At 72.7% G+C, this 229,186-nt stretch carries 181 protein-coding genes, 4 pseudogenes and 2 riboswitches (2 of these 187 cut by a window edge); of the genes and pseudogenes, 74 read left to right on the top strand and 111 right to left on the bottom strand.

The window, feature by feature from the left end:
* The 4 genes in view from ACWDYF_RS03425 to ACWDYF_RS03410 are tightly spaced (at most 48 nt apart) and all read right to left on the bottom strand, a layout consistent with a single transcriptional unit that may run on beyond the window.
* Window positions 1-1,341 carry the 5' portion of a maltotransferase domain-containing protein gene (locus ACWDYF_RS03425; protein ID WP_389463881.1) on the bottom strand. 678 nt of this gene lie to the left of the window's left edge, so the window shows 1,341 of its 2,019 coding nt (coding positions 1-1,341); the start codon lies at window positions 1,339-1,341; its stop codon lies beyond the left edge, outside the window.
* Window positions 1,338-1,970, bottom strand: a complete 633-nt coding sequence (locus tag ACWDYF_RS03420; RefSeq protein WP_018568063.1) for a DJ-1/PfpI family protein — start codon at window positions 1,968-1,970, stop codon at window positions 1,338-1,340. The genes ACWDYF_RS03425 and ACWDYF_RS03420 overlap by 4 nt, the downstream gene beginning before the upstream one ends.
* 3 nt (window positions 1,971-1,973) lie before the next feature.
* A complete protein-coding gene (locus ACWDYF_RS03415; RefSeq protein WP_389463879.1) occupies window positions 1,974-3,656 on the bottom strand; it encodes a thiamine pyrophosphate-binding protein in 1,683 nt (560 codons plus the stop codon).
* A 48-nt stretch (window positions 3,657-3,704) separates the two neighbouring features.
* The gene (locus tag ACWDYF_RS03410) at window positions 3,705-4,544 is read right to left on the bottom strand and encodes a type 1 glutamine amidotransferase domain-containing protein (RefSeq protein WP_037890165.1); all 840 of its coding nucleotides are present in this window, start codon (window positions 4,542-4,544) and stop codon (window positions 3,705-3,707) included.
* Window positions 4,545-4,833: 289 nt separating this feature from the next.
* On the opposite strand from ACWDYF_RS03410, the gene ACWDYF_RS03405 reads away from it, so the two are divergent.
* The 6 genes from ACWDYF_RS03405 (at window position 4,834) to ACWDYF_RS03380 (ending at window position 9,476) form a co-directional block, all read left to right on the top strand.
* Window positions 4,834-5,256 carry a hypothetical protein gene (locus tag ACWDYF_RS03405; RefSeq protein WP_389463876.1) on the top strand — a complete coding sequence of 141 codons (423 nt, stop codon included), beginning with the start codon at window positions 4,834-4,836 and terminating at the stop codon, window positions 5,254-5,256.
* Between the two features lie 21 nt (window positions 5,257-5,277).
* On the top strand, window positions 5,278-6,864 hold the full coding sequence (locus ACWDYF_RS03400) for a GMC family oxidoreductase (protein ID WP_381744142.1): 1,587 nt from the start codon (window positions 5,278-5,280) through the stop codon (window positions 6,862-6,864).
* Complete coding sequence (locus tag ACWDYF_RS03395; RefSeq protein WP_389463873.1) at window positions 6,851-7,684, top strand: ester cyclase; 834 nt, start codon at window positions 6,851-6,853, stop codon at window positions 7,682-7,684. Before ACWDYF_RS03400 ends, ACWDYF_RS03395 begins: the two co-directional genes overlap by 14 nt.
* Window positions 7,685-7,724: 40 nt before the next feature.
* Complete coding sequence (locus ACWDYF_RS03390; protein WP_381744140.1) at window positions 7,725-8,099, top strand: nuclear transport factor 2 family protein; 375 nt, start codon at window positions 7,725-7,727, stop codon at window positions 8,097-8,099.
* Window positions 8,100-8,104: 5 nt separating this feature from the next.
* A complete protein-coding gene (locus ACWDYF_RS03385; RefSeq protein WP_018568070.1) occupies window positions 8,105-8,548 on the top strand; it encodes a VOC family protein in 444 nt (147 codons plus the stop codon).
* A gap of 97 nt (window positions 8,549-8,645) precedes the next feature.
* On the top strand, window positions 8,646-9,476 hold the full coding sequence (locus tag ACWDYF_RS03380; protein WP_389463870.1) for an SDR family NAD(P)-dependent oxidoreductase: 831 nt from the start codon (window positions 8,646-8,648) through the stop codon (window positions 9,474-9,476).
* 56 nt (window positions 9,477-9,532) lie between these two features.
* Here ACWDYF_RS03380 and ACWDYF_RS03375 read toward each other — a convergent pair whose 3' ends face one another.
* The 4 genes from ACWDYF_RS03375 to ACWDYF_RS03360 form a co-directional block, all read right to left on the bottom strand.
* Complete coding sequence (locus ACWDYF_RS03375) at window positions 9,533-11,152, bottom strand: FAD-binding oxidoreductase (protein ID WP_389463868.1); 1,620 nt, start codon at window positions 11,150-11,152, stop codon at window positions 9,533-9,535.
* A 107-nt stretch (window positions 11,153-11,259) separates the two neighbouring features.
* On the bottom strand, window positions 11,260-12,669 hold the full coding sequence (locus tag ACWDYF_RS03370) for an MFS transporter (RefSeq protein WP_381744138.1): 1,410 nt from the start codon (window positions 12,667-12,669) through the stop codon (window positions 11,260-11,262).
* Between the two features lie 7 nt (window positions 12,670-12,676).
* Window positions 12,677-14,140 (bottom strand): aldehyde dehydrogenase family protein, encoded by a 1,464-nt coding sequence (locus ACWDYF_RS03365; protein WP_389463866.1) that lies wholly within the window; start codon window positions 14,138-14,140, stop codon window positions 12,677-12,679.
* A 190-nt stretch (window positions 14,141-14,330) separates the two neighbouring features.
* Window positions 14,331-15,476 (bottom strand): low temperature requirement protein A, encoded by a 1,146-nt coding sequence (locus ACWDYF_RS03360; protein WP_389463864.1) that lies wholly within the window; start codon window positions 15,474-15,476, stop codon window positions 14,331-14,333.
* Window positions 15,477-15,699: 223 nt separating this feature from the next.
* Here ACWDYF_RS03360 and ACWDYF_RS03355 point away from each other — a divergent pair, with 223 nt between their 5' ends.
* On the top strand, window positions 15,700-16,047 hold the full coding sequence (locus ACWDYF_RS03355; RefSeq protein WP_018568076.1) for a tetratricopeptide repeat protein: 348 nt from the start codon (window positions 15,700-15,702) through the stop codon (window positions 16,045-16,047).
* Between the two features lie 33 nt (window positions 16,048-16,080).
* Here the strand turns inward: ACWDYF_RS03355 and ACWDYF_RS03350 are convergent, their stop codons facing one another.
* Together ACWDYF_RS03350 and ACWDYF_RS03345 are read right to left on the bottom strand one after the other, a co-directional pair.
* A complete protein-coding gene (locus ACWDYF_RS03350; RefSeq protein WP_389463863.1) occupies window positions 16,081-17,022 on the bottom strand; it encodes a M56 family metallopeptidase in 942 nt (313 codons plus the stop codon).
* Window positions 17,023-17,028: 6 nt separating this feature from the next.
* Window positions 17,029-17,451 (bottom strand): BlaI/MecI/CopY family transcriptional regulator, encoded by a 423-nt coding sequence (locus tag ACWDYF_RS03345; protein WP_018568078.1) that lies wholly within the window; start codon window positions 17,449-17,451, stop codon window positions 17,029-17,031.
* Between the two features lie 64 nt (window positions 17,452-17,515).
* On the opposite strand from ACWDYF_RS03345, the gene ACWDYF_RS03340 reads away from it, so the two are divergent.
* A complete protein-coding gene (locus ACWDYF_RS03340; protein ID WP_389463861.1) occupies window positions 17,516-18,160 on the top strand; it encodes a peptide deformylase in 645 nt (214 codons plus the stop codon).
* 333 nt (window positions 18,161-18,493) lie between these two features.
* Here the strand turns inward: ACWDYF_RS03340 and ACWDYF_RS03335 are convergent, their stop codons facing one another.
* On the bottom strand, window positions 18,494-19,924 hold the full coding sequence (locus ACWDYF_RS03335) for a dihydrolipoyl dehydrogenase family protein (protein WP_389463859.1): 1,431 nt from the start codon (window positions 19,922-19,924) through the stop codon (window positions 18,494-18,496).
* 184 nt (window positions 19,925-20,108) lie between these two features.
* Here ACWDYF_RS03335 and trxA point away from each other — a divergent pair, with 184 nt between their 5' ends.
* Window positions 20,109-20,495 (top strand): thioredoxin, encoded by a 387-nt coding sequence (gene trxA, locus ACWDYF_RS03330; protein WP_381744131.1) that lies wholly within the window; start codon window positions 20,109-20,111, stop codon window positions 20,493-20,495.
* Window positions 20,496-20,591: 96 nt separating this feature from the next.
* Here trxA and ACWDYF_RS03325 read toward each other — a convergent pair whose 3' ends face one another.
* Complete coding sequence (locus ACWDYF_RS03325; protein ID WP_037890142.1) at window positions 20,592-21,635, bottom strand: LacI family DNA-binding transcriptional regulator; 1,044 nt, start codon at window positions 21,633-21,635, stop codon at window positions 20,592-20,594.
* A 297-nt stretch (window positions 21,636-21,932) separates the two neighbouring features.
* Between ACWDYF_RS03325 and ACWDYF_RS03320 the strand changes: the two genes are divergently transcribed.
* Together ACWDYF_RS03320 and ACWDYF_RS03315 are read left to right on the top strand one after the other, a co-directional pair.
* A complete protein-coding gene (locus ACWDYF_RS03320; RefSeq protein ID WP_389463856.1) occupies window positions 21,933-22,664 on the top strand; it encodes a TetR/AcrR family transcriptional regulator in 732 nt (243 codons plus the stop codon).
* Window positions 22,665-22,750: 86 nt separating this feature from the next.
* Window positions 22,751-23,896, top strand: a complete 1,146-nt coding sequence (locus tag ACWDYF_RS03315; protein ID WP_389463854.1) for an FAD-dependent oxidoreductase — start codon at window positions 22,751-22,753, stop codon at window positions 23,894-23,896.
* Window positions 23,897-23,927: 31 nt separating this feature from the next.
* On the opposite strand, the gene ACWDYF_RS03310 is transcribed toward ACWDYF_RS03315, so the two are convergent.
* A complete protein-coding gene (locus ACWDYF_RS03310) occupies window positions 23,928-24,593 on the bottom strand; it encodes a TetR/AcrR family transcriptional regulator (RefSeq protein ID WP_037873706.1) in 666 nt (221 codons plus the stop codon).
* A 118-nt stretch (window positions 24,594-24,711) separates the two neighbouring features.
* On the opposite strand from ACWDYF_RS03310, the gene ACWDYF_RS03305 reads away from it, so the two are divergent.
* Both ACWDYF_RS03305 and ACWDYF_RS03300 read left to right on the top strand, forming a co-directional pair.
* A complete protein-coding gene (locus ACWDYF_RS03305; RefSeq protein WP_018568086.1) occupies window positions 24,712-25,275 on the top strand; it encodes an NAD(P)H-dependent oxidoreductase in 564 nt (187 codons plus the stop codon).
* Window positions 25,276-25,504: 229 nt separating this feature from the next.
* Window positions 25,505-26,524, top strand: coding sequence for an alpha/beta hydrolase (locus ACWDYF_RS03300; RefSeq protein ID WP_389463851.1), 1,020 nt, complete (start codon window positions 25,505-25,507; stop codon window positions 26,522-26,524).
* Window positions 26,525-26,563: 39 nt separating this feature from the next.
* On the opposite strand, the gene ACWDYF_RS03295 is transcribed toward ACWDYF_RS03300, so the two are convergent.
* Both ACWDYF_RS03295 and ACWDYF_RS03290 read right to left on the bottom strand, forming a co-directional pair.
* Entirely contained in the window at window positions 26,564-27,001 is a 438-nt protein-coding gene (locus ACWDYF_RS03295) for a hypothetical protein (protein WP_389463849.1), read from the bottom strand.
* Between the two features lie 179 nt (window positions 27,002-27,180).
* Window positions 27,181-27,957, bottom strand: a complete 777-nt coding sequence (locus ACWDYF_RS03290) for a helix-turn-helix transcriptional regulator (RefSeq protein ID WP_389463847.1) — start codon at window positions 27,955-27,957, stop codon at window positions 27,181-27,183.
* A gap of 87 nt (window positions 27,958-28,044) precedes the next feature.
* Here ACWDYF_RS03290 and ACWDYF_RS03285 point away from each other — a divergent pair, with 87 nt between their 5' ends.
* Window positions 28,045-28,461: a cupin domain-containing protein gene (locus tag ACWDYF_RS03285; RefSeq protein ID WP_381744125.1), complete on the top strand. Its 417-nt coding sequence runs from the start codon at window positions 28,045-28,047 to the stop codon at window positions 28,459-28,461.
* Window positions 28,462-28,618: 157 nt separating this feature from the next.
* Window positions 28,619-29,092, top strand: a complete 474-nt coding sequence (locus ACWDYF_RS03280) for a type II toxin-antitoxin system PemK/MazF family toxin (RefSeq protein ID WP_381744124.1) — start codon at window positions 28,619-28,621, stop codon at window positions 29,090-29,092.
* 50 nt (window positions 29,093-29,142) lie between these two features.
* Here ACWDYF_RS03280 and ACWDYF_RS03275 read toward each other — a convergent pair whose 3' ends face one another.
* Entirely contained in the window at window positions 29,143-29,949 is an 807-nt protein-coding gene (locus ACWDYF_RS03275; protein WP_389463844.1) for a TIGR02452 family protein, read from the bottom strand.
* 368 nt (window positions 29,950-30,317) lie between these two features.
* Between ACWDYF_RS03275 and egtA the strand changes: the two genes are divergently transcribed.
* Genes egtA through egtD form a run of 4 tightly spaced genes read left to right on the top strand, consistent with a single transcriptional unit; the run spans window position 30,318 to window position 34,748 of the window.
* Window positions 30,318-31,622, top strand: a complete 1,305-nt coding sequence (gene egtA / locus ACWDYF_RS03270) for an ergothioneine biosynthesis glutamate--cysteine ligase EgtA (RefSeq protein WP_381744122.1) — start codon at window positions 30,318-30,320, stop codon at window positions 31,620-31,622.
* Window positions 31,619-32,980 (top strand): ergothioneine biosynthesis protein EgtB, encoded by a 1,362-nt coding sequence (gene egtB / locus ACWDYF_RS03265; RefSeq protein ID WP_389463841.1) that lies wholly within the window; start codon window positions 31,619-31,621, stop codon window positions 32,978-32,980. The genes egtA and egtB overlap by 4 nt, the downstream gene beginning before the upstream one ends.
* Window positions 32,980-33,789 carry an ergothioneine biosynthesis protein EgtC gene (gene egtC / locus ACWDYF_RS03260; RefSeq protein ID WP_389463839.1) on the top strand — a complete coding sequence of 270 codons (810 nt, stop codon included), beginning with the start codon at window positions 32,980-32,982 and terminating at the stop codon, window positions 33,787-33,789. The genes egtB and egtC overlap by 1 nt, the downstream gene beginning before the upstream one ends.
* Window positions 33,786-34,748, top strand: coding sequence for an L-histidine N(alpha)-methyltransferase (gene egtD, locus ACWDYF_RS03255; protein WP_389463837.1), 963 nt, complete (start codon window positions 33,786-33,788; stop codon window positions 34,746-34,748). The genes egtC and egtD overlap by 4 nt, the downstream gene beginning before the upstream one ends.
* Before the next feature lie 281 nt (window positions 34,749-35,029).
* Here egtD and ACWDYF_RS03250 read toward each other — a convergent pair whose 3' ends face one another.
* Complete coding sequence (locus ACWDYF_RS03250) at window positions 35,030-36,289, bottom strand: extracellular solute-binding protein (protein ID WP_037890113.1); 1,260 nt, start codon at window positions 36,287-36,289, stop codon at window positions 35,030-35,032.
* 266 nt (window positions 36,290-36,555) lie between these two features.
* Between ACWDYF_RS03250 and ACWDYF_RS03245 the strand changes: the two genes are divergently transcribed.
* Complete coding sequence (locus ACWDYF_RS03245) at window positions 36,556-36,771, top strand: dodecin (protein ID WP_026252576.1); 216 nt, start codon at window positions 36,556-36,558, stop codon at window positions 36,769-36,771.
* Window positions 36,772-36,811: 40 nt separating this feature from the next.
* Here ACWDYF_RS03245 and ACWDYF_RS03240 read toward each other — a convergent pair whose 3' ends face one another.
* Window positions 36,812-37,303, bottom strand: a complete 492-nt coding sequence (locus tag ACWDYF_RS03240; protein WP_389463834.1) for a phosphatase domain-containing protein — start codon at window positions 37,301-37,303, stop codon at window positions 36,812-36,814.
* Between the two features lie 71 nt (window positions 37,304-37,374).
* Between ACWDYF_RS03240 and ACWDYF_RS03235 the strand changes: the two genes are divergently transcribed.
* The gene (locus ACWDYF_RS03235) at window positions 37,375-37,608 is read left to right on the top strand and encodes a hypothetical protein (protein WP_018568100.1); all 234 of its coding nucleotides are present in this window, start codon (window positions 37,375-37,377) and stop codon (window positions 37,606-37,608) included.
* 63 nt (window positions 37,609-37,671) lie between these two features.
* On the top strand, window positions 37,672-38,715 hold the full coding sequence (locus tag ACWDYF_RS03230; RefSeq protein ID WP_389463831.1) for an MsnO8 family LLM class oxidoreductase: 1,044 nt from the start codon (window positions 37,672-37,674) through the stop codon (window positions 38,713-38,715).
* A gap of 91 nt (window positions 38,716-38,806) precedes the next feature.
* Here ACWDYF_RS03230 and ACWDYF_RS03225 read toward each other — a convergent pair whose 3' ends face one another.
* Window positions 38,807-40,351 carry an FMN-binding glutamate synthase family protein gene (locus ACWDYF_RS03225; RefSeq protein WP_381744116.1) on the bottom strand — a complete coding sequence of 515 codons (1,545 nt, stop codon included), beginning with the start codon at window positions 40,349-40,351 and terminating at the stop codon, window positions 38,807-38,809.
* Window positions 40,352-40,639: 288 nt separating this feature from the next.
* Between ACWDYF_RS03225 and ACWDYF_RS03220 the strand changes: the two genes are divergently transcribed.
* Together ACWDYF_RS03220 and ACWDYF_RS03215 are read left to right on the top strand one after the other, a co-directional pair.
* Window positions 40,640-43,012, top strand: a complete 2,373-nt coding sequence (locus ACWDYF_RS03220; protein ID WP_389463829.1) for an ATP-binding cassette domain-containing protein — start codon at window positions 40,640-40,642, stop codon at window positions 43,010-43,012.
* A 94-nt stretch (window positions 43,013-43,106) separates the two neighbouring features.
* Complete coding sequence (locus ACWDYF_RS03215) at window positions 43,107-44,903, top strand: NlpC/P60 family protein (RefSeq protein WP_389463827.1); 1,797 nt, start codon at window positions 43,107-43,109, stop codon at window positions 44,901-44,903.
* Between the two features lie 51 nt (window positions 44,904-44,954).
* Here ACWDYF_RS03215 and ACWDYF_RS03210 read toward each other — a convergent pair whose 3' ends face one another.
* The 5 genes from ACWDYF_RS03210 to ACWDYF_RS03190 form a co-directional block, all read right to left on the bottom strand.
* Window positions 44,955-45,776 carry a lysophospholipid acyltransferase family protein gene (locus ACWDYF_RS03210; protein ID WP_389463825.1) on the bottom strand — a complete coding sequence of 274 codons (822 nt, stop codon included), beginning with the start codon at window positions 45,774-45,776 and terminating at the stop codon, window positions 44,955-44,957.
* Window positions 45,773-46,552, bottom strand: a complete 780-nt coding sequence (locus tag ACWDYF_RS03205; RefSeq protein ID WP_389463823.1) for a GNAT family N-acetyltransferase — start codon at window positions 46,550-46,552, stop codon at window positions 45,773-45,775. Before ACWDYF_RS03205 ends, ACWDYF_RS03210 begins: the two co-directional genes overlap by 4 nt.
* Window positions 46,553-46,793: 241 nt before the next feature.
* The gene (locus ACWDYF_RS03200; RefSeq protein ID WP_064536565.1) at window positions 46,794-47,543 is read right to left on the bottom strand and encodes a succinate dehydrogenase/fumarate reductase iron-sulfur subunit; all 750 of its coding nucleotides are present in this window, start codon (window positions 47,541-47,543) and stop codon (window positions 46,794-46,796) included.
* The gene (locus ACWDYF_RS03195; protein WP_389463820.1) at window positions 47,540-49,489 is read right to left on the bottom strand and encodes a fumarate reductase/succinate dehydrogenase flavoprotein subunit; all 1,950 of its coding nucleotides are present in this window, start codon (window positions 49,487-49,489) and stop codon (window positions 47,540-47,542) included. Before ACWDYF_RS03195 ends, ACWDYF_RS03200 begins: the two co-directional genes overlap by 4 nt.
* A gap of 1 nt (window position 49,490) precedes the next feature.
* Window positions 49,491-50,162 carry a succinate dehydrogenase gene (locus tag ACWDYF_RS03190; protein WP_381744599.1) on the bottom strand — a complete coding sequence of 224 codons (672 nt, stop codon included), beginning with the start codon at window positions 50,160-50,162 and terminating at the stop codon, window positions 49,491-49,493.
* Between the two features lie 119 nt (window positions 50,163-50,281).
* Between ACWDYF_RS03190 and ACWDYF_RS03185 the strand changes: the two genes are divergently transcribed.
* Window positions 50,282-51,169 carry a LysR family transcriptional regulator gene (locus ACWDYF_RS03185; RefSeq protein WP_389463818.1) on the top strand — a complete coding sequence of 296 codons (888 nt, stop codon included), beginning with the start codon at window positions 50,282-50,284 and terminating at the stop codon, window positions 51,167-51,169.
* A 64-nt stretch (window positions 51,170-51,233) separates the two neighbouring features.
* Here the strand turns inward: ACWDYF_RS03185 and ACWDYF_RS03180 are convergent, their stop codons facing one another.
* Window positions 51,234-52,124 (bottom strand): NAD(P)H-binding protein, encoded by an 891-nt coding sequence (locus tag ACWDYF_RS03180; RefSeq protein ID WP_381744108.1) that lies wholly within the window; start codon window positions 52,122-52,124, stop codon window positions 51,234-51,236.
* A gap of 224 nt (window positions 52,125-52,348) precedes the next feature.
* Between ACWDYF_RS03180 and ACWDYF_RS03175 the strand changes: the two genes are divergently transcribed.
* Complete coding sequence (locus tag ACWDYF_RS03175; RefSeq protein ID WP_389463815.1) at window positions 52,349-53,263, top strand: LysR family transcriptional regulator; 915 nt, start codon at window positions 52,349-52,351, stop codon at window positions 53,261-53,263.
* A 108-nt stretch (window positions 53,264-53,371) separates the two neighbouring features.
* Here the strand turns inward: ACWDYF_RS03175 and ACWDYF_RS03170 are convergent, their stop codons facing one another.
* Both ACWDYF_RS03170 and ACWDYF_RS03165 read right to left on the bottom strand, forming a co-directional pair.
* Window positions 53,372-55,513 carry a putative bifunctional diguanylate cyclase/phosphodiesterase gene (locus ACWDYF_RS03170; protein WP_381744106.1) on the bottom strand — a complete coding sequence of 714 codons (2,142 nt, stop codon included), beginning with the start codon at window positions 55,511-55,513 and terminating at the stop codon, window positions 53,372-53,374.
* Window positions 55,510-56,322, bottom strand: coding sequence for an SAM-dependent methyltransferase (locus ACWDYF_RS03165; protein ID WP_381744105.1), 813 nt, complete (start codon window positions 56,320-56,322; stop codon window positions 55,510-55,512). The genes ACWDYF_RS03170 and ACWDYF_RS03165 overlap by 4 nt, the downstream gene beginning before the upstream one ends.
* A 1,280-nt stretch (window positions 56,323-57,602) precedes the next feature.
* Between ACWDYF_RS03165 and ACWDYF_RS03160 the strand changes: the two genes are divergently transcribed.
* Window positions 57,603-58,367 (top strand): bestrophin-like domain, encoded by a 765-nt coding sequence (locus tag ACWDYF_RS03160; protein WP_078509763.1) that lies wholly within the window; start codon window positions 57,603-57,605, stop codon window positions 58,365-58,367.
* 223 nt (window positions 58,368-58,590) lie between these two features.
* Window positions 58,591-58,995 (top strand): hypothetical protein, encoded by a 405-nt coding sequence (locus ACWDYF_RS03155; protein WP_389463812.1) that lies wholly within the window; start codon window positions 58,591-58,593, stop codon window positions 58,993-58,995.
* Between the two features lie 215 nt (window positions 58,996-59,210).
* Here the strand turns inward: ACWDYF_RS03155 and ACWDYF_RS03150 are convergent, their stop codons facing one another.
* Window positions 59,211-59,717, bottom strand: a complete 507-nt coding sequence (locus tag ACWDYF_RS03150) for a hypothetical protein (protein WP_389463928.1) — start codon at window positions 59,715-59,717, stop codon at window positions 59,211-59,213.
* A gap of 835 nt (window positions 59,718-60,552) precedes the next feature.
* On the opposite strand from ACWDYF_RS03150, the gene ACWDYF_RS03145 reads away from it, so the two are divergent.
* Entirely contained in the window at window positions 60,553-61,245 is a 693-nt protein-coding gene (locus ACWDYF_RS03145; RefSeq protein ID WP_381744102.1) for a class F sortase, read from the top strand.
* A gap of 49 nt (window positions 61,246-61,294) precedes the next feature.
* On the opposite strand, the gene ACWDYF_RS03140 is transcribed toward ACWDYF_RS03145, so the two are convergent.
* A complete protein-coding gene (locus ACWDYF_RS03140; RefSeq protein ID WP_381744101.1) occupies window positions 61,295-62,137 on the bottom strand; it encodes a polysaccharide deacetylase family protein in 843 nt (280 codons plus the stop codon).
* Window positions 62,138-62,244: 107 nt separating this feature from the next.
* Between ACWDYF_RS03140 and ACWDYF_RS03135 the strand changes: the two genes are divergently transcribed.
* Window positions 62,245-62,724: a universal stress protein gene (locus ACWDYF_RS03135; RefSeq protein ID WP_018568119.1), complete on the top strand. Its 480-nt coding sequence runs from the start codon at window positions 62,245-62,247 to the stop codon at window positions 62,722-62,724.
* Between the two features lie 118 nt (window positions 62,725-62,842).
* On the top strand, window positions 62,843-64,270 hold the full coding sequence (locus ACWDYF_RS03130; RefSeq protein WP_381744100.1) for an amino acid permease: 1,428 nt from the start codon (window positions 62,843-62,845) through the stop codon (window positions 64,268-64,270).
* Window positions 64,271-64,338: 68 nt separating this feature from the next.
* Here ACWDYF_RS03130 and ACWDYF_RS03125 read toward each other — a convergent pair whose 3' ends face one another.
* On the bottom strand, window positions 64,339-65,505 hold the full coding sequence (locus ACWDYF_RS03125; protein ID WP_389463808.1) for a CapA family protein: 1,167 nt from the start codon (window positions 65,503-65,505) through the stop codon (window positions 64,339-64,341).
* 292 nt (window positions 65,506-65,797) lie between these two features.
* Here ACWDYF_RS03125 and ACWDYF_RS03120 point away from each other — a divergent pair, with 292 nt between their 5' ends.
* Window positions 65,798-66,403, top strand: coding sequence for a sigma-70 family RNA polymerase sigma factor (locus tag ACWDYF_RS03120; protein ID WP_389463806.1), 606 nt, complete (start codon window positions 65,798-65,800; stop codon window positions 66,401-66,403).
* A gap of 147 nt (window positions 66,404-66,550) precedes the next feature.
* Window positions 66,551-67,066 (top strand): hypothetical protein, encoded by a 516-nt coding sequence (locus tag ACWDYF_RS03115; protein ID WP_018568123.1) that lies wholly within the window; start codon window positions 66,551-66,553, stop codon window positions 67,064-67,066.
* 133 nt (window positions 67,067-67,199) lie between these two features.
* Here the strand turns inward: ACWDYF_RS03115 and ACWDYF_RS03110 are convergent, their stop codons facing one another.
* Together ACWDYF_RS03110 and ACWDYF_RS03105 are read right to left on the bottom strand one after the other, a co-directional pair.
* Complete coding sequence (locus tag ACWDYF_RS03110; RefSeq protein WP_381744097.1) at window positions 67,200-68,063, bottom strand: Fpg/Nei family DNA glycosylase; 864 nt, start codon at window positions 68,061-68,063, stop codon at window positions 67,200-67,202.
* A gap of 82 nt (window positions 68,064-68,145) precedes the next feature.
* On the bottom strand, window positions 68,146-70,242 hold the full coding sequence (locus ACWDYF_RS03105) for a SpoIIE family protein phosphatase (protein ID WP_389463803.1): 2,097 nt from the start codon (window positions 70,240-70,242) through the stop codon (window positions 68,146-68,148).
* Between the two features lie 129 nt (window positions 70,243-70,371).
* On the opposite strand from ACWDYF_RS03105, the gene ACWDYF_RS03100 reads away from it, so the two are divergent.
* Window positions 70,372-71,796, top strand: coding sequence for a lipase maturation factor family protein (locus tag ACWDYF_RS03100; protein ID WP_389463801.1), 1,425 nt, complete (start codon window positions 70,372-70,374; stop codon window positions 71,794-71,796).
* Between the two features lie 102 nt (window positions 71,797-71,898).
* Entirely contained in the window at window positions 71,899-72,306 is a 408-nt protein-coding gene (locus tag ACWDYF_RS03095) for a DUF3224 domain-containing protein (RefSeq protein WP_389463799.1), read from the top strand.
* Here ACWDYF_RS03095 and ACWDYF_RS03090 read toward each other — a convergent pair.
* Genes ACWDYF_RS03090 through ACWDYF_RS03055 form a run of 8 tightly spaced genes read right to left on the bottom strand, consistent with a single transcriptional unit; the run spans window position 72,291 to window position 80,229 of the window.
* Window positions 72,291-73,145, bottom strand: a complete 855-nt coding sequence (locus ACWDYF_RS03090; protein WP_389463796.1) for an amidohydrolase family protein — start codon at window positions 73,143-73,145, stop codon at window positions 72,291-72,293. The genes ACWDYF_RS03095 and ACWDYF_RS03090 overlap by 16 nt on opposite strands.
* Window positions 73,142-73,456: an L-rhamnose mutarotase gene (locus ACWDYF_RS03085; RefSeq protein ID WP_381744092.1), complete on the bottom strand. Its 315-nt coding sequence runs from the start codon at window positions 73,454-73,456 to the stop codon at window positions 73,142-73,144. Before ACWDYF_RS03085 ends, ACWDYF_RS03090 begins: the two co-directional genes overlap by 4 nt.
* Window positions 73,453-74,445 carry an aldo/keto reductase gene (locus ACWDYF_RS03080; protein ID WP_389463794.1) on the bottom strand — a complete coding sequence of 331 codons (993 nt, stop codon included), beginning with the start codon at window positions 74,443-74,445 and terminating at the stop codon, window positions 73,453-73,455. The genes ACWDYF_RS03085 and ACWDYF_RS03080 overlap by 4 nt, the downstream gene beginning before the upstream one ends.
* A complete protein-coding gene (locus ACWDYF_RS03075; protein WP_381744090.1) occupies window positions 74,442-75,197 on the bottom strand; it encodes an SDR family NAD(P)-dependent oxidoreductase in 756 nt (251 codons plus the stop codon). The genes ACWDYF_RS03080 and ACWDYF_RS03075 overlap by 4 nt, the downstream gene beginning before the upstream one ends.
* Window positions 75,194-76,570: an L-fuconate dehydratase gene (locus ACWDYF_RS03070; RefSeq protein WP_389463791.1), complete on the bottom strand. Its 1,377-nt coding sequence runs from the start codon at window positions 76,568-76,570 to the stop codon at window positions 75,194-75,196. The genes ACWDYF_RS03075 and ACWDYF_RS03070 overlap by 4 nt, the downstream gene beginning before the upstream one ends.
* 35 nt (window positions 76,571-76,605) lie before the next feature.
* Complete coding sequence (locus tag ACWDYF_RS03065; RefSeq protein WP_389463789.1) at window positions 76,606-77,634, bottom strand: ABC transporter permease; 1,029 nt, start codon at window positions 77,632-77,634, stop codon at window positions 76,606-76,608.
* Entirely contained in the window at window positions 77,627-79,132 is a 1,506-nt protein-coding gene (locus tag ACWDYF_RS03060; protein ID WP_389463786.1) for a sugar ABC transporter ATP-binding protein, read from the bottom strand. The genes ACWDYF_RS03065 and ACWDYF_RS03060 overlap by 8 nt, the downstream gene beginning before the upstream one ends.
* Entirely contained in the window at window positions 79,129-80,229 is a 1,101-nt protein-coding gene (locus ACWDYF_RS03055) for a sugar ABC transporter substrate-binding protein (protein WP_381744087.1), read from the bottom strand. Before ACWDYF_RS03055 ends, ACWDYF_RS03060 begins: the two co-directional genes overlap by 4 nt.
* 303 nt (window positions 80,230-80,532) lie before the next feature.
* Here ACWDYF_RS03055 and ACWDYF_RS03050 point away from each other — a divergent pair, with 303 nt between their 5' ends.
* Window positions 80,533-81,204 (top strand): FadR/GntR family transcriptional regulator, encoded by a 672-nt coding sequence (locus ACWDYF_RS03050; RefSeq protein WP_389463926.1) that lies wholly within the window; start codon window positions 80,533-80,535, stop codon window positions 81,202-81,204.
* A 102-nt stretch (window positions 81,205-81,306) separates the two neighbouring features.
* On the opposite strand, the gene ACWDYF_RS03045 is transcribed toward ACWDYF_RS03050, so the two are convergent.
* The 6 genes from ACWDYF_RS03045 to ACWDYF_RS03020 all read right to left on the bottom strand — a co-directional run bounded on the left by ACWDYF_RS03045 (window position 81,307) and on the right by ACWDYF_RS03020 (window position 90,928).
* Window positions 81,307-84,327 carry an alpha-mannosidase gene (locus ACWDYF_RS03045; protein WP_389463784.1) on the bottom strand — a complete coding sequence of 1,007 codons (3,021 nt, stop codon included), beginning with the start codon at window positions 84,325-84,327 and terminating at the stop codon, window positions 81,307-81,309.
* A 46-nt stretch (window positions 84,328-84,373) separates the two neighbouring features.
* Window positions 84,374-86,410 (bottom strand): endo-beta-N-acetylglucosaminidase, encoded by a 2,037-nt coding sequence (locus ACWDYF_RS03040; protein ID WP_389463782.1) that lies wholly within the window; start codon window positions 86,408-86,410, stop codon window positions 84,374-84,376.
* Window positions 86,407-87,663 (bottom strand): glycoside hydrolase 5 family protein, encoded by a 1,257-nt coding sequence (locus tag ACWDYF_RS03035; protein WP_389463780.1) that lies wholly within the window; start codon window positions 87,661-87,663, stop codon window positions 86,407-86,409. The genes ACWDYF_RS03040 and ACWDYF_RS03035 overlap by 4 nt, the downstream gene beginning before the upstream one ends.
* Before the next feature lie 95 nt (window positions 87,664-87,758).
* A complete protein-coding gene (locus tag ACWDYF_RS03030) occupies window positions 87,759-88,676 on the bottom strand; it encodes a carbohydrate ABC transporter permease (RefSeq protein ID WP_389463778.1) in 918 nt (305 codons plus the stop codon).
* Window positions 88,673-89,629, bottom strand: a complete 957-nt coding sequence (locus ACWDYF_RS03025) for a carbohydrate ABC transporter permease (protein ID WP_381744082.1) — start codon at window positions 89,627-89,629, stop codon at window positions 88,673-88,675. The genes ACWDYF_RS03030 and ACWDYF_RS03025 overlap by 4 nt, the downstream gene beginning before the upstream one ends.
* Before the next feature lie 6 nt (window positions 89,630-89,635).
* A complete protein-coding gene (locus ACWDYF_RS03020) occupies window positions 89,636-90,928 on the bottom strand; it encodes an ABC transporter substrate-binding protein (protein ID WP_389463775.1) in 1,293 nt (430 codons plus the stop codon).
* 220 nt (window positions 90,929-91,148) lie between these two features.
* Here ACWDYF_RS03020 and ACWDYF_RS03015 point away from each other — a divergent pair, with 220 nt between their 5' ends.
* On the top strand, window positions 91,149-92,237 hold the full coding sequence (locus ACWDYF_RS03015; RefSeq protein ID WP_389463773.1) for a LacI family DNA-binding transcriptional regulator: 1,089 nt from the start codon (window positions 91,149-91,151) through the stop codon (window positions 92,235-92,237).
* Between the two features lie 356 nt (window positions 92,238-92,593).
* Here ACWDYF_RS03015 and ACWDYF_RS03010 read toward each other — a convergent pair whose 3' ends face one another.
* The 3 genes from ACWDYF_RS03010 to ACWDYF_RS03000 form a co-directional block, all read right to left on the bottom strand.
* Window positions 92,594-93,826, bottom strand: a complete 1,233-nt coding sequence (locus ACWDYF_RS03010; RefSeq protein WP_389463770.1) for an SPFH domain-containing protein — start codon at window positions 93,824-93,826, stop codon at window positions 92,594-92,596.
* Between the two features lie 12 nt (window positions 93,827-93,838).
* Window positions 93,839-94,090 (bottom strand): hypothetical protein, encoded by a 252-nt coding sequence (locus tag ACWDYF_RS03005; protein WP_018568145.1) that lies wholly within the window; start codon window positions 94,088-94,090, stop codon window positions 93,839-93,841.
* Window positions 94,091-94,326: 236 nt separating this feature from the next.
* Window positions 94,327-94,992: a nitroreductase gene (locus ACWDYF_RS03000; protein ID WP_389463767.1), complete on the bottom strand. Its 666-nt coding sequence runs from the start codon at window positions 94,990-94,992 to the stop codon at window positions 94,327-94,329.
* Window positions 94,993-95,246: 254 nt separating this feature from the next.
* Between ACWDYF_RS03000 and ACWDYF_RS02995 the strand changes: the two genes are divergently transcribed.
* Window positions 95,247-96,590: an amidase gene (locus ACWDYF_RS02995; RefSeq protein ID WP_389463765.1), complete on the top strand. Its 1,344-nt coding sequence runs from the start codon at window positions 95,247-95,249 to the stop codon at window positions 96,588-96,590.
* A gap of 147 nt (window positions 96,591-96,737) precedes the next feature.
* Here the strand turns inward: ACWDYF_RS02995 and ACWDYF_RS02990 are convergent, their stop codons facing one another.
* On the bottom strand, window positions 96,738-97,220 hold the full coding sequence (locus ACWDYF_RS02990; RefSeq protein WP_389463763.1) for a GNAT family N-acetyltransferase: 483 nt from the start codon (window positions 97,218-97,220) through the stop codon (window positions 96,738-96,740).
* 47 nt (window positions 97,221-97,267) lie between these two features.
* Window positions 97,268-97,441 carry a hypothetical protein gene (locus tag ACWDYF_RS02985; protein WP_106967188.1) on the bottom strand — a complete coding sequence of 58 codons (174 nt, stop codon included), beginning with the start codon at window positions 97,439-97,441 and terminating at the stop codon, window positions 97,268-97,270.
* Window positions 97,442-97,877: 436 nt separating this feature from the next.
* Here ACWDYF_RS02985 and ACWDYF_RS02980 point away from each other — a divergent pair, with 436 nt between their 5' ends.
* Window positions 97,878-98,384, top strand: coding sequence for a hypothetical protein (locus ACWDYF_RS02980; protein ID WP_389463760.1), 507 nt, complete (start codon window positions 97,878-97,880; stop codon window positions 98,382-98,384).
* Window positions 98,385-98,417: 33 nt separating this feature from the next.
* Here ACWDYF_RS02980 and ACWDYF_RS02975 read toward each other — a convergent pair whose 3' ends face one another.
* The 6 genes from ACWDYF_RS02975 to ACWDYF_RS02950 all read right to left on the bottom strand — a co-directional run bounded on the left by ACWDYF_RS02975 (window position 98,418) and on the right by ACWDYF_RS02950 (window position 107,331).
* Window positions 98,418-99,917, bottom strand: a complete 1,500-nt coding sequence (locus tag ACWDYF_RS02975; protein ID WP_389463758.1) for an SDR family NAD(P)-dependent oxidoreductase — start codon at window positions 99,915-99,917, stop codon at window positions 98,418-98,420.
* A 144-nt stretch (window positions 99,918-100,061) separates the two neighbouring features.
* A complete protein-coding gene (locus ACWDYF_RS02970; protein ID WP_389463755.1) occupies window positions 100,062-101,447 on the bottom strand; it encodes a wax ester/triacylglycerol synthase family O-acyltransferase in 1,386 nt (461 codons plus the stop codon).
* A 155-nt stretch (window positions 101,448-101,602) separates the two neighbouring features.
* Window positions 101,603-103,924, bottom strand: a complete 2,322-nt coding sequence (locus ACWDYF_RS02965; RefSeq protein WP_389463753.1) for a GH92 family glycosyl hydrolase — start codon at window positions 103,922-103,924, stop codon at window positions 101,603-101,605.
* Between the two features lie 130 nt (window positions 103,925-104,054).
* Window positions 104,055-105,275 (bottom strand): glucose-1-phosphate adenylyltransferase, encoded by a 1,221-nt coding sequence (glgC, locus tag ACWDYF_RS02960; RefSeq protein ID WP_381744072.1) that lies wholly within the window; start codon window positions 105,273-105,275, stop codon window positions 104,055-104,057.
* Window positions 105,276-105,326: 51 nt separating this feature from the next.
* Window positions 105,327-106,511: a glycogen synthase gene (gene glgA / locus ACWDYF_RS02955; RefSeq protein WP_389463924.1), complete on the bottom strand. Its 1,185-nt coding sequence runs from the start codon at window positions 106,509-106,511 to the stop codon at window positions 105,327-105,329.
* Between the two features lie 40 nt (window positions 106,512-106,551).
* On the bottom strand, window positions 106,552-107,331 hold the full coding sequence (locus ACWDYF_RS02950; RefSeq protein ID WP_389463750.1) for a (2Fe-2S)-binding protein: 780 nt from the start codon (window positions 107,329-107,331) through the stop codon (window positions 106,552-106,554).
* 255 nt (window positions 107,332-107,586) lie between these two features.
* On the opposite strand from ACWDYF_RS02950, the gene ACWDYF_RS02945 reads away from it, so the two are divergent.
* Window positions 107,587-108,870 (top strand): DMT family transporter, encoded by a 1,284-nt coding sequence (locus tag ACWDYF_RS02945; RefSeq protein WP_389463748.1) that lies wholly within the window; start codon window positions 107,587-107,589, stop codon window positions 108,868-108,870.
* A gap of 34 nt (window positions 108,871-108,904) precedes the next feature.
* Here ACWDYF_RS02945 and ACWDYF_RS02940 read toward each other — a convergent pair whose 3' ends face one another.
* Window positions 108,905-110,215 carry a transglycosylase family protein gene (locus tag ACWDYF_RS02940; protein ID WP_381744068.1) on the bottom strand — a complete coding sequence of 437 codons (1,311 nt, stop codon included), beginning with the start codon at window positions 110,213-110,215 and terminating at the stop codon, window positions 108,905-108,907.
* Window positions 110,216-110,647: 432 nt separating this feature from the next.
* Between ACWDYF_RS02940 and gndA the strand changes: the two genes are divergently transcribed.
* On the top strand, window positions 110,648-112,087 hold the full coding sequence (gene gndA, locus ACWDYF_RS02935; protein WP_389463745.1) for an NADP-dependent phosphogluconate dehydrogenase: 1,440 nt from the start codon (window positions 110,648-110,650) through the stop codon (window positions 112,085-112,087).
* Window positions 112,088-112,597: 510 nt separating this feature from the next.
* Here the strand turns inward: gndA and ACWDYF_RS02930 are convergent.
* From ACWDYF_RS02930 to ACWDYF_RS02915, 4 genes are all read right to left on the bottom strand, one after another.
* On the bottom strand, window positions 112,598-113,344 hold the full coding sequence (locus ACWDYF_RS02930) for an arylsulfatase (protein ID WP_389463922.1): 747 nt from the start codon (window positions 113,342-113,344) through the stop codon (window positions 112,598-112,600).
* A 38-nt stretch (window positions 113,345-113,382) separates the two neighbouring features.
* A complete protein-coding gene (locus ACWDYF_RS02925) occupies window positions 113,383-113,727 on the bottom strand; it encodes a GNAT family N-acetyltransferase (protein ID WP_389463743.1) in 345 nt (114 codons plus the stop codon).
* A 53-nt stretch (window positions 113,728-113,780) separates the two neighbouring features.
* Window positions 113,781-114,200 (bottom strand): aspartate 1-decarboxylase, encoded by a 420-nt coding sequence (panD, locus tag ACWDYF_RS02920; RefSeq protein ID WP_381744065.1) that lies wholly within the window; start codon window positions 114,198-114,200, stop codon window positions 113,781-113,783.
* 416 nt (window positions 114,201-114,616) lie between these two features.
* Window positions 114,617-115,261, bottom strand: a complete 645-nt coding sequence (locus ACWDYF_RS02915; RefSeq protein WP_381744597.1) for an RDD family protein — start codon at window positions 115,259-115,261, stop codon at window positions 114,617-114,619.
* Between the two features lie 108 nt (window positions 115,262-115,369).
* Here ACWDYF_RS02915 and ACWDYF_RS02910 point away from each other — a divergent pair.
* Window positions 115,370-115,718, top strand: a pseudogene (locus ACWDYF_RS02910) (tyrosine-type recombinase/integrase); the annotation flags it as partial.
* A 148-nt stretch (window positions 115,719-115,866) separates the two neighbouring features.
* Here the strand turns inward: ACWDYF_RS02910 and ACWDYF_RS02905 are convergent.
* The 5 genes from ACWDYF_RS02905 to ACWDYF_RS02885 all read right to left on the bottom strand — a co-directional run bounded on the left by ACWDYF_RS02905 (window position 115,867) and on the right by ACWDYF_RS02885 (window position 128,889).
* On the bottom strand, window positions 115,867-116,289 hold the full coding sequence (locus ACWDYF_RS02905; RefSeq protein ID WP_389463740.1) for a DUF6896 domain-containing protein: 423 nt from the start codon (window positions 116,287-116,289) through the stop codon (window positions 115,867-115,869).
* A complete protein-coding gene (locus ACWDYF_RS02900) occupies window positions 116,289-123,167 on the bottom strand; it encodes a polymorphic toxin-type HINT domain-containing protein (protein WP_389463738.1) in 6,879 nt (2,292 codons plus the stop codon). Before ACWDYF_RS02900 ends, ACWDYF_RS02905 begins: the two co-directional genes overlap by 1 nt.
* 77 nt (window positions 123,168-123,244) lie before the next feature.
* Complete coding sequence (locus tag ACWDYF_RS02895) at window positions 123,245-126,739, bottom strand: LamG-like jellyroll fold domain-containing protein (protein WP_389463735.1); 3,495 nt, start codon at window positions 126,737-126,739, stop codon at window positions 123,245-123,247.
* Window positions 126,740-127,131: 392 nt separating this feature from the next.
* A complete protein-coding gene (locus tag ACWDYF_RS02890; protein ID WP_018566622.1) occupies window positions 127,132-127,374 on the bottom strand; it encodes a DUF5302 domain-containing protein in 243 nt (80 codons plus the stop codon).
* A gap of 84 nt (window positions 127,375-127,458) precedes the next feature.
* Window positions 127,459-128,889 carry a DEAD/DEAH box helicase gene (locus ACWDYF_RS02885; protein WP_389463732.1) on the bottom strand — a complete coding sequence of 477 codons (1,431 nt, stop codon included), beginning with the start codon at window positions 128,887-128,889 and terminating at the stop codon, window positions 127,459-127,461.
* A gap of 263 nt (window positions 128,890-129,152) precedes the next feature.
* On the opposite strand from ACWDYF_RS02885, the gene ACWDYF_RS02880 reads away from it, so the two are divergent.
* Complete coding sequence (locus ACWDYF_RS02880; RefSeq protein WP_389463730.1) at window positions 129,153-129,752, top strand: TetR/AcrR family transcriptional regulator; 600 nt, start codon at window positions 129,153-129,155, stop codon at window positions 129,750-129,752.
* A gap of 43 nt (window positions 129,753-129,795) precedes the next feature.
* On the opposite strand, the gene ACWDYF_RS02875 is transcribed toward ACWDYF_RS02880, so the two are convergent.
* Complete coding sequence (locus ACWDYF_RS02875; RefSeq protein ID WP_389463728.1) at window positions 129,796-130,407, bottom strand: chorismate mutase; 612 nt, start codon at window positions 130,405-130,407, stop codon at window positions 129,796-129,798.
* Window positions 130,408-130,454: 47 nt separating this feature from the next.
* Window positions 130,455-131,015: a hypothetical protein gene (locus ACWDYF_RS02870; RefSeq protein WP_389463726.1), complete on the bottom strand. Its 561-nt coding sequence runs from the start codon at window positions 131,013-131,015 to the stop codon at window positions 130,455-130,457.
* Window positions 131,016-131,275: 260 nt separating this feature from the next.
* Between ACWDYF_RS02870 and ACWDYF_RS02865 the strand changes: the two genes are divergently transcribed.
* On the top strand, window positions 131,276-133,186 hold the full coding sequence (locus ACWDYF_RS02865; protein ID WP_389463723.1) for an FUSC family protein: 1,911 nt from the start codon (window positions 131,276-131,278) through the stop codon (window positions 133,184-133,186).
* Window positions 133,187-133,234: 48 nt separating this feature from the next.
* On the opposite strand, the gene ACWDYF_RS02860 is transcribed toward ACWDYF_RS02865, so the two are convergent.
* On the bottom strand, window positions 133,235-135,577 hold the full coding sequence (locus ACWDYF_RS02860) for an FdhF/YdeP family oxidoreductase (protein ID WP_389463720.1): 2,343 nt from the start codon (window positions 135,575-135,577) through the stop codon (window positions 133,235-133,237).
* Window positions 135,578-135,719: 142 nt separating this feature from the next.
* Between ACWDYF_RS02860 and ACWDYF_RS02855 the strand changes: the two genes are divergently transcribed.
* The 3 genes from ACWDYF_RS02855 to ACWDYF_RS02845 all read left to right on the top strand — a co-directional run bounded on the left by ACWDYF_RS02855 (window position 135,720) and on the right by ACWDYF_RS02845 (window position 138,111).
* Window positions 135,720-136,085 carry a DUF488 domain-containing protein gene (locus ACWDYF_RS02855; protein ID WP_018566629.1) on the top strand — a complete coding sequence of 122 codons (366 nt, stop codon included), beginning with the start codon at window positions 135,720-135,722 and terminating at the stop codon, window positions 136,083-136,085.
* 223 nt (window positions 136,086-136,308) lie between these two features.
* Entirely contained in the window at window positions 136,309-137,292 is a 984-nt protein-coding gene (locus ACWDYF_RS02850; protein ID WP_389463716.1) for a Dyp-type peroxidase, read from the top strand.
* A gap of 3 nt (window positions 137,293-137,295) precedes the next feature.
* Window positions 137,296-138,111: a family 1 encapsulin nanocompartment shell protein gene (locus ACWDYF_RS02845; protein ID WP_018566631.1), complete on the top strand. Its 816-nt coding sequence runs from the start codon at window positions 137,296-137,298 to the stop codon at window positions 138,109-138,111.
* 13 nt (window positions 138,112-138,124) lie between these two features.
* On the opposite strand, the gene ACWDYF_RS02840 is transcribed toward ACWDYF_RS02845, so the two are convergent.
* From ACWDYF_RS02840 to ACWDYF_RS02830, 3 genes and pseudogenes are all read right to left on the bottom strand, one after another.
* Window positions 138,125-139,165 (bottom strand): NAD(P)-dependent alcohol dehydrogenase, encoded by a 1,041-nt coding sequence (locus ACWDYF_RS02840; protein WP_389463711.1) that lies wholly within the window; start codon window positions 139,163-139,165, stop codon window positions 138,125-138,127.
* A gap of 79 nt (window positions 139,166-139,244) precedes the next feature.
* Window positions 139,245-139,391, bottom strand: a pseudogene (locus ACWDYF_RS02835) (SDR family oxidoreductase); the annotation flags it as partial.
* Between the two features lie 7 nt (window positions 139,392-139,398).
* The gene (locus tag ACWDYF_RS02830; RefSeq protein WP_389463708.1) at window positions 139,399-140,091 is read right to left on the bottom strand and encodes a TetR/AcrR family transcriptional regulator; all 693 of its coding nucleotides are present in this window, start codon (window positions 140,089-140,091) and stop codon (window positions 139,399-139,401) included.
* A 193-nt stretch (window positions 140,092-140,284) separates the two neighbouring features.
* On the opposite strand from ACWDYF_RS02830, the gene ACWDYF_RS02825 reads away from it, so the two are divergent.
* Window positions 140,285-140,908 (top strand): acetate uptake transporter, encoded by a 624-nt coding sequence (locus ACWDYF_RS02825; RefSeq protein ID WP_389463705.1) that lies wholly within the window; start codon window positions 140,285-140,287, stop codon window positions 140,906-140,908.
* A 58-nt stretch (window positions 140,909-140,966) separates the two neighbouring features.
* On the opposite strand, the gene ACWDYF_RS02820 is transcribed toward ACWDYF_RS02825, so the two are convergent.
* Window positions 140,967-142,898 (bottom strand): ABC transporter ATP-binding protein, encoded by a 1,932-nt coding sequence (locus ACWDYF_RS02820; RefSeq protein ID WP_389463702.1) that lies wholly within the window; start codon window positions 142,896-142,898, stop codon window positions 140,967-140,969.
* Window positions 142,899-143,203: 305 nt separating this feature from the next.
* On the opposite strand from ACWDYF_RS02820, the gene ACWDYF_RS02815 reads away from it, so the two are divergent.
* Window positions 143,204-144,283, top strand: a complete 1,080-nt coding sequence (locus ACWDYF_RS02815; RefSeq protein ID WP_381744049.1) for a mechanosensitive ion channel family protein — start codon at window positions 143,204-143,206, stop codon at window positions 144,281-144,283.
* 91 nt (window positions 144,284-144,374) lie between these two features.
* Window positions 144,375-146,594, top strand: a complete 2,220-nt coding sequence (locus ACWDYF_RS02810; RefSeq protein ID WP_381744048.1) for an NADP-dependent isocitrate dehydrogenase — start codon at window positions 144,375-144,377, stop codon at window positions 146,592-146,594.
* Between the two features lie 95 nt (window positions 146,595-146,689).
* On the opposite strand, the gene ACWDYF_RS02805 is transcribed toward ACWDYF_RS02810, so the two are convergent.
* Window positions 146,690-147,031 (bottom strand): DUF5713 family protein, encoded by a 342-nt coding sequence (locus tag ACWDYF_RS02805; RefSeq protein WP_381744047.1) that lies wholly within the window; start codon window positions 147,029-147,031, stop codon window positions 146,690-146,692.
* A 265-nt stretch (window positions 147,032-147,296) separates the two neighbouring features.
* Between ACWDYF_RS02805 and ACWDYF_RS02800 the strand changes: the two genes are divergently transcribed.
* Entirely contained in the window at window positions 147,297-148,589 is a 1,293-nt protein-coding gene (locus ACWDYF_RS02800) for a cytochrome P450 (protein WP_389463695.1), read from the top strand.
* 18 nt (window positions 148,590-148,607) lie between these two features.
* Here ACWDYF_RS02800 and ACWDYF_RS02795 read toward each other — a convergent pair whose 3' ends face one another.
* The 3 genes from ACWDYF_RS02795 to ACWDYF_RS02785 are packed head-to-tail and all read right to left on the bottom strand — an operon-like array spanning window position 148,608 to window position 151,179.
* Window positions 148,608-149,114, bottom strand: coding sequence for a hypothetical protein (locus ACWDYF_RS02795; RefSeq protein ID WP_389463692.1), 507 nt, complete (start codon window positions 149,112-149,114; stop codon window positions 148,608-148,610).
* Entirely contained in the window at window positions 149,111-149,749 is a 639-nt protein-coding gene (locus ACWDYF_RS02790; RefSeq protein ID WP_064536479.1) for an RNA polymerase sigma factor, read from the bottom strand. The genes ACWDYF_RS02795 and ACWDYF_RS02790 overlap by 4 nt, the downstream gene beginning before the upstream one ends.
* Window positions 149,746-151,179 (bottom strand): S8/S53 family peptidase, encoded by a 1,434-nt coding sequence (locus ACWDYF_RS02785; protein WP_018566643.1) that lies wholly within the window; start codon window positions 151,177-151,179, stop codon window positions 149,746-149,748. Before ACWDYF_RS02785 ends, ACWDYF_RS02790 begins: the two co-directional genes overlap by 4 nt.
* A 133-nt stretch (window positions 151,180-151,312) precedes the next feature.
* Here ACWDYF_RS02785 and ACWDYF_RS02780 point away from each other — a divergent pair, with 133 nt between their 5' ends.
* Complete coding sequence (locus ACWDYF_RS02780; protein WP_389463687.1) at window positions 151,313-153,916, top strand: CHAT domain-containing protein; 2,604 nt, start codon at window positions 151,313-151,315, stop codon at window positions 153,914-153,916.
* A 52-nt stretch (window positions 153,917-153,968) separates the two neighbouring features.
* On the opposite strand, the gene ACWDYF_RS02775 is transcribed toward ACWDYF_RS02780, so the two are convergent.
* From ACWDYF_RS02775 to ACWDYF_RS02730, 10 genes are all read right to left on the bottom strand, one after another.
* A complete protein-coding gene (locus ACWDYF_RS02775; RefSeq protein ID WP_389463683.1) occupies window positions 153,969-155,105 on the bottom strand; it encodes an LLM class flavin-dependent oxidoreductase in 1,137 nt (378 codons plus the stop codon).
* Between the two features lie 11 nt (window positions 155,106-155,116).
* Complete coding sequence (locus tag ACWDYF_RS02770) at window positions 155,117-156,208, bottom strand: LLM class flavin-dependent oxidoreductase (protein ID WP_381744043.1); 1,092 nt, start codon at window positions 156,206-156,208, stop codon at window positions 155,117-155,119.
* Window positions 156,205-157,578: an NtaA/DmoA family FMN-dependent monooxygenase gene (locus ACWDYF_RS02765; protein WP_389463679.1), complete on the bottom strand. Its 1,374-nt coding sequence runs from the start codon at window positions 157,576-157,578 to the stop codon at window positions 156,205-156,207. The genes ACWDYF_RS02770 and ACWDYF_RS02765 overlap by 4 nt, the downstream gene beginning before the upstream one ends.
* A gap of 19 nt (window positions 157,579-157,597) precedes the next feature.
* Window positions 157,598-158,839, bottom strand: a complete 1,242-nt coding sequence (locus tag ACWDYF_RS02760; protein ID WP_389463677.1) for an LLM class flavin-dependent oxidoreductase — start codon at window positions 158,837-158,839, stop codon at window positions 157,598-157,600.
* 110 nt (window positions 158,840-158,949) lie between these two features.
* On the bottom strand, window positions 158,950-159,972 hold the full coding sequence (locus ACWDYF_RS02755; RefSeq protein WP_389463675.1) for an ABC transporter substrate-binding protein: 1,023 nt from the start codon (window positions 159,970-159,972) through the stop codon (window positions 158,950-158,952).
* Between the two features lie 98 nt (window positions 159,973-160,070).
* A complete protein-coding gene (locus tag ACWDYF_RS02750; protein WP_389463673.1) occupies window positions 160,071-161,051 on the bottom strand; it encodes an amino acid ABC transporter permease in 981 nt (326 codons plus the stop codon).
* 221 nt (window positions 161,052-161,272) lie between these two features.
* Window positions 161,273-161,485, bottom strand: coding sequence for a hypothetical protein (locus tag ACWDYF_RS02745; protein WP_389463671.1), 213 nt, complete (start codon window positions 161,483-161,485; stop codon window positions 161,273-161,275).
* 329 nt (window positions 161,486-161,814) lie between these two features.
* Complete coding sequence (locus tag ACWDYF_RS02740; protein ID WP_389463670.1) at window positions 161,815-162,711, bottom strand: glutathione S-transferase C-terminal domain-containing protein; 897 nt, start codon at window positions 162,709-162,711, stop codon at window positions 161,815-161,817.
* Between the two features lie 294 nt (window positions 162,712-163,005).
* Entirely contained in the window at window positions 163,006-163,158 is a 153-nt protein-coding gene (locus tag ACWDYF_RS02735) for a putative leader peptide (RefSeq protein WP_389463668.1), read from the bottom strand.
* Window positions 163,159-163,350: 192 nt separating this feature from the next.
* A complete protein-coding gene (locus ACWDYF_RS02730; RefSeq protein ID WP_389463666.1) occupies window positions 163,351-164,019 on the bottom strand; it encodes an NADPH-dependent F420 reductase in 669 nt (222 codons plus the stop codon).
* A 65-nt stretch (window positions 164,020-164,084) separates the two neighbouring features.
* Between ACWDYF_RS02730 and ACWDYF_RS02725 the strand changes: the two genes are divergently transcribed.
* Window positions 164,085-164,507: a winged helix-turn-helix transcriptional regulator gene (locus ACWDYF_RS02725; RefSeq protein WP_389463664.1), complete on the top strand. Its 423-nt coding sequence runs from the start codon at window positions 164,085-164,087 to the stop codon at window positions 164,505-164,507.
* Between the two features lie 41 nt (window positions 164,508-164,548).
* On the opposite strand, the gene ACWDYF_RS02720 is transcribed toward ACWDYF_RS02725, so the two are convergent.
* A complete protein-coding gene (locus tag ACWDYF_RS02720; RefSeq protein WP_389463662.1) occupies window positions 164,549-165,481 on the bottom strand; it encodes a LysR family transcriptional regulator in 933 nt (310 codons plus the stop codon).
* 146 nt (window positions 165,482-165,627) lie between these two features.
* On the opposite strand from ACWDYF_RS02720, the gene ACWDYF_RS02715 reads away from it, so the two are divergent.
* Window positions 165,628-166,500: an alpha/beta hydrolase gene (locus tag ACWDYF_RS02715; RefSeq protein ID WP_389463660.1), complete on the top strand. Its 873-nt coding sequence runs from the start codon at window positions 165,628-165,630 to the stop codon at window positions 166,498-166,500.
* Between the two features lie 14 nt (window positions 166,501-166,514).
* Entirely contained in the window at window positions 166,515-168,155 is a 1,641-nt protein-coding gene (locus ACWDYF_RS02710) for an MFS transporter (protein WP_389463657.1), read from the top strand.
* Here the strand turns inward: ACWDYF_RS02710 and ACWDYF_RS02705 are convergent.
* Window positions 168,127-168,984 (bottom strand): hypothetical protein, encoded by an 858-nt coding sequence (locus tag ACWDYF_RS02705; protein ID WP_389463655.1) that lies wholly within the window; start codon window positions 168,982-168,984, stop codon window positions 168,127-168,129. The two genes, ACWDYF_RS02710 and ACWDYF_RS02705, sit on opposite strands and share 29 nt — an antisense overlap.
* Window positions 168,985-168,989: 5 nt before the next feature.
* A complete protein-coding gene (locus ACWDYF_RS02700; RefSeq protein ID WP_389463652.1) occupies window positions 168,990-169,640 on the bottom strand; it encodes a papain-like cysteine protease family protein in 651 nt (216 codons plus the stop codon).
* Between the two features lie 695 nt (window positions 169,641-170,335).
* Between ACWDYF_RS02700 and ACWDYF_RS02695 the strand changes: the two genes are divergently transcribed.
* Complete coding sequence (locus ACWDYF_RS02695) at window positions 170,336-173,095, top strand: helix-turn-helix transcriptional regulator (RefSeq protein ID WP_389463651.1); 2,760 nt, start codon at window positions 170,336-170,338, stop codon at window positions 173,093-173,095.
* Between the two features lie 15 nt (window positions 173,096-173,110).
* Here ACWDYF_RS02695 and ACWDYF_RS02690 read toward each other — a convergent pair whose 3' ends face one another.
* From ACWDYF_RS02690 to ACWDYF_RS02680, 3 genes are all read right to left on the bottom strand, one after another.
* On the bottom strand, window positions 173,111-173,389 hold the full coding sequence (locus ACWDYF_RS02690; protein ID WP_018566665.1) for a hypothetical protein: 279 nt from the start codon (window positions 173,387-173,389) through the stop codon (window positions 173,111-173,113).
* Between the two features lie 572 nt (window positions 173,390-173,961).
* The gene (locus tag ACWDYF_RS02685) at window positions 173,962-174,525 is read right to left on the bottom strand and encodes a hypothetical protein (RefSeq protein ID WP_389463648.1); all 564 of its coding nucleotides are present in this window, start codon (window positions 174,523-174,525) and stop codon (window positions 173,962-173,964) included.
* Window positions 174,526-174,532: 7 nt separating this feature from the next.
* Complete coding sequence (locus ACWDYF_RS02680; protein ID WP_389463919.1) at window positions 174,533-182,254, bottom strand: ricin-type beta-trefoil lectin domain protein; 7,722 nt, start codon at window positions 182,252-182,254, stop codon at window positions 174,533-174,535.
* 540 nt (window positions 182,255-182,794) lie between these two features.
* Between ACWDYF_RS02680 and ACWDYF_RS02675 the strand changes: the two genes are divergently transcribed.
* Window positions 182,795-185,998 carry a DNRLRE domain-containing protein gene (locus ACWDYF_RS02675; protein WP_389463646.1) on the top strand — a complete coding sequence of 1,068 codons (3,204 nt, stop codon included), beginning with the start codon at window positions 182,795-182,797 and terminating at the stop codon, window positions 185,996-185,998.
* Between the two features lie 127 nt (window positions 185,999-186,125).
* Window positions 186,126-187,706 (top strand): endonuclease/exonuclease/phosphatase family protein, encoded by a 1,581-nt coding sequence (locus ACWDYF_RS02670; RefSeq protein ID WP_389463645.1) that lies wholly within the window; start codon window positions 186,126-186,128, stop codon window positions 187,704-187,706.
* Window positions 187,707-187,902: 196 nt separating this feature from the next.
* Here ACWDYF_RS02670 and ACWDYF_RS02665 read toward each other — a convergent pair whose 3' ends face one another.
* Together ACWDYF_RS02665 and ACWDYF_RS02660 are read right to left on the bottom strand one after the other, a co-directional pair.
* A complete protein-coding gene (locus ACWDYF_RS02665; protein WP_389463643.1) occupies window positions 187,903-189,483 on the bottom strand; it encodes a YncE family protein in 1,581 nt (526 codons plus the stop codon).
* Window positions 189,484-189,551: 68 nt separating this feature from the next.
* Window positions 189,552-190,187: a hypothetical protein gene (locus tag ACWDYF_RS02660; RefSeq protein WP_389463641.1), complete on the bottom strand. Its 636-nt coding sequence runs from the start codon at window positions 190,185-190,187 to the stop codon at window positions 189,552-189,554.
* 299 nt (window positions 190,188-190,486) lie between these two features.
* On the opposite strand from ACWDYF_RS02660, the gene ACWDYF_RS02655 reads away from it, so the two are divergent.
* Window positions 190,487-191,716: a type 2 periplasmic-binding domain-containing protein gene (locus ACWDYF_RS02655; protein ID WP_381744023.1), complete on the top strand. Its 1,230-nt coding sequence runs from the start codon at window positions 190,487-190,489 to the stop codon at window positions 191,714-191,716.
* Window positions 191,717-191,902: 186 nt separating this feature from the next.
* On the opposite strand, the gene ACWDYF_RS02650 is transcribed toward ACWDYF_RS02655, so the two are convergent.
* The 3 genes from ACWDYF_RS02650 to ACWDYF_RS02640 form a co-directional block, all read right to left on the bottom strand.
* Window positions 191,903-192,451, bottom strand: a complete 549-nt coding sequence (locus tag ACWDYF_RS02650; RefSeq protein ID WP_234020811.1) for a PadR family transcriptional regulator — start codon at window positions 192,449-192,451, stop codon at window positions 191,903-191,905.
* 199 nt (window positions 192,452-192,650) lie between these two features.
* Window positions 192,651-193,502, bottom strand: coding sequence for a prepilin peptidase (locus ACWDYF_RS02645; protein ID WP_381744022.1), 852 nt, complete (start codon window positions 193,500-193,502; stop codon window positions 192,651-192,653).
* A gap of 121 nt (window positions 193,503-193,623) precedes the next feature.
* Window positions 193,624-194,004: a type IV pilin protein gene (locus ACWDYF_RS02640; protein ID WP_381744021.1), complete on the bottom strand. Its 381-nt coding sequence runs from the start codon at window positions 194,002-194,004 to the stop codon at window positions 193,624-193,626.
* A 259-nt stretch (window positions 194,005-194,263) separates the two neighbouring features.
* Here ACWDYF_RS02640 and ACWDYF_RS02635 point away from each other — a divergent pair, with 259 nt between their 5' ends.
* From ACWDYF_RS02635 to ACWDYF_RS02610, 6 genes are all read left to right on the top strand, one after another.
* Window positions 194,264-196,081, top strand: a complete 1,818-nt coding sequence (locus tag ACWDYF_RS02635; protein WP_389463639.1) for a GspE/PulE family protein — start codon at window positions 194,264-194,266, stop codon at window positions 196,079-196,081.
* Window positions 196,082-196,232: 151 nt separating this feature from the next.
* A complete protein-coding gene (locus ACWDYF_RS02630) occupies window positions 196,233-197,444 on the top strand; it encodes a type II secretion system F family protein (protein WP_389463636.1) in 1,212 nt (403 codons plus the stop codon).
* Window positions 197,441-197,875, top strand: coding sequence for a hypothetical protein (locus ACWDYF_RS02625; RefSeq protein WP_018566678.1), 435 nt, complete (start codon window positions 197,441-197,443; stop codon window positions 197,873-197,875). Before ACWDYF_RS02630 ends, ACWDYF_RS02625 begins: the two co-directional genes overlap by 4 nt.
* On the top strand, window positions 197,872-198,396 hold the full coding sequence (locus ACWDYF_RS02620) for a type II secretion system protein (RefSeq protein ID WP_389463635.1): 525 nt from the start codon (window positions 197,872-197,874) through the stop codon (window positions 198,394-198,396). Before ACWDYF_RS02625 ends, ACWDYF_RS02620 begins: the two co-directional genes overlap by 4 nt.
* Window positions 198,393-202,259: a hypothetical protein gene (locus ACWDYF_RS02615; RefSeq protein WP_389463632.1), complete on the top strand. Its 3,867-nt coding sequence runs from the start codon at window positions 198,393-198,395 to the stop codon at window positions 202,257-202,259. The genes ACWDYF_RS02620 and ACWDYF_RS02615 overlap by 4 nt, the downstream gene beginning before the upstream one ends.
* Window positions 202,256-203,368: a type IV pilus twitching motility protein PilT gene (locus tag ACWDYF_RS02610; protein ID WP_389463629.1), complete on the top strand. Its 1,113-nt coding sequence runs from the start codon at window positions 202,256-202,258 to the stop codon at window positions 203,366-203,368. The genes ACWDYF_RS02615 and ACWDYF_RS02610 overlap by 4 nt, the downstream gene beginning before the upstream one ends.
* Before the next feature lie 215 nt (window positions 203,369-203,583).
* Here ACWDYF_RS02610 and ACWDYF_RS02605 read toward each other — a convergent pair whose 3' ends face one another.
* A complete protein-coding gene (locus ACWDYF_RS02605) occupies window positions 203,584-204,030 on the bottom strand; it encodes a hypothetical protein (protein WP_381744015.1) in 447 nt (148 codons plus the stop codon).
* A gap of 215 nt (window positions 204,031-204,245) precedes the next feature.
* On the opposite strand from ACWDYF_RS02605, the gene ACWDYF_RS02600 reads away from it, so the two are divergent.
* Window positions 204,246-207,320, top strand: coding sequence for an AfsR/SARP family transcriptional regulator (locus tag ACWDYF_RS02600; RefSeq protein WP_389463628.1), 3,075 nt, complete (start codon window positions 204,246-204,248; stop codon window positions 207,318-207,320).
* A gap of 634 nt (window positions 207,321-207,954) precedes the next feature.
* On the opposite strand, the gene ACWDYF_RS02595 is transcribed toward ACWDYF_RS02600, so the two are convergent.
* Window positions 207,955-208,686, bottom strand: a complete 732-nt coding sequence (locus ACWDYF_RS02595) for an MgtC/SapB family protein (protein WP_389463626.1) — start codon at window positions 208,684-208,686, stop codon at window positions 207,955-207,957.
* Between the two features lie 586 nt (window positions 208,687-209,272).
* Between ACWDYF_RS02595 and ACWDYF_RS02590 the strand changes: the two genes are divergently transcribed.
* Both ACWDYF_RS02590 and ACWDYF_RS02585 read left to right on the top strand, forming a co-directional pair.
* Window positions 209,273-211,036, top strand: coding sequence for an ABC transporter permease (locus ACWDYF_RS02590; protein ID WP_389463624.1), 1,764 nt, complete (start codon window positions 209,273-209,275; stop codon window positions 211,034-211,036).
* Window positions 211,037-211,071: 35 nt separating this feature from the next.
* Window positions 211,072-212,448: an ABC transporter ATP-binding protein gene (locus tag ACWDYF_RS02585; protein ID WP_389463621.1), complete on the top strand. Its 1,377-nt coding sequence runs from the start codon at window positions 211,072-211,074 to the stop codon at window positions 212,446-212,448.
* Here ACWDYF_RS02585 and ACWDYF_RS02580 read toward each other — a convergent pair.
* The gene (locus tag ACWDYF_RS02580) at window positions 212,442-212,846 is read right to left on the bottom strand and encodes an ArsR/SmtB family transcription factor (RefSeq protein ID WP_389463619.1); all 405 of its coding nucleotides are present in this window, start codon (window positions 212,844-212,846) and stop codon (window positions 212,442-212,444) included. The two genes, ACWDYF_RS02585 and ACWDYF_RS02580, sit on opposite strands and share 7 nt — an antisense overlap.
* Window positions 212,847-213,237: 391 nt before the next feature.
* Complete coding sequence (locus tag ACWDYF_RS02575; RefSeq protein WP_389463617.1) at window positions 213,238-215,436, bottom strand: hypothetical protein; 2,199 nt, start codon at window positions 215,434-215,436, stop codon at window positions 213,238-213,240.
* A gap of 534 nt (window positions 215,437-215,970) precedes the next feature.
* Window positions 215,971-216,116, top strand: a riboswitch (cobalamin riboswitch).
* Between the two features lie 30 nt (window positions 216,117-216,146).
* On the opposite strand from ACWDYF_RS02575, the gene ACWDYF_RS02570 reads away from it, so the two are divergent.
* Genes ACWDYF_RS02570 through ACWDYF_RS02560 form a run of 3 tightly spaced genes read left to right on the top strand, consistent with a single transcriptional unit; the run spans window position 216,147 to window position 219,114 of the window.
* Entirely contained in the window at window positions 216,147-217,223 is a 1,077-nt protein-coding gene (locus ACWDYF_RS02570; RefSeq protein ID WP_389463615.1) for an ABC transporter substrate-binding protein, read from the top strand.
* Window positions 217,220-218,323 (top strand): FecCD family ABC transporter permease, encoded by a 1,104-nt coding sequence (locus tag ACWDYF_RS02565; RefSeq protein ID WP_389463612.1) that lies wholly within the window; start codon window positions 217,220-217,222, stop codon window positions 218,321-218,323. The genes ACWDYF_RS02570 and ACWDYF_RS02565 overlap by 4 nt, the downstream gene beginning before the upstream one ends.
* Window positions 218,320-219,114 carry an ABC transporter ATP-binding protein gene (locus ACWDYF_RS02560; RefSeq protein WP_389463610.1) on the top strand — a complete coding sequence of 265 codons (795 nt, stop codon included), beginning with the start codon at window positions 218,320-218,322 and terminating at the stop codon, window positions 219,112-219,114. The genes ACWDYF_RS02565 and ACWDYF_RS02560 overlap by 4 nt, the downstream gene beginning before the upstream one ends.
* A gap of 54 nt (window positions 219,115-219,168) precedes the next feature.
* On the opposite strand, the gene ACWDYF_RS02555 is transcribed toward ACWDYF_RS02560, so the two are convergent.
* Together ACWDYF_RS02555 and ACWDYF_RS02550 are read right to left on the bottom strand one after the other, a co-directional pair.
* Window positions 219,169-219,864: a (2Fe-2S)-binding protein gene (locus ACWDYF_RS02555; protein WP_389463917.1), complete on the bottom strand. Its 696-nt coding sequence runs from the start codon at window positions 219,862-219,864 to the stop codon at window positions 219,169-219,171.
* Window positions 219,865-219,994: 130 nt separating this feature from the next.
* Window positions 219,995-220,107, bottom strand: a riboswitch (cobalamin riboswitch).
* A 72-nt stretch (window positions 220,108-220,179) separates the two neighbouring features.
* Window positions 220,180-220,845, bottom strand: coding sequence for a deoxynucleoside kinase (locus ACWDYF_RS02550; RefSeq protein WP_389463607.1), 666 nt, complete (start codon window positions 220,843-220,845; stop codon window positions 220,180-220,182).
* Between the two features lie 423 nt (window positions 220,846-221,268).
* Here ACWDYF_RS02550 and ACWDYF_RS02545 point away from each other — a divergent pair, with 423 nt between their 5' ends.
* Complete coding sequence (locus tag ACWDYF_RS02545; RefSeq protein ID WP_389463605.1) at window positions 221,269-221,400, top strand: hypothetical protein; 132 nt, start codon at window positions 221,269-221,271, stop codon at window positions 221,398-221,400.
* A gap of 74 nt (window positions 221,401-221,474) precedes the next feature.
* On the opposite strand, the gene ACWDYF_RS02540 is transcribed toward ACWDYF_RS02545, so the two are convergent.
* From ACWDYF_RS02540 to ACWDYF_RS02530, 3 genes are all read right to left on the bottom strand, one after another.
* Window positions 221,475-222,041 carry an effector-associated constant component EACC1 gene (locus ACWDYF_RS02540; protein WP_389463601.1) on the bottom strand — a complete coding sequence of 189 codons (567 nt, stop codon included), beginning with the start codon at window positions 222,039-222,041 and terminating at the stop codon, window positions 221,475-221,477.
* 133 nt (window positions 222,042-222,174) lie between these two features.
* Complete coding sequence (locus ACWDYF_RS02535; protein WP_389463598.1) at window positions 222,175-223,815, bottom strand: N-acyl-D-amino-acid deacylase family protein; 1,641 nt, start codon at window positions 223,813-223,815, stop codon at window positions 222,175-222,177.
* Entirely contained in the window at window positions 223,815-225,185 is a 1,371-nt protein-coding gene (locus ACWDYF_RS02530; protein WP_389463595.1) for an MFS transporter, read from the bottom strand. The genes ACWDYF_RS02535 and ACWDYF_RS02530 overlap by 1 nt, the downstream gene beginning before the upstream one ends.
* A gap of 121 nt (window positions 225,186-225,306) precedes the next feature.
* Between ACWDYF_RS02530 and ACWDYF_RS02525 the strand changes: the two genes are divergently transcribed.
* Window positions 225,307-225,951, top strand: coding sequence for a GntR family transcriptional regulator (locus ACWDYF_RS02525; protein ID WP_389463591.1), 645 nt, complete (start codon window positions 225,307-225,309; stop codon window positions 225,949-225,951).
* Between the two features lie 139 nt (window positions 225,952-226,090).
* Here the strand turns inward: ACWDYF_RS02525 and ACWDYF_RS02520 are convergent.
* The 3 genes and pseudogenes from ACWDYF_RS02520 to ACWDYF_RS02510 form a co-directional block, all read right to left on the bottom strand.
* Window positions 226,091-226,918 (bottom strand): annotated as a pseudogene (locus ACWDYF_RS02520) (sugar kinase); the annotation flags it as partial.
* A gap of 228 nt (window positions 226,919-227,146) precedes the next feature.
* Window positions 227,147-227,704: pseudogene (locus tag ACWDYF_RS02515) on the bottom strand (bifunctional 4-hydroxy-2-oxoglutarate aldolase/2-dehydro-3-deoxy-phosphogluconate aldolase); the annotation flags it as partial.
* Window positions 227,634-228,773 carry a mandelate racemase/muconate lactonizing enzyme family protein gene (locus tag ACWDYF_RS02510; RefSeq protein ID WP_389463588.1) on the bottom strand — a complete coding sequence of 380 codons (1,140 nt, stop codon included), beginning with the start codon at window positions 228,771-228,773 and terminating at the stop codon, window positions 227,634-227,636. The pseudogene ACWDYF_RS02515 and the gene ACWDYF_RS02510, both read right to left, overlap by 71 nt.
* A 291-nt stretch (window positions 228,774-229,064) precedes the next feature.
* Between ACWDYF_RS02510 and ACWDYF_RS02505 the strand changes: the two genes are divergently transcribed.
* Window positions 229,065-229,186, top strand: the start of a protein-coding gene (locus ACWDYF_RS02505; protein WP_389463585.1) for a GntR family transcriptional regulator. The gene runs 556 nt beyond the window's last position; the window shows 122 of its 678 coding nt (coding positions 1-122); the start codon lies at window positions 229,065-229,067; its stop codon lies beyond the right edge, outside the window.

The raw sequence follows: 229,186 nt of genomic DNA, 5'->3' as shown, positions 1-229,186 counted from the left end.
GAAGTACGTGTACGACTGCTGGAAGCCGGCCTGGGCGAGGGCGTGCACCATGGCGCGCCGGGTGAACGCCTCGGCGAGGAACACCACATCGGGGTCGCGTCCGTTGATCTCCGCGATCACCCGCTGCCAGAAGCCGACCGGTTTGGTGTGCGGGTTGTCGACGCGGAAGATCCGCACGCCCTGGTCCATCCAGAAGCGCAGCAGCCGTACGCTCTCGGCGACCAGTCCCTCGAAGTCCCGGTCGAAGGCGAGGGGATGGATGTCCTCGTACTTCTTGGGCGGGTTCTCGGCGGTGGCGACGGAGCCGTCGGCGCGCTGGGTGAACCACTCGGGGTGCTCGGTCAGCCAGGGGTGGTCGGGCGAGCACTGGAGGGCGAAGTCCAGGGCGACGTCGAGGCCGAGTTCCCCGGCGCGGGCCACGAAGCGGCGGAAGTCGTCGAGGGTGCCCAGGTCGGGGTGGACGGCGTCGTGGCCGCCCTCGGCCGAGCCGATCGCCCAGGGCGAGCCGACGTCGTGCGCGGCGGCGGTGAGCGCGTTGTCCGGGCCCTTGCGGTGGGTGCGGCCGATGGGGTGGACCGGCGGCAGGTACACCACGTCGAAGCCCATCGCGGCGATCGCGGGCAGCCGCAGCGCCGCCGTCCCGAAGGTGCCGCTGACCGGCGGTGCGCCGTCGGCGGTGCGGGCGCCCTCGGAGCGCGGGAACATCTCGTACCAGGCGCCGACCAGGGCCCGGCGCCCCTCGACGAGCAGGGGCAGCGGCCAGGAGACGGTGACCAGTTCGCGCAGCGGGTGCCGGCGCAGCGCGGCGGCCGCCTCGGGGGCCTCGGCCGCGGCGAGCCGGCAGGCGAGCGGGCTCGCCCCGTCGCGCAGGGCCCGCGCCACCGCGGTCACCGCCTCGCGGCGGGCGGTGTCCGGGATGCCGAAGGCGGCCCGCTCGTACAGCAGCGCGCCCTCGGCGAGCGTCAGTTCGACGTCGACCCCGGCGGGGACCTTCAGGGCGGCGTCGCGGCGCCAGGTGGCGACGGGGTCGGCCCACGCCTCGACGGTGTACGTCCACCGGCCCGGCTCGCCGAGCACGACGGTGGCCTCCCACCGGTCGGCGTCCGCGTCGGCCAGGGTCATCGGCGTCCACGCCCCGGGCCGCCCCTGCGAGTCCCGCAGCACGACGTTGGCGCCGATCTCGCCCGAGCCCTCGCGGAACACGGTGGCGCTGACGGTGAGCGTCTCCCCCGCGACGCCCTTGGCGGCGACGGCGCCGCCGCGCACCTGGGGGCGGACGTCGCGGATCGGGATGCGGTCGGCGACGGGCACCCGGGCGCCCGGGTCCATGACGGCGGTCATCGGGCACCTCCGAGGGCCGCGGTCCGCACACCGCCGCGCGAGCGGGCGGCCCGGTCCCGGTCCCGGTCGGCGATCAGGTCGATGATCGTCCGGGCGAACAGGTGGCAGTGCGCCCCGGTGCGCCCGGTGACCAGGTCGTCGTCGACGACGACGTCCTCGTCCACGTACAGGCCGCCCATGTTGCGCAGGTCGCCCAGCAGGTTGTTGTGGACGACGGCCCGGCGCCCGCGCACCAGGTGGGGCACCGGGGCGGTCAGCCACATGCCGTGGCAGATGATGCCCTTGACGATGGCCGGGTCCTGGAAGGCGCGGCGCAGGAACCGTACGGCGGGCGGGAGTTCGGCCGGGTCCTCGGTGTAGCGCAGCCGGTCGGAGACCATCCCGGAGGGGACGATCACCGCGGAGTACTCCTTGAGCGCGAACTCGTCGACGTCCTCGAAGGACTCGCGCACGACGAACGGCATCCGGTGCTCGTGCCCCTGGAAGGTGATCTCGTCCTGGCCCCACATCCGGGACAGGAAGTGCACCTCGGCGCCTTCCTCGGGGAAGCGGTGCTGGTAGTAGAGGATCTCGGGCTCGTAGAAGTCGCTCTCCAGCAGGATCGCGATCTTGTGTCCGGTCAGTCGCACGGCTCACTCCTGCCTTCCGCGTCCGGTGACCAGGTCGATCAGGAAGGGGCCGGGGGTGGCGAGCGCCTGCTCGACGGCCGCCTTGGCCTGGTCGGGCTTCTCGACCCGGACGCCCGGCACGCCCAGGGAGCGGGCCAGGCCCGTGAAGTCGATGGCCGGCCTGGACAGGTCGAACATCTCCGGCTGCTCGTGCGCGGCGACGCCGACCGTCCGCCAGTACTCCTCGATGTTGAGTTCGAGGAGCTTGTAGCTGCTGTTGTTGCAGATGACGAACTTGGCGCCGATGTTGTGGCGGGCCGCCGTCCACAGTGCCTGCACGGTGTACATGGAGCCGCCGTCGCCGGTGAAGCCGACCACCGTGCGCTCGGGGTGGGCCAGCCGGGCGGCGATGGCGCCGGGGATGGCGACGCCCAGGGAGCCGCCCCGGGTCTGGTGCCAGTGGCCGGGCCGGGTCGGCGGCAGCTGGCGGGTGAGGTCGGGCGAGGCGGTGAGCGCCTCGTCGAACACCACGGCGTCCTCGGGGAGCCGACGGGCCAGTTCCTGGAGGAAGGCCGTGGTGGGCAGGGCGTCCGGGTCGAGTGCGGCGGCCTCGTCGGCCCGGCGGGCGGCGGCGCGGGCGGCGGACTGCTCGGCCGAGCGCCGGGTGAACCACTCCCCCGCGCGGGCGCGGGCGGCCGGGCTCATCCGGCGCTCCAGGGCGCGGGCGAGGCCGTTGAGGGCGCGCCGCGGGTCGGCGGCGATGCCCAGGTCCACCGGGAAGTTCTTGGCGATGGCGCCGGTGTCCAGGTCGATGTGGACGACCGGGGCGCCGTCGGCGAAGACCCCGTCCAGGGCCGGGTACACCTCGGGGAGCGCGTAGGTGCCGGTGATCAGCACCGCGTCGGCGGCCGCGGTGACCTTCCGGCTGCTCTCGCCGAACATGTGGCCCAACTGGCCGCCGTAGGCGGGGTGTTCCACCGACAGGTTGACCTCGGCCCAGTCCGCCCCCCACACCTCGGCGCCCCAGACGCGGGCGAGCCGGCCCAGCTCCTCCTGGGCGCCCGCGAAGTGCACGCCGTCGCCCGCGATCACGAGCGGCCGTTCGGCCCCGGCGAGCAGAGCGGCGGCCCGGTCGAGCACCTCCGCGTCGGGCGTGGCGGCGAAGTCGACGTAGGAGGTGGGCACGGCGGGTTCGCTGGTGTCCCGGTCCATGACGTCGGCGGGCAGCACGACGAGCACCGGCCCGTACGGCGGGGTCGCCGCCACCTTGAAGGCGCGGCGCAGCACCCGCAGCGTCGACTCCGGGTCGACCACCCGGGTCGCCCACTTGGTGACGGGCTCGGCCATGGCGACCAGGTCGACCGCCATCTGGGCCTCCATGGCGTCGTAGCGCAGGCCCGCCTCACCGGCGACGGCGACCAGCGGGGCGTGCCCGCGGGCCGCCTGGTAGAGCATGCCGACCGCGTTGCCGACGCCGACGCCGGTGTGCAGCTGCATCACGGCCGGGGTGCGCGTGGCCCGCGCGTAGCCGTCGGCGAGGCCGACGACACTGGATTCCTGGAGCGCGAGGATGTACTCGATGTCCGGGAAGTTGCGCAATTCGTCGAGGAAACCCTGCTCGACCGTGCCGGGGTTGCCGAACATGTGCCGCACCCCGTCGGCGCGCAGCTGTTCGAGGATCGCGACCCGCGCGGGCCTGCTGACCATGACGTGCACCTTTCTGCGAAGGTTACGCGGCTGCCGTGCGGGCGGGGATCAGGCGGCTTCCTTGAAGCCCCACCGGCGCAGGCCGTCCTCCAGCACCTCGACGAGCTTCTGGCCCGTCAGATAGGAGTCGGGGGTGGAACGGCCCGTGATGAACGGGTAGTCGACGATGACGGAGGTCTCCTTGCCGAAGTTGCCGTGGAAGGCCCCGCCGGGCGCGGTGGCGTCGCGCAGGATGTACTCCAGCGGGTACGGGGGCGGGCCGATGACGAAGTCGGTGCCCATGAAGCCGGTGCCGTCCTTGTAGTCGTACTCGATGCAGTGCCCGGTGACGTGCTTGCCCCGGATGATCGAGACGCGGTCCTCCTGGTCGCGGGCGAAGGCCAGCGGCGCGACGCCGTAGCACTCGGCGGCGATCGGCATGTCCAGGGCGTGGAAGGCGAGGATCAGGTCGTGCACCCGCCAGTTGTTGGCGAGGTCGACGATGGGTCCGGAGCCGCCGACGATGAGCAGGGCGTCGTAGCGGTCGGCGATCTGGTCGCGGATCTGCTCCAGGCGCGTGTTGTACGCCTCCCAGTCGCGCAGGAAGTACGGCTTGGAGCGGTAGGGCCGGTCGGGCAGCCAGGACGACAGGTCCAGCGGGCCGTCCAGGCGCGGGGAGCTGTCGATGGCCCGGACCTTGGCGGCCATCTCGGGGGTGGTGACGGAGCGGCCGAGCGGCGGGTCCACGTAGTCGGGGTCCATGCTCGGCGGCAGCGCGACGGGGCGCTTGCCGGTCGGCGTGGCGAAGGTGACCTGGTAGCCGGCCTTGTCGAAGGTCTCCAGCGGGCCGATCAACTCCTCGCCCCAGTAGCCGTATTCGGACAGGACGACGAGGATGCGCTTGCTCATGGGGTGTCCTCTCGTGCGACGCGGGTCGGATGGGACCGGTCGAACTCATGTCTACGGTCTGCCGCCCGGACCGGCCAGAAGCCGACCCCGCAGGTGGCCCGACATGCCCAAGTGGCTCGCCGTACTAAGGCAATTGGCCCTGCGACGTCGGCAAGAGCACTGCCCGACCTGACGCAATCCGGCCGCCGGGCGCCCCGGCCGGGGCGCGGTCGGCGCGGTCGTGGCGGAATCGACCGGGACAGCCGTCCGGACCGGATCCGGACCCGCCCTTCAGCGAGAGGGACTTGGCATGACGACCGCACAGAGCCCGCTGACCGCGCACGGCCAGGACGTCGCCGTGTTCGTCCAGCACTGGTACGACGTCCTGAGCAGCCACGAACCCGTCGAGGACCTGCTGCCGTACGTGATCGACGACGGTCTGGAGATGGCGTTCCCCGAGCGCACCCTGCGCGGCCACGCCGACTTCCGCGACTGGTACACGGCGGTGGGCGAGAGCTTCGGACCGCAGAGCCACATCGTGGAGAGGCTGCGCACGGACGAGCACGACGGCCTCGTCGACGTCGAGGTGACCGTCGTGTGGACCGCGAAGAACCTCTCCGACGGCGGCGTGTCGGCCCTGCGCATCGACCAGAGCTGGCAGCTGGTGCGCGATCCTGCGGACGGGGCGCTGCGCATCCGCACGTACCGCGTCGGCGACCTGAACCCGGCCTGAGCACCGATGCGGGAGGTTCCCATGTCGTACGACTACGTCGTCGTCGGCGCCGGCAGCGCGGGCTGTGCCGTGGCGAGCCGGCTCAGCGAGGACCCGGACGTGAGCGTGCTGCTCCTGGAGGCCGGCGGGTGGGACGAGCGGCCGGAGATCCACCGCACCGACGCCGCCTCCCTGCTGGCCCTGCTGACCAGCGAGTGGAGCCCCACGATCGACTGGGGGTACGCCACCGAGCCGGAGGCCGCTCTCGACGGCCGCCGCGTTCCGGTGGCCCGCGGCAAGGTGGCCGGCGGATGCAGCTCCGTGAACGCCCTGATGTGGGTGCGCGGCAGCCGCCACGACTACGACGGCTGGGCGGCGGCGGGCAACCCCGGCTGGTCGTACGCGGACGTGCTGCCCGCGTTCCGCCGCGCCGAGGACTACGACCGCGGCGGCGACGCGCTGCGCGGCAAGGGCGGCCCGGTCCGGGTGCGCGACCACACCGATCCCTCGCCGGTCGCCAGGGCCTTCGTGGCGGCCGCGCGGCAGCTCGGCTTCGACGCGCCCGGCGACGACTACAACGGCGAACGGCAGGACGGCTACGGCTTCCTGTACCAGACCACGCGCACCGACGAGGGCACCCGCTCCTCGACGGCCACCGCCTATCTGCGCCCGGTGCTGGACCGCCCCAACCTGACGGTGGCCACCGGGGCGCACGCCACCCGGCTGCTGACCGAGGGCACCCGGGTCACCGGGGTCGCCTATGTGCACGGCGGGCAGCGGCAGCAGGCGTGGGCGGACGAGGAGGTCGTCGTCAGCGCCGGGGCCTTCGAGACGCCGAAGCTGCTCATGCTCTCCGGGATCGGCCCGGCCGCGCATCTGCGGGCGCACGGCGTCACCGTCGTGCAGCATCTGCCCGGTGTCGGCGGCAATCTCCAGGACCATCTGTTCGTCCCGGTGTGCTACCAGTCCCGCGAGGAGCACCCCGAGGGGGCGATGCTCTCCGAGGCGGGCCTGTTCACGCACACCACGGGCGGTGCGGGCGAGCGGGCGCCCGACCTCCAGTTCACGTTCGGGCCGGTGAAGTTCCTCGCCCCGGACGCCCCCGCCGCGCAGCAGGCCGGGCCCGGCTTCACCTTCGCGCCGATCGCGCTGCTGCCCGAGAGCCGCGGCCGGGTCCGGCTGCGCTCCACCGACCCGGCGGCCCCGGCCGTCGTGCAGGCGGGCTACCTCACCGCAGCGGCCGACGTGGACGTCCTGGTCCACGGGGTCGTGCTGGCCCGGGAGCTGGCGCACAGCACGGCCTTCGACCGGCTGCGCGGCCCGGAGCTGGGCCCCGGCGCCGGGGTGCGCGACCCCGCGGAGCTGCGCGCCTACGTCGCCGCCCGCGCCACCACCCTGTGGCACCCGGCCGGCACCTGCCGCATGGGCACAGGACCGGACGCGGTCACCGACCACGAGCTGCGTGTGCACGGCGTCACCGGGCTCCGGATCGCGGACGCCTCCGTGATGCCGACGATCGTCGCGGGCAACACCAACGCGCCCAGCGTGATGATCGGCGAGCGCGCGGCCGAGCTGATCAAGGACTCACACCACCGACGGACCGAGGGGACCCACCATGCCCACGTCTGACAGCACCGCCGTGAACGCGAGCGTCGCCCTGTACCGGCGCTTCCTGGACGCCTTCAACGCGGCGGACTACGACACCGTGGCCGAGGTCATCGGCGCGGACTTCACCGACCACCACCCCGGCTTCGAGATCAAGGGCCTGGACGACTACCTGGCCGCGCTGCGCGCCGCCCACGCCACGTACGGCCTCAAGGGGGAGCTCCAGGAGGCCCTCCCCGTCGACGGCGCGGACGGCCGCGACAAGGTCGTCACCCGGGTGAAGCTGACCGGGACGCACGGTGACACCGTCTTCGGCTTCCCGGCGACCGGGCGCGGCGTGGAGTGGACCACCACGGAGATATGGCGCATCGAGGACGGCCGCTTCGTGGAGCGCTGGGCCCAGGACGACCTGCTCGGACTGCGCGAGCAGGTCTCCACCGACGCGGCGAACCTGGCCACCGTGCAGGCGGTCAGCGACGCGGTCAACGAGCGCCGCTACGACGACCTGGACGAGCTGTTCGGCCCGACCTTCCGGGACAACAACCCGGCCTGGGACGTGGCGAGCCTGGACGAGCTGAAGGTCATCATCAGGGCCGCGCACGACGCCCTCGACTTCACCGTGCACCTGGACGCCCTGTACCCGGCGTCCCCGGACAAGGTGATCATGCACATCACCTTCCGCGGCAAGCACATCGCCCCGTTCTTCGGCCAGGAGCCCGACGGCCGCGAGGTGTCCTGGACCAGCCTGGAGGTCTACCGGCTGGAGGACGCCAAGGTCGTCGAGCGCTGGGTGCAGGCCGACACCGCGGGCCTGATGCGCCAGCTCGACGTCCCGCTGCCGTGACCGCCGCGAACCGCCGACCCCGTGTGCCCTGGAGGCCGTGATGAACACCCGAGAGATCGTCGACACCTACTACCGGCTCGCCAACTCCGGTGACTGGGACCCCTGGTGCGATCTGTTCTCCGTCGACCAGACGATGGACGAGCAGCTCGCCGGCCATGTGGAGGGCCGCGAGACGCTGCGGGACATGATGAAGGGGTTCCCGCAGATGTACGCGTCCTTCTCCAACGTCCCCGTGCACGTCGTCGTCGACGGCGACCAGGCCGCCGTCGTCTCGCACATCTCCGCCCGCACCCCGAAGGGCGAGTCGGTCGAGGCGGACGTGTGCAACTACTTCCGGATCGCCGGCGGGGAGATCGTCTACATGACGAACGTGCACGACACGGTGCCCTTCGCCCCTGTCACCGGTGGGGTGTGAGGCCCATGTCCGCAACCGTGGGCGCCCGCTGGTCGCACGTCGGCCTCAACTGCCGTGACCAGCAGGCCACGGAGGCGTTCTACCGCCGCTGGTTCGGGTTCGAGCGGGCCCGGGTCGTCGAGGCGGACGGGGCCCGGGTCGTCTTCCTCAAGAGCGGCCCGGTCTACCTCGAACTCTTCCCCACCACGTCCGAACCGGCCTTCCCCACCGCCAAGGACGGCCCGGACAACCCCGGCGCCGCCCGCCATCTCGCCTTCCAGGTCGACGACGTGGACGCGTTCATGGCGGCGGCCGACGGGGAGCTGGAGGTGCTCCTCGGGCCGCTGGCCTTCGACGAGTTCATCTCCGGCTGGAAGACGGTCTGGGTGGCCGACCCCGACGGCGTCGTCATCGAGGTGAGCCAGGGCTACACCGACCAGACCCCCGAAGAACTGCGGTCCTACGCGTGAGCGCGTGACGCCGTACGCCCGCACCGGGCACGGCCGGTCGATCCCGACCGGCCGTGCCCACAGCCATGTTCCTACGCACCTGAGGAAACCGAAGACCATGAGCCCTGTCAGCGAACAGACCGTCCTCATCACCGGCGCCACCGACGGACTCGGCCGCGCCCTCGCCCATGAACTCGCCGAGCAGGGCGCCACGCTGATCCTGCACGGCCGCAGTCCCCGCAAGGGCCAGGAGCTGCTGGAGGAGCTGCGGGCGAAGACCGGCGCCGACCGGTTCAGCTTCGAGCTGGCCGACTTCTCCTCGCTGGCCGAGACCCGCGCGCTCGCCGACCGGATCCTGGCCGGGCACGACCGGCTCGACGTCCTCGTCAACAACGCGGGCATCGGGGTCGAGCTGGCCCGCCAGGAGAGCCGGGACGGCCACGAACTCACCTTCCAGGTGGACTATCTGGCGGGCTACATCCTCAGCTGCCGGCTGGCCCCGCTGCTGGTGCGCTCCGCCCCCGCCCGCATCGTCAACGTCACCTCCGCGGGCCAGGCCCCGCTCGATTTCGACGACGTGATGCTGGAGCGCGGCTGGGACGGCGGGCAGGCTTACTGCCAGGCCAAGCTCGCCCAGATCAGCCTCACCAAGGACCTGGCCGAGCAGCTCGCCGGCACCGGGGTCACCGTCAACGCCCTGCACCCGGCCTCGTACATGCCGACGAAGATCGTGGTGAATCTGTTCACCCCGCAGAGCACCCTGGAGGAGGGCACCCGCAACACCGCCCGCCTGGTGACCGACCCGGCGCTCGCCGAGGTCACCGGCGAGTACTTCAACCGGGCCGCCGTGGCACGGGCCGGCGCCCAGGCCTACGACCCGGCGGCCCGCGCCCGGCTGCGGGAGCTGAGCGAGTCGCTGACCGGCGTCGTCTTCCCTGCGCTCGGCTGACCGGCGCACACGCCGCGGCCCCGCGCCTCCCTCCGGAGCCGCGGGGCCGCGGTGCGTCAGTGCGCGGCGGTGACGGACAGCGCGTGGTGGAACACGTCGCGCGGGTCCCACTTCTTCTTCACGGCCCGCAGCCGCGGCAGGTTGCCCTTCCAGTACAGGGTCTGCCAGGGCACCCCGGAGGTGTTCCACGCCGGGTCGGCCAGATCGGGGTCGGGGTAGTTGATGTACGACCCGTCGGCGTCGCCGTCCGGCAGCGGCACGCCCCCGGTGGCGGCGTAGAAGTCGCGGTAGAGGGCGCGCAGCCAGGCGACGTGCCGGTCGTCCTCGGCGGGGTCGGTCCAGTAGGTGAGGAAGTTGGCCTTGAGCATCGAGTCGCGCTGGGCGAGGGCGGTGGCGTCGGGCGCGACCTCGGTGACCTGGGCGCCGTAGGAGAAGAGGATCGCTCCGCCGTGCCCGGTGTAGGACGGGTCGCTCAGGTTGCGGTACAGGACGGCGAGCTGCGCGTCGGACCAGCCCCGGCGCAGATAGGCGCCCTTGAACTTGCCGCGGTTGTAGAGCCCGGTGTCGTAGTGGTCCTTCAGGGACTCCTTGAGCCAGGGCGTGCTGTGCGCGGTGGTGGTGTGCGGCGCGCTCACCCCGGCGGCGACGGTGTCGATGTAACTGTCCAGCAGGTGCCGGGAGTCCGGCAGCGAGCCGTCGATCTGCGCGGTGAGGGAGACGGCGCCCTGGACGTAGTTGTAGAGCAGCAGGGCGCTGTTGAGGGTGTCGTAGTCGGTGCCGGGCTCGTTGTGGGCGGCGTGCCAGGCGTTGTGGTTGTGCACCAGGCGTGTGAAGTCCGCCTCGGTCAGGTCCGTCCACTTCCAGCTGGTGGAGGTCTTCAGCAGGCTGTGCGGCGGCTTGGGCAGCAGGCCCGCCGGGTCGGTGCCGGTGGCGTCCGGGGAGCGGAACCAGAAGGTGGTCACGATCCCGAACTGGCCGCCGCCACCGCCGGTGTGCGCCCACCACAGCTCGCGGTGGGGGTCGTCGGGCTCGCGGGTGGCGACCACGCAGCGGGCGGTACCGGCCGCGTCGACGTAGACCACCTCGACGGCGTAGAGGTGGTCGACGACCGCTCCGTACTTGCGGTTGAGCGGGCCGTAGCCGCCGCCGGTGACATGGCCGCCGACCCCGACGGTGGGGCAGTCGCCGGCCGGTATGGTCACGCCCCACTCCAGGTAGAGGGTGCGGTAGACCTGCCCGAGGGTGGCGCCGCCCTGTACGGAGAAGGCCCGGCGGGAGGCGTCGTAGCCGATGGCGTTCATCTCGGACAGGTCGATCAGGACGCGTACGCCCGGGTCGTCGACGAGGCCGTCGAGGCAGTGGCCGCCGCTGCGCACCGCGATCCGGGCACCGGCCGTGACCGCGTCCTGGACGGCGTCGACGACCTGGCGGGTGGAGTGCGTGAGCCGTATCGCGTCGGGCTGCGCGGCGAACCGGGCGTTGTAGCCGCGCTGGGTGAGGTCCAGGTAGCGCGGGTCCGACGGGGTCACGGTCACCGTGCCGACGGCGGCTGCGCCTGCGGCGGCGGCCTCGGCGGGGGCCTGGGGCGCCGCCTGCGCGGCCGGGGCACCGAGCACGGCGGCGCCGCCGACACCGGTGGCGGTGCCGAGGAAGCCGCGGCGGGTCAGTCGAGCCATTTCCACTCCTTGAGGGACGAACTGGTCGGGTGGTACGGGCCGGTGGGGCAAAAAGTGCTGCCGCCCCTGGAGCGGACTCCGGGAACGGCAGCGGGGTGGGGGGCGGGTCAGCCGGTGGCGCGTGCGGCGTTCTCCGCTGCGACCGCCGGGCGGACGGGGCCCGCCGTAGGGGCCGGTGCCGACGTCTGCCGCTTCACCATCAGGGCCGAGGCCACGGCGGCGACCATGCCGATCAGCGGCACCACGGCGAGCACACCGATCGCGGTGGACAGGCTCATCGCGCCGACCATGCCGCCGACCGCGGCGGAGCCGAGCGAACCGCCGGTGATGAAGACGAGCTGGAACACACCGGCGGCCACGCCGTGCACGGAGCTGTCCACCAGGTGCGGCACCGCGGCCATCAGCGCGACCTGGCCCGCGCTGAACCCGGAGACGCAGGCGGCCACCGCGATGACCAGGGCGACCGGCTGGCGCCCGGCGAGCGCGGCGAGCAGCAGCCCGGCCGCGCTGAGCACGGTGAGAGCGGTGACCAGGCGCAGCGGACCCACCTTGTGGGCGAGTCCGCCGGCCGTCCGCGACAGGATGGCGCTGACCACGCCGGTCGGCAGCAGGATCAGTCCGATCTGGGTGACGCTCAGATCGTGGTCCATGAGGATCAGCCGGGGCGCGGCGAACTGGATGATGAGGTAGCCGGCGAAGAGGGTGAAGCCGGCCACCGCGGCGAGCACGAAGCGGCTGTTGCTCACCACCAGGCGCGGCAGGAAGCCCTCGGGCACCCGGCGCACGTGCCAGACGGTGGCCGCGGCCAGGGCGACGGCGAGCACCGCCAGCACCAGGACGAGGCTCTCCTTCAGATGGGTGGTGCGGGCCTGGAGGAGCACCGCGAGGGCCGCGGCGAGGGCGAGGCAGAGCACCGCGCCACGTGCGTCCAGGCGTTCGGCGCGGGGCTGGGTGGGCGGCGCGATGCGCAGCACCCGGACCGCGGCGAGCGCGGAGAGTCCGGGCAGGGCGAGCGCGGCCTGCCAGCCGATCAGGTCGGTCAGGGCGCCGCCGAGCAGTGCGCCGCCGCCGGAGACGACGCCGACGACGGCGCCCATCGTGCCGATGGTGCGCCCGCGTTCGCGGGGCTCGGTGAACAGGCGGTTGGCGACGCCGAAGGAGAGCACGGCGGCGACACCGCCGCCGATGCCCTGGAGCATGCGGCCCGCGATGACGGCCGGGAACCAGGGGACGGCGACGACGAGGACGGTACCGGCCAGCAGCAGCACCATGCCGGTGACGATGGGCATGCGCAGACCGCGGATGTCGGCGAGGCGGCCGGCGAGGGCGGAGGCGACGGAGAGGGTCAGCGTGTAGCCCGCCAGCACCCAGGCCGTCGCCCCGGAGGCCACCGAGAGGCTGTCGCCGAGCGCGGGCAGTGCGATGGGCGTCGCGGACATTCCGAGCGCGCTGGGCGCCAGGAACGCGCCCAGCACGAGCCCGGCGGAGAGGGCGCCGGGGCGGGTTTGTTCGGACATTTCTACCTCAATCGACATTGACGTACACGGTCTTGTACTGCAAGTACTCCTCGATGCCCTCGGGGCCCAGCTCACGGCCGTAGCCGGAGGACTTGTAGCCGCCGAAGGACGTGGAGTTCTCGAACGCCGCCCAGGTGTTGACCCAGACGATCCCCGCCTGCAACCGGGCGGCCACGGTGTGGGCGCGCCGCACGTCACTGGTGTGCAGTCCCGCGGCGAGGCCGTACGGCGTGCCGTTGGCGATCTCGACGGCCTCCTCGTCGGTGTCGAACGGCAGCACCGTGACGACCGGGCCGAAGATCTCCTCCTGCGCGATACGCATCTGCGGGTTCGCGCCGGTGAACAGCGTGGGCTGGTGGAAGTAGCCGGGGCCGTCGTGGCCGCGCTCGCCGCCGTAGGCGACGGTGGCGCCCTCCGCGCGGCCGATGCCGACGTACTCGACGACCTTGTCCAGCTGCTGCCGGTGCGCCAGCGGGCCGAGCACCGTGTTCTCGTCCAGCGGGTCGCCCACCGGGACGGCGCCCAGGACGCCGGTCAGCGCCTCCACCACCTGGTCGTGCACGGAGCGGTGCACCAGCAGCCGCGAGCCGCTCATGCAGAACTGGCCGGTGTTGAAGAACCCGGCCTGGAACGCGGCCTGCACGGCGGCCTCGATGTCCGCGTCGCCGAAGACGATGTTGGCGCCCTTGCCGCCGAGTTCGACGGTGACCTTCTTCAGCGTCCCGGCCGCCGCCGCGATCAGGCGCTTGCCGGTGGCCGTGGAGCCGGTGAAGGAGATCTTGTCGATGCCGGGGTGCTCGACGAGCGCGGCGCCGACCGTGGCGCCGCCGCCGGTGACCACGTTGTGCACGCCCTCGGGCAGTCCGGCCTCGGCCATGACCCGGGCGAGCACCAGGGCGGTCAGCGGGGTCTGCTCGGCGGGCTTGTGGACGATGGTGTTGCCCGCGGCGAGCGCCGGGGCGATCTTGTTGACCGCGAGGTTCAGCGGGAAGTTGAAGGGCGTGATGGCGCCGACCACGCCGACCGGCTCGCGCCGGGTGTACTGGAGCGAGCGGGCACCGGCCGGTCGGGCGGCGCCCTCCAACTGCTCGACCATACCGGCGTAGTAGCGGAAGATCTCGGCGGCGGCCCGTACGTCGAAGCCGCGGGTGAAGGTGATCGGCTTGCCGACGTCGAGGGTCTCCAGCCGGGCCAGCTCCTCCCCCGCGCCCTCGATGCCGTCGGCTATCCGCAGCAGCAGCCGGCCGCGTTCCTTGGCCGGCATCCCGGGCCAGGGGCCCAGGTCGAAGGCGCGCCGTGCCGCCTGCACGGCGCGGTCGAGGTCACTCGTCCCGGCCCAGGCCACCTCGCATATCGGCTGCTCCGTCGCCGGGTTGATGTCCTGGACGGTCTCTCCGGAGTCTGCGGGCTGGAACTTGCCGTCGATGAACAAGGAACCGTCGTCGACGGTCTGGGGCGTTGGGATCGTCATCGGACCACTCCTTCGGAGACGGATACCGGGGCTGCCGCACGCACCAGGCCCCGCGGCTGGGCACCTCAGAACGCTAGGGGCGGCCTCGCGGTGGCCGCCGGGCCGCGGTGGGGGGTCGGCACATTGCGTCAAGTCGCCGGAAACACCTGGCCATTTGACCGGGTCAGGGCTCTTGCGGCCGCCCCCGCGCTCAGCGCTTGACGAAGATCAGCGGGACGTGCCGGCCGCCGGTGAGGAGGTAGTGCTCCAGGCCGTTGACGGCGACGAGCACGAAGGCGACGGCGCCGAGCGTGACCAGGCCCGGCACCCGGGGCGCGGCGGCGACGACACCGAGCAGGGCGAGGCCGCCGCCGAAGCGGGTCACGGAGGCGGCCCCGAACATCCGGCGGCGGGTGTAGCAGAAGGTGAGCGTGAACAGGGCGGCCCCGGCCGGCAGCAGTCCGGCGGCGAGCCGGTGCGGGGTGGCGTCCGGCTCGGCGACGATCCGCTCGGCGCCCACGGCCACCAGCAACAGGCCGCAGACCAGGGCGAGATGGCCGTAGCTGAGCACGTCCCGTACGACGACGGAGGGCCGGGGGTGGGCGCGCAGGGCGTGGGCCACGGCGGAGGCGGCGAGGTGGAAGTAGAGCCACCACAGGCCGCATCCGGTGAGGAAGGCCAGGGCGACGGCGGTGAGTTCCGTCGCGCCGAGGTGGCCCCCGCCGGCCCAGGCGCCGACGGAGACGACGTTCTCGCCGAGCGCGATGATGATGAACATGCCGAATCGTTCCGGCAGATGGTTGACGCCGAAGGCGAGCTGCCGCAGATGGCCGCTGAGCACGAGCGGCGCGAGGATCTCGGCGACCACGGCGATCGCCCACCCGGCGGTGCGCATCCCGTCCGGCAGCGCCGTCACCCCGAACAGCCCCAGCGCGAAGGCGAGTCCGGCCCGGTAGGGGTGGATGGTGTAGACGGCGCACTCCCGCCGGATGGCCTCCCCGATGAGCAGCCGCAGGGCGAGATAGCTGCCCGCGTACAGCAGCGCCTCCGGCCGGCTCTCCAGCGCGTGCTGCGCCGACATGCTCATCCCGTACGTGGCGAGCCCGGCCAGCAGCAGGAACACCCGCTGCGTGTTCGTCTCGTGCACGGCGTTCATCGCCATCACGACGTCCACCCACGCCCACCACAGCGGCACCAGGACCAGCAGGCAGCCGCCCAGCCGAGGCCAGCCCGGGTGCAGCGCCAGCACGTGCGCCACCTGGCCCACCCCGAAGGCGAGCACCAGGTCGTAGAAGAGTTCCGTCCATGTGGCCCGGTCACGCACGTCCGCACGCGTCCGGGCAGTGACCTCGGCCACCGCTGCACCTGCTTCCTCTCGGCCTACGCACCTACGAACCAGGACCTGCGACAGGAATCACGGATTGCAGCACTGACTGTGTACAGCGGCTCCGGGCGTAGCGCGGACGGGGTCCGGGCGGGCGGGGCATTGCGGGAAGTCGGCGGGCGGGCTTCCGCAACTCCGAGAAGTGGTGGAATTTTCAACCAATGACAGCGGTTGGACCGCCCGAAGGAGGTCACAAGTGGAGACCACGTACTACGACCACGGGACGGCGGCCGAGCGCTGGGAGCGGGCGGGCCGGTTCTTCGACGCGCGCGACTACGCCGGAGCGGCGCGGGTACTGGGCGCGCTGGTGGAGGAGGTGCCGGAGCAGACGGGTCCGCGGCTGCTGCTGGCGCGGGCCTACTACCACTCGGCCCAGCTCGGCCGGGCCGAGGCGCAGCTGCGGATCCTGGTGGAGCGGGACCCGGTGGAGCAGTACGCCCGGCTGCTGCTGGGCCGCACCCTCCAGCGCCAGGGACGGCACGAGGAGGCCGCCGGCCAGCTGCGGATCGCCTCGGCCCTGGCGGGCGAGTTCGCGGACGCGTGAGGCGCGGGCCGCGCCGCTGTGGCGGGCGGCCCGCTACAGCGGCGTGGCCGTCTGGAGGACCAGGAAGAGGGTGACGGCGGAGTTCGCCGAGGACATGGCGGACACCGCCGCACCGGCGGCGGCGCCCCAGGCCGCCGCACCGGCCGCCGTGAAGAGCGAGGGCCAGTCGCGGACCGGGGGCGCGGGCGCCAGCAGGGCGGCCACCCGGCGGGGCACCGGTCCGGTGGCGGCGAGCGCCGCGAGGGTGGGCGCGGGTGCGGCGGCCGACCGGCCCGACAGCAGCGCCGCCCGGCCGATGGCCCGTGCCACCGTGCGCCGGTCGCCGACCGCGCGGGCCGCCTCCTCGTCGGCCCACCGCTCGGCGGTGTAGGCGACGGCGGAGCGCAGCGGGCGCAGGAACGGATTGGCGCGCGCCGCCAGGTGCACGGCGAGCAGATGGCGGTGGTGCCGGGCGGCCAGATGGGCGCGTTCATGGGCGAACAGCGCGCGCCGCTCGGCCGGGGCCAGACCGGCCAGCAGGGCGGTGGTCACGACGATCCGCCCGGGGGTGCCGGGCAGCGCGTACGCGTAGGGCGACGCGTCGTCCGGGAGCACCGCGACCGTGCCGCCGCGCACCCCGGCCAGGGCCCGCCGGGCGCGCCGGGTCACCCGCCGGTGGCGCCACAGGGTGCGGGCGCAGGCCGCCGCCACCGCCGCCAGGGCGGGGATGGCGGCACGGCCCACGATCCCGTCGTGCGGTACGGCGGCTCTGACCTCGGGGTCGGACCAGCCGTCCGGCAGCGGGTTGCCGGGCAGCTGGGCGGTGCCGACGACCATGAGCAGCAGCAGGCACAGCGTGCTGCACACCGCCATGACGACGGCCACCGCCGTCAGCAGCCGGGTGGCGGTGCGCGGGTGCAGATGCAGCTCGGCCAGGCGGGCGACCGGCCAGGCGGTCAGCGGCAGCACCAGCGGCAGGAGGACGAAGACTCCCATGTGCGGTCAGTGCTCCGTGCGGTCCTCGTCCGTGTCCCGGTCCCCGGGCGCGCAGCTCTCGTCCACCGACTCCAGCAGGGCGCGCAGCACCTGCTCGTCGCCGGGCGGCAGCGCGGTGACGAAGCTGGCGAGGACCGCCTCGCGGTCGCGCTCGCCGTCCAGCAGCCGGCGCATCCTCAGGGCGGCGAGCCGGGCCACGTCGGCGGTCGGCGTCCACACGAAGGAGCGGCCCCGGCGCTCGCGGGCGACCACGTCCTTGGCGAGCAGCCGGGTCAGAATGGTGACGACGGTGGTGTAGGCGAGGTCGCCGCCGAGCCGTTCCTGCACCCAGGCGGCGGTCACCGCGCCGTCGGCCTCGCGGAGCGCGGCGAGCACCTGGCCCTCCAGCTCCCCCTGTCTGCGCCGGATCCGCCGGTCCTGCTCGGCCATGTCGGTCTCCCTCCGGCGTCGGCGTGCCGGACCACGCTACTTCACTCCGTGGCATGCTGACGGAATGGCTCCAGACAGCGCGCGTACGCCCCTTGCCGCACAGGTCGAAGAACTCCTCGCCGTGGACGGCCCGTTGCCCATCGTCACAGCCGGTGATCCGGTGCTGCGCGGTGCCGCCGAGCCGTTCGACGGCCAGTTGGAGCCCGCGTTGCTCGACCGGTTCGTCCAGGCGCTGCGCGTCACCATGCACGCGGCGCCGGGGGTGGGGCTGGCCGCGCCGCAGGTGGGCGTGGCCCTGCGGATCGCCGTCGTCGAGGACCCGGCGCCGGTGCCGGAGGAGGTGCGGCTGGCGCGCGGCCGGGTGCCGCTGCCGTTCAGGGTCCTGGTCAACCCCGGCTACGAGCCGGTCGGTCCGGACCGGGCCGCGTTCTTCGAGGGCTGTCTGAGCGTGCCGGGGTGGCAGGCGGTGGTGGCCCGGCACGCCCGGGTGCGGCTGCGCGCCGAGGACGAGCGGGGGCGCCCGGTGGACGAGGTGCTGACCGGCTGGCCGGCCCGCATCGCGCAGCACGAGACCGACCATCTCGACGGCACCCTCTACCTCGACCGCGCCGAGATCCGCTCGCTGTCCTCGAACGAGGTGGTGGCGGCCCGCTGGTCCCAGCCGACACCCGAGCGGGCGGCGGACGCGCTGGGCTTCCCGCTGGGGTGACGGGGGCGCCTCGGGCGCACACGCGGTGACGGCGGCCCGACGGGTTCGCGGGGGTGCGGGGCTGCGGGGCTGCGGGCTCACGGCACCGGACTCCCTGCACCCGCGGGACCGCCGGGCGGCACTGCTCGCACCGCCGGGCGGGACTCCTCGCACCGCCGGGCGGGACTCCTCGCACCGCCGAGCGGCAGCGCCCGGGTCCCCTCCCGCGCCCGACCACGTCGCTCACGCGCAGGACCGGCCGCCGCCCGGCCCCCACCGGGCCCACCGAACGGCCGGTCCTCCGGCCCGCAGGCCATCGGCTCGCCGGACCTTCCCCCCTTCCGGCGCCTGGGCTCAGCCCCGGTACGCCTCCAGCAGCCGCAGCCACACCTCGCTGATCGTCGGGTACGAGGGGACCGCGTGCCAGAGCAGGTCGACGGGGATCCGGCCGGCGACGGCGACCGTCGCGGAGTGCAGCAGTTCGCCGACGCCGGGGCCGACGAAGGTGACACCGCGCAGGATGTGCTCGTCGAGGTCGACCACCATGCGGGCGCGGCCCCGGTAGCCCTCCCCGTAGAGTCCGGCGCCCGCGACCGAGGCGAGGTCGACGTCGACGGCGCGGACCCGGTGTCCGGCCTGTTCGGCCTCCGCCAGGGAGAGTCCGACGGCGGCGGCCTCGGGGTCGGTGAAGACGACCTGCGGGACGGCGTGGTGGTCGGCGGTGGCGGCATAGGGCCCCCACGGCTGGGGTGCGGCGGGGGCGGTGCCCGCGGCGCGGGCGCCGATGACGTCGCCCGCGATCCGGGCCTGGTACTTGCCCTGGTGGGTGAGGAGGGCGCGGTGGTTGACGTCACCGCACGCGTACAGCCAGTCGGTGCCCTCCACCCGCAGGGTGTCGTCGACGGAGAGCCACGAGCCGGGTTCCAGGCCGACCGTCTCCAGGCCGATGTCGCCGGTGCGCGGGGCGCGTCCGGTGGCGAAGAGGATCTCGTCGGCCTCGATCCGCTCGCCGGTGCCGGTGACGGCCACGACGGTGCCGTTCTCGCGGGTCACCGACTCCACCGAGGTACCGGTGCGCAGCTCGGCGCCGGCCTCGGTGAGCGCCTCGGCGACGAGTTCCCCGGCGAAGGGCTCCATGCGCGGCAGCAGTCCCTTGCCGCGCACCAGCAGGGTGACCCGGGAGCCGAGGGCCTGGTAGACGGTGGCCATCTCGGTGGCGACGACACCGCCGCCGACCACGATCAGCCGCCGGGGCACCTCCTCGGCGCTGGTGGCCTCGCGGCTGGTCCACGGCCCGACGCCGTCGAGACCGGGCAGCTCGGGCAGGCTCGCCCGGGTGCCGGTGCAGACAACCACGGCGTGCCGGGCGGTCAGGGTCCGCCGCTCGCCGTCCGGGCCGGTGACCGTGACGGTACGGGGACCGGCGAGGCGGCCGTGGCCGCGGTACAGGTCCGCCCCGATGCCCTCGACCCAGGCGACCTGGCCGTCGTCGTGCCAGTGCGAGGTGTACTCGTCCCGGCGGGCGAGGACCGCCGCGGTGTCCAGCGGTCCCTGCACGGCCTGGCTCAGTCCGGGCAGGCGGCGGGCGTCGGCGCGGGCGATGACCGGGCGCAGCAGGGCCTTGCTCGGCATGCACGCCCAGTAGGAGCACTCGCCGCCGACCAGCTCGCTCTCCACGATCGCGGTGGACAGGCCCGCCGCGCGGGTGCGGTCGGCGACGTTCTCGCCGACCGGTCCGGCTCCGAGCACCACGACGTCGTACGCGAGGGTTTCCGTTTCCGTCATGGGGTCAGTCTGGTGGGTGGCGTGTCCGGTGGCCACAGGGACCCACGGGCCGGGTGGCGGCGGCGCGCGCCGGTGACCAGGTGGGTTGCCCGGTCGGCCGCTTGGGTACGCGCGCGGAATAGCCCGTAGGGTCGGCCGTGTTGTGCGGACGGCTCAACCCGACATCAGGAAGAGGGATAACGCCATGAGCAGCACCGTGGAGCTGACCAAGGAGAATTTCGACCAGACGGTCACGGAGAACGAGTTCGTTCTCATCGACTTCTGGGCGTCCTGGTGCGGGCCGTGCCGTTCGTTCGCCCCGGTCTACGAGAAGGCGGCGGCGGACAACCCGGACCTGGTGTTCGGCAAGGTGGACACCGAGGCGCAGCCGGAGCTGGCGGCGGCCTTCGGCATCCAGTCGATCCCGACGCTGATGATCGTCCGTGACCAGGTGGCCGTGTTCGCGCAGCCCGGCGCGCTCCCGGAGGCGGCTCTGACCGATGTGATCGGCCAGGCCCGCAAGCTGGACATGGACGAGGTGCGCAAGGCGGTCGCCGAGCAGCAGGCGCAGGCGGAGCAGTCCGGCGAGTAGCGGACACCGAAGGCAGCCGCCGGCCGGTCCGGCCGCCGCCCGGCGCCGCGGGGCCCTGTCTGACGGGACGGGCCCCGCCGCCGTGTCCGGGGCCGGTCAGCTGGATTCGCGGTGCACCACGGTGGCGCCCCGCACCGTGCGCCGCTCCGGTGCGCCGCCGGGGTCGCGTACGGCGCGGTCGACCAGCTCGGCGAGGTCGCGGCCCGCGGGCAGCTCGATGTGCACCGTGCTCAGCCGGGGCCGCAGCAGTCTGCCGAGCATCAGGTCGTCGGCGCCCACCACGGCCGTCTCCTCGGGCACGCGCAGGCCCACGTCCTGGAGGGCGCGCATCAGGAGCATGGCGTACTCGTCGTTGTAGGCGAACACCGCGTCCAGGCCGAGCGCGCGCCAGCGGGCGGCGAGCCGGGCCGCCGACTCCTCGTCGTAGCCGAGGGGAAGCTCGGTGACGGTCCCGTCGGTCCCGCTCAGGGCGCGCCGTACGCCTTCCAGGCGGGGCCGGGAGAACACCCCGAGCCCGCGTTCCTCGGGGACGACCACGCCGATCCGGCGCCGGCCGCGGGCGTACAGATGGGCTCCGGCGCGGTGGCCGACGCTGTGGTGGTCCAGGAGCACGGCGTGCGCCCCCTCGACGGCCTCGGGTCCGATGGTGACGACGGCCCGCGCCCCGGAGCGCCGCAGCACCGCGACCCCCTCGGGACCGATGCCGGTGCCGGGCACCAGGACGGCGACCGGGCGCAGTTCGGCCCAGGCGCGGGCGGCCTCCTCGCCGCGCAGACCGACGCTGCCGTGCTGCACGACGGTGTAGTCGAGGCGGCCCAGCGCCCACTGGAGCTCGTCGATGAACCCGTGGTACAGCGGCCCCATCGGGACGGCGGGCGTGGGCATCAGGACGATACGGCTGTGCCCGGCGCGCAGGCTGCGCGCGGCGGCGTGGGGCACATAGCCCAGTTCCTCGGCGGCGGCGCGGACCCGGCGGCGGGTGGGCTCGCTGATCCGCACGGCGCTGGTGTTGTTCAGGACGTAGGAGACGGTCGCGCGCGAGACACCCGCGAGACGGGCCACATCGGCACTCGTGGGGACGGAGTGCGGCAGTGGGGGTGTCGTCGACGAGGGCGCGGCGGCCTTGGGTATCTGCACCATGACGTACCGCATCTTGGCAGAAGCGCAAGGGAGTTGAGCGCGCGGGGGAAGCATCCCAGCCGGGTGCGCGACGGTCCGGTGGCCGACGGGGGACGCGTCGCGGGCGGCGCGATCGACGCCGAAACGATTCGCCGTACGCGGGTGACGCGTCGTACGCAGGTGATGCGTCGTACGCGGGTGATGCGTCGTACGCGGGTGATGCGTCGTACGCCGGTGATGCGCCGCACGAGCACGGTACACCCCGAACGTGTTCGTCACGAACTTGTTCGGAGCGAACACGTTCGTTACGGTGCAGGCATGACCGCACGCCCCGACACCCCCCGCAGCCGCCGCGACCGCCCCGCCAAGCCCGCCCTGACCCGGGAGGGCATCGTCGCCGCGGCGGTCGCCGTGCTGCGTGCCGAGGGCCTGGCGAAGGTGACCATGCGGCGCCTGGCCCAGGAACTCGACACCGGCCCGGCCTCGCTGTACGTGTACGTGCGCAACACCGCCGAGCTGCACGCGGCCGTCCTGGACGAGCTGCTGGGCACGGTCGGCGCGGCGCCCGCGCCCGAGGAGGGCGACTGGCGCGCGCGGCTGGAGGGGGTGCTCACGGCGTACGTCCGGATGCTGCACGCCCATCCGAGCCTCGCCCGCTCCGCGCTCACCGCCCGGCCCAGCGGCCCGCACTACCTGAATCTCATCGAGACGCTGCTCGCCCTGCTCGACGAGGGCGGTGTCCCGCCCGAGCGGGCGGCGTGGGGCGTGGACCTGCTGCTCCAGCACGCCACGGCGACGGCCGCCGAGCACTCCGCGCGCGGCGCGACGGCCGCAGGGCAGCGGGACGCCGACACCGGTGCCGACCCCCGCCCCGACGCCGACTGGGACGCGCTCACCCGCGCCCTGCACGGCGCCCGCGACACCACCCACCCGCACATCGCCGCGCTCGCGGGCCCGCTGCTGTCCGGCGCGCCCGAGGAGCGCCTGGCCTGGGGCCTCCGGGCCGTCATCAGCGGCATCGCGCACACCCCGGTCCCGGGCGCCGGCTGATCCCTCACGCCTGCGCCCCACCCCATCCGCGCCCTCGCCGCATCCGCACCCTCACGCTCACCCTTCCCCTTCATCCGGAGACACCCATGTCCCACACTCCCGTCCCGCACCACCCCATCGCCGTGATCGGCGCCGGGCTCGGCGGCCTCACGCTCGCCCGCGTCCTGCATGTGCACGGGATCGAGGCGGCCGTCTTCGACCTGGACGCCTCCCCCGCCGCACGCACCCAGGGCGGCATGCTCGACATCCACGAGGACTCGGGGCAGGCGGCGCTGCGCGCGGCCGGGCTGCACGAGCGGTTCAGCGAACTGGTCCTGCCGGGCGGCCAGGCCACACGGGTGCTCGACCGGCACGGGACCGTCCGGATGGACGAGCCCGACGACGGCACCGGCGGCCGGCCCGAGATCGACCGGGGCGACCTGCGCGACCTGCTGCTCGGCTCGCTGCCCGAGGCAGCCGTGCGCTGGGGCGCGAAGGTCACCGGGGCGCGCGGGCTGGGCGGCGGTCGGCACGAGGTGGCGCTCGCCGACGGCACCGTGTTCACCACGGATCTGCTGGTCGGCGCCGACGGCGCCTGGTCGCGGATCCGCCCGCTGGTCTCCGCCGCGCGGCCCGCCTACACGGGCGTGTCGTTCGTCGAGGCGGACCTGCGGGAGGCCGACGCGCGCCATCCGGTGGCCGCCGAGGTGGTGGGCGGCGGGTTCTTCTTCGCGCTCGGCGCGGGCCGGGGCTTCCTCGCGCACCGCGAGACGCACGGCGACCTGCATGTCTACGCGGCCGCCGTGGCGCCGGAGGACTGGCTGGACGGGATCGACTTCACCGACACGGACACCGCCAAGGAGCGGGTGCTCGACCGCTTCGCCGACTGGGACAAGAGCCTGCGGTCCCTGGTCGCGGACGCCGACGGCGCGCTGGTCCCGCGCCGGATCCACGCCCTGCCGGTCGGCCACCGCTGGGACCGGGTGCCCGGGGTGACGCTGCTGGGCGACGCCGCGCACCTGATGTCGCCGTTCGCGGGCGAGGGCGCGAATCTGGCCATGCTCGACGGGGCCGAACTGGCCGGATTTCTCGCCGCGCGGCCGGACGACACCGAGGCGGCGCTGCGGGCGTACGAGGAGCGGCTGTTCCCGCGCAGCGAGTCGGCGGCGGCCGAGTCGGCCCGCGGCGCGGCCCTGCTGTTCGGCGAGGACGCCCCGGACGCACTGCTGGAGATGTTCGCGTCCCACGGCTGAACGGGCCGGGAGACCCGGGAGAGGGCGCCGGTCAGGCAGCCGGGGGCGCCGAGGCGGTCAGCCGGGTGACCAGGTCGTACCAGCCGGTCTGGAGGCGTTCCATCGGCATCTGGCGCTGCCGGGTCAGATGGAAGATGAGCGCCGGTTCGAGAGAGCCCATCAGCGTGTGGGCGAGCAGTTCGGCGTCCGCCTCGGGGACCGCGTGGCGCAGCAGCATCACGACATGGCCGTACCGCACCCGGTGGGCCGGGACCAGATGCCTGCGGTCGGGGCACGCCTCGGCGGCCAGTTGGAGTTCCAGGTCGTCGGCGGCGCGGCGCAGCGCGGCGCAGCCGAAGGCCCGCAGCCGCTCCACCGGCGGCGCGCCCGGTCCGAGGGGCGCGGGACCGCTCAGGAAGGCCGCCTGGAACTTCTTCTCGGAGTGGTCCAGGAGCGCCGTCAGCAGTCCGGTGCGGTCGCCGAAGCGACGGAAGACCGTGCCCTTGCCCACCTGGGCGGCGGCGGCCACCGCCTCCATGGTGACCCCGGCGGCGCCGTGCTCGGCGACCAGCCGGGCCGCCGCGTCCAGCAGCCGGGCGCGGTTGCGCGCCGCGTCGGCCCGCAGGCAGGGCTCGTCCGAACCGGTGCCCAGCTCCAGCAACACCGGTTTGCCGTGGGGCTCTTGAGGCGTGGGGAAGGGCGGCAGAGCGCTGGACATGAAGACAGCGTAAAGCATGGGGAAGAAAACTGGACCGCGGTCCGGTTAACCTGGTAGAAAATTAAACGGACCTCGGTCCGGATCGTAACGGCAGTGTTTCACCCCCTTGGAGTCCCCCATGTCTGTTCGCATCCTCGCGCTCGTCGGCAGCCTGCGCGCCGGCTCGCACAACCGCCAGCTCGCCGAGGCTGCGGCGAAGCTCGCGCCCGAGGGCGCCGAGGTCCAGGTCTTCGAGGGCCTGGGCGACGTCCCGTTCTACAACGAGGACATCGACGCCGAGGGCAGCGTCCCGGCCGCCGCCGCCAAGCTGCGCGAGGCGGCCCAGGCCGCCGACGCCTTCCTGCTCTTCTCGCCCGAGTACAACGGCACCATCCCGGCCGTGCTGAAGAACGCCATCGACTGGCTGTCCCGCCCGTACGGCGCCGGCGCCTTCGGCGGCAAGCCCGTCGCCGTCGTCGGCACCGCGCTCGGCCAGTACGGCGGCGTGTGGGCGCACGACGACACCCGCAAGGCCGTGGGCATCGCCGGCGGCAAGGTGATCGAGGACATCAAGCTGTCCATCCCGGGCTCCGTGACCCGCTTCACCGAGATCCACCCGGCCGACGACACCGAGGTCGCCGCACAGCTGACCGAGGTCGTCGCCCGTCTGCGCGGCCACGCCGACGAGACCGTCGCCGTCTGAGGCTGCTGAACCACCGGCGAGGGGCCGGATCCGTGACATGCCCTGTCACGGATCCGGCCCCTTCGCGTCGCGCCCGTCCTCCCGGCGCCCGGCCGCTTCGCTCCGCCGCCTCGCGCTGCCCGGCCGTCGTGCGGGTATGCGGGTACGCGGGTATCCAGCGGCCGGGTCGTACCCCGCCGCGCACCGCACCGAGCACCGGCTCCGCCGTCCGGAGCCCCGAGGAGACGCCATGAGCAGTGCCGCCACCGGGTCCGTACCGCCGCCGTTCGATCCGGAGCTGGCCGCCGCGCTGGAGGAGGCCGGGGACCTGGCGCGGCCCGGGTTCGCCCCGCGGGACATCGAGAGCGCCCGGCGCGCCGCGGCCCTGGCCCTGGATCCGGCGGGCGGCCCGGACCTGACCCTGGACGGCGCCTTCGGGACCGCGGACCGGACCGTCCCGGGGCCACCGGGGGCGCCCGGGGTCTCCCTGCTCGTCTGCCGCCCCACCGCGAAGGCGGCGCCCGCGGCCCGCGCCGCCCGGCCCGTCCTCTACCACGTGCACGGCGGCGGCCTGGTCGCCGGGAACAACCGGGTCGGTCTGCCGACGGTCCTGGAGTGGGCGCGGGAGCTGGGCGCGGTCGTGGTGTCGGTGGAGTACCGGCTGGCGCCGGAACACCCGCACCCCGCACCGGTCGAGGACGTGTACGCCGGGCTGCGGTGGACGGCGGAGCGGACCGGGGAACTGGGCGGCGACCCGGAGCGGATCGTGCTCGTCGGCGCGAGCGCGGGCGGCGGGCTCGCGGCGGCGCTCGCGCTGCTGCTGCGCGACCGCCGGGGGCCGCGTCCCTGCGGGCAGCTGCTGCTGTCCCCGATGCTCGACGACCGCAACGACACGCCGTCCGCGCACCAGATGACGGGGGTCGGCCTCTGGGACCGCACGGCCAACGAGACCGCCTGGACCGCCCTGCTCGGTGACCGGCGGGGCGGTCCCGGGGTACCGCCGTACGCCGCGCCCGCCCGCGCGACGGACCTGTCCGGGCTGCCCCCGGCCTTCCTGGACGTCGGCTCGGCGGAGACCTTCCGCGACGAGGTCGTGGCCTACGCCTCCGGCATCTGGCGGGCCGGCGGTGTCGCGGAACTCCATGTGTGGCCCGGCGGCTGCCACGGCTTCGACGCCCTCGCCCCGCACGCGGCCCTGTCCGGCGCGGCGCAGGCGGCCCGGCTGGACTGGCTGCGCAGGCTGCTGGCGCCGGACCGGCGGGCCGGATGAGGCTCCCGCGCCGCCCGAGGCGTCCGGGCGCCGCGCCCCTCACGCCGTCAGCAGCGTGATCCCCAGGGCGATCAGGACGGCCACCTTGACGATCTCCAGGGCCACATAGACCAGGTGGTCGTGCGAGCGCGGGCCGTCCACCGGCTCGTCACCGGACAGGACGCGGTCGGATCTGCGGTTCAACCGGGGCCGGACGAGGAGCAGTTGCACCAGGAGGAGCACCGCGACGGCCGCGGTCAGGGCGATCACCGGCGCGGGGGCGCCGCCTGCGGCGACCGCGGCGATCACCACGGCCGCCGCGACGGCCTCCACCAGGTTCAGCGCCCGGAAGACCAGGCGGCCGATGCCCAGGCCGACGGGGATCGTCACTCCGGGGGCGCGGAACTTCAGGGGCGCCTCCAGGAAGGAGATGCCCAGCACCATGCCGAGCCAGACGAAGGTGACCGCGCTCGCCGTGGCGGCCGACGTGGAGTCCATGAAGGTGTCGCCTTTCCGCCCGGGGCACGGGCCGTGGTCGGCTCGCCGCCCGAGCAGGAGCGGACAGCCTCTTCTCGCCAGGATCCCGGTCCGGATCCGGGCCTGTTCGCATCATTCGGCGCACGTCACTCGACGCACATCACTCGACGCACGTCGTCGGCACACGTCATCGGCACACGTCACTCGGCGGCCGCCGCTCCGGCCGGGGCGGCGGCCAGGTGGGCCAGGCAGGATTCCGCGGTGGCGAACGGCTCCAGACCGCTCGCGGTGAGCGGCGCGCCCAGCTCCGCCAACGCGCCCTGCATCAGGCCGAGATGGAGCGGGCACACCAATTCCCCGTACTCCTCGGCCAGTTCGAGGAACGGGCAGTGCCGCAGCCGGATCCGTCGCGGCGGTCCGTCCCCGCCGCCGCCCTCGGACACCGGGTCGAACCCGAGGTCACCGAGCAGCGCGACCAGCCGGTCCGCCGACTCGGCGGCGGTGGGCGACGGACCGGACGGCGTCGGCGTCGGCAGGGGCAGGGGCAGTGATTCCGCCCGGGGAACGGCCTGCGGCTGCGACCGCGATGGCGGCTGCGCGAGGGAGCGGCCCCAGGCGCGGCCCGTGCGCACGGCGGCGTCCCGGGCGCCGGGGCCGCGGGAGGCCAGCTCGGCGAGCAGCACCCGGGCCAGCAGGTGGTACCCGCGGACACCGGCGCGGTCCATGCCCGGCCGGGGGGCGTACACCGTGCGGGGGCGGCCGGGTCCGGGGCGGCGGCCCGCGCGCCGGGGCTCCTCCGTGCGCCGCTCGACGCGCCCTTCGGCCACCAGTGCGTCGAGGTGGAACCGGACCGTGTTGGGGTGCACGCCGGTCCGCTCGGCGGTCTCCGCGACACCCAGCGGACCGGCGGCCGAGCGCAGCACGTCCAGCACGTCACGCCGCCGCGGGTTTCCCTGGGCAGCAGCCACGCCGGTCACCCCTTTCCACCTGCGGTGATTTTTCACGAGTCCGACATGGAATAATCGTAGGCGATGTGCCGCAGACACAAGGAAGAGGGGTGCGCCATGGTGTCGTCCGCCGCGCGGGACGCCGGTCCGGACGGAGCCGGGGAGCCGCAGCCGAGCCTCCTGTGCGACGCCCGGACGCTGGCCGGGGACCCTCCGGTGCCGGCCGGGGTGCTGTGGAAACTGGCGGAGAGCGGCCGCCAGCTCGACGCCAACCTCGTACGGCTCGCACCGGGCGGGCGCGTCGCCCCGCACGCCGAACCGGACCTGGACGTCCTGGTGTACGTGGTCTCCGGCGCGGGGACCCTCGGCGCGGGCCCGCGGGACGAGCCCCTCGCGCTGGCCGAGGGCGCGACGGTCTGGCTGCCGCACGGCTCCACGCGCAGCATCGCCGCGGGACCGGACGGCCTCGCCTACCTCACCGTGCACGGGCGCCGTCCCGGGATGCGGATCCGGTCGCACCGGGACAGCTCCTGAAGGCTCCTGACGATCCGTCAGGGACACCTTCCCGAACTCCTCGGCCTCCCCGCCCCCGAACTCCTCGACCGCCGTCCGCCGCGCGCGCCCGCGAGGTCCGCGGCGCCTTCCGGCGGCCGGTGGGGGACGCGTCCCGCGGCCCCACTAGGGTGCCCGCGTGACTGCTTTCACCCATGAGACCGACGAGACCGGCGGCCCCCGCGACGACGTCCCCGGCCGCCACGGCCCCGCCGCCACCACGGAGGCCGACCCGCGCGAGGTCGGCCGGGTGCGCACCGAGTACGCGCCCGCGCACGACGGCGACCCCGACCCCGGGGAGATCGTCTGGACCTGGGTCCCCTTCGAGGAGAACGACGGGCGGGGCAAGGACCGTCCGGTGCTCGTGGTGGCCCGGGAGGCGGCGGGGACGCTCCTCGCGGTGCAGTTGTCCAGCAAGGCGCACGACGGCGAACGCGAGTGGGTGGCGATCGGGAACGGGCCGTGGGACCGCACCGGGCGCGACTCCTGGGTCGCCGTCGACCGGGTGCTGCGGCTGCACGAGGACGGCATGCGGCGGGAGGCGTGCGCACTGGACCGGGCGCGGTTCGACACGGTGGTGCGGCGGCTGCGCGAGCGGTACGGCTGGAGCTGACCCCGGGGACGGCGTCCCGCGTCCCGCGCGGGGGGGGCGGACCCTCCCGGTCAGGCGAACGTCCGTACGAACGCCGCGCGCACGACGGTTCCCGGTGTCCGGTCCAGGACGCCGAACACCACGTGCTCGAAGGCGTCCGCGAACCGTCCGCCGGGCGCCAGCAGGGCCCGGAAGGCGGCCGCCACCTGCGCGGGGTCGTTGCGGAACACCCCGCACCCCCAGGCGCCGAGCACCAGCCGCCGGTAGCCGTGCGCGGCGGCGGTCTCCAGTACGCGTCCGGCGCGGGCGGCCAGGACCTCCGGCAGCCGGGCCGCGCGCTCGGGCGTGTCCCGCAGGACCACCCCGGCGTTCGGCGCCGCCGCGGTCAGGAAACCGGCGGTGTACGGCTCGTCCAGCAGCCGCCCCCGGTCGTCGCGGAAGACGGGCACGGCCGGTGAGTGGATCACCCGGTCGGAGTAGAACGGATCCCGGTGCATCCGGTGGTGCTCGTAGAACCCCCTGGCCTGAAGCAGACACGTGTGCAGCGCGGAGGCGCGGCACAGGGCCTCCTCCTGGGCCTGCGCGCCGTTGAGGTAGCCGCCGCCGGGATTGCGCGCCGAGGCGAAGTTCAGCACGGCCACGGGGCCGGTGAGGCGCCGGGCGGCGGCCAGGCTGCTCTCGCCCGTGACCTCGACGGTCGTCGCGACGGGTGTCCGGGCGGGCACGGGCACCGGCTCGGGGCCGTACACCCGGGTACCCGCGCGGGCGGCCTCGATGTCCGCCGCCAGCGGGACCGGGAGCCCGTCGGCGCGGCGATAGGAACCGGCCATGACGATCTGCTCGGTCTGCTGCGCGACACCGCGCAGACGCGCGCTCATGGCGTCACCCCCGTGCACGCCATGACCGCGCCCGGCGCGGCGCCCCCCGTTGCCCTCATGCACGCATCGTGGGCGATGCCGGGACCGCGGCGCAACGGAGTTTCCGCCGCCGCGACGCCGGGGGGCGGGCACCCGGCGCACCCGTCCGGCGCCGGGCCGCCGAAGCGCCGCACGGTCGCCGCCGACGGGCCGCGCTCGCGGCGTGACGCCGTGGGAAACATCGCGGAAACGGAGATTCCGGGGCACGATTGTCCCGTTCTGCACCCTTGTGCGAATCGGTCGCAGGGTTTTGGGTGGGACGGTGCGTCTCCGTCCCGGACCATCCGTCCCGGGCCGGTGGCATGGTGGAATCTCAGGAGGATCCCGACATGTCCGATTCGGCAAGTGGCTGTACGGAGCCCCGTACAGCCGTCACCGAGGCCGAGGTCGAGGCTCTGGTCACCGGCATCTGCTTCAAGACCGGACCGCCCCGCACCCTCGGCGTCGAAGTGGAATGGCTCGTCCACGAGCTGCGCGCGCCGCGGCTCCCTGTCACACCCGAACGTCTCGAAGCGGCCTACGCCGCCCTGCGGACCGTGCCCCTGGGGTCGGCGCTCACCGTCGAGCCCGGCGGACAGCTGGAACTCAGCTCACCGCCCGCCGCCTCCCTGACGGAGTGCGTCCGCACCGTCTCCGCCGACCTCGACCGCGTCCGCGCCGTACTGGCCGACGACGGCCTGTGCCTGGTCGGGCTCGGCCACGATCCCTGGCACACCCCGCGCAGGTTCCTGCGCGAGCCGCGCTACGACGCCCTGGAGACCTGCCTGGACCGGGGCGGCCCGGCCGGCCGGCACATGATGTGCACCTCCGCCTCCGTGCAGGTGAGCGTGGACGCGGGCCACGAGGAACCGGGTCCGCTCGGCCATGTGCGGCGCTGGTGGCTCGCGCACCATCTGGGCGCCGTCCTGGTGGCCGCCTTCGCCAACTCCCCGCTGGTCGGCCGACGGCCCACCGGCTGGCTCTCCACCCGGCAGCTGCTGTGGACCGAGATCGGTCCGGACCGGGCGGGCGCTCCCCCGCTGGACGGCACCCCCCGCACCACCTGGGCCCGGCACGTCCTGGACGCGCCGGTGATGTGCGTACGGCGCTCCGACGGGCCGTGGCACGTGCCCGAGGGCGTGACCTTCCGGGACTGGATACGCTCCGGCCTGCCGAGACCGCCGACCAGGGAGGATCTCGACTACCACCTGACCACGCTGTTCCCGCCGGTCCGCCCGCGCGGCCATCTGGAGCTGCGCATGATCGACGCGCAGCCCGGCGACGACGGGTGGATCGTGCCGCTCGCGGTGACGGCGGCGCTCTTCGACGACCCGGAGGCCGCGGAGACCGCGTACCGGGCCGTGAAGCCGCTGGCCGAGCGGGCCGGGTCCCGGCCCGCGCCGCACAATCCGCTCTGGACGACGGCGGCCCGCACCGCGCTGGCCGACCCGGAGCTGCACGAGGCGGCCGTCACCTGCTTCGAGGCCGCGCTCGCGGCCCTGCCCCGGCTCGGCGCCACCGCCGATGTCACCGGCGCCGTCGCCGCGTACCTGGACCGCTACGTCCGCGCGGGCCGCTGCCCCGCCGAGGATCTGCTCGACCGACCGGACGCCGGTGGGCACCGCCGCACCCACGGGAAGGACAGCCGCACATGACCGACCCCGCGCTCGACACCGCGACCGGCCCGGCGCCCGGCGCAGAGACCGACGGCGAGGCGCTGCGCGCCCGTGCGCTGGCCTCCCTGCGCACCGCCCGGGACCGCACCACGCTGCTGACCAGCTGTGTGGAGGAGCCCGACCTGACCGCGCAGCACTCGCCGCTGATGTCCCCGCTGGTGTGGGACCTCGCGCACATCGGCAACCAGGAGGAGCTGTGGCTGCTGCGGGCGGTCGGCGGCCGGGAGGCGATGCGCCCCGAGATCGACAGCCTCTACGACGCCTTCGAGCACCCGCGCTCCGAACGCCCCTCGCTGCCGCTGCTCGCGCCCGCCGAGGCGCGCGCCTACGCCTCGGAGGTGCGCTCCCGGGTGCTGGACGTACTGGAGTCCACCGCGCTGCACGGCACCCGGCTGACCGAAGCGGGCTTCGCCTTCGGCATGGTCGCGCAGCATGAACAGCAGCACGACGAGACAATGCTGATCACCCATCAGCTCCGCTCGGGCCCGCGGGCGCTGACCGCTCCGGACCCCGATCCGGTGCCGCTGTTCACCGGCCCCGCCGAAGTCCTCGTCCCCGGCGGCCCGTTCACCATGGGTACCTCCACCGAGCCGTGGGCGCTGGACAACGAACGGCCCGCGCACATACGGGAGGTGGCGCCGTTCTGGATCGACACCACTCCGGTGACCAACGCCGCCTACCGGGCGTTCCTCGACGACGGCGGGTACGAGGACCCGCGCTGGTGGGCGCCGGACGGCTGGAACCACATCCGGCGGCACGGCATCACCGCGCCGCTGTTCTGGCGCCGCGACGCCGGGCAGTGGCTGCGGCGGCACTTCGGCGCCACCGAGGCCGTACCGCCCGACGAGCCGGTGCTGCACGTGTCCTGGTACGAGGCCGACGCCTACGCCCGCTGGGCCGGGCGGCGGCTGCCCACCGAGACCGAGTGGGAGAAGGCCGCCCGGCACGACCCGGCGACCGGCCGCTCGGCCCGCTACCCGTGGGGCGACGCGGATCCGGCGCCCGAACACGCCAACCTGGGCCAGCGGCACCTGCGTCCGGCCCCGGCGGGCAGCTATCCGGCCGGTGCCTCCCCGCTGGGCGTACGGCAGCTCATCGGCGATGTGTGGGAGTGGACGGCGAGCGACTTCCTGCCCTACCCCGGGTTCGCCGCGTTCCCGTACAAGGAGTACTCGGAGGTGTTCTTCGGCCCGGAGTACAAGGTGCTGCGCGGCGGCTCGTTCGCCGTGGACCCGGTGGCCTGCCGGGGCACCTTCCGCAACTGGGACTATCCGGTCAGGCGGCAGATCTTCGCCGGGTTCCGCACCGCCCGCTCCGCTGCTCCCGGAGCGGTCTGATGTGCCGCCATCTGGCCTTCCTCGGGCCCGACGAGCCGCTGGGCCGGCTCCTGACCGAGCCGCCGCACAGCCTGTACCGCCAGGCGTGGGCGCCCCGGCAGCAGCGGTACGGCACGGTCAACGCCGACGGCTTCGGGGTCGGCTGGTACGCCGACGGCGACCCCGTGCCCGCCCGCTACCGCCGGGCCGGACCGATCTGGGCCGACCTGTCCTTCGCCGATCTGGCCCGGGTGGTGCGCTCCGGTGCGCTGCTCGCCGCGGTGCGGGACGCGACCATGGCGGGCGCGGACGCGGAGGCCGCGGCGGCGCCGTTCGCCGCCGAGCGCTGGCTGTTCAGCCACAACGGCGCCGTGACCGGCTGGCCGGGCTCCCTCGCGGGAACCGCCCGCACCCTCCCGGCCGAGGACCTGCTGAGCCTTCAGGCCCGCAGCGACTCCGCGCTGCTGTGGGCGCTGGTGCTGGCCCGGCTGCGGGCCGGTGACACCGCTCCCCAGGCGCTGTCCGACACCGTGCTGGAGGTCGCGGCGGCGGCCCCCGGCTCCCGGCTCAACCTGCTGCTCACCGACGGCCGTACGGTCACGGCGACCGCCTGGGGCGACACCCTGTGGTTCCTCGCCGACCAGGGCCGCCGCGCGGTGGCGGTCGCCTCCGAGCCGTACGACGACGATCCGCGCTGGCACCGGGTGCCCGACCGCACCCTGCTCACCGCGACCCGCCAGGACGTCCTGCTGACCCCGCTGAAGGACCTCAGCCGCAAGGATCCCGCCGGGGATCCGGCGTCCGCACCCGCAGAGGAGCCCCGCACGTGAGCCCGTTCCACCTCACCCGCATCCTGCCCGAGGACGCCATGGCCGCCGCACTGCGCGCCGACGTCCGCCACGGCCTGACCAGCGACCCGAAGGCGCTGCCGCCCAAGTGGTTCTACGACGCGCACGGCAGCGACCTGTTCGAGCAGATCACCCGGCTCCCCGAGTACTACCCGACCCGGGCCGAGCGGGAGATCCTGGCGAGCCGGGCGGCGGAGATCGCCGCCGCGCTGCCCGCCCGCACCCTGATCGAACTGGGCTCCGGCTCCTCGGAGAAGACCCGCCATCTGCTGGACGCCCTGCCCTCTCTGCACAGTTACGTCCCCGTGGACGTGAGCGAGAGCGCGCTGCGCCAGGCCGGGCAGGCGCTCACCGCCGAACGCCCCGGCCTGACCGTGCACGCGCTGCTCGCCGACTTCACCGCCGGACTCACCCTGCCCGGCGCACCGGGACCCAGGCTGCTGGCGTTCCTCGGCGGCACCATCGGCAATCTGCTGCCCGCCGAACGCGCGGCGTTCCTCGCCGGGGTACGCGCCCTGCTCTCCCCCGGCGACGCGCTGCTGCTCGGCACGGACCTGGTCAAGGACGAGCGGGTGCTGGTACGGGCGTACGACGACGACGCCGGGGTGACCGCCGCGTTCAACAAGAACGTCCTGGCCGTCGTCGACCGCGAACTGGGCGCCGACTTCGACCCGGACGCCTTCGACCACGTCGCCCTGTGGAACCCGGACGACGAGTGGATCGAGATGCGGCTGCGCTCGCGCACGGCGCAGACCGTGAAGGTGCCCGCCCTCGACCTCGCCGTCGACTTCGCCGCGGGCGAGGAGCTGCGCACCGAGGTCTCCGCCAAGTTCCGCCGCGAGGGCGTCACCGCGGAACTGGCCGCCGCCGGACTGGACCTGGTCCGGTGGTGGACGGACGACGAGGACCGCTTCGCGCTGTCGCTGAGCATGGCACGCTGAGCACCACGCCCGGCCCGCACGCCCCGTCCCGGCCGGGGAAAAGCCGGGCGACAGGGACCGGGGAGGACCGGGAGGTGCGCGATCCGCGCGAGGCGGTCGACCTGAGCGACAGGAATGCCGGTCCGGGCCGGGAAGCCGGTCCGGGCTGGGCAGCTGTGCCTCCCGGCGGCGGGAGCGGGTCAGGTCACCCGTCCGGGACCGGCCGCCGGACCGTTGGCGGGTGCGGTCCGCCCGCCGGTCCGGGGCCGGTCAGCGGATCGGCGGGCGGGCCGGGGCCCTCGTCAGCCCAGGCTCGGCTTCAGTTGTTCGGTGATGCGCTGTGAGGCGCGGCGTGCCTCGGTCTTCGCATCGGCGCCGTCGAGCACCTTGGTCATGTACCGCTTGATCGGGTTGTCGGTCTCGACGGCGGCCCACTGCGCCGTGTTGGGGGTGGCGCGGCCGTGCGCGGCCCCGGCCGCCATGGCCGCGACACCCGGTTCACCGGCGACCGCGGAGGCGAGCGTCGTCTTGTTGGGGACGTAGTTCATCGTGCGGGCCAGGTCGGTGTCCCACTTGGCGCCGGTGAGGGCGGCGACGACCGCGACGGCGGCGTCGCGGTCGCCGGTGTTGCGCGGCACGATGAGGTCGGAGCCGCCGGTGAACACGGAGCCGGGCCGGTCGGCCGACTTCCCCGGGACCGGGAAGAAGCCCAGCTTGTCCTTGAGCTCGGGGTTCTGCTGCACGATGGCCTGGGCGACACCCGGCACGGCCACGATCTGCGCCACCTTGCCCTTGGCGAACACACCGGCCTGCGGCGGGTGTTCCTCGTCGGCGCCGACCGGGCCGTCGCCGAGCGCCTGGAGCCGCCGGTAGAAGTCCATGCCGCGCAGGGCGGCCCGGCTGTCCAGGGCGCCCTGCCAGAGGTTGGCGTTCTCCTTGGCCAGCTCGCCGCCCTCGTCCCAGATGAAGCCGGAGAGCGTGTACCAGTCCTGACCGGCCAGGTAGATGCCCTGGTTGCCGCCCTTGTCGAGCTTCTCGGTGGCGCTCAGCCACTCCTCGCGGGTGCGCGGCGGGCTGTCGATGCCGGCCTCCTCGAACAGGTCCTTGCGGTAGACGACGACCCGGTTGGCGGCGTACCAGGGGATGCCGTACTGGGCGGAGTTGTCCTGCCCCGGCTCGGCCAGGCCCGGCACCCAGTCCTGCATGCCCCAGTCCCGCATGGACTCCAGTGTCAGGTTGGTCAGCCGGCCGCCCTCGACGTACTGGGCGACCTGGGTGTTGCCGACCTCGATGACGTCGGGTCCGTCCTTCCCGCCGCCGGAGAGGGCCTCCTGGACCTTGGGGCCGATGCCGGTCCATTCCTGGATACGGATGTCGAGGCGGAGGTCCTTGTGGGTGTGCTCGAAGTCCTCCGTGAAGCGGTGCAGGAAGTCCTGCGAGGCGCTGTCCTTCATGAGCCAGACGGTGACGGTCTGCCGTCCGCCCGTACCGCCGGACAGTGGTCCGCAGGCGCTGACCAGCGCGGCGGACACACAGACGAGGGCGAGGAGTCGACGTCTCACGAGCGGGTTCCAGTTCTGTCAGGTGCACAGGGAAGGTCCCGATGTGGGGGTCGAGCAGCGGGCTCGTACGGGGCGTGCTGGGATTTTGGTATGGACCAATACGGAGGTCAAGTGCCCGTCCGGTCACAATCCGCACATCTCGCGCGTGAGCCCCGTATGCGGCACCGTGGAGTGACGGGTGACACATGCCTCACGAGGTGTCACCCACCGCGACGTCCCCGTCGTCCGGCGCCGTCGGCGCCGCCCGCGAGAGGAGCAACCCCGCCATGAGCGACCATGTGTACCGGGTCACCGAGATCGTCGGCAGTTCCCACCAGGGCGTCGACGACGCCGTCCGCAACGCCGTCGCCCGCGCCTCGCAGACCGTGCGCAACCTGGACTGGTTCGAGGTGACGCAGGTCAGGGGCCAGATCGAGAACGGGCGGATCGAGCACTACCAGGTGGGCCTGAAGCTCGGTTTCCGCATCGAGGACGCCGGCTGAGGAGAGCTCCCCCCGGCCGCGTGCGACGGGCCGCCGGGTCTCAGGTGCGCCCCTCCCGCTCCTGCGCGTCCGCCAGGTCGGCCGAGGGGGCCGTCCAGCGGGCGCGCACCACCGGGAACCCCGCCCGTTCGGCGTCCAGGCACACCAGCTCGTCGTCGTCCACGAGCACCCGGATCTCCCGGTCGCGGGCGAGCCGGCGCAGGACCTCCAGCTTGGTGGTGCGGGCGGGCCTGCGGTCGGCGTCGCGCCGCATGTGGACCCGCCCGGCCGGCAGTCCGTGCGCCTCCAGCCAGTCGAGGGTGTCCCGGCGGCACCGCTCGGGCCGCCCGGTGAGGTAGACGACCTCGCACTCCCGTGCGCTGTCGCGGGCCAGCCGCACCCCCTCGGCGAGCGGCGGGTCCTGGGGCGCGGCGGCGAAGAACGCGTCCCAGTCGCGCGGCCCGCGCTCCAGGAAGCGCTGCCGGTGCGCCGTGTCGGCGAGGGTGTTGTCCAGGTCGAACACCGCGAGGGGCCGCTTGCTGCTGTCCGTCACGCGTCCACCCTAGACGGACCGGGCACAGCCGTCCGGATGCGGGGTGCGGCACCGCGTCCGATGCTGGGTACATGCCCGGAGCGCTGCCCGTCACCGTGTACCCGCCCTCCCCCACCGGCGGCCGCCGGGTCCGTGTGAACGGCGAGATCCTCGGTCTCGCCTACGACACCGCGGACGTCGCCGAGTTCCTGCGCCGCGCCGGACTCGACGTCGACCCCGTGGAGGTGACGGTCTCCCCGCTCATCGAGTGGCGCGGGGTCGGACCGGAGTACTGGGGCCCGGAGCCCGGCGGCGGGTCCGGCTGAGCGGGGATCCGGGACGCGGCGCGCGAGCGGGAATCCCGGGCGCGCCGGCGCGTTGAAAGCGATGTGAGTTCTCTGATCGCGTCCACCCGCTTCTCCGTCCTCGACCGCTCCCGTACCCGCGAGGGCCGCCCGGCCGCCGAGGCGCTGCGGGACACCGTCTCCCTGGCCCAGGAGGCGGAACGGCTCGGCTACCACCGGTTCTGGGTGTCGGAGCACCACGGCGTGCCCGGGGTCGCCGGGTCGGCGCCGACCGTGCTGGCCGCCGCCGTGGCCGCCGCGACGCGCACCGTCCGCGTGGGCACGGGCGGGGTGATGCTGCCCAACCACCGCCCGCTGGTCGTGGCCGAGCAGTTCGGGGTGCTGGAGTCGCTGTTCCCCGGGCGCATCGACATGGGCCTGGGCCGCTCGGTGGGCTTCACCGACGGCGTACGCCGCGCCCTGGGCCACGGCAAGGGCGACGCGGAGGACTTCGCGGCGCAGCTCGCCGAGCTGCTCGGCTGGTTCGAGGGCACCTCCGGGACCGGGGCGCACGCCCGGCCCGCCGAGGGGCTGCGGGTGCCGCCGTTCGTGCTGGCCATGGGCGAGGGCGCGGTGATCGCCGCCCGCGCGGGCCTGCCCATGGTCGTCGGGGATCTGCGCGACCGGGAGAAGATGCTGCGCGGTGTCGAGCGCTACCGGTCGGCGTTCCGCCCCTCGGCGTGGGCGGCCGAGCCGTACGTCGTGATCTCGGGCACGGTCGCGGTGGCCGGCACCGAGGCGGAGGCCCGCAGGCTGCTGGTGCCCGAGGCGTGGGCCATGGCCCACGCCCGCACCCGCGGCACCTTCCCGCCGCTGGCACCGGCCGAGCACGTCGAGGCCCTGCCGATGACCGCCAAGGAGCGCGGCCTCTACGAGTCCGGTCTGTCCGGCCAGCTCGCCGGGACCGCCGACCAGGTCGCGGACGCGCTGGAGACGGTGCTGCGGGAGACGGCCGCCCAGGAGGTACTGGTCACCACCAGCTCGTACGACCGGACGGCGCTGGTCGGCTCCTACCGGCGGCTCGCGGAGGTCTTCACCGGCCGCGACGGGGCGGCGGCGCGGCCCGGAGCCCGGTCCGCCACCACCTGACGGCCCGGGTCCGCCACTCCCTGACGGTCCGGGTCCGTCACCCCCTGACGAGCCGCCACCCCCCGATGAGACGCGGCCGCCTGACGGTCCGTCAGATGATCGGCTCCTGCGCGGCGGCCGGACCGGCGGCCAGCAGTGCAGTGATCTCGTCGGCGAGACGCGGGCCCAGCTCGCCCCAGCCGTCCTTGTAGCCGTAGACACCGGCCAGCGTGCGGGCCTCGTAGTCGCCGTTCAGGATCTCGATGTCGCCGGGGGTGATGAGTGCCGGGTGGGCGACGCCGACCGCCGACGAGAGCTTCATCAGCTCCTTGCGCAGCTGGCGCAGGTAGACACCGGCCCGGTTGGCCTTCGAGGCCGGGTCGATGCCGCGGGCCAGCCACGGGTTCTGGGTGGCGATGCCGGTGGGGCACTTGTCGGTGTGGCACTTCTGCGCCTGGATGCAGCCGATCGACAGCATCGCCTCACGGGCCACGTTGACCATGTCGACGCCCAGGGCGAAGGCGACCGCGGCGTTCTCGGGCAGGCCGAGTTTGCCGGACCCGATGAAGGTCAGGTCGTCGGTCAGTCCCTGCTCCGCGAAGGTGCCGTAGACCCGGGAGAAGCCCATGCGGAACGGCAGCGACACCGAGTCGGCGAAGGTCAGCGGCGCCGCGCCGGTGCCGCCCTCGCCGCCGTCGACGGTCACGAAGTCGACACCGCGGTCACCGCGCGCCATCAGCGCGGCCAGTTCCTCCCAGAAGCCCAGTTCGCCCACCGCGCTCTTGACGCCGACCGGCAGTCCGGTCTCGGCGGCGATCAGTTCGACGAAGTCGAGCATCGAGTCGACATCGCCGAAGGCGGTGTGCCGCGACGGGGAGGCGCAGTCCTTGCCGACCGGGATGCCGCGGATCTCGGCGATCTCCGGGGTCACCTTCGCGCCCGGCAGCATCCCGCCGAGACCGGGCTTGGCGCCCTGGGAGAGCTTGATCTCGATGGCCTTGACCGGGGCGCTCGCGACCACCTGCTTGAGCTTGTCGAGGTTGAAGGTGCCGTCCTCGTCGCGGCAGCCGAAGTAGGCGGTGCCGATCTGGAGGACGAGATCGCCGCCCCTGCGGTGGTACGGCGACAGGCCGCCCTCGCCCGTGTTGTGCATCGCGCCCGCGAGCGCCGCCCCTTCGTTCAGCGCCGTGATCGCCGCGCCGGAGAGCGAGCCGAAGCTCATCGCCGAGATGTTCACCACGCTCGCAGGCCGGAACGCCCCGGCGCGCCCGCGCGGGCCGCCCAGCACCTTGGCCGAGGGCAGCGCCGACTGCGGGTCGTGCAGGTCGGGCAGCGGCCCGGCGAACGTGCGCTGCTTCAGGTACGCGTGGCCCTGCATGTGTTCCACGTCGTTGTCGGTGCCGAACCCGAAGTAGTTGTTCTCCTCCTTCGACGACGCGTAGATCCAGGTGCGCTGGTCGCGGCTGAAGGGGCGCTCCTCGTCGTTGGAGGTCACGATGTACTGCCGCAGCTCCGGCCCGATCGTCTCCAGCAGGTACCGGGCGTGGCCGACCACCGGGAAGTTGCGGAGCAGTGCGTGCTTCTTCTGGACGAGGTCACGGGCGGCGACCGCCGCCAGTGCCGTCGCGGTGGCCGCGACGATGGTCCGGGCGCGCATGGACGTTCCTCTCGGTGCTCGACTCCGTCGCCGGGCGACGGGCGTCGTCGTGTCGTGTCGGGCGTCGCACGGCGGGCACGACGAGGTGGGCGTCGGCGTCCGTCGGAGAACGCGAAATGATATTAGAGGTCCGCACGGACGGGCCTGCGGCCAGGGCCGCGGTCCGGACGTTCGCCCTGGTGACGGCGGTGCGCCGACAGGACCGACGCCCGATGGGGCGGCTCTGGGGCGTTTGCGTAGGATCCTGTGGTTTGCCCGCTGTCGTCCCTCTCTGTCTGGAGCCGTGCCATGCCGACCCCTCACGACCAGTACGTCCGTGTCCGCGGGGCCCGCGAGCACAATCTCCGCGGGGTCGACGTCGATGTGCCGCGGGACGCGCTGGCCGTGTTCACGGGGGTGTCGGGCTCGGGGAAGTCGTCGCTGGCGTTCGGGACGGTCTACGCGGAGGCGCAGCGGCGCTACTTCGAGTCGGTGGCGCCGTACGCGCGCCGGCTGATCCACCAGGTGGGGGCGCCGAAGGTCGGGGACATCAGCGGGCTGCCGCCGGCCGTCTCGCTCCAGCAGCGGCGGGCGGCGCCGACCTCGCGGTCCTCGGTGGGCACCCTGACGAATCTGTCCAACTCGCTGCGGATGCTGTTCTCCCGGGCCGGTGACTACCCGCCGGGCGCCGAGCGCCTCGACTCGGACGCCTTCTCGCCGAACACGGCGGCCGGGGCCTGCCCGGAGTGCCACGGCCTCGGGCGGGTGCACCGGACGACCGAGGAACTGCTCGTCCCCGACCCCTCGCTCTCGGTGCGCGAGGGCGCGATCGCCGCGTGGCCGGGTGCCTGGCAGGGCAAGAACCTGCGGGACATCCTCGCCGCGCTCGGCGTCGACGTGGACCTGCCCTGGCGTGAACTGCCCGCCGAGCGGCGCGCGTGGATCCTGTTCACGGACGAGCAGCCGGTGGTGACGGTGCACCCGGTGCGGGAAGCGGACCGCATCCAACGGCCTTATCAGGGCACGTACATGAGCGCCCGCCGGTATGTGATGAAGACGTTCGCCGAGTCGAAGAGCCCGGCGCTGCGCGCGAAGGCCGAACGGTTCCTGGCCTCCGCGCCCTGCCCGCTGTGCGGCGGGGGCAGGCTGCGCCCCGAGGCGCTGGCCGTCACCGTCGCGGGCCGTACCATCGCCGAACTGGCTGCGCTGCCGCTGACCGAGCTGGCCGGCCTGCCCGACGGGGCCACCGAGGCCGCCCGGGTCCTGACCGGCGACCTGCGCGCGCGGATCGCGCCGATCGTCGAACTGGGCCTCGGCTACCTCTCCCTGGACCGGTCCACGCCCACCCTGTCGACGGGCGAACTCCAGCGCCTGCGGCTGGCCACGCAGTTGCGGTCCGGACTGTTCGGGGTGGTGTACGTCCTGGACGAGCCGTCGGCCGGGCTGCACCCGGCGGACACCGAGGCCCTGCTCACGGTGTTGCGGCGGCTCAGGGACGCGGGGAACTCCCTGTTCGTGGTGGAGCACCACATGGACGTGGTGCGCGCGGCGGACTGGGTGGTGGACGTCGGCCCGCTGGCCGGGGAGCACGGGGGCCGGGTGCTGCACAGCGGGCCGGTGGAGGCGCTGGCGCGGGTGCCCGGGTCGGCCACGGCGCGGTTTCTGTTCGGCCGCGCCGCCGCGCCCGAGCGTCCGGCGCGGCGGCCGCGCGGGGAGGTGACGGTCGGCCCGGTCACCCGGCACAACCTGCGCGGGGTGACGGCCCGATTCCCGCTGGGCGTCTTCACCGCGGTCACCGGGGTGTCCGGGTCCGGCAAGTCCACGCTGATCGGCGAGATCACCGAGGAACTGCCGGGCGTGGGGCGGCTGGTGTCGGTGGACCAGCGGCCGATCGGGCGCACCCCGCGCTCCAACCTGGCCACCTACACCGGGCTGTTCGACGTGGTGCGCAAGGTGTTCGCGGACACCGACGCGGCACGCGGACTCGGGTACGGCGTGGGCCGGTTCTCGTTCAACGTGGCCGGGGGCCGGTGCGAGACCTGCCAGGGCGAGGGGTTCGTGAGCGTGGAACTGCTCTTCCTGCCCAGTACGTACGCCCCGTGCCCGGACTGCGGCGGCGCCCGCTACAACCCCGGGACGCTGCGCGTGACGTACCGGGGGCGCAGCATCGCCGAGGTGCTGGACCTGACGGTGGAGAGCGCGGCGGAGTTCTTCGCCGACGTCCCGGCCGCCGCGCGCAGCCTGGACACGCTGCTCGACGTGGGGCTCGGGTATCTGCGCCTGGGCCAGCCCGCCACCGAGCTGTCGGGCGGCGAGGCCCAGCGCATCAAGCTCGCGAGCGAACTCCAGCGCGGCCGCCGGGGCCACACCCTCTACCTCCTGGACGAGCCGACGACGGGGCTGCACCCGGCCGATGTCGAGGTCCTGATGCGGCAGTTGCACGGTCTGGTCGACGCCGGGCACACGGTGGTCGTCGTCGAGCACGACATGTCCGTCGTCGCGGACGCCGACCATGTGGTGGACATGGGCCCCGGCGGCGGGGACGCGGGCGGCCGGATCGTGGCGGCGGGGACCCCGGCGGAGGTGGCGCGGGCGCGGGGCAGCGCCACGGCGCCGTATCTGGCCCGCGCCCTCGAACGTGCCCGGCCCGGCGGCACGGAGGAGGACGGCGCGCGGGACTGAGCGTCCCGGTCAACGGGCCTGCCGGTGCGGTGCGTCGCCCGAGGAGCCCGGCGCGGCGGGGCCGGCGGCGGGACCGTACGGGATCATGGTGTGCATGACACACACGTCCCGTCGCGGCCTGCTCGCCGCGATCGCCGCCTCCGCCGCGGCCGTCCCGCTCGGCACCGCGACCGCCGCCCCGGCACGCGCCACGACCACGACCGGCGGCGCGGGTGCCCCGGCCGCCGGTGCCGCCGCGTCCGCTGCCGCCGTGGATCCGCTGCCCGGACCGGGCGCCGCCCGCTCCGCGGTGACCCTGCCGCCCCTGGACGCCTCCTACTTCAGCCAGGTCGCCCTGACCGCGCCGCTCACCGCCACGGTGCTCTCCGGCACCCCGGCCCGCACCGAGGTCACCTCGGGCGGCGGCCGGGTCGCGCTGCTCACCCACGGCGCCCGGACCGTCCTGGTGGCGGGCCCGCGCAGGACGTTCACGGAGAACAAGCGGCCCTTCACGGACGACTTCGGCCGCACCCTGCCGGACACCACGCTGCCGGCCGCGCAGCGCAAGTACTGGGGGACCTCGCCGGGCGGCGGCAGCTGGTCCACGCTCGGCCCCGCCGCCACGGACTACTCGGTGCGGCCCGGCACCGGCGTGATCGCGCTGACCACCGACTACGCCAGCCGCCACGCCAGCCTGCGCGACGACGAGATCACCGACGTCGACGTGCGCTCCGTGGCCCGCTTCGACAAGGCGCCCACCGGCGCGGCCTGTTCGTACGCGCTGTCCTTCGGCTACCAGGACACCCACAACAACTACCGGGCCCGGCTGTCCTTCCTCACCACGGGCGCGGTGCAACTGCGGGTGGAGAAGGAGGTCGCCGACACGGTCACCCAGCTCGCCTCCCCCGTCGCGCTGGCCACCGCCGCCCCCGTCGGCGCCGACTGGACGATCCGGGTGCGCCGCGAGGGCACACGGATCAGGGCCAAGGCGTGGCGCGACGACACGGCGGAGCCGTCCGCGTGGGCCGTGGACGTCACCGACGGGACGTTCGGCAAGGGCCGGGTGGGGCTGCGCGCCCTCGCCGACAAGGGCTGCACCAACCTCCCGGTCGGGCTGCTGGTGAGCCGCTTCCAGGTGGACGCGGCGAACTGGGCCGCCCCGCCGAGCGTCACCCACGGCGACTGGGTGCGGGTGCTGCCCGAGCCCTTCGACGGCACCTGGACGGCGGAGCTGGAGCGGACCGTGCGCGGCTGGGCCGGATCCACCGCGCCCGACGTGCTCGCCCACGCCGCGATGTTCCTCGCCGGGGCGCCCGCGGTCACCGCCGGGGACGGCCCGGCGCAGGGCAGGCAGGTGCTGGGCGAGGCCGGTTACGGCTATCTCGACCCGCACGGCTACCGCTACGAGGGCGCCGACTTCCACGAGTACATGGGCATCGGCTGGACCTTCCCCGACGGCGCCCACACCGGCCCGTCGAGCAAGCAGGTTGGAAATCTGGACTGCTCGGGCTACACGCGCATGGTCTACGGCCACCACATGGGCGTACCGATGGCCGCGGGCGCGGACACCTCCGGGGAGCGGATACCGCGCACGTCCCGCGACATGGCCGACCACACGCCCGGTGTGCTCGTCGACCGCACCGACGGCACCGCGCCACCGGCGGCGGACCGGCTCCAGCCCGGCGACCTGGTGCTGTTCGACGCCGACTCGGGCGACGACGACCCCGACCGGCAGATCGTGACGGTCGACCACGTGGGCATCCACCTGGGCACGGACGCCACCGGCAGGCGCCGCTTCCTGTCCAGCCGCAAGACGGTGAACGGGCCCACCATGTCCGACCTCGGCGGCGCCTCGCTGCTGGACGGCACGGGCACCTACGCCACGTCGCTGCACACCGTGCGCCGGATCTGACCCCGTGCGGCGCACCGGCCGGGGCTCCGGCGGCCCCGGGCCCCGGCGGTGCTACACGCGCACGGCGGCGGGCGCGGGCAGCGGCCGGGCCGGGCCGCCGCACCCGCCGCCGTGCTGGGCGGCGTCGGCCAGAGCGCGGCGGTCGCGGTGGGTGCCCGGCGGCAGGGCGGGCCGCACGTCGACGCGGGCGCTCAGGCCGCGGGCCGAGGCGACCCGCCACAGCGACGCGAGCAGGCTGTCGTCGCCGACGAAGGCGGCGGCGGTACCGGCCGCTCCCCCGCTCGCCCGGTAGTCGATCCGGACCGGCTGGACCGCCGCCCCGGCGTCCAGGGCGGCCTGGAAGACGGCCCGGTGGAAGCGGCCCTGCTCCCGGCCGCACCAGGTGCTGCCCTCGGGGAAGGCGGCGACGGCGGTGCCCGCGCGCAGCGCGTCCGCGATCCGGCCGACCGTGCCGGGCAGGGCGCGCAGCCGGTCCCGTTCGATGAACAGGGCGCCGCCGCGGGCCGCGAGCCGGCCGGCCAGCGGCCACCGGCGGATCTCCCGTTTGGCGAGCATCCTGGCCGGGCGCACCGCGGCCAGCAGCGGCACGTCGAGCCAGGAGACGTGGTTGGCCACCAGCAGCAGCCCGCCGGTGGGCGCGGCCGCCCCGCTGATCTCGACGCGGACCCCGGCGGCCCGGACGAGCGCCCGGCACCAGCGCCGGATCCAGCGCGCGGGCAGGCGCGGGCCGAGCGGGGACAGCGCGATCCCGGCCAGCAGCAGCGCCGCCAGCGCGGTGAGCCGCAGCACGGCCAGCGGGGCGCGGACCGCCGGGGCGGCCCCGCTCAGGCAGGCGCCCGGGGTGCAGGGCGCGGCCGGCAGCCAGGCGCTCACCGGACGGCCGGGGCGAGGGAGAGGAAGTGCCGCAGATAGCGTGGGTCGACGCGGCGCATGGACAGCAGCACATACAGGTCGGCGACGCCGAAGTCGGGGTCGTGGGCGGGTTCGCCGCACACCCAGGCGCCCAGACGGAGGTAGCCGCGCAGCAGGGCGGGCAGTTCGGCGCGGGCGGGCGCCGGGGCGGCGTTCGCGGGCAGCCAGGGCAGCAGCGGGCGCACCCGGTACTCGGCCGGTGCCAGGTGCTTGGCGCGCACCCGCTCCCAGGTGCGGGCCGCCTGCGCGCCGCCGTCGGCGAGCGGCAGCGAGCAGCAGCCGGCGAGCCACTCCTGGCCGTGGTCGACCATGTAGCGGGCTATGCCCGCCCAGATGAGGCCGATCACGGTGCCGTCGCGGTGGTCGGGGTGGACGCAGGAGCGGCCCACCTCGACGAGCGAGGGGCGGATCGGGTCGAGGGCCGTGAGGTCGAACTCGCCCTCGGAGTAGAGGCGTCCGGCGACGGCGGCCCGCTCGGGCGGCAGCAGCCGGTAGGTGCCGACGACCTGCCCGGTCGCGGTGTCGCGCACCAGGAGGTGGTCGCAGTAGGCGTCGAAGGCGTCGATGTCGTGCCCCGGTTCGGGGGTGGCGAGCAGGGCGCCCATCTCGTTGGCGAAGACGTCGTGCCGCAGCCGCTGCGCGGCGCGCACATCGGTCTCGTCGCGGGCGAGGGAGACGGTGTAGCGGGCGGGTGCCGAGGACTGCGGGGGCCGTGCGAGTGCGGTACCACCGGACATGGCTCTCTCCTGGTCACGGGCGGATCACGGGCCGGTACGGACAGGGAAGCGGGAAGGGCGCTCGCGGACCGGCGGTGCGGTCCGTCGTTCCTGTTCTTCCGGTGCCGGCTGTCCGGTGCGTGACCGGTGCCAGGAGAGGGGGTGTGCGGTTGTTGAATGCCCGGGTGCGAGGCGGGGCCGGGGATGAGCACCACTCCCGGCCCCGTCCGTCCGCCCCCTCGGCGAACGTCTTGTGGGCGGCCTACCGCTTGCCCGCCCTGCGGGTGGCCCGCAGCCACTCCTTGTTCATGCTGGTGATCGAGACCAGGGGGATGCCCTTGGGGCAGGCGGTGGCGCACTCGCCGGTGAGGGTGCAGCCGCCGAAGCCCTCCTCGTCCATCTGCGCGACCATGTCCAGGACCCGGCTCTCGCGTTCGGGGGCGCCCTGCGGCAGCACGTTGAGGTGGTTGACCTTGGCGGAGGTGAACAGCATCGCCGCGCCGTTGGGGCAGGCGGCCACGCAGGCGCCGCAGCCGATGCACTCGGCGTGCTCGAAGGCGAAGTCGGCGTCCGGCTTCGGTACGGGTGTGGCGTGGGCCTCGGGGGCGGCGCCGGTGGGGGCGGTGATGTAGCCGCCGGCCTGGATGATCCGGTCGAAGGCCGAGCGGTCCACCACCAGGTCCTTGACCACCGGGAAGGCGGCGGCCCGCCAGGGTTCCACGTCGATGGTGTCGCCGTCGCGGAAGGAGCGCATGTGCAGCTGGCAGGCGGTGGTGCGCTCGGGGCCGTGCGCGTCACCGTTGATGACGAGGCTGCACGCGCCGCAGATGCCCTCGCGGCAGTCGTGGTCGAAGGCGACGGGGTCCTCACCGGCGAGGATGAGCTGTTCGTTGAGGATGTCCAGCATCTCCAGGAAGGACATGTCGGACGAGACGTCGTCCAGCTCGTAGGTAGACATGGCGCCCTCGGCGGCGGCGTTCCGCTGCCGCCAGACGCGCAGGGTGAGCTTCATGCGTAGCTCCGCTGGGTGGGGTGGACGTACTCGAAGACCAGGTCTTCCCTGTGCAGGACGGGCGCCTCGCCGGTGTTGGTGAACTCCCAGGCCGCCGCGTAGCCGAACTCCTCGTCCCGGCGGGCGGCCTCGCCGTCGGGGGTCTGGGACTCCTCGCGGAAGTGGCCGCCGCAGGACTCGGCGCGGTGCAGGGCGTCGAGGCACATCAGCTCGGCCAGTTCCAGGTAGTCGACGATGCGGTTGGCCTTCTCCAGGGACTGGTTGAACTCCTCGCCGGTGCCGGGCACCTTGATGCGCCGCCAGAACTCGTCGCGGATCTGCGGGATGCGCTCCAGTGCCTTGCGCAGCCCGGCGTCGGTGCGGGCCATGCCGCACAGCTCCCACATGAGTTCGCCGAGTTCGCGGTGGAAGGAGTCGGGGGTGCGGTCGCCGTCGACGGCGAGGAGCAGGTGGAGCCGGTCCTCGGTCTCGGCCAGCACCTCCTGGACGACGGGGTGGTCGTCGGTGACCGGGTCCTGGTGCGGATGGCGGGCCAGGTAGTCGTTGATGGTGGCCGGCAGCACGAAGTAGCCGTCGGCCAGGCCCTGCATCAGCGCGGAGGCGCCGAGGCGGTTGGCGCCGTGGTCGGAGAAGTTGGCCTCGCCGATCGCGAACAGGCCGGGGACGGTGGTCTGGAGGTCGTAGTCGACCCACAGGCCGCCCATCGTGTAGTGCACGGCGGGGTAGATCCGCATCGGCACCTCGTACGGGTTCTCCGCGGTGATCCGCTCGTACATGTCGAAGAGGTTGCCGTACTTCTCCTCCACGCTGCCGCGGCCCATGCGCCGGACGGCGTCGGCGAAGTCGAGGTAGACGCCCTGTCCGCCGGGGCCCACTCCCCTGCCCTCGTCGCAGACGTTCTTGGCGGCGCGGGAGGCGATGTCGCGGGGCACGAGGTTGCCGAAGGAGGGGTAGATGCGCTCCAGGTAGTAGTCGCGCTCGTCCTCGGGGATCTCGTTCGGCGGGCGGTCGTCGCCCTTGGCCTTCGGCACCCAGATGCGGCCGTCGTTGCGCAGCGACTCGCTCATCAGGGTCAGCTTGGACTGGTGGTCGCCGGTGCGCGGGATGCAGGTGGGGTGGATCTGGGTGAAGCAGGGGTTGGCGAAGTAGGCGCCGCGCCGGTGCGCCCGCCAGATCGCGGTCGCGTTGGAGTTCATGGCGTTGGTCGACAGGTAGAAGACGTTGCCGTAGCCGCCGGTGGCGAGGACGACGGCGTCCGCGAAGTAGGTGCCGGTCTTCCCCGTGATCAGGTCGCGGGCCACGATGCCGCGGGCGCGGCCGTCGACGACGATCAGGTCCAGCATCTCGGTGCGCGGGTGCATCTCGATGTTCCCGGCGGCGATCTGCCGCGACAGCGCCTGGTAGGCGCCGAGCAGCAGCTGCTGCCCGGTCTGGCCGCGGGCGTAGAAGGTGCGGGAGACCTGGACGCCGCCGAAGGAGCGGGTGTCGAGCAGGCCGCCGTACTCGCGGGCGAAGGGGACGCCCTGGGCCACGCACTGGTCGATGATCTCGACGGAGATCTGGGCGAGCCGGTGCACGTTGGACTCGCGGGAGCGGAAGTCGCCGCCCTTGACGGTGTCGTAGAACAGGCGGTGCACCGAGTCGCCGTCGTTGCGGTAGTTCTTCGCGGCGTTGATGCCGCCCTGCGCGGCGATGGAGTGGGCCCGGCGCGGGGAGTCCTGGTAGCAGAACTGGACGACGCGGTAGCCCTGTTCGGCGAGGGTGGCCCCGGCCGAGCCGCCCGCGAGGCCGGTGCCGACGACGATGACCGTCTGTCCGCGCCGGTTGGCCGGGTTGACCAGCTTGGCCTCGAAGCGCCGGGTGTCCCAGCGCTGTTCGACCGGCCCGGAGGGGGCCTTGGTGTCGGCGACCGGTTCCCCGGTCGTGTAGTCGGCGTAGGCGGTCATGTCAGCTCACCACTCCGGTCATCACGCCCACCGGTACGGCGATGAAACCGGCCGTGAGCAGTACTGCGAGGACGTCTGCGACGGTCTTCAGGGCGCGGTCGCGGGCCCGGCTGCCGACGCCGAGGGTCTGGGCGGCGCTCCAGAAGCCGTGCCGGATGTGCAGGCCGAGCGCCAGCATGGCGACGATGTAGATCACGTTGCCGTACCAGGTGGAGAAGGTGTCCACGACGTTCTGGTACGGGTGGCCCTCCTGGAAGCCGCCGGAGTGCACGGTGCCGGTGGTCAGGTCCAGCAGGTGCCAGACGATGAACAGGCCGAGGATGATCCCGCCCCAGCGCATGGTGCGGGTGGCGTAGCTCGCGCGGGGCCTGGCGTGCACGTACTTGGCCGGGCGCGCCCGGATGTCGCGGCGGCTGAGCTGGTACGCGGAGACGGCGTGCGCGACCACGGCGACGACCAGCACGACCCGGATCAGCCAGAGCGTCCACTCGTAGTGCATGAACGGCTCGCCCACGGTGCGCAGCCAGTGCGCGTAGTGGTTGAACTCGTCCGCGCCGAAGTAGATCTTCAGGTTCCCGATCATGTGGGCGACCAGGTACAGCAGCATGATCAGGCCACTGACCGCCATCACGGTCTTCTTCCCGACGGTCGACCGCCACACGGTGCGTGCCAGGGACGGCCGTCGGTCCGTCCGCGTTGCCAGAGCCATGGGACCGACGCTAGGCCCGCCGGGGGTCATCGGTCCAAGACATGGTCCGGCTCGTTCCGATAGGCGGCGGCTATCATGGCCGGGTGCAGCTCCAGCAGCTCCAGTACTTCGTGGCCGTCGCCGAGACCCGGCACTTCACCCGGGCCGCCGATCTGGTCCATGTCGCCCAGCCCTCGCTGTCCCAGCAGATCAAGGCGCTGGAGCGGGAGCTGGGCGCCGACCTGTTCCAGCGGGCGCGCGGCAACATCACGCTCACCGACGCGGGCGAGGCGCTGCTGCCGCTGGCCCGGCGCATCCTCGCCGACGCGGACACCGCCCGGCACGAGGTGCAGGAGCTGGCCCAGCTGCGCCGGGGCCGGGTGCGGCTGGGCGCCACACCGAGCCTGTGCACGGGGCTGCTGCCGGACGTGCTGCGCGCCTTCCACGACCGCTACCCGGGCATCCGGCTGCTGGTCGAGGAGGGCGGTTCGCACGATCTCGTACGGGAGCTGGCGCGCGGCGCCCTGGACCTGGCCCTGGTGGTGCTGCCGCTGCCCAGCCCGTCCCCCGCGCTGACCACGGTGGAGCTGCTGCGCGAGGACCTGGTCGTGGTGTCCTCCTCGGACGCGCCGCCGCCCGGACCCGCGGGGCGGCGGACGGTGCGCATCGCGGATCTGGCGGGCGTGCGGCTCGTGATGTTCCGCCACGGCTACGACCTGCGGGAGCTGACGGTCGCCGCGTGCCGCGCCGAGGGTTTCGAGCCGGAGTTCGCCGTGGAGGGCGGTGAGATGGACGCCGTCCTGGGCTTCGTACGGGCCGGTCTGGGCGTCGCCGTCGTGCCCCGCATGGTCGCCGCCCGCTCCGGGCACGGTCTGCGGGTGACCCCGCTGGCCCGCCCCGGCCTGCACCGCACGATCGCCCTGGCCCACCGCAGCGACGTGGCGCCGCCGCGGGCGGCCAGGGAGCTCCAGCGGATGCTGCTGGAGCGGTGAGAGCGGTGAGCGGGCCCGGGGCTGCGGGCGCGCGCGTACGGGCGGCTCCGCGGGCGTACGGCGCTCAGCCGCGCACAGCCGGGGCCAGTACCTCCTCGCACCACTGGCCGAACCCGGTGGGCGCCGTGTCCGGGGTGCTCGGCACACCGGCGCCGTAGAAGCCCTGCTCGTCCTGGGCGCGGACCATGTCGACGACGCCCTGCGCCCACGCCTCGCCGACCCCGTGGCCCAGCAGGGCGCGCCGGAAGTCGTCGAGGGCGACCGGCCGCATCCGGACCGGGCGGCCCAGCACCCCGGACATCACCTCGGCCATGCCCTCGGGCGTCAGCGCGTCGGGGCCCACCAGCGGGACGTCCTCCTGCCCGGTCCAGGACGGGTCGAGCAGCAGCCGGGCGGCGGTGGCGGCGATGTCGCGGGTGGCACAGGTGCGCAGGACCCGTCCGCCGTCGTTGGCCAGGTGGAAGACCCCCTGCTCGCGGATCGAGGCGGCCTGGCCGAGCAGGTTCTCCATCAGGAAGGGCGGGCACAGCGCACGATAGTGCACACCGGTGGCCGCGATCGACTCGTCCATCGCCAGGGAGGCGGAGATCTGTCCGGCGTCCACGGCGGTCTTGCGGCCCAGGGTGGAGACGCCCACCACCCGCCGCACGCCCTGCTCCCCGATCACCCGGCACAAAGCGTCGGTGAAGGCGCGGAAATGGCCCTCGACACTGTCGGCGCCCGGCACCGGGGGCACCAGCCAGAACACCTGGCCGACGCCCGCCGCCGCCTCGGCGAGCAGTCCGGGGTCGCTGTGCGAGCCGCGGAACACCTCGGCCCGCTCCCGCGCCCGCGGGGTGAGGCGCGCCGGGTCGCGGGCGATCACCCGCAGCCGTCCGGCCGTGTCCGGCTCGTCGAGGAGGAGGTCGAGCAGGCGCCCGCCGATCTGGCCGGTCGGAGTGGTCACGAGCATCACGAGGTGTCTCCCGGAGGTCACAGAAGTCGGAAAAGGTAAAGGTGGAGTAGAGGGTGAGAGTCGGGGCGGCCGGTGCCGCCGCGCGGCGAGCCGTCCGGCCCGTCCCCGACCCCGTCCCCGTCCCCGACCCGTCCCCCGATCCTTCGCCCGTCGCCGCCGGAACTGAAGGTCCGGTCCGGTCGCGGTCGTTACCCTGAAGGCAATACCGACCGGAAGGGGCAGCCGTGGAGTCCCGTGCCCTGCGCTATTTCGTCGCCGTCGCCGAGGAGCTGAACTTCGCCCGCGCCGCCGAGCGGCTCGGCATCTCGCCGCCCCCGCTGTCCCGCGCGATCCGCGCGCTGGAGACGGACCTCGGTGTCACCCTGTTCGAGCGGAGCACCCACCGGGTGGCACTGACCCCGGCCGGCGAGGTGCTGCTCACGGAGGGCCGGATCGCGCTGGACGCGCTGACGGCGGCCGGGCGCCGGGCGCAGCGGGCCGTCGCACCGCAGGCCGGGCTGGTCCTCGCGGTGAAGGCGGACGGCGACGCGGGGCTGCTGGAACCGATCCTGGAGCGCTTCGCCGCCGATCCCGCCGCCGTCCCGGTGACGGTCCGGCTGTGCGCGCTGCACGAGTCCGCCACGCTGCTGCGCCGCGGCGAGGCGGACGTGGCCCTGGTCCACGGCCCCTACGACCCGACCGGCCTGGACAGCGAGACGCTCACCGTGGAGCCGCGCGTCGCCGCCGTGGCGGCCGCCCATCCGCTCGCCGCGCGCACCCGGCTCAGCCTGGACGACCTGGGCATGACCGCGGAGGACGTCGGACGGCCCGTCGGGCGGCCCCGGGACGACTGCCGCGATCTGGCCCAGTTGCTCACCCTGGTCGCGCTCGGCGAGATCGTGACGCTGCTGCCCGCCTCCGTGACCCTGCGCTATCCGCGCCCCGGTGTCGCCTACCGCCCCGTCGTGGACGCGCCCGCCGCCGTCATGGCGGTCGCCTGGCCCCAGCAGTCGCGCTCGACCGCCACGGCGGCCCTGGTCCGGGCGGCCACGACGGTGGCCGAGGCCCGGACACGGGCGCCGCGGCGCACGCCCGACGAGGCGCCGCTCACCCCCGGAACCGGCCTGGGAGCCGGGGCCGTGGCCGGAGCCGGAGGCTAGACCGGGGAAGGGGCGGGCGCCGGAGCCGCGGCGGAGACGGCGGTGGCGGCAGGCGTACCCACCGCACACGCACCCGTCGCCCGCGTCACGCGGCACCGCCCCGTCGGCTCAGCCCGTCGCGTCCGCCAGGGCCAGCTCGTGCAGCCGGTCCGGCGGGCCGGGACGGGCGTAGTACCAGCCCTGGGCCGTGTCGCAGCCCAGTATCCGCAGTTGTTCCGCCTGGGCTCCGGTCTCCACGCCCTCGACGGTGACCGCGAGGTCCAGGCTGTGCGCCAGGGCGACGATCCCCTCGACGATCTTCAGGTCGACGGGGTCGGCCGGGAACTGCTGCATGCCCTGGGTGAAGGAGCGGTCCAGCTTGAGCACGCTCACCGGCAGCCGCCGCAGGTTGGCCAGGTTGGAGTAGCCGGTGCCGAAGTCGTCCAGCGCGATGTCCACGCCCATGTCGGCCAGTCGGCGCAGCGGTTTGAGCAGATCGTCGTCCGCGCCGATCAGCGCCGACTCGGTCACCTCCAGGCACAGCGCGTCCGGGGTCACCCCCGCGCGCTCCAGGATGTCGACGGTGTCCTGGACGAGTCCGGGATGGCCGAGCTGGCACGGCGAGAGGTTGACGTTGATGCGCAGCGGCCCGCTGGAGCCGTCACCGTGCCGCTCCCGCCACTCGCGGGCCTGGCGCACCGACTGCTCCATGACCCAGCGGCCCAGCGGCACGATCAGCCCGGTGTGCTCGGCGAGCGGGATGAACCGGTCGGGGCCGAGCACGCCGTGCTGCGGGTGCAGCCAGCGCACCAGTGCCTCAGCGCCGCGCACACTGCCGTCGCCGAGGTGCACCAGCGGCTGGTACTCGATGAAGAACTCGCCCCGGTCGAGCGCGGCGGGCAGCGCGGTGGTGAGCCCGTGCCGGGTGATGGCGCGGGCGTCGGCCTCCGGGTCGGCCAGCTCGAAGCGGTTGCCGCCCGCCGACTTGGCGCGGTACATGGTGATGTCGGCGCTGCGCAGCACCTCCGCCGCGCTGCGCTCCCCCACCGGGCCCTCGACGACGCCGATGCTGCCGCGCACGGTCAGCTCGCGCCCGTCGATGCGGATGGGGGCGAGCAGCGCGTTCATGATGCGGGTGGCGAGGTCGTCGACCTCGCTGCGGCTGTCGGCTCCGGTGGTCAGCGCGACGAACTCGTCGCCGCCGAGCCGGGCGACCATCTCGCCGGGCGCGGTCGCGCATGCCTGGAGCCGGTCGGCGACCTCCACCAGCAGCCGGTCGCCGGCCGCGTGGCCGAGGCTGTCGTTGATGGTCTTGAAGCCGTCCAGGTCGAGGTAGCACAGCCCGAAGCGGCTGCCCTCGCCCGCGTTGAGCGTCTTCTCCAGCCGTTCGAAGAACAGGGTGCGGTTGGGCAGTCCGGTGAGCGCGTCGTGGGTGGCCTCGTAGCGCAGCCGCAGGTTGAGCAGCCGCCGCTCGGTGGTGTCCTCCATCAGGGCCAGCTGGTACTGGGGGTTGCCGTCGGGGTCGCGCAGCAGGGAGACGGTCAGGTTGGTCCACAGGACCGTGCCGTCGGGGCGGTAGAAGGCCTTCTCCACGTGGTAGTGCTCGCGCTCGCCGCGCACCAGTTCCTGGTACAGCCGCCAGGTCTGCGGGGCGTCGTCGGCGTGCGTCCACTCCTGGACGTTGCGTACGCGCAGGCTCTGCTCGGAGCCGCCGAACATGCGCAGCAACGCGCCGTTGACCTGGAGGACGTTGCCGTCCAGGTCGGCGATCCCGATGCCTATGGCGGCGCCCTCGAACACGGCGCGGAAGCGGGCCTCGCTGGCGTGCAGCGCCTGGGCGACCACGCCCTGGGCGCGCAACGCGGCCTGCGCGATGGCCTCCTGCTCGACGAGGGTGCGCTCGCGCAGGGCCCGCGCGAACCCGGCGGCCATGGCGTGCTGGAGGCGTCCGGAGCGGGCCCGCAGGTCCTCGGGGTCGCCGTCCTCGCCGCAGTAGAGCACGAGGTAGGCGTCCACGCAGTCCAGGGAGCGGCTCAGTGCCTCGGGCGCCGTGCAGTGCGCCCCGATCAGCGCGGCGCCGACCGCCTCGCCCTCCGCGGCGTCGAACGCCCTGGCCCGCAGCGCCCCGCTCAGCCGGCGGGCCAGCGGCAGGAGTTGCTCCTCGAACTCCGGGCGGGTCAGCGACGTGGAGGTCACCGGGAAGACCGCCCGGCTCCAGATCGTCGTCAGCCGGCGCAGTCTGTCCTCCGGGCCGTCCGGCTGCGTGTTCACGCCGTACGCCCCACGCCGGCGTATCCGGAGAAGGCGTAAGGATCCTCGTCCTCCGGCGCCGTCTCCGGCCGCCAGCGCGCCATCGGCACCAGTCCGGGTTCCACCATGTCGTACCCCTCGAAGAACCGCGCGATCTCCTCGCGCGAGCGCATGATCAGCGGATTGCGGATGCCCTTGTATACGTCGACCGCGCCCTCGCTCCGCTCCGGCGGCAGCGGGATTCCCTCGTACGAGGCATGCGTGAGGATCAGCAGGCTGCCGGGGGCGAGCGCGTCGCGCAGCGCGGCGACGGCGGTGTACGGGTCGTCCGTGTCTTCCACGAAGTGAAGTATGGCAACGAGAAGCAGCGCCACTGGCCGATTCAGGTCGATCAGCCGCCGCAACGGGGGGCTTTCGAGGATCTCGTGGGGCTTGCGCAGGTCCGCCGCGACCACGTCCGCGTCGTCGTTGTCCGCGAGGACGGCCTGGCTGTGGGTGACCGCGACCGGGTCGTGGTCGACGTAGACCACGCGGGCGCCGGGGCGGGCGTCCTGGGCGACCTCGTGCACGTTGCCGAAGGTGGGGATGCCGGAACCGATGTCGAGGAACTGCGTGACGCCCTCGTCCAGCGCGAACCGCACGGCGCGGCGCATGAACGCCCGGTTGGCCTGCATGACCTTGGGCAGCCCCGGCATGAACTCCATGGCCCTGCGGGCCGCTTCGCGGTCGATCTCGAAGTTGTGCGAACCGCCCAGGTAGTAGTCGTAGATCCGGGCGACGCTCGGCACCGAGATGTCGATGCTCCGTGGGGCCCAGGCGGGACGCTCCATCTTCTCTCCACAACGTAGGCGATCCGGTGTTCGAGCTGAGGCTACTGATCGCCCGCCAAAGGGGCGAGAGGAAACGGAAATTGACCATCCGTTCCCGGTCACCACCTGCGGCGTACGGTCCGGAGGGCGCCCGCATCACGGTGGATTGGGCCGATGTGCGGGCCCGGCGGAAGCGCTCGGGCGCACGCTCCGGCACACGGCGGACCGCCCCTTGGCGCGATACGGAAGAGAAACGATCCGGCGGACACCGCACGCGCGGTGTGCGTGGGCTGCACGGTGTGCGCGTGCGCCCGCCGTCACTTCCGCGTTCGGCGCCCCCTCTGCCCCGCAGCGGGGGCAGAGCGCACCGGTTGCCGTCGGCGCATCGGCCGTCGCGCTCGGTGACCGTGCCGCCGAGGCGACCCCCGCGTCCGGACCCTCCGACTCACGACGGCTCACGACGGCTCACGTCGGCTCACATCGGCCTCGGGCCGGGTTCGAGTCGGCCTGGGGCCGCTCTCCACCAGCTCGCACACGCGTCCGTATCGGCTCGGCGAGGGCGGTGCTCCGCCCAAACCCGCCTCCGTCCCGTTTCGCTCCTTCGGACCAATCGCCCGGCGCGTCGGAGTGCGGGGGTCCGGAGCGGCCCATGATCTCGGTCGTGCATCGACCGAAACCGACCCGATTCGCCCTGGTGCTGCGGGTGTTGGCGCCGACGGCCGTGGCGTGGACCTGCGTGGGCGTCCCCGCCGCCCCGGCGGCCGCCGACGCCTGCGCCTATGCCTCCACGGGGCCGGGCGGAACCGTGGCGGTGGCGGTGGCCGGCGGCGGCACCTGGCCCCCGTTCCCCTCGTGCCCGAGGCCCACGCCCACGCCCACGCCCACGCCCACACCTACGCCCACGCCGACTCCGACCCCGACTCCGACCCCCACTCCGCCCCCCACCCCCACCCCGTCGCCCACGCCGAAACCCCCACCACCACCGCCGAAGCCCACCCCGCACCCGACACCTCCGCCGAAGCCCCGGCCCACGCCACCGCCCCCGCGACCGGCCCCGGTGGCCCCCGCGCCCCGCCCGGCACCGCCCCCGCCCCCCTCGCCCACCCCCACCCCGACACCGAGTCCCACGCCCCGCCCCAGCCCTTCGGCGCGGCCGGTCACCTATCCGCACTACCGGGCCCAGCCGCACCGGCACACGCCCCGGCGCGCTCCGTCGCCGATCACCTACGTCCTGTTGATCGCGGTGCCCGCGCTGGTCGCCGTCGCCGCGCTCCGCCCGCGCTGACCCCTGGAGGAACCCGTTGTCGGAATGGCTTGTTCTCGTCCTCGCGATGCTGGCCGCCTGTGCCGTGGTCGTGGTCATCACCCTCGTACGGGACCGCACGGCGGCCGAGGACGAGGACCCCAGCGACACCCCGGACGTCATCGAGTACATGACGATGTGGATCGGTGTGGTGTACGCCATCGTGCTGGGCCTGGCCATCGCCGGGGTCTGGGAGGCCCGGGTCTCCGCCCAGGACCACGTCCAGGCCGAGGCCCAGGCGCTGCACGAGATCTCCGAACGCGTCCGGGTCTATCCGCCGGACGTGCGCGACCGGATCCGTTCCGATGTCAACGCCTATGTCGGACACGTCGTGCACACCGAGTGGAAGACGATGGTCGACCACGGCCATGTGACGAAGCAGGGCGACCAGTTGCTGGAGAAGATCCGCGCCGACGTCAGCGACTACCAGCCGAAGTCCGACTTCGAGGCGCAGGCGTACCAGCCGCTCGTCGACCAGGTCACCGCCGCCGACCAGGCCCGCGCCGCCCGCTCGGACTCCACCGGGGCGACGATGCCCGGCGTGGTGTGGTTCGGGCTGATCGCCGGGGCGGTGATCACCATCGGCATGGTCTTCGCGCTCCAGATCCGGCGCACCCCGCGCGAACTGGTCCTCGCGGGGGTGTTCTCCGCGCTGATCGCCTTCCTCCTCTTCCTGATCTGGGACTTCGACGCGCCCTACAGCCGGGGCATCGCGTCTTCCACGGCGCCCTTCCTGGACATGTTCCCGGGCATCACCCGCTGAGGCGGCCGGGTACGGCGCCAGGCGCGCGGGAGTGACGGGCACTCACCGGCCGGTACCCCGGCCGCGGGTGCCCCGTCCCCTGTGCGGCCCACACGGTTGCCCCGTTCGCCCGGGTGCGATAGCGCCGGAGTGCACATGTTCCTAGCGTTTCGATCATCGAGGTGCATTTCAGGCGCACGCGGAAAAGGTCCGCAGCTGCTCCTCGGGGACCGGAGGAATCACCATGCGCGTCATACGCGTCGTTTCGGCGGCACTGCTGGGTCTGGGCGCCCTCACCCTCTCCGCACCCGCGGCCGTCGCGAGCGGCGGTGACGGCGGCTCCTACGACGGCGGCGGCCACTCGTCGTACGGCGGCGGGGGCGGCGGCGGGGGCGGCGGCGACCGCTCCTACGGCGGCGGAGGCGGCGACAGCAGCTCCTACGGGGGCGACGACGAGGACGAGGGCCGCGGCGGCCGGGGCGGAGGCAAGCCCGAGCACTTCCAGCACGGCGTCCGCGCGGGCGGGGGCGGCACCGTCGCCGGGTTCGACCTGAAGGAGGTCGGCATGGGCACGGCGCTCATCGCCGGTTCGGTGGGCACGGCGTACTACCTGTCGCGGCGCCGCACCGGCGAGGAGGGCGTCGCCTGACACCGCCGTCGTCCCCCACATACATCTGCGCCCCGGACCTGTGCGGGTCCGGGGCGCAGATGTGTCAGGAAGATGTCCGCGGGGGCGGGAAGGTGTCCGCGGGGGCCGGTCCCGCCCCGGGCGGTCGCGGCGCGGGCCGCCGCCGCACACGCGCCGGTCCGGCCTCCGCCGCGCGGGACGGAGGCCGGACCGGGGGCCGTGGGCATACGGCGCCGTCAGACGCGCCTGCCGGGCCGGCGGCGCAGCAGGAACACCCCGCCGCCGACGACGCCCGCCGCCACCAGGCCGCCGCCGATGGCGATGTCCGCCGTGGTCGCGCCGGTGGTCGTGGCCCCGCCGAGGCCGCCGCGCACCCCGCCGACGACGGTGAACGCCCCCGGCCGGGTCAGGGTGCGGCCGTCGCACCGGACCGTGATGTCGTACGTGCCGGGGCGGACGTCCTCGCGGACGGTGGCCACGCCCCGTGCCGTCTCGCGCGCGCCGTCGACGGGCCGCAGCCAGGTGGTCGAGAAGGCGCGCGAGGCGGCGGTCCCGCCGCTGCGGCAGCCTTCCACCGTGATCGCCAGCTGCCCGCCGCGGGCGATCACACCGGGCAGGGCGGTGATGTCGCGGATCCCGCCGGAGCCGCCGCCCGGACCGCCACCGGGACCGCCGCCACCGGGGCCGCCGCCGCCCGGCCACCCTCCTGGGCCGCCTCCGGTCCAACCGCCCGGTCCGCCGATCTGGCCGCCCCCGTGGCCGCCGTGCCCCTCGCCGAACCCGCCCACCTGGCCGTGTCTCGGCCGGTGTTCGTGCCCTCGCCCGAACCCGCCGTCCGGGCCGCGCCCGAAGCCTCCGTCCGGGCCCCGGCCGCCGCCGAAGCCGCCCACCTGTCCGTTGCCCGGACCGCCGTCGGGACCGCCGCCGAAGCCGCCCACCCCGCCGACACCACCGACTCCGCCCACGCCGCCGACACCACCCACCCCGCCGGTGCCACCGATCCCGCCGCCGCCACCGACCTGGCCGATGCCCGGCCCGCCGATCTGACCGTTGCCGGGTCCTCCGATCTGACCGTTGCCCGGACCGCCGACCTGGCCGTTCCCGAAGCCGCCGATCTGGCCGTTGCCCGGCCCGACGTCCCAGCCGCCGGGGGCGTCGCCGCCCTTGGCGGCGGCCACCGGGGCGGCCAGCCCTACGGCGGCGACGGCGGCCACCAGGGCCGCCAGGGGGGTACGAGTGATGGACATGTGTTCCTCCGCGGAAGGCGCCCCGGGGGCCCGTACCCGGTCGATCGGCGAGAAAGCGCCTCCCGCGAGAACCCTCGGACGGCCCGTACCCGACCGCATTTCGGCGCTCGTCCGACCCGGTGAGCCGATCCGCCGGTGGATTCACCCCGTTGAAGGTCGCCGCAGGTCACGGGTTGTCATAAAGCCCCCGTACGGCCCGACTCGGATGGCGCACGAAAAGGCGGTGCGCCACCCGTTCGCCTCCGTCCCGTCGCCGGTTCCCGGCGCCGGACTTAGCGTGCAGGCACGGGCGAGTGAGAACGGTGCCGGCCGCGCCGAGAGGGGATGGCGTATGACTGCGAGCGAGCTGTCCGGATTCCGGGAAGAGGAGGAGCCGCAGCCACGGCGGAAGCGTGCGCCGTGGGGCGTGATAGCGCTGGTCCTGCTCTCCGGGCTCGCTCTCATCCGCAACGGCTCGGGCGAGTTCGACGCCGGTCCGCCGCAGCCTGCGAAGGCGGCGGCACCGGACGTCGCGCGCGCGGTGCCCAGCGCCCCGCAGTCCACGGACACCGCGGACGCACCGGCCCTGGAGCGCTCGGTGCCCGACCGGATCAGGGTCCCCGTGATCCAGGTCGACGCGCCCGTCACCCCGGTCGGCGTGGACAGCGACGGCTGGGTCGCGGCGCCGCCCCCGGACGACCCGAACCTGGCGGGCTGGTTCAACGGCGCCGTCACCCCCGGCGAGAAGGGGACCGCGGTCGTCGTCGGCCATGTGGACAACACCATGGGTCCGGCGGTCTTCTACGGCCTCGGCGCGCTGAAGAAGGGCAACCACGTCGAGATCCACCGCGAGGACGGGAGGACGGCCGTCTTCGAGGTGTACGGGGTGGAGGTGTTCGAGAAGAGCGACTTCCCCGGGGACCGCGTGTACGGCTCGAAGGGCACACCGGAGCTGCGGCTCATCACCTGCGGCGGCGACTACACGAAGAAGACCGGGTACCAGGGGAACGTCGTCGTCTTCGCCCGGCTGGCCGAGGTCCGCTGACCGGCGGGGGCCCGCCCGGCGCGACGGCACCGCCGGGCGGGCGGCCGTGTCAGGTGTACTTCCGGCGCGGGACGGTGAAGTGGTAGCCCTCGTCCAGCAGCTTGGGCAGATAGGTGCGCAGCGCCCGGACGGTCTGCGAGCGGTCGCCCCCGGCGTCGTGGGAGAGCACCACCACCCCGGGGGCGGCGCCCCGCTCCACCCGGCGCACGATGGCCTTGGTGCCGGGCGTCGTCCAGTCGAGGCTGTCGACGGTCCAGGCCAGGGGCTCCATGCCGAGTTCGGCGTTGAGCCGGAAGACCGTGCGGTTCCAGGCGCCGTAGGGGGCGCGGAACCACAGGGGCCGCTCGCCGTACGCCTTCTCGATGACGTCGCAGGTGCTCTCGATCTCGTCGCGGATCTCGCTCCGGCTGAGCTGGGTGAGCAGCGGGTGGGTCCAGGTGTGGTTGCCGACGACATGGCCCTCGTCGGCCATCCGGGCCAGCAGGTCGCGGTTCCAGTCGGCCATCTCGCCGCACACCATGAACGTCGCCCGGATGTCGTACTTGGCCAGGGTGTCCAGCACCTGGGGGGTGTACTCGGGGTTGGGGCCGTCGTCGAAGGTGAGGAGCATCGTGTTGCCGCGGCCGGAGAAGCTCAGGATCGGGGCGGTGCGCACCTCGGTCGGCAGCGGCCTGATCCGCTGCGGGGCGTCGCCGGTCAGGGGCCGCAGCCGGTAGGCGGAGGGTCTGAGGGCGCTGTGCGCCTGCGGGCCCGCGGCGGGCGGCGCGGGCGGCGGACCGCCGGAGGAACCGGAGAGCAGCAGTCCGGCCGTGCCGGCGGCGCCTGCCGCGCCGAGAGCGGCGGCCCCGGCGAGCAAGGCCCGGCGCCGCGTGAACAACTGATCCTTCTGCATGAGTCATCAGTGACCGGACGGTCCCCGCCGCACCGGTACGGCGGCACGAAAACACCCGCCCGGACCAGCCGGCGCCCGGCGGCGCCCCGTCCGATAAGCTACGCAGCGTGACGGAACAGCACGAGGAGCACGAGCAGCAGGCGTCCCGGTTCGAGCGGGGCACCGACGGGCCGAAGGTGATCGTGGCCGGGGTGGACGGCTCCGACTCCTCGATGCGGGCCGCCGCCTACGCCGCCGGTCTCGCCCGCCGGCAGGGCGCGCGGCTGGCCCTCGTGTACGTGCAGCCGGTGATGTCGGCGGGGGCCGCGCTGGGCGCGCCGGTGGCCGACACGACCGACGAGATCGCCGAGGACCTCGTCCAGCAGATTCGCGAGTCCGCCGAACGGCTCAAGGGGATATTCGAGGTGCGCTGGGAGTTCCACACCTTCCGCGGTGATCCGTACAACGGGCTGGTGACGGCCTCCGACGAGCTGAAGGCGGACGCGGTGGTCGTCGGCGCCTCCGAGCAGGCGGGTCATCGGATCATCGGTTCGGTGGCAGTACGCCTGGTGAAAGCGGGAAGGTGGCCTGTGACGGTGGTGCCGTAGGGCGTCGCACCGCGTTCCCCGTGACCGGCGGGGCGTGCGTGGCGTCTTCCGAACCCGGCCGCGCTGGGCCATCATGATCCGCCGTCAGCCGATTGCCGTCTGCGAAGAGGTGAGGCGCATGGCCGGGCTCCGCATGGGTGAGGGCATTCTCCGCCGTAAACCCATCGAACACATCGAGGAGACGGAAGGCGGCGAAGGACCGAAACTCGAACGGTCGCTCGGGCTGTGGCAGCTCACGGCGATCGGTGTGGGCGGCATCATCGGGGCGGGCATCTTCACCCTGGCCGGTACGGTGGCCAACGGCACGGCCGGTCCCGCGGTGCTCGTCTCCTTCCTGATCGCGGGCGTGGCCAGCGCCGCGGCAGCGCTGTCGTACGCGGAGTTCGCCGGGATGATCCCGAAGGCGGGCTCGGCGTACACCTACGGGTACGCGGTGCTCGGCGAGTTCGCCGGCTGGTTCATCGGCTGGGACCTGCTGCTGGAGTACACGGCGATCGTGGCGGTGGTCGCCATCGGCATCTCCGGGTACTTCAGCTTCCTCGTCGAGGACATGGGCGCGCATCTGCCGTCCTGGATGCTGGGCGCGCCCGGCACCGGCTCGGGGCACCGGGTCGACCTGTTCGCGGCGATCCTGTGCCTGCTCATCGCCTGGCTGCTGAACCTCGGCATCCGCAGCGCGGCCCGCTTCGAGACGGTCGTGGTGGCGCTGAAGGTCGTCGTGGTGCTGGTGGTGATCCTGGTCGGTGTCTTCCACATCAACAGCGCCAACTACCATCCGTTCTTCCCCTTCGGGGTCGGCGGGGCGTTCACCGGCGCGGCCACCGTGTTCTTCGCGGTCTTCGGCTACGACGCCATGTCGACGGCGGCCGAGGAGTCCAAGGACGCGCAGCGGCACATGCCGAAGGCGATCATCTACTCGCTGGCCATCGCGATGGTGCTGTACGTGGCGGCCTGCCTGGTGCTCACCGGCATGCAGAACTACAAGGACATCGACAAGGAGAGCGGCTTCTCGACCGCGTTCAAGTCGGTGGGGCTGAGCAGTCTGGCGGACGTGATCGCGGTGGGCGCGATCATCGGCATCCTCACCGTGATGTTCACGTTCATGCTGGGTGTGACCCGGGTGTGGTTCTCGATGTCCCGGGACGGGCTGCTGCCGCGCTGGTTCGCCAAGACGCACCCCACCCGGCACGTGCCGACGCGCGTGACGTGGATCGTCGGGATCGCGTCCGCCGTGATCGCCGGGTTCCTGCCGATCGCGGAGGCGGCCGAGCTGACCAACATCGGGATCCTGCTGGCGTTCGTGGTGGTCTGCACGGCGGTGATCGTGCTGCGCTACCGGCAGCCGGACCTGCCGCGTTCCTTCCGCACCCCGTGGATGCCGTTCGTGCCCGCGCTCGGGATCGTCTTCTCCCTCTGGCTGATCACGTTCCTCCAGTGGCAGACATGGGTGCGGTTCGTGGTGTGGTTCCTGATCGGCTGCGTCATCTACTTCGGCTACTCGTACAAGCGCTCCGCGCTGGCGCCGGGGCGCGGCCCGAAGAGCTGACGGACGGCGGACCGGCCCGGCGGCGCGGCGGTCACGCGCCGCCGGGCCGGTCGCTGCCCGCCGGGCCGTCAGCGGCCCATCACCAGGCCGTCCTTCGCCGCGCCGCGGGCGAGCACCGCGTCCCGGATCCCGTCGCGTACGGCCTGGAGGTCGGCGCCCCGGCCGATGGCCTCGTCGACGTTCACCACCCGTCCGGCGTCGGGGTCGAACAGTTCGGGCACGAACTCGGCCCGGGTCACCTCCCAGCGGCCTCCGGCCCTGGCGGGCGGGGCGAAGGTGAAGCGGGCCAGGGTGCTCCGGCCGGTGCGCGGGTCGGCGGGCGCGGCGGCGGCGCCGGGCTGCGGACCCGCGACCTGGTCTCCGGTCCCGTAGACCACCCAGGTGCCGCCCACCTTCTCGTAGGGCAGGGGCGTCCGGGCACCGGTCCCGAGGATCAGGTCGACGGCGGGGCGGTCGCCGGTGCGGGCGGCGGTGAGCCTGCGCGCCAGTTCCGTCTGCTCCGGGTCCGGGCCGTCCTGGTCCGGGTCGCCCCAGTCCAGGGACACCACGACGACATCGGCGCCCGCCTGCCGGGCGGCCCGCGCGTCGGCGAGGATCCGGTCGGTGTCGAGCAGGCGCAGCGACCAGGGCTGCCCGGCGGGCGACGGCCGGTCCGGGCCCTGGCTGTAGGCCAGATGGGCGACCAGCGCGGACCCGGCGCGCAGGAGGGCGCCGCGCGCCTCGTCCTCGGTACGGGCCGACCCGGCGTGCCGGATCCCGGCGCGGTCCAGGGCGTCCAGGGTGCGGCGGACCCCGTCGGCGCCGTCGTCCAGGGTGTGCGCGGAGGCGGTGGCGCAGCCGTCGTAGCCGGTGGCGGCGAGCGCCGGGGCCAGCTCCGGCGGGAACATGCCGGGGGACGCGGCGGCGGGCGCCTCCTCGGGTTCCTGTACGGCGTCCAGGTGGCACAGGGCCACGTCCGCGCCGGAGACGGCCGCGGCGACGCCCTCCAGCAGGGGGCGGAAGTCGTGGCCGGTGCCGCCCGCGTCGAACGCGGCCCGTTCGACGACCGAGGCGTCCGGCCGGACGGCGCCGGAGGCCAGCAGGGTGAACGCGGTGGCGGCCGGGCGGGTTCCGGCCGTGGGCGCCGGGGGCGCGGCCGCCGCGGGCCGCTGCTCGCGGTGGCCGGCCTGGCAGGCCGCCGCCGCGGTGAGGACGGCCGTCACGGCCAGGGCCACCTGGTGTCGGCGTGCGAACATCGGTTCCCTTCAGAGCAGGCGTTCGATCATTCGGTCATATCGACGGACAAGCGTTAGTCAGATGGGTACGAAGCGGGCCGTCGCCGCAAACAGCGGCGGTGCCGTGATTGGTCCGTCCGGTGCGCACCGGCCCCTGTCCGGCAGCCGCCGGACCCCGGGCGCCCGGCGCTCCGTACCGTCACCGGCACCTGACGGACCGTTCGTCGCACCGTTCAACGACGCGATCGACCGTCCGCCGCACAGCGCCGCGCGCGCCCTGTCCCCGGACGGCACCCTGCGGTGCCATACGGCCATGATGGCCGGAACCACCCTCCCGCCCGCGCCGCCGACCACCGGGGCGCCCGCCGACGTCACGACCGCCCGGACGGCGGGTGCCGGGACGACGACCGCCGAGCACGAACTCGCCGCGCTCCAGCGCGAGCACGCACGGCCGCTGTTCGCCCTGCTGCTGCGGCTGTGCGACGGCGACCGGCAGCGCGCCGAGGACCTGCTCCAGGAGACGCTGGTGCGGGCCTGGCAGCACCCCGAGGCGCTGCGCGCCGAGACCTTCGACTCGGTACGGCCCTGGCTGCTGACCGTCGCGCGGCGGCTGGCCATCGACGCGCGCCGGGCCCGGCAGGCCCGGCCACCCGAGGTCGGCGACGCCGTCCTGGAGAACGCGCGGGTGATCGCCGACCACGCCGAACGGTCCGCCGCCACCCTCGATGTGCGGCGCGCTGTGAAGACACTCACTCCACAGCACCGTGACGTCCTGGTGCTCGTGTACTTCCGCGGGGCCAGTGTGGCGGAGGCCGCCGAAACCCTGGGCATTCCGCCCGGTACCGTGAAGTCCCGTGCGTACTACGCGCTGCGCGCCCTGCGCAGGGTGCTTCCCGGTTACGCGGCCGACCTGCGATGAAACGGACTCTTGGGTCAAGCCTCCGTAAAGCGCCTTGCTGTGGACCCCTGTTGGGTAATCGGCTGTTCTCATCCGTGTTCCGCGGGGGCACGGTCCCGGGAGCCGGGGCTCGGGCGACGCGCACGCACCGGAGGAAGGCGGGAAGGGATGCTGCACAGAGGGCACGAGAACGCGGAGGGCGGCCACGGCGGTGATCAGGACGTCCCCATGGCATGGTTCTACGCCGAGTACATCGCCGACGAACTGCTGCGCACGGGCGATCTGATGCCCCCGGCGTCGGTGGAGTTCCGCGCCGGACGGGACGCGCTGGCGCTGACCGTCTTCCTGTCCGACACCGGAGGCGAGCTGTCCGGCATCCGGGTGGTCTCGCAGCTGGAGACCTGGCTGTCGCTCACCGCGTACGACCAGCCGTGGCAGGACTGGGTGCGCGAGCGGGTGGCCTGCCTCGCCGCCGACGCGGACGCCCGGGGCGTCCCCTCGCCCGACCTCGCGCTGGCCGAGGCCGCCTGGCGCTGGCTGGAGGAGACCGAACTGCTCGCGCCCGACCTGGACGCGGTGCCGGACGGCGCGGGCGCGGTGGGCGAGGACGAGGGCCCCAAGGTGTGGACGCCCGCCTGGCAGCTCGGACTGCCCCTGGGGCATCTGGCCATCCATCTGTTCTGACGTTCTGATGTTCTGACCGGGTCCGGCTCCGCGGCACGGCGCTCCGGACGGCGGCGCCTCGCCGCGTCCCGCGCGGGGTGCCCGGTCCGGGCGCGCACGGCCCGCCGGGCAGACGGGCAGACGGGCAGACGGGCTACTTGAGCAGCCGGGAGAGTCTGCGGTCCGCGAGCGGCTTGCCGCCCGTCTGGCAGGTCGGGCAGTACTGGAGCGAGGAGTCGCTGAAGGAGACCTCGCGGATGGTGTCACCGCACACCGGGCAGGGTTCGCCGGTGCGGCCGTGCACCCGCAGGCCGCTCTTCTTCTCCGCCTTCAGCCGGCCGGCCGCGATGCCTCTGGAGCGCTCGACCGCCTCGGTCAGGGTGGTGCGCAGCGCCTCGTACAGCCGCCCGGTCTCCTGCGGGGTCAGGGAGGCCGCCAGCTTGAACGGGGACATCCGGGCCGCGTGCAGGATCTCGTCGCTGTAGGCGTTGCCCACACCCGCGATCAGGCTCTGGTCGCGCAGGGCGCCCTTGAGCTGCCGCCGCTCCCCCGCGAGCAGCCCGGCGAAGCGCTCCTCGTCGAAGTCGTCGGCCAGCGGGTCCGGGCCGAGGCGGGCGACGCCGGGCACCTGCCGCGGGTCCGGGACGACGTACACCGCGAGCCGCTTCTGGGTGCCGGCCTCGGTGAGGTCGAAGCCCGCGCCGGTCTCCAGGGCGACCCGCAGGGCGAGGGGGCCCTTGCCGGGCCGGGGCGGGCCGTCCGGGAGGCGGTCCCGCCACTGGAGCCACCCGGCCCGCGCCAGATGCGTGACCAGGTGCGGGCCGCCGTCGGTCGCCAGGTCGAGGAACTTGCCGTACCGGCCGACGGAGGTGACCTCGTGCCCCTCCAGGGCGGTGACCGGCGGGTCGTAGGTCTTCAAGACGCTGATGGCGACGGGCAGCACCCGGACCACTTCGTGACCGACCAGGTTCTCGGTCAGGAAGTCCCTGAGCGCTTCCACCTCGGGCAGTTCCGGCATGGTTCCAGAGTGCCACCGCCCACTGACACCGCCACGCGGCGCGGACCTCCGCCGCCTCCGCCCGGACGGCTCCCCCGGACGCTCACGTCGGCTCGTCCGTCTCGTCCATCACGAACTCGCTCCACAGGCACTTGCCGCCGCCACGCGCCTCCACGCCCCACACGTCGGTGAGCCGGTCGACGAGGAGCAGCCCGCGCCCGGAGACGCCCTGCTCCCCCGGTTCGCGGCGGCGCGGCAGGGCGCTGGAGGAGTCCTCGACCTCCACCCGCAGCCGCCGGTCGGTGCCGCTGAGCACCCGCAGGGTGACCACGGCGGCGCCCTCGGTGTGCATCAGGGCGTTGGTGATGAGTTCGTCGGCCACGAGTTCGATCTCGTCGGAGCGCTCGCGGGCGCCCCAGGAGCGCACGGTGGCGCGGATCATGTGGCGGGCCCGGGTCAGCGCCTCGGGGTCGCCCGGTGCGACATGGTGCTGGAGGCGGCCCTCGGGCCGGCGTTCGGCGAGCGCGCGGCGGCGCAGCACCAGCAGGGCCACGTCGTCGTCCCCGCCGCGCTCCTCCGCCATGGCGATCAGCTGGTCGGCGAGGTCGCGTACGTCCTCGGGGCCCGCGCCGATCATGTCGACCAGGGCGCGCATGCCGTCGTCGAGGTCGGCGCCGGGCTGCTCGACGAGGCCGTCGGTGCACAGCACCAGGGACTGCCCGGGGTCGAGCTCCATGGCGCACACCGGATACTCCAGGTCGCCGAACTCGGCGGACAGGCCGAGCGGCAGGCCGCCGTCGACCTCGACCCGGCGGCAGCCGCCGTCGACGTGCCGCACCAGCGGGTCGATGTGCCCGGCACGGACCACCTGGACCACGCCGGTGGACAGGTCGGCCTCCGCGTACAGGCAGGTCGCGAAGCGGTCGGTGTCCAGTTCGTGCAGGAAGACGGAGGCGCGGGCCATCACGGTGGCCGGGGTATGGCCCTCGGCGGCGTAGGCGCGCAGCACGATGCGGAGCTGGCCCATGACGGCGGCGGCGTGCGTGTCGTGGCCCTGGACGTCGCCGATGACGGCGCCGACCCGGCCGCCGGGCAGCGGGATCAGGTCGTACCAGTCGCCGCCGATGTCGCGGCCCAGGGAGCCGCCCGCGTAGCCGGAGCGGTAGCGCACGGCGACGTCGGCGCCGGGGACGCTGGGGATGGTGCGCGGCAGCATCGCCTGCTGGAGGCCCTGGGCGAGGTCCTTCTCCTGCTCGTAGAGCATGGCGCGCTGGAGGCTCTGCGCGATGCTGCTGCCCAGGGCGACCAGCAGGTTGCGCTCCTCCTGGGTGAAGCCGTGCCGGCCGCTGTAGAGCAGGCCCATGCCGCCGATGGGGCGGCCCTGGGCGATCAGCGGGAGGTAGGCGGCCGAGGTGATGCGCAGCCCGGTGATGTGCGGCCACAGGATCGGGTAGCGCTCGGCGAAGTCCTCCGGGGACTCGATGAAGCACGGGCTGAGGGTGCGCACGGCCTCGCTCATCGGGTACGGCTCGTCGATCCGGGTGACGCGGGTGCCGGGCACGGAGCTGCCCTCGGGGCCCTCGGCGACCAGCCGGAGGCGGCCGGCCTCGACCAGGCCGAGGACCAGGCTGGTGGAGCCGAGCAGGGCGAGGCCGTGGCTGTCCTTGACGACGTCGATGACGTCCTGGACGGAGTGCGCGTGGGCGAGGGCCGCCGTGGTGGCCTGGACGACGTTGGTCTGCTCGCGCCGGGCGGCGGCCCGCGCCACCCGCTCCTGGCGGCCGGCGATGTCGTCCAGTTCCTCGGTGGCGTCGCGGATGATCCCGATGATCCGGTGCGGGCGCCCGGCCGCGTCCCGGCGGATGTAGCCCTGGGTGTGGATCCAGCGCAGCGTGCCGTCGCGGCGGCGCAGCCGCATGTAGGTGCCGTAGTTCTCGCGGCCCTCCCGCAGGGCGCGGTTCACCATGGCGTCCAGGCGGCGGCCCTCGGCGGCGGGGACCCGGCGGCCCAGGCTCTCGGGGTGGCCGTCGTACTCCTCGGGGGTGAGGTCGAAGATCCTGTGCGTCTGCGCGTCCATGCTGAGCAGACCGGTGTCCAGATCCCAGTCGAAGCTGCCCATGCGGTTGAGTGCCAGGATCGGATCCGGGTGCGCGGGCCAGTCGTCCGGGAGTGCCAGGGCGTGCGCTCCCCGTTCAGCCATGGGCCCACCTTGCCAGGATTTGTCCGATTCTTCGAGTTCTTCGAGTTCTTCGAGCGAAAAGCGGGGGGAACCCGGTCCCCGGGGGCGGCGGCGGACCGGGGCACCGGCAGGGAAGGAGCGTGCACGACCGTGGGATGGTTCACCGCACCCGACTACTGGCTCGGCCGGCTGGTGTTCCAGCGGGCGCTGGCCGCCGTCTACCTCGTGGCGTTCCTGACGGCGGCCCTCCAGTTCCGGGCGCTGCTGGGCGAGCGCGGGATGCTGCCGATCCCCCGGTTCGTGGCGCGGGTGCCGTTCCGGCGGGCGCCGAGCCTGTTCCACCTGCGCTACTCGGACGGGCTCTTCGCGGCGGTCGCCTGGGGCGGGTGCGCGGTGTCGGCGGCGCTGCTGGCGGGGGCGGACGCGTGGCTTCCGCTGTGGGGCGCGCTGCTGCTGTGGCTGGTGCCGTGGGCGCTGTACCTGTCGATCGTGAACGTCGGGCAGACCTGGTACGGCTTCGGCTGGGAGTCGCTGCTGCTGGAGACCGGGTTCCTCGCGGTGTTCCTGGGCAACGACGAGGTGGCCCCGCCGGTCGTCGTGCTGTTCCTGCTGCGCTGGATCCTCTTCCGGGTGGAGTTCGGCGCGGGGCTGATCAAGCTGCGCGGCGACCCGTGCTGGCGGAACCTGACCTGCCTGTACTACCACCACGAGACCCAGCCGATGCCGGGCCCGCTGAGCTGGTTCTTCCACCGGCTGCCCGCGCCGCTGCACAAGGCGGAGACGGCCGCGAACCACCTCACGCAACTGGTGGTGCCGTTCCTGCTGTTCACCCCGCAGCCGGTCGCCACGGCCGCCGCGGCGCTGATGATCCTCACCCAGCTGTGGCTGGTGGCCTCGGGCAACTTCGCCTGGCTGAACTGGATCACCGTCGTGCTCGCCCTGTCCGCGGTCCGCTGGCCGGGCGGCCCGCCGCCCGCCGTGTCCGCACCCCCGCTGTGGTACGAGGTGCTGGTCCTGGCCGTGGCCGCGCTGCTGGTCTTCCTCAGTCACCGCCCGGTGCGGAACATGATCTCCCGCCGCCAGGTCATGAACCGCTCCTTCGACCCGCTGCACCTGGTCAACACCTACGGCGCGTTCGGCACCGTCGGCCGGATCCGGCACGAGGTGGTGATCGAGGGCACCCTCGACGAGGTGCCGCGCGAGGACTCCGACTGGCGGGAGTACGAGTTCAGGGGCAAGCCCGGGGACGTGCGGCACTGGCCCCGGCAGTTCGCCCCGTACCATCTGCGCCTGGACTGGATGATGTGGTTCGCCGCGCTGTCCCCGGCGTACGCCGGGCCGTGGTTCGGCGCGCTGGTGGAACGGCTCCTGGAGAACGACCGCGACACGCTGCGGCTGCTGCGCCGCTCGCCGTTCCCGCGCGACCGGCCGCCGCGCTTCGTCCGCGCCCGGCTGTTCCGCTACCGCTACACGACCTGGCCGGAGCTGCGCGCCACCGGGGCCTGCTGGGACCGCACGTTCGTCCGGGAGTTCCTGGCGCCGACCCGGCTGGCGGGACCGGCGCGGGACGACTGACGGGGTGCGGCGGGGTCCGGCGGGGTGCCGTGCCGGGTGGGCCGGGCAGCCGGAACGGGCAGGCCGGGGCCGTTGTCAGACCCTGCCGCTACGGTCTTTCGCATGAGAGCTACGGGCACCTTCACCGTGAAGTCCTTCACGCCGGCCGGCCTGAAGCCGGACCCCGTCGTGACCACCGGCCTCCCGGTGGGAGTGGCCACCCTGGAGAAGCACTTCGAGGGCGAGATCACCGGCCGCGCGGCGACCCTGTTCACCGCCGCCTTCGACCAGGAGACCGGGGTCGGCACCTATGTCGCCATGGAGTCCTTCGAGGGCACCCTGCACGGCCGCCGGGGCGCCTTCAACTTCGTCCACTCGGCCACCACCACGGGCAGCGACCGCAGCGCGGAGTTCTTCACCGTCGTCCCCTCCAGCGGCGCCGGCGATCTGACGGGGATACGCGGCACCGGCGGCCTGGCCGTCGACGCCGACGGCACCCACCGGATCCGGTTCGACTACGAGCTGGACTGAGCCAGCCCGTAGACGCGGTCGGCCGTCCGGGCGAAGACCGCCGCGCGCTCGTGCGCGCAGAGCCCGGCGGTCAGCTCCCGTGCGGTGGCCAGGACCTCGGCGTAGGAGGCGGCCAGGGTGCACACCGGCCAGTCCGAGCCGAACATCAGCCGGTCCGGACCGAAGGCGTCCAGCACCGTGTCCGCGTAGGGGCGCAGTCCCGCCGGGGTCCACGTGGCCGGGTCGGCCTCGGTGACCAGGCCCGACAGCTTGCAGACGGTGTTGGGCAGGGCGGCGAGCGCACGGACGTCGCCCGCCCAGGGCTCGGTGCCGCCGGTGGCGGCGGGCGGTTTGCCCAGGTGGTCCAGGACGAAGGTGAGCCCGGGGTGGCGGGCCGCCGCCTCGGCGCAGGCGGGGAGCTGGCGGGGGACGACGACCAGGTCGTACACCAGGCCCGCGTCGGCGACGGCGGCCAGGCCCCGGCGCACCTCGGGGCGCAGCAGCCACCGGGGGTCGGCCTCGCCCTGGACCTGGTGGCGGACGCCCTTGAGGTACCGGCCGCCGGGCAGGGCGCGCAGCCGGTCCAGCTCGTCCGCGACGTCGGCCCGGGTGAGGTCCGTCCAGCCGACCACGCCCGCGATCAGCTCGTGCGCCTCGGCCAGGGCCAGCAGCTCCGGGGTCTCCTCGGGCACGGTGACGGTCTGGACGAGGACGGTGCGCTCGACCCCGGCGGCGCGGGCCTCGGGCGCCAGGTCGGCGAGGGTGAAGTCGCGGCGCAGCGGGCTGAGCGCGGGGCCGGTGATCCAGTCCTGGTCGCGGACGGACAGGTCCCACACGTGGTGATGGGCGTCGACGGTCACGGCAGCTCCCACACCACGGGCAGCCCCGCTCCGGCGCCGTCGCGGGAGTAGTCGTGCACGACGTCGAGCAGGTCGGCCATGCGGGCCTGCCAGGCCACGTTGACGGGCAGCCGCTCCAGTTCGGCCAGGAGCCGGGCGTAGTCCTCGCACTCCAGGAGGTGGAACAGGTCGGTGCCGCTGCGCCAGATGGTCCAGGAGGTGGCCCCGGCGGCGCGGACGGCGGCGGTGAGCGCGGCGGGCACCTCCCGGTGCGCGGCCTCGTAGGCGGCGACGCGGTCGGCGCGCACCTTGGTGTGCAGAGCGACTCTCATACGGGCTCCTCTCGCGGCAGCAGGCCCCTCTCGCGCAGCTCCCGCCAGAAGGACGCGGGGACGGGGACGGCGTACTGCTCGGCGCAGTCGCGCACCTCGGCGGCCGAGCGGGCGCCGATCAGCACACTGGCCACGACCGGGTGGGCGGCGCAGTGGGACAGGGCGGCGGCGCGCAGGGTGATGCCGTGCGCGCGGGCGGTCTCCCGCAGGCGCAGGGCCCGCTCCAGCAGCGCGGGCGGCGCCTGGGTGTAGTCGTACGGGGCGCCCGGCCGCGGATCGGCGAGCAGGCCGGAGTTGAAGGCACCGCCGACGACCACGGCGACCCCGCGGGCCAGGGCGGCGGGCAGCAGGTCGGCCGGGGCGCTGTGGTCGAGGAGGGTGTGGCGGCCCGCGCACAGCACCACGTCGACGTCGGTGTCGTGGACGAAGCGGGTCAGCATCGCGCTCTGGTTCATCCCGGCGCCGATCGCGCCGACCAGGCCCTCGGCGCGCAGTCGCTCCAGGGCCGGGTAGCCCTCGCGGAAGGCCGCTTCGGCGTGGTCGTCGGGGTCGTGGAGATAGGCGATGTCGACCCGGTCGAGGCCGAGGCGGTCGAGGCTGGCCTCCAGGGTGCGCCGGATGCCGTCGGCGGTGAAGTCCCAGACACGGCGGTGGGTGGCGGGCACCGCGAATCCGGCGGCGAGGTCGTCGCCGGTGCCGTCGCCGGTGCGGTCGGCGGTGCGGTCGGCGGGCTCCAGGCGGCGGCCCACCTTGGTGGACAGGGTGTACTCGCTCCTGGGGCGGGTGCGCAGGGCGGCGCCCAGGCGGCGTTCGGCCAGGCCGAGCCCGTAGTGGGGCGCGGTGTCGAAGTAGCGGATGCCCGCGTCCCAGGCGGCGGTGACCGCCTCGTGCGCCTGGTCCTCGCCGACCTCGGTGTACAGGTTGCCGAGGGCGGCGGTGCCGAAGCCGAGGGGGCCGATGTCGACGCCGGTCGCGCCCAGGGCCGTCACCGGCCCGCCGGGCGCAGCCGCAGTCCCTGCATGCCGCCGTCGACCGCGAGGGAGGTGCCGGTGGTGGCGCCGGAGTGCGGGCCCGCCAGGTAGGCGATGGCGGCGGCGACCTCGGCGGCGGTGACCAGGCGGCCGGTGGGCTGGCGGGCCCGGAGGGCGGCGCGTTCGGCGGCGGGGTCGGGGGCCGAGTCCAGCAGCCGGCCGACCCAGGGGGTGTCCACGGTCCCCGGGTTGACGCAGTTGACGCGGATGCCCTCGCGGATGTGGTCGGCGGCCATGGCGAGGGTGAGGGAGAGGACGGCGCCCTTGCTGGCGCTGTAGAGGGCGCGCTGCGGGAGACCGGCGGTGGCCGCTATCGAGCAGGTGTTGACGACGGCCGCGTGGTCGGAGACGCGCAGGTGCGGCAGGGCGGCGCGGGTGGTGCGGACGATGCCGAGGACGTTGACGTCGAGGACGCGGTGCCACTCGGCGTCGTCGTTGTCCTCGACGGTGCCCTGGGCGCCGATGCCTGCGTTGTTGACGAGGATGTCGACTCCGCCGAGGGCGTCGGCGGCCGCCTCGACGGCGGTGCGCACCAGGACGTCGTCGGTCACGTCGGCGCGGAAGGCGTACAGGGGCTCGTCCACGGCCGAGGGATCCAGGTCCAGCACCGCGACGCGGGCGCCCCGCCCGGCCAGGAGACCGGCGGTGGCCCGGCCGATCCCGGAGGCGCCGCCCGTCACCAGGGCCCTCAGTCCGTCGAAGTCGCTCATGCCGCGTGCCCCTTCTGCTGTGTCTGCTGTGTCTGCTGTGCCAGGTCGGCGGCCCAGAAGGTGCCGCCGGGGAAGGTGTAGCGCGCGATGGACTCCGGCCGCATGGCGGCGGAGAAGCCGGGCGCGGTGGGGGCCGTGTAGCGGCCCTCGCGGATCACCACCGGATCCAGGAAGTGGTCGTGGAGGTGGTCGACGTACTCGATGACGCGGTCCTCGGTGGTGCCGGTCAGGGCGACGTAGTCGAACATCGAGAAGTGCTGCACCAGTTCGCACAGGCCGACGCCGCCGGCGTGCGGGCAGACCGGGACGCCGTACTTGGCGGCGAGCAGCAGGATGGCGAGGTTCTCGTTGACGCCGCCGACCCGGGCCGCGTCGATCTGGAGCACGTCCAGGGCACCGGCCTGGAGCATCTGCTTGAAGACGACGCGGTTGTGCACGTGTTCGCCGGTGGCCACCTTCACCGGGGCCACCGCCTCGCGGATGGCCGCGTGGCCGAGGACGTCGTCGGGGCTGGTGGGCTCCTCGATCCAGTACGGGTCGTAGGGGGCGAGCGCCCGGGTCCAGCGGATGGCCTCGGCCACGTCCCAGCGCTGGTTGGCGTCGACCGCGATGCGCACACCGGGTCCCACGGCCGCGCGGGCCACCCGGCAGCGGCGTACGTCGTCGTCGAGGTCGGCGCCGACCTTCAGCTTGATCTGGGTGAAGCCGTCGGCGACGGCCTGGGCGGCGAGGCGGGTCAGCTTGGCGTCGTCGTAGCCGAGCCAGCCGGGGGACGTGGTGTAGGCGGGGTAGCCGTGCGCCAGGAGGCGGGCGGTGCGCTCACCGGCGCCCTCCCGGCCACGGCGCAGCAGGCCGAGGGCCTCGTCCGGGGTGAGGGCGTCGGTGAGATAGCGGAAGTCGATCTGCCGCACCAGCCAGACCGGGTCGGCCTCGGCGAGCAGCCGCCACAGCGGCTTGCCCGCGCGTTTGGCGGCGAGGTCCCACACGGCGTTGACGACCGCGCCGATCGCCATGTGCATCACGCCCTTCTCGGGCCCCAGCCAGCGCAGTTGGCTGTCGCCGATGAGGTCGCGGAAGAGCGAGCCGGGGTCGGCGCACAGTTCGTCGACGGACCGTCCGACCACGTGGTGGCGCAGTGCGTGGATCGCGGCGACCTGGACGTCGTTGCCCCGCCCGATGGTGAAGGTGAAGCCATGGCCCTCGGCCCCGTCCGTGCCGTCTGTGCCGTCCGCGGGGTCGGTGCGCAGGACGGCGTAGGCGGCCGAGTAGTCGGGGTCCGGGTTCATCGCGTCGGAGCCGTCCAGCTCGCGCGAGGTGGGGAAGCGGATGTCGTGGGTGTCGACCGCGGTGACACGGGCGGGCGTCGGGGACACGGGTGGCCTTTCGTCGGTGGCGGGGGGCCGTGCGGTCAGTCCTGGGCGCGGCCCGTCGTCACGCGCGCGATCATGAGGGCGACCAGGATGATCCCGCCGTAGATGGCCTGGATCCAGAACGACGGCACCTGGGCGAGGGTGAGCAGGTTCTGCACCACGCCGAGCAGCAGGACGCCGGTGAGCGCGCCGAACATGGTGCCCCGGCCGCCGTCGAGACTGATGCCGCCGATGACCGCCGCCGCGAACACCGTGAAGATCATGTTCTGGCCCTGGTTGGCGCTGATCGCGCCGACGTAGCCGGTCTGCATGATGCCGCCGACGGAGGCGAGGACACCGGCGGCGACGAACACGCCGAGCATCACGCGCTCGACGCGGATCCCGGCCGCGCGTGCGGCGTCCGCGTTGCCGCCGATGGCGTACAGGGCGCGGCCGACGCGGTGGTGGCGCAGGACCAGGCCGGTGACGGCGAAGGCGGCGGCGGCCAGCCACACCGACAGGGGGACGGTGAGGAAGGTGGTGGTGGCCAGCGCGTAGAAGCTGTCGGGCATGCCGAACAGCGTCTTGCCCTTGGTGGCGCCGACCAGCACTCCGCGCAGCACGATGAGCATGGCCAGGGTCACGATGAAGGCGTTGAGCTTGAAGGTGACGACCAGGATGCCGTTGAAGGCGCCGATCACCGCTCCGGCGGCCAGGATCGCGAGCAGGGCGAGCGGGGCGGCCAGTTCGGTGCCCCAGCCGGACTGGGCGGCGGGCAGGACGAGCAGGGCGCCGACGGCGGGTGCGATGCCCACGACCGATTCCAGGGACAGGTCGAACTTGCCGGTGATGAGCACCAGGGACTCGGCGAGCACCACCATGGCGAGGGCGGCGGACGAGCCCAGGACGGAGATCAGGTTGCGTTCGGTGAGGAACGAGTCGTTGACGACCGCGCCGAGCACGATGAGCAGCAACAGGGCTGGTACGAGGGCCAGTTCGCGGGCGCGGCGCAGCAGGACGGCCCTGGCCCGGCCCGCGTCGGCCGGGTGCGGTGGGGCGAGCGGCGCGGCCGCCTCGGTGTCAGCCATGGTCCACTCCTTCGATGGAGGCGATCAGCTCGTGGTCGCGCCAGCCCGCCGGGTGCTCGGCGGTGATCCGGCCGTGGAAGAGGACGAGGACGCGGTCGCAGCGCCGCAGGTCGTCGAGTTCGTCGGAGACGACGAGCACGGCGGTGCCGTCCTCGCGGGCGCTGTCCACGCGCGCCAGCAGGGATTCCTTGGACTTCACGTCGACGCCCGCGGTGGGGTTGATGAGGACGAGCAGCCGCGGGTCACGGGCGAGGGCGCGGGCCATGACGACCTTCTGCGCGTTGCCGCCGGACAGGTCGGACACCGGCTGCCCGGGGCCCTCGGTGCGGATGCCGAGGCGGGCGACGAGCTCACCGGCGAGGGCGCGGCGGGCGCCGGTGCCGACGAAGCCGAACCGGCCGAGCCGGTCCAGGACGCTGAGCGTGGTGTTGTCGCCGACGGTCATCCGGGGCACCAGGCCCTGCTCGTGGCGGTCGCGCGGGACGCAGCCGACGCCCGCCGTCAGCGCGGCCCGTACGTCGCCGAACGGCAGGGCACGGCCGTCGAGTTCGGCGCTGCCGCCGGTGGGGGTGTGCAGTCCGGCGAAGGACTCGGCCAGTTCGATCTTGCCGCTGCCGCTGGTCCCGGCGAGTCCGACGACCTCGCCGCCGCGCACGCTCAGGTCGATGTCGCGGTACGCGCCGGAGGTGAGGCCGTGCGCGGCGAGCACCACGGGGGCCTGGGCGGCGACCGGCTCACGGCTCAGGGCGCCGCCGGTGACCGACTCCCCCGCCATGGCCTCCACCAGGGCGGAGCGGGGCAGGTCCGCGACGGGGGCGGTGGTGATCCAGCGGGCGTCGCGCAGCACGGTGACCGTCTGGCAGACCTCGTACACCTCCTGGAGGTGGTGGGAGATGAACAGGAAGGTGACGCCGGAGTCCTGGAGTGTCCGCATTCGGGTGAACAGCCGCTCTATCTCGCGGTTGTCGAGCTGGGCGGTGGGTTCGTCCAGGACGATGAACCGGGCGCCGAGGCTGAGGGCCCGCGCGATCTCGACCATCTGCCGGTCCTCGACGCGGAGTTCGGCCGTGCGGGCGCCGGGGTCGACGCGTACGTCCCAGGCGTCCAGGAGCGCGGCGGCCTCCTCGCGCAGCCGCCGCCAGCTGATCAGACCGCCGCGTCCGGTGGGCTGGCGGTTGATGAACAGGTTCTCGGCGACGGTGAGTTCGGGGACGACGGTCGGCTTCTGGTAGACGCAGGCGACCTTGCGGCGCCAGGCGTCGCGGTCGCCGAGCGGGGGCGCGCTCGCGCCGTCGAAGCGGATCTCGCCCGCGTCGGGGGCCTGGAGGCCGGTGAGCAGGGTGACGAGGGTGGACTTGCCGGCGCCGTTGCGGCCGACGAGGGCGTGGGACTCGCCGCTGCGCACGGTGAGACGGCCGTCGGCGAGGGCGACGGTGGCTCCGTAGCGCTTGGTGACGCCCCGCGCCTCGGCCAGCGGGGCGGTGTCGGGGGCGCTCATCGGACCGTGTTGCCCCACAGCGCCCGGTCGTCGACGTTCTCCTTGGTGACCAGGGGCGCGGGCAACTGGTCCTCCAGGACTCCGTTGGGCAGCTTCACGATGGTGGAGCCGTGGTCGGTGGGGCCCGGCGCGAACGTCTTCCCCTGCATGGCCGCCTTGATGTAGTACATGCCGTACTTGGCGTAGGCGTCGGCCGGCTGGGAGACGGTGGCGTCGATCTCGCCCTTGCGGATGGCGTCGAACTCCTGCGGGATGCCGTCGTTGGAGACGATGGCGATGTGTCCGGCCGTCCCGGCCTTCTTCAGCAGGTTCTTGGACTTCAGGGTCTGGAGGGTGGGCGCCAGGTAGACACCGCCCGCCTGGAGGTAGATGCCCTTGATGTCGGGGTTGGCGTTCAGCAGGGTGTCGAGCCTGGCGGCGGCGGTGTCGGACTCCCACTTGGCGGGGATCTCCAGCACCTTCAGCTTCGGGAAGTTCTTCCGTACGCAGGCGCGGAACGCCTCCGAGCGCTCACGGCCGTTGACGGAGGCGAGGTCGCCCATGATCTGCACGACCTTGCCGGAGTCGAGGTGCGCGCCGAGGTACCGGCAGGCCTTCTCGCCGTACGCGATGTTGTCGGCGCGCACGACCATGGCGACCTTGCCCTTGTCGGGCGCCACGTCGACGGCGACCACGGGGACGCCCTTGCGTTCGGCCTGGTCGAGTCCGGCCTGGATGGCGGCGCTGTCCAGCGGGGCCACGACCAGGCCCTTGACGCCCTGGTTCAGCTCGTTGTTGATGTCGGTGATCTGCTGCGAGGGGTCGCTGTTGGAGTTGACCGTCTTCAGCGCGTCCACACCTTGGGACGTGGCCATCTTGGGCACGTAGTCGTTGTAGGACTGCCAGAACGGCGAGGTCAGCAGGGGCAGGACGACACCGACCTTGCCGCTGCCGCCGCCCTGTGCGCCGGGCGCGCCGCCGTCCTTGGTGCTGCCGCAGGCCGTCAGCGCCAGCGCGCCGCAGGCGGCGACGGCCGCCGCGCGCACCGCCGCCGCCGGGAACCGCCTGCCGTGCAGCCGCCTGCCTTGCCGTCCGTTCCGCACTTGTGTGCCGGCCATCTGTCGGCTCCTCATCGGGCGAGATCGAGCAGTTGCCCGCATACTTATCAGACCACTTGACGCCCGGAACACCCTCCGGAGCCACTTTTCCCGGCCGGACGACCGGAGTGGTCCGACCACCTCGATGGTTAGACTGCGGCGCACGGCGACAGGAGGAGTGGCGTGGAGCAGACCCCGACCGGACCGGCCGAGCGGACGGAGCCGGACCCGGACGGCGCCGCGCGTGCCGCGCATGCCGGGCCGAAGGAGACGGAGGCGGCGGCGGAGGCGCAGGGCGCCGCCGGTGCCGGGCAGAAGGGCACCGTGACGCAGCGGGCCATCGAGCGGATCAAGTCGATGATCGCCGAGGGCCGGCTGGAGCCGGGCCAGCGGCTGCCGACCGAGCGGGACCTCGCCGCCGGGCTGGGTATCTCCCGCAGTTCCGTGCGCGAGGCGATACGCGCGCTCACCGTGCTCGGTGTGCTGGAGGCCCGGCACGGATCGGGCATCTACGTCACGCAGTTGGAGGCCGGAGACCTGCTGGAGACGTTCGGGGTGGTGGCCGACCTGACCCGCGGGCCGCGCCTGGTCGAGCTGCTGGAGGTGCGCCGGGTCCTGGAGTCGACGGCGACCGCGCTGGCGGCGGCGCGGATCACCCCGGAGCGGCTGGCCGAGGTCGAGAAGCATCTGACGGCCATGAACGCCACCGACGACCCGGAGGAGATCCTCGCCCACGACCTGGCCTTCCACCGCGAGATAGCGATGGCGGCGGGCAACGAGGCGATGGCCGCGATCCTGGAGGGCCTGTCCTCACGCACCTTCCGCGCCCGGGTCTGGCGCGGCTACCAGGAGGAGGGGGCCTTCGCCCGCACCCGCCGCGAACACGCCGCGATCTTCCGGGCGTTGGCGGCCCATGACCCGGAGGCGGCCCGCGCGGCGGCGGCCTCCCACGTCGGCGAGGTGGAGGAGTGGCTGCGCGCCCGGTTCGCGGAGTGACGGCGGACCACGGGTGAGGGCACGGGCGGGAACGCCGGAGGGCGGCCCGGCGCGTGCGTGCCGGACCGCCCTCCTGTACTCACTCAGGCGCGCTGTACCGACTCAGGCGCGCCGCAGCCGCAGCGTCACCAGCTCGAACGGACGCAGCCGCACCGCGATCCGCTCGCCGTCGCGCTCCACGGCCGGGGCGTCGGCCAGCGGGCGCTCCAGCAGGTCGGTCGCCACGGCGTCGGCGACCTCGAACCCGGCGCTCAGCGTGGCCCGCGCCCGGCCGCCGTGCGCCTCGTGGAAGCGGACGACCACGTCGCCGCTGCCGTCGTCGGCGAGCTTGAGAGCCGTCACGACCACCGCGTCGTCGTCGACGGCCACCAGCGGGGCGACCGCGCCCGCGCCGGTCAGCCGCCGCTCGGGCACGTTGATCCGCCAGCCCTCGCGGACCGCGCCGCCGATGTCGGCGCCGGGCACCAGGGCGTGCCGGAAGCGGTGGACGCCCTGGTCGGTCTCCGGGTCGGGGAAGCGCGGCGCGCGCAGCAGCGACACCCGGACCGTGGTGGTCGTGCCCAGGTCGCCGTCGGTGCGGACGGCACGGGTCACGTCATGGCCGTACGTCGAGTCGTTGACCAGGGCGACGCCCCAGCCGGGCTCGGCCACGTGCACGAACCGGTGGTTGCACGCCTCGAACTTGGCGGCCTCCCACGAGGTGTTGGTGTGGGTGGGCCGGTGGAAGTGCCCGAACTGGGTCTCCGACGCGTACCGTTCGGCGTGCACGTCCAGCGGGAAGGCCAGCTTGAGGAACTTCTCCGTCTCGTGCCAGTCGACCTCGGTGTCCAGGAGCAGCCGCCGCTCGCCCGCGGCCAGCGACAGCACCTGCGTGACGCGGGAGTCGCCGAAGGAGCGCACGACGCGCACCGAGGCGCCGTCCTCGCCCGCCGTGACCTCGTCCGCGTCCGTCAGGTCGGTGACCGTGTTGCGATAGAACTCGTCCACGTCCCAGGCGTCCCACATGTTCGGGAAGTCGGGGTGCAGCTGGAGCAGGTTCGCGGCCCGGCCGGGGGCGACCGTCTCGCGCTCGGCCTCGATGTCGTACGCCGAGACGACCAGGCCCCGCTCGTCGATCTCGACGCGCAGCACGCCGTTGTCCAGGACGTGTCCGCCGCCCTGGCGGGGCGTGAGCCGGGTGCCGCCCGCGACGGCCGGGGCGGCGGCGCCGCCCGCCGGGACACCGCAGCGGCCGTGCGGGGCCGCGTTGAAGACGAGCGGGGTGGCGCCCTCGCCGGCCAGCGCGCGCTGCGCGCCGTCGATGATCGCGTCCAGCTCGGCGGCGACCCGCTCGTAGGTCGCGCGGGCCTCGCGGTGCACCCAGGCGATGGACGAGCCGGGCAGGATGTCGTGGAACTGGTGCAGCAGCACCGTCTTCCAGATCCGGTCCAGGTCCTCGTAGGGGTAGGGGAACCCGGCGCGCACGGCGGCGGTGGCCGCCCACAGCTCCGCCTCGCGCAGCAGGTGCTCGCTGCGCCGGTTGCCCTGCTTGGTCTTGGCCTGGCTGGTCAGGGTGGCGCGGTGCAGTTCGAGGTACAGCTCGCCGACCCAGACGGGCGGTTCGGGGTACTCGGCCTCGGCCTTGTCGAAGAACGCCTCGGGGGTCTCCCACACCACCTGCGCGGAGCCCTCCAGGTCGCGCAGCCGGGCGGCCTTGGCGACCATCTCGCGGGTGGTGCCGCCGCCGCCGTCGCCCCAGCCGGTGGGCGCCAGCGAGTGCCGGGCGACGCCCTTGTCCTTGAAGTTGCGGGCCGCGTGCGCGATCTCGCTGCCCTTCATGGAGCAGTTGTAGGTGTCGACGGGCGGGAAGTGCGTGAAGATCCGGGTGCCGTCGATGCCCTCCCACTGGAAGGTGTGGTGCGGGAACTTGTTCGTCTGCGACCAGGAGATCTTCTGCGTGAGCAGCCGCTTGGAACCGGCCGCCTTGATGATCTGCGGCAGACCGGCGGCGAAGCCGAAGGTGTCGGGCAGCCACGCCTCGTCGTTCTCGACGCCGAACTCGTCGAGGAAGAACCGCTTGCCGTGCACGAACTGGCGCGCCATGGCCTCCGAGCCGGGCATGTTGGTGTCGGACTCCACCCACATGCCGCCGGCCGGGACGAACCGCCCGTCCGCGACGGCCTTCTTGACCCGCGCCCACACCTCGGGCCGGTGCTCCTTGATCCACGCCCACTGCTGCGCCTGGGACATGGCGAAGACGAAGTCGGGCTCGTCCTCCAGCAGGGCGGTCATGTTGGACGTCGTACGCGCCACCTTGCGCACCGTCTCGCGCAGCGGCCACAGCCAGGCGGAGTCGATGTGCGCGTGGCCGACGGCGCTGATGCGGTGCGCGGAGGGCACGGCGGGCGCGGAGAGCACGCCGGTGAGCTGGGCGCGGGCCCGCCCGGCGGTGCCGTTGACGTCCTGGAGGTCCACCAGGTCCAGTGCCCGGTCCACGGCGCGCAGGATCTCGTAGCGGCGCTGGGAGTCCTCGGGCAGCTCGGCCATCAGCTCGCCGAGCACCTCCAGGTCGATGACGAGCTGCCACACGGTCTCGTCGAAGACGGCGAGGTCCATCCGGGTCAGCGTGTACTGCGGGTCGCTGCCCGCGGTCTCCTTGTCGCCGAGCTGGGTGGGCAGGAAGGGGTGGTAGTCGAGGATGACGGGGTTGGAGGCGGCCTCGATGTGCAGGCGCACCTCCTCGCCGCCCTCGACGGGGGCGCCGATCCGGACCCACTGGTTGCGCGGGTTGAGGCCCTTCACCGGGGTGCCGTCGGGCCGGTAGACCAGGCCCTCGCACTGGAAGCCGGGCATGTTCTCGTCGAAGCCCAGGTCGAGCAGGGCCTCGACGGACCTGCCCGCCCAGGCCCGCGGGACGGTGCCGGTCACCCGGAACCAGCTGGTGCCCCACGGAGCACCCCAGCGGGCGCCCACCGCGATCGGCTCGGGCTCGGCGGCCAGTCCCTCGGCGACCGGGACGGGCTCCCCGGGCGCGTGCCACACGGCCACGTCCAGGGGCACGGACTCGGGGTACACGGCGGGGCGGATGCGCTCGTCGAGTACGCGCTTGAGGCGGGCTTCGACCAGGCTGCGGTCGTCATGCATGCGGAATGCTCCGTAGGTCTGCGTCTGCGGGTGGATCAGTCGGTGGTTACCAGCGGTGGCCGAGGGCGGCGGCGGCCGAGGAGGTGTACAGCTCCCCCACCGCCCGTACCTCGAACCGTACGGCCCGCTCGCCCGGGGCGGGCGTCAGGCCGGTGACGAAGTAGGCGCGCTGGCCGGTGCCGCCCAGGAAGCGGCGGGTGCCGTCGGGCAGCACGCGGTGCACGGTGTAGTGGCGGACCGTGCCGGGCGCCGGGTGGTCCCAGGCCAGACGCAGGTCGCCGCCCGAGGCCGCGGTGACCCGGGGCCGCACGGGGGCGGCCGGGGTGGTGGTGCGCTCGCGCACGGCGAGGCCGCCGAGCCGCCAGCGGACCGGGCCGCCGCCGGTGGCGGTGAGCCGGATCCCGAGGGCGTGCACGGTCCCGGACCGGCCGGGCAGCCGCACCGCGGTGGTCCGCCAGCCGTCGCCGCGCCCGGCCGGCAGCGGCAGGTACGTGTACGGCGGCGGGTTCCCGGCGCCGTCCGGTTCGGCGGTCGCCACGGCCAGCTCGACGCGTACGTCCCCGGCGTCGGCGCGGTGGGTCAGCTCGACGACGGTGTTGCGGCCGAGCGGCAGCCGGGTCGTGTAGAGGTCCAGCACGGCGGGCCGGTCGAGCGCGCCGGACACCAGGAGGCTGCTGCCGCCGTGCCAGGCGTCGGCGAAGTCGAAGGCGACGGCGGGCCGCTGCCCCTCGGTGCGCACGCTCCAGCGGCGGGCGGGCAGCCGGTCCTGGAGGCCGAGGTGGTTCCAGGGGGTGTCGGAGGTGACCTCGCCCCGCTCGTGCCAGCGCAGTCCGTGGCCGGTGTTGAAGACGGTCGCGAACGGCAGGGCGGTGACGGTGGACCGGTCGGCGGCGAAGACGGCCGGTGCCCGCCAGGGGTCGGCGGCATCGGGCCGGGACGGGTCGAGGGAGCGGCCGGTCCAGAACCGGTCGTCGGCGGCGTGGAACGCCTCCGGGGTGTGCCCGGCGGGCAGGTGGCCGCGGGTCCACTCCGGGCGGTAGAGGCCGACGGAGGCGGTGTGCGCGGTGCCGGCGGGCACGATCGCGTCCCAGTCCACGGAGGTGTCCGGGCCGCGGGACTCCACGTCGACACCGGCCCACAGCTCGTAGCGGCTGCGGCCCAGCGCGTCGGCCCGGCGGGCGGAGGAGGCCAGCGAGCCCGCGCTCCAGCGGAAGTCGACGAACAGGTCGTCGGCGGCCTCGTACAGCGCCTGGTTGCGGTCGTTCAGCGCGCCCTGCCAGCTCACCGTGCCGTCCACGGTCATGGCGTCGTACCAGGTGACACGCTGTCCGCGGGCGGCGGCGAGCGTCTTCAGCTCGCGGACGAAGCCGAGCATGGCCGCGCCGAGCGCGCTGTCGCCACCGCCGGTCTCGGCGTTGACGAACCAGCCGTCGAAGCCGTACGCCGCCGCGACCGCGACGAGCTGGGCGGCGAGCGGGTGGTGCCCGGCGGCGTCCCGCTGCACCAGGTCGCTGGTCCAGCGGAGCTGTCCGCCGTAGGCGGCGGGCGGCAGGAAGACGTTGCCGAGGACGGGGACGCCGTGCCGGTGGGCGGCGTCCACGACCGGCGCGTTCGGCGCGAGGATCAGCCCCTCGCCCGACGAGCCGCCCCAGAAGACCAGCTCGTCGATGTACGCCCAGTGGGTGAGGGCGTAGTAGTCGGCGGTGGCCGAGCCCTGGGAGGGGTTGCCCGCGGTGGGGCCGAAGGAGACCAGGGACTGGATACGGGCCTGGTCCGCGCGGGCCGTGGTGTTGGCCGGGGCCGGGGTGAAGCGCCGGGCGAGCGGCACGGAGGCCCGGTTGAAGGGCAGGTCGGTGTCGGTGGCGGCGCGCCAGCTCTTCAGGCTGCGCCAGGTGATGTCCTCGCCGGGGCTGCCGTCGGGCAGCGAGTCGGGGTACCAGTAGGAGGCGAGCGGCCGCAGGCCGGTGGCGGCGGTGCGGGGCGCCGCCGAGGCGGGCGCGGCGGCGGGCAGGGACAGCGCGGGCAGGGCGGCGGTCGCGGCGCCCGCGAGCAGGACGGTGCGCCGGGCGGGGCGGTGACTCACGAGCGGGTGCCTCCTGGTGGGGTGGGGAGTACCTGATCGGGGGTGACGACGTCCGTGATGCCGCGGGCGGCCAGGTGGTCCTGGTCGGCCGCCCGGGTGTCGAGGACGGTGGTGGGGCGGGCGCCGTCGGCGGTGAGCCGGAAGAACGCCTCGAAGACGTCGCCGCCGGGCGCGCAGCGGGAGCGGGCGGCCGGGTCGGCGGGCACGGTCAGGGCGGTGGTGCGCGGGGCCGGGGCGTAGGTGTGCTCGCGGGCCGCGCGGGCGAGGCTGCGGGCGATGTCCTTGGGACGGCGGTCGTTGGTCAGCAGGCCGAGGCTGTACTCGAGTTCGGGGAAGTCGGCCAGCTCGCGCGAGACGTCGTGGGAGCACCACCAGGTGATGCCCCACAGGTCGGGGCAGTCCAGCGCGTTGGCGACGGTGGCCTCGGTGAAGGCGGCGGCGTGCTCGGCGGGGATCAGGGGGGCGGGCGCGCCGACCTCCTGGAGCCAGACGGGGCGGTGCGGGTCGCCGGCCCATGCCTTGCTCAGCTCGATGAGGTAGGCGGCGTGGTGCTCGGTGGGCACGGAGGTGCGGCCGTGGCGCTGGGCGGTGCCGTTGAAGACCCAGGAGTGCACGGCGGTCAGCGCGCCGTGCCGGGCGGCCTGGTCCGGGGTGAACGGCATGTCGTCCTGGTACCAGGTGGCGTCGTACTCGGCGTGCAGGTGCATCCGGCCGGGAGCGCCCTGCTCGCAGGCGGCGAGCATGCGCTCCAGCCAGGCGTCGATCTGGTCGGCGGTGGCCCGGTCCGGGTCGGGGTGGGGCCCGGCGGAGAACTGGTTGACCTCGTTGCCGAGGGTCATGCCGAGGAAGTTGGGGCGGCCGTCGAGGGCGGCGGCCAGGGTGCGCAGGTAGGCGGCCTGGCCGTCCAGGACCTCCGGGTCGGTGAAGAGGTTGCGGCGGTGCCAGGTGCGGGTCCAGGCGGGCAGGAAGTCGAAGCTGGACAGGTGTCCCTGGAGACCGTCCACGTTGACGTCGAGCCCGCGTTCCCCGGCCGCGTCGACGACCTGCACCAGCTGTTCCACGGCGCGCGGCCGGATCAGGGCGCGGTCGGGCTGGAAGTAGGGCCACAGCGGGAAGACCCGGACGTGGTCGAGGCCGAGCGCGGCGATGGAGTCCAGGTCGGCGCGTACGGCGTCCAGGTCGAAGTCGAGCCAGTGGTGGAACCACCCCTGGCTCGGGGTGTAGTTGACGCCGAAGCGCACGGCAGAAGGCATGCGGGGTCCTTGCGAGGTGGGGGTACGGGGGTTCGGCCCGCGAAAGCTGCGGTGAGGCCGGCCGCGGGGCCGCTCCCGGGAGCGGCCCCGGGCGCTCAGCCCTTGACGGCGCCCTCGCCGACCCCGCGGAAGAAGTAGCGCTGGAGGCAGGCGAAGAGGGCGATCAGCGGGGCCACGGCGATGACGGTGCCCGCGGCGACCAGCCGTTCGTCGTTGGCGAAGGTGCCGTGCAGGTAGTTCAGGCCGATGGTCAGGGTGAACCTGGACGGGTCGCTGAGCACGATGAGCGGCCACAGGAAGTCGTCCCAGGCGCCCATGAAGGCGAAGATCGCCACGACGGCGAGGGTGCCCTTGACCGAGGGCAGCGCGATCCGCAGGAACCGCTGCCAGACGTTGGCGCCGTCGACGTAGGCGGCCTCCTCGATCTCGTAGGGCAGGTTCAGGAAGGCGTTGCGCATCAGCAGGACGTTCAGCGACGCGACGGCGCCGGGCAGCAGGACACCGACGAGGGTGTTGTTCAGGCCCAGCTCCCGCATGGTGGTGAACTGGGCGATGATGATGCCCTCGGCGGGCACGAGCATCGCCAGCACGAAGACCAGGGTGGCGACCCGGCGGCCCCGGTAGCGCAGCCGGGCCAGGGCGTAGCCGGCCAGGGCCGAGCCGACGCAGTTGGTGACGACGTTGGCGGCGGCGACCTTGAGGGAGTTGAAGGCGTAGTCCCAGACCGGGATGGTGTCGGCGACGCGCTCGTAGTTGTGCAGGGTGGGGTCGCCGGGCAGGAACTTCGGCGGGGAGCTGAAGATGTCCTCGGTGGGGCCCTTGAGCGAGGTGGACAGCTGCCACACGAACGGGCCGACGGTCAGGGCGAGCACGGCCAGCAGCAGGACGTAGCGCAGGACCAGTTCCCACACCCGGTAGCGGCGGCCGTTCTCGTCGGTGAAGCGGGGCTTGCGCGGGCGCGCCGGGGTCGTGCGGGCCGGGGTCTCGCGGGCCGGGGTCTCGACGGTGCTCACGCGTCCTCCTTCCGGTCGGCGCGCAGGACGAGCAGCATGAGGATCACGGTGATGACGAACACCACCAGGGAGATGGCGGAGGCGTAGCCGACGCGGCCGGACAGGCCGGTGCCGGTGCGCTGGATGAGCATCACCAGGGTGGTGTCCTCGCCCGCGGGGCCGCCGCTGGGCCCGGCCATCAGGTAGACCTCGGAGAACACCTTGAAGGCGGCGACCGAGGAGAGCGCGGCGACCAGGACCATGGTGGAGCGGACGGCCGGTACGGTCACGGTGAAGAAGCGGCGCACCGCGCCCGCGCCGTCCACGGCGGCGGCCTCGTGCAGTTCGCGCGGCACGTTGGCGAGCGCCGCGAGGTAGACGATCATGTAGTAGCCGAGGCCCTTCCAGACCGTGACAGCCATGGCGCTGACCAGCAGCAGCCACTGGTCGCTGAGGAAGCCGACCTTGCCGAGCCCGACCGTCTCCAGGAGCGAGTTCACCAGTCCGCGTTCGTCCAGCATCCAGACCCAGATCAGGCCGACCACGACGATCGAGGCGACGACCGGGGTGTAGAAGGCGGACCGGAAGAAGGTGATGCCCGGGATGTTCTTCTGCACCAGCATGGCCAGCAGCAGCGGCAGGATGACCAGCGCCGGGACGGTGCCGACCATGTACAGCGTGCTGTTGCGCAGGCCGATCCAGAAGGCGTCGTCGTGCAGCAGCTCGCGGAAGTTGGCGAGGCCGACGAAGTGGCCGGGGATCAGGGTGCGCCGGTCGGTGAAGGCGTTGATCACCGTGGAGACGAACGGGTACAGGATGAAGACGGCGGTGACCAGCAGTCCGGGGGCGGCGAACAGCCAGGGACTGGTGGGCAGTTGGCGCCGGATCCGGGTCGCCGGGCGCATCCCGGCGCCCCGGCCGGAGCGCCGGGCCGGGCGCTTCGCGGGCGCCCGGGAGACGGTCGAGGTGGACATGGTGCGTTATCCCTGCTGCTTCAGAAGCTGGTCACATGCCTTGACAGCGTTGTCGAGCGCGTCCTTGGGGCTCTGCTTGCCCTGGAGCGCCTTGGCGACCTCGTTGCGCAGCGCCGTCTTCATCTGGTCGCTGAACTGCACGGGCGTGTAGTTGACCGCGGTCTTCAGGGACTTGGCGGCGGCGACCCGGACCCGGGTCTCGTCGGTGCCGTCCTCCTTGGTGAAGTACGGGTCGTTGAGCGAGCCCGCGGTGCTCGGGAAGATGGCGACCTTCTTGGCGAAGGACATCTGGTGCTCGGCGTCGGTGACGAAGTGCGCGAACGCGACGGCGGCGGGCGTGTTCTTGGTCTTCGCGTTCACCATCAGGCCCTGCACGTACATGTTGACGTGGCCGGTGCTGGTGATCTGGTCGGTGATGCCGATGTTCTTGTACAGGTTCGGCGCCTGCTTCTTGAAGTTGTCCAGGTCCAGGGCGCTGCCCGGGTTCATGGCCACGGCACCGGTGAGGAACTTCTTGCCGGTCGACTCCGGGGTGGCGGTGAGCGCCTGCGGGTCGAGCGCCTTGGCGTCGTACAACTGCTTGTACTTGGTGAGGAGTTCGACACCCTTCGCGTCGTTGAAGGCGAAGCCGGTGCCCTCCTTGTTCGTCAGCGTCGAGCCGTAGCGGCCGAAGTCCTCGATGGTGGGCACATTGGCGAGGGTGGCGACCTTGCCGTCGGTCTTCTCGGCGAGCTGGAGGGCGTCCGTGAAGAGCTCGTCGTACGTCTTCGGCGGCTTCTCGGCGTCCAGGCCCGCCTGCTTGAAGAGGGTCTTGTTGTAGAACAGCGGGCCGGTGTTCAGGTACCAGGGGAAGGCGTACGTGCCGGGCAGGCCGGGGACCTGGTGGCTGGCCCAGGCGCCGGGCAGGTACTCGCCCTTGTACTTGGCGGCGGCCTTGTCCAGGTCCATCGCCAGGCCCGCCTTGGCGAGCGGCGCGACCAGGTCCGGGGCGACGTTGACGACGTCGGGCAGGGTGCCGCCGGCCGCGTCCGCGCTGATCTTGTCGGGGTAGCCCTCGGCGGGCTGGTCGACCCACTTGACGTGCGTGCCCGGGTACTTCTTCTCGAAGTCGCCGATGACGCCCTCGAAGTAGTCCTTGAAGTTGGCGCGCAGGTTCCAGGTCTGGAAGGTGATGTTGCCCTCGACCTTGCCCGACGCGTCCGTCGAACCGGCGTCGTCCCCGCCGGAGCCACAGGCGCTCAACGGCAGGACGAGGGCGGTGATGGCTGCGGCGGCGAGTGCTCTGCGGGATATGGGCACGGTGACACGGCTCCCTTGCGGCGTCGACGGCTGGTGTCGGCAGTGACGATGCATGCCGAGTTCATCAAAAGTCAATGGATTCGGGCCTGCTAAAGCTACCTCGGCCACATTAGTCCAGGTCACCGGGGTCCGAGTAGGGACTTGCCCGCAAGGACTAATGCGCTTTAGGCTGCGTCCACTCAAGCGCTTTAGTGATCACCGCTGTGAAAAGAGGGGGAACATGCCGGCCAAGCGGACCCCGGCGCGCCGTCCGACGATGAAGGACATCGCTCGCCGTGCCGGTGTCTCCGAGAGCGCCGTATCGTTCGCGCTCAACGACCGGCCCGGTGTCTCCGAGGTCACCCGCGACCGGGTCCGCCGGGTCGCCGAACAGCTGGGCTGGCGGCCCAGTACGGCGGCCCGCGCGCTGTCCGGGGAGGGCGCGGCCACGATCGGCTTCGTACTGGCCCGGCCCGCCGACACCCTCGGCGTCGACTCGTTCTTCCTGCAACTGGTCTCCGGCATCCAGGAAGTGCTCTCCGAGCGCCATCTCGGGCTGCTCTTCCAGGTGGTGGAGGACGTACCGGACGAGTGTGACGTATATCGCAGATGGTGGGCCGAGCACCGGGTGGACGGCGTCCTCGTCGTGGACCCGCGCACCGACGACCCGCGCCCCGGTCTGCTCGACGAACTCGGCCTGCCCGCCGTGGTCATCGGCGGCGCCCCCGACGAGCGGCACCCGGGCCTGTCCACCGTGTGGGCGGACGACGCGGGCGCCATGGCCTCGGTGGTGGACGGGCTCTACGGGCTCGGCCACCGGCGCATCATGCACATCGCGGGCCTGGCCGGGCTCGCCCACACCGAGCGCCGGATCCGGACGCTGCGCACCGAGGCCGAGCGGCGCGGGCTGACCGGCGTCGAGTCGGTGACCACGGACTACTCGGACGCGGAGGGTGCCGCCGTCACCCGCCGGATACTGCGCTCGCCGTCTCCCCCGACGGCCCTGATCTACGACAACGACGTGATGGCCCTGGCGGGCGTGGCCGCCGCGACCGAACTGGGCTACTCCGTCCCGGCGGACGTGTCGGTGGTCGCCTGGGAGGACTCCGCGCTGTGCCGCATGGTCAAGCCGTGGCTGTCCGCCCTGTCGCGGGACAGCATGGAGTTCGGCCGTACGGCGGCCCGCGCGCTGACCGCCCTCCTGGACGGCGGCCCGGCCCGCACGGTCCGCGTCCCGGTCCCCCGCCTGATCGAACGCGACAGCACGGGGCCGGCGCGGGACGCGCCGGGGGCGGGCGCCGAGGCGGGTACGGGCGACCGCGTCGGCTGAGCGCGCCTGGCGGCGGGCGGGGCCGGTGGAGTCCGGCGAGGCCGGTGGAGTCCGGCGAGGCCGGTGGGATCGGTGGCCGCGCCCGGGAGCCAGGGCGATCCGGTGGCCCGGTGCTCCGGTGGTTCCCGGTGTACGGGTACGACCGGCATCCGGCGGGGGCTGGTGGGCACGCACCGGAGCCGCAGCGGGTCGCCGGTGGGCGTGTGCGGGCCACCGGCGACCGGCGGCGCCGGTGATCGCGCCCGGGGCCGGAAGCAGCCGTCGGGATGTCGGCCAGGCCGACGACACGGACGGCCGCCCGACGCCAGGTGGGTGCAGCTGCGGTCCCGCTGCCGGGCGGGACCGCACGCGGGGCCCTACTCGGCCGTCCCCTTGCCGCCCCGGCCCGGCGCCTGCGACCCGTTGTCGGGGGTCGCGGGCCGCGGGCCCTGGAGTTCGCGGCGGCCGGTGTCCGCCGCGGCCGGTCCTGAGCCGTTGCGCTGGGCGCCGCCGCCCTGGCCGCCACCGCCACCGCCGTTCAGGTTCTGCCGTACCGAGTCCAGGATGGTCAGGCCCTGGGCGACCAGCCCCGCCGCGATCTCGCCGAGGCCGTCCGCGCCGTTGAGGACGTTGACGTTGGCACCGGAGAGGCCGCCCGCGGCCTCCTTGACGATCTGCGGGAGCTGATCGATCAGCATGCGGTCGAGCGCGACACGGTCGTAGGACGCGGCGGCCTCGGCCTGCACCTTCATCCGCTGGGCCTCGGCCGCGGCGAGGATCCTGACCCGCTCGGCGTCCGCCTCGGCGGGCTTGACGATCTCGGCGACCAGCTCCTGCTGGCGCAGTTCGGCCTGCCGCTGGGCCAGCTCCGTCTGGGCGGCGAGCACCTCCTGCTGGGCATGCGCCAGCGCCAGCGGCCCGGCCTGCGCGGCCTGTGCCTGGGCCCGGTCCACCTCGGCGGAGTACTCCGCCTTGACGATGGCGGTCTGACGGGCGTACTCGGCCTGCCTGCGGGCCGCCTCCTGCTCCGCCTCGGCGGCGGCCTGGTTGGCCTGCGCCTGGGCGATCTGCGCCTGCCGCTGGATGGCCGCCTTGTGCGGCGCGGACATGGCGTCGATGTACCCGGTGTCGCCGTCGTCGATGGACTGGATCTGGAGCGAGTCCACGATCAGGCCGATCTTCGCCATCTCCGTCTTGGAGGTGTCGAGCACCTCGGCGGCGAGCTTCTGCCGCTCGGTGACGATCTCCTCCACGGTCATCGAACCGATGATGGCGCGCAGGTGACCGGCGAAGATCCGCCCGGTCAGGACGGACATCTGGTCCTGGTCGGAGAGGAAGCGCTGCCCGGCGTTGATGATGCTCTCCGGGTCGTTGCCGACCTTGAAGGCGATGACGGCGCGCACATGCAGCGCGATGCCCTGCCGGGTGACGCAGGTCTCGACGACCTCCGACTCGCACATCGACAGGGTGAGGAAGCGGACCTTGCGGAACACCGGGAGCACGAACTTGCCGTGCCCCGTCACCACCCTAAACGGCGCGCCCCCCAGTCCCCGCCTGCCGCCCGAGATCAGCATCGCCTCGTCGGGGGCGGGAACACGGTAACCGAACATGGTCTGTTCTCCTTAGCCTGCGTCGGCCGCATCGTCGCGCAACCGGTCCAGGGGGTCGGCCCACTCGATCACGTCGACCTCACGGCGTCCGCGGGAGTCCACCACGAGGACCGTCGCACCGATCGGCAACGGTTCCTGCGACCAGGCGAGGAAGGTCTCGGAGCCGCCTCTGACCCGCACCAGGATCTCGCCGGGACCGGCGGATCCGCGTGTGCCGATGAGAAGCTCCCCCATGCAGCCGATCACGGCCTCGTCCTGCGCCATCGCCGACTACTTCCCCTCGTGCTCGCCCTGTGCTTCCGACCATAGACCCACCCGGGCGGGCCGCCTACGCGTCGCGTGCACCCGGGCGTCCCGGCACCGCGGCGGACCGGCGGGGACACCCCGTCCCGCCCGGTCCCGCCGGATGCCGGACGTGTCCTCGCCCGGCATCCGGCGAGACGCGGCCAGGGCCCTGCCCGGTTCCGGACCGGCGGCGCGGACCCGCGGCCGGGCGGGGGTCACCGCCCGACGAAGGTCACCGTCTCCGCCATGTCCGCCCGCCCGGTGCGCGGTTGCGGCGCGCCGTCCTTCTCGAACCCCACCGCGACCCCGCAGAACAGCACGCGCCCGTCCCCCGCTCCGACCACCTCACCGACCGTCTTCCGGTACATCGTCCACATCACCTGGGGACAGCTGTGCAGCCCCTCCGCCCGGAGCAGCAGCATGACCGTCTGGAGGTACATCCCCGCGTCCCCCCACTGCCCCGGCCCCATCGTCCGGTCGAGGTAGCAGAACAGCACGGCCGGCGCCCCGAACGCCCCCGAGTTCAGCGCGGCGATCTTCATGGGCCGGGCGGGATCGTCGCGCTCGATCCCCAGGGCCGCGTACCGCTGGGCGGCAGCGGCGGCGAAGCGGTCCAGATAGGGCGGAGTCAGTTCGGCCGGGTACATCGGATACTCCCGCTCGTCGCCCGGGTCGCCCGCCAGTGCCCTGGCCGTGGCCCGCCGCTTCAGCTCGGCCAGCGGCTCGCCGGTCACGACGTACAGGTGCCACGGCTGGAGGTTGCCGCTCGACGGTGCTCTCGCCGCCGCGGCCAGGACGCGTTCGAGCACCTCCTCGGGCACCGGCTCGTCGCCGAACGCCCGCACGGCCCGGCGACTGTCCACGGCCTCGTACACATCCACGCCTTCTCGTCCTCTCCCTCGTCCCCGACTCTCGTCCCTCGGCTCTCGTCCCCCGGCTCCCGTCCCCCGGCTCTCGTTTCTCGACGGCCATGATCCCTCCCCTGTCGGGCAGGCCAGGGCGGCCGGTGGTGGCGGCCGGACGCGGCCTCTCGACGCGAGGGGCCCGCTCCGGGCAGAGTGCACCCCACGTACTCGCCAGTACGCCCTGTCCGCCCCCGCTTTCGGAGTTTCCGACCTTCCGCCGAGGAGTGCCCGTGACCGACTGGGCCGGCCGCAGTGCCGTCGAGATAGCCGCCGCCGTACGCGAGAAGCGGGTCACCGCCCGTGCGGTGGTGGCCGCGCACCTGGCCCGCATCGAGCGGCTCGACGGCCGGATCGGCGCCTTTCGCACCGTCCGCGCCCGTGCGGCGCTGGAGGAGGCCGACGCGGTCGGGGCCCGGCCGGATCTGGCCAAACTCCCCCTGGCGGGCGTGCCGGTGGCCGTCAAGGACAACCTCGCCGTACGCGGCGAGTCCACCCGGAACGGCTCCGCGGCGACCTCCGAGCTGCCGCAGACCCAGGACCATGTCACCGTCGCCCGGCTGCGGGCGGCGGGCGCGGTCGTGGTGGGGCTGACCAACGTGCCCGAGCTGTGCATCTTCGGCACCACCGAGGGCGTGCACGGCGTCACCCGCAATCCGTGGGACACCTCACGCACGGCGGGCGGTTCGTCGGGGGGCAGCGCGGCGGCGGTCGCCGCCGGGATGGTGCCGCTCGCGCTCGGCAACGACGGCATGGGCTCGCTGCGCATCCCGGCCGCCGCCTGCGGCCTGGTCACCGTCAAGCCGGGCCACCGGGTGGTTCCGGCCGGCATCGGCAACGGCGACTGGTTCGGCATGTCGGAGAACGGGCCGCTCGCCACGACGGTCGCGGACGCGCGGCTGATGCTCTCGGTGCTGGCGGACACCGAAGTACCCTCCGCCGCCGGGCAGTCGGCGCCGTCGGTGGCCGCGTCGGTGCGCGCGCCGCTGCGCGGGACGACGGTCGCCCCGCCGTACGCCAGCGCCGTACGGGAGGCGGCGCGGCTGCTGGCGCGGGAGGGCCACCGGGTGCGGCGCGCCGATCCGCCCTATCCGGCGTCGATCGGGTTCACCGCGCTGCGGCACTGGAGTGCCGGTACGGCCATGGACGCCGTGGGCCTGGATCCGCGGCAACTGGCCCGGCGCACCCGGGTGCAGGCCGCCGTCGGGCGGCGGTTCGTCGAGGGCGTCCGCACGGGTGACGCGCGGGAGCGGCTGCGGGAGCGGCTCGCGCCGTTCTTCGCCGAGCACGACGTGCTGCTCTGTCCGGCGCTGGCCCGCCGCCCGCCGCGGGCCGTGCCCTGGCACGAGCGGGGCTGGCTGCGCAACGTCGCGGTCAACGGCGCCTGTTCACCGATGACCGGGCCGTGGAACCTGACCGGCTGGCCCGCGGCGGTGGTGCCGTTCGGCACCCTGCCCTCCGGTGCGCCGTGTGCGGTGCAGCTGGTGGGGCGCCCCGGCGCGGAGGACGTCCTGCTGGACCTGGCGGAGCGGATCGAGCGGCGGCGCCCGTGGCCGCGCACCGCCCCGCTGGACTGAACCCGCGCACCGTCCGCCCGGCCCGGCCGCGTGCCGCACGCACTCCGGGCCCGGCCGGCGGCGGCGCCGCACCGCTCAGAACTCCCGGTGCGCTCAGAACTCCCGGTACGTTCAGTGGTCCCGTGCGCTCAGAGCCTCCCGGTGCGTTCAGAGGTCCCGGTACATGATGTGCAGCCCCACCAGGCCGTGCCGCGGATGCCGGTACGCCCGCGGCACGGTGCCGAGGACGGTGAAGCCGAGCGAAGTCCACAGGCCCACGGCCGGGTTGGTCTCGACGACGGCGTTGAAGACCATGCCGCGGTAGCCGTCGTCCCGGGCCGCCGCGAGGACGTGCTCGGCGAGGGCGCGGCCCGCGCCGCGGCCGGTGCGGTCCGGGTCGACCATGAAGCCCGCGTTGGCGATGTCCGCGGCGGGCCCGCCGTAGTTGGGCCTCACGTAGGCGGAGCCCAGGATCGTGCCGTCCTCGTCCTCGGCGACGAAGACCCGCTTGCCGGGGCCGGTCCACAGGGCGCGGGCGTCCTGTTCGGAGGTGTCCGGGTCCCAGGCGTAGGTCTCCCCGGCGGCGACGATCCGGTGCCAGAACGGCCAGATGCGCGGCCAGTCGTGGTCCGTTGCTTCCCTGATCAGCATGGGCGCGAGTCTCGCACGCCCATGCCTGTGGCGGCCGGTACGGGTGGTCAGTCGACGCTGGGCAGGATGTGCGGCTCGGCGAGGTCGTCCTCGTACCCGGCCAGGCGGATGGGGGCGGACCGCGCCCACACGTCGAGGCTGCCGAGGTCTCCGGGCCGTCGGCCCGCGCGCTCCGTGCGTTCCTCGGGGCGCTGCTCGCGATTGGTCTTCTCCGGTGTCACCGCGCACTCCTTATGTGTCGGTCACCCTCGGGGCGGTCAACCGGCAGTCTGCGCTGCGGCGCCTGACACCCGCTCGGGTCTGGGTCGAGACAGGTCGGACGCGGTGGCGCCGGCAACTGAGGTCCGAGCGGGCCGTTGGGCACCGGCTCACCCCGGGGCGGACCGTGGGTGTGGTGGGAACCCTTTGGTGCTGTCCGCCTACTCCAGATTAACCAAATGAGCACCCCCCTGCTCGATGGGGCTGCAAAAACCAGGTAACTATCGGAAGTCAGGCATGTTCATTGAGCCATATAAGAGGCGATTTGTCGCTTTGTCGCGCGAGCCGGGGTTCACCCGTTCGGCGGACGGCACGCAGTTCAGGTCCCGTTGGCCGCGCCGCAAGCTCGCCGTGCTCTGCTGACGTACCGCACCGGCCGTCCCGCGGGAGGACTGACGCATGGAGCTGCGCAGTGTCGAGGAACTGATGGACCTGCTGCACGCCGGGCGGGGTGCCCGCGTGCCCGACCGCCCCGGGCGCCGCACCGACCCCTGCGCGCACGCCCTGCGGACCGCCGCACTGCTGCGCCGCAGCCGTCCGGCCGACAAGGAGTTGCAGATCGCGGGTCTCGTCCTGGCCGTCGGCGGACTGCCCGGTCCGGGCGAAGACAGCGGCGAAGGTAGCGGCGAGGGCGCGGGCGCGCGGGCCGGTGCCCTCCGGGCCGCCGAAGCGGTCCGCGGACTGCTCGGGGAGCGCGTCTTCCGGCTGCTGCGGCAGCAGGCGTACGCCGCCGACGGCCGCCCCGTCCGGCCGGTCGACGAGGACGCCCTGGCCCTGCGCCTCGCGGCCGAGGAGGCCCGCACCCCGGGTCCGGGCGACGGCGCGGCCGCCGGGGTGCTGGAGGACTGGCGCACCGTCCTGGACCTGGTCGCGGCCCGCAACTCCCGGCTGGGCGCCGTCGACTGACGGCGCCTCAGCGAGCGCGTACGCGAGCGGGCCTCACCACTTGCCGGGCGCGTAGTCCTTCAGGAAGACGCCGTACAGGTCCTCGCCCTCCTCGCCGCGCACGATCGGGTCGTAGACGCGGGCGGCGCCGTCGACCAGGTCCAGCGGGGCGTGGAAGCCGGCCTCGGCGAGGCGCACCTTGTCGGGGTGCGGACGCTCGTCGGTGATCCAGCCGGTGTCGACGGCCGTCATCAGGATGCCGTCCTTCTCGAACATCTCCTGGGCGGCGGTGCGGGTGAGCATGTTCAGGGCGGCCTTGGCCATGTTGGTGTGCGGGTGCCCGGCGCCCTTGTAGCCGCGGTCGAAGACGCCCTCCATGGCGGAGACGTTGACGATGTACGTACGGCGGGCCGCCGCCGCGGCCATCGCCGGGCGCAGCCGGCTGATCAGCAGGAAGGGCGCGGTGGAGTTGCACAGCTGCACCTCCAGCAGCTCGACCGGCGTGACCTCCTCGACCGTCTGGATCCAGCTGTTGGTGTCGTGCAGGTCGGGCACCAGGCCGCCCGCGTCGATGGCCGTCCCGGCGGCGATGCGCTCCAGGGACGCCGAACCGGAGACGAGGGCCAGGTCGGTGACGTCCTGGGCGTCGAGCATCCCGGAGCCCGCCATCGGCAGCGCGGCGACCGCGCCGGAGCCGAAGGTGCCGATCACCTCGGAGGCGGGCAGCTCACCGGCGGGCAGCGGGGCCGACTCGGCGGAGATCAGCTCGCTGTAGGCCTGCGGGGAGCGCCGTACCGTCTGGGCGGCGTTGTTGATCAGGATGTCCAGCGGGCCCTCGGCGGCGACCGAGTCGGCGAGCGAGACGACCTGGGCGGGGTCGCGCAGGTCGATGCCGACGATCTTCAGCCGGTGGATCCAGTCGGCGCTGTCGGGCTGGGCCTTGAAGCGCCGGATCGCGTCGCCCGGGAAGCGGGTGGTGATCGTGGTGTGGGCGCCGTCGCGCAGCAGTCGGAGCGCGATGTACATGCCGATCTTGGCCCGGCCGCCGGTGAGCAGGGCGCGCTTGCCGGTCAGGTCGGCGCGCGCGTCGCGGCGGGTCCGGTTCTCGGCGGCGCACTTCTGGCACAGCTGGTGGTAGAAGTAGTCGACCTCGACGTAGCGCTGCTTGCAGACGTAGCAGGAGCGCGGGCGCTGGAGTATCCCCGCGATCTGTCCCTCTCCGGTGCGCGAGGAGGGCAGGATGCCCTCGGTCTCGTCGTCGATGCGCTGCGCGGAGCCGGTGGCGGTGGCCTCGGTGACCGTCTTGTCGTGGGCGGTCTTGGCGGCGCGGCGCTCCTGGCGGCGGCGCTGCTTGACCGTGCGGTAGATGTGGGAGGTGGCCCGGCGCACCGCGACGGCGTCGGGGTGGTCGACCTCGATCTCGTCCAGTTCGCGGAGCACGTCGAGGCAGACGGCCAGGCGCTCGGGGTCGATACCGGGCCCGTACGCGGGCTCGCCGCCCGGCGCGTACACCACCTCGTCCGTGGCCGTGGGGCCCTCGTCTGTCACCGTCATCGCGCCGCTTCCCTGCTGGTTCCCGTGGCGCTCCGAGTCGCGCCCGCCGTCGAACGGGGGATTTTACGGCAGCGGTGCGGCCGACCGCCAAACGCGTGGCGATCATGGCCGGACGGGCGGCGCGCGGGCCGGTGCGGCGCGGGTTCAGGGGGCGCAGACGGTGATGAGGGTCTCCACCTCCTCGCTCACCGCGCGGGCCAGCCGGTGCAGGTCGGGCACGGCCTCGGCGTCGGCGACGAGCCCGTAGTGGACCTGGCCGCGGTAGGTGGAGATCGCGACGGCCAGGGACTGGCCGCGGGCGAGCGGCGCGAAGGGGTAGACCTCGGTGAGCGGGTGGCCGGCCAGGCGCAGTCCGAAGCCGGGCAGCGGGACGCTGGTGACCAGGATGTCGAACCAGAGCCGGGCGGCCTGTCCGACCAGCGGGCCGCCGAGCCGGTGGCCGAGGGCGGGCACATGGTCGGCGAGCAGGGCGACGGCCCCGGCGCCCCGGTCGGGTCCGGCGTCCTTGTTGCGGTCCATGGCGGCGCGGACGGCGGCGAGCCGGCGCAGCGGGTCGGCGACGCCGACGGGCAGCTGCGTCAGATAGCCGGAGAGCCGGTTGCCCGGCGGCTGGGCGGTGCGCGGGCGGCGCCGGGAGACGGGGATGAGGGCGCGGGGCGCGAGGCCCTCGACGGGCTCGCCGCGCTCCTCCAGCCAGCGGCGCAGGGCGCCCGCGACGACCGCGATCAGCACGTCGTTGACGGTGCCGCCGACGGCCTTGCGGACCAGGTGGACGTCGTCGATGTCGACGGCCACGCCCGCGGTGCGGCGGGTGCCGGTGGGTGCGGCGGTGAGGGCGGGGACGGGGCGGGTGGCGAGGGTGGAGCGGGCGACGCGGGCGCCGATGTCCAGGGCGCGGCCCAGGTCGCCGAGGGCGTCGCGGACCAGTCCGGGCAGCGCGCGCACGTCGGGCAGCGGGCCGCGCCGCGGTGCGGCGGGCCCGGGGCCGCGCCGGGGCAGGTCGACCGGGTCGAGGATCGCGGCGGCGAGGGTGAGGGCGCGCAGGCCGTCGGCGAGGGCGTGGTGGAACTTGAACAGCACCGCGAAGCCGGTCCCGTCCGCCGCGGGCAGCACATGGGCCTCCCACGGCGGCAGGCCGCGTTCCAGGGGACGCTGCATGAGCCGTCCGGCCGCCGTGTGGAAGCCGGGGACGGGGGCGTGCAGGTGGATGTGGTTCAGCGGGTCGAAGCGGGGGTCGGGTTCGCGGGCGGCGCCGCCGAAGCCGAGCGGCTGCCGCAGACCCTTCGCCAGGGCGCCGCGCAGTCCGTCGGCACCGGGCCGGTGCAGGCCGAGCGGGTGCCACACGTCGCGGATGCGCATGCGCAGACCGGGCACCGCGGCGGCGCGGGCGGCGAGCAGGTCGGCGGCGTGGGCCGCGTCGCCGGGCGAGGGGGCCGCGAAGACGCCGAGCGCGCCGAGGTGCATCGGGTGTCCGGCGGACTCGATGTTCCAGAACGCCAGGTCGAGGGGAGCGAGCAGATCAGGGGTCACGGGCTTGCCTCGCGTCGGCGATGGGGTCTTTGCAGTGAACAACTCCTGTCGATCACGGTCAAGCGTGATCAAGTTACGCACAGTTAAAAACGGATGGGGTCCCGCCCCGGGCGGCCGGGGCGGGACCCGTGGTTGTCAGGGGGCGCCGGACGCGGTCAGCGCAGGACGGGCGGCGCCGCCTGCGCCGACGTGCCCCACGCCGAGGGCCGCGCGCCCACGGTGTAGCGCAGCGTCCGCAGTCGGCGCAGTTCGCCGGTGGTCAGATACGTCCGGTCGTGGGTCACCCCGTCGGCGCGGACCGTCCGGGTGTACCGGGCCTCGCCGGAGGTGCCGGGCGCCAGGACGGTGAGCGCGCCGCGCGGGTGGTAGCGGGGGTCGAGCCGCAGGTCGACCCGGTCGAACACGGGGGTGGACAGGCCCCAGGTGCCGTAGCCGGGCTGCACCGGGTACAGGCCGATGGACGACAGCACGTCCCAGGCCGACATGGTGCCGAGGTCGTCGTTGCCGGTCAGCCCGGCCGGTTCGTCGGTGAACAGGGTCAGCGCGGCGTGCACCACGTCGGTGGTCTTCCACGGCTGCCCCGTCGACAGATAGGTGTACGGGGCGAGCAGGTCGGGTTCGTTCAGCGGGTTGTAGCGGTCGGTGTCGTAGAAGTCGTACGGCCCCGAGACCCAGTTCTCCCGGGCGGTGCGGGCGGGGTCGGCGAGGAGCCGGTCGTAGGCGAAGAACTCGTCGAGCCGTTCGTTGGTCGGCCGCTCGCCGCCGAGCAGGCCGACCACGCCGGGCAGGTCCTGCGGGACGAGCCACTGGTAGTGCCAGGCGGTGCCCTCGTGGAAGCCCGTGCTGTGCGCCGGATCCGCCGGTCCGGTGAAGGCGCCGCCGGTGTCGCGGGCGCGGAAGAAGCGCGTCGCCGGGTCGAACAGGTTCCGGTAGCTGCGGGAGCGGGCCGCGTACCGTCCGGCGTCCGCGCGGTGGCCCAGGGCGCGGGCCATCTGGGCGAGCACGGCGTCCGACAGCGCGTACTCCAGGGTCGCCGAGGCGCCGAAGGCGTAGTCGGAGTGGCCGGCCTTGGGGGGCCGGTGGCCCTTGATGTACGGGACGTAGCCGCGGGCCAGGTAGTCCGGGTTGCCGTTGCGGCCCAGCGCCGGGGCGTCGGCGGGCGGCACCGAGTCGGCGTTGCGCCGCAGCGCGCGGTACGCCCGCTCCTCGTAGCCCTTGAGCAGGCCCTGCTGGAAGGCGTCGGTGAGGAACGGGGTGACCGGGTCGCCGGTCATCACGTTCGTCTCGACCGTGCCGTAGCCCCACTTGGGCAGCCAGCCGCTCTCCTCGGCCACCCGGATCACGGAGACGGCCATGTCCCGGGCCTCGCGGGGCGCGAGCAGCGCGAGGAACCGGGCCTGGGTGCGGTAGGTGTCCCAGAGCGACCAGTTCTGGTAGTAGGTGATGCCGCCGGTGCGGTGGACGCGCCGGTCCCAGCCGGTGTAGCGGCCGTCGGCGTCGTTGCCGACGTTCGGCGCGAGGAAGGCCCGGTACAGGGACGAGTAGAAGGTCCGGCGGCGGGCCGCGTCGCCGCCGCTCACCCGTACGTCCCCCAGCCGCTCCTCCCACCTGCGCCCGGCCGCCCGGCGCACCGCGTCGAAGGCCCGGCCGCCCTCGGCGCGCAGATTGCCGGCCGCGCCCGCCGCGTCGACGTAGGACAGCGCGGTGGTCGCCTCCACCGTGCGGTCGGCGGTGGTGTCGAAGCGGAGGTAGGCGCCGCCGTGCCCGGTGCGCGCGCCGGGGGTGACGGTGGCGCCGTCCCAGGTGCCGTACGCGGTGAAGGGCCGGTCGAAGCGGGTGATCGTGTACACCGTGTACGGGAGGGTGTCCGCGCAGAAGCCGCGGCCGGTGATCTCGGTGCGCACGGTGCGGTCGTCCAGGATCTCCACGCCGGAGCCGACCGTCCGGTGCAGCGCCTGGCCCGCGTCGAGCAGGACGTTGGCCTTGCCGGTGGCCGGGAAGGTGTAGCGCTGCACCCCGGTGCGGGCCGTCGCCGTCAGCTCGGCCTCGATGCCGGAGTCGAGCGCGACCCGGTAGTAGCCGGGGCTCGCCCGCTCGTCCTCGTGGCGGAATCCGGCCGCGTACGTCGCGTTGTCCGTCGCGGTGACGTCACCGGTGGTCGGCAGGACCGGCAGGTCGCCGCCGATACGGCAGCCGACCCCGGAGAGATGGACCAGGGAGAAGCCGCGGATGCGGCTGTGGGCGTAGTCGTAGCCGGTGTTGTGACCGGTGTCCGGCGAGAACTGCACCATGCCGAAGGGCACGGCGGCGCCGGGGAAGGTGTTGCCTTCGTTCGCGGTGCCGATGAACGGGTTGACCAGGTCGGTCAGCCGGGCGGCTGCGCGGGTCTCGGCGGCCCGCGTGGCGGGGGCGGCGGTCAGCGCGGAGGCTGCCACCGCCCCCGCCACGCACAGGCCGAGGCGCCGGGTCCGTCTCATGCGGGAAGACCTCCGGGGAAGACGTCGTTGCCCGCATGATCACGCCTGACGGGCCGTCATCCCGGTATCCGCGGGTGTCGCGGTCCCCGGGTGTCGCGGTCCCCGGCCCCGGGGGCTCCCGGCTCGGCGCCTACGGCACCCGCTGGCCCTTGCCCAGGGCGATCACCCCGCGCCCGGACACCGTGTACAGCTCCGCGTCCCGCTCCGGGTTGACGCCGATGGTCGCGCCGGGCGGCACCTCGACGTTCTTGTCCAGGACCGCGCCGCGCACCACCGCGCCCCGGCCGACGCGGACGTTGTCGTGCAGCACCGAGCCCTGCACCACCGCGCCGGGGTCGACCCGAACGCCCGGGGAGAGCACGGACCGGGTGACCTGGCCGCGGATCAGGCAGCCCGCGCTGATGATGGACTCCCCCGCGATACCGCCCGCGTTGAAGCGGGCGGGCGAGAGCTGGCTGGAGTGGGTGTAGACCGGCCAGTCCCGGTTGTACAGGTTGAACGCGGGCCGCTCGGCGATCAGGTCCATATGGGCGTCGTAGTACGCGTCGAGGGTGCCCACGTCCCGCCAGTAGCCCCGGTCGCGGCTGGTCTCGCCGGGCACGTGGTTGGCGCTGAAGTCGTACAGGGCCGCCTCGCCCCGCTCGGTGAGCCGCGGCAGGATCGAGCCGCCCATGTCGTGCACCGAGCCCTCGTCCTCGGCGTCCCGGTGCAGCGCCTCGACGAGCGCCTTGGTGGTGAAGACGTAGTTGCCCATGGAGGCGAAGACGTGGTCGGGATCGCCCGCGAGCCCCGGCGGGTCGGCGGGCTTCTCCAGGAACCGCTCGACGCCCTGCCCGTCGGGCCCCGGGGTGATCACCCCGAACGAGGACGACTGGTCGCGCGGCACCCGGATCCCGGCGACGGTCACGCCCGCGCCGCTGTCGATGTGCTGCCGGAGCATCTGCCGCGGGTCCATGCGGTAGACGTGGTCGGCGCCGAACACCGCGACGTACTCGGGCTGTTCGTCGTGGACGAGGTTGAGCGACTGGAGGATCGCGTCGGCGCTGCCCAGGTACCAGCGCGGGCCGAGGCGCTGCTGCGCGGGCACCGGTGTGACGTAGTTGCCCAGCAGGCTGGACATGCGCCAGGTCGTGGTGATGTGCCGGTCCAGCGAGTGCGACTTGTACTGCGTGAGCACGCAGATGCGCAGGATGTCGCCGTTGACGAGGTTGGACAGGACGAAGTCGACCAGGCGGTAGGTCCCGCCGAAGGTGACCGCCGGTTTGGCGCGGTCCGCGGTCAGGGGCATCAGACGCTTGCCCTCTCCGCCCGCGAGGACGATTCCGAGGACCGAAGGTCCACCACGACGCATGGCCGCTCCCCTCACCCGGTTGCCCCCACTACTGCCCCGGGGCGCGGCGCCTCAAGCCTGGCCCAGAACCTCCGCGTAGAGGCGGACCGTGCGCCGGGCGACCGCGTCCCAGCCGAACTCGGTCACCGCGCGCACCCGCCCCGCCTCGCCCGTCCGGCGCGCGGCCGCCGGGTCGGCGAGCACCGCGTCCAGGGCGCGGGCCAGCCCCGCCTCGAAGGCGGCGCCGCCGTCCTCGCCCACCTCGCCCACGTCCACGAGGACGCCGGTACGGCCGTCCTCGACCACCTCGGGGATGCCTCCGACACGGGAGGCGACGACGGGGGTGCCGCAGGCCATCGCCTCCAGGTTGACGATGCCGAGCGGCTCGTAGACCGAGGGGCAGACGAAGACGGCGGCGTGCGTGAGCAACTGGATCACGTCCGGGCGCGGCAGCATCCGCGGGATCCAGTGGACCCCGTCGCGTACCCGGTCCAGCTCCCGGTGCAGATCGCGGAACTCCCGGTCGATCTCAGGTGTGTCGGGGGCGCCCGCGCACAGCACGACCTGGGCCGCCGGGTCGATGCCGCGCACGGCCCGCAGCAGGTGGGGCACGCCCTTCTGCCGGGTGATGCGGCCGACGAACAGCACATAGGGGCGGTCCGGGTCGAGGCCGAGGCGGGTGAGCGCGTCGGTGTCCGGATCCGGCCGGTACAGGGCGGTGTCGATGCCGTTGTGCACGACATGGACACGGGCCGGGTCCAGCGCCGGGTAGCAGCCGAGGATGTCCTCGCGCATGGCCGCGGAGACGGCGACCACGGCGTCGGCGGCCTCGATCGCGGTGCGCTCCGCCCAGCCCGACAGGGCGTAGCCGCCGCCGAGCTGCTCGGCCTTCCAGGGGCGCAGCGGCTCCAGGGAGTGCGCGGTCACCACGTGCGGCACGCCGTGCAGCAGCTTGCCGAGGTGTCCGGCGAGGTTGGCGTACCAGGTGTGCGAGTGCAGCAGGTCGCAGCCCTGGACGGCGGCGGCCGCCGCGAGGTCCACCGAGAAGGTGCGCAGGGCGTCGTTGGCGCCGTCCAGCGCGGGCCACGGGCGGTGCCGGTCCACCCCGGCCGCGCGCTCCGCCGCCGAGGACTCGCCCCAGCAGTGCACCCGCAGGTCCACGAGCGGCCGCAGCTCCCGGGCCAGGAACTCGACATGGACGCCCGCGCCGCCGTACACGTCCGGCGGATACTCCCGGGTCAGCAGTCCCACGCGCACCCGCAACCCCCATGAGTGTGGCGGCTCGTCACCTTCATGGTCACCCGGATCCGGCGCGCGGGGAAGGCCCCGGGGCTCGTGTGAAACAACAGTCCCCGCAGACACCGCCGCCGGGCACCCGGTAGTAGAGGCAGCAGCTGCGCCGCCGGAAGCCGGTGGCGCCGTAGGTGCCCGCCCCGGCGAGCAGCGGGTGCGCGAGCAGGCGTACGGCCAGATCGTGCGCGCGGGCGGCCTCCTCCGGGCGGCCCGCGCCCAGGGCCCAGCCGCCCAGCTGCCGTGCCGCGCCCGCCAGCGCGGAGGCCGCGTTGCCCCGCAGCAGGCCCGGCGCGAGCCGGTGGCGGGCCCGCAGGGCCGCGGCCAGCGGTTCCAGGTGGCCGAGCAGGACGGCGTCCGCGAGCGCGGCGGCGGATTCCGGGGTGGCGGCGCAGCTCTCCGGGGCGGCGGCGAGGTCCTCCGGGGCGGCGGCGGGCAGCGGGCGCACCTCGGTGAGCCACAGGTCGTCGGGGGCGCTGCCCTCCGGGTCCCAGCGCAGCAGGGACGGCGCCAGGTCGGGGAGCCGCCCGGCGCGCACGGCGCAGCCCAGCGCCACCGACCACAGCCGGGCGGCGAGCCCCAGGTGGGCCACCGAGGCGGCGATCCTCGCCTCCGGGGCGCGGATCGCACCGGCCACCTTGCGCACCCGCGCGCCCAGCGGATCCGCCGCCGAGGCGGCGTACGCCTCCGCGAGGGTGGGGAGCGGCGCGTGCGGCGGCTCGCCGGTGCGCAGGACGAAGAAGCCGCCGAGCGGGCGGAGTACGGCGAGTCCGGAGTCACGGTGCACGAGGAGCACTAGTACCAAGCGGGCCGGGGAGGGCGCCCCTTCGGGGGGTTCCCGGAGCTGTTCTCGGGGGTGTCGCGCGGGTGTCGCCCACCCAGGGGAGGACACCGCATGACGCGTACTCCATCGGCAGTATGACCCATTGAATGCTCAGGGACGACGACGGGAAGAGATCGGCACGGCAGTGTGTTGGACCATGGAAGCCGCCTGTTCGCCGCGCCGGGCCCGACGCCCCGGCCTCCCGCAGAGGACCAGCTCATGAGCGCCCTCGCGCTGTCCGTGCTGCTGTCGCTCGTCTCCGCCGTGGCGTACGCCGGCGGGGCGATCGTGCAGGAGCAGGTCGCGGTGTCCGCGCCCGGCGAGCGGTACGCGCCGCTGCGCCGCCCGGTCTGGTGGGCGGCCGTCGCGCTGAACGGCCTCGGCGGCCTCCTCCATGTGGTGGCGCTGGCGTACGGCCCGCTCAGCCTGGTCCAGCCGCTGGGCGCCCTCACGATCGTGTTCGCGCTGCCCATGGCCGCGCTCCTGGTCGGCCGCCGGGCCGGTGCCGCCGCCTGGCGCGGCGCACTCCTGGCGACGGTGGGCCTGGCGGGTCTGCTGTCCCTGGTGGGCGCCTCGCACGCGCAGTCGCTGAACGGCGCCCAGCGCGTGGTCCTGGCCGTCCTCACCGCCGCGGCGGTGCTCGCGCTGACGGCTGCGGGGCGCGCCGCGCACCGGCATCCCGCGGTGCGCAGCGTGCTGCTCGCCGTCGGCTCCGGTGTCGCCTTCGGCATGTCCTCGGTGTTCACCAAGGCGGTCGCGGTGGACTGGACGGACGGCGTCACGGCGTCCGAACTGCCGTCGCTCGCGGTGATCGCGGTGCTGGCCACGGTCGGCATGCTGCTGTCCCAGGCGTCCTACCGGGGCGGCGGCCTCGCGGCGCCGCTGGCCACCCTGACCGTGGTGAACCCGATGGCGGCGGCGGCCGTGGGCATCACGATGTTCGGCGAGAGCTTCCGGTACGGCACCACGGGCACGCTGCTGGCGCTGGGCTGCGGGGTCGCGGCGGCGGGTGGCCTGATCCTGCTCACCACGGAACGAATCGAGCGCGAGGCGCGGACGGCCGGAGCGGCACCGGGGGAACCGGCGGCTCGGGGCGAGACGGCAGCAGAGGCGGCAGCACCGGAGGGGACGGCGCCGGTGACGACGGCAGGGGCAGTGGCGGTGCCGACGCAGCCGACGTCGGCCGTGGCGCCTGTGGCACCCGTCGCACCCGTCGCGCCCGTGGCGCCCGTGGCGCCCGTGGCGCCCGTGGCGCCCGTGGCGCCCGTGGCGCCCGTGGCGCCCGTGGCCAGGGTCGACGCCGTCGGCACGGGAGAGCCCGCCGGGGCCGTACCGTCCGGGACGGCCCCGGTGAAGGACCAGGTCAAGGCCCAGGTCAAGGCCCTGGTGCCCGCACCGTCCGCGTACGGCGGCTCGTTCTGCGCCGGGCTGGTCTACTGCGTCCCGTACGTCCCGATGCCCGCGCCCGTGACGGACCGGCACCGTCCCCGCGTCAGCTCCTGACGTCCCCGGCACCAGGAACTGACGCCGCCGCCTCTCAGATGCCGACGCCGCCCGCGCGAAGATAGCGCAGCGGGTCGATGTCGGAGCCGAAACCGGGCCCGGTCCGCACCTCGAAGTGCAGATGCGGGCCCGTGACGTTGCCGGTGGCGCCGGAGCGGCCGAGGCGCTGCCCGGCGGTGACCGTCTGACCGGCCCGTACGGAGATCGCCGACAGGTGCGCGTACTGGCTGTAGCGGCCGTCGGCGTGCCGGATCACCACCTGGTAGCCGTACGAGCCGCCCCAGCCCGCGGTGACCACGCGGCCCGCGCCGACGGCGTGCACGGACGTGCCGGTGGGCACCAGGAAGTCGACGCCGGTGTGATAGCCCTTCGACCAGTGCGAGCCGGAGGAGCGGTAGGCGGTCCCGATCGAGGCGTGCACGGGCGCGACGAGGGTGTGCGAGGTGGTGTGCGGGTGCCCGCTGTGGCGGGAACTGCCGCTCCCGGCGCGTGTGGTGGGCTTCGGCTTCGGCTTCGCGACGGCTTTCGGCTCGGCGGCGGCCTTCGGCTTCTGTCTCCGCTCGGGCTCCGGCTTCTGTTTCTGCTTCTGTTTCTGCTTCTGTCCGGAGTCGGCCTTGGTGGCCGGGGTGTGCTGCGGGTGCGGGGCGGGCGCCTGCCGCGACGGGTGCAGGGAGAGCCGCTGACCGGGCAGTATCAGATCCGGGTCGGACCCGACGGTCGCGCGGTTGTCCGCGTACAACTGGGGCCAGCCGCCCCGGACATCGCGGTCGTCCGCGATACCGGAGAGGGTGTCTCCGCTGACCACCGTGTACATCTCGGCGGTGCCCGCGCGCGACTGGGGCGTGGTCTGCGGCCGGACGTCGCGCACCGTGCTCGCAACGCCCTTGGTACTCCCTGGCGTTGGGTGCGCCTGCGCGGTCTGTGTCCGCACGGTCCGCGTCGGCACGGAGTGCGCCTGTGCCGGGTGGGCGTGGGTCAGTCCGGCGCGCGGCCCGCACACGGGCCAGGCGCCCGGCCCCTGCCCGCCGAGCACCTTCTCCGCTACGGCGATCTGCTGCTCCCGGCCGGCCAGGTCGGCGCGCGGCGCGTACCTGGTCCCGCCGTACGCCGCCCAGGTGGACCGGGTGAACTGGAGCCCGCCGTAATAGCCGTTGCCCGTGTTGGTGTTCCAGTCGCCGCTCGACTCGCAGGCGGCCACCTTGTTCCAGGTGGCCGCGTCGGCCGCGTACGCGGTGCCGGCGCCGATCAGCGGGATGGCCATGCCGGCGCCTCCCACCGTGACGGTCAGTGAGGCACGGTTGATCCTGTTCGGCTGGTACCGGCGGTGCCGGCCGCGTGCGGCCATGTCCGAAGTCCCCTCGCCATGCGTCAGGAGCGGCAAAAGTAGACGCCGCGAACGAGCCATGACAAGACGGCAATCGGCCTCCTGTCGTCCTCCGTCGCCGCCGCCCCGCGCACCAGGACCGGAAGGGGCCGGAACAGAACCAGAACAGGAGGGGCCGGAAGAGGCCGGAAGAGGAAGGAGCGGCCGATGGGACGGATGTGCGGGCCGCGTACCGTCACGCGAGGATGGTCACAGGACGGCGGGCGCGCCGACGACCACGGCTGCACCACGAGACCACCGCGCCGGGGCATCATCGCCCCACCGGACGACCGCACACGGACGTCATCGCACCCCGGCAGCACGGCACGACGGCACGACGGCACGACGGCACGACGGCACCAGCCACGGACGACAGGACCCCGTGGTCCACCGGATCTTCGAGGAGCAGGCGGTATGAGCACTACAGCCCAGATCGGCGTCACCGGACTCGCGGTCATGGGCCGCAACCTCGCCCGGAACTTCGCGCGCAACGGCTACACGGTCGCCGTGCACAACCGCACGGCGGCACGGACGAGGTCGCTGGTGGAGGAGTTCGGGAAGGAGGGCGACTTCGTCCCGGCCGAGAGCGCGGAGGAGTTCGTGGCGGCCCTGGAGCGCCCGCGCCGCCTGGTCGTCATGGTCAAGGCCGGGGAGCCGACCGACGCCGTGATCAAGGAGTTCGCGCCCCTGCTGGAGCCCGGTGACATGATCATCGACGGCGGCAACGCGCACTTCGCGGACACCCGGCGCCGCGAGCGGGAGCTGCGCGAGCAGGGCATCCACTTCGTCGGCACCGGTATCTCCGGCGGCGAGGAGGGCGCGCTGCACGGCCCGAGCATCATGCCGGGCGGCTCGGCCGAGTCGTACAAGTCGCTCGGCCCGATGCTGGAGAAGATCTCCGCCGAGGCGGCCGACGGCGCGCCGTGTGTCACGCACGTCGGTCCGGACGGCGCGGGCCACTTCGTGAAGATGGTGCACAACGGCATCGAGTACGCCGACATGCAGCTGATCGGCGAGGCGTACCAGCTGCTGCGCGACGTCGCCGGATACTCCCCCGCCCAGATCGCGGAGATCTTCCGCACCTGGAACACCGGCCGGCTGGACTCGTACCTGATCGAGATCACGGCGGAGGTGCTGGCCCACGTGGACGCGGCCACGGGCGAGCCGTTCGTGGACGTGGTGGTGGACCAGGCCGAGCAGAAGGGCACCGGCCGCTGGACGGTGCAGATCGCGCTCGACCTCGGGGTGCCGGTGTCGGGCATCGCGGAGGCGGTCTTCGCCCGGTCCCTGTCCGGGCACGCGGCGCTGCGGGGGGCCTCGCGCCACCTGGCGGGCCCGAAGGCGTCCCCGCTGTCCGAGTCGGAGGCGGCGGCCTTCGCCGACCGGGTGGAACAGGCGCTGTACGCCTCCAAGATCGTGTCGTACACGCAGGGCTTCCACGAGATCGCGGCGGGCAGCGAGGAGTACGGCTGGGACATCGACCTGGGCGCGGTCTCCGCCATCTGGCGCGGCGGATGCATCATCCGCGCGGCCTTCCTCGACCGCATCCGGGCCGCCTACGACGCCCGCCCCGACCTGCCGAGCCTGCTGTCCGACGACACCTTCGCCCAGGAGATCGCCGCCGCCCAGGAGGACTGGCGCGAGGTGCTGGTCGCCGCGACCCGCCAGGGCGTGCCCACGCCGGGCTTCGCGGCGGCCCTGGCGTACTACGACGCCCTGCGCGCCCCGCGTCTGCCGGCCGCCCTCACCCAGGGGCAGCGCGACTTCTTCGGCGCCCACACCTACCGGCGCGTGGACCGCGACGGCACCTTCCACACGCTGTGGGGCGGGGACCGGTCGGAGATCACGGCGTAGGGCGTACTCGGCGGAGGACGAACGCGGCGCAGGGCGTACGCGGCGCAGGGCGTACTGAGGGCGAACGCCTCCGCACGCCCCGCGCGTCGCGGAGGCGGGCACCGCTCAGGACAGCGGTGGCCCCGGCTCGGGGTTCGGGACGGGTTCGGGGCCCGGCGGGATCGGAGACGGCGAGGGCTCCGGCGGCACCGGGCCCGGGGGCGGGGGTCCCGGAGGCGTCGGGCCGGGAGGTGTGGGGCCGGGGCCGGGTGGCGGTCCCGGGACCGGCGGCGGCTCGGGCGCGGGCGCCGGACCCGGAGGCTGCGGGTCGGGTCCGGGGGTGGGTCCGGGCGTGGGCGGCGGCGGTACGGGATCGGGGTACGGGTTCGTCATGACGTCCTCCGGTGTCGGCTGCTGGACTACTCCCCCGGCTACCCGACCCCCGCGCGGCCAGTCACCCGCGGGCACGGCGGCGACACCCCGGACGGCCGCGTCGCGTCGGTACCACCTGCGCACCCGCACCCGCGCCCGCTACCGGGCTGCCGAGCCGTGCCGTCGTGCCCCGCCCGCCCCGTGGGCCGCCGCGTGGGCCGCCGCGGCGAGGCCGGGCCGCGGACCGGCCAGGACCGGCACGGATGTCGTCACCAGGTCCACGGCCGCGGCCATGGACGCCTGGGCGAGGACGACCGCGTCGGCGTCCGCCGCCGGGACCGAGTCGACGGCCGTCGCGATCTCGCGCACGTATCCCTCGGTGTCCCCGGCCTCGAAGAGCGCCCACGCGCCGGGGACGAACATCGGGCGGACGGTGACGCGCCGCCCGGCGCGCGCGGCCTCCTCCGCCAGGAGCGCGGTGGTCGGGGCGAGGGTGCTCTCCAGGGCGGCGACGACCACCACCCGTGGTCCGGCGGCCACGGCGGCCGCCGCCATCGGCCGGTCGACGCGCAGCACGACGGGCCGGACGACCGGCGCTCGCCCGCGCCCGCCCACCCTGCCCCCCGTGGCTCCCGCGGCTCCCGCGGCTCCCGCGGCTCCCGCGGCCTTCTCGGCCACGGCGCCGAGGGTCGAGCAGGTGCACAGCAGCGCGCCCGCGCCCTCGGCGGCGGCCCGATCCAGCACGACCGCCACATCGTCCGCGACCGCGTCCGGGCCGTCCTCGCGCGCCCTGCGCAGCAGATCCTCGTCGACGAAGTGCCGCAGCCGCAGGCCCGGGTGGTCCGCGTCGCGCAGCGCCTCGAAGACCGGGACGTGCACGGGTGAGGTGTGCAGCAGGGCGAGCAGCGGCGGGGCGCCCTGCTCGGCGCGCGTCCCGTCCCCGCTCAGAACCGCTCCGGGTGCGCGGCGAGCCATGTCTCGGCGGCCTCGGTCAGTGCGGCACCGGGCGGCGGGGCCGCGTCCTGATGGCGGGCGGCCCAGCCGGCGACGTAGGGGCACAGCGGGACGACGGCGGCACCCTCGCGCCGGGCGACGGCGTACAGCTCGCGCGCCAGGGAATCGGCGATGCCCTGGCCCTCGTGGGCCGGGTCCACGATCGTGTGGACGGGGACGAGAGCACGGCCGGGCGAGTCGAGGACGAAGTACTCGACCCGGCCGACCACCTCACCGCCCGAGACGGCCTCCAGCCGCCCGGCCGCCCGGTCGTCACGGATCTCGATGTCGCTCATCGGCATGCTCCTCGTCACCCGGCCGTCCTGTCGTGCTGCCGCCCCCGCGCGGATCAGGCCGGCACGGACCGGGGGCTGCGCTCCTGGTCCGAACCCGGCACCGGCGCGGACGGGTCGGCGCCCAGCTCCACGATGCGGTTGTCCGCGTCCACATGCACCACCCGCGGCTCCAGCGCCCGCGCCTCGGCATCGGTGACCTGCGCATAGCTGATGAGGATCACCAGGTCACCGGGGTGCACGAGGTGCGCCGCGGCCCCGTTGATCCCGATGACACCCGACCCGCGCTCCCCCTCGATGACATACGTCTCCAGCCGGGCGCCGTTGGTGATGTCGACGATGTGCACCAGTTCCCCGGGCAACAGATCGGCGGCGTCCAGCAGCTCCGCGTCGATGGTCACCGATCCCACGTAGTGCAGGTCGGCATGGGTGACGGTGGCACGGTGGATCTTGGACTTGAACATGGTGCGCAACATCGGGGCACTCCCACTAGTAGGCTCCCTGCCTGCGTATGTGCAGGTCAAGGGCTGCTTTCACACCCTACAACGAGACGTATGAACGAGTCGTGTGTCCGCGTGACTCCCCCGTGGTTCTCCAGGGCTCGTGCCGACCGCTTGCGACAAGCGTACGCAGCGCACCCGAGGGCCGTCCGTGATCACCGTCACTCGCGCAGGCCGGAGAGCAGCTCCAGGGGCTGGCGGAGCAATGCTCAGCGCCTGTGGATCGGCCCCGATGGGAGGAGGCGCACCTTCCCGACGGATCGATTCGATCGGTCATCAGGTCAAGATCGGCGAAGTTCTGCCGCTGCTCTGCCTGCACGACCTGCCCTCGGGGCATCACGTGCCCGCCCAGTTGTTCGATGCTGCCGGCCGGTGGGCCCACGACAGTCGGCTCACGAACCGGCCGCCCGACGCACCACGACGGTGCGAGCGGCCCGGTCCCACTTGCTCTGGTGGTAGGAGCCCCGGTCCTTGCTCATCTGTGCCAGGCAGATCACCGCCACCAGCACGTTCACCACCGGGAGCGCCAAGAAGGCCGCCCGGTCGAACTCACGGAGAAACGTGTCCTTCCAGGACGGTGTCAACGTGCCGTCCGTCCACAGGCGAACCACCCGCAGCCCGAACAGACGCTTCCCGACGGTGGTGCCCCACCAGTGCACCAACGGCACGTAGTAGACGACGCCCCCGGCCGCGAACCCGACCGGCACCAGGACCAGCAGTGCGACGCCGTCGCTCAACGTCGCCGTCCCCATGAAACCGAGGACCGCGAGCACGAATGCGATGACGCTGTCCACACAACGCGCCGCGACCCTTCGGCCGTTGGTCGCGAGCACGAACACCGGATCACCCGTCGCGGAGGCCACCGCCCCCACATCCGTCACATACTCGACGGTCGCCCCGTCAGGCCGTTCCCCCCTCAGCGGATCCATTCCGGCCAGATGCTCCCGATACCACTCCCGCCCCATCGCTCGCGCAACCATGGCGGGAACCCCCGGGACCCCTTCACGACCGACCACGGCCGCACCCTCAAGACTCACGTCAGGTTCATCCTTCCTCGCCTGCTTACGCCGACCCACCTGACTAGGCGGCCGGAAAATAGGTGAGACGAAAATCAATACGGTCCGCGAGGAAGAGACCCCGCGCCGCCCACCAAGACCCGGACCGCCGAACGCCGCATCGCCACCCCCACCGGTAGACCTCTCGATCCCACCAACCTCACCCGCTGCTTCCGCCGTCTCCTCCACCGCGCGCAGCTCCGGACCATCCGCTTCCACGACCTCCGACACTCGACCGCGACCCTGCTCCTGGAAACAGGGCATCGGCCTCGTCGTGATCAAGGAACTCCTCGGACACGCCCACATCGGCGGCACCGTCGGCGTCTGCGCCCACATACGACTCCGCCTCCAACGCCAAGCCGTCGACACCCTCGGCAACGCCCTCAACCCGACGGACAGCGCCCCCGACGCCCCACCCGCCGCAGTCGTCGTCCACTGACGTTGCCGCCAGCGTTGCCGTCAAACGAACATGAGGCCCCACCGGAATCACCGTCTCGGGTTCGCCGCCGGACTTCGGAGGACCTCATGCATTACTTGCCAATTTGAGGCATCCGCTTACAGCGTTAGCCTTGGCCACGACCTATCAGCTAATCAGCAGTATCTGTCTCACCCTTCATCGCAAACCATCCTTCGTTTGCCTCTTCAAGATCCCCGGAGGAAACCATGAGACGGCACTCTCTGGTCAATTCCTCGGCAGTACATCCTGGCGTAACCCCTCGACTCGAGGAGAGCCTCTTGATCCTCCACGCATCAAAAATGGGAGTTCCATTGACGAGGAAATCGACATCAATTTCCTGACCGTCAGCCGAAACAAACAGGCAGCCGTTCCCGTGTACCGAGTATTCGATCCCGCTCGCGATTGCGCCATCCTTCGGCAACTGGCCTTCCCGTGCACGCCTCACGATCGAAGCCAGACTTGTCCCCAGGTCAGGCAGGCTTCGCAGGACCTCTGATTGAACACGCGCCAGGGCCTCAACGTACTCCACTACCTCGACGGACGCATTGCTCATCACCTGTACCCCGGCCTCCTGTGACGGTTCACGAGTTTATCGGGCCCCACTTCAGCCCACGCGGTAGTCACATCGTCAATACCGCCCGGGTAACGCGCCAACAGCTCTTCTTCCGGGACCACCTGATACGGGACATCGATCCCCGCCCGCTTCGCCGCTGCGACACGATGATGTCCGTCCAGGATGTACAGCTCATCGTTATACTGCGCCACCTTGATCGGATCCCCCTGCCACCCTCCATCCTTCATGGAAGCCGTCAGGTTATCCACGTTCCGCTTGGACGCATTCCCAGAGAGCGCCTCGGTCCGCTTGAGACTGAAGGGATCGGTCGTTCCACAATTGTGAACCAGGACCGGCGTGGCCCCCGCCAGCACATAGTACGTGTGTGTGGTCTGGACTGTGAGGTCGTGAGTGAGGTGCTGGTGGTGCCAGGTCTTGACGGCTGTGACGCTTACGGCTGCGCCCGTGCTGGTGCGGAGGAGCATGCCGGCCTTGATGTGGCCGGCGTCGACCCAGGTCTTCAGGGATGTGATCCAGAAGGGGTGGGTGACTGTCGCGACGATCTCTGACGACTTGCCCTTGTCACGGATGGTGAGGGTGGCGAAGTCTTTGTCGTGCTTGGTGGTGATGAGTTCGTCGACGGTCCGGGACTGACTCTTGCCGGTGAGGGGGTCGGTGGCCAGGACCTTGTCGCCCGCCTTGACGTCGGCGATCTTCTTCTTGCCCCCGTCGGCCATCAGGACCTTGATCGCGGGCAGAAAGCTGTGGTTGCAGGGGCTGGCGCCGCTCTTCGGCGCTGCCGTCTTCGCTCGCCCGCCACCGCGAGCCGCGCCTGCGGTCGCCGTGCTTTCGGCTGCGCTCGCCGCTTCCTGCGCTCCCGATCGCGTCGCCGCCTTCGACGCCGCGACCGTCTCAGCGCCTTCCGCGACAGCCCCCGCTCCTGCCCCGGCGATGCCTGCCGCCCCGGCGATGACCGCGCCGCCCTCGCCGACCACACCGACCGACGCACCCACCACGGCTGCTCCGAGGCTGCCTGTTTCGGCGCCGGCGGTGAATCCTTCGGCCCCTGCCACGATGACGGCTCCGCAGCCACCGGCTGTGGCAGCGACGCAGGCGACCACTCCGACGACCACGGCGGTGGCTACGACGGTGGCGATCACAGGGTGTTGTTTGACCAGGTTGTAGCCCTTGTGTACGACGTTGGAGAAGTGACAGGAGAACGACCACCGCCCGCAATGGTGATGACCGCCACCCCCACCCCCGCCTCCGCCACCACTACTGCTGCTGGGGGTGGCGCTGTTGTCCGGGTTGGTGTTGCCGTAAGCCGGGTCCGGGTTCTGGGAGCCCTTCTTGCCGCCGTCGTCGGGCGTGCAGTGGCCGTTTCCGGGGTCGATGCACAGGCCGGCCGGGTCGCTGTTCGTGACGGGGTTGTTGCCGGCGTAGGTGTAGCCGTCGATCTGCTCGGGGTCCGTCAGCTCCAGGACAGGGTCGACGGAGACGAAGCGGCCGGTCGTGGAGTCGTACTCCCGCGCCCCCAGGTGCGTGAGGCCCGTGGTGGTGTCCACGACTCCGTTGACGAACCCCTTGTCGCCCAGCCATGCGCCGGCGTCGGGCTGGGTGCCGCGTGTGTTGCCGAAGGGGTCGAGGCGGCGCCGGGTCGCGGTCTGCGCGGTGGCGTCGACGGCGGTTTCGGCGGTGTTGTGCGGGTCGGTGACCTGCCACTGGAGGTTGCCCGAACTGGTGCGGACGGCGATCGTCTGGCCGGCCCAGGTGTAGTAGCGGGTTCCGGTGGTCGTGTTGCTGCCCTTGGCGAGGTGGACCTCGGTGTCACCGATGTAGAGGGTGGTACCGCTGTCGTCGCGGCTGAGCAGCCGGTCGCCGCCGGCGTCGTAGAGGTAGGAGGCGGAGGTGCCGTCGGCGTTGGTCACCTTGGCCAGGTGGCCCTCGTCGTCCCAGTCGAGTGCCTGCTTCCTGCCGTCGACGGTGCGGGTGACCGTGTTGCCGGAGGCGTCGTAGGAGTACGAGTTGCCGGTGCTGGCGGAGCCCGTGGTAGTGGTCGACGACGTCAGCGTGTGGGGCTGGCCAGTGTTCTTCGCCGGGTAGTCGTAGGTCGTGGTGGTGTCGCTGCCCGACGCGGTCGTCGCGTGATCCGTCCTGGCTGTCCGGTTGCCGAGGCCGTCGTAGGCGAAGCTCTGCCAGTACGGTGCCGGGCCGCCGAGGACGGCGGTGGTCGGGTCGGCGGAGCAGCCGTCGGTGGCGGACCAGGCCTGGGTGAGGCGGTCGTGGCCGTCGTAGCGGTAGCACTGGACGTCGTCGGTACCGTCGGCGTGCGTGGCCGTCCTGGTGGGGTTTCCGGCGTCGTCGTAGTCGTAGGAGGTGTCCTGGACGGGTGCGGTGTGTGTGTCGTCGGTGACGAGTTCCCGCTTGAGGCGGTGAGTGCCGTCCTCGAAGGTGTTGGTGACCTGTAGCCACTTGGCGCTGTTCGCGGAAGAGACGCCGAGGGTGATCTGCCCTATGTCGCCGAGCTTGGTGTAGCTGGTCTTCTGTACGTACCCGGTGGCTCCCTCGAGGGTGGTCGGCATACCGAGGTCGTTGTAGCCGTACTCCAGGGTTTCGGCGGGCAGTCCGCCGGCCGCCGGGTCGGAGGTGAGCTGGACGGTGCCGTCGAGGTTGTAGCCGATGGTCGAGGTGTAACTGCCGGCCAGGGCTTCTTCGCCGGTGACGGAAGGGATCGTGACCCGGGTCAGCGTCGGCCGGTACAGGCTGTCGTAGGCGCCGATCTGGCTGATGTAGGCCTTGCCGGTGGAGCCTCCCACGTAGCGGATGGAGGAGGTGGGCCGTCCCTTGGCTATGGAGTCGTAGGTCCACTTGGCCAGTTGGTGGGCGGCGTCCTTCGTGGTGCCGTCGTACATGTCGGTCTTGCGGCCGAGGGCGTCATAGGTGTAGCTGAGGGTCTTCTCGTCGGCGGTGCCGACGGCGGTGGTGGTGGAGAGGGCCTGGTCGAGCTCGTTGTAGGCCGTAGTGGTCTTGCCGGCGTCGGGGTCGGTGGTGCTGACCTGGCGGCCCAACAGGTCGTACGTGTACGTCCAGGTGTTGCCGTCGTTGTCGTCGACCTGCTGGAGGCGGCTCTTGGCGTCGTACTGGTACTTGATGGACGTGTAGGAGCCGGACGGGGTACCGCTGTCGTACTGACGTGTCTCCGTGGTGCGACCGAGGGTGTCGGTCAGGGTCGTGGTGGCGATGCCGCCCTTGGGCGGAGTGACCGTGGTGCGGTCGCCCTGATAGGCGGTGGAGGTGGTCCACCGCTTCACGCCGCCGGCGTAGAAATCCGTCCTGGTGGCGCGGCCCGCGCCGTCGTAGGCGGTGAGGGTCTGGGAGGGGACCGCCGAGGTGATGGCGACGAGGGTGCCGGAGGGCGAGGCGGCGTCGGTGTAGTCGGCGTTGGACTCGACGGCCAGGCCCCGGCTGTCGTACTTGGTCTCGGCGATGACGCGTCCGCCGTCCGGGGAGGGGGTCTGCGTCTGGCGCGGCCTGAGCAGTGCGTCGTAGAGGGCGTAGGTGGTGTCGTAGGTGCTGCCGTCGTTGTTCAGTTTGCCCGTCGAGACCACGGAGGCGGCCGTCTTCGAGGTGGTGTAGGCGTAAGTGAGGCTTGGGGACTGGTTGGCGGCCTTGGACCGGTTGGCCAGCCACAGTTTGGTGACCCGGCCGAGGCCGTCGTAGGCGTATTCGGTGCGCCTGTTGTTGGGATCGACGACCGAAGTGGCCGTGCCGCGGCCGGGGTCGAAGGTGGTGGTGGTGGCGTAGCCCTTGGCGTCGGTGGTGATCGTGCTGGTCAGGGGGCCGCCGGTGGGCGGGTTGTACGTGGTGGCACTGACGATCGCCGAGTTGGTGTCCTTGACGGAGTCGACGCGGCCTTGGGCGTCGTAGTGGCTGGTGGAGACGGTCTGGTAGACGGGGCTGCCGCTGCTGTAGGAGGTCAGCCGCTGGGTGGAGGTCTCGTCACCGAGCGTGGGGGCGATCCCGTACGCATGGCCGTCGTAGAGGGTACGGACATCGGAGACGACATCGTCAGGCCGACTGGGTGCGGCGTCGCAGGCGACGTCGACGGTCTCGACCCGGACGGGCGCGGCCATCAGCCAGCCCGTGGTGTTGTCGGCGAGTGTGGTGCGGGTGCACTGCTCGTCCCCCTTGACGGCGGTGTCGCCCGCGTCGTCGACCATGGTGACCGCACCGGTGGTGTCGTCGTAGGTCGTGGTGACGGCGGTGTCGCGGGTGCCGCCGGAGGCGAGGTCGGTACGGGTGCGGACAGCATGGGGGCGGGTGTAGGTGCTGGTGCGGGTGCCGTCGGTCCCCGTGGTGTGGATCCACTGGTCGGTGATGGCGCCGGAGATCTCGGCGCTGCCGTTGTAGGTGATCGACTCGCGGACGTTCCCCGCGACGGCGTCGGTGTCGGTGACCGTGGCGCCGGTGGAGTCAGTGATCTTGGCGGTCCGGGTGGTGCCGTCGGCCTGTCTGTCGCCGTCCATGCCACGGAAGTACGTCGCGACCGTCTTGGTCCGGGTCGACTGGTCGTTGCCCGTCGTCGTGGTGACGCTGCCGTAGCCGCGCCAGACGGACCAGGTCTTGCGCTTGGCCGGCGAAGTGACGTTGTCACTGTCGTAGTGCCAGGCCGGTGATCCGTTGTACGTGTAGTCGGTCTCCTTCAGCGGGGCTCCGCCGGTGGGGTCGGACTCGGTGACCTGGGTGACGACGTACTTGTGGAACCAGTCCAGTTGCGGGTCAGGGGTGTACGGCGGTTGCCAGTACGCGGGGAAGCACCGCATGGTGTCGGAATCGGGGCTGCTGGGCATGGTGGTGCCCGCGACACACTGGGGATCGGAGTAGTTGACCGTCAGGACCGAGCCGGTCTCGGAGGTGATGGTCCTTACCCGCCACTTGACCAGGGCGGCGATGTCGTCGTGTGTGCTGTCGACTCGGTTGAACAGCTGGATGCCGGCGAAGTTGACGGCCGACATGGGTGTGGTCGCGCCGTCTTTGCCCGTACGGGTTATGGACTTCAGCCACAGGCCGGCGGAGGTCCCGTCTCCTGGATCGGGGAAGTCCTGGTCGAGCGTCCAGTTGTCGATGTCCCGGTAGGCGGGGGTGGACAGGCCTGCGTCCCAGATGCTGGTGGTGACGCCGGCGAGGCGTATACGTGAGAAGAACGTCGGGCCGGTCGCCTTGCATGTCTTGCCGGAATCGCAGATCTGGTCGAAGGGAACATCGGGCCAGTGCGATGCCGTGCTGGAGGTGAGCGAGGAGCACGTCTCGGTGGTGGTGACCACACAGCGCGGGCCGGTGGTGAAAGTGACCCGTTCGGGTACGGTGCCGAAGACCGTGGAGGCGGTGATGCCGTAGTCGATCCGCTTGAGATAGCCGCCGCGGTCGTAGGCGGTGCCGTGGGCGGTGGTGTCGCCGTTCTTGGCGTAGTAGTTGGTGTCCTTGTTGTACCAGTACGACATCGCGTTGCCGTGCGGGTCGACGACGTAGTCGAGGTTCCAGCGCCAGGCCTGGGTGAGGGCGCGGCCGGAGAAGGAGGTGGCCTTGTCGTAGCCGGGCTCACCGGAGTCGTCGCCGAAGACCGGGACGGTCCAGGTCGAGTTGGTCTCGGCCGCGCCGGTGGTCCATCCGGGAAGGCGGTTCTTGCCGAAGACGTACTGGATGCCGTCCGGGGTGGTGACGGTCCAGAACTCGCCGTCGTCGTCGCCGTTCACCGCTCCCGTGGAACGGACGACGCGCTCGCCGTCATCGGTCTTGGGGTGCCAGGTACCGGACTTGCTGTCCTTGATCAGCGGGCTGGATTTGCCGCCGAGGACCAGGGTGGCGTTGTCGCTCGCCCAGCACTCGTCGCTCTTGTCCTTCTGGCCGTCGTCGTCGCAGGAGTCATAGGAGCGCTCGATGTAGGAGGTGGAGAGGTCGAAACCCTCACCCACCCACGAGGGCTGGTTGTTCGTGGAGGGCAGCCGCCCGTCGACGCTCTGCGCGTCGTAGGTGATCGCCAGGTTCGGGGCAGGACCGCCGCTGGAGGGAGGCGCGGTGAGCGGGTAGGACCAGGTGAAGTCACCACTGGAGCCGCCCGCGCTCCAGGCCGCCGACGGATTGAGAGAGGTCGCCTGATAGGAACCGGCACCGGACTTGGCAGTGGCGGTGGTCGCGGCGAGCGCGGTCACCCCCGCCGGACCGAGTGCTGCCGTCGTGGTCAGCGTGTGGTGCGCGACATCGTTGGTGGTGGGAACCGGCTTGGTGGCCTGGCACTTCTTCTCGGCCGGGCTGGTGAGCGCACACGCGGGCAGGGAAACCAGGGTGAGCCGGGAAGCGTAGTCACCGCCGTAGGCGTTGGCGAAACCGGAGTAATCCAGGGTCAGCCGTGTCTTGCCGGAGGCCCTGTGTCCGTCGGCGCGCGCCACCGACAGCACCGTGCCATCGATTCCGAGAGCGGTCGCGGTGCGGTGGTCAGCCACCTTCACCGCCACCTCGGCAGGGGCAGCGCCGACGGTCGGGGCGCTCAGCGTGACCGGCAGTTCGCCTACCCGCGTTGCGGCCGCGCGTGCTCCGTGCACGGCCACGGGTACGGTGGCGGCGGACGCGGTGGGCCATACGAGGGGGTGCGCCAGTCTCGCGGCGGTGCGGGCGGCGGCTGCTGTGGCCGGGTCCTTGCGGGCAGCCGCTTTCGGCTTGACCGGCACGGCGGTGCCGTTGTCGACGTCCGGCGCTCCCACAGTGTGATGCCCGTGCCGCTGGGTGGCCCAGACGGTCGGTGCCGTACCGAGCCCGGTGGCAACCAGGGCGCCCGTGGTGACGGCGACGACCCACATTCGTGTCCGTCGTAGCCCATCCATGACTGGTCTCCTGAAAGTGTGTGGGGTGAAGGGGGCCGCTGACGGTGTGGCGCGCCCGGCGCGCCGACGCGCCGGTGTCACAGCGGGATGGGCACTTCGCTGAGGTACATCTGGTCGATGGCCGTGCCGGACAGCACTCCGGTCCACACCCGCACGTCGTCCACGAGGCCGCGCGCGTAGTCGCCCCAGACGCCGCTGTTGGTGCGCCCGCGCCCGATGCTGAAGGCGCCGGTGGCCTGCCAGGGACCGGCACCGAGAGTCGGACCCGGCTGCGCGCCGGGATCGGAGTCGGTGTCGTTCAGAGCGCTCTGGCGGACACCGTTGACGTAGAGGAGCATCTGGTTGTGGGCACTGTCGTACACGCCGGTCAGGAGGGTCCAGGCACCCGGGTCGACCAGTTGAGCGGCTGAGACGTCGGCAGGGACCCGGATGACTGGGCCGGCGAGGCCGTCGAACATGGTGTGCTCGAAGACCCACATCCCCTGAGTGGAACCCGCGGCCTGGTCGTACCACAGGCCCCACGCGTCGCGTGCGTTGCCGGACTGAGCGGCGATCTGCATGCGGTGTGCCACGGAGGTGTCGGACAGGGCGGCCGCGTCCAGCTTCGCCCATGCGGCCACGGTGAAGGCCCCCTGGGAGTCCACGATCGGACCGGCGGCCGTGGCATTGCCGGTCGATGTCCCGTCCACGGACAAGACGTTGCCCTTGCCGCCGTCGGTGTCGGTGGTCCAGGTGCCGCCCGCAGTCACGGCAGCGGTGTGGGCGTATCCGGAGGAGTCCGAGGCACTGGTGCCGGAGGTTTCCTCCATCGCCCAGTCGGCGGCCAGCGCCGGGCGTGCCTGCCCGGTGCTCGGGTCGGTCATCGCCTGGAGGTCAGCGATCTCCTGGGAGGAGAGGATGCGGTTCCAGGCCGTCACCTCGTCGACCTGGCCGGAAAGGTACTCGGTGAAGGCGCCGCCCGACAGGACGCGGCCGATCTGCACGCCGCCTGTGGCAGCCCAGGGAGTGGTGAATGAGACAGGATCGCCCTGCGGCAGGCCGTTGACGAACAGTTGGATGGTGTGGAACTGCGCGTCGTAGACCCCCATCAGATGCGTCCAGACACCCGCAACCGGAGTGGCCGTCGAAACCGACCGGATGATCGTCGGCGAGACGACGTCCGAGGCGTACCGGTTGAAGATCCACGCCTTGTAGGAGGCCGAGTAGTAGAGCGCGAACGCGGAACCGCTGGCTCCCGACTGCGCAACGACGACGGAGTTCTGGGAGGTGCTCGTCAGACGGGTCCAGGCGGACACCGTGAAGCTCTTGGTGGTGTCCAGCGCGGAGGAATCCGTCGCCGCACAGGCGGACGTCCCGTCGCCCTGCAGCGCCTTGCCGAGCCGGGCGTGGTCCGTCCAGGCGGCCGCGCCGTGCAGAGTGGCGTCCTTGCCCCCGATGGAGTCTGCCGCTGTGGAACCTGTCCCTTCGTCCATCGACCACTGGTCGACCGGTCCGGCGCCGGGAGCGACCTTGAAGAAATAGGTGTAGCTGGCCGATTCGTTCCCCGCCGCGTCCCAGGTGTTGACGGTGAGCGTGTTCAGGCCGCGCACGTCCGGGGCCAGGGAAAGTGTGTAGCTGGTGGCGGGGCTGGTGAACGTCTTGGTCTGCACCGGGTTGTCATTGAGCTGGAACGTGTACTTGACGACGTCCGAGGCTCCGTCGGCCTTGAGCGTGAACGATCCGGGCGCACCCACACCACCGTGCGCGGTGCAGTCGTCAGGCGTGTCGGGGCTCGCGCACTCCGGGTATGCCGTCGAGTCGACGTCAGGCTGTACGGGACGCGTGGTGTCGACCTTGAACCAGCACGCCGGTGACCAGCTCGAGTGGGTATAGCCGGTGGTCCCGTTGAAGGAGTATCTGTACTCGCTTCGGGCGCGGAACCAGTAGGTCTGCCCGCTGGTCAACGACGGAGCGGTCCACGTACCCGTCGTTCCCGACGCCGTGTACGCCGACGGGCTGCCGGAGCCAACCTGCGGATCGGTGGCATTGGGGTCGTACTTGTACACCTCGAAGTCGGGCCGCAGTGTCGACTGTGAACCGTCGGCGGACTTGGGGGCCGCGGCCAGTGTGGGCGTGGTGTCCCGGATCACGACGGCGCCGGCGTATGCCGTGGAGCACGCCAGGCTCGGGGCCGACATCTTCACACCGGCGGGAGCGCTGGGGGCCGACACGAACGTCACGGAGAGCGTGGGCTTGTGGTCGGAGGGCGAGCCGAACTGCTTCCAGGCGATCGCGTCGCTCTCGTCACCGGCGCGCAGACCGAGGGTCGTGGTCGAGGCGGACTGACCGGCGGTGTAACTGACAGCGCCGGTCGCGTCGAAGGACACGTTTCCGCCGGGGCACGACGAGGAGTAGCCCTTGGCCGCCGTCACCGTGTCCGCGCGTGCGGACCAGGACGGCTGGGCCGACCACGTCGTGGACGACGAGATCGGACCGGTGCGCCACAACTCCACCGGCTTGCCGGTGCAGTTCGCCGACCACACCTCCAGCGCTGTGAACGTGGCGGAGAGGACCTTCTTGCCGCCCAGGGTGTGCGTGTCGAACTGGTAGAGCGAACGGGCCTTCTTGTTGTCCACCCACGCGTCATAGCCGACTCCGAGCGCGTGCGAGGTCTTCCAGAACGACGTCGACGGTGAACTCGTCCACACCGTCGTCCAGCCGGCCAGCGAGGCATTGGTCGTCTGAGGGTCCAGGACAACGGGGTAGACGGTGCCGGGATCGTCGAGGAAGGACCGGTCGGGCTTCAAGGTCAGCTCGTCGTCCGAGACCGTCACGTCCATCGCGGTCGTGTGGGCGCCGGGGGCCGGACCATCGGTCGCGCCTCCGGTGAGCGCTGCACTCCCGGCCTGCGTACGAGCAACGTTGTCGGGCTTCTTGGCCGATGAAGCCTGAGTGGCGGCCGGCGTGGCGGCGGAGTCGTACATCAGCGCCGTGCCCGTGGTGAACACGGGCCGGCCCTGAGCATCCACGAAGGCGGCTCCACCCGCAGTCGTGTCGCGCGCCGTGACCCCGTCGACGGAAACAGGAAAACGGACCCTCGCAAGGTCCGTACTGTGCGCCGCGTCCCGGGACTTGACCACCAGGTTCTCGCTGAACCCGTCCGGCGTGGCCCGCACCACGAGGTCTGTCCCGGGCATGACGTCCGCGTATGTCGCCGCGGAACCCGACACCGTCGGAGCCGGCAGGTTCCAGGGCGAGTCGACACGGTATGTCTTCCCGTCCTTGGTGACACTGGCGAGCGGTGCTTGCGAACCACCCCCGGAGAAGACAACGTCCGCCGCCGCGGCCTTCGGAGCGACCCCGCCCGATGGCGTCCGCTCGAGGTCGGTGTCAACCGGAACCCACCCGGACGCTTTCTTCGTCCGGACCGGCGCCGGGTCGAAGTCGACGGTGAAAGAACCGTCCGGCTGAGCCGTCACCAATTGCGTGGGGGTCGTCTCCGCGCTCACCTCGACGGGAGAGCCCGATGCCGCCGCCTGCTGCGATGCGGACGCCTCGGGCGACAAGTCACTCGCGCCGCCGTCGGCGACCACGGGTGCGGACCCCGGAGCGGCAACCGCCCACACCACCCCACCCCACGACCCCCACCTTGCATCCACAGGCTATTTACAAGTGGGGATCAAAACCTGCCTACTCCCGCCCTGTCAACGACTCCCCCAATGCGTCAAACAGTCAAAACGGTCCATAGATCAAAAGAATTCAGTAAAGAAGTGCCAATAGGTGGCACATGAAATAGCCCTGAGGGAGTAAAGATCTTCTCCAGGCCTCTCACCGGACCGGTCTTCGCGAGCGTCCGTGCTCCCGCGTCTCCCGCAACGCGCGCGCAGGATGCGCGTGTTGCGGGAGACCTCGCTGGACGCGGGGAGGGGCGGCGGCGCGCTCAGGCTGCTGCCGGTCGTGCGGTCAGGCCCCGGGAGTGATCGGCTCAGCCGCCGCTCTTGCGCCTGAACGACCGCTGGCTGGTGGCCGGGCCGTGTGCCGCGCGGACCTTTGACGCATCCGGGTTGGCGGCGGCGTCGGCGGCGTCCGCCTGCGCACCGCGCTTGCGGGCCAGGGCCTCGCGGAACTTGCGCTTGAGGTCGTAGTTGCCGTCGGCGTCCGGCGTCAGAGCGGACGTCTCGGCGTCAGCCGGCTCCGAACCTTCCGTGGTGACGGGCTCTTCGGTCATGGTGACCTCCTGGGTTCGGGGATAGGCACGCACAGCTTGACATGCCGGGCGTGGTGCCGGGACCGGCCGACGGGGCAACCGCCCTCAGCCGTTGCGGCGTACGAGGGCGGCCTTGCGGGCCTCGGCGAGCTTGCGGGCCTCGCCCGCCTTCCGGGACTTGCCGCCTCCGCCGCGGGCGGGGTCCTTGCTGGTGCCCAGGCCGCGGAAGGGCGCGTTGGTGTTCTTGGGCCGGGCGGGCGCGGCCCCGCCGTCGAGCGGGGTCCCAGAAGGGGCCTTGGCGCCGGTGATCCGGCTCAGCTCCGCCTCACCCGAGCGCACCTTGGTGACGGTCGCCTCGATGCCGGCCTCGGCCAGCATCCGGCGTGTCTCGTCACGGTGGCCCGCCGGGACGAGCGTGACCACCCGGCCGGACCCACCGGCGCGGGCGGTACGGCCCGCCCGGTGCACATAGTCCTTGGGGTCGGTGGGCGGATCGACGTTGACCACGAGATCGAGGTCGTCGACGTGCAGACCGCGGGCCGCGACATTGGTCGCCACCAGAACGGTGACCTGACCGTTCTTGAACTGCGCCAGGGTCCGAGTGCGCTGCGGCTGGGACTTGCCGCTGTGCAGCGCCCCGGCGTGCACCCCGCTGGCCCGCAGATGCCGGGTGAGCTGGTCGACGGCGTGCTTGGTGTCCAGGAACAGCAGGACGCGGCCATCGCGGGCGGCGATCTCCGTCACGACGGCGTAGCGGTCGGGGCCGTGGACGACCAGGACGTGGTGCTCCATCGTCGTGATCCTGGCCGCGCCCGGGTCGACCGAGTGAGCCACGGGATCCTGAAGGTAGCGGCGGACGAGCTGGTCGACGTCGCCGTCCAGCGTGGCCGAGAACAGCATCCGCTGACCGTCCGGGTGCACCTGGTCGAGGGCCTCGACGACCTGCGGCAGGAACCCCAGGTCACACATCTGGTCGGCCTCGTCCAGCACGGTGATCCGCACCCGTCCCAGACGGCAGGCGTTGCGCTCGATCAGGTCGTGCAGGCGTCCGGGGGTGGCGACGACCACCTCGGCTCCCTGGCGCAGCGCGGCGACCTGCCGGCCGGTCGACACACCGCCGACAACCGTGGCCATCCGCAGCCGCAGTGCCTCGGCGTACGGCACCAGCGCCTCGGTGACCTGCTGGGCCAGTTCCCGGGTGGGTACGAGAACCAGCGCGAGGGGCTGCTTCGGTTCGGCCCGCCGCCCGGCCGTACGGGTCAGCAGCGGCAGGCCGAAGGCGAGCGTCTTGCCCGACCCGGTGCGCCCGCGCCCCAGGACATCGCGGCCCTTCAAAGCATCCGGCAGCGTGGCGGCCTGGATCGGGAAGGGTTCGCGCACCCCGGACTCGCTCAGTGTCCGCAGTACCTCCACCGGCAGCCCCAGGTCGGCGAAGGAGCCTGCCGGGGGCAGCGCCGGGGTCGTGGCGCCGGGCCGGGCGGGACCTCCCCGAGCCGCGCCGGAGTCGGCGGTGCCGGAGTCATCGGGGTGCTTCATGAACAGCCTTCCGCAGGAGGAACGTACCGAGGAAGGCCCGGCAAGCAAGACGGAACAGCCCGCCCACCGGCGGACCGGCCGGGCTCGATCGCTCACCGCGACGACCACGCAAACGCACGAGACTAACACGGACACACGGACACACGGGATGGCGGCCGGGGGCTGGGTCCCGGCGGTCGGCGGCGGGTCGTCGTCCGTACGCCCGGCCGCGTACTCCCGTTCGAGACCGATCGTTCGCCCTCGTTCTTCGTTACCCTGGCTGGATGAGCCAGGGCACCAGGGGAAGCAGCACGTCGGCGGCGCGGGCGCGGCTGCTCGGTACGGCGACCAAGATCTTCTACGCGGAGGGGATCCACTCCGTGGGCGTCGACCGGATCATCGCGGAGGCGCAGGTCACCCGTGCCACGCTGTACCGCCACTTCACGGGCAAGGAAGAACTCGTCCTCGCCTACCTCGGCCTGGCCGACCGGGAGCTCCGGTCCCAGGCCGAGGCCGCGCAGGCGGGTGAGGAGTCGGCGGCCGACCAGCTCCGGGCCGTCTGCCGGACCATCGCCGCGGGGATCCGGTCCCCGGGGTTCCGGGGCTGCGCCTTCCTCAACGCGGCGGTGGAGTACCCGGATCCGGACCATCCGGTCCACCGTGCCGTCCTGGCCCACCGGCAGTGGTTCCTGGACACCGTCACGGGACTGCTGGCCGGGACCGGCGGCGACGCATCCGCCGAAGCCGCCGGCCGGCATCTCGTCATGCTCCGCGACGGCGCCATGGCCTCCGGGTGCCTGTCCGACCCCGAACTGGTGGCCGAGACCTTCCTCCAGGGCGTCGAGGGGATCCTCCGGGCCCGTTCCGCGCCGCTCGGTGACTGACGGGCGCCGATCCGTCTCAGTGGCACACGGAGCACGCCTCGCCTCACTGACACACGGAGCGCGTCGCCGTCCTGAGCGCACGGCGGTGGAGCGCATCCAGGTGTTCCAGTGCCGCGCCCGTTGCACCGGCCAGGGCGAGTCCCGCCGCGCAGCCGACGGGCTCGGCGCGCCAACGCTCCGTGTCCTTGAGCTTGTCGAGCAGGGCCCGGGTCAACCGGTCGAGCCGCTCGCGGATCGGGCCCAGGTCGGGGCGTGTCGCGGGGGCTTCCCCGGGGTGGGCGGTCCAGCGGGCGAACAGTCCCCGCTGCGTGATCTTGCTGGCCGTGATCTGGTCCCGGAAGAACGCCACTGCCGCCTCCGGATCCAGTCCGGCGGCACCGGCCTGCGCACGGACCTGGTCCAGGACCTGTCCCTCGCGCACGGGGTCCTCGATGGGCGCGCCGGTGCCGAACTTGGCCGCCGCCACGTCGTCGCCCACCCGGATGCGCTCGATGACGAGGTCCGTCAGAGGGCCGAGCCTGCCGAGCGGGGCGCCCAGGGGCCCGGCGGTCGTACGGGCACTCGCAGCCGTCGCCTGATGAGTCGTCGGCAGCGCCAGGGCCGCGCACATCGCGGTGACGACGGCGCAGCGAGTCGTGCTGTCTCGCAGGTTCACTTGCCCACCTCGGGTTCGGGTGCCTTCCCGCTGTCCTGTCCGTCCTGTCAGTTCCCCTTGGCGGCGCGGCCCAGACGCAGGGCCGAGACGAGGAAGAAGACGCCGCCCGGAACGGCGTAGCCGATCGCACCGGTGAGCGCGGGATCGTCCGCCCCGGCCGACGCGACGAACGACGCCCCGGCCAGGACCGAGATGCCGCCGCTGAGGATCATCGGCCACTGGCCGCCCAGCGCGCGGCGGGGGACGGCCACGATCAGCTGTACCAGGCCGGACACGACCGCCCAGGCGCCCCACACCCGCAGTACCGCCGGAACGCCGGACGCGCAGGCGACGGCCACGCCGACGGCCGCGGCCGAGCTGATGGCCATGTTCAGACGCAGCAGCGCAGGCGATCCGGCGGCGCGCGACGCCCTCGCGTCGACGACGGCCGCACCCACGTCGAACAGCGGATACAGCACGAGCAGCACGGCCGTGGCCGGGCTGATCCCCGACGCCGTCGTGAACATCACGAGCGCCCAGGTCAGGGCGAAGGCGCAGCGGACGAAGTACAGGCGGCGCAGGGCGGCGGCCGTCCCGGTGACAACGGACGGAGCGGCGATGGTGCTCATGGTGATCCCTTTCGGTGGATGCAGCGCATTCGGCGAATGCGGCGGATACGTGGTGAAGGCCGGAGTTCGCGGCGGCGGCGATCGCGGCGGAGATCGCGATGGACCAGGAAAGAGACCGAACGTTCTCCCTCACCCCTTGAGCCTGGCAAGCGCGCCCCCGTCTTGTCAAGACCGAACGTTCTCCCTCACTGAGCCGACCTGGCCGGGGAAGTCCCTGGGAAGTTTTGACGTGCCCGGGAAAGCGGCAGATGCTGAGGGCGATGGATCCCGAAGGTCGTCCGGGACGGGTGTCACACCGTCGTGCCCGAGGTGAGGCAGGCCGCGCGGTCGCCGGGGTGGCGCGGGTGCTCTCGCCACGCGGGGCACTGGCCGTGCACCGGGTGGACGGGGCTCTGGTGTTCGCCCTGCGGGCAGCCCTGGCCATGGCACTGGTCGCCCTGCCGATCGTGCTCGCCGGACGTCCGGATCTCGCCGTGTACGCGATGCTCGGCTCCTTCACCACCACGTTCGGGCGCAATCTGCCCTATCCGCGCCGCGCCCGCGTGCTGGCGTGGGTCGCGCTCGCCATGACCGCGTGCGTGGGCTGCGGCGTGACGCTGGCGGCCCTGGTCCGTCCGCAGGCGGGCGGGGCGGGCGCCGTCCTGGTGGTGGCGGCCACGGCCGTGGTCGCCGGAGCGGCGAAGTTCGCGTGCGACGCGGCGCGGCTGGGCGGCCTCGGGGCGGTGCTGCTGCTCTTCTCCTTCGCGGTGGCCGCCGAGAGCCCGGCCGCGTTCACCGACGTGCTGCCCCGGACCGGGCTGGCCGCGGCAGCGGCGGCGGTCGCCTGGGCGCTGGCCGTCGCGGGCCGGTACGTCCACCCGGACCGGCCGCAGCGGCTCGCCGTGGCCGTCGCCCTGCGCGAACTCGCCCGCCTGCTGACGGCGGCCGACGCCGAGGGGGCGGATCCGGGGGGTGCGGCGGGGCGGGAGCGGCACCGTGCGACGGTGGCCGTGCTGCACGCGTACCACTGCCTCGGTCTCGCGCCGCACACCCGCCGGTCCCCCGGCCTCGACCGGTGTCCGCCCGGGGCCGGGGCGCGCGGCGGCCGGGACGGGACCGCCGTCTGCGTCCGTCTGGCCGACGTGTCCTGGTCCCTGCTGATCGGCTCCGCGAGCCGGCCGTCGCCGAAGGGGGCCGAGTCGGCGGAGCTGCTGCGCCGCCAGGCGCGGCTGCTCGCGGACCGGCGCCGGGCCCGGCCCGAGCTGCTGCCCGGCTTGCCGACGCCGTACGCGGACGCGGGTGCCGCCCCGCCCACTCCCCCGGCCCGCACCCCGGGCGCGGACCCCCCACCGCTCTCGGCACCCCCTTCGGCGCCCCCCTCGGCATCCCCTTCAGCACTCTCCCCGGCACCCTCGGCCGACTCCACGCGCCGGGCCGGTGAGCTGTTCGCGGGGCCGCGGCTCGCCGGGCCCGTCCATCTCTCGGTGCGGGTGGTGCCCGCGTTGCGCATGGTGCTGGGCACCGGGGCGGCCGGTGCCCTGGCGCTCGTGCTCGGCCTGGGGCACGGCTACTGGGCGGCGATCTCGGCCGCCGCCGTGCTGCACTCGGTCAATATCCGTACGACCGCGCAGCGCGCCGTCCAGCGGACCCTGGGGACGGTGCTGGGGCTGCTGCTCGCGCTCGGGGTGCTGGGCGCCCACCCGGACCCGGTGGTCCTCGTGCTGGTGATCGTGGCCCTGGAGTTCCTGCTCGAATGCGTGGTGGTCCTCAACTACGGCCTCGGCGTCGTCTTCCTCACGCCGCTGGCGCTGCTGCTGAGCGAACTGGCGGCTCCCGCCCCCGCCGGCGCGCTCGTCCAGGACCGGGCCCTCGCCAGTCTCCTGGGCATCGCGGTGGGCCTGGCCTGCGCGATGCTGGTGGTCGACGACCACGCCGCCGTACGCGTGGAGCACGCGCTGGCCGCATGCACCCGCGCCGCGCGGCAGGCGGAAGAGGTGCTGGCCGGTGCCGCGGGGCCGCCGCCCGCGGAGCTGGCGGTGCGGCTGGCCGAGGCCGTGGTGGAGCTGCGCGAGGCGGACGACGCCGCGGCGGGCGAGCTGTGGCAGGCCGGGATCGACCCGGCCCTGCTCGCCGCCGCGGAGCGGCGCGGCTATCTGCTGCTGGAGCGGCTCCTCTCCCACCCGCCCGAGTGAGCCACGCCCCTCTGCCGCCCGGTCATCCGGTCAGCTGGTCAGCAGCTGTCATCCGGCTGCCCGGTCCCCGTCCCCCGTCCCCGACGGCCGCACGGTCACGTCCACGTTCTTCATCAGCGGCTGGTCGCTCTGGGTGCTGTAGTCGCCGATGGCGCACAGGACGTTCAGCTCCGGCATGTATCCGGCGGCGCAGCCGCGCGGGATGTCGTACGGGACGGCCTTGTAGCGGTGGACGCTGCGGGTCGAGCCGTCCCGCGCCGTGCTGGTGATGTCGACCTCGTCGAAGAGTGTGAGCCCGCGGTCGCGCATGTCCTGGGCGTTCATGAAGATCAGCGTGCGCAGGTTCTTGATCCCGCGGTAGCGGTCGTCGTCGGAGTAGATGGTGGTGTTCCACTGGTCGTGGGAGCGCATCGTGCCGAGCTTGAGCACGCCGTCGGCCGGTACGACGTCGGGGAGTCCGGCGGCGGAGAACTCCGCGCGGCCCGAGGCCGTACGGAAGACGAGTTCCCGGGCGGGCTGCTTGATCCGGAACCCGAGCGGGAGCCGGACGCGCCGGTTGAAGTCCTCGAACCCCTCCAGGGCCCGCGCCATGGTGTCGCGGATACGGTCGTAGTCCTCGACGTACCACTCCCAGGGGGTGTCGCTGTCCGGCAGCGCGGCGCGCGCCATTCCGGCGATGATGGCCGGTTCGGAGAGCAGGTGGGGCGAGGCGGGCCGCTTCATGCCGAGGGAGAGGTGGACCATGCTCATGGAGTCCTCGACCGAGGTGGCCTGCTTGCCGGCCTTCTGGAGGTCCTTCTCGGTGCGGCCCAGGCAGGGCAGGATGAGCGCCCGGCGGCCGTGCACCAGATGGCTGCGGTTGAGCTTGGTGCTGACCTGCACGGTCAGTTCGCACCGCCGCAGCGCCTCGGAGGTGTACGCCGTGTCGGGGGCGGCCAGCGCGAAGTTGCCGCCCATGCCGACGAAGACCGTCACCTCGCCGCGGTGCATCGCCTCGATGCTGCGCACCGTGTCCAGGCCGTGTTCGCGGGGCGGTTCGATGGCGCACGCCTTCGCCAGGCGGTCCAGGAACTCCGGGGGCGGCCGGTGGTCGATGCCGCAGGTGCGGTTGCCCTGCACATTGCTGTGGCCGCGCACCGGCGACGGACCGGCGCCCTCGCGGCCCAGGTTGCCGCGGAGCAGCAGCAGGTTGACGATCTCCCGGACGGTGTCCACTCCGTGTTCGTGCTGGGTGATCCCCAGGCACCAGCTGAAGATGCTCCGGTCGGCCTCGCAGTAGACGCGGGCGGCCTTGGCGATGTCGGCGCGGGCGACGCCGCTCTGCCGTTCGATCTCCTCCCACGGCGTGGCCTCCACCAGCGCCCGGTAGGCGTCGAAGCCCGTGGTGTACCGCTCGACGAACTCCCGGTCGAGCGCCTTCGGGTCGGTCTCCGCCTCGGCGAGCACGGCCTTGGCCATGCCGCGCAGCAGGGCCATGTCGCCGCCGATGCGCGGCTGGATGTTGAGCGAGCTGGTCGGGGTGGACCGGAACAGCGCCATGTCGACGAAGTCGTGCGGGATGATCGTGCGGGTCGCCGCGGCCTCCACGAGCGGGTTGATGTGCACGATCTTCGCGCCGCGCTTGTGCGCCTCGGCGAGCGAGGTCAGCATGCGCGGGGCGTTGGAGGCGGCGTTGACCCCGAGGATGAACAGGGCGTCGGCGACCTCCCAGTCCTTGAGGTCGGCCGTGCCCTTGCCGGTGCCGAGCGCGGCCTGGAGGGCGCGGCCGCTGGCCTCGTGGCACATGTTGGAGCAGTCGGGCAGGTTGTTCGTGCCCAGCTCGCGCGCCATGAGCTGGTAGAGGAAGGTCGCCTCGTTCCCGAGCCGTCCCGAGGTGTAGTACGTGGCCCGGTGCGGGCTGTCCAGCTCGCGCAGGGTGCGTCCCACCAGGGCGAACGCGTCCTTCCAGGAGATCGGCACATAGGTGTCGGTGTCCGGGTCGTAGCTCATGGGGTGGGTCAGCCGGCCCTGGCGTTCCAGTTGCTCGTCGCTCCAGGAGGACAGCTCGGTGACGGTGTGCGCCGCGAAGAACTCCGGGCCGACCCGGTGGTGGGTCATCTCCCAGGAGACGTGCTTGATGCCGTTCTCGCAGATGTCGAGCCGCAGCCCCTTGAGGTCGTCCGGCCAGGCGCAGCCGGGGCAGTCGAAACCCTCCCCCTCGTGGTTCATGCGCTGGACGGCCCGCGGTCCGTCGACGAACTCGCGTTCGCGCAGCAGGAAGCGGGAGACGCTCTTGGCCGCGCCCCAGCCTGCCGCCGGATGGTGGTAGGGGCGGAACTCCGGGGCCCGCCGGTCCGGGGCGTCCTCGGAAGGGGCGTCGGCGGACTGCGCCGGGGTCCTCTGGTCGGTCATCGGGTACTCCCTGTTCTGCGGACGTTCCGCGGGACGTTCTGCGGGATGCTCCGTGGTGTTCTACGTTCTACGGGACTCTCGGTTCCACGGGGACTCTCGGTTCGTTCTCCGGGGCTCTCGGTTCGACGAGGAAGGTACCGCCATGTCCGGACGGGTCAGCTGCCGCAGGATCTACGAGGACGCCTCGCCGCAGGACGGCACGCGGGTGCTGGTGGACCGCCTGTGGCCCCGGGGAGTGAGCAAGGAGGACGCCCGCTGGGACGAGTGGCTGCGGGACATCGCGCCCTCGACCGGTCTGCGCCGCTGGTATCACCATGATCCGGACCGCTTCACCGAGTTCCGCCGCCGTTACGTCGCCGAGCTGGGCGACCCCGACCACCACTCCGCCGTCGAGCATCTGCACGACCTGGCGGCCCACGGCAGACTCACGCTGCTGACGGCCACCAAGGACGTGGACCACAGTGAGGCCGCGGTCCTCGCCGACTGGCTGAACCACGCCGGACGCTAGGTCTTTCGTCACCCAGGGCGCGTGACGGGCTCCAGTGCCAGGTTATGCGCCCGGCTCCCGTCCGGCCCGTCCACAGCGGCCACCGGGCCGGGACAGTAGAGTCCGTAGGGCAGCACGCAAGACTCCGTAGGGCCGCACGCAGCACGAGAATCCCGCAGTACTCCCGCATTCCCGCCCTGTACGCACACCTTGTACGCCCGCCATCAGCCTGGAGGCACGCTCCGTGGTCGAGCCGCAGTCCGTGATCGCCCCGCCCGCCAGATCCGCCCTGTTCCTCGTCTGCACCATCGTCTCCGGTGGTGAGGCAGTCGTCCGCGATCTGCTCCCGGATGTGGCCGGGCTGAAGCGGTCGGTGGGGTTCCGCGCCCCGGACGACGACCTCACCTGTGTCGTCGGCATCGGCTCCACCGCCTGGGACCGCCTCTTCGGCGGCCCCCGCCCGCGCGAGCTGCACCCCTTCGTGCCGCTCACCGGAGCCCGGCACCACGCGCCCTCCACCCCGGGCGACCTCCTCTTCCATCTGCGCTCCCGGCGCATGGACCTGTGCTTCGAGATGGCCCAGCTGATCGGTGAGCGCCTCGACGGCGCCGTCACGGTCGTGGACGAGGTGCACGGCTTCAAGTCGTTCGACGAGCGCGACCTGCTCGGCTTCGTCGACGGCAGCGAGAACCCGGAGGGGCGCCTGGCCCTGGACGCCGTCCACATCGGCGAGGAGGACCCGGACTTCGCGGGCGGCAGCTACGTCGTCGTCCAGAAGTACCTGCACGACCTCGCCGCGTGGAAGGCGCTGCCGGTGGAGGAGCAGGAGAAGGCCATCGGCCGCTCCAAGCTGGACAACGTCGAGATGCCCGACGACGTCAAACCTGTCAACTCCCATGTCGCGCTCAACACCATCACCGACGAGGACGGCAACGAACGCAAGATCGTCCGGGACAACATGCCCTTCGGACGTGTCGGTGAGGGCGAGTTCGGCACCTACTTCATCGGCTACGCCCGTACGCCCGCGGTGACCGAGCAGATGCTGCGGAACATGTTCCTCGGCGACCGGCCCGGCGTGCACGACCGGATCCTCGACTTCTCCACCGCGGTCACCGGCTGCCTCTTCCACGTCCCCACCGCCGACTTCCTCGACGACCCGCCGCCCCCGCCCGCGGTCACCGCCGTGGCGGAGGGCTCCCTGGGGATCGGCAGTCTGAAAGGAGCCTGATCCATGTCCACGCCCACCGCCATGACCAACCTCCACCGCGAACTCGCCCCGATCACGCCCGAGGCGTGGGCCCAGATCGAGGACGAGGCCCGCCGCACCTTCCAGCGCAACGTCGGCGGCCGGCGCGCCGTGGACGTGACCGGGCCCGAGGGGCCGACGCTGGCGGCGGTGGGCACCGGCCACCTCACCGCCATCGAGGCGCCCGCGCAGGGCGTGACCGCGCGGCTGCGCCAGGTGCAGCCCCTCGTCGAACTGCGCGTCCCCTTCAAGGTCACCCGGGACGCGGTGGACGACGTGGAGCGCGGTGCGCAGGACTCCGACTGGCAGCCGGTGAAGGACGCGGCGCGCGCCATGGCGTTCGCGGAGGACCGTGCCGTCTTCGAGGGGTACGCGGCGGCGGGCATCGACGGGCTGCGCAGGCGCACCTCCAATCCGGTGGTGAGCCTGCCGGCGGAGCCGCGCGACTACCCGGACGCGGTCAGCCACGCCCTGACGACGCTGCGGCTGGCCGGGGTCGCCGGTCCGTACGCGCTGGTGCTGGGCGCCGCCCCGTACACGGCGGTGAACGAGACGTCCGACCACGGCTACCCGATCGCCGCGCACCTGAGCCGGCTCCTGGACGGGCCGCCCATCTGGGCGCCCGCCCTGGAGGGCGGCTTCCTGGTGTCCACCCGGGGCGGTGACTTCGAGCTGCGGCTCGGCCAGGATCTCGCGATCGGCTACACCGCCCACGACGCACAGGCGATCGAGCTGTACTTCCGGCAGACGCTGACGTTCCTCGTCTACACGGACGAGGCCGTGGTGGCGCTCACCTCCTGAGCGGGCCCGCCGCTCAGCCGTTGGGCAGGACGACCGCGCGGCCGTCGACGCGGCCCGCGTGCAGCCGTTCGTAGGCGAGCGGTGCCTCGTCGAGCGTGAAGGTCTCCGTGTGCACCGACAGCGCGCCGGAGCGGGCCAGGGCCAGCACCTCCGCGAGTTCGCCGCGGCTGCCCCAGTACGGGGAGCTGACCGAGACCTCGTGCGGCAGCCGGCCGAAGCCGACGGGCAGCGCTCCGCCGCCGAGACCGACGACGGAGATCTCGCCCTCGACGGCGGCGACGGCCCCGGCGACGGCGACGGTCGGCGGGGCACCGACGAAGTCGAACACGGCCTCGGCGCCCAGCCCGCCGGTCAGCTCACGGACGGCGGCGGCGGCCCGCTCGTCGGAGCGGACCGTCTCGTGCGCCCCGACCTCGCGGGCGAGCCGCAGCTTGTCCTCGCTGATGTCGAGGGCGACCACCCGGGCCGGGGACAGCGCCCGCAGCAGTTGCACGGCGACGTGTCCGAGGCCGCCGGCGCCGATCACCACGGCGGTGGAGCCCGGCACGAGGCGGGGCAGCGCCCGCTTGACCGCGTGGTACGGCGTGAGGCCCGCGTCGGTCAGCGGGACCGCGGCGACCGGGTCGAGGCCGCCCAGCGGGACCAGGTGCCTGGCGTCGTCGACGAGCAGGTACTCGGCCATCGCGCCGGGGGCGCCGAGGCCGGGCGGGCGGATGCCGAGCGCACCGGCGCGCAGGCAGTAGTTCTCCTTGCCCTCGGCGCACTTGGCGCAGGCGCCGCAGCCCCAGGGCTCGTACACGGCGACCTGGTCGCCCTCGGCGAGCCCGGTCACCCCGGCGCCGAGCGCCGCCACCGTGCCCACGCCCTCGTGGCCGAGGGTGAGCGGCAGCGGGAAGGAGAGCGCCTCGGCCGGGCGGCTCATCACGGCGATGTCGGAGTGGCACACACCGGCGGCGGTGACCTTCAGCAGGATCTGGCCGGGACCGGGTTCGGGATCGGGGACGGTGACGACCTCGGGCGCGGCGCCGACGGTGCGGTACTGGAGTGCCTTCATGGAAAATCGTTCCTCCTTCGGTCTGCTGGTCCGCTGGTCCGCGGGGACGGCGGCCTCAGACGGCGGTGTACGCGCCGTCGACCAGCGGGGTCTCGATGAAGCCGGGGCCGACCGCGTTGATCCGGATGCCGCGGGCGGCGTACTCGGCGGCCGACTCTGCGACGGCCCGCTCGGCGCCCTCTGTGGCGAGGCCGGGGGCCGGGTGCGCGGGGGCGGTGGTGCTCATGGGGTGCTCACTCGTCGGTGGTGCGGTCGGCGGCCGCGGTGACGGCCTCCGTGGTCAGGGCGTCGTAGGCCCGCTCGACGAGAGCGGCGAGGTCCGCGGCTCCCGTGGTGTCGTCCCCCGCCGTGCGCGCCCACTGGCGCAGCGCTGCGGTGAGGACCCCGGCGGCGGCGCCGACGACGACGGCCGGGCGTACGTCCTGGGTGTCGTCGGTGCCGAGCCGCCCGGCGATGATCCGGATGGACTCCTCCTGGGCGTCGACCCGGATGCGTTCGTAGGCGGCGAACAGGGCGGGCTCGCGGTCCAGCAGCGCCAGCAGCCGCCGCATGTCCGGCCGGTCGTGCCAGGCCGGGTCCGTCCGGTCGGCGAGCCAGCCGCGGACGGCCCTGCGGTAGGCGAGCAGCGGCGGCTCGGCGGCCGGACGGGCGCGCAGCAGGGCGTTGATGCGGTCGCCGTCGCCGCGGACGAAGTCCAGGGCCGCGTCCTCCTTGCCGGTGAAGTTCCGGCTGAAGGTGCGGCGGGTGACGTCGGCGCGTTCCGAGATCGCCTCCACGGTGGTGTCGGCGAGGCCGCGGTCGAGGATCAGTTCCAGGGCCGCGGTGGCCAGCGCGTTCCGGGTCTGCCGGGCCTTGCGCGCGCGGCGGTCCTCGGGGGCACCGGGGGTGTCGGCCGGGCTGCTGCCGGGGGGCTGCGTCGCCGTCATGCCCCTCACCGTACACCCATCATGTCCCGTGGGGACATGTGTCCCTTCGGGACACCTGCTGCCCTCTCGTACGCCGTCCGAGGCCGCCCGGTCGTACGCCGTCGGAGGCCACCCGGCCCTACGCCGTCTGAGACGGACGCGCCGTGGGTACTCGGCCGCCGTCCTGCTGGCCCCGGTCGAAGGGATGGTGGCCATGGCCGACGACACGAGCCGCGGCGTCCGCGAGGAGGCGCGTCCGGCGGATCCGCAGGCCCGCGCCTACGCGGATCCGGCGCCGGTGGGCCTCGCGGGTTTCGCGCTCACCACACTGCTGCTGTCCGTCATCAACACCGGTCTCCTCAAGGAGCCGGGCGGCATCCTCCCCGTGCTGGCCCTCGCGGCGTTCTACGGCGGGCTCGCCCAGTTCGTCGCGGGGCTCTTCGAGTTCCGCCGGGGCAACACCTTCGGCGCCACGGCGTTCATGTCGTACGGCGCCTTCTGGCTGACCTACTGGTGGCTGGTGCAGCATGTCGCCGGCGCCGGTGACGTGCACAACGCGCTCGGGCTCTATCTGCTCGGCTGGGGCATCTTCACCGCCTACATGGCGGTGGCCGCGCTGCGCGTCAGCGTCGCCGTGCTGGCCGTGCTCGTGCTGCTGACCGTGACCTTCGTCCTGCTGGCCGCCGGTGAGTTCCAGGGCGGTGCGGGGCCGTCCGCCCTGACCAAGGTCGGCGGCTGGTTCGGGATCGCCACGGGGCTGGTCGCCTGGTACGCGTCGGCGGCGGCCGTCGTCAACGCCACGCACCGGCGGACGGTGCTGCCGACCGGACCGCGCTGAGGGCCGGCCCTCAGCGGCGGCGGGCCGCGCCGGTCCGCCGCCGCGGGGGCCGCCCGGCCTACGCCACCGCCTCGCCGACCGGCTGTCCGGCGCCCCGCCCGGTGCCGTGCTCGGCGCCCCGCTCCGGGTGCTGCGGGGCGAACTGGGTGCGGTACAGCTCCGCGTAGCGGCCGTCCGCCGCCAGCAGCGCGTCATGGGTGCCGCGCTCGACGATCCTGCCCGCCTCCACGACCAGGATGAGGTCGGCGGTGCGGACGGTGGACAGCCGATGGGCGATCACCACGGCGGTGCGGTCCGCGAGGGCCTCGGTGAGCGCCTCCTGGACGGCCGCCTCCGAGGTGTTGTCGAGGTGGGCGGTGGCCTCGTCGAGGATGACGACCCGCTGGCGGGCCAGCAGCAGCCGGGCGATGGTCATGCGCTGGCGCTCCCCGCCCGAGAGCCGGTAGCCGCGCTCGCCCACGACGGTGTCCAGGCCGTCGGGCAGCGCGCGGACGAGGTCGTCGAGGCGGGCCCGGCCGAGCGCGTCCCACAGGTCCGCGTCGCTCGCTCCGGGGCGGGCCAGCAGCAGGTTGGCGCGGACCGAGTCGTGGAAGAGGTGGCCGTCCTGGGTGACCATGCCGAGCGTGGCGCGCAGCCCGGCGGCGCTCAGGTCGCGCACGTCCACGCCGCCGACGCGGACGGTGCCCTCGTCGGCGTCGTACAGGCGCGGCAGGAGCTGCGCGATGGTCGACTTGCCCGCGCCGGAGGAGCCGACCAGGGCGACGGTCTGCCCGGGTCCGGCGCGGAAGGAGACGCCGTGCAGGACCTCGGCACCGCCCCGGGTGTCGAGGCTCGCCACCTCCTCCAGGGAGGCCAGGGAGACCTTGTCGGCGGAGGGGTAGCCGAAGCGGACGCCGTCGAACTCCACCGCGACCGGCCCGTCCGGCACCCCGCGGGCGTCCGGCCGCTCCTCGATCAGCGGTGTCAGGTCGAGCACCTCGAAGACGCGCTCGAAGCTGACCAGGGCGCTCATCACCTCCACGCGCGCTCCGGCGAGCGCGGTCAGCGGGGCGTACATCCGGGTGAGCAGCAGGGCGAGCGCGACGACGGCGCCCGGCTCCAGGGTGCCGCGCAGGGCGAAGTACCCGCCGAGGCCGTAGACCAGGGCCAGGGCCAGGGAGGAGACGAGGGTCAGGGACGTGATGAAGACGGACTGCGCGGTGGCCGTGCGGACGCCGATGTCGCGCACCCGGCGGGCGCGGGCGGCGAACTCCGCCGACTCCTCCTCGGGGCGGCCGAAGAGCTTGACGAGGGTGGCGCCGGGGGCGGAGAACCGCTCGGTCATACGGGTGCCCATCGCGGCGTTCAGGGCGGCCGCCTCGCGCTGCATCCGGGCCATCCGGCTGCCCATCCGCCGGGCCGGGACCACGAACACCGGCAGCAGCGCCAGGGCGAGCAGGGTGATCTGCCAGGACAGGGTGAACATGACGGCGAGCGTGAGCACCAGCGTCACCAGGTTGCTCACCACGCCGGACAGGGTGTTGCTGAAGGCGCGCTGGGCGCCGATGACGTCGTTGTTGAGCCGGGAGACGAGCGCGCCGGTGCGGGTGCGGGTGAAGAAGGCGACCGGCATGCGCTGCACATGGTCGAACACGGCGGTGCGCAGATCGAGGATGAGCCCTTCGCCGAGGGCGGCCGACAGGCGCCGCCCGAGGATGCCGAGCGCCGCCTCGGCCACCGCGATCAGGGCGATGAGCAGGGCCAGGCGGACGACCTCGGCCCGGTCGCCGCCGGAGACGATGGCGTCGACGACCCGTCCGGCGAGCACCGGGGTGGCGACGGCGAGCAGGGCCGTCGCCACCCCGAGGACGACGAACCGGACGATGCGGCGGCGGTGGGGGCGGGCGAAGGTGCCGATGCGGCGCAGCGTCGCGCGGGCGAAGGGACGGCGTTCCTGCTCGGCGTTGAGCACGCTGTGCAGTTGCGTCCAGGCGGTGGTCTCCATGCTCATGAGGGAGAACCTAGGACCTCAAGTGTTGTTGAGGTCAACGCCCGGCCGGGGGACGGGGGCGCACGGCTCCGCACGGGCCGTGGGACGCGTGCTCCCCGGGCACCGGCCGTGTGCGCTCCGGGCCCCGGTAGCGTACGAACTACCCTGACGGATGGGGCAGGATGAGCGATCGCGCCGCCCTCGGACCGAGTGCCGCCCGGCGCGATCCCCGTAGCCCGGAAGCGAGCAGGTGACCACGTGACGCGACTTCACCCCAGGCCCCCGACGGCCCCCGTCCCCGTGGACCGCCGCGGCGGAGGCGCCCGGTGAACCGCGACGTGAGCCTGGACGACGTGTTCCTCGCCGGGGTCTCCCTGGCCGCCGGTGTGGTGGTGGCCTTCCTGTCGCGGACGCTGCTGCTGTGGCTGGCCCGGCACGCCAAGCGGACCCGCTGGAGCGGTGACGACGTCATCGTGGACGCGCTGCGCACGGTGGTGCCCTGGGCGGCCATCGCGGGCGGCGCCGCGGGCGCGGCGACGGCGCTGCCGCTGGCCCGGGTGAGCCGCCACCATGTGAACCAGGCGCTGACGGTGTTCCTGATCCTCGTCGTCACCCTGTCGGCGGCGCGGGTGGTCTCCGGACTGGTGCGCACGCTCACGCAGTCCCGCTCCGGAGTGGCCGGATCGGCCACGATCTTCGTCAACATCACCCGGATCCTGGTGCTGGCGATCGGCTTCCTGGTGATGCTCCAGACCCTCGGCATCTCCATCGCGCCGCTGCTCACCGCGCTGGGCGTGGGCGGTCTCGCGGTCGCGCTCGCCCTCCAGGACACCCTCGCCAACCTGTTCGCCGGGGTCCACATACTGGCCTCCAAGACCGTCCAGCCGGGCGACTACATCCGGCTGAGCACCGGCGAGGAGGGCTATGTGGAGGACATCAACTGGCGCCAGACGACCGTGCGCCAGCTCTCCAACAACCTGGTCGTCATCCCCAACGGCCAGCTCGCCCGGACGAACATGACCAACTTCAGCCGCCCCGAGCAGCGGCTGACGATCCTGGTGCAGGCCGGGGTGGGCTACGACAGCGACCTGGAACATGTCGAACGGGTGACGCTGGAGGTGGTCGCCGAGGTGATGCACGAGATCACCGGCGCCCTGCCGGAGCACGAGCCCGCGCTGCGCTTCCACACCTTCGGGGACTCCCGGATCGGTTTCACGGTGATTCTCGGCGTCGGCGAGTTCAGCGACCAGTACCGGATCAAGCACGAGTTCATCAAGCGGCTGCACCGGCGCTACCGCCGCGAGGGCATCAGCATCCCGGCCCCGGCCCGCACGGTGACGCTCCAGGCGGACCCGGTGGTCATCCCCCGCCCGCGCGGCTCCGAGGACGGCGCGGTCTCCGCCTGAGCCGGTTCTTGGCGCGGACCCCTGTCGAGCCGGGCCCGATCACGAGATATCTTGATGTCGAGCAATGTTGCAGACGTGGAGCGGAGCACCGGTGACTGACTCGACCATCATCTACACACACACTGACGAGGCCCCGGCCCTGGCGACGTATTCCTTCCTGCCGGTGGTCCGGGCGTACGCCTCGCAGGCGGGTGTGGCCGTGGAGACCCGTGACATCTCGCTGGCCGGGCGCATCATCGCGGTGTTCCCGGAGTACCTGAGCGAGGACCAGCGGATCCCCGACGCGCTGACCGAGCTGGGCGAGCTGGCCAAGACGCCCGAGGCCAACATCATCAAGCTGCCGAACATCTCGGCGTCCATCCCGCAGCTCAAGGCCGCGATCGCCGAGCTCCAGGGCCAGGGCTACGCGCTGCCGGACTACCCGGACGACCCGAAGAGCGACGAGGAGCGCGACATCCGCGCCCGCTACGACAAGATCAAGGGCTCCGCGGTCAACCCGGTCCTGCGCGAGGGCAACTCCGACCGCCGCGCCCCCGCCTCGGTGAAGAACTACGCCAAGACCCACCCGCACCGCATGGGCGCCTGGACCGGCGAGTCCAAGACGAACGTGGCGACCATGGGCGCCGACGACTTCCGCTCCACCGAGAAGTCCGTCGTCATCGCCGAGGACGGCGCGCTGCGCATCGAGCTGAAGGGCGACGACGGCTCCACCACCGTGCTGCGCGAGTCGGTGCCGGTCCTCGCGGGCGAGGTCGTCGACGCCTCCGTGATGCGGGTCGGCGCGCTGCGCGAGTTCCTGACCGAGCAGGTCGCCCGCGCCAAGGCGGAGGGCGTGCTGTTCTCGGTGCACCTGAAGGCCACCATGATGAAGGTCTCCGACCCGATCATCTTCGGCCACGTCGTCCGCGCCTTCTTCCCGAAGACCTTCGCGAAGTACGGCGAGGTCTTCGCCGCCGCGGGCCTGACCCCGAACGACGGCCTGGGCGGCATCCACAAGGGCCTGGAGAGCCTGCCGGAGGGCGCCGAGATCAAGGCGTCCTTCGACGCCGAGCTGGCCGAGGGCCCGGAGCTGGCCATGGTCGACTCCGACAAGGGCATCACCAACCTGCACGTGCCCTCCGACGTGATCGTGGACGCCTCCATGCCGGCCATGATCCGCACCTCCGGCCACATGTGGGGCCCCGACGGCCAGGAGCACGACACCCTCGCCGTGCTGCCGGACTCCTCCTACGCGGGCGTCTACCAGGCCGTGATCGAGGACTGCCGCGCCCACGGCGCCTACGACCCCTCGACGATGGGCTCGGTGCCGAACGTCGGTCTGATGGCGCAGAAGGCCGAGGAGTACGGCAGCCACGACAAGACCTTCGAGATCCCGGTCACCGGCACGGTCCGCCTGGTCGACCAGGACGGCAACGCGGTCCTGGAGCAGGCCGTCTCGGCCGGTGACATCTTCCGCGCCTGCCAGACCAAGGACGCGCCGGTCAAGGACTGGGTGAAGCTGGCCGTCACCCGCGCCCGCGCCACCGGCGACCCGGCCGTCTTCTGGCTGGACGAGACCCGCGCGCACGACGCCAACCTGATCGCCAAGGTGAAGCAGTACCTGCCGGAGCACGACACCGAGGGCCTGGACATCCGGATCCTGGCCCCGGAGGAGGCGACCAAGCTGTCGGTGGAGCGCATCCGCCGCGGCGAGAACACCATCTCCGTCACCGGCAACGTGCTGCGCGACTACCTGACCGACCTGTTCCCGATCCTGGAGCTGGGCACCAGCGCCAAGATGCTCTCGGTGGTCCCGCTGATGGCGGGCGGCGGCCTCTTCGAGACCGGCGCCGGCGGCTCCGCGCCCAAGCACGTGCAGCAGCTGGTCAAGGAGAACTACCTGCGCTGGGACTCCCTCGGCGAGTTCTTCGCCCTGGTGCCGTCCCTGGAGCAGTACGCCGAGGCCACCGGCAACACCCGTGCCAAGGTCCTCGCCGACACCCTCGACCGGGCCACGGCGACCTTCCTCGACGAGGACAAGTCCCCCACCCGTCGCGTCGGCGGCATCGACAACCGCGGCAGCCACTTCTACCTGTCCCTCTACTGGGCGCAGGAGCTGGCCCGGCAGACCGACGACGCCGACCTGGCCAAGGCGTTCGCGCAGCTCGCCGAGACCCTCGCGGGCAGCGAGCAGCGGATCGTCGACGAGCTGAACGCCGTCCAGGGCGAGCCGGCCGACATCGGCGGCTACTTCCAGCCCGACCCGGCCAAGGCCGCCGCGGTGATGCGTCCTTCGGCCACCTGGAACGAGGCCCTGGCCGCCCTGAGCTGACCCGGACGACGGCCCCGGACCCGGTGGGTCCGGGGCACCGGTCCCCGCCCGCCCCGCCCGCCCCGGCCGGTCCCGTACCGGCCGGGGCGGCGGTGTCACCAGTCGCGGGGCGCGATCAGCTCCTCCGCGTCGGCGTCCGTGAAGCCGTAGACCTGGGCGACGAACCAGAAGTCCTCCGCTATCTCCTCGCGGGCCACCGTCTCGATCTCGCTGCCCGCCGCCGCGAAGTCGTCCTGGAGGCCGTTGAACTCCTCGGTCGCCGCGTGCGTCAGCGCGTACAGCGCGGCCAGGTCCGCGGGCCGCTCCGCCTCGATGCGCTCGCACAGCCGCACCAGCACCGCCCGGCCCAGATCCACCACCGGGTCCGGGTAGTAGTCGCTGCGGTACAGGTTCTTCAGGAACGCGTGGTCGAGCACGCGCTGGTCGGTGACGGGCATGGCGCTCCTCCCCCGGCCCCCGGCCTTGTCGCGGGGGTCCTCGGCGATGTGACGGCTCCGATCCTGCCGCACACCACTGACAACCCTGCCGCACGCCGCTGACACCCCTGCCGCACGCCACCGACAGCGCCCCGGCACCGGCCCGCCTGCCTGGTCCGCCGACCCGGTCCAACGACCCGGTCCGTCCCGGTCCGCGCGCGCCGGGCACCGCACGGCTGGAGCACTCCCACGCGACAAGCGGCCCGGCCGCGGTGAGGGTGGATGTATGACGCAGGAGATCACCACGCCCTCACCCGACCGGGTGGCTCCGCGGCCTGCCGCCCGGGTCGTGCCGATCACCGTCGAACCGCCGGCCCCGGCTCCGGCCCCGCCGCCCCCGATACGCGAGTGGCCCGCCCTTGACCTGGACGGGCCGGAGTTCGACCCGATACTCGCCGGCCTGATGCGCGAGGGCCCGCTCACCCGGATCCGGCTGCCCCACGGCGAGGGCTGGGCCTGGCTGGCCACCCGGCACGACGACGTGAAGCTGATCACCAACGACCCCCGGTTCAGCCGGACCGAGGTCACCCGGCGTCAGGTGACGCGGCTCGCCCCGCACTTCGAACCGCGCCCCGGCTCGCTCGCCTGGGCCGACCAGCCCGACCACAACCGGCTGCGCAGGCCGATCGCCGGTGCCTTCACCGTCGGTGCCATGAAGCGGCTGCGGCCCCGCGCCCAGGAACTGCTGGACCCCCTGGTGGACGCCGTGCTGCACGACGGGCCGCCCGCCGACCTGGTGGAGCGGGTCCTCGAACCGTTCCCCATCGCGGTGGTCGCCGAGGTGATGGGGGTGAGCGAGAGCGACCGCGAGCAGGTCCACACCTGGACCCGGCAGATCATCTCCATGTGCGGGGGCGCGGAGGCCGCCGACCGCGCCAAGGAGGGCATGTACGGCTGGATCGCCGCGACCATCCGGGCCCGCCGGGGCAGCACCGGCGAGGACGTGCTGTCGCGGCTCGGCGCGGCCGTGGGCCGGGGCGACATCAGCGAGGAGGAGGCGGTGGGCCTGGCCGGGCCGCTCCAGATCGGCGGGGAGGCCGTCACCCACAACGTGGGGCAGATGCTGCACCTGCTGCTGACCCGGCCCGAGCTGATGGCCCGGATGCGGCAGCGGCCCGACGAGCGCGGCCCGGTCCTGGAGGAGCTGCTGCGCCACATCCCGCACCGCAGCACCGTGGGCCTGGCCAGGATCGCCCTGGAGGACGTCGAACTGCGCGGGGTGCGCATCGCGGCGGGCGACCCCGTCTACGTCTCCTATCTGGCCGCCAACCGCGACCCGGCCGTCTTCCCCGCCCCGGACACCATCGACCCGGACCGGGACCCCAATCCGCACCTGGCCTTCGGCAACGGGCCGCACTACTGCACCGGCGCCGTCCTCGCCCGGCTCCAGACCGGACTGCTCGTCGACACCCTGCTCGACCGGCTGCCCGGTCTGCGGCTCGCGGTGCCGCCCGACCAGGTCGCCTGGCGCCGCAGGACGATGATCCGCGGCCCGCGGAGCCTGCCCGTCACCTGGTGAGGAACGCTCCCCCGGGGCTCAGGCCCGCAGCCACTCCGTGACCACCACGTCCCCGCCCGCGTGCAGCCGCAGCGCGAACGGCCCGGCCGGCGGGGCCTGGGCGGCGAAGCGGCCCAGCTCGTCGGCGGTGAGCCGGTCACCGGCCCGCGGGCCGTTCAGCACCTCGATACGGGCCGACTGCGGCGGCATCACCTGCCCCAGCAGACCGTCGCCGCTGACCTCCACGTCGACGGTCAGGTCACCGGCCTGGAAGGTCAGCATCCGCGGCACGTCCGTGGCGCCCCGGACCGGGATGGCGTCGACCAGCGAGTCGAAGGTCAGCTCGGCGATCCGGGCGTCCAGGTCGTGCAGCGCGAACGCCTCCACTGCGAGCTGGCGCAGACTGTCCGGGACCGGGTCGAGGACCGCGGCGGCCTGCCGCAGCTCCTCCTCCAGCAGCTCCTGCTCGGCCTCGCCGAAGTCGCCGCCCGCGCGGCCGTCGTCGTGCCCACCGGTGGTGTCGTGGGTACCGGCGTTGTCGTTCACGAAGTCCCCCGTGCGTCGAGTCGTGCGCGCAGCCGCCGCAGACAGCGCTGGCGCAGAGGTCCGATACTGCCCACGGCGACGCCGAGAGCGGCCGAGACCTCCTGGTAGCTGGGCGGCGGCGAGGCCATCAGGACCCGCAGCAACTGGCGGCAGCGGTCGCCGAGTTTCTCGAACTCCTGCCACAGCCGGCGGATCCGCTCGCTCTGCGCGGCGGCCTCCTCGGCGTCCAGCAGCGACTGCTCCGGCGTCCCTTCCTCGCTGACCCGGTCGAGCAGCTGCGGATCGTCGGTGACGGTGAGCCGGCTCAGGCTGCGGAGCGTCCTGAGGCACTCGTTGCGCGCGGTGCTCGCCAGCCAGGAACCCGCCTTCTCGGGCTCCCGGATCCGCCCCAGGTGCTGGGCGAAACGGAACCATACCGTCTGATACACCTCGTGCCCGTCGGCGTCGGAGAGCCGGTGCGCGCGCACCACCGACCAGACCAGCGGGCTCAGGCCCTCCACCAGCGCCTTCCAGGCGGCCGCGTCACCGTCGACCGCCGACTGGACGAGCGCCCCGACATCTGCACGGTCCACCGACTCACCCCTCGTGTACGGCCTGTCATCGTACGCCGTGGAGGGAAGGGTTCCGATGCTCATACCGGCGGCGCCAGCCGCTGGACGGGCACCGGACGCCAGGTGGGCGGGCGCAGCGCCGGTACGTGCGCCCCGCGCACCTCGGCGTACTGGGCGTGGGAGGCGAGGAGTTGGCGGCGGGCGGCTCTGGGATCGCGCTCCTTGTGGGCCGTCATGTGGGCGGCGACCATACCGGCGGCGACGGGGGTGGCGAACGAGGTGCCGCTCCAGTGCGCGTACCCCTCGAACATCACCTGGTCCGGTTTGTCCGGGGAGTTGTCGCCGTCCTCGCTCAACAGGCCCGCGTGCGGCGGCGACTGGCAGGTGCAGGCGTAGTGGAAGCCGAACCGGCAGGCGTCGTAGGTGGAGTGCTGGTAGACGTAGGGCACGGGCGTCTCGAAGCCGGTGAGGACGCTGGTGAGCCGCTCGCCGGGGGCGTACGCCTTCACCCAGTGGCCGTGGTTGCTGAAGCAGGCGCCGTGCTCGCCGTCGCCGCGCAGCGCGCCGACCGACAGCACCGCGTCGGCGTAGCCGGGCAGGTCGGCGTAGGCGGCGGGCCAGAACGGCGTGGCGCTGGCGTTGTTGCCCGCGGCGGCGACCAGGAGCGTGCCCCGGGCGCGCAGTTCCCGCATGAAGGCGTCCACGCCGAGCAGGCCGTCGAGGCGGCCGTTGGAGGTGCCCGCGGAGAGGCTGATGATGTCGGGCCAGCCGCCCGCGTCGACGGCCTCGAACAGCCGGTGCCCGAAGTCGGACTCCAGGACCGCCCCGGCGTCGTCGAGGGTGCCGCGGACCGTGATGTCGGTGTTGGGCGCGACGGCGGCGAGGAGCCCGGCGATGAACGTGCCGTGGCCGACGTACTGCCGCAGGACGCCGTCGTGGGTCTCCTCGACCTGGCGGTCGCCGCGCACATGGCCGAGCAGCGGGGTGTCCGCGTGGTCGTGCATGAGCCCGGTGTCGACGACGAGGACGGCCACGGCGGTGTCCGGGTCGTGCGGGGTGCTCTCGGGCGCGGGGTTCATGCGGGCGGTGCGCGGCGCGGGCACCGGCTCGTCGCCGGGGCAGGCGTTGACCGCGATGGACACCACGTGGTTGCGGCTGACCAGGCGCCGCCCGGCGCGTCCCTCGTGTTCGCGCAGGGCGCGCAGGGCGTGCGCGACGGCGAGGTCGCCGCCGCCGTCGCCGTGCCCGGGGTCGCCGACCTGGATCCGGGTGACGCCGGTGCGGTTGGTCTCCGGGCCCGCCCGGCGCACCCGGTCCGCGGTCAGCTCGGGCGCCGCCGTGAAATGGGTGCGCACGGTGTCCTCGACGAGCCGGGCCTCCTCGCCGTCGCGGGCGAGGACCACCCCTTTCTCGTACAGGAACTCCGCGGAGTCGTCCGGGCCCAGGGCCAGCGGGACGCCGGGCATCGAGCGCTGGATCTGCGCGAACTGCTCGTGGAAACGCTGTGGTGCCATGGCGCGCGTGTCCTCCCGTCGGGACGGTGGTCGTCAGTCAGAGCCGCCGGGGCCGCGTCTGATACAGCCGCGGCGGCGCCGCGGCCCGGGGACGCGGTTCCGGGGCCACTTCCGGACCACTACCATCCGGGGGGTGACTCCGGGAAGCGATACGGTGCTCGACCTGCTGCCTTTGGTGTTCGCCGACCCCGGCGAGGCACTGGCGCGGGCCCGCGCGCTGCTCGACGCCGGGCCCGCGCCGCTGCACGCGTCGGTGGCGCATCAGGTGATCGGCATCTGGCAGCGGGACTTCGGCGATCTGCGCCTGGCGCTGCGGCATCTGCGGCGGGCCCGGGACCTGGCGGCGCGGGCGGAGTCGGCGGAGCGGGAGGCCGATGTGCTGGCCACGCTCGGGGTCGCGCTGGTGCACGCGGGCCGCACCCGGCAGGGCCTGGCCGCGTTCGAGCGGGGTGTGGCGCGCGGCACCGGGCACACCAGGGCGCGGGTCAGGTACCGGCGGGCGTACGTGTGGTGGGTGCTGGGCCGGCACCGGGAGGCGCTGGAGGACGTACGCCGGGCCGTGGGCGTGCTGCGCCAGGCCGGTGACGTGATCTGGACGGCGCGGGCGCTGACCCTGCGGGCCACCGTGCATCTGGCGCTGGGCGCGGTGGAGCGGGCCGACGCCGATTTCACGGCGGCCGAGGCGCTGTGGGACACCACCGACCAGGAGCACGACAAGGCGGACGCGGTGGAGAGCCGGGGCCTCGCCGCGTTCCGGCAGGGCGACGTGCCGGCGGCGCTGCGGCTGCTGGACGAGGCCGAGGAGCGGTACGCCAAGCTGGGCACGCCCACCTTCATGCTGGACATCCGGCGCTGCGAGGTGCTGATGGCGGCCGGTCTGGCGCCCGAGGCGCTGGCCGAGGCGGACACGGCGATCGCCGAACTGGACCGGCTCGGCGGGCAGTCGACCCGCAAGGCGGAGCTGCTGCTCGTCGCGGCGCGCGCGGCGCGGCTGGCCGACGACCCGGACACGGCGACCGCGCGGGCGGCGGTGGCGGTGCGGCTGTTCGCCGCGCAGCGGCGCGCCTGGTGGGCGACGCATGCCCGGCTGGTGCTGATCGAGGCGCGGGCGGCGGCCGGACGCCGCTCGGGGCGGCTGGTCGCGGACGCGGCGGCGGTGGCCGAGCGGCTGGCCTCCTTCGGTTCCCCGGCCGCGCCGCAGGCGTCGCTGCTCGCGGGCCGGATCGCGCTGGCCCTGGGCCGGTCCGAGGAGGCGGAGCGGCATCTGGCGGTGGCCGCGCGCAGCAGGCGCGGCGGGCCGCCGCTGGCGCGGATGAACGGCTGGGCGGCGCAGGCGCTCAGGGCGCGGGCGGCCGGGTCGGACCGGGGTGTCCTGGAGGCGTGCCGACGCGGCCTCGACGTGCTCGACGACCACCGGATGACGCTGGGCGCCTCCGAGCTGCGGGCCCGTGCCACCGCGCAGGGCGCCGAACTGGCCGCGCTGGCCCAGGAGGCGGCGCTCGCGTCGGGCGGTCCGAGGAGGCTGCTGGTATGGAGCGAGCGGTGGCGGGCGACGGTGCTGACCGCGCCGCCCACCCGGCCGCCCGCCGATCCGGCGCTGCTCAGCGGGCTGACCGCGTTCCGGGAGATCGCGGCCCGCGCGGAGGAGGCCCGGCAGGACGGCCATCCGGTCCCGGCGCTGGAGCGCGAACAGCGGCGTCTGGAACGGGAGATCCGCTCTCGTACGCTGCATCTGCGCGGGGAGGCGCCGGGCGGCGGCGACCGCTTCCGGCCCGCCCGGCTGCTGGAGCGGCTGGGCGAGGGCTGGCTGGTCGAACTGGCGGTGCTGGACGGGCGGGTGCAGGTGCTGCTGTGCGGCCAGGGGCGGGTGCGCCGGTTCGAGGCCGGGCGGCTCGCGGACGCGGTGGCGGAGGCGGAGCACGTGCAGGCGGGGCTGCGGCGGCTGGCGCACCCCGGCGCGGCGGCCCGGCTGCCGCTGGTGGAGGCGGCGGGCCGCCGTCTGGAGGAGATCCTGCTCGGTCCGGCCGTACGGCAGCTCGGTCCCGGTCCGGTCGTGGTGGTGCCGCCGGGTTCGCTGCACCGGGTGCCGTGGGCGCTGCTGCCGTCGCTGCGCGAGCGGGTGCTGAGCGTGTCGCCGTCGGCGAGCAGCTGGCTGCGGGCCCGGGAGACCGCGCCGCCGCCGGTGGGCCGTCCGGTGCTGGTGCGCGGCCCCGGGCTGGCGTCCGGCGGCGCGGAGGTGCCGGAGCTGGCCGCACGCTACGGCAGGGCGACCGTGCTGGAGGAGGGCGACGCGCATGTGTCACGGGTGCTGCGGGAGCTGGACGGCGCGGCGCTCGCGCACATCGCCGCGCACGGCACGTTCCGGGCCGACAGCCCGCTGTTCTCGTCGCTGACCATGGCGGACGGGCCGCTGATCGTGCACGACTTCGAGCGGCTGGACCGCAGCCCGTACCGGATCATCCTGTCGTGCTGCGATACGGCGCGTCTCGCATCGGTCGGCGCGGACGAACTGCTCGGCCTGGTGACGGCGTTGCTGCCGCTGGGCACGGCCGGGGTGGTGGCGTGCAGCGCGCCCGTCAACGACGAGGCGGTGGTGCCGCTGATGCTCGCGCTGCACAAGGGCCTGGGCGCCGGTCTCTCGCTGGCGGAGGCGCTGCGCGACGCCCGGGGGGCCGTCCCGGGCGACGCGACGCATCAGGCGACGGGGTGGGCGTTCTCGGCGTTCGGCGCGGCCTGAGCCGGGCCGGGCCGCCGCACCGCGTCCCGGCCCGCCCCGGCGGCCGGGTGCCTCAGCCGGATCTGCGGTGCCACTCCCGGGCCAGCAGCTCGTAGGACCGTACGCGGGCGGTGTGGTCGTGGGTGATGGTCGTGACGAGGAGTTCGTCGGCGCCGGTGGCGTCGCGGAGCTGTTCGAGCCGGTCGGCGACGTGGGCCGGGGTGCCCACGAACCGGGTGTCGACGCGGTCGCGCACCAGGTCCTCGTCCTTCTCGGTCCAGGGCAGGGCGCGGGCCTCCTCGGGGGCGGGGTAGGCGATGGCGCCCTCGGCGGTGCGGATGCTGCGCACCCAGGGCCCGTAGCCGGCGGCGAGGTGGCGGGCGGTGGCGTCGTCCTCGGCGACGACGACGTCGGCGGAGACGCTGACGTAGGGCTTGTCGAGGACGTCGGAGGGCTGGAAGGCGGCCCGGTAGCCGTCCACGGCCTCCAGTACGGTGGCGGGGCTGACGTGGTAGTTCGCCGCGAAGCGCAGTCCGCGCGCGCCCGCCTCCCGAGCGCTCGGTCCGCCGCTGCTGCCCAGGATCCACACCTGGAGATCGGCGCCCTCGCCGGGCACCACGTGCGCCTCGACGCCGTCCGCCGAGCGGTAGGTCCCGGCCAGCAGGGCGAGGATGTCGTCGAGCTGGTCGGGGTACTCCTGGGGTTCGGCGCCGGGAAGCAGCAGCAGGGTGCGCTGGAGGGCGATACGGGGCGAGCCGAGCAGCGCCTCGAAGGAGAAGCGGCGCGGGACGAGCAGGCCGCCCGGGGCGCGGCCGTCGACGACGGGGGTGGCGGCGGGTGCCGGGGTGTCCGGTACGGGCGCGGGGCGGCCGCCGGAGCGGCCGAGGCCCAGGTCGAGGCGGCCGGGGTGGAGGGCGTCGATCAGCCCGAACTCCTCGACCGTGGACAGGGCGGTGCGGTGGCCGAGCTGGACGGCACCGGAGCCGAGCCGGATGGTGGAGGTGGCGGCGGCCGTCAGCGCGAGCAGGACGGCGGGCGAGGTGCCCGCCACGCCGGGGTTGAGGTGGTGTTCGGCGAACCAGTAGCGGGTGTAGCCGAGGCGTTCGGTCTGCCGGGCGAGGTCGAGAGAGTTGCGCAGGGCGTCGGACGCGGTGGCCCCGGAGGGTACGGGGACCAGGTCGAGGACGCCGAGGGGGGTGCCGAGGGACACGGGTGGGCTCCTCAGTGGTCGGCGGGTACGGGCCGGGGCGTCTGCCGGACACCGGACGGCGCCCAGGGGAAGGGCGGGTCGGGGATGGCGCGGCGCAGGACGGGCGCGACCTCGCTCTGGAACAGTGCGAGCGAGTCGCGGTGCTGGGTGCGGGTGAGTCCGCCCGCGTCGGCCTGGATGTGCTGCACGGTGTGCCCGAACCGCTCGTGGTAGCGGTGCACCTTGTCGATGACCTGCTGGGGGCTGCCGATGAGCGCCGAGGAGCGGGCGGCGAAGTCCTCCAGCGTCTCGAAGACGACGGGCAGGCCGGTGCGCTTCTGGAAGGCGAGGTTGCTCTCGAACACCGGCCGGTAGGCGGCCAGCGCCTCCTGGGTGGTGCGGGCGACGTACAGGCCCGCCGAGCCCGCGCCGACCGCGATGTCCGCCGGGTCGTGGCCGTGGTGCTCCCAGCGTTCGCGGTAGTGGCCGATCAGTTCGGCGTAGGGCTCGATGGGATGGGTGACGTTGGCGGAGAACAGCGGGTCGCCGTAGCGGGCGGCCAGGTCGACGCTCTCCTTGCTGGTGGCGCTGCCGTGCCAGACGCGGACGGGCCGCTGGTAGGGGCGCGGCCACACCTCGGCGTCCTTGAGCGGGGGCCGGAAGCGGGTGTCGGCGGTGACCTTGTCCTGCCGCCACAGGGCGCGGAACACCTCGTAGCTCTCGGCGTTGCGGTCCCACTGGTCCTCGGGCGTGACCTGGAACAGGTCGCGCTGGGCGGAGCCGTTGCCCTTGCCGATGATGAGGTCGAGCCGGCCCTCGGCGAGGTGGTCCAGGGTCGCGTAGTCCTCGTAGGCGCGCACCGGGTCGAGCAGGCTGAGGGTGGTGACGGCGGTGAAGAGCCGGATCCGCCGGGTGAGCGCGGCGAGGTGGCCGAGGACCACGGTGGGCGCGGAGGAGAGGAACGGCCGCTCGTGCCGCTCCCCCACGCCGAAGCCGTCGAAGCCGAGTTCCTCGGCTAGCACGGCGTTGTCCAGGACCTCGCGGAAGCGGTCGTGGGTGGATTCGAGGACGCCGGTGACCGGGTCCGGGCGGTGCACGATCAGGGTGATGGCGAGGAACCTCACGACGCCACCCGCTCTTCTCCCGCGTGGTCCGGGTGGGCCAGGCCGAGGTGGTCGCGCAGGGTGGTGCCCTCGTAGTCGGTGCGGAAGACGCCCTTCTCCTGGAGGAGCGGCACGACCTTGTCGGCGAACGGGTCGAGGCCGCCGGGGGTGATGTGCGGGACGAGGATGAAGCCGTCGCAGGCGTCGGCCTGGACGAACGCGTCGATGGTCCGGGCGACGGTCTCCGGGGCGCCGACGAACGTCTGCCGGTTGCCGGTGTTGATGACGAGGTCGCGGATGGACCAGCCGTGGGCGGCGGCCAGTTCGCGCCACTCACGGGCGGTGGCCAGCGGGTCCCGGTACATGCGCACCTGGGCCCGCCCGCGCGCGATGTGGTCCTCGCCGGTGTCGGGGTCGATGTCGGGCAGCGGGCCGTCCGGGTCGTACCCGGACAGATCGCGGTTCCAGACGAACTCCAGGTGCTTGAGGGCGGTGGCGCCGCTGACCTGCTGCCTGCGGACCTCGCGGGCCAGTTCCTCGGCCTCGGCGTCGGTGTCGCCGAGCACGAAGGTGGCGGCGGGCAGGATGAGCAACTGGTCGCGGCGGCGGCCGTACTTGGCGAGGCGGCCCTTGACGTCCTGGTAGAAGGACTGTCCCTCGGCCAGGGTGGCGTACCGGCTGAAGATGGCGTCGGCGCCGGACGCGGCGAACTCGCGGCCCTCCTCGGAGTCACCGGCCTGGAAGATCACCGGCCGGCCCTGGGGCGAGCGGGGCACGTCGAACCGGCCGTGGATGTCGAAGTGCTGCCCCTGGTGGACGAAGGCACCGGCCTTCGCGTCCCGCAGGAAGGTGCCGGTGACCCGGTCGGCGACGATCTCGTCACCCTGCCAGGAGTCGAAGAGCTCGTGCGCGGTGGCCAGGAACTCCTTGGCCCGCGAGTAGCGTTCGTGCTGCGGGAGGAAGCCGCCGCGGCGGAAGTTCTCGCCGGTGAAGGCGTCCCAGGAGGTGACGACGTTCCAGGCGGAGCGGCCCGCGGAGAGGTGGTCGAGGCTGGCGAACTGGCGGGCCACCTCGTAGGGCTCGTTGAAGGTGGAGTTGATGGTGCCGGTCAGGCCGAGGCGGTCGGTGACGGCGGCCAGCGCGGCGAGGATCGTGAAGGTGTCGGGGCGGCCGACGACGTCCAGGTCGTAGATCCGACCGCCCTGTTCGCGCAGGCGCAGTCCCTCGGCGAGGAACAGGAAGTCGAACTTGGCGCGTTCGGCGGTCCGCGCGAAGTGGGCGAAGGAGCTGAAGTCGATGTGGCTGCCGGCGGCCGGGTCGCTCCACACGGTGGTGTTGTTGACCCCGGGGAAGTGGGCGGCCAGGTGGATCTGCTTGTGCGGCTTGCTCATGGCGTGCGGTTCCTCCGGCTCAGACGGTGGCGGTGGCCGTGGCGGCGGCGTAGCGGTTGGCGGGGCGGTCCAGGCCCAGGTGCCCGCGCAGGGTGCCGGCCTCGTAGGAGCGGCGGAAGCGGCCGCGGCGCTGGAGTTCGGGGACGAGGTCCCGGGTGATGCGGGGCAGGTCGTGTCCGAGGACGGCCGGGCGCAGCCGGAAGCCGGTGAGGCCGCCGGTGGCCAACTCCTCCAGCAGATCGGCCAGTTGCGCGGCGGTGCCGGTGAAGATCCGGGCGTCGCTGGTGTACTCGGCGCCGTCGAGGGTGTCGAGGCGTTCCTTGCGGGCCGTTGCCCGGTCCGGGTCGTCGTCCAGGAGGACCACGAGGTCGCCGAAGACGTGCAGCGGCTGGTCCGCGCGGCCCGCGGCGCGCTGTTCGGCGCGGATCTCGGTGACGATCGCGCGGGCGTCGGCGGCGTCGCGCGGGGTGACGTAGCCGATGTCGGCCTGGCGGGCGACGAGCCGGTACGGGACCGTCTGGTGGGCGAGGGCGCTGACGACCGGCTGGCCCTGCGGCGGGCGCGGCGTGATGGAGGGGCCCTTGACGCTGAAGAAGCGGCCCTCGAAGTCGATGTAGTGCAGTTTGCCGCGGTCGATGAAGCGGCCGGTGGCGACGTCGCGGATCTCGGCGTCGTCCTCCCAGCTGTCCCAGAGCCGGCGGACGACCTCGGTGTGGTCGGCGGCCTCGTCGAACAGCTCGGAGATCCGCTCCTGCCCGGCCGGGCTGCGCAGGCTCTCCAGGGTGATCGGCGGGAAGGCGCGGCGGCCGAAGTGGGCGGCCTCGTGCGGGCGGGGCGTGATCTGCACCCGCAGCCCGGCCCTGCCGCCGCTCACATGGTCGAGCGTCGCGATCGCCTTGGATATATGGAACGGCTCCGTGTGGGTGGCCACTACGGTCGGTACCAGTCCTATGTGCCGGGTGAGCGGCGCGACACGGGAGGCGACGAGCACGGCGTCCAGGCGTCCGCGGACCTGGTCGGTGCGGCCGTCCGGCTCGCCGAAGCGCGAGGACTGCTGGCCCAGGCCGTCCTCGAAGGTCACGAGGTCGAGCAGGCCGTGCTCGGCCTCCGTGACGAGGTCGGCCCAGTACTGGGCGGTGAACAGGTCCTGGGGCCGGGAGACCGGCTCCCGCCAGGAGGCGGGGTGCCAGCCGGTGCCGTCGAGGGCCACGGCGAGGTGCAGCGCGTCGGGGCGCGCGGGAGGCGGCGGTGTCGTGGGCATGCGGGGTGCCTTTCTGGAGGGCCGACGGCGGGACGGCGGCGGCTCCGGGCCGCGCGCGGTGCGCGACGGCCCGGCCGGGGGTCAGGAGTCGTCGAGGGGCAGGCCGGGGGTCAGGAGTTGTCGAGGGGCAGGCCGGGCGGGTTGGTCTCCGACTTCGCCACGGACTCGTTGGAGAGGTTCCAGGCGGCCAGCCAGCGGGCGTACTGCCCGTTGTCGATCAGGTGGTTGATGGCGTCGGTCAGCGGCTTGGCGAGGCCGCTGTCCTTCTTCGCGGTCGCCGCGATCAGGCCCTGGAGGCGCGCACCGGCGCCGGAGAAGGTGCCCGCGTTGCGGGTGGCGTGGGGCGTCTTCGCGCTCTGCGTGACGTGGTAGGAGACCCCGGGGTTGGGACCGAAGTAGGCGTCGATCCGGCCGCTCGCCAGGGCCAGGTAGGTGCTGTTGCTGTCCTGGTAGTGCTTGACGGTGAGCTGCTTGCCCTCCCCGGCGAGCCGGGCCTGCCACTCCAGCAGGATCTTCTCCTGGTTGGTGCCGGAGCCCACGGCCACGGTCTTCCCGGCGAGGGCGCGGTAGTCGCCGCCGAACGTCCAGGTGCTCTTCTTCAGCACCTCGAAGGCGAGGTTGTCGCGCCGGTAGGAGGCGAACTCGTACTTCTTCTTGCGTTCCTCGGTGTCCGTGACGTTGGAGAAGGCCACGTCGGCCTTGCCGCTGTCGATGCCGACGAACATGTTCTCCCAGGTGAAGTTCTTCACCTCGGGCCGCAGGCCGAGCACCGCGGCCACCAGCCGGCCGAGGTCGGGTTCGGAGCCGGTGAGGGTCTTCTGGTCGCCGCCGACGTACTCCAGCGGCGGCGACCCCGCGGGCAGCGCGCCGACCGCGATGACGAGGGTGCCTCTCTTGCGTACGGCGGCGGGCAGTTCGGCGTTCAGGGACTTGACCTCGGGCACGTCGAGGACGGTCTGCCGGGCGGCGCCGTTGGACAGCCGTCCCACGGTGACCTTGCCCGCGGTGTCCCCGGTGGTGGTGGCGGCCTCGCTGTCGCCGCCGCAGCCGGCGAGGGAGAGCGCGAGGGCGGCGAACGCGGTACCGGCGGCGAGCCCGCGCAGGGTCCGGACGGGGAGACGGGAGGGGGTCATGGCGGCTGTCCTTGTCGGGGTGGAGGCGGCGGAGGAGGAGGGAAGGTTCGGCTGCGGGTGCGGGTGCGGCGGGTGCGCGGCCGCGGGGTCCTCGGCGGTCATACGGCGGCTTCCTTGCGGAGGCGTTCGCGCAGGCCGGTGGAGTGGGCGCGCAACCGCTGGAGCGGGGTCGGCGGCAGGGCGCGCAGGGCGCCGCGGGCGTAGTGGCGCTCCACGTAGAACTGGGCGACGGAGACGACGCTGGTGAGGATCAGGTACCAGGCGGTGACCACGAGCAGCAGCGGCACGATGTCGCCGGGGTAGGTGGAGCCCATGGTCTGCGCGGAGCCGAACAGGTCGAGCAGGGACACGTAGAAGACCAGGGAGGTGCTCTTGACCAGGCCGATCAGCTGGTTGACGTAGTTCGGGACGATGGAGCGCAGGGCCTGCGGCAGGACGATCCGCCGGAACCGGTGGAGCCGGGGCAGACCGAGGGCGGCGGCCGCCTCGTGCTGGCCCTGGGCGACGGAGAGGACGCCGCCGCGGACCACCTCGGCCGCGTACGCCGCCTCGTTGAGGCTGAGTCCGAGGACGGCGACGGCCATGTCAGTGGCGAGCCGGGACTCGTCGAAGCGGAAGAAGGCCGGGCCGAAGGGGACGCCGATGCTGAGCGTCTGGTACAGGGCGGAGAAGTTGTAGAGGAAGATCAGCACCACGATCAGCGGCACGGACCGCAGCGCCCACACATAGGTCCAGCTCACCGCGCGCAGCACCGGGCTGCGGGAGAGCCGGGCGAGCGCCAGGACGATGCCGCCGAGCAGGCCCAGCACGGCGCTGAGCGCGGCGACCTCCAGGGTGACCAGGAGGCCGTCGAGGATGGTCGGCCGCAGGAACCAGTAGCCGAAGCGGTCCCACTGGTAGAACGGGTTGGTGGCCAGTCCGTGCGCGAACTGGGCGATCAGCACCAGGACGACGGCGGTGGCGATCCACCGGCCGTGCCGGCGCGAGGGGCGCACCCGCAAGGCGGCGGGGGGCGTGGGCGAGGGGGCGGCCGGCGGTGCCTCGGCGAGGGACACGGCGGCGCCAGGGGGTTCACTCATGGTGGGCTCCGGCGAGGTCGGACGCCCCTGGCCACGACGGCGCTCGCTCCAGGCCGCGGCGGCGCACCACGATGTCTCGGGGACCGCGGTGCGGACGGCGCGGCGCACGGCGGCGCACGGCTGGCGTCAGGGCGGGGGCAACGGATCACCGCGGCAGCGGTGTTCGGCACGGGGCGGAGAAGCGGGCCGGGGGCCGTGGGCCGGAGACCGGAGAGGGGTCGTCAGGCCCGGCGGCGGGCACGGCCCGGCGCGGTACACGCGGTACACAGTGCGCTGCTGACGCGCAGCAGATCGACGGCGCGGTCGGCCACCAGGCGCTGGGCGGAGAGCGGCCGGGAGGAGAGCGGCGGGGAGGAGAGCGGCGGGGAGGACGGCGCGGCGAGCGGCACGCAGCCTCGGACGCGGCCTGTGGCCGTCCGGGGAGCTGCGTGCATGTCCGTCACCTGTCGCTTGTCGCCTGTGCCCACTGCCTGTTGCCTGTTGCTTGTCGCTGGGCCTCGCGTCCGGGGCGTCCGGTCCGGGGCGCGGGTGGGCGTGTGTGCCGCATCCGTGACCATTCCGGGCCGTAAGTAAGTCAGTTGTCCGTCCGAAAGTCAACGCCGGTCCGTCACGTGGAACGGTTGGTGGGACGGTTGGTGCGACGGCCGGTGGGACCGCCGGTCGGACGGTCGACAGGACGGCACCTGGGACCGTCGGCGTGACGGCCCGTGGCGCCACCGCGCGACGGCCGGTGGGGGCGCCGGGTGTCGGCCGGTGGGACGGCTCAGGGGCGGTGGAGCCGGTGGGTGCCGTCCGCGTGGGCGGCCCAGTCCAGGATCTGGACGGCCGCGCCCGCGGCCTCCAGGCCCCGGCAGTGGGCACGGTGGCGGCGGGCGATGCCTGCCGGGTCGAGGGCGGCGCGGAAGGCCGGGAGCGCGGTGAGGCGGCGGGCGTGGTCCCACAGGGCCGGGTGGTCGGCGATGCGGTGCACCGCGCGGGCGTCGAGGTGGTGGCGGTGCACGAGGTCGAGCTGGACGAGGGTGACCCACAGCGTCACATCGGCGCCGGTGAGCCCGTGGCCCGCCACATGGTCCCGGTCGGTCAGCCGGCGCTCCAGCACGTCCAGCGCGCCGAGCAGCACACCGAGCGCCTCGGCCCGGTGGGCGGGGGCGGCGTCCGCCTCCCCGGCGCGCTGGGCGGCATCCTCCACTTCCTGGGCGCACAGCCGCTCCACGGCCTCGATCGCGGCCTCCTCCGCGCACGGGTAGAGGGCCGCCCGGCCGTCGCCGAAGTGCCGGTCCAGGTCGCGTGCGATGTCCGGGGCGTGGGTGCTGACGATCCGCCCCGACCAGTCGTCGCTGAGCACCGGCGCGAGCGCCGGTCCCGGGTGACGGTGCGCGCTCGCCTCGTACAGCGGGCGCAGGACCGCGTGACCGCCGTCCGGGCCGTCCGGCACCGCGGGCAGGACCGTCACCGGACAGCTCTCCCCGATGCCCAGCAGGCCGTGCACGACGGCGACGCCCAGCCCCTGCGGACAGGCGGTGGACAGATGGAGCCGGTAGCGGCCGGGCACGGCGTAGTGGCCGCTGCGCGCGTCGCGGCCGATCCGGCCCCGGAAGGCGGGGACGGAGGCGCCGCGGTGGCCGGTGAGGTGGGCGGCGGTCTGCGGTGTGACGGACATGGGTCTCCCCGGGTACGGGCACGCGCGGACGCACGCGCAGCGGAGGCGGTGGCGGTGGCGGTGGCGGTGGCGGAGCGGCGGACGGCAGGGGGCGGGCGGCGGGCAGCGAGCGGCGGCGGGCGTACGGTCCGAGCCCCAGTCCGGACGTGGCGGGGCGGGGCGGACCGGGACCGCTTCCGGCCGGTCGTGAGAGACCGCCGGACGACACGAAGCCGTGGGGCGACACGAAGCCGTGGGCGGCACGAAGGCGTAGGCGGTACGAGCGCGGGGTTCCCGGTGTCGGCCCGGCGCGGTTCAGCCGGACAGCGACAGCGTGCTCGTGGCGCCGCACCCGAGGCTCATGGCGCTGCACACGCGCAGCAGGTCGATGTGGCGCCGCGAGGTGAGCAGGGGCGAGGGCCGGGGCGTACGGCTCGCACGGCCGGTCACCGGCTCAAGGCGCCTCATGATTCCCTACCTGTTCACTAGGGTTCCTCACTGGAGTGTCGGCCCACCCGGGGGCGCAGTCAAGGGGTCGTGCACCACCGGACGAGCGGAGCGTGCGCGGGCCGGTGCCGGGCGGGGGGCGTTGCGCTGCCCCGACTCCGCCCCGCACCGCCCCTCGCCGCTCGGGCCGCCCCCCGCACAGGTGGCGCGCGTTCAGGCCGTACGGACGCCCGCCGCCTCCCCCGCCGCATAGGCCAGCGGCGGCGCGATGGCCTGTGCGTCCGCGCCCTCCCCGACCCACAGGGAGATGAACAACGCGGCGGTCGCCTCCAGCAGCCCCGCCCGTTCGAGGCCGCCGCCTGCGAGAGGTTCGCAGCCCACGTCCCGCACCAGCTCGCGTACCCGCGCGAGGGCCGTCTCGTCGTCCCCGCACAGGGGTACGGCCAGGGGCCGCCCGCCGAAGACGGGCGGCCGCATCCGCCACACGTCCTCGTGGCAGAGGTTGAACGCCTTGACCACACGGGCTCCGGGCGCCGCCGCAGCAAGGCACTGCGCCGCCGAAGGCCCTCCCCCGGTGAGCAGCCGGAATCCCTCCCCGACCGGGTTGGAGCAGTCCAGCAGCACCGTGCCCGCCAGGGCCGCGCGCAGCTCCCGTACCACCTCTTCTCCCGCCCCGAAGGGCAGCGCGGCCAGCACGACGTCCTGCCCGGATCCGGCCGCCGTGCGCAGCCCCGCGGGCCGTGCGCCGCCCCCGACGCGCGCCGCGAGCCGTGCGGCCCGGCCCGCGTCCCGTCCCCCGATGGTCACCTCGTGCCCGGCCCGCGCCCAGTGGGTGGCGAGCGCGTCGGCCATGTTGCCCGTGCCCAGTACACCGATCCTCATCGCATGGTCCCTCTCCGTGCCTGTTCCGACCGTCCGCACCGACGCTAGAGGGCGGTTCGGGCACCATGTGGTACGTGACGACGACCGACGCCTTCCTCGCGGACTGCCGCGCCCGCCTCGCCTTCGACCTGCTCACCAACACCTGGAATCCCGTGGTGCTCTGGGCACTGCGCGAAGGTCCCCGACGCCCCGTCGAACTCCGCGAGCGCATCGGAGGCATCAGCTCCAAGGTCCTCACCGAGACGCTGCGGCGGCTGCGGTACAACGGCCTGGTGACCCGCCGTACGCCCCCCGACACCCCCTCCGCGGTCGAGTACGGCCTCACGCCCCTCGGCCGGACCCTGCTCACCCCCATCGACGCCTTCGGTGCCTGGGCCTTCGAACACGGCGACGAGGTCATGGCCGCCCAGGAGGCGGCCTGCCGTCCGACCGCCGCGGAACACCACTCGCCGTCACACTCACCGGCGACCGGCCCGCATCAAACCTGAGGCAGAATCAAGCCTGAGGCCGCACCAGATCTGACGTCTGATCAAGTCCGAGGCCGGAGCCGGTCGTCGAGCGCGGCGCCGACGTCGGGGCAGTTCTTCCGGACGGTGTCGAGGAAGGCGCGCAGCACCGGGGAGTGGTCGCGGGCCGCGAAGGACAGGACGAGATCGGGCAGCGGTGTGCGCGGGGTCACCTCGCAGAAGCGCACTCCCGGACGCGGGACCGCCCTCATACGGGACGGCCCCAGGCCGACGCCCACACCCGAGGCGGCGAGGCCGATGATCGTGTGCACGTCCCTCGCGACGGTCGCGCCGCCGAGCGCCGACGAGTCCGCGCCCAGCAGGGCGCGCAGTCCGGCGACCACGGCGGGCTCGTCCTCGCCGGCCGACACGATCAGCGGCTGTCGCCGCAACTGGTCGGCGCTCACCGACTGTTGACCCGCGTACGGGTGCGCCGTGCTCACCACGGCGATCACGTGGTCGCGTCCGACCGGGACGGACACGAGATGCTCGGCCCCGGCACCCCGTGGCGGGCCGAGGGTGAGGGCCACGTCGAGTTCCCCGGCGACGAGCGCCGAACTGCTGCGGCTGGTCGCCATCTCGTGCAGTTCCAGTCGCACATCGGGCCGTTCGCGGCCGAACCGGCTCAGTACGCCCGGCAGCGGGTCGAGCAGTGCCGAGGCGATGAAGCCGAGGCGCAGACGTCCCGTCTCGCCGCGCGCGGCCCGGCCCGCGTCGACCGTGGCCGCCGCGATCTCGTCGAGCGCCCGGCGCGCCCGCGCGAGGAACGCCTCACCGGCGGCGGTCGGGAACACCCCCTGCCGGGTGCGGTCGAACAGCCGGGCCCCGACCTCGCGCTCCAGGTCGGCGATCTGCTTGGACAGCGGCGGCTGCGCGATGCCCAGCGCACCGGCGGCGCGCCCGAAGTGTTCGTGCTCGGCGAGAGCGACCGCGTACCGCAGGTGCCGCGCTTCCATGACCCGTCCTCCGTCCGCTCGGCCCCGTCGACCCAAGGAGTCCGATGGGCCCGATCGAGTACCCCGACAAGACCTCAAAGATATCGCCAAGCCACTTACCAGATCTATGAATGGATGACGCGGCGGCTCCCGTCTGGAATCGAGCCATGAAGAACGCATCCTTCACCGCCGCCACCACCTCCACCACCACCACCGACACCGTTTTCGTCTTCGTGCACGGTGCCTGGCACAGCTCCGGGCAGTGGGCGGCGACACAGCGCGCGCTGGCCGGACTGGGCGCCGCGAGCGTGGCTGTCGACCTGCCGGGGCACGGCTTCGACGCTCCCCTGCCCACCGGATACCTGCTGCCCGGCCAGCCGGGCCTGCTGACCGAGAGGTCACGGCTCGCCTCCCTGACGATGGACGACTGCGCCGAGGCGGTACTGGGTGTGCTGCGCCAGGTGCGTCACCGTCGCACTGTCGTGCTCGTCGCGCACAGCGCGGGCGGCGGTCCCGCGTCCCTGGCCGCGGAGCGGGCACCCGAGCTGGTGGACCGGATCGTCTACCTGTCCGCGTTCGTCCCGGGCGGGCGGCCGCGGTTCTTCGACTACCTGGGCGCACCCGAGAACGCCACCGCGCTGGGCCGGAACCTGAACATCGGCGACCCCGAGGCGTTGGGCGCCGTACGGATCAATCCGCTCTCACCGGATCCCGCCTACCTGGCCGAACTGCGGGAGACCCACTACCACGACACCCCGCTGGACCGCTTCGACCGGTGGCGGTCCGCGCTGAGCCCTGATCTGCCCCTGGCGATCCCGACGGCGCCGGTCGCCCTGACCGCGGCCCGGTGGGGACGGATTCCACGGACTTTCCTGCGCTGCGCCGAGGACCGGGCGCTGGCACCGGCCGCGCAGGACCTGATGATCGCGGAAGCCGACCGGGCCTTCCCCGGCAGCCCGTTCACGGTGCATACCCTGCCCGGCAGCCACAGCCCGTTCGCAGCCCGGCCGGGCGAGCTCGCCGCGGTCCTCGCCTCGTGAGCCGGCATCGCCCCGTGGAGGGTTCCCCGTTCCCGAGCGCGGGTCGGCTCGCGGCCGGTGACGGCGGGCGGCTCGTACTGCCGGTCGTGCTGTGCGCGACATTCGTGCAGTTGCTCAACGTCACCGTCGCGCAGATCGCCGCCCCGGCGATCCAGGCCGACCTGGGGGCCGGCTCAGGTGCCGTGCAGCTGATCCTGGCCGGGTACACCCTGACCTACGCCTGCTTGCTCATCACGGCCGCGCGCCTCGGTGACCGGTACGGCTACCACCGGCTGTTCATCCTGGGCACCGTCGTCTTCCTGGCCGGTTCGGCGGGCGCCGCGTGTGCTCCGGACGCCACGTTCCTCATCGCGGCCCGGCTGGTCCAGGGCGCGGGCAGCGGCCTGGTCGCCCCGCAGGTTCTGTCGATCATCCAGGTCGCCGTGCCCGCTGCCCGGCGCCCGCGGGCCCTCGGCCTGTTCGGCGCCACGATGGGCGTGGCGTCGCTGGCCGGGCCGCTGATCGGCGGACTCCTCGTCGGCGCCGACCTCTTCGGCCTCGGCTGGCGCTCGGTGTTCCTGGTCACGGCGGCGGTGGCACTCGTCCCCCTCGCGGGCGCGACGGTCCTGCCTCGCACGCGAGGCGCGGCCGGTCAGCGTGTGGACGGAGTGGGCGTGTTGCTGACCACCGTGGGCTTCGGTGCGCTGGTGCTGCCGCTCGCGCTGGGAGGCGGAACCGGCTGGCCCTGGTGGACATGGGCCGCTCTGGCCGTTTCCGCGGCCGTTCTCGGCTGCTTCGCCCTGACTCTCCCGCACCGGCCCGATCCCCTGGTGGATCCGTCGCTGTTCCGCGACCGGAGGGCGCGTGCGGGGGTGCTGCTGGTGTTCGTGTTCAACACCGGGGTGCCGTCCTTCACGTACCTGCTGTTCCTCCATCTACAGTCGGCCATCGGGTATACCGCCCTCACGGCCGCGCTGACGTCGGCTCCCTTCGCGGCCGCGGCCGTGCTGGGCAGCCGCAGCGCACCCGCGCTGGCCCGTCGGCACGGGTCGGCCGTGCTCACGGTCTCCGCGCTGGTCCTCGCGGGGACGGCCCTCGCTCTCGGGCCGCTCATCGGCACGGCGGCCGGACGCTGGGCGGCGTTGCCGGTCCTGGCCCTCGGCGGCGCCGCGTTCGGCTCGTTCACCGCATCGGTGTTCACCCTGGTGCTGGCGAGGGTGGACGGCTCCGCGGCCGGTTCCGTGTCCGGGCTGTTGCCCACGGCCCAGCAACTGGGCGGGTCGATCGGGGTGGCTGCGGCGGGGCTCGTCTACTTCGCCTCCACCACCGGCCCGGGAGCCGCCTTCCGGCACGCCATGCTCTACGAGGCCGCCGTCTTCACCGCCACCGCGCTGATCAGCCTCCGCCTGCACGACCGGAACCGGCCGGCCGCACCACGAGCGGATACGGCGCGTGCTGCGGGGACGCTCGGAACACCTGGAGTGGGTCAGGGCGGCCAGGCCGCGCAAGCGGGGCAGGAGTCGGCTCAGGTCTCCGTTCGCCACGCGGCCACCGTACGCGGGATTCCCGGCCGGTGGCGTGCCCGTCGAGCCGCTGCCGGTGCCCCGTGCCCGGGAAGTGGCACGCAGCACCGGCAGCAGCCGGAGGTCAGGCCGTCGTGTCCCGGCGGCGTGTGACCAGGGTGATCAGGAGGGCGCCGGCGCCCGCCGCGACCGCACCGCCGCCGCCCGCGAGCAGAGCGCGCGGGGTGGTGTCGGCGAGGGAGACGGTTCCGGTGGTGGGGGTGACGCCGCCGTACTTGTGGGACTTCTGGTAGGCGGAGCCGGGGAGCTTGTCGGCGTAGCGCTGGTGCACGAGGTGCTGGTAGGCGGTGAGGGTGGTGCCGTGTGCGCCGACCGACTGGCGGGCGGACTCGTTGAGCGGCAGGACCTGTTGGCCGCTGACCCGGTACCAGGCGTTGAGCTGTGGTTCGGTGAAGGCGTAGCCGTCCTTGGCCTTGGCGGCGTAGGCCAGTTCGTCGGTGCCCTGGGCCATGCCGACGACGGCGTAGCCGTGCTGCTGCGGCTCGACGCGGGCGGTGGCCTGACGGCCGTCGGCGGAGACGGACTTCACGGCCAGGTAGGCGACCTGGGCCGGTGCGCTGCCCGTCTTGCCGGTGACGAAGTCGGCGCTCAGCGAGTAGACCGGGACCGCGTCGCCCGCCGCCTCGGGCGACTTGGCCTCGGCCTGCGCGGTGATGTCGGCGCGGGCGGCCTGGTCCACGGGCAGGTGGCGGGCGCGCTGGTCGAGGTGGACGAAGAAGCGGCCGGCCATCTCCCGTGCCTGCGCGGTGTCCGCCGCGTGGGCGGCCTGGGCGAGGTCGGTGGCGGCGGGGGCCTTCGGGGCCGGTACGGACAGGTCGGCGGCGTGCGCGGAACCGGTGCCGAGGAACAGTCCGAGGCTCACGCCCGCGCCTGCGGCGAGCGAGGTGGTGGCCGTCAGCGCACGGCGAGTGTTCTTCCTCATGCTGATCACGCCCCGACCCGGTAGACGGAACCGCCCCAGTAGAACTGGGAGTTGCTGATGTAGGAGTTGTAGTACATCTCCTGGTAGCGCTGGTTGCTGGGCCAGGGGTCGCTGAAGAGGATGGTGCCGGCCGACGCGTCGTAGCCGTAGATCACGCGCGCGTGGCCGCCGCCGGCGGTCCAGTACACGCCGGTCTCGATGGGCCGGTCGGCGTTTATCTCGCTCTGTACGGTGGCGAAGCTGACGCGGCCGTTCACCTCGGTGCCCGCGCTCAGACCGAGGGCACGCCAGCCGCGCTGGACGGTGGAGAGTTCGGCGGCCTGGTTGGGGCAGTAGCCGCTGGAGTAGCCGCGGGAGGCGAGGCAGAAGCTGTTCTGGCTGACGTTGCGCCCGTAGCCCTTGTACTGGGCGATGCTCAGGCCGGTGGCGGCCCAGCACCACTGGTCCTGCTCCTGCACCAGCTCGTTGAAGTTCAGGTTGGTGTACTGCGCGACGACGGGGGCCGCCTCGGTCCGCGCGGCCGGGGTGGCGGCCTGGGCCATGCCGCTCGCGCCGATGAGCAGGGAGGTCGCGGCGACGGCCGCGGCCAGGGCGGCCCGGCGGCGGTTTCTCACCGCTGTCCCGGGGGTGGGGGGCTGGGGATCGCTGGCCCTCATGGGCACACACGTCCTTTCGGGTGTGGTGGGGGGTGGGGCCCGGACGGGCCCCCGGACCTGGGGTCCACCGCCGCCGCGACGGTCTCCCGGGGACATACGTCTTCGGGGTACGTCCCCGGCGTACGTCTTCCGGGTACGGCAGCGGGCCGGGCGGCCCCGCGCGCCGCTGACGGCGCGGGGTTCGCCCGCATGGTGGCTCCGAAGCTCCGCAGGGGTGTGGGGAGTTGCGGCCCCGCCACGGACCCGGACGGGCGCCGGGTGCCGGAGGCGGGGTTCGTGCTCGGCCGGAACCCTAGGGCGCGGAGCGATTTGCCTTCCATCCGTGCGCGGGATTTACGGATACGCAGGAAATGAAGGGCACATGACAGCCGAATGGACGGCGCGTCACCACCGGTCTCCCCCGCCGCCGGGCGGATGCGCGGACGACCGCCCCGCGTGAACTTCCGCCTCTTCTGCCGGATTTGGCGGTGTCCGCCGTACGGGCACGCCGCGCACCACCCGCCGCCGCCCGAGGTCGGACCGCCGCCACGAGGTGTTTCTTGCGTATCCGTAGCGCCCCGGACCCGTCTGTACGCATGGTCACCAAGGTCCGTACGCTGGGGGCGGATTCCGGCAGGAGCTGCCGGAACTCCCCTTGCCGCGAGGCAGGCTTCCGTGCCCCGTCGGCCGGCCGATCGAAAGCGATGGGCGATGACATGACCGCTGCCCAACGATCCCCGTGGTCCGCCCCGTTGCGTCTGGCGCTCGCGGGCGGCGGCTCGGTCCTCGTCCTCGTGGAAGGCACCGCGGGCATGGGCAAGAGCCATGTCCTGCACGAACTGGACGCTCTCCCGGAGGCCGCCGAGGTCCGTCGGGCCCGGTGGCGGTGCGGCGCGGCGGAGGAACCTCCGGACACCGCGGACGGACCCGCCCTGCTCCTGGTGGACGACGTGCACCGGGCGACACCGGACGAGCGGCAGTGGCTGCGGCGCGCCGTGGAGCGGCCGCGCGAGGGCCTGGCGACCGTACTGGCCTACCGGCCGGAGGAGTTGGGCGGCGCCGGCCTGCCGCTGGGCACCCCGGCCGTCTCCTACCCGCCCGGCCTCGCGGCCTTCCGGCACCGGCTGCGCGCCTGGGACGTGGAGCGGGTGCGGCTGGCGGCCTCGGAGACGCTGGTCGAGCGTGCGACCTGGGAGGCCGTGGCCCGGCTGCACCTGCTCTCCGGCGGGGTGCCGCAGGTCGTGACCGATCTGCTCGCCGTGCTCCGCGCGGGCACGGGCCCCCGGTGCACGGCCGCCGACGTCGACGCGGCCGGTGTTCCCGTCCGGCTGGCCGAGCTGGTGATGAGCCGTACCGGCGCCCTGGCCGCCGCGGACCGGCCCGTCGTATGGGCCGCCGGGGTGCTGGACGAACCGGCCGATCGCGGCGAACTGCTCGCCGTGGCGGGGCTGGACGGCACCCGCGGCCGTGACGCGCTGCTCGCGGCCCTGTCCGGCGCGGTGCTGTCGGAGGTGGCGGAGGGGCGCTACGGATTCGCCGTACCCCTCGCCGCCCCGGCCGTGCGCGAGCACGTACCCGGACCGGTCCGCCAGGAACTGCACGAGCGCGCCGCCCGGGTGCTCTCCCGCCGACGGCCCGCGCCCTGGGCCGAGGTGGCCCGGCACCGCAGGGCCGCCGGACGGCGCAGGAGCTGGCTCAGGGCGGTGGAGAAGGCCGCCCGGACCGCGGTGGAGTCGGGCCGCCACCAGGAGGCGATCGGCCTCCTGGAACGGACGCTCGCGGTGCCGGAGGTCTCACCGGTGGACCGTGCCCGGCTGGCGCCGCTGCTGGCCCGCAGCGCGGTCGTCGGGCTCCGGTCGGACCAGACCGTGGACGTGCTCACCCAGGTCGTCCGCGACCCCGGCCTGCCCGTGGACGTACGGGGCGAACTCCGCCTCGACCTGGGCCTGATGCTGTACAACCAGATCGGCGACCTCGCCGCCGGAGTACGGGAACTGGAGGCGGCGGCGGAGGAGTTGAGCGAGGTGCGGCCCACGCTCGCCGCACGGGCGATGGTGGCGCTGGCCATGCCGGAGTGGCCGACAGGGGCGCTGCCGGGGCACCGTGAGTGGCTGCGCAGGGCCGCCGGTCTCGCCCGCGACAGCGGGAACGACGTCGCGCGGGCCGCCGTCGCCGCCAGCCGCGCGTCGCTGGCCGTCGTCTGCGGCGACCCGCGGGCCCGGCAGCTCGTGGCGGCACTGCCCGTCGACAGCACCTCGGCCGGATGCAGGGAACAGGCCGTACGCGGGCTGTGCAATGCCGCCGACGCGGCGGTCTGGCGGGGTTCCTACCACTGGGGGCGGGAACTGCTGGCCGCCAGTCTCGACCTCTCGGCCCGCACCGGCGCCCTGTACGCCGAGCAGACGGCACAGGGCACGCGGCTGCTGCTGGACTGGTGGACCGGGCAGTGGACCGAACTGGGCGCGCGGTGCGAGCAGTTCATCGCGAGGGCGGCCGACATGCCCGTGGTGGCGGCGGACGGGCACATGGTGCGGGGCATGCTCGCCTTCGCCCAGGGCGACTGGGCGGAGGCACTGCGCTGGCTGACCGCCCTGGGGGCGCCCTCGCCCCAGTGCACCCGCATGCCGCTGGCCGCGGCCACGGCGGGCGCGCTGGTCCGGCTCGCGCTGGCCCGTGACGATCTTCCCGCCGCCGCCGACCAGGCGCGGTCGGCCTGGGCGGCCGTGGCCGACAAGGGCATCTGGACCTGGGCGGCGGAGCTGGCCCCCTGGGCGGTGGAGGCGCTGGCCCGCTCGGGCGACACGGAGGGCGCCCGCCACCTGGTCGTCGAGTTCGAACAGGGGCTGGCCGGGGACGACGCCTCGGCCGCGCACGCCGCCGCCGCGTGGAGCCGGGCCGCGCTGGCGGAGTGCGAGGGCCGCCGCCGGGAGGCGGTCAGGTCGTACCGGAAGGCCGCTGCCGCCTACCGGACCCTGCCCCGCCCGTACGCCTGGGCCCTGACCACCGAGGGCGCGGCGCGCTGCGCCCTCGCCCAGGAGGCGGAGCGCGCCGACGCGGACGGCGGACCGGCCCAGGACCGCGCGGGCGAGCCTGATGGCGCGAATGGCGCGAACGTCACGGACGGTGCCGCCGGTGACGGCCGGAGCCGCGCCCACGCCGTCGCGGCCCTGCGTCACTGCGTCGACGAGTACACCGCGCTCGGCGCGGTGTACGACACCGCCAGGGCCCGCGCCCTGCTCCGGGCCCACCAGCCCGCGGAGGCCCGGCGGCCGGGCCGTCCCGCCCTCGACGACCGGCTCTCCCCGCGCGAGCGCGAGGTGGCCGAACTCGCGGCCAGCGGCCTGATGAACCGTGAGATCGCGGTGGTCCTGCACCTGTCCCCCCGGACGGTGGAACAGCACGTCGCCCGAGCCATCCGCAAGACGGGCGCCCTCTCCCGCCGCGACCTCCTGCGCACGTCCGGCGAACCGCAGTAGGGATCGTCTGCCCCGTCAGACAAGGCTGTTGTGCCGCCAGGGCACGACGGTGGCCGCCGCCCAGTCCAGCTCCCAGCCGAGCCGCACTCCGCGCGCGCCCCACCCGTCCGGGCTCCTGCGCGGAAGGGGCTCCCCGGCCGCCCGCGCCGCGAGAGTGGCCTCGCACACCATCCGCGCCAACCGCACGGCCTGACCGCCGTCGTCCGCACTCCCGGTGAAGATGTGCCGGCCCTGCCGCTCCGGCTGCGCCGCACTCCACGTGGGGACATCGACCTGGAAGTAGTGCTTGGCCATCACACCGCCTCCTCGTCCTTTTGCGTGCCTTCGAATGAGGGTGACGTTAGGCGGGTCTCCGCGCTCCGGGTATCCGTGACCGGGGCATCACGTATACGGAAACAAATCAGCGGAGGCACGCGAACGGCCCCGGCGGACATCGTGCCGCTGGAGCTTTCGCACTCAGCGCTCTTCGGTCAGCGGCGCCGCAGACATCATCGGACGAGGAGGCGCCTAGCCCGGCTGGCACGTGGCGTGCCCTTCCGCGCCGTCGAGGCTCGCCTGGGGCGTCATGGTCCCGGCCCTTGCGTCGTAGCGCCCCGTTGCGTCGCGTGCCGCCATGGACGCCGCGGCGCCGAAACCACCGACGTAGCCTTTCTTCGTGATTCAGGGTGACTCGACCCTCGCCCACGCTCCCGGGAGCGCACCGTCGACCGGCAGGTGGAACTCTTCCGCTGTCGTCGCCGTCAGTCACCGCCGCCACGACGGCCGGGGCCCCATCGGAATGGAATTCCGATGGGGCCCCGGCCGCCTACCGAGCCCTCCCAACAGCCGTAGAGACGAATCCTCCGACGAAAGCCAGGCCTTGAAGGCTAGCTTGCGTCGAGCCAACGACGTGCGGCAGCGCTCTCGACTGGGTGACCGATTTCTCCTGTAGCCACCCATTCGGCGAACGTGCGAAGGACTTGCGAATCAGCTAGATCTTTCATCACGAACACACTGATCGCTGATTCCCAGGTGGTGCCGCAGGAAAGGACTTCCCCGCCAAGTGAGAGCATGCGGAACTCGGGGCGACAGAACCCGCTTCCTAGCGGACCTGAAGCACCTCGTCCCATGATGTCCCACGAGTCCTGCAATTCCACCCCGATCCACTGCGAAGGACCTTCCTCCGTGGAGGAATACGCGACCAGGAACCGGCGATCGGCCTCGGTGAAGAGTCCTGCCTCGACTGACAGCCGGTACCACTCCGCGTTCGCCTTTTCGAGCAGCAGCGGATCCTCGATGTCCATCAAGGACTCGATGCGGCCGTCCCGAGGAGGACAACTCGGTGCCTGACCCGTGACAAGCGGAGGCACGAGCCCATCCCGGTCACCACATACCCCCAGAATCAGGAGGCCTGCCGCGGCAAAGGATTCCTTCAGTTCCACTTCGCTCATCTCAGGCTCACCGTGGTCTCGGCACATACCGGGCGAGAAGGTTGGCATAGCCATACTCGATCACGTTGTTGTAGTTATGACCGAGCACATATCCGACAACACCGTCGCTTCGTACGAGCACACGGGTCAAGGTCGTGGGCGAAGCCACACCCGTGAAGATGGTCGCATTGTGCCAAGGGCTGTTGGTGTTCCCATTTGCATTGAACCAGTCGGGCCCATTGCTGTTGATTCGCTGGGTGACCCGACCACTTTCAATACCGTTCACCGTGTTGTGAACTTCCCTCGGAATCTGGGCCCAGGCCTGCCGTCCGGCATCGATCCGAGCCTGCACGACGTCCGGGTTGTACGGGTCGCCCTCGAAGCCCGGTGAGGCGGGCGCCTCCTCACAGTTGTGGACGAGGACCGATGCCCCACCCGCCAGCACATAGTACGTGTGCAGGTCCGACACCGTCATGTTGCGGACGGTGGTCTGCGCGACCGTCCAGCGGGTGACGGCCGTGATCTGGACGTGCGTGCCCGAGCTGGTGCGGAGCCATTCGCCCGGCTGGAGGTCGGTGGCCTTGACCCAGGTGTTCAGGGCGGGGACCCAGAAGGGGTGGCCGTCGGTCGCGGTGACCTGGGCCGTCTTCGTGCCCTTCGGGCCGTCGGTGTCGATCGTGACCTTGACCAGGTGCTTCAGGCCCTGGCCACGGATCTCGGCCGTGACCCTCTCGACGCGGGTCTCACCCGTCTTCGGGTCGGTCGCGACGACCTTGTCGCCGGCCTTGACCTTCTCGATCGGCTTGGTGGAGCCGTCGGCCATCAGGACCCTGGTGCCAGGGGCGAAGCTGTTGCACGTCGCGCCCTCGCCGCTGCCGCCCTCGCCGGCCTTGCCCGAACCGCCGCTGCCGCTGCTTCCGCCCTTGCTCTTGGCGGAACCGCCGGAGTGGCCACCGGGTTTGGAGCCGCCTCCCCCGGACTTGCCGCCGCCACCGCGGGTGTGGGACGACACCTTCGGGGCCGCCTTGGCCTGCGCCGCCTTGTGCCGGGGGTTGCCCGTCTTCTTCGCGGCTTCCAGTGCCTTGTCGGCGGTTCTCTTGGCTGCCTCGGCCGCTCTCTTCTTGGCTCGTTGCGCCGCCAGCTTCTTGGCTCGCTCGATGGCGAGTTTCTTCGCTCTCAGCGCCGCGGCCTCGGCGGCCTTCGCCGCCTTCAGCACGAGCTCGGCCGCCTTCTTGGCCGCCTTGAAGGACTCGACCGCCTTGATGGTGCGCTTGACGGCCTTGATGACGGACGGGATCTTGCCCAGCTTGGTCCACGGGATCGCGTCGACCGCGATGCTGATGCAGGACCACATGCTGCCGCCGAAGCAGGCGATGGCGTCGTTGATGCCGATGAAGTCCTTCAGCGTCTCCCACGCCACGGCCAGGATCACCGAGGTCAGGGACTTGCCCTGCATGGCCTGGGCCTGGGCGACCTGGGCCGCGGACAGACCCGCGCCCGCGAGGGCGGCGGCCCGCTCCGACGCGGTCAGCGAGATCGCCATACCGGTCGGGTCGGAGAACGTGACCGGGTTGTTGTGCGCGTAGGCGTAGCCGTTGGACTGCTGGACGTCGTTGAGGTCCACCACCGGGTCGGCGGACAGGAAGCGTCCGACGACCGGGTCGTACAGCCGGGCGCCCAGCGGCTGGTAGCCGGAGGGATCGTCACGGGGCGCGCCCAGGAAGCCGCTGTGGCTCTGGAAGTTCACGCCGGCCGTGTCCGCGCCGCGCTGGTTGCCGAACGGGTCCTGCTTGCGGAAGCGCACCGGCATCCCGCTGCCGAGGTAGACCTCGGCGTACGCGCTGCCCTGGTGGTCGTTGGTGAGCGCGACCATGCGCTCGCCCGCGACGCCGTCGGCGTACCGCATGACCGCGCCGCCGGGGGCGTCGTAGGTGCGCTGGGTCCGCACCATGACACCGCCCTGCTGCACGGTGACCTCGGACTCACCGAGGGTGAGGGTGGCCTGCTTGCCCCGGATGGTCAGCAGGCGTTCCCCGCTGGGCCCGTAGATGTAGCGGGTGTCGTTCTGCGGCAGCCACACCTGGGCCGCCTTGGTGCTGTCGCAGGTGGCCAGCACGATCGGGGTGGAGTCCGCCGAGTTCGCGTCCTGGACCGCCAGGCACAGGCCCGAGGCGATGTGCGTGAGCTGCCCGGAGGCGTTCCGCTTCAGCTCCTGCCCGGCCGAGCCGTCGCACTTCTGCAACTGGAGCGCCGACCCCGCCGTGCTGCCGGCCGGCTGGAGGCACCACTTGTCGTAGATGGTCAGCGTGCCCCGGTCACCGTCGGTCTGGGCCGCGCCCGGAGAGGGTACGAAGCGCCAGCTCTGGGCCGGTGCGGCGTTGCAGGTGTAGAGCTCGATCTTCCGGCCGGCCTCCGTGAGGCCGCTGTTCAGGTCCAGGCACTTGTCGGCGAGGCCCACGTACGGGGTCTTGCCGCCGCTGCCCGCGCCCTTGATCCGCTCGACCTTGCCGTCGTACGTCCAGGACAGCTCCTGCTTGTCGCCGTTCTCGACGGACGTGACGGACTTGGTCTCGCCGGTCAGCTCGTACAGGCGCTCCGCCTCGGCCTTGACCTGCGCGCCCTGGAGCGTGGTGTAGGTCTTGGACACCTTGGTCAGCGTGTGCGGCTGGGTGCCGTCGGCCTTGCCGTAGGCGTAGGTGGTCGTGGCGTCCTTGGCGGTGGCGCCGGTGAGGTCCTTCTCGGTCAGCTTGGTGCGGTTGCCGAGCAGGTCGTACTCGTACTCCTGCCAGTAGCCGGAGCCGTCCTTGCCCGCGGCGACGTTGAGCGTGCCGTCGCTGTTCTTCGGACCGGTGCAGGAGCTCTGGTCCTTGGAGGTCCAGGCCGTCTTCAGCTCGCCCAGCGGGTCGTAGGCGAAGCACTGGCGCTCGTCGACGCCGGTGGCCGCCTCCTGGACGGAGGTGACGTTGCCCGACGGGTCGTAGGTGTACGACCGCTTGGAGACGAGGTTCCCGGAGACGAGGGTCTTGTCGTCGCTCTTCTCGCGGAAGACCTGCTGGTCCTTCAGCTCACCGCTGGACTCGTCGAAGGTGTTCTGCGTCCAGACCCGGTAGGGCTGGGCGCCGAGCGTGGAGCGCAGCACCTGGCCGTAGGGGTCGTAGACCGTCTCGGAGCCGTACCAGTCCTTGCCGGAGACGGAGAGGGGCTTGCCGTCCTTGTTGTAGCGGACGACGATCCTCTCCTGGTCCAGCTTGCCGATCTTCGGCAGCGTGGACTCCTCCAGCACACCGTTGTCGGCGTACTTGTAGGAGTACGTGTAGGACTCGTCCAGGCCCCAGGCTGCGGCCAGGGTGCCCGGCAGGCTCAGCGTGGTCGAGGTCGGCTGGTAGTCCTTGGTGTAGCCGTTGACCTGCTGGGTGTACGCCTGGCCGTCGGTGTAGCGGGTGGCGGTGTAGGGCATGCCCTTGCCGCCCGGCGCCAGGTCGTAGGTGAGGCTGGAGAGCAGCGTGCCGGACGCGTTGTCCAGGCGCTGCTCGGTCGGCCGCGACAGCTGGTCGTAGCCGTTCCACACGACGGTGCCGCGCGCGTTCTTCGTGGTGAGGACGCGGTCGTGGTTGTCGTACGTGGTCCTGGTGGCCCCGGCGTCCGGGTCGGTGGCCGTGTCGAGGCGGCCCCGGTGGTCGTAGGTCCACGTCCACGGGTGGGCGGCGTCGGCGGAGTTGGCCGCCTTCACCAGCTGCCCGCGGGGGTCGTACTGGTAGCGCATCGACGTGAAGCCGCCGGGCGCGTCGGCGTTGAAGGTGTCGACGCGCGAGGTGCGTCCGAGCGCGTCGGTGAAGACGCGGTAGTCGGAGGTGCCCTGCGGGTTGTCGACCTTCGACCAGTCCAGGCCGTACTCGTAGCGGGTGGCCCGCTCGGGGACCTCCTTGGACTGGGTCTCGCCGGTCAGCGGGTCCGCGACCTTGAGGACCGGGGTCTCCTGGAGCACCCGGCCCGAACCGTCGTAGGTGTAGCGGGTGATGTTCGGGACGGCGGTGTCGGCGAGCGGCGTGAACAGCTCGCCGGGCTCGGCGTCGTAGGTCAGATAGGCGTTGTTGGTCTGCCAGACCTCACCGGAGCTGTTGTACAGCGTGTCGGTGATCAGCCAGCCGCCGCCGTCCGCCTCCTCCTGCGTCTGCCGCTCGCGGCCGAGGCCGTCGTAGAGGGTGACGGAGGTCTCGACACGGTCGTTGTAGCCGCGCGAGTAGGTGGTGACGTAGGACGGCTTGCGGTCCTCGCCCTCCTTGTACTGCGGGACCGTGTAGACGGCGTGGAAGTCGGGCACGGCGCCGTCGGCGGGCGGCCGGTCCGCGGCCCAGGCGTTCTCGAGGCGGCCCAGCGGGTCGAACTCGGCCTGGGTGACGTGGTTGTTGGCGTCGATCGTCTTCGTCGTGGTGCCACGGCCGGGCTCGATCTCACGGATCTCGGACTGGCCGAGGGCGTTGGTCTCGGTGACCTTGAAGACCTGGCCGCGGGACGGCTCGTAGGTGAGGAGACCGGCGGTCTTGTGGTCCTGGTCGGTGGTGCGGGTGACCCGGCCGATGTCGTCGAACTCGGACGTGCCGTCGGACTGCCAGCCCGTGCCCTCGCCGTTGACCGACCAGGTCTCGGACGCCTCGCCCTCGGTGGCCTCGGCGAGCGCGGCGCCGTACGCCTGCCCGTCGTACGCGGTGCGGGTGCCGCCGGACAGCGTCGACAGGTTCGTGAAGTCGGCCGCGGCGCAGGTCGTCGGGGAGATCAGGACCTGCTTGGTCAGGCCGATCAGGTTCTTCTTGGTGTTGTGGACGTACTCCGACTTCGTGCAGGACTCGTCGCCGGACTTGCCGGTGTCGCCGAGGGACTCGACCTGGACGGGCAGGCCGTAGGCCGTCTCGTACGTCGTGTGGGTCTTGACGGTCCGCTCGGTGCGGGTGTCGTCGCTGTTGGTGCCGGAGGACTTGGTGTAGGCGATCTCGTCCGGCTCGGTGACGCGCCAGGCGCGCAGCGGGTCCAGGCCGTCGTCGCGGTCGCGGTGGGCCAGTTCGGTGGCCTCCGGGACGGTGACGGAGCGGGAGACCCAGTCCGTGTCGGCGTCGGTGGCCTTGTCGTAGTCCAGTTCCTCCGCGATGCGGCCGGCGAACGCCTCGCGGTCCTTGGCGATCTCGGTGCCGGTGATGTCCTTCATGGACACGCTGTCGCCCATGCCGCGGAAGAAGCGGGTCACCGACTTGGACTGCTTGGAGCCGATCGAGGGGTCCTCGCTGCCGGTGGTCACCGTGGTCTGCTCGACGCCCGCGAACTGCGAGTACGTGCGGGTCGACTTCTTGGTGAACTCCTGCTCGGCGAGCTTCCAGCCCGGGTTCTTGTACGTGTACGACGTCTTGGTCGCGAACGCCCCGTCGACGTTGGGGAGTTCCTCGATGGAGTCGACGACGTACTTCTGGAACCAGTCGATGTCCTCGACCTCGGGGTCCGGGGACCAGAACGAGGGGTAGCACAGCCGGGTGTTCGTCCTGAGGGCGGCGGAGCCCTTGCCCGGCAGGCCGGTTCCGGTGGCGCAGTCGCCGGTGGGCTGCTTGTAGGTGACGACGGTCTCGCCGCCGTACTCGTTGATGACGCGTCCGATGCGCGGCCGGGAGAAGCCGGGCCGCGGATCGTTCTGCCCGCGCATCACCCGGTTCGGCATGTCGTCGACGGTGGGCTCGAAGCGCACCGCGTTCATCGCGACGCTCTTGTCGGTGCTGCCGCCCCGCGCGAAGCCGGTGCGCTGCACCGACTCGAGCCACAGCGCCGTGTTCGGGCCCGAGGTGAGGACGGGGAAGTTCTGGGTGAGCGTGAAGCGGTCCACGACCTGACGGGCCGTGGTGTCGGTCCGGCGCTGCGCGGAGGTCTGGATCTGCGTCAGGCGCTTGCGGCTCCAGAAGGAGGGGCCGGCGTTCCAGCACTTCGTCTTGTAGGCCGAGGTGACCTTCCTGCAGTTCAGGTCGGCCGGGGTGTCGTACCAGATGCGGTACTTGCCCGGGTCCTTGTCCTCGAAGTTGGCGTCGGAGCAGGTCAGTCCGCCCTCGGGCAGACAGCGCTCCTCGACGGTGAAGTTCACCCGGGCCGGCGCGGTGGCGGTGAAGAGGGTGTCCTTGCGCTGGCCGTAGTCGATGTGGTCGAGCCAGCCGTCGCGGTCGTAGACGACCGGTGCCTTGAAGTCGAAGTTGCGGGCGTAGTAGTTCTGGTCCTTCTTCCACCACAGGGACATGGCGTTGCCGTGGATGTCCTCGACGTAGTCGAGGTTCCAGCGCCAGCCCTGCGTGCAGGCGGAGTGGACCCAGTCGCCGGCCTTGTAGCAGTCCTCGCCCTCGTGGTTGCCGTAGACCGGCACGGTGAGCACCGAGTCGGTGGTCGGCTGGCCCGAGGTCCAGTCGGGCAGCTTGTTGAGACCGAAGTGGTAGCGGGTGCCGTCACGGGTGGTGACGACCCAGTACTCGCCCTTGTAGGCGCCGTTGCCGTTGCCCGCGTCGGTGCGGCGCTCGATCTTCGAGCCGTCGCCGTTGGCGGTGAACCACTCGTGCTGGTCCTTGTCCCAGACCAGCTCGGTGGTCATCCCGCCCAGCGACAGGGTCGCGTTGTCCGAGCCCCAGCACAGGTCGGCGGTGCGGTGCGTCTTGTTGTTGGACCCGGTCTTCTTGGAGTCCTCACGGCAGTTGGCGTACGTCCGGGTGATGGAGCCGGGGTTGTAGTCCCAGCCGTCACCGATCCAGGAGGCCTGGTTGTTCGTGGCCGAGGTGCGGCCGTCCACCGACTGGGAGGAGTAGCCGAGGGAGATCTTCGGCATCGGGCCGCCGGCGGTCTGCGGCACCTGCACGTCGTAGGAGTACGTGAACGCGCCCGACGAGGAGCCGGCCGCCCAGGCGCCCGACGACAGCAACGGGGACGCGGTGAAGTCGCCGCCCGCGGAGGCTCCCGTGTCCATCGCGCCGATGACCTGCGGACCCGAGGCGTCCACCACCGGCAGCACATCGCCGTCGCGGTACGACGCGGTCCGGACCGAGGCGCCCGAGGCGCTCGTGCCGGTGTCGTGCGCGAGCAGGGCCCCGACCGGCACGGAGCCGGTGAGGATCTGGTGCCGGGTGGCCTTCTTCGAGGTCTTGTACTTCGTCGGTGCCTTGGCGGCGGCGACGACCTTCACCGAGCTGCGCAGCCGCTCGGGGCGCTTCTCGGTCCTGCCCGACATGGTGGTCGTACCGCCGTCGGCGGCGCAGTCGCCGCTGTCGGGGCTGTCCATGACGCAGTTCGGCAGCAGGACCATGCCGAAGCGCGCGGCGGCCTGCGTGCCGTACAGGTCGGCGAAGCCGGCGGTGTCGACGGCGATCGAGACCTGCGCGGCCGGATCGGCGTCGGCCGGCGGCGTGACCCTCATGATCATGCCGGAGACGCCCGCGTCCTGCGAGGCGGCCGGCGCGGCCAGGTCGACCTTCCAGTCACCGTCGATGGCGGCCGGGTCGGCGCCCTCGGGCACGCCCACCGCGATCGGCAGGTCGTCGACCGGGACCGTGGTGCCCGGCACGGTGTCGGCCGTCAGGGTGGCGACACCGCTGTCCTGGGACCACGGGGTGACCGCACTCGGGGTGTACGGCGTGACGGGGACCTCGGGCGCGGTGGTGAGGTTCTTCTCCGCTTCCTCGTCCGCGTCCAGCGCGGTGGGAACGGGCAGATCGGGGAGCTTGACCTCCTCCCGGCTCATGCCGGGGCCGGGTATCGCCCACGCCTCCGGGCCGAGACTGGTCACCAGCAAGGTCGTGGACAACAGAAGGACGGTCGCCGCGCGGCTTTGCCGGCGGCGCCGTCGTTGTGACTCCGTCGTCGCCGGGCGGAACCGCCTCAGCCACGACGGTGGACTTTGAGCGCGCATACGCGTCGACCCCACCAAGGCATACGAAGAAAAACGACAGATGACTCCGCACCCTCTGTCATGAGCGCCACACGATTCAAGATCGATCCCCGGAGGTTCCATCGATGTAAGTGATCCGTGTCACGGGGCATATGTCGACTGACCGGCACCTACGGCCAACAAGTCGACAAGGCCACGAATACCCGCCACAGAGAACGCACTTCGGGCGACCAAAAGCCGCACATGACGCATCGTCAAGCGGTGACCAACTCCGACCCATGCGTTCGTCACGGATTCATAAATTCTTCACACGTGGACCAACTGTGCAGATCATGTGATCGTGTGCGCGCCCATGCCCATCCGCCCAGGTCCCCACGGGAGTAGACCGCCGCCGTGTCCGCGCCGCATCGTTTTCTCAGCCCCTTCGTGCGCACGCGCACCAGGCTGGCCCTCACCCTCGGCCTCGTGCTGGCCGCCCTGACCGCTGCTCTGTTGCCCTGGTGGCAAACTGACGGAGCCCCACCCCCGCAAGCCCGCAAGACCACCGGCGCGCGCCCCGCGTCGACGCCTCCGCGTGACGAGAGCGCCGCGCGGGCCGAGGCCCGGCGCACCCGCAAGCAGGTCCTCGTGGAGACCGCCACCACGGCGACCTCCCAGACCTGGGCACGGCCGGACGGCCAACTGCGTACCGTCATCACGGCCACGCCGACCAGGGCGAAGACCGCGACGGGCGCCTGGGCGCCGATCGACAACCGGCTGCGCCGGGTGCCCGACGCCCCGCGCAACCTGGGCGTCCAGCCCGTCAACGCCGCCCATCCGATCCGCTTCTCCAGCGGCACCAAGGACGCCCACGCCGACCGCTCCTTCACGCGTCGGCCACTCGTCGACAGCGTCGACAGCCCGAAGGCCCACGACACGCTGCTGGCCGAGGTCGACATCGACGGCGACACCGTCGCCTACACCTGGCCCGGCGCCCTGCCCGAACCGGTCCTCGACGGACCGCGCGCCCTGTACCCCGAGGTGCTGCCAGGTGTCGACCTGCTGCTGGTCGCCCGCGAGGAGGGTGGCTTCGCGCAGCTGCTGATCGTCAAGAACGAGGAGGCCGCCCGCTCCGCTGCCCTCGCGACGGTGACCTACGGGCTGCGCTCGGCGACGGCCCGCTTCCGCCAGGACAAGAGCGTCGGCCACGTGGTCGTCCAGGACAAGTCCGGCAAGGAGATCGGATCCCTCCCGACCCCGTTCGCCTGGGACTCCGCCGGCCGTGACCCCGAGCTGGCCGAGGCCGGCAAGGACAGCACCCCGCGCACCTCCGTCGCCACCTCCGCCGATGTGCTGAAGCTGTCCGGCCTGACGGGCATCGAGCCCGGGGCGCACAGCGCTCCCGTGCCCGTACGGTTCGACGGCGACGGCACCGGCAGTGCGCGCCTGGGCCTGGAGGCCGCGAAGACCGGCCTGTTCACCGCCGCCGGCACGAAGTACCCGGTCTTCGTCGACCCGACGCTCAACACCGGCTGGCAGGCCTGGACCGTGGCCTACAAGCCCTACCCGAACACCAGCTTCTGGGACGGCACGAACTTCTCCTCCGGCACGTCCGACGCCCGTGTCGGCCATGAGAGCGAGACCAACGGCACCGCCCGGTCGTTCTGGCGGATGAACTACAACACCAAGATCAAGGGCGCGAAGATCTCCTCGGCCCACTTCAAGGTGCTGAACAACCACTCCTGGTCCTGCACGAAGCGCGACTTCGAGGTCGTCCTGACCGGGGCGATCTCCTCGGGCACGACGTGGAACAAGCAGCCCAGCTGGTCCACCGTGCAGGAGAAGAGGTCCTTCGCGCACGGCTGGTCCTCCGGCTCCTGCCCGGACGACTACGAGAGCTTCAACGTCAAGGACGCCGCCCAGAAGGCCGCCACCAGCGGCTCATCCACCATCACCCTCGGCATGCGGGCCGCCCCCGGCACCGAGAGCGACAACCAGACCTGGCGCAAGTTCAAGGCGACCAGCGCCGCCCTGGAGGTCGTCTACAACCGGACGCCCTACGAGCCCACCGGCGGCAAGTCCTCCCCCGGCGGCGCCTGTTCCGTCGGCGGCTCGGGTGTGACCGTCGGCAAGACGAACATCGTCCTGACGGCCACCGGCACGGACCCCGACGGCAACCTCCAGAAACTGCAGTTCCGCTTCTGGAAGACCGGCGGCACGGTCCAGGAGGTCCCCACCGACGTCACCCCGAACGCGAGCGGAACGGCGTCTGTGACCATCCCGGCCACGTTCCCGCTGGAGGACAAGACCACCTACTCATGGGATGTGCGCTCCAAGGACTCCGAGGGCCTGACCTCCTCGTTCTTCCCGCCGGGCGACGATCCCTGCCGGATCAACATCGACGCCAGCGCCCCGCCGCAGCCGACCGTCGACAGCACGGACTTCCCCGAGGCCACGAGCGACCAGGACAACTGGTCGGGCATCAAGTTCGGCGGCAAGGGCTCGGTGACCTTCAGCGCCACCGGCGCCACCAAGTTCCGCTGGTCCATCGAGGGCAACAACCCCGTCGATGTCACCGCGAAGAACGGCGCGGCCACCGTCAGCGCGCTGGCTCCCGCGCACGCCGGCCCCAACACCCTCCAGGTGTACGCCTACGACAACGTCGGCAACGCCAGCAAGCGCACCGACTACACCTTCTACGTGCCGCCGCGCGACAAGACCGACGGTCCCATGGACGCCACCGGCGACGGCAAGCCGGACCTGGTGATCGTCGACGCCAACGGCAACCTGCGCAACTGCGTGGGCGGCGACGACGGCGACCTGTACAACTGCCTGACCGCCTCCTACGACAGCACCAAGAAGGAGGGCGAGCAGCGCGACCCGAAGGGGTACTGGTACGACGCGGCCACCGGAAAGGCCGCCCTGATCGCGCACTACCAGGACACCTACCCCGGTGACGGTGTCACCGACCTGTTCGCGGTCTCCCCGGACGGCCGGTTCTGGCTCTACCCGGGCGACGGCTACGGCAGCTTCGACGTCACCAAGCGCCTGGAGGTCCGGCTGCCGTCCGGTGCCCCGGCACCGTCGACGTGGACCCAGATCAAGGCAGTCGGCGACATCACCGGAGACAAGCTGCCCGACCTGGTCCTGCGGTCCGGTGTGCAGCTGTGGACGCTGTCCGGCTACACCGGCGCGACGTTCCAGACCGCCACGCTGATGAACAACGACGCCTGGGGCCGCCGCGAGGTGGTCAACGTCGCCGACATCAACGGCGACAAGACGCCCGACCTGCTGTGGCGCAACCTGGACAACGGCGCGATGTACGACCGCCAGGGCAAGCCCGGTTCCGTCGCCGGCAGCGTCGACCTCACGTCGCTCAAGCTGGCCGCCAACTCGCTCACCGGCAAGGACGAGCCGTACGGCACCGATTGGACCGAGGCCAAGGTACCCACGGCCATCGGTATCCCGGACGTCAACGGGGACGGCATCCCGGACATCTGGGCCCGCTTCTCCTCCGACGGCGCCACGCGGATCTACCATCCGTCGCGGACCAACACCAACCCCGCCGTGCGGATCGTGCTGTCGGTGAACTGGAACACGGTCAAGGCGTTCGGCTGACGCTCCTGCTGCCCCTGGCCCCGGCCGCCTCCGCAGGGTGGCCGGGGCCAGGGGTGTTGCCCGGGTCCTGGCCTTCCGGTGACCCGTCCCGCATGTTTCTCACTGTTTCCTACGAGGGGATGACGGCGTGCGACGCCTCATGAGCATGGTCGCGGCTTTCTGCGTCCTGATATCCGGTCTGCTGCTGTTCTCGGCCGGCCCGGCCAGTGCGACGGCGGTGTCCGCGGACGCCGATGCCGTGGCCAAGTCGGCCGGTCAGAAATGGGCGTTGAGGTCGCTCGCGAACCGGAAGTACGTGTCGGTGCGGCTTCATGACGCCGACTCCAAGGAATGGCGGCTGCGGGCCTCGGCGGACCGGCCGGGGACCTGGGAGCGGTTCACCCTGCACACGAACCACGCGGGCAGGACGATCGGGTTCCGCTCCGAGATCACGGGCTTTCTCGCCTCGGCCGAGTTCGCCGACGGCGGGGACCAGAAGGGGATGCTGAGAGCGAGGGGCGTCCGCCTCGGCCAGTGGCAGCAGTTCATCCCCCACTATCTGGACGAAGCGGTCCTGCCCGACTCGCCCCGTGGTTCGGTCGTCGTGACGCTCCAGGCGAGCGAGAAGGCCCAGAGCGACGGGAAGGCCACCGACGCGCAGAAGGAACTGAAGTACGTCTCCGCGGAGTTGGGAGCGGACAGCGACGGAGAGCTGCGGGCTCGGGCCGCCTCGGCCGGGTTGTGGGAGAAGTTCGTGCTGGAGCCCGTCGCCGGCACCCTCGCCAGTGACACGCACGACATGCCCGCAGCCGGTTCCGCGCCGGCCTCGGACCTGAACGTCATGACGTGGAACCTGTGCGCGAACAACCGCAGCTGCACCTGGAGCGGCGGCCTGGCGGGCTATGCGGAGCTGAACTCCGGCATCAGCGCTCATCTGCGCAGCGGGTCCGGTGCGCTGCCGGACGTCATCTTCTTCCAGGAGTTCTGCGAGAAGCACGCCAAGCGTGTCGAGGAGATGCTGGAGAAGCCGGTGGGCGAGGGCGGTACCGGCAGGCAGTGGGACGTGCGGTTCGCTCCCATCCACAACGAGGGGGACGCGAACGGTCCCCTGGCCCAGAAGCAGTGCGCGATCAAGGACAAGAACGACAAGGTCGTGGCGGACCGCGGTGCGTACGGCGTCGCCATCGCGGTCCCCGACGAGAACGTCTGGTACAAGCGCTACGACCTGGTCTCACCGACCTCCGACATCAAGTACGAGCAGCGCACCGCGGTGTGCGCCGTCCTCCCCTCGCGCGCCGTCGCCGCGTGCACGGCCCACCTGAGCGCGGGCTACCTCTACGAGGACCCCGACGGCACCTGGCGCAAGCGTCAGGCCCAGCAGCTGCTGGACATCACCAGGACGTACGAGGCCAAGGGGTACCGGGTCGTGTTCGGCGGAGACTTCAATCTGGTGCCTCCGTATCCGCAGGCCGGCCCGAAGGAGGGCGGACCGAGCGAGGCGCTGGACCCCGTCTACGACAAGTACCTCGAGTGCGGCCAGCAGGGTGACCCGAACGCGAAGCGGACCGGTGAGCCCACCGCCAACGCGTCGAACGGCAAGCCGACCCGGAAGATCGACTACATCTTCTCCCCGAGGAACGCCCCCGTCAGGAACTGCTCCGTCTCCCCGGACTCCGGGCACTCCGACCACTGGACGCTCTACGGCACGGTGTCGCTGCCGGCCACGTGAGGCGCGGGGCGGTCAGGAGGAGACGGCCGGGGCAGGCGGCGGCCCGGTCACCGGGCCGCCGCCGTCGTCGTCGCCGCACGCGGTCGGTGTGACCGCCGCGATCGCACCGACCGCCGCGAGGGAGTCGAGGCGGCCGCTCGGCCGCGGCCGGTGATCCGGGCCCTCGCGGAAGGTGTGTGGCCGGTCCGGCGTCGTCCTACGCCGAGCCCGTCCCGAACACCGCGACCGTCCCGTTCACCGGATCGACCGCGTACACCTTTCCCGTGGTGTTGTTCGCGGCCAGCGCGCCGAACTGGCGGGGTGTGCCGAGCGTGGCCTGCGGCAGCAGCGTGCTGCCGTCGGCCACCCCGAGACCGCCCGGCGCGCCGCCGACGTTCTGCTGGGCCACGAAGATCCTGTTGAAGTTCTTCAGCATGGTGACCTTGTGCGCCTGGTTCCCGGTGGCGGTCGACACCGCGCAGACCGAGGCCTGTCCCGTGACCTTCGTCCCGACGACGCGGTCGATACGGCCACCGCTGCCGCCGCAGTTCGCCCCGCCGTCCAGGTAGACGTAGACCGATCCCGCCGCGGAGTTGTAGACCGCGGAGATGGGCACGTAGGGCGTTCCCACCAGGTCGTTGATCGCTGTCGAGCTGCCGTCGCCGGGGTTGACGACGATCGTCGTCGCCACGGACTTCCACGGGCCCGACGGATCGGCCGGGTTCGGTACGCACCTCTTGGCCAGGAGGTAGACCCGGTTGCGGCCGGGATCGACGGCGACGCTGCCCCGCGCGCTGTTGGCGACGAGGACGTCCCCGGCGTTGGTACCGCAGGACGTCTTCGTCGGGAAGTGCACCACGGCGTCGGCGGCGTGTGTCTGCGACGAGATGGTGAACAGGCCGATGCCCGCGGCGAGGGTCGTGCCGCTGCCGACACCCGCCTTCGTGAGATACACGGCGTGGTGCGCGGGGTCGAAGGAGAAGTCCATGCCGGTGCTCGCGCTCACGACTCCGGCGGCGGGCAGCGGGATCGGCGTCGCCGCCGAGCCGCCTGCCGGGATGTAGGCGACCGCGGAGGTGCTCGCGGCCCCGCCGCCGACGTAGACGTCGCCGTTCTCGGGAGAGACGGCCAGGCCGGTGACGGCCGTCGTGAAGCCGCTGACGGGGATGACTCGGTCGGCGTGGGCCGTGTCGATGATCGCGACGCCACCCGCGCCCCCGACGTAGACCCGGCCCGTGCCGGGGTCGACCGCGACACGGGTGGGGCTCGACACCGCGCCGGACACGTCGATCGGAGCACCGACCGGGGTGTCGGTCCTGCCGTCGATCACGGTCACGTCGTTGCTCCCGGCGGCGACGACGTACACGCGGTCGGTCTTCTCGTCGACCGCGAGGTCGGCCGGGTCGGTGCCCGCCCGGATCGCGTCCGCTCCGCTCTTCGTCGGTGTGGAGGCGTCATGCAGCGTGAACGACGACTTCTCGCCCCGGCCGCACTTGTTCTCCTCGCCGACCACCAGCACGTTGTAGACCGGGTCGCCGGACAGCAGTCCGTCGGCCTTCAGGTCGTCGGCTGTCCCGTAGTGTCCGTGCCGCGCGCAGTAGGACTCCTCCGCCGTGCGGAGCGTGGCCGCGTCAGCGGTGATCGCGTTCTTGCGGCCCTTGTCGCCGAGGCCCCGGACGGAGAACACCACGACCGCGGCGACGACGCCGAGGATCACGATGACCACGAGCAACTCGATGAGCGTGAAGCCGTCCTGGCGTCTGGCCCGCGAGGTGAACGGGCGAGGGTCCCATGTCATGGCAGTCGGGGCTTCCTTCGATCGATGGGTCACGTTCGGCCCGTGCGCACGCGCGGGCCGTTGCCGCGTCACGGTGCTTCCCGTCGTACGGGCTTGACGTCCTTGGGCCCCGGCAGGTCCGGGCAGGCGATGCCGTTCCCCTCGTCGTCGAGGTGGTTCGGGTCGGCCGGCTCGAATCGCAGGACGGCCTGCGCGTCCGCCTGGCTGGCGAAGTCCGGGCAGTCGTAGGCGTCATTGCCGTAGCGCAGGAAGTAGCGGGCGTCGAAGGACCGCTTCGCCTGTGGGCAGAGCGCGCTGCGCGTGTCACCAGGACGGCATCTGAAGTGCTGTGCGGTGCCGGCGACCGGTTCGGTGTCACGCGGCTCCGGCAGTCCGCGGCACGCGACGCCGCCTCCGTCGTCCAGGTGGTTCGGATCGCTGGGATCGGCCCGCAGCACCGCCTGGGCGTCCGCCTGACTGGCGAAGTTGATGCACGCGAAGGCGTTGCCGTGGTGGGCGTATTCCTTGGCGTCGAACTCCTTGCCGTGCGGGCAGAGCGCGCTGCGCTGGGTGCCCGGCGTGCACCACTCCGGGTCGGACTTCTGGGCCTGGGCGGCCGAGTCCGAGCCGCCGCGCACAAGCGCCACGGCGACCAGCGCCACCGCGGCCACCACGAGAACCAGCGCACCCCACCTGGCCGTGCGCGAGCCCGACAGTCTGCTCAACAGTGCCATCACACGCCTTCGCCCATCGTGCCGCCAGCCCCTCTCCTGGGTCCCGCGGCGGCCCGACGGCACTCGCCCGCCGACCCCGCCGCGGGCTGGATGCGTGCATTACATCCACAGCGAGCACGGTTGTCAATCATTGACTACTGGGTCGGCGCATGAGCACCATCTACGCGTATGAGGCGCCGTCAGGCCGGAAAGCCACGCAGATGCCCGGGAGTTCTCGGACATCGGCTCGCTCCCGCCGACAGGGTGCCGGTGCGGCAGCCGCCGCCGAACGGATCGACGAGGAGTAGCAGATGCAACGAAGAACCAGACGCGCTCGCAGCACCCGGGGCTCCGGCCTCACCGCGCTGCGCCGGGTGCGGAACGCGTTCGCGGTGGGCGCCCTCGCGACGGCGCTGATCGCCACCGCGGCACCGGCGGTGTCCGCCGCGACGGACTCGCAGGTCGGTATCGCGAACAACATGTATCCCGCGACGAAGGACATGAAGGGCGCGATCGAGTCGCTCGGGTCGTTCACGTCCTTCACGGCGAACGCCGCGTCGCAGGTCGGCGGGTTCTGGAACAAGCCGGCGATCGACACGTCGACGATGCGCGGGATCACGTCGGGAAGCCTGCGCCAGCAGCTGAAGAGCGCCGGACCGTACACCACGTGTGATCCGTCCTCGTCGAACAACTGCGTAAACGGACCGTTGCACATCGACGCGTTCCTGTCGGCGGACGAGACCAATGTGGACGCGGTCATCCCGACCGCGGACGGCGGCACGTGCACGGCGAGCGGGAGCGTCGAGTGCAACGGCACGATCTCCAGCAAGCATCCCGTGGCGATCGGACACCTGGCGATCTACAGCTGTAGCGGCAGCTGGGCGGGCTCGACCCACGGTGACGACCCGTCCAACGCCGGTAGTCCGCCGCTGGCTTCCGGCGCGGACGCGAACGGCAGCGGCAACGGCAAGGCGCAGTCGCCCCGGTGCGACGCCTCACCGGTGGCCGGCGGCGCGCCCACGACGATTCCGGGGGTGGTGAGCTGGCTCGGGACGAGCGGACACCGGATCGCGGTCGCCGACCCGGCCTCCGCGCCGTTCGGTGCGGCGTCCAAGCAGGCGTTGATCCAGAACGGCTTCTCGTGGATCACCAGCGGGGCGGGCCAGAACGTGTTCACCGGGAGCGCGTGCGACAGCGCGGGTGCGGCCTGCAAGGTGCGCGTGGAGTCGGGGATCAGCCAGGTGCGAGGCGCGGTGACGGCGAACGCCGGCGGGAACACCCAGCTGGGCCTTGTCGCGAAGTCGAACATCATGCACGTGACCTGGACGTCCAGTTCGCTGAACGGCACCACGGGCAATGATCCCAACACATGGACCGACGTCGATCCGAGCGCGTACTCCGACTACGGGGACATCGAGCAGTTCGGCGTCGCCCTGACCGGCGGCAGCCCCGGCGCGGCGGCCGCCTGGGACACCCTGTTCAACACCAAGTGGGACAACAACTCCACCATCCAGTCGACCCTCGCCGCCTACGGCTACTAGGGTCTGCCGTTCACGGAACCGGCCGCCGATCGGCACAGCACCGCGCCGATCGGCGGCCGTACTGCCGAGGCGGGCAATTCCGGCGGTCGCCCGCGGGACGCTGACACGCGTCGTCGGGCGCCGCCCACGGCCATCCGTCACGCACGTGACGTGGACACCGAGGGGAGGACGGTCACGAGCGCGGTGTCAGCCGGTCCTGACGGCCGGCCGCGTCGAGTCGACGTCGACGGCGTCGAGGAAACGGCGCGCGGCACGGACGTGTTCGAGCCGCCAGGCGTAGATCGCGCGCGCGAGGTAGTCGTCGACGTGCTCCTTGGCGCGCAGCGACTCCTCTATCTCGTCGATGACGACCCGCTGACGCTCGACCAGGCGCGACGGGCTGGCGCCGCGACGCCGCAACAGCAGGAGCTTGCTGGTGAGTTCGGCGCGGATGTCGAACAGGCGGGTCACGGGATCGCTGAGCCACCGGGTGACCGCTGTCTTCGCGGAGCGGGTGGCGGCGTAGATCATGCGCTGCGGTCCGCGGTCGCTCTCCTCGGCGCCGACGGGCGTGATCAGTCCGCGCTCGACCAGCCGCGTGATCGACCGGTAGACCATGGGGCGCGAGATGTACCAGAACTCCCCGATCTCCGCGCCCTCCGCGGTGAGGGCCGCGACGGCGAAGCCGTGGCTGGGACGCTCGGCCACGAGTGCGAGCACAATCCACTCGGCCAGTGGCAGATCAGGTCGCTCCATGATGGTCAGAGTACTGCATGGTAACCAGGGCGGAGCCCGTCCTCGGTGCTCATCACATCGCCCCGGACCCGGCCCGGGAAGGCCGGGACGGGGGCCGGACGCGAGGACACCGGGAGACCGGATCCCCGGGCGACAGACTGATCGGTCTGACAGGAGGTCGCGCGTACCGGAGGCCCGGCCGGAGAGGTCACGGTCACGGTCATGGCCGACGGCGGACCGTCGCGAGCGGCACACCCGACGCGTGCGGCTCGCTCACCCTCTCGTGTCCGTACGGGTCGCTCACCCTCTCGTACCAGTGGACGACAGGAGCGCCGACCAGGAGAGCGGCGATGGCACCGGCGGCGAGGAACACACCGAACGGGAGCCGGGTGTGCCGGGTCGCCCGCCCCGCCGCCATGAGTACGACGCCCACCAGCAGTCCGGCGGCACTGCCGGCCAGCAGCGCGAACACGAGGTACCACGGGCCGAGCCATCCCAGCCCGGTGCCGAGCAGGCCGGCCAGGCGCACGTCGCCGAAGCCGAGCCAGGCCGGGCGCACCCCGTGCAGGGCGAAGAAGACGGCGAACGCGCCCACCCCGCACGCCGCGGTCACGCCGAGCCGGTGCCACTGGCCGGTGGCCGCCGCCGCGGCGAGCAGACAGGCGGCGGTGAGCCAGAGCGTCGGATAGACCAGCCGCCGAGGGAGCAGGAACTGCTCGGCGTCGCAGGCGGCCAGGGCCAGCAGCCCCGCGGTGAAGACCAGTTCGGCCGGCAGCGCTTCCGACCAGCCGAAGCGCAGTGCCTCGGCCAGGAACAGGATCGCGGTGAGCGCTTCGACGAGCGGGTAGCGCGCGGGGATGGGAACCCGGCAGGCGCGGCAGCGCCGGCCCAGCAGGAGCCAGGACACGATGGGGATGTTGTCCCGGGGCGCGATCGGGGCGGCGCATCGCGGGCAGGCGGAGCGGGGCCGTACGACCGAGCGGCCCGCGGGCACCCGGGAGACGGCGACGTTGAGGAACGAGCCCACGGCGAGCCCCAGCAGGCCGACGGTCACGACAAGTGTGCAGGACATGGACGTATGTGTTCCGTACCGTTCGTGCGGGCCGCCCCCGCCGGCCTGCGACCAACGTCGGCCGCCGATGTCCGGCGGGGTCCGGCGGGGTCCGGCGGGGACTCCCCCGTATCACCCCGTATCAACTACAGGGGTTCGACTGGCCGTCCGAGGGTGCGATCGGCGTGATGGTGTACGTGGCGCCGCTCACCTTGACGTCGTACCAGGTGGAAACGGAGGACAGGAACCCGCCGTCCACCAGGTCGGCCATGCTGCCGTACCGGCCGCGGTTGTCACTGGCGAAGTACGCCTCTTCCGCTGTCTGGATCGTGGACTTGTCGGTCTTGCACGCCGAACCCTGGCCCTTGTCGTTGATGCCGCGCACGGAGAAGACGACGACGGCGGCCAGGATGCCGAGGATCACGATGACCACGAGAAGCTCGATGAGCGTGAACCCGGCCTCCGCCGTCTCATGCCGTGCACGTATTCGCCGACGCAACTTTTCCTGCTGGTATGTGAACATCTCTCTCCCTCTGCGGCGACCGGCGCAAGCGAAGTCGAGTGGCAGCGGCACTCAGTAGTAACCCTCTGATTAATCAGCCGTAGACTACGCAGCCGTGCAGTCGAGTTACAAGAGCCGACCGTGATCCACTTCGGCAAGGACAGCACGGCGACTGCTGTAGTATCCGGCTGACTAATCAGCGGCTGACAGTACCGTGGGTCGAGTTCACGGCGGCTGACCGGCCGTTCTTCCGGATGGACGCGCGAAAGGGGTGGGTTCCTTGGCGAATCGCCGGCTTCTCCGTCGCCGCGCGGCGACGACAGGCCCTGCGGGCGAGGACGACACCCCGCCCGACGTACCACAGGAGTCGACGCTGCCGCCGGTCCCGGCGGACGGCGCCCCGCAGGAGTCGCCCGCGGGCCCGGAGCGGCCGCGTATCGGGGAACTGCTGGTGCGGCGCGGGCTGCTCACCCCGGCGCAGGTGGACGAGGCGCTCCTCCAGCAGTCGGCGTCGGGCAAGCGGCTCGGCGCCCTGCTGGTCGAACTCGGCATGGTCGACGAGCGGTCGCTGACCGAGGCGCTGTCGGTCCAGCTCGGCGTCCCGGTCGCCGACCTGCACCACAGCGAGCCCGACCCGGAGGCGGCCGCCCGGGTGCCCGAGGCGCTGGCCCGCTCCCTGGAAGTCGTCGCGGTGCGGCGGGCCGAGGGCGCGCTGCTCATCGCGGCGGCCGACCCGAGTGACCCGCGGGTGCGCGAGGAGGTCGGGCGGGCCGTCGCGCCGGACCGGGTGCGACTCGCGATAGCGCCGCCCTCGGACATCCGGCGCTCGATCGACAGCACCTACCGGGCGCTGGCCGGTGTCGGCAGCCTGGTCGAGGCCTTCGAGGCCACCGAGACCGGCCGCGCGGCCGCCTCCGGGGCCAGGGTGGTGAGCGAGGACGCTCCCGTCGTGCATCTGGTCAACCTCATGCTGACCCAGGGCCTGCGCGACCGGGCCTCGGACATCCACATCGAACCGCACGGCGACCGGGTCCGGGTCCGGTACCGCATCGACGGCGCGCTGCACGACGTGCTGAGCCTGCCGGAGAGCATGGGGCCGTCCCTGGTCAGCCGGATCAAGATCATGGCCAATATGAACATCGTCGACCGGCGGCGCCCGCAGGACGGGCAGATCGCCACCGAGATCGACGGCAGGCCGGTCGACATCCGGGTGGCGACCAGCCCCACCATCTGGGGCGAGAAGGCGGTGCTGCGGCTGCTCGACAGCAACCGCACCCTGTTCCGGCTGGCCGAGCTGGGCATGCCCGCCGCGACCTACGCACGGTTCTCGGCCCTGCTGCGCTCCCCCTACGGCATGGTCGCCTGCGGCGGGCCGACCGGCAGCGGCAAGACGACCACCCTGTACGCCACGCTCGGTGAACTGAACCAGAGCGAGCGCAACATCACCACCATCGAGGACCCGGTGGAGTACGTGTTCCCGTCGATCAACCAGATCCAGATCAACGAACAGGCGGGCATCTCCTTCGCGACCGGGCTGCGCTCGATCCTCCGGCAGGACCCCGATGTGATCCTGGTCGGCGAGATCCGGGACGCCGAGACCGCGCGGATCGCGGTCGAGTCCGCGCTCACCGGCCACTTCGTGCTGTCGTCCATCCACGCCGGAGACGCCTGCTCCGCGCTGCACCGGTTCGCCGACATGGGCATCGAGCCGTTCCTGATCACCTCCACCGTCGCCGGGGTGGTCAGCCAGCGGCTGGTGCGGCGGATCTGCGACCAGTGCCGCGAGCCCTACCGGCCGGGCGTGGACGAACTGGCCTTCTTCGCCGAGGCCGGCGGGTCGACGGACGCCGGGTTCTGGCAGGGCCGGGGGTGCAACTTCTGTTCCCGGACCGGCTACCAGGACCGGATCGGCGTCTTCGAACTCCTCGTGATGAGCGACGCGGTCAAACGGCTGCTCGTCGAGAAGGCGCCGATCGACGGCCTGCGCAGGGCCGCCCGCGAGGAGCACATGGACAGCCTCCTGGACGGCGGCGTCCGTCTGGTGGAGGAGGGCGTCACGACCATCGCCGAGATCATGTCGAGCGTGTACGTGGTCTAGCGCTGGTCCAGGGCCGGTCCAGGGCTTGTCCAGGGCCGGTGCAGGGCCGGTCCAGGGCTTGTCCGAGGCTGGTCCAGGGCGCCCGCACGGACGCCGCATCCGTACACCGACGACGCGAACCTCTGCCACCGGAAACCAGGAGGGCATCTGCATGGCCACCTTCAAGTACGTCGCGGTCGGCCCGGACGGGAAACGGGCCACCGGCGTGCTCAAGGGCTCCAGCGTCGACGGTGTGACCGACAGCCTGGCCCGGCAGGGCTACGACGTGACATCGGTCAGGGCCGCGGGCCGCAACCTGCTGCAACTCGAACTCACCGCGGCCAAGGCCGACCTGGTCGAACTGAGCAACTTCTCCCGCCAGATGGCCGCCTTCATCAAGGCCGGAGTGCCCCTCCTGGACGCCCTGGAGATCATCCGCGCCGAGACCAAGGACAAGAAGCTGGGCGCGGTGCTCGTCGACGTGATGGACTCGCTGCGATTCGGCGAGAGCTTCGCCGCCGCGATGGCCGCCCACACCGCGGCGCTCCCGCCGTTCTACGTCTCCGTTCTGCGCTCGGCGGAGGCGACCGGTGAACTCGACGTGGTGATGGCGCAGTTGGCCCGCTACATCGAACGCGACGTCGAGGGCAGGCGCAGCATCCGCTCCGCCCTGACCTATCCGGTCCTGGTGATGGGTCTGGCCGTCGGGGTCGTCCTCGTCCTGGTCCTGTTCGTGCTGCCCCGCTTCAAGGTGTTCTTCGAGTCCTTCCATGCGGAACTGCCGCTGACGACCCGGCTCCTGCTGGGCTTCACCGACTTCGTCACGGCCTGGTACCCGGTCGTCCTCGGGGTGCTCGTCGTACTCGGCGCGGCGCTGATCGCCGGTCTGCGGACCGAGCGCGGACGGGTGCTGCGCGACCGCTTCCTGCTGGCGCTGCCGGTGGTCGGCGACGTGGTCCGCTTCATGGCCATCGAACGGTTCTGCCGCATCCTGACCTCGATGATCAAGGCCGGGGTGCCCATCCCGGAGGCGCTCGGCCTGGCCGCTTCGGGCGCCAACAACCTGGTGTACGAGCGGTCCATCGGCACGGCCCGGAAGGAGATGCTCGAAGGCGGCGGCATCTCCCGGCCGATCGCCCGCACCAGGCTGTTCCCCGGGGCGGTCACCCAGATGATGCGCGTGGGGGAAGAGACCGGCACCCTGGACGACCAGCTGGAGAACGTGTCGGACTTCTACGAGAAGGAACTCCAGCACAAACTCAAGCGGCTGACCAGCCTGTTCGAGCCGACCATAGTGATCATGGTCGGGGTCGTCGTGGGGTTCGTGGCCGTCGCCCTCATCTCGGCGATCTACGGCGTCTACAACCAGGTCGACGTCCCATGACCGGCCCGGCACGCCGCCCGCGGCGCCGTCGCGGCGAGGAGGGCGAGACCCTGGTCGAGGTCCTCGTCGCCGTCGTGCTCATGGGCGTCGCCTTCGTGATCATCCTCGGGGGCATGGGCACCGCGATCGTCAGCTCGGTCACGCAGCAGAAGGTGACCGGCGCCGACTCGGTCGTCCGCAGCGCCGCCGAGAAGATCGTCGGCGCCCCGTACGTGTCCTGCGCCGGGAGTTACGACACTCCGGGCCCGCCGGCCGGGTACACCGTGACCGTCGAGGTCGAGTACTGGGACGGGGTGGGGGCGTTCGACCGGCTCTGCCCGGCCGCCGACACCGGAGTGCAGAAGGTGACGCTCACCGTGCACTCGACCGGCCCACGCCCCGTCAGGGACACGACCCTTGAGGTGGTCAAGCGGGAGTCGATGCCGTCATGAGGACACAACGTACCGGCGGACGACCGGAGTCGGGGTTCACCCTGACCGAGTTGCTGGTCACCATCGTCATCGTGGGCATCATCGCGACCCTGCTGCCCAAGGCGATCATCCTCGGACTGCGGTTCACCGCGGGCACCGAGAAGCGGGTGGCCGCCACCAGCGCGGCGGGCACGCTCAACCGCTACTTCTACGGCGACGTGCGGAGCGCGGACCGTGTCACGACCGGCCCCGCGTGCGGCGTCGACGACGTGATCGTCCACCTGGTCCGGCCCGACGCCGACGTCGTCTACACCTACGACCGGCCGACCGGCGCCCTCAGCCGCGTGAAGTGCGCCGCCGGAGGCGTCGTCACCACGCTGCTGGGCCGGTTCGACAACACCGCGCCGGGCCGTCCGGTGACGCTCAGCTGCGGGGCCGAGACCCCGTGCAACCCGTCCACAGAGGTGACCCTGACCGTGCAGAGCGACCCCGCCGCGCCTCCCACGGCCCTCACGGCCGTCCGACGATCGAGTGCGTCATGACCGGCCGCCCGGATCCGCGCCGCCCGGATCCGCGCCGTCCGCGCGCCGACGAGCAGGGCGCGACCCTGGTCCTGGCGCTGGCCTTCGTCGTCGTCTTCAGCCTGGTCACCGTGTCGGTCCTGGCCTTCGCCGGTACGGGGCTGAAGGCCGCGGGCGGGTACGTCGACCAGGGCAGGCGCGACTACAGCGCGGACGGTGCCACCCAGCTCGCGATCAAGAGCTTCTCGCAGGGCGGCCCGTGCGCCGACTACACCGCCCCGCCGGTCAACGGCCGCCGGATGACCGTCCACTGCGACCCCCTCAACGCGTCTCCCGCGACCACGCGCGCGACCCAGCCGCAGGACGCGCTGCGCAGCCTGGGCAGCACGGCTCAGGACGGCATCGACGTGACCACGCGCGGCCTGCGCGTCCAGGGCAGCGTGTTCTCCCACGCGGACATCACCACCGGCACCGGCGCCTCGATGGTGGTGTCGGGCGACGTGTCCGCCGTCGGCGACTGCTCCGGTGCCGTGTCGCAGCCGCGACTGGCCCCGACGCAGGCGCCGTACGCGCACGCCTGCGCCAACGACACTCCGCCGGTCCCCGCCGACGAGGCCACCGGCGGCGACCCGGACTACACCCCGCCCGCCACGGCCGTCCCGGTCCGGCGGACGGTGCCCGCGTGCCCCGGCTCCGCTTCCGGCGCCGGTTCCTGGCTGGTGCGGCTCCAGCCCGGCTACTACGACGACGCCCGCGCCCTCACCCGCCTCACCGGTGGCGACTGCCCCGGCATCGTCGTATGGCTGCAACCGGGCGTCTACTACTTCGACTTCACGTTCACCGGCGGCACCGCGGTCTGGACGATCGACGACCCCACGGTCAGCGTGGTCGGCGGCACGCGGACGGGCTGGGATCCCGGGGCAGCCGTCCGCCCGGCCGTCCCCGACCCGGGCGGCTGCGACCCGACGCGGCCCGAAGGCGTCCAGGTCATGATGGGCGGCGGCAGCCGGTTCCAGGTCGACCGCGGACACGTCGAACTGTGCGCCCCGGTGACCCGGGACGAACAACAGGTCGCGGTGTACGGCGTCCAGCCGCCGAAGCCGTCGCACACGCTGAAGCCGACCGCCGTGGCCGCCAACACCGGCTTCGTAGACCCGGGCCACGCCCTGACCGGCGGCGAACGGCCCGCCCCGCCGGGGTGTCCGCAGCCCACGGGCACCGCGAGCTGCACGGCCGACGCCGTCCTGGACCCGGTGAAACGCCGGTCGGCCTCGATACGGCTCGCCGGGTTCACCCCGCGGGTGCCGCCCGGCTCGGTCATCACCGGCGCGACGCTGCGGGTCAGGCACCAGGACGACGGCGACCTGACCTCCCCCGGCGCGGTGCAGGTCACCGTCGCCGTCGGCGCGGACACCTGCCACACCGACCACCTGCCCCGGCACACGGCACTCGCCACGGATCCCCCGATCGACCTGCTGGGCGCGTGCGGGCTCACCGACCCGGCCCGGCTCACCGGCCTGACCGTGACCTGCACCGCGACCCTGGACACCGACGGCACCGCCGCCACGGAACGCCTGGACGGCATCTGGCTGGAGGTCTCCTACCGCACGCCGACCACGTTCAAGCCGACCGCCGTGACCGCGTCGGCCGGGTTCACCGCCGCCGGCACCGATCCCGGCAACGCCCTGGAGATCGGCGAACAGCCGGTGCCGCTGGTGGCCGGGGCCGGGCTGACCACGGCGGCCCCGTCCGCGTCGATCACCCTGGCCGGGTTCGGCCGTCCGCCCTTGCCGCCGGGGTCGACGGTCGAATCCGCCGTACTGCGGGTGGCCCACCGGGAGACCGGCGACGCGGCGGCGCCGAGGATCAGCGTCACCCCCGCGGGCGGCGGCGGCCGCTGCACCGGCCTGCCGCTCACCGCGCGGACCGGCCTGGGCGACGACCGCGTGGACCTGAAGGCGTGCGGCATCACCGGTCCGGCACAGCTGTCCGGCCTGACCGCGACCTACACCGCCGCCCTGGACGGGGACGGCACCACGGGCGCCGATTCCCTCGACGGCATATGGCTCGAAGTCGTCTACGACCCGCCGCCGCCCCGCGCCGCGACGACCGCGGAGTCGACGGCGTTCACCCCCGCGACCGACGCCGAGGCGATCGACGGCGCCCGCACGGCCCACGCGGCACTCGACTCGGTCACCACCCCGACCGCCACCATCGACCTCGGCGGCTACGACACCCCCGCGGCGCCGCCCGGCTCGGTCCTGGACAAGGCCCTGCTGCACGTCGCGCACCGCGACGAACCCGGGGCGGGAGGAGGACCGCCGCCGACGGCCGCGGTCACCCTGACCGGGCCCGGCATGCCCCGTTCCTGCACCGCCCCGCGGAACCTCGCCGCGCACCCGGACTCCCTGGCCACCGACACCCTGGACCTGGTCGCCGCCTGCGGGCTCACCGACCCCGCCCAACTGACCGGCCTGGTCGTGACCTACACCGCCGCCCTCGGCGCCGGAAGCACCACCGCCACCGCCCAGCTCGACGGCATCACCCTGGAACTGTCCTCCCGCCCCCCGGTCTCGGTACGGCCCACCGAGGCGGTCAGCACCGCGACGCCCACCGTCGCCGCGTTCCTCGACCCGGAGAACGCGCGCGCCGTCGACACCACCACGTCGACCGCGACGCTCTCCGGGACCACCCCGGCGGCGTCGATCCGGCTCGGCGCGTTCACGATGCTGCCCCTGCCCGCGGGGGCGGTCATCGACAAGGCCGTGCTGCGCGTGGCGCACCAGGACGACGACACCACCCCCGCGCCACCCGCGGCGCCGTCCTCGTCGGCGGAGCCGCCCACCGCCGCGCTGACCGTCTCCGGCACCGGCACCGCCTGCGACGCGAACCACCCCCTGACCGCCAAGGAAGGGGTGCTCGGTGTCGACGTGGTCGACCTCGGCGCCTGCGGGGTCACGAAGGAGGACCAGTTGTCCGCGCTGGCTGTCGACTACGCGGCGAAGCTGGGCACGGGCAGTACCGACGCCACCGACCGGCTCGACGGCGTCGAACTCGACATCGTCTTCCGGGCCCCGTCCGTCCATGCCCTGTCCGGCTGCCTCACCACGGGCAGCCGTTGCGCGGTACTGAAGTCGACCGACGACGCCGACACGGCCACCGAGCACAGCCGTCTGGTGGTCAACGGCACCGTCTACGCGCCGACCGCCGCCGTCGACCTGTCGATGAGCCAGGTCGCCTCGCAGGTCGTCACCCGGGGCATCGTCGCCCGGACCATCCGGCTCGGCGTCAGCCCGGCCGGCGGCTACCTCCGGCCGGTGATCGGAATCCCCCCGGAGCCGGTGCTGTTCACGGCCTATCCGACCGTGATCGCGGAACCCGCGTCGGTCGGCGCGATCACCGGGTTCACCGCCCCGGCTCCCGGGGCGCCCGTCGACGTCACGGACGCCACCGTCCCCGGCGGCGGCCGGGCGTCCCTCACGTTCGGCGGCTACGCCCAGCCCGCACCGGCCACGGCGACCGGGCCACTCGACCATGTCGTCCTGCGGGTGGCGCACCACGAGGACGGCGACATGGAGTCGGTGAGGCTGTCGGTGGACTTCCCCGGCAGCACCTGCGGCGGCGACGGCTCACTGGACGTGCCGGTCCGTCCCGGCCCGAGCGGCCCGGTGACCGACCAGGTCGACCTGGCACCCTGCGGTCTGACCAGAGCCTCCCAGCTGGCCGGGCTGACCGTGACCTACGCCGTCACCGCGGGACCCGGCGGCGCGACCGAGCACCTCGGCGGCGCCCGGATCGACCTGCTGTCCGGACCGCTCGTCCAGGCCGCCGTGTCCTTCGACGGCCACGCCGACACCGTCGAGCGGTGGACGGTCCTGCCATGAGCAAGCACGCCACCTTGGAGGCCACCATGCCCGCGCCCAGTTCCGCGATCATCGACCACCTGCTCGGTGAGCTGTGGGAACGCGGCGGCAGCGACCTGCTGCTCACCGCGGGATCGGCGCCGTTCCTCCGCGTCGACGGCGCCCTGCGCCCGGTCGAGGGCGACGCGCTGACCGAGCCGGAGGCCGATCGCCTGGTGGCCGGGGTGCTGGGCGAGGAGCTCACGGAACGGTTCCGCCGGGAGAAGCAGGTCGACTTCGCGTTCAGCTGGGGGGAACGGGCCAGGCTGCGCGGGAACGCCTTCGTGCAGCGCGGCGCGTCGGCGCTGGCGCTGCGGATCATCCCGTTCGACGTACCGTCGTCCGAGCAGCTCGCCCTGCCCCCGGTCGTGCTCGGCTGGGCGGGCATGCCGCGCGGATTCGTGCTGGTCACCGGGCCGACCGGGTCGGGGAAGTCGACAAGCCTTGCGGCGCTCCTCGACCATGTCAACACACACCGGTCGGTGCACATCCTCACCATCGAGGATCCGATCGAGTACCTGCACCGGCACAAGCGCTCCGCGGTCAGCCAGCGCGAGGTCGGCACCGACACCGATTCGTTCCCCGCCGCGCTGCGCTCGGCCCTGCGCGAGGACCCCGATGTCCTGCTCCTCGGCGAGATGCGCGATCCGGAGAGCATCTCCGCGGCCCTGACCATCGCCGAGACCGGGCATCTGGTGTTCGCCACGCTGCACACCAACGACACGGCGCAGACCCTGGACCGCATCATCGACGTGTTCCCGGCCGCTCAACAGCCCCAGATCCGGTTGCAGTTGGCGCACACCCTGGTCGGCATCCTCAACCAGACGCTCATCCCCCGCACCGGTGGGGGCCGGGTGGCCGCCTTCGAGGTGCTGGTGGGCACATCAGCGATCCGCAACCTGATCCGCGAGGGCAAGAGCCGCCAGATCCGCAACATGATCTCGACCGGCCACCGCGACGGCATGCAGACCCTCGAAGCCTGCATCAACGCCCTCGTCGCGGCGGGCACCGTCACCTACGAGGAGGCCGTGCTGCACACGGCCCACCCGGAGGACATCAAGCGGCCGTACGTCCCGGCGGCCCGCGTCTGACCGTCCGGCGGCAGCGTCCTGAGGGCCACCGCGCGGAACAGCGGGCCCCTCGGGCAGGATTCGGCCCTCGGCTCCCCGCACCGTGGGCCCCTGCCGATTTCGGCAGGGGCCCACGCTCGCAAGAGCGGTCGCGGGCGGGTCGCGGGCGGGTCACGGACGGGGACGCCCCGGCGACGATCCTCCCGCGAAGGTCTCACGGACCGGTTCGGATCCGGTCAGACGTTGCAGCGCGTCTTGATCGTCTCCTCCTCCGTGATGTTCCCGCCGTAGATCCAGCCGTACGGGGAGCCGCCCCCGGTGCTGACGTAGTACCAGAGGTTCTGCGCCGAGTTCTTGTAGTAGCACCAGCCGCCGAGGCGCTGCCCCACGAGGAGCTTGGGGCGGATGTCGTCGCAGGCGCTGCTCGGGCCGGTCCTGAGGTAGATGGACGTCGTCACGGTGGCGCCACCGTAGCCGTTGGTCGTGGGCCTGACACCGCAGGCCTGGGCCCCGGCGGGGGCGTTCGACGGTGTCCAGTCGGGTGCTCCGTCCGCCGCGCTCAGGGAAACGGTCGATGCCGCTCGGGCGGGAGGGGACGCCGTCTGCGCGGACGCGGTGGTACCACCGGTCAGCAGGACGGCTCCCGTGACGGCGGCGCAGACGAACGCGAATCGATTGCGCATGCTTCTCCTCAAGGTCGAATACCGGTCGATGCCGTTGACGTCCCTCGGTGCTCCGGACGGGTGCACCGTCCTGAGCCCCGGGGCGTGCTGCTCACCGTGCCGAGGGCAGCGTCGGCAGACCTTCGGAAAAGCTTGAATCCACCTGGAACCAGGAGCCGGTTGGCACACAGAGTGTGGCGTGGAGACGCAGGGGCGGGCAGGGGGTGTGGTGGCGGATGGCGACGCGCTTCGCGATCCTGGGGACCATCGAGGTGTGCCGGAACGCGGTCCCCGTCGACGCGGGGCACGAGATGCAGCGGCGCGTGCTGGCGGCGCTGCTCGTCGACGCGAGCCGGGCGGTTCCGGCCGACGTGCTGGTGGACCGGGTGTGGGGGGACGCCGAGCCGGCGGCCGGCCGCCGGCAACTGTACGGATACATCTCCCGGCTGCGGCGCGTACTGGCGGACGACGGGACAGCCATCACACGGGAGCGGGGCGGCGGTTACCGGCTGGCCGTCCGGCCTTCGGCGGTGGACGCACACCGCTTCCGCGATCTGTCGGACCGTGCCCGCGAGGCGGGCGACGACGAGCAGGCGGAGGCGCTGTGGCGGGAAGCCCTGGCGCTGTGGCGGGGCAGCGCGTTCGCCGGGGCGGACACCCCGTGGTTCAACGCGCAGCGCGATCTCCTCGACGGTGAACGGCTGGCCGCCCAGATCGAGTTGGCCGATGTGCGGCTGCGCCTGGCGCGGCACGGCGGGATGGTGAACGAGCTGGCCGCCCGGGTCGAGAGGCATCCGCTCGACGAACGGGTGATCGGGCAGTTGATGCTCACCCTGTACCGGTGCGGACGGCAGGCCGAGGCACTGCACGTCTACGAGCGCACGCGGCGACGGCTCGCCGGTGAACTGGGCGTCGACCCCGGCGCGGCGTTGCGGCGGCTGTACGAACGCATCCTCGCCGGGGACCCGTCGCTGTCCGTGTCCCCTCCCCCGTCCCCTCCCCGGCCCCCGTCCCCGACCGCCGCACAGCCCGTCCCGGCGCCACCGGCCGACGAGACGGAGACAGAGACGGAGACGGAGGCGAACCCGCCGATCACGGAGGCGAATCCGCCGATGGCACGCCAGCTCGTGCCCCGTCTGCTCCCGGCGGACCTGTCACTCTTCGTCGGCCGCGACGACGCGCTGGACGAGGCCCGTCGGCTGCTCGGCCAAGAACAGCCCGGTCCGGTGACCCTGCTGGTCACCGGACCCGCCGGGGTGGGCAAGAGCGCCTTCGCCGTGCGTACGGGGCATCTGGTCGCCGCTCGCTTCCCGGACGGCCAGCTCCACGTGGACCTGCGGGGCTTCGGCGACGAACCGGCCGATCCGTTCACGGTCCTCGGCACCTTCCTGCGCGCGCTCGGTGTCCCCGGCGGTACCGTGCCCGCGGAGCTGATCGACCGCGTCCACCTCTACCGCACCCTGCTGGCCGGGCGGCGGACGCTCGTCGTCCTGGACAACGCCGCCGGTGCCCGGCAGGTGAGGGACCTCCTGCCCAGCGGCATCCGCTGCGCCGCTGTCGTCACCAGTCGTACGACCATGGCGGAACTGCCTGGCCGACGGCTGCCGTTGGGCGTGCTGGACCCCGAGGCGGGGCTCGGTCTGCTGCGCGAGATGCTGGGCCGGGACCGGACCGAATCCGATGCCGAGGCGGCCCGTTCCATCGTGGAGACCTGCGGTGGCCTCCCTCTGGCCGTGTGGGTCGCCGGTGCCCGGCTCGCCGCGCGTCCGCACTGGCCCCTGGCCAAGGTGGCGCGTGCCCTCGCCGACGAGCAGCGCAAGCTCGACGAGCTGGCCGTCGGCCACATCGCCGTACGCGCCAGCCTCGAACTGACGTACCGGCAGGTGACGTCGGCCATGCAGCACGCCCTGCGGATGACCGCTCTGCTGCCGGGACCGGGTTTCGCCGCCTGGGCACTGGCCGCGCTGCTGGACACGGACCTGTCCGCGGCTGAGGCCGTCCTCGACGACCTGGTCGAGGTGCACCTGGTGCAGGCCGGTTCGGCGGACGCCACCGGGATCCGGTACGAACTGCACGACCTGGTGCGGCTTTTCGGCCGGGAACGGGCGGAGCAGGACGTCCCGGAACGGGACCGCGCCGCTGCGCTCACCCGGTTGCTCGCGGCGAGCCTGCACCTCGCCGACCGCGCCTCGGACGCGCTCAGTGTCGACTTCCAGGGCATCTCGCAGCTGGACCTGGTCTCCTGGCGGCTGTCCGACACCGAGGCCGGGCACCTGCTCGCCGATCCGCTGGCCTGGTTCAACGACGAACGCCGGTTCCTCATCGACGTCGCGGAGCAGGCGCTGGACGGGACGGAGGGCGTCGCAGCCGCCGCCGGACTGGCCACCGCCCTCACGACCCTGTTCCAGGTCGGCAGCCACTTCGACGACTGGGAGACGCTCCAGAAGCGGGCCCTCAAGGCGGCCCTGGGCAGCGGCGACCGGCTCAGCGCCGCCAAGGTGCACCGGTGCCTGGGCGAACTCACCACCATCCTCGACCGCTATCCGGAGGCCGTGGACCACTTCGAGCAGGCCCTGCTGCTCGCCGTGGACCAGGAGCCCGTGTACCGGGCGAGTGCGACGGCCGGACTGGCCTATGTGCACCGGCTCCTCGGCCAGTACTCCTCCGCCGTGCTCCACTTCGAGGCGGCAGCCGGGCTCGCCGCATCGGCGGGCAACGTCAACTGCCTCGTCTACGCGACCAACGGCCTCGGCGTCATCGATCTCGAACAGGGGCGCGTCGAGGCCGCCGTCGCGGCGTTCGCGAAGTGCCTGGAGCTCAGCCGGATCGCGGGCTACCGGCCGGGGGAGGCCCAGGCCCTGCGCTGCCTGGGCCAGAGCCGTCGCGCGCTCGGGGCGTACCCGGCCGCCGCCGACGCCTACCGGCAGGCCGCCGCGATCAGCGAGGAACTCGGCGACCGTCTCAGCGTCACCCACGCCACCTGCTGGCTGGGGGACATCCTGGTCCGGCAGGGCGAGCACGGGGAAGGACGCCGTCTGCTGGCCAGGAGCCTGTGGACCTACCGCGAGTTCGGCAACCTCTGGGGCGAGGCGGCCACCCTGCACGCGCTCGCCGAGGCACAGCTCGCGGTGGGCCACCCGGTCCTCGCCCGCAGGCGTGCCGAAGCCGCCGTCAGGATCTGGCGGCGGATCGGCTCCACCAGATGGCTGGCCGTCGGCCTCGGCACCCTGGCTAAGGCACACACCCTGACCGGCGACCACTCGGCCGCTGCGCGTGCCCGCGACGAGGCCGACAGGGTGCGGACGGCTTGATCCGGCCGCCGCGGACACCCACCCCTCCGCGGCACATGATCGAGGGCCGGTTTCGCGCCCGAGTGGATCGTGCGCAACAACCCGCACCGACCGCCCCCCCCCCTGATTCCGGCCTTGAGGCACATTCCCCTTTCGCCCTGGTCTTCGGACGGCCGCCGCACCGAGAGACTGTTCTCCCGGCAGGGATCCGCGATCGGCTGGGACACGTTCCACCGCGCCGAGGTTCTCCTGACGCAGCCGCTGTGCGTCGTCGTCGGAGACAAGCCTGGTGCGTTCGGCGCCTACCGGGACGGCCCGGAGATCTACCGTCGTGCAGCATCGAAGGACAAGGAGCCGGTCGTGGCAGAGGGCTTCTCCCCCACGACCTGTACGACCAGCCCGAACCGGTTGAACCGGTCAAGATCGCCCTGGATCACCGGATCCCGTTCCACCGTCCGCGCCGACCAGGTCGCCTCGTCCAGGACCGGCCCTTGCCCCCGGACGGGACCGGAGTGGGCCGTCACGGTCTCGCACGGTCGGGATGTCCCGGTGAGAACGCTGCCTCGATCCACTCGTGCACGACGGTCACGGGCACGTGTCCGTCGGCCCCGTCGTCCTCGGGCGGCCCGGCGTGCGCGCAGTACGGCGGTTTCGCTCATACGGCCGCCGCCCCCCGTTCTGTGTCGGCAGGGGTGTCGTCGAGGTGCCAGTGCAGATCGCGCACGCCCGGCACCAGCGACAGCCGTGCGATGAGCTGCTCCAGGCTGCGGGCGGGGTCGCCGGTGAGGACGACCTCGGCCCGCAGGTCGGTGGTCTCGCCGGCGCCGCGGCCCACCCGCAGCCCGGTGGGCGCGAGCCCGTCGCCGGTGAGCCCCTGGAGCAGCAGTGCGCGCACATGGGTCTCGTCGCCGCGGTCGCAGACCAGGTGGACGGCGGCGTGTACGCCCCCGTGGTCGGGGTCGCGTTGCGGTACGCGGTCGATCAGCCGTCCCGCCGGGCGCAGCAGCAGGTGGACGGCGATGACGACGGCCGTGCCGATGAGGCACAGGTCCAGCCGGCCGGACGCGGCGAGTACTCCGACCGCCGCTGAACACCACAGCGTGGCCGCGGTGTTGAGGCCGCGGACCCCGCCGCCCTCGCGGAGGATGACGCCGCCGCCGAGGAAGCCGATGCCTGAGACGACGTAGGAGGCGACGCGGGTGGGGCTGCCGGAGTCGCCGACCGCCTCGCTGTAGAGGACGAAGAGGGTGGCGCCGACGGCCACGAGGGCGTTGGTGCGCAGGCCGGCCATGCGTGCGCGCCACTGACGCTCGACGCCGATCAGGGCGCCGCAGCCGCCGCCGACCGCGAGCCGGAGTGCAAAGTCGAAGGTGGCCAGGTCCGCCATGGGAATCTCCCTTGGCCCCGCCGGAACAGGGACGGGTCGAGGGCACGGTGGCGGCCCCGACGCGGTGCGCGAGGACTACCGGGTGCCCGAGGGGTGGGGGGACACGGGGGTGAGGGGCCGGATACGGCCCGGACTACTGCTGCGATCCATGTCGCTCACCTCCTCGGCAGGGCCGGCCTGACCCCTCCATACTTGCACATCGGCGCAAACAGACCCCTCCGATCCCGTCCAATCCCCTCCGATCGGTCTATTTGCGTATCGACGCAACAAGCGGCAGACTACCTGTCGGCACCCGCCTGTCACATCCCTGGACGGGCTCCGTGTGCCATCCCGGAACCGCACGACTGAACGGAGGCGATCATGGACATCGACCCACCCAGTCCGTGCTGCCTCCGCGGCAGTCTCTGACCGCTTCCGCACGTGACTGGCCGTGCTGCCCTCCGTCGAGGACGCACACGCGCTCCGTCGGAAGGCTGCGCCCGCGCGCGTCCACGCGCCCCGGTACGCGGCAACCATCCGCTCTCACCATCTGCTGCACCCGCGCCCCGGTACACCTGTGGCCACCGTGCGGTTGGAGGTTCCTGTGATGTCGTTCCGGACGAACACGTCCGCCCCCGCGACGCAGTCGTCGTCGTTGTCCGCCCGTTCCGCCGACCGCCTGTCCCGCTTCTCCTGGGTGGACGTGGTGGTCGCTGCCGCCGTGCTGGTGCTGCTCTACGTCGCGCTGCGGGTCGGGAAGGGGACCACGGTCTCGTTCTCCACCAGCCAGTCGGCGAAGGTGGATACCAGCATCGGTGAACTGCCGTACGACGCCGCGCGCTCCCTGCTGCGCATGTTCCTCGCGCTGGCCCTGTCCACCGTCTTCACCTTCGTCTACGCCTACGCCGCCGCCAAGAGCCGCCGCCTGGAGCGCATCCTCATCCCGGCGCTCGACATCCTTCAGTCCGTCCCCGTCCTCGCCTTCCTGACGGTGGCCGTGACCGGGTTCATCGCCCTGTTCCCCGGCTCCATGCTGGGACTGGAGTGCGCGTCGATCTTCGCGATCTTCACCTCGCAGGCGTGGAACATGACCTTCAGCTTCTACCACTCCCTCACCTCCCTGCCCCGCGAACTCGACGAACTCTCACGCTCGTTCGGCTTCACCCGGTGGATGCGGTTCTGGAAGGTGGAACTGCCCTCCGGGACGATCGGCCTGGTGTGGAACGGCATGATGAGCTTCGGCGGCGGCTGGTTCTTCCTCGTCGCCTCCGAGGCCGTCACCCTGGGCAACACCGACTACGCCCTGCCCGGCGTCGGCTCCTACGCCGGTGCCGCGATCACCGACGGCGACCTCGGCAAGGTCGGCTGGGCCATCGCCACCATGGCGATCATGGTCGTCGGGGTGAACTTCCTCTTCTGGCGCCCGCTGACCGCCTGGGCCGAGCGCTTCAAGAACGAGCAGTCCGAGGCCAGCGAGGTCCAGAAGTCCTACGTCCTCGACTTCCTGCGCCGCTCCCACTGGCCCCAGCTCCTCGGGCGCGCCCTGCATCCCGCGGGCCAGGCCCTCAGCCGGGCCGGCCGCGTCTTCGGCGTCGACGACCAGCCGCTGGTGATCGACCGCACCCGGCAGCGCACCGGCGACATCGCCTTCGCCCTGGTCGCCGGCGGACTGATCCTGTGGGGTCTGATCGACCTCGGCCACTACCTCCACGACCACACCGGCCTCGGCGTCTTCGGCGAACCCCTCCTCCTGGGCCTGGCCACCCTCGCACGCGTCGTGGTCCTGGTCGCCGTCGCGACCCTGGTCTGGGTGCCGGTCGGTGTGAAGATCGGCTTCTCGCCGAAGCTGACCCGCATCGCCCAGCCCGTCGTCCAGGTCCTGGCCTCCTTCCCCGCCAACTTCCTCTTCCCGCTGGCCGTCTGGTTCTTCCTGAGGACCGGGCTGACCATCGACATCGGCGGCATGTTCCTGATGGCGCTGGGCGCCCAGTGGTACATCCTCTTCAACACCATCGCCGGTGCCATGGCCATCCCCACCGATCTGCGCGAGGCCATGGACGACCTGGGCGTCACCGGCTGGCAGCGCTGGAAGCGACTGATCATCCCGGGGATCTTCCCTGCCTATGTCACCGGCGGCATCACCGCCTCCGGCGGCGCCTGGAACGCCTCGATCGTCTCCGAGGTGGTCGGCTTCGGCGGCACCACGCTCACCGCGACCGGCCTGGGCGCCTACATCGCCCATGCCACCGAGGCCGGGAACTTCCCCGAGCTGATCGCGGGAGTGGCCGTGATGAGCCTGTACGTCGTCTCCCTCAACCGCTTCCTCTGGCGCCGCCTGTACCGGCTGGCCGAGTCCCGCTACTCCCTGTGAACTTCCCTTCTGCTGATACGCGCTTGGAGCCAGCCATGGCGATGAATGTCCTCCCCTCGACCACGACCACCCGCCCTGCCGACGGTGACCTGCTGCTGGAGACCGCCGGTCTGACCAAGTCCTACGCCGGCGCCGACGGTGAACTGCCCGTCCTGTCCGGCATCGATCTCCAGGTCCGCGCCGGCGAAGTCGTCGCCCTGCTGGGCAAGTCGGGCTCCGGCAAGTCCACGCTGCTGCGCTGCCTGGCGGGCCTGCTCCCTGCCAGTTCCGGCACGGTCACCTACAAGAACACGCCCCTGACCGGAGCCAACCCCGGTACGGCGATGGTGTTCCAGACCTTCGCGCTGCTGCCGTGGCTGACCGTGCAGCAGAACGTCGAGCTCGGCCTGGAGGCCAAGGGGGTCGGCGCGGCGGAGCGCGCGGAGGCCGCCCGGCAGGCGATCGACCTGATCGGCCTGGACGGCTTCGAGTCGGCGTACCCGAAGGAGCTGTCCGGCGGCATGCGCCAGCGCGTCGGCTTCGCCCGCGCACTGGTGGTCGAGCCGGACGTGCTGATGATGGACGAGCCGTTCTCCGCCCTGGACGTGCTGACCGCGGAGAACCTGCGCGGCGAGCTGATGGAGCTGTGGGAGTCGGGCCAGTTCCCGACCCGGGCGATCGTGCTGGTCACCCATAACATCGAGGAGGCCGTGCTGATGGCCGACCGGATCGTCGTCCTCGGCTCTCGCCCCTACGGCACGATCCGCGAGGTCTTCGAGGTCGGCCTGGACCGCCCGCGCGACCGCAACGCAGCTGCCTTCGAGGACCTCATCGACCGCGTCTACCGCACCATGACCGGCCGGCAGAAGGAGGGCCGGACGCCCGGCCGCGCGGAGTCGGTCGAGCTGGACAAGCGCACCCCGGCCAACACCCCGCTCCCGCAGGCCAGCGTGGACGGCCTCTCCGGCCTGGCGGAAATGGTCCTCAACCGCGGCGGACGCTGCGACCTCGCCGACCTCGCCGACGACCTCGGCCTGGAGATCGACGACATCCTGCCCCAGGTCGACGCCCTCGACCTGCTCGCCTTCACCACCCTCACCGGCGACGACCTGCTGCTGACCGAGACCGGCGAGCGCTTCGCGGACGCCGACGTCCAGGAATCGAAGAAGATCTTCGCCGAGGCGGTCCTCAGCCACGCGCCGCTGGTCCAGCTCATCACCCGCAGCCTGCGCCAGAACCCCGGCCGCGCCCTGCGCTCCGGCTTCTTCCGCGACATCCTGGCTCACCACTTCACCAGCGAACAGGTCACGGTCCAGCTGGAGACGGCCACCGACTGGGGCCGGTACGCGGAGCTGTACTCGTACGATGCCGAGCCCCAGGAGTACCGGCTCGGCGAGAACGACGACGCCGGCACCCGGATCCCGGGCTACTGACCCAGCGCCAGCCGGGCGCCGAGCGGCCCGCGCACGACAGCGGGCCGCTCCTGCGCGGCCGCGGCGGGCACCTCGCCCCCGTCGCCGGGTCCCGGGGCGTCCTCGCCCGCGCCCACCAGCTGGGCCTCCTCCAGCAGAGCGCGTACAGCAGCCGCTCGGTAGTAGATCCGCGTGCCCTCCCGGCGCGTGGTCACCAGCCCGGCCGTCCGAAGCTTCGCAAGGTGCTGCGAGGTCGCGGCCACATGGGCGCCCAGGATCCCGGCCAGCGCGCTCACCGACAGTTCCCGGCCGCTCAGCGCCCACAGCAACCGGTAGCGCGAGGGGTCGGCCACCGCCTTGAGCACCGCCACCGCCCGTTCCGCGGCCTCCTCGTCCCACACCCGTTCTTGCGTACCCATGCAATTATGGTACCGGCGGCCCGTATCATCCGCCCGTGCCCACCCGAAGGGCCCGAGAGGAGCCCCCCGACAGCCCACGGCGCTCCAGGAAAACGCTGCCCGTTCCGTCCTGGAGGGGAGCCGTACGCCTCTCCTGGCGACGCGACCCACCCCGAAACCGGCCCTGACCTGCGACTCTCACGAGTCGGGACGACAGGATTTGAACCTGCGACCCCTTGACCCCCAGATCGATGGGGCGGGGGGAAAATCACGACATGTGCTGCAATCAGAGGGTGCACGGCGTGTATATCTGTACGTGCTGTGCACCCATCGACATGGACGCTGGTCCCCAAGTGCGCCACCTGACCCTCGGGCTGTCCTTGTCACAGACGGGCGCCAGGCGGAAAGCGGCTCAGGGAGCGGGGTGACGTCGCTTCCGTTCGGCTCGGCGTCGCAGATCGCGGATGACCTCGTACCAACGCGAGGAGCCGTCCCAGTCGCAGTCCTCCTGCCCGCCAGGCTCCCAGTCCGCGAGCTCGTCCAGCTGCTTGCGCAGGGCTTCCGATTCGACAGGAGCGTGGTAGGTGCGCTCGTCGTCGAGTTGGCCGGCGATGTCGTGGAGTTTGTGGGCAGCGCGGTAGTAAGAGAGTTGGGTGTCGGTCAGCCGGCGGGCAGAGTAGCCGCCGCACTTGCTGCACCAGTCCCAGTCGTCACGGGCCAGCAGATCGGAGACCCTGAGGAGGTCGTCGCTCTGCGCGAGACCTCGGTCCCGTGTGTGGCGGCAGAAGGGTGAATGTCCCTTGCCTTCAAACGCGGGATCCGCGTTCGTGGCGTAGATCTGCAGCGGCCCCAAAACTCCCAGTGGTAGGCCGCTGCCGCGGCGCCAGCGGTCGGTGCCGGGTGCTCGGAACGGCGTCAGGTCCAAGGGGCCGGGCGTGAGCAAGCCCTCCCAGACCGCGACCGACAGCGCGCCGGAGCGGCCGGTGTCGAGGCTCCGCAAGTCGGGAACGCCACGTGCCATGGCGAGCAGCCGCAGATTATGCTCCTTTTCGCGCTCCCCGTGCGCCCACTGGACAGCCGCCTGAGCCCCGCCTGCAAGACCCAGGTCGGCTCCGAAGCTGTCATCCTGACCTGCGCTGTCGTGGCCGAAGTGAGGGCCCTCGTCGGCCTCCGGTGCAGGGGCGACTTCCTTGATCCACGGGCCGAGCAGGCTTTCGGGAAGATCCGACGCGCCAGCGACAATGATCCCCGGCCAGCCCTGCTCGACGCGCTTCTCGATGGCTTGGACAGGTAGGACTTCCGCTCCTCCACTCGTCGAAAAGACGATGTAGAGCTGGTCGGCGGCGTACGAGTAGTTGCGCAGCGCCCGCAAGTGAGCACGGGTAACGGGCTGGCGATCGAAGACGGCGGTGTCGTCGAAGACCCCGGGCTGCACGGAGCCGGGATGCGCCTCGGAGACGCCTTCCGCCGGCGCGGCTTCGGCCCTGCGCTCGCAGGAGAGGACGCTCGAGGATGCGAGCAGTCTGTCGGCGACGAGGGTGGGGACCTTGAGCGTCAAGGTACGGCGGCTCCAGTCGGCGGTCACGGTCCAGGTCACCACCACGCCGAGGGTCCACCGATCCAGGCCGTTCAGGACATCACGTGTATCCCCGCGCGAAGGCTCCTTCGCGTCCTCCGGCAAGCGTGCCGTGACCCACACCGTCGGTGTCGGATCCGTCGCCGCGGCCGCGGCGCGGGCCTCGTCCTCCCATGACTGGATGAGGCGGCCGGCTCTTTCCAGAGCTTCCGCGTGCCCCTTCTTGTTGGACCTGATGCCCTCCACCAGGTCATAGCGCGTGAACGCCCGGGAGGCCGGTCCATCCCAGCCGCCTTCGGCCGCGTGCTGCCACCTGCGCCACAGTCGGCTCAGGCCGGTGGAAACCCGGCTGCTGTTGCCGAGCACCGCGAAAGCAGGATCGTCGGCGGGGAGCGAGGGCGTTCCCCGTTCCGCTGCCGCAGCGGCTACGACAAGACCGGCCGGCTCCACGAAGAGGGCCGCCTGCGCCCGGAGACTCTCGAGGTAGCCCTCCTTCGCCAACAGCTTCGGCCTCGCCCAGTCCGTCAGCCAAGGGAAGTGGGCGATGACGGACTGCGCTCGGTGAAGGCTCCCCGCGGCATGAAGCCAGCGGGACAAGACCCGCTCCTGCAGTTCCTCGGCCTCCCTACGCGCTTCCCACCGCTCGCTGTCGTCCTCGTTCTCAGCATCCCGTTCCGAGCGCAGGAGCTCGGCTGCGGCCTGCACCTCGTCCTGGGTCCAGTACACGTCCTCGTCCGGCTCTGCATAGGCCTGTAGCTGGTGAAGCAGTCCCGCCCCGCCGAGCGCTTCCACGAAGATGCCCAGCCCGGATGTCGGCCGGACCCTCGGGCCCCAGTCCGCGCACCCCGAGCAGAACCTGTCCACCACGTCCGCGCTCAACGCGACCTCGGCCGCCGTCACGTTGGCCGTGCGAAGCTGGCCGCATTCCCTCCGGACATGCAGTCTGGCATTCTTGCCCTTCGCCGAGTAGATGGTGATCTTGGTGCCCTCGAACGGCCCGAGCGGTACATCTGATGTCAGCACGTGGTCGCGCACGAACTCCCCCTTCTCATGCCTCACGAGCTTAGAGCCGAGCAGTGACACACGCCCCCGGACGAGGAGTCTCCAACCTCCGGTGTGCACAACTGCACTTGCCGTCGGCGGTGTGCACCGACTGACAGCGAGGCCGTAGCCCTGCCCGGTCTCGGTCAGCGCGCGGTCGATCTCGGCGATGATCTCCCAGCCGTGCCCGCTGACGAAGGTCGTCCCAGGCACACATTGGCAAGGCGCGGCCCCGCGCCGTTGCGCCCCGTCACCGAAGTCACCTCCCCCACGCACAGTGTGAGATCGACCTCTCGGACCGCCGACACGGCCTCGTGGGCGATGCCGTGACGAGCGGACATCCTCCGGCACGGGCCAGATCTCGTCACCGGACGGCAAGGCCGACAGCGGCTCCGGCGCCCGGAAGTCCAGCGTCGACGGCACGGCCTCCGCCGATGCCTCCCGCGGTCAGGTCAGTAGTCAGCGACACGATCGTTCTGCGCCGGGGCGGCTGACACATGCCCGACCCGGCTTTCTCGTTTACCTGATCATTACGTACGATCAACAGGTCAAAGCCGCGGCAGGAGCCAGGAAGCCGGTGCGAGTCCGGCGCGGTCCCGCCACTGTGACCGCGCACACCTTCCCGAAAGGGCGTGCGCGGGAGTCAGGTCACTGATCTGCTGCGGGCCCGATCCGAGGAGCGCGGACTCCGCAGGAGGCTTTCCATGCACGACGGTCACAGCCGTCCCCTTTGCTCTTTCTCTCCGTCGTCCATGGGCGCACCGGTGTACACGACCTCGCGCGGACACCGACCGGCACGTCTTGTCGCAGCCGTCACCGCTGCGTCGGCGCTCCTGCTGACCGCCGGCTGCGGCTCGTCCGGCACCACCTCCGGCTCCCCGAAGACAGGTGCCTCGGCGGCGAAGGACTTCCCCGTCACCATCGACAACTGCGGTGTGAAGACGACCTACACCAAGCCTCCGTCCCGTGCCCTGACCATTCACCAGCACCCGGCCGAGCTGATGCTCTCGCTGGGGCTGAAGGACCGGATGGTCGGCACGTCGTACCCCGACTCGGCGGTCCTGCCCGGCCTGCGCAAGGACTTCACGTCGCTCCCGCAGCTGTCGAAGGAGGCACCGTCGTTCGAGAAGGTCCTCGACACCGCTCCCGACTTCGTCTACGGCGGCTACGCCAGCGCGTTCGCGGAAAAGGAGGGCCGCTCGCGCAAGGCGTTCGCCGACGCGGGCATCAACACCTACCTCAACCGGGAGAACTGCGCCGGCAAGAAGGGGGTGACCATGGAGGACACCTACGCCGAGATACGCACGGTCGGCGAGATCTTCGGCGTCTCCGACCGCGCCTCCGCCCTCGTCTCCAGGCTCCGCAGGCGGGTCGACGAGGCGAGCGAGGCCGTGCGGGACGCGCATGACGTCTCCGTGTTCGTCTACGACAGCGGCGACAAGTCCGCTTTCACCGCGGGCGGCAAAGGCCTGGGCAACGAGCTGATCAAGCTGGCCGGCGGCAAGAACGTCTTCTCCGACCTGGACGACGTGTTCGGCGACGTCTCATGGGAGCAGGTCGTCGACCGCAAGCCCGACGTCATCGCCATCTACGACTACGCGGGCACCAGTGTCGCCCAGAAGAAGAAGTTCCTGCTGTCCCAGCCCGCCCTCGCCGACGTACCGGCGATCAGGAACAAGCGCTTCGTCGTGCTCCCCCTGACCGACACCCTCGTCGGCGTCCGCTCGGCGGACGCGGTGGGCGGCCTGGCGCGCGGACTGCACCCAGAGAGCTTCAAGTGACACCGCCCGCCGCGGACGCCGACAACAGTGCCGCGGTGAGGCAGGGCCGGCGAACGTCCAGCCGGATGTCGTTCACCGTCGTCCTGACCGTACTCGCCGTGCTCCTGGTCGCCTCGCTGACCGCCGGGCTCTGCCTCGGCTCGGTGCACGTGCCGCCCGGCCAGGTGTGGGGCATCGTCACGCACGCCCTCGGCGCCGACTGGAGCGAGCCCACCTGGACCCGGGCGCGGGAGACGATCGTCCTCGACGTACGCGGACCACGCGTCCTGCTCGGCGCGGTCACCGGCGCGGGCCTTGCCGTCGTGGGTACGGCGCTGCAGGCCCTGGTACGCAACCCGCTGGCCGAGCCGTACCTTCTCGGGGTGTCCTCCGGGGCCTCGCTCGGCGCGGTCGCGGTCATCGTGTTCGGGGTGAGCGTCTTCGGAACGGTGTCCCTGTCTGCGGCCGCGTTCACCGGGGCGCTGGGCGCGCTGGTGCTCGTGTACGCCGCCGCGCGCACCGGCGGTCGCATCACCGCACTGCGCCTGATCCTGGCCGGGGTCGCGGTCGCGTCGGTGCTCAGCGCGCTACTGAACCTGCTGCTCCTGACGACGGACGACGGCCACGAGGCGCGCACCGTCCTCGCCTGGACCCTGGGTGGTCTGGGAGGGGTGTCCTGGCGGGCGCTGTGGCTGCCGGGTCTTGCGCTGCTGCTCGGCATCGCCGTTCTCATGGTGCAGGCCCCGAACCTGAACCTGCTGCTCGCCGGGGAGGAGGCCGCAGCCACCCTGGGTCTGGACGTGGCACGGTTCCGGGCCCGGATGTTCGTCCTCGTCTCGCTGGTCACCGGTGTGCTGGTCGCGGCGGCCGGGCCGATCGGCTTCGTCGGCCTGATGCTGCCGCACATCGTACGGCTGTTCGTCGGCGGCGATCACCGGCGTGTGCTGCCGGCCGCCGCTCTGGGCGGTGCGGCGTTCCTCGTTCTCGCGGACATCGCCGCGCGGACCGTCGCGGCACCGCAGGAGATCCCGGTCGGCGTCCTCACCGCTCTGTGCGGAGGGCCGTTCTTCCTGTGGCTGATGCGGCACGACGCCCGCAAGAGCGCGGGAGGCGCGGCATGAGCGAGCTCCACGTCGAGGGCCTCACACTCACCGCGGGCGCCAGGCAGTTGGTCCACGACGTCACCTTGACGGCCCGCGAGGGCGAGACGATCGGCCTTGTCGGTCCGAACGGCAGCGGCAAGTCCAGCCTTCTGCGCGCCGTCTACCGCGTGCTGCGGCCGGAGACCGGAACGGTCCTCGTCGACGGCGCCGACGCCTGGTCGCTGTCCCCGCGCCGACTCGCGCGAACCCTGGCCGCGGTGGTGCAGGAACCCCCGTCAGGCATCGATCTGACGGTGCGCGAGGTCGTCGCGATGGGTCGCACCCCGCACAAGCGCCTGCTGTCCGGTGACACGGCCGAGGACGTCGCACTGATCGACGCGGCGCTCTCCTCGGTCGACGCCGTCGCCCTGTCGGACCGCCCCTTCGAGAGGCTCTCCGGCGGTGAGCGGCAACGGGTGCTGATCGCCCGGGCTCTGGCCCAGCAGCCGTCGCTGCTCGTCCTGGACGAGCCGACCAATCACCTCGACGTCCGGCACCAGTTGGAGATCCTGACCGCGCTGCGCCGACTGCCCGCGACGGTCCTGGTCGCCCTGCACGACCTCAATCTGGCCGCGTACTACTGCGATCGTCTGTACGTCCTGCGCGACGGCGGTGTCGTCGCGTCCGGACCGCCGCAGGAGGTGCTCACTCCACGCCTGCTCGCCGAGGTCTACGAGGTGACCGCCGAGGTCGCCGTCCATCCCCGCACGGGCCGTCCGCACGTGACGTTCCTGCCGGCGGACGTGCCGGTGCCCGACGTGGACCGATGACACGCGTCCCGCTGCGGAAGCGAGGTGCGCCGGACCGCCTGATGACCTGCCCGGTCATCGGTCCAGGCAGCAGTCCCCGCACTTCGATCCTTTCGGGGCCCGGTAATACAGGCAGCAGCTGCGGCGGCGGAACGTCAGCTCGGGGCTGGTGATCAGCCCGGTCCCGCGCAGCCGCCCCGTCGCCAGGAGTTCCCGTGTCAGCTCGGTGAGCGGTGCCCGCAGGCCGGGCCGGGACCTCAGCAGTTGCCCGGCCGACCCGACGAGCGCCGACGCCGAGTTGCCCGCGAGCAGCCGCGGCGCCATCTTGACGGGCAAGCCGCTCTCGACGTGCTCCAGGATGCCGTCGGCCTGCGCGCGGACGGCATCGGCGAGCGACGACGCCGACTGTGCCGCGCGGCTGCCCCGAGGCTCGGCCAGCCGCAGCGCCGAACCGTCACCGGCCCATTCCACGGCGGTCATCGTCGGCACGATCCGGTGCACGAGCGCGCAGGCGAGGACCGGAGACCACAGGCGCGCCGCGAGCCCCAGATGGGCGATGGAGACTCCGACGCGGGCCTCGGCGGTGGCGTAGCGTTCGTTGACGGCCCTGGCCCGAGCGGCGAACCCTTCGCGCGTGAGCCGCCCTGCGCCGGGCGCGGCGGCCGGGGCCGTGTCGAGGGCAAAGAATCCGCCCAACCGCGCGACGTCGCGCAGCGCTTCGACGACCTCGTCCGCCGGCACCGCGTCCGGCGTGCCCGAAGCTGTGGTCATGAGGTCGACCTCCCGCAACCGGGCGGTCTGTGCCGCGTCATCACCGTGGGCGGACTCTTCAGGCATGCCGCATCCTTCCTCTCGCCGGAGAGCTCCGCCCCAGGGTGATTCGGGGAGGCGACAGCGTGACTCTCCTGGACCGGGTCCGCACTCGTCCCGGCCTTCCCACCCGCACGGGGTATGTGCACGTCGGGGTGCACTCGCCGATCACAGTGGCGCTACCGCATCGGATTCGCACCGGTTCTCTCGGTTCGCTGTCGCCCCAGCCAGCGGCCATTATGCTGCTCCATCTCGGCGACTGATCGCCGCGCGGCGTCAGGTGCGCCGGGCTCTCGCCACGGCAAGGGCGTCCGCGACCTGTCCGACGACCCGCTCTGCGTCGTCGGGGCTGTTCACCACGTCGGTGCGGTTCATGTCGATCACGAGGACATCGCTGGCCGAATAGTGCTCGTGCACCCAGTCGTCGTACCCGGACCAGAGCGTCCGGTAGTACTCGATAAGGCTTTGGTCCTGTTCGAAGTCGCGCCCCCGCAGTCCGATGCGGCGCAGCACCGTCTCGAAGTCTGCTCTGAGATACACCATGAGATCGGGTGCCTTGCGGTAGGGAAGGCCGTCGATCTCACGCATCATCTCCGCGAGCAGCCCCTCGTACACCCGCATCTCCAGGGAACTGATCCTGCCGAGGTCATGGTTGACTTTGGCGAAGTACCAGTCCTCGTAGATCGACCGGTCGAGGACGTTGTCGTCCTGTTTGTACGCCTCCTTGATCGCGGCGAATCGCGTCTGCAAGAAGTAGAGCTGGAGAAGGAAGGGGTAGCGCTTCGCCTCTATCTCCTCAGGACCGGCGGTGTAGAAGAGCGGCAGGATCGGGTTGTCCTCCACGCTCTCGTAGAAGACCTCGCTCCCCAGCTCTTTGGCGATCAGCTCGGCCACACTTGTCTTCCCGATCCCGATCATGCCGCCGACGCAGATCACTGCCATACCTCGCTTCTCCCCGGGACACCGTCCGCGTGCGCGGTGCCCGCGCCCCGGCCCTTTCACGGCACACGCACGGCCGCGGAGCACAGTCGCGGAAGCGCCCCGGGCGCAGGTGACGGGCCCGGCCTCCGTCGGACAACCGAAGCGGCATCATATCGGCACAGAGAGATGTCCGAATTTGCGGGCTCATGACCTGGATGGGAGACGCCGTTGTTCCGTGTCACTGAACCTTGAGCGTGTGCCATCGAAGTTTGTTCACCGCAGGTCAAAGGGTCGCGATGGCTGAGCCGGGCGTGGCTGGACGACCGTGTCGGACTGGGAGATCTCGGGAACCTGGCCGTGTGACGTCCTTCGCCTCGATGACGCGGCAAAAGGTGAGTCGACTGGTCATCGGATGACGAACCTCGCACGATCCCGGGAGTCGCTATGGGAACCGAGTTCTGGCGGACGATTCAGGTGGCCATCGAGAAGGACAACTGGACAACCCGCGCAGTGGTGCCGTTCTGTGCCGCAGCAGTCGTCGGGCTCGGCATTTACACGATCGCCGCGGCCAAATAGCGCCCCTCCCTGGCGCAGTTTCGGTGAGGCGCCCTGAGCTGGGACGATGCCGATGAAACTTCGATGGCACGCGCTCAAGGTTCGTTGACAGAGGACAGCCGTGCACTGTGTTGCCACGGGACCGCACGGAGCGCGGGACGGGTGAGGCGGTGCGGGTCGCCTCGTCGGCGTACGGTCAGGCGACGGCCGAGGCGTCGAGCGACGTCGCGGGTCCGGCCACTGGAGATGGTGATCTCGGTACCGTCGGGCCGGGTGACAGTGATGGTGTGGTTGCCGCATCGGGTCTGTACCCAGGCGATCACGGCGCCCGCGAAGACCGTCGCGACTCCACCGGGTTCCAGAAGCGCGATCAGCGCGTCCGAGGCCGCGCCCATCGTTCCGGGCCGGGACGCAGCGAGGTCTCCCGCCTGACGCGACCGCGCAGTTCGGGTACGTCCAGCAGCAGCCGCGAAGTTCCTCGACCTCTTCCCGGCGCCCGTCCTCCGCCGCGGCCACGACAACGCGCAGTTCCTCCAAGGCGAACAGCCTCCTCTGTGCTCCGGATCACCCGAGGCTGTCCACGGCTCCGCACCGCATCCGGCGATCCCGGAGAATCGGCCGAGAGCGACCGGGCGGGGCCCCGGACTGCGCCATCGACGCACAGCTCATCAGGAACCATGGTCCGGCATGTCGCTCGCGTGGTCCGGGTCTCCGATTCCTCTTCGTCCACCCGACGCGAACTGACGGGGCACTCCGCGAAAACACGCAACGGACGCCGCCCGCGCACGGGATGGTTCAGCGTCCGGACAGGTACCGGCCGGGACGGGTGCCGAGGTGCCGGCCGTGGTGGACGACCAGTTCGCCGTTGACCAGCACGTGCGGAACGCCGGCCGCGTACGTGCCGGTGAACGCGAACGTGTCCTGCGCGGCGAGGGACGCGAGATCGAGCACGGCCAGGTCGGCATGGTGTCCGGGCCGGACACGGCCGCGTTCGGACAGCCGGAAGCGGTCGGCGACCATCGAGGTCATCTTGCGCACCGCCTCCTCCAGGCCGAGGGTCTTGGCGTGCAGCACATGGTGGGCGAGGTAGTGAATGTGGCCCGTGAAGAACAGCGGATGGCGGGTCCGCGCCGCGAGTGGCCCCTCGGTGCGGCTGGTGAAGCCGTCCACGCCGAGGCAGAACAGCGGGTGCGCGACCGCCTCGGCGACATGTTCGGGCGTGAACAGACGCCCCATGAGCTGCACAGTCGGCATGTCGGACCCGGCCGCCCGCAGGACGTCGAAGAACGCCTCCCAGCAGTCCTGGCCGCGCAGTGCGGCGATCTCGGGAAAGGGAAGGCCCTCCAGCTCCGGTGTGGCGGGACTGGTCGCGAGGACGACCCTCTCCCATTGGCCCTTGTGCACGAACCGCCAGTAGCGGTCGCAGTCCTGGCGCAGCCGCCGCCGCACGTCGGGGTCGTCGAGCCGGCGCGCCGCGCTCGCGGGGCCGTCGGCCAGCAGCCAGTTGGGCAGCAGACCTGTGGCCAGCCCTATACCGTGCGGATACGGTGTCATGTCGGCGAGCACGTCCAACCCGGCCTCCCGCTCGGTGGCGAGCCGGCCGACGGCGTCATGCCAGGCATCGTGGGGAGCGCCGGTGTCGTGGCGGACGTTGAGGTGGGAGAGCTGGGCGCGAAGTCCGCTGTGCCGGGCGACGGCCAGGAACTCCCCGACAGCGTCGAGGAGGTGTGCGTCACGGTTGCGGATGTGGCTGGCGTAGATCCCGTCGTACCGCTGCAGGACGGACGTCACCTCGGCGAGTTCACCGGTGGTCGCGTACCGCCCGGAGCCGTATTCGAGGCCGCTGGACATTCCCAGAGCTCCGGCTTCCATGGCTTCTTCGAGCAGGTGGGCCATGCGTGCAAGTCCGTCGGCGTCGACGGATTCGCCCCGGACCTGGGCGGCGTCGCGCAGGGCCGTGTGTCCGACGAGCCAGGCGAGGTTCTGCGCCGTGCCGTTGTCCTGTCGGTGCACGACGTCCAGCAGGCCGGGGAACGTGCGCCAGGAGACCGGGCCCTCGTACCCGTAGGCGCGCAGGGCGCGGCGGGCCTCGGCGGCGCCCGTTTCGGTCAGGGGCGCGTAGGTCACCCCGCAGTTCCCGACGATCTCGGTGGTGACCCCCTGGCGAACGGTGCTCTGAGCGTCTCTGTTGCCGAGTACGGACCAGTCGCTGTGGCTGTGCGGGTCGATGAATCCGGGTGTGACGGTCAGACCGGTCGCGTCGATACGGCGGGCCGCTTCCACGCGGAGGTCGGGGCCGACGGCCACGACGCGGCCGTCCCGTACCGCGACGTCGGCCCGGCGGGACGGGGTTCCGGTGCCGTCGATGACTCGACCGCCGGACAGCAGGAGGTCGACGCCTGACGAGACGGTGGCGGGCGAGGCGGGGGCGGGCATCAGCGCAGATCCTCCTGGTGGCGGTCGTGTACACGGCTGAGGAAGGCGAGCGAAACCAGTGCACCGCAGACCAGGTAGAACGCGGGGGCGACGGAGACGCCGGTCCGGGTGGCCAGGAACGTGTTGACGAAGGGTGCCGTGCCGCCGAAGACGGCGGCGCCGATGTTGTACGAGCTGGAGAACGCGGTCGAGCGGACCCGGGTGGGGAACAGTTCGACGAACAGGGCGGCCATCGGTCCGGAGACGGCGGCGAACAGGACGACGAAGACGATCTGCCCGACGAGCGCTCCGGCGAGGGTGCCGCTCGTGGCGAGCAGGAAGACCGGGTACGTGGCCAGGGCGTAGAGCGCCAGTGCACAGCTCATCACCTTCTTGCGTCCCACCCGGTCGGAGAGCGCGCCGGCCGCGACGATGAGCGGCACCTCGATCAGCAGGGCGATGGCGTTGGTCGTCAAGGCGTCCGCCAGCGAGAGCGCGCCGACCGCGTCGAGGAAGGTCGGGAAGCTGGTCGCCGTGTACCCGTAGAGCGTCACGCCGAAGACGATGCCCAGCACGAGCAGCCAGTTGCGCCGTGTTTCCGCGGTCGCGCCGGTGCCGTTGTCCGCGTCGATGTCGCCGATGCCGGTGTCGCCGGGCGCGGCGTTCTCGGGCTTCGTCTCCTGCCGGGGTATCGGCTTGTGGGAGGCGTGCAGTTCGCGGTACGCCGGGGACTCGTCCAGCTTCAGGCGGATGAACAGTCCGACCGCCGCGACGACGCCGCCGAGGAGGAACGGGATCCGCCACCCCCAACTGTCCACAGCCGCCTCGGGCATGAGCCGGACGACCGCCATGGCGACGCCCGTTCCCATCAAAAATCCCGCCACCGTCGATGCCTGCACCACCCCGGAGTAGAGGCCGCGGCGGCCGGTGCGCGCGTACTCGATCAGAAACGTCGCGCCGCCTGTCCACTCCGCGCCCGCCGCCAGGCCCTGTGCCATCCGCAGCGCCACGAGCAGTGCCGGAGCGAGCATCCCGGCCGAGGCGTGCGTGGGGAGCAGCCCGATGAACACGCTGGCGACGCCCACGGTCACCATCGTGGCCGCGAGCATGCTCCGGCGCCCGGCGCGGTCACCCAGCCGTCCCAGGACGATCGCCCCCAGCGGACGGCACACGAATCCGACCGCGTACGACGCGAGCGTCACCAGCAGCGAGACTGTCGGGTCGTCCGAGGGAAAGAACAGCCGCCCGATCACGGCCGCCATCGACGCGTAGATCGCGAAGTCGTACCACTCCAGCAGGGTGCCCAGCACCGCCGCCGCGATGACCCTGTTCGGAACCTCCCCGCCTCCGTCAGCACGCGCGGACGGCGTCTTCGGCTTCGTCAGCTCCATAGCTCCGCCTCTCCTGAGGGGCCTCTTGCCCGGCGCGATGAACGTAGACGAGCAAATGGCAGATGGTCAACCATCCGCCATTTGTTATCGTTGACGGATCGACCGAAGGAGCCCCCACACGATGGCGGCATCGCCCCCGCACCCGCCCGAATCCCGGCGCGACTGGATCCTGCGCAACCTGCGCGAACGCATCGCCCACGGCGAGATCCCCGCAGGGGGAAGGCTCGTCGAACGGGACATCTCGGTGCACTACGGCATCAGCCGGGGCCCGGTCCGCGAGGCCATCATGGTTCTGGAGCAGGAGGGGCTGGTCATCACCCACCCCTATCGAGGCGCCGTCGTCACCGAGGTCTCCCAGAAGGAGATCGAGGAGATCCTGGTCCCCATCCGGCTGGTGATCGAGAAGGCCGCCTTCCTCTCCGCGGCCGAGGCAGCTGACCCGCGGCTGCTCGAAGCCCTCGACGCGATTGTGGGACAGATGGGATCCGCAGCGGCCGAGCCCCTGGACGCCAAGGCGCTCGCGGACCTCGACGTCACGTTCCACGAGACTGTGATCATCGCTGCCGGGCATATGCAGTCACTGCGGATCTGGCGCACCATCCAGCCCCGGGTGCGGGCCTATTTCCTCCGCGACGCCCCGCACCACGAGAACCCCCTTGGCGTCGTCGACCAGCACCGGTCCCTGCTCGACGCGCTGCGGTCCGGGGATCCGGAGCGCATCGAGGGCGAGATCGCGGAGCACATCGGGATCTATCTCGGCGGCTGACGACGGTGAGCGACGCGGGTGACGGCGCGCCCCGTCGGCGTCCTCGCCCACCACGGCCGGTGGAAGGCCGCTCGCGCGGCGGGCGGTCAGCGCACGACCGGATCGGCGCCGTCCAGGAAGGCCGACAGGCCGCGTCTCGTCAGTGTGCCCTCCCGGTCCCCGTGTTGAGGCAGGCCAGGGCGCCGCACGCGTTGGCTTGTCGCGGCCGTTCGACCCGTGAGCGGCTCTTCGACACGGCCGTGAGATGGCCCGCGACGAACGCATCGCCCGCGCCGGTGGTGTGCACCGGCTCGACGGGGAAGGCCGCGGCTCCCTCGTACGCGCCGTCGCGGTGGGACGCGGCGCCCGCATCGCCTCGTTCGAGGACGACATACGTGGCCCGGCGTCAGCGAGGAATGCCAGAAGGGCGAAGTCGTCGGCGACATGGTGCCGGCCCGTCCGTCGCACAGCAGTGAGGGTTCGCCGTGTCCGCCGATGAGGAGGTCGCCGAGGGAGAGCAGCCCTGGAGCCCCTCGCGTGCCTCGTCGACGTTCCACAGAGTCGACCAGTAGCTGACGTCGAGGCTGACCCGTCCGCCGTGTTCGCGGGCCGTCTCTGCTGCCTCATGGACGAGGTCCGCGCTCGTCCTGGACGGTGCCGGGGTGATGCCGGTCAGGTGCAGCAGCTCGGCGCCCTCGAACAGCTCCGGCTCCAGGAGTTCCGGGGACATCACGTCGGCCGCGCTTCCGGACCGGTAGTAGCTGACGCGAGAGGCGCACGGAACCCGGGATTCCTTGACCATCACCCCGGTCGTCGGTCGTTCCGCGTCGACCTCTGCGGCGAGTTCCACGCCCTCGGCGCGCAGCGCGGCGAGGACGGCTTCGCCGATCGCGTCGTCGCCGACGCGCCCCAGCCAGAGCGCGCCGATGCCGAGGCGGGACGGCCCGATCGCGATGTTCGTCTCCGCGCCGCCGTTCGTGATGCGCGCGGAGAAACCGGCCCGCAGGGGGCCGGTTTCTCCTGCCCGGACGAGACCCATCGTCTCGCCGGGCGTCAGCACCCGAGGGCGCGGCCGTACGCTCATGTGCTCATGTCCTCGCCGATCACCTCGGCCAGGCGTCGCATGCGGTCGGTGAGGGTCCGCAGCGACCCGCTGTTCAGCGCGTCGCCAAGGAGAGGTCCGCCCATGGAGACGGCGGCCAGCCGCGGGAGCGGCCGCCCACGCGCGTGTCTCTGCCGCGCCGGTCCCTCCGGACGGCACGGGATGCAGGTCCGGGAAGGGCCCGCGGAGCTGCTCGGCTCCGACCGCGGACGCGGGGAAGATCTGCACCAGGTCCGCGCCCGAGGCTGTCGCAGTCACCACCTCGGTGGGCGTGAGCGCACCCATGACGACCGGCGCGCCGTGCCCGTGCGCCGACTCCGCCGCCGCGCCGACGATGCCCAGAGTGACGAGGAACCACGCACCGGCGTCGAGCGCGGCTCGGGCCGGCACGCCGTCGGTCACAGTGCCGACACGGATGCGGGCGCTGTCGCCGACGTCCGCTCGCAGGCGGCTGACGACGTCGAGCGTTCCCTGCGTGGTGAGCGTGAGCTCGATCTCGACGGACGCCTCCGGAGACGAGTACGTCGACGACAGGGCGGCAGCGGACCGCCGACGGGGCTCGGAGCACCGCGACGACCCCCGACAGGGGGGTGGTCGGCATTCACGCCTCTGGGTCCGCGAACGCGGGCCGGGTGCCGTACTTCTCGATCGCTTCGGGGTCGAGGGACACACCGAGTCCGGGGCCGGAGGGGATGTCGAGGCATCCGTCGGCACCAAGTCGCCAGCCCCCCGCGACCAGGTCGTCCACATAGGCCGAGCCGGTCTTGTACTCGACGAGGTCGGTGGACGCGAGCGCGGACGAGAGCTGCAAGTCAGCGGCGAGACCGATGGCCGTGTTCCATCCGTGCGGGATCAGGCGGATACCGAGGTCCTGGGCCTCCCAGCCGATCCGTCGCGACTCGCTGAGGCCGCCTCCCTTGGTGGTGTCGGGCTGGACGATGTCGAAAGCGCGGCGCCGCAGGTAGGGGGAGAAGCTCTGCCTGCGGGTGAGGACCTCGCCGCCGCTGATGGGGACGGGTGAACCCGCGCGGAGTTCGGCGAAGCCTTCCAGGTCGTCCGGCGCGAGGGCCTCCTCGAACCAGGCGACGTCGTAGTCGGCGAGCATCCGCGCGGTTCGCTTCGCCCATGCCAGGCCGCCGGGGAAGAAGCCTTCGGAGCCGCCGGCGTCGACAGCAAGCAGCCGGTCGCCTATCGTGGCGCGGGCGGCGGCGACGGTGCGCTCGTCGGTAGCGGCGTCCACCCGTCCGAACTTCCACCAGCCGATCTTGAACGCGGTGAAGCCCTGCTCCACGAGTTCGGTGAGGTTGTCCGTCATCGGTCCGGCCTCGTCCATGAGCACCGACGCGTAGGGGCGCACCCGGGTGCGGTGGCGCCCGCCGAGCAGTCGGCCGACCGGCTGGCCGAGCGCCTGACCGGCGATGTCCCACAGGGCGATGTCGATCGCGCTGGTCGCGTGCGTGAGCGCCCCGCCCCGGCCCATCCAGAACGCGGTCTGGTGCAGCGTTTCGGTGATCCGCTCGACCTCCACCGGGTCCTGTCCGACAAGGTGCGGGAGCAGAAGGTCGATCGCTCCCCGGACGAGATTCTCGGTGGTGAACGCGCTTCCGATGCCCGTGACGCCTTCGTCGGTGTGGACGGCGACAAGCGTGTGCACCACATCGTCCGGGCGCAGTTCGTTCGACCAACCGCCCTCGGGGGTCGCCCCGCGAAGACCGCATGTCTCGACCCTGGTGATTCTCATGAGTGCCTCTCGTGACGGGTGTCATAGCCGCCGACGCCGACGAGTCGGCGGCTGTGTTCGGGACCGTACCCGATCGAGCGGACCATTGTCGACAATCGACTATTCGGCTACAGTCTGCCGGACCGCCCGCCGCACCCACCACGGGAAGCGCCACCGGAAGGCACCATGCGACGAAGCCCCGATCCCCCGCCCTCCAGCCCCCGGCCCCCGACTCCCGACCCACCTCTCCGCAACCCCCGGGAGCCGCCGCACTTGATTGTCGACAAAGTACGATCCTGCTACGCTCCGGTCATGTCTGGTCTTACCGCGCTTCCCGCGCTTCCCCCCGCCTCCCTCGCCTCCCGCCGCGAAACCGTGGCGGACGTCCTGCGTGAGGCCATCACCTCCGGCCGTCTCCAAGCGGGCCAGAAGCT

It is taken from the genome of Streptomyces sp. NPDC003284, from assembly GCF_053589675.1.
The sequence above is the reverse complement of the archived record's forward strand: the minus strand, read 5'-3'. Positions and strand labels throughout refer to the sequence as shown.

What these genes read in the sequence shown, in the direction of transcription:
- ACWDYF_RS03415 (WP_389463879.1), bottom strand. Translation starts at nt 3,656, where the DNA reads ATGGTCAGCAGGCCCGCGCGGGTCGCGATCCTCGAACAGCTGCGCGCC.
- ACWDYF_RS03410 (WP_037890165.1), bottom strand. Translation starts at nt 4,544, where the DNA reads ATGAGCAAGCGCATCCTCGTCGTCCTGTCCGAATACGGCTACTGGGGC.
- ACWDYF_RS03405 (WP_389463876.1), top strand. Translation starts at nt 4,834, where the DNA reads ATGACGACCGCACAGAGCCCGCTGACCGCGCACGGCCAGGACGTCGCC.
- ACWDYF_RS03400 (WP_381744142.1), top strand. Translation starts at nt 5,278, where the DNA reads ATGTCGTACGACTACGTCGTCGTCGGCGCCGGCAGCGCGGGCTGTGCC.
- ACWDYF_RS03395 (WP_389463873.1), top strand. Translation starts at nt 6,851, where the DNA reads ATGCCCACGTCTGACAGCACCGCCGTGAACGCGAGCGTCGCCCTGTAC.
- ACWDYF_RS03390 (WP_381744140.1), top strand. Translation starts at nt 7,725, where the DNA reads ATGAACACCCGAGAGATCGTCGACACCTACTACCGGCTCGCCAACTCC.
- ACWDYF_RS03385 (WP_018568070.1), top strand. Translation starts at nt 8,105, where the DNA reads ATGTCCGCAACCGTGGGCGCCCGCTGGTCGCACGTCGGCCTCAACTGC.
- ACWDYF_RS03380 (WP_389463870.1), top strand. Translation starts at nt 8,646, where the DNA reads ATGAGCCCTGTCAGCGAACAGACCGTCCTCATCACCGGCGCCACCGAC.
- ACWDYF_RS03375 (WP_389463868.1), bottom strand. Translation starts at nt 11,152, where the DNA reads ATGGCTCGACTGACCCGCCGCGGCTTCCTCGGCACCGCCACCGGTGTC.
- ACWDYF_RS03370 (WP_381744138.1), bottom strand. Translation starts at nt 12,669, where the DNA reads ATGTCCGAACAAACCCGCCCCGGCGCCCTCTCCGCCGGGCTCGTGCTG.
- ACWDYF_RS03365 (WP_389463866.1), bottom strand. Translation starts at nt 14,140, where the DNA reads ATGACGATCCCAACGCCCCAGACCGTCGACGACGGTTCCTTGTTCATC.
- ACWDYF_RS03350 (WP_389463863.1), bottom strand. Translation starts at nt 17,022, where the DNA reads ATGGGAGTCTTCGTCCTCCTGCCGCTGGTGCTGCCGCTGACCGCCTGG.
- ACWDYF_RS03345 (WP_018568078.1), bottom strand. Translation starts at nt 17,451, where the DNA reads ATGGCCGAGCAGGACCGGCGGATCCGGCGCAGACAGGGGGAGCTGGAG.
- ACWDYF_RS03340 (WP_389463861.1), top strand. Translation starts at nt 17,516, where the DNA reads ATGGCTCCAGACAGCGCGCGTACGCCCCTTGCCGCACAGGTCGAAGAA.
- ACWDYF_RS03335 (WP_389463859.1), bottom strand. Translation starts at nt 19,924, where the DNA reads ATGACGGAAACGGAAACCCTCGCGTACGACGTCGTGGTGCTCGGAGCC.
- trxA (WP_381744131.1), top strand. Translation starts at nt 20,109, where the DNA reads ATGAGCAGCACCGTGGAGCTGACCAAGGAGAATTTCGACCAGACGGTC.
- ACWDYF_RS03325 (WP_037890142.1), bottom strand. Translation starts at nt 21,635, where the DNA reads ATGGTGCAGATACCCAAGGCCGCCGCGCCCTCGTCGACGACACCCCCA.
- ACWDYF_RS03320 (WP_389463856.1), top strand. Translation starts at nt 21,933, where the DNA reads ATGACCGCACGCCCCGACACCCCCCGCAGCCGCCGCGACCGCCCCGCC.
- ACWDYF_RS03315 (WP_389463854.1), top strand. Translation starts at nt 22,751, where the DNA reads ATGTCCCACACTCCCGTCCCGCACCACCCCATCGCCGTGATCGGCGCC.
- ACWDYF_RS03310 (WP_037873706.1), bottom strand. Translation starts at nt 24,593, where the DNA reads ATGTCCAGCGCTCTGCCGCCCTTCCCCACGCCTCAAGAGCCCCACGGC.
- ACWDYF_RS03305 (WP_018568086.1), top strand. Translation starts at nt 24,712, where the DNA reads ATGTCTGTTCGCATCCTCGCGCTCGTCGGCAGCCTGCGCGCCGGCTCG.
- ACWDYF_RS03300 (WP_389463851.1), top strand. Translation starts at nt 25,505, where the DNA reads ATGAGCAGTGCCGCCACCGGGTCCGTACCGCCGCCGTTCGATCCGGAG.
- ACWDYF_RS03295 (WP_389463849.1), bottom strand. Translation starts at nt 27,001, where the DNA reads ATGGACTCCACGTCGGCCGCCACGGCGAGCGCGGTCACCTTCGTCTGG.
- ACWDYF_RS03285 (WP_381744125.1), top strand. Translation starts at nt 28,045, where the DNA reads ATGGTGTCGTCCGCCGCGCGGGACGCCGGTCCGGACGGAGCCGGGGAG.
- ACWDYF_RS03275 (WP_389463844.1), bottom strand. Translation starts at nt 29,949, where the DNA reads ATGAGCGCGCGTCTGCGCGGTGTCGCGCAGCAGACCGAGCAGATCGTC.
- egtA (WP_381744122.1), top strand. Translation starts at nt 30,318, where the DNA reads ATGTCCGATTCGGCAAGTGGCTGTACGGAGCCCCGTACAGCCGTCACC.
- egtB (WP_389463841.1), top strand. Translation starts at nt 31,619, where the DNA reads ATGACCGACCCCGCGCTCGACACCGCGACCGGCCCGGCGCCCGGCGCA.
- egtC (WP_389463839.1), top strand. Translation starts at nt 32,980, where the DNA reads ATGTGCCGCCATCTGGCCTTCCTCGGGCCCGACGAGCCGCTGGGCCGG.
- ACWDYF_RS03245 (WP_026252576.1), top strand. Translation starts at nt 36,556, where the DNA reads ATGAGCGACCATGTGTACCGGGTCACCGAGATCGTCGGCAGTTCCCAC.
- ACWDYF_RS03235 (WP_018568100.1), top strand. Translation starts at nt 37,375, where the DNA reads ATGCCCGGAGCGCTGCCCGTCACCGTGTACCCGCCCTCCCCCACCGGC.
- ACWDYF_RS03225 (WP_381744116.1), bottom strand. Translation starts at nt 40,351, where the DNA reads ATGCGCGCCCGGACCATCGTCGCGGCCACCGCGACGGCACTGGCGGCG.
- ACWDYF_RS03220 (WP_389463829.1), top strand. Translation starts at nt 40,640, where the DNA reads ATGCCGACCCCTCACGACCAGTACGTCCGTGTCCGCGGGGCCCGCGAG.
- ACWDYF_RS03215 (WP_389463827.1), top strand. Translation starts at nt 43,107, where the DNA reads ATGACACACACGTCCCGTCGCGGCCTGCTCGCCGCGATCGCCGCCTCC.
- ACWDYF_RS03205 (WP_389463823.1), bottom strand. Translation starts at nt 46,552, where the DNA reads ATGTCCGGTGGTACCGCACTCGCACGGCCCCCGCAGTCCTCGGCACCC.
- ACWDYF_RS03200 (WP_064536565.1), bottom strand. Translation starts at nt 47,543, where the DNA reads ATGAAGCTCACCCTGCGCGTCTGGCGGCAGCGGAACGCCGCCGCCGAG.
- ACWDYF_RS03195 (WP_389463820.1), bottom strand. Translation starts at nt 49,489, where the DNA reads ATGACCGCCTACGCCGACTACACGACCGGGGAACCGGTCGCCGACACC.
- ACWDYF_RS03165 (WP_381744105.1), bottom strand. Translation starts at nt 56,322, where the DNA reads ATGGAGCGTCCCGCCTGGGCCCCACGGAGCATCGACATCTCGGTGCCG.
- ACWDYF_RS03155 (WP_389463812.1), top strand. Translation starts at nt 58,591, where the DNA reads ATGCGCGTCATACGCGTCGTTTCGGCGGCACTGCTGGGTCTGGGCGCC.
- ACWDYF_RS03145 (WP_381744102.1), top strand. Translation starts at nt 60,553, where the DNA reads ATGACTGCGAGCGAGCTGTCCGGATTCCGGGAAGAGGAGGAGCCGCAG.
- ACWDYF_RS03140 (WP_381744101.1), bottom strand. Translation starts at nt 62,137, where the DNA reads ATGCAGAAGGATCAGTTGTTCACGCGGCGCCGGGCCTTGCTCGCCGGG.
- ACWDYF_RS03130 (WP_381744100.1), top strand. Translation starts at nt 62,843, where the DNA reads ATGGCCGGGCTCCGCATGGGTGAGGGCATTCTCCGCCGTAAACCCATC.
- ACWDYF_RS03125 (WP_389463808.1), bottom strand. Translation starts at nt 65,505, where the DNA reads ATGTTCGCACGCCGACACCAGGTGGCCCTGGCCGTGACGGCCGTCCTC.
- ACWDYF_RS03120 (WP_389463806.1), top strand. Translation starts at nt 65,798, where the DNA reads ATGATGGCCGGAACCACCCTCCCGCCCGCGCCGCCGACCACCGGGGCG.
- ACWDYF_RS03115 (WP_018568123.1), top strand. Translation starts at nt 66,551, where the DNA reads ATGCTGCACAGAGGGCACGAGAACGCGGAGGGCGGCCACGGCGGTGAT.
- ACWDYF_RS03110 (WP_381744097.1), bottom strand. Translation starts at nt 68,063, where the DNA reads ATGCCGGAACTGCCCGAGGTGGAAGCGCTCAGGGACTTCCTGACCGAG.
- ACWDYF_RS03105 (WP_389463803.1), bottom strand. Translation starts at nt 70,242, where the DNA reads ATGGCTGAACGGGGAGCGCACGCCCTGGCACTCCCGGACGACTGGCCC.
- ACWDYF_RS03095 (WP_389463799.1), top strand. Translation starts at nt 71,899, where the DNA reads ATGAGAGCTACGGGCACCTTCACCGTGAAGTCCTTCACGCCGGCCGGC.
- ACWDYF_RS03085 (WP_381744092.1), bottom strand. Translation starts at nt 73,456, where the DNA reads ATGAGAGTCGCTCTGCACACCAAGGTGCGCGCCGACCGCGTCGCCGCC.
- ACWDYF_RS03075 (WP_381744090.1), bottom strand. Translation starts at nt 75,197, where the DNA reads ATGAGCGACTTCGACGGACTGAGGGCCCTGGTGACGGGCGGCGCCTCC.
- ACWDYF_RS03065 (WP_389463789.1), bottom strand. Translation starts at nt 77,634, where the DNA reads ATGGCTGACACCGAGGCGGCCGCGCCGCTCGCCCCACCGCACCCGGCC.
- ACWDYF_RS03060 (WP_389463786.1), bottom strand. Translation starts at nt 79,132, where the DNA reads ATGAGCGCCCCCGACACCGCCCCGCTGGCCGAGGCGCGGGGCGTCACC.
- ACWDYF_RS03055 (WP_381744087.1), bottom strand. Translation starts at nt 80,229, where the DNA reads ATGGCCGGCACACAAGTGCGGAACGGACGGCAAGGCAGGCGGCTGCAC.
- ACWDYF_RS03045 (WP_389463784.1), bottom strand. Translation starts at nt 84,327, where the DNA reads ATGCATGACGACCGCAGCCTGGTCGAAGCCCGCCTCAAGCGCGTACTC.
- ACWDYF_RS03035 (WP_389463780.1), bottom strand. Translation starts at nt 87,663, where the DNA reads ATGCCTTCTGCCGTGCGCTTCGGCGTCAACTACACCCCGAGCCAGGGG.
- ACWDYF_RS03025 (WP_381744082.1), bottom strand. Translation starts at nt 89,629, where the DNA reads ATGTCCACCTCGACCGTCTCCCGGGCGCCCGCGAAGCGCCCGGCCCGG.
- ACWDYF_RS03015 (WP_389463773.1), top strand. Translation starts at nt 91,149, where the DNA reads ATGCCGGCCAAGCGGACCCCGGCGCGCCGTCCGACGATGAAGGACATC.
- ACWDYF_RS03010 (WP_389463770.1), bottom strand. Translation starts at nt 93,826, where the DNA reads ATGTTCGGTTACCGTGTTCCCGCCCCCGACGAGGCGATGCTGATCTCG.
- ACWDYF_RS03005 (WP_018568145.1), bottom strand. Translation starts at nt 94,090, where the DNA reads ATGGCGCAGGACGAGGCCGTGATCGGCTGCATGGGGGAGCTTCTCATC.
- ACWDYF_RS02990 (WP_389463763.1), bottom strand. Translation starts at nt 97,220, where the DNA reads ATGCTGATCAGGGAAGCAACGGACCACGACTGGCCGCGCATCTGGCCG.
- ACWDYF_RS02980 (WP_389463760.1), top strand. Translation starts at nt 97,878, where the DNA reads ATGGAGCTGCGCAGTGTCGAGGAACTGATGGACCTGCTGCACGCCGGG.
- ACWDYF_RS02975 (WP_389463758.1), bottom strand. Translation starts at nt 99,917, where the DNA reads ATGACGGTGACAGACGAGGGCCCCACGGCCACGGACGAGGTGGTGTAC.
- ACWDYF_RS02965 (WP_389463753.1), bottom strand. Translation starts at nt 103,924, where the DNA reads ATGAGACGGACCCGGCGCCTCGGCCTGTGCGTGGCGGGGGCGGTGGCA.
- glgC (WP_381744072.1), bottom strand. Translation starts at nt 105,275, where the DNA reads ATGCGTCGTGGTGGACCTTCGGTCCTCGGAATCGTCCTCGCGGGCGGA.
- ACWDYF_RS02945 (WP_389463748.1), top strand. Translation starts at nt 107,587, where the DNA reads ATGAGCGCCCTCGCGCTGTCCGTGCTGCTGTCGCTCGTCTCCGCCGTG.
- ACWDYF_RS02940 (WP_381744068.1), bottom strand. Translation starts at nt 110,215, where the DNA reads ATGGCCGCACGCGGCCGGCACCGCCGGTACCAGCCGAACAGGATCAAC.
- gndA (WP_389463745.1), top strand. Translation starts at nt 110,648, where the DNA reads ATGAGCACTACAGCCCAGATCGGCGTCACCGGACTCGCGGTCATGGGC.
- ACWDYF_RS02925 (WP_389463743.1), bottom strand. Translation starts at nt 113,727, where the DNA reads ATGAGCGACATCGAGATCCGTGACGACCGGGCGGCCGGGCGGCTGGAG.
- panD (WP_381744065.1), bottom strand. Translation starts at nt 114,200, where the DNA reads ATGTTGCGCACCATGTTCAAGTCCAAGATCCACCGTGCCACCGTCACC.
- ACWDYF_RS02905 (WP_389463740.1), bottom strand. Translation starts at nt 116,289, where the DNA reads ATGAGCAATGCGTCCGTCGAGGTAGTGGAGTACGTTGAGGCCCTGGCG.
- ACWDYF_RS02900 (WP_389463738.1), bottom strand. Translation starts at nt 123,167, where the DNA reads ATGGATGGGCTACGACGGACACGAATGTGGGTCGTCGCCGTCACCACG.
- ACWDYF_RS02890 (WP_018566622.1), bottom strand. Translation starts at nt 127,374, where the DNA reads ATGACCGAAGAGCCCGTCACCACGGAAGGTTCGGAGCCGGCTGACGCC.
- ACWDYF_RS02885 (WP_389463732.1), bottom strand. Translation starts at nt 128,889, where the DNA reads ATGAAGCACCCCGATGACTCCGGCACCGCCGACTCCGGCGCGGCTCGG.
- ACWDYF_RS02880 (WP_389463730.1), top strand. Translation starts at nt 129,153, where the DNA reads ATGAGCCAGGGCACCAGGGGAAGCAGCACGTCGGCGGCGCGGGCGCGG.
- ACWDYF_RS02870 (WP_389463726.1), bottom strand. Translation starts at nt 131,015, where the DNA reads ATGAGCACCATCGCCGCTCCGTCCGTTGTCACCGGGACGGCCGCCGCC.
- ACWDYF_RS02865 (WP_389463723.1), top strand. Translation starts at nt 131,276, where the DNA reads ATGGATCCCGAAGGTCGTCCGGGACGGGTGTCACACCGTCGTGCCCGA.
- ACWDYF_RS02860 (WP_389463720.1), bottom strand. Translation starts at nt 135,577, where the DNA reads ATGACCGACCAGAGGACCCCGGCGCAGTCCGCCGACGCCCCTTCCGAG.
- ACWDYF_RS02855 (WP_018566629.1), top strand. Translation starts at nt 135,720, where the DNA reads ATGTCCGGACGGGTCAGCTGCCGCAGGATCTACGAGGACGCCTCGCCG.
- ACWDYF_RS02845 (WP_018566631.1), top strand. Translation starts at nt 137,296, where the DNA reads ATGTCCACGCCCACCGCCATGACCAACCTCCACCGCGAACTCGCCCCG.
- ACWDYF_RS02840 (WP_389463711.1), bottom strand. Translation starts at nt 139,165, where the DNA reads ATGAAGGCACTCCAGTACCGCACCGTCGGCGCCGCGCCCGAGGTCGTC.
- ACWDYF_RS02830 (WP_389463708.1), bottom strand. Translation starts at nt 140,091, where the DNA reads ATGACGGCGACGCAGCCCCCCGGCAGCAGCCCGGCCGACACCCCCGGT.
- ACWDYF_RS02825 (WP_389463705.1), top strand. Translation starts at nt 140,285, where the DNA reads ATGGCCGACGACACGAGCCGCGGCGTCCGCGAGGAGGCGCGTCCGGCG.
- ACWDYF_RS02820 (WP_389463702.1), bottom strand. Translation starts at nt 142,898, where the DNA reads ATGAGCATGGAGACCACCGCCTGGACGCAACTGCACAGCGTGCTCAAC.
- ACWDYF_RS02805 (WP_381744047.1), bottom strand. Translation starts at nt 147,031, where the DNA reads ATGCCCGTCACCGACCAGCGCGTGCTCGACCACGCGTTCCTGAAGAAC.
- ACWDYF_RS02800 (WP_389463695.1), top strand. Translation starts at nt 147,297, where the DNA reads ATGACGCAGGAGATCACCACGCCCTCACCCGACCGGGTGGCTCCGCGG.
- ACWDYF_RS02790 (WP_064536479.1), bottom strand. Translation starts at nt 149,749, where the DNA reads ATGAGCATCGGAACCCTTCCCTCCACGGCGTACGATGACAGGCCGTAC.
- ACWDYF_RS02785 (WP_018566643.1), bottom strand. Translation starts at nt 151,179, where the DNA reads ATGGCACCACAGCGTTTCCACGAGCAGTTCGCGCAGATCCAGCGCTCG.
- ACWDYF_RS02765 (WP_389463679.1), bottom strand. Translation starts at nt 157,578, where the DNA reads ATGAGCAAGCCGCACAAGCAGATCCACCTGGCCGCCCACTTCCCCGGG.
- ACWDYF_RS02760 (WP_389463677.1), bottom strand. Translation starts at nt 158,839, where the DNA reads ATGCCCACGACACCGCCGCCTCCCGCGCGCCCCGACGCGCTGCACCTC.
- ACWDYF_RS02755 (WP_389463675.1), bottom strand. Translation starts at nt 159,972, where the DNA reads ATGACCCCCTCCCGTCTCCCCGTCCGGACCCTGCGCGGGCTCGCCGCC.
- ACWDYF_RS02750 (WP_389463673.1), bottom strand. Translation starts at nt 161,051, where the DNA reads ATGAGTGAACCCCCTGGCGCCGCCGTGTCCCTCGCCGAGGCACCGCCG.
- ACWDYF_RS02745 (WP_389463671.1), bottom strand. Translation starts at nt 161,485, where the DNA reads ATGCACGCAGCTCCCCGGACGGCCACAGGCCGCGTCCGAGGCTGCGTG.
- ACWDYF_RS02740 (WP_389463670.1), bottom strand. Translation starts at nt 162,711, where the DNA reads ATGTCCGTCACACCGCAGACCGCCGCCCACCTCACCGGCCACCGCGGC.
- ACWDYF_RS02735 (WP_389463668.1), bottom strand. Translation starts at nt 163,158, where the DNA reads ATGAGGCGCCTTGAGCCGGTGACCGGCCGTGCGAGCCGTACGCCCCGG.
- ACWDYF_RS02730 (WP_389463666.1), bottom strand. Translation starts at nt 164,019, where the DNA reads ATGAGGATCGGTGTACTGGGCACGGGCAACATGGCCGACGCGCTCGCC.
- ACWDYF_RS02725 (WP_389463664.1), top strand. Translation starts at nt 164,085, where the DNA reads ATGTGGTACGTGACGACGACCGACGCCTTCCTCGCGGACTGCCGCGCC.
- ACWDYF_RS02720 (WP_389463662.1), bottom strand. Translation starts at nt 165,481, where the DNA reads ATGGAAGCGCGGCACCTGCGGTACGCGGTCGCTCTCGCCGAGCACGAA.
- ACWDYF_RS02715 (WP_389463660.1), top strand. Translation starts at nt 165,628, where the DNA reads ATGAAGAACGCATCCTTCACCGCCGCCACCACCTCCACCACCACCACC.
- ACWDYF_RS02705 (WP_389463655.1), bottom strand. Translation starts at nt 168,984, where the DNA reads ATGAGGAAGAACACTCGCCGTGCGCTGACGGCCACCACCTCGCTCGCC.
- ACWDYF_RS02700 (WP_389463652.1), bottom strand. Translation starts at nt 169,640, where the DNA reads ATGAGGGCCAGCGATCCCCAGCCCCCCACCCCCGGGACAGCGGTGAGA.
- ACWDYF_RS02695 (WP_389463651.1), top strand. Translation starts at nt 170,336, where the DNA reads ATGACCGCTGCCCAACGATCCCCGTGGTCCGCCCCGTTGCGTCTGGCG.
- ACWDYF_RS02690 (WP_018566665.1), bottom strand. Translation starts at nt 173,389, where the DNA reads ATGGCCAAGCACTACTTCCAGGTCGATGTCCCCACGTGGAGTGCGGCG.
- ACWDYF_RS02685 (WP_389463648.1), bottom strand. Translation starts at nt 174,525, where the DNA reads ATGAGCGAAGTGGAACTGAAGGAATCCTTTGCCGCGGCAGGCCTCCTG.
- ACWDYF_RS02680 (WP_389463919.1), bottom strand. Translation starts at nt 182,254, where the DNA reads ATGAGCCGGGAGGAGGTCAAGCTCCCCGATCTGCCCGTTCCCACCGCG.
- ACWDYF_RS02665 (WP_389463643.1), bottom strand. Translation starts at nt 189,483, where the DNA reads ATGACATGGGACCCTCGCCCGTTCACCTCGCGGGCCAGACGCCAGGAC.
- ACWDYF_RS02655 (WP_381744023.1), top strand. Translation starts at nt 190,487, where the DNA reads ATGCAACGAAGAACCAGACGCGCTCGCAGCACCCGGGGCTCCGGCCTC.
- ACWDYF_RS02650 (WP_234020811.1), bottom strand. Translation starts at nt 192,451, where the DNA reads ATGGAGCGACCTGATCTGCCACTGGCCGAGTGGATTGTGCTCGCACTC.
- ACWDYF_RS02645 (WP_381744022.1), bottom strand. Translation starts at nt 193,502, where the DNA reads ATGTCCTGCACACTTGTCGTGACCGTCGGCCTGCTGGGGCTCGCCGTG.
- ACWDYF_RS02640 (WP_381744021.1), bottom strand. Translation starts at nt 194,004, where the DNA reads ATGTTCACATACCAGCAGGAAAAGTTGCGTCGGCGAATACGTGCACGG.
- ACWDYF_RS02630 (WP_389463636.1), top strand. Translation starts at nt 196,233, where the DNA reads ATGGCCACCTTCAAGTACGTCGCGGTCGGCCCGGACGGGAAACGGGCC.
- ACWDYF_RS02625 (WP_018566678.1), top strand. Translation starts at nt 197,441, where the DNA reads ATGACCGGCCCGGCACGCCGCCCGCGGCGCCGTCGCGGCGAGGAGGGC.
- ACWDYF_RS02620 (WP_389463635.1), top strand. Translation starts at nt 197,872, where the DNA reads ATGAGGACACAACGTACCGGCGGACGACCGGAGTCGGGGTTCACCCTG.
- ACWDYF_RS02615 (WP_389463632.1), top strand. Translation starts at nt 198,393, where the DNA reads ATGACCGGCCGCCCGGATCCGCGCCGCCCGGATCCGCGCCGTCCGCGC.
- ACWDYF_RS02610 (WP_389463629.1), top strand. Translation starts at nt 202,256, where the DNA reads ATGAGCAAGCACGCCACCTTGGAGGCCACCATGCCCGCGCCCAGTTCC.
- ACWDYF_RS02605 (WP_381744015.1), bottom strand. Translation starts at nt 204,030, where the DNA reads ATGCGCAATCGATTCGCGTTCGTCTGCGCCGCCGTCACGGGAGCCGTC.
- ACWDYF_RS02600 (WP_389463628.1), top strand. Translation starts at nt 204,246, where the DNA reads ATGGCGACGCGCTTCGCGATCCTGGGGACCATCGAGGTGTGCCGGAAC.
- ACWDYF_RS02595 (WP_389463626.1), bottom strand. Translation starts at nt 208,686, where the DNA reads ATGGCGGACCTGGCCACCTTCGACTTTGCACTCCGGCTCGCGGTCGGC.
- ACWDYF_RS02590 (WP_389463624.1), top strand. Translation starts at nt 209,273, where the DNA reads ATGTCGTTCCGGACGAACACGTCCGCCCCCGCGACGCAGTCGTCGTCG.
- ACWDYF_RS02585 (WP_389463621.1), top strand. Translation starts at nt 211,072, where the DNA reads ATGGCGATGAATGTCCTCCCCTCGACCACGACCACCCGCCCTGCCGAC.
- ACWDYF_RS02580 (WP_389463619.1), bottom strand. Translation starts at nt 212,846, where the DNA reads ATGGGTACGCAAGAACGGGTGTGGGACGAGGAGGCCGCGGAACGGGCG.
- ACWDYF_RS02570 (WP_389463615.1), top strand. Translation starts at nt 216,147, where the DNA reads ATGCACGACGGTCACAGCCGTCCCCTTTGCTCTTTCTCTCCGTCGTCC.
- ACWDYF_RS02560 (WP_389463610.1), top strand. Translation starts at nt 218,320, where the DNA reads ATGAGCGAGCTCCACGTCGAGGGCCTCACACTCACCGCGGGCGCCAGG.
- ACWDYF_RS02555 (WP_389463917.1), bottom strand. Translation starts at nt 219,864, where the DNA reads ATGACCACAGCTTCGGGCACGCCGGACGCGGTGCCGGCGGACGAGGTC.
- ACWDYF_RS02550 (WP_389463607.1), bottom strand. Translation starts at nt 220,845, where the DNA reads ATGGCAGTGATCTGCGTCGGCGGCATGATCGGGATCGGGAAGACAAGT.
- ACWDYF_RS02545 (WP_389463605.1), top strand. Translation starts at nt 221,269, where the DNA reads ATGGGAACCGAGTTCTGGCGGACGATTCAGGTGGCCATCGAGAAGGAC.
- ACWDYF_RS02535 (WP_389463598.1), bottom strand. Translation starts at nt 223,815, where the DNA reads ATGCCCGCCCCCGCCTCGCCCGCCACCGTCTCGTCAGGCGTCGACCTC.
- ACWDYF_RS02530 (WP_389463595.1), bottom strand. Translation starts at nt 225,185, where the DNA reads ATGGAGCTGACGAAGCCGAAGACGCCGTCCGCGCGTGCTGACGGAGGC.
- ACWDYF_RS02525 (WP_389463591.1), top strand. Translation starts at nt 225,307, where the DNA reads ATGGCGGCATCGCCCCCGCACCCGCCCGAATCCCGGCGCGACTGGATC.
- ACWDYF_RS02510 (WP_389463588.1), bottom strand. Translation starts at nt 228,773, where the DNA reads ATGAGAATCACCAGGGTCGAGACATGCGGTCTTCGCGGGGCGACCCCC.